Annotated in this window: 214 protein-coding genes and 6 pseudogenes (1 of these 220 only partly in view); 122 read left to right on the top strand and 98 right to left on the bottom strand. The window is 66.5% G+C overall.

Translation table 11 applies throughout. The annotated features are described in order from the left end of the window. A protein-coding gene (locus ACQHI0_RS13780) for a class I adenylate-forming enzyme family protein (protein WP_427908332.1) crosses the window boundary here: on the bottom strand, positions 1-775 show its 5' portion. It extends 746 nt beyond the left edge of the window; the window shows 775 of its 1,521 coding nt (coding positions 1-775); it begins with the start codon at positions 773-775; the stop codon falls past the left edge of the window. A 63-nt stretch (positions 776-838) separates the two neighbouring features. Here ACQHI0_RS13780 and ACQHI0_RS13775 point away from each other — a divergent pair, with 63 nt between their 5' ends. From ACQHI0_RS13775 to ACQHI0_RS13765, 3 genes are read left to right on the top strand one after another with little or no spacing between them, the layout of a single operon-like run. Beyond that, entirely contained in the window at positions 839-2,056 is a 1,218-nt protein-coding gene (locus ACQHI0_RS13775; protein ID WP_427908331.1) for a CaiB/BaiF CoA transferase family protein, read from the top strand. Next, on the top strand, positions 2,053-3,324 hold the full coding sequence (locus ACQHI0_RS13770; protein WP_427908330.1) for an acetyl-CoA hydrolase/transferase family protein: 1,272 nt from the start codon (positions 2,053-2,055) through the stop codon (positions 3,322-3,324). The genes ACQHI0_RS13775 and ACQHI0_RS13770 overlap by 4 nt, the downstream gene beginning before the upstream one ends. Continuing rightward, positions 3,324-4,091, top strand: coding sequence for an enoyl-CoA hydratase/isomerase family protein (locus tag ACQHI0_RS13765; RefSeq protein ID WP_427908329.1), 768 nt, complete (start codon positions 3,324-3,326; stop codon positions 4,089-4,091). Before ACQHI0_RS13770 ends, ACQHI0_RS13765 begins: the two co-directional genes overlap by 1 nt. 66 nt (positions 4,092-4,157) lie before the next feature. On the opposite strand, the gene ACQHI0_RS13760 is transcribed toward ACQHI0_RS13765, so the two are convergent. The 3 genes from ACQHI0_RS13760 to ACQHI0_RS13750 form a co-directional block, all read right to left on the bottom strand. Beyond that, positions 4,158-4,475, bottom strand: coding sequence for a hypothetical protein (locus ACQHI0_RS13760; protein WP_427908328.1), 318 nt, complete (start codon positions 4,473-4,475; stop codon positions 4,158-4,160). Positions 4,476-5,117: 642 nt separating this feature from the next. Further along, positions 5,118-6,347 carry an acyl-CoA dehydrogenase family protein gene (locus ACQHI0_RS13755; protein WP_427909158.1) on the bottom strand — a complete coding sequence of 410 codons (1,230 nt, stop codon included), beginning with the start codon at positions 6,345-6,347 and terminating at the stop codon, positions 5,118-5,120. 32 nt (positions 6,348-6,379) lie between these two features. After that, positions 6,380-7,516, bottom strand: coding sequence for an acyl-CoA dehydrogenase family protein (locus tag ACQHI0_RS13750; RefSeq protein ID WP_427908327.1), 1,137 nt, complete (start codon positions 7,514-7,516; stop codon positions 6,380-6,382). A gap of 142 nt (positions 7,517-7,658) precedes the next feature. On the opposite strand from ACQHI0_RS13750, the gene ACQHI0_RS13745 reads away from it, so the two are divergent. Continuing rightward, the gene (locus ACQHI0_RS13745) at positions 7,659-8,954 is read left to right on the top strand and encodes a cytochrome P450 (protein WP_427908326.1); all 1,296 of its coding nucleotides are present in this window, start codon (positions 7,659-7,661) and stop codon (positions 8,952-8,954) included. Next, positions 8,951-9,139 carry a ferredoxin gene (locus ACQHI0_RS13740; protein WP_410872847.1) on the top strand — a complete coding sequence of 63 codons (189 nt, stop codon included), beginning with the start codon at positions 8,951-8,953 and terminating at the stop codon, positions 9,137-9,139. The genes ACQHI0_RS13745 and ACQHI0_RS13740 overlap by 4 nt, the downstream gene beginning before the upstream one ends. 234 nt (positions 9,140-9,373) lie before the next feature. Here the strand turns inward: ACQHI0_RS13740 and ACQHI0_RS13735 are convergent, their stop codons facing one another. Genes ACQHI0_RS13735 through ACQHI0_RS13695 form a run of 9 tightly spaced genes read right to left on the bottom strand, consistent with a single transcriptional unit; the run spans position 9,374 to position 17,446 of the window. After that, entirely contained in the window at positions 9,374-10,195 is an 822-nt protein-coding gene (locus ACQHI0_RS13735) for an NAD(P)-dependent oxidoreductase (protein WP_427908325.1), read from the bottom strand. A gap of 8 nt (positions 10,196-10,203) precedes the next feature. After that, positions 10,204-11,040, bottom strand: coding sequence for an NAD(P)-dependent oxidoreductase (locus ACQHI0_RS13730; RefSeq protein ID WP_427908324.1), 837 nt, complete (start codon positions 11,038-11,040; stop codon positions 10,204-10,206). Position 11,041: 1 nt separating this feature from the next. After that, positions 11,042-11,551 (bottom strand): DoxX family protein, encoded by a 510-nt coding sequence (locus tag ACQHI0_RS13725; RefSeq protein WP_427908323.1) that lies wholly within the window; start codon positions 11,549-11,551, stop codon positions 11,042-11,044. 5 nt (positions 11,552-11,556) lie between these two features. After that, positions 11,557-12,513, bottom strand: a complete 957-nt coding sequence (locus ACQHI0_RS13720; protein ID WP_427908322.1) for an alpha/beta hydrolase — start codon at positions 12,511-12,513, stop codon at positions 11,557-11,559. 20 nt (positions 12,514-12,533) lie between these two features. Next, positions 12,534-14,231: a thiolase C-terminal domain-containing protein gene (locus ACQHI0_RS13715; protein ID WP_427908321.1), complete on the bottom strand. Its 1,698-nt coding sequence runs from the start codon at positions 14,229-14,231 to the stop codon at positions 12,534-12,536. A gap of 36 nt (positions 14,232-14,267) precedes the next feature. Beyond that, on the bottom strand, positions 14,268-15,629 hold the full coding sequence (locus ACQHI0_RS13710) for a cytochrome P450 (protein WP_427908320.1): 1,362 nt from the start codon (positions 15,627-15,629) through the stop codon (positions 14,268-14,270). 11 nt (positions 15,630-15,640) lie between these two features. Then, positions 15,641-15,835 (bottom strand): ferredoxin, encoded by a 195-nt coding sequence (locus ACQHI0_RS13705; RefSeq protein WP_427908319.1) that lies wholly within the window; start codon positions 15,833-15,835, stop codon positions 15,641-15,643. An 11-nt stretch (positions 15,836-15,846) separates the two neighbouring features. After that, positions 15,847-16,707, bottom strand: coding sequence for a mycofactocin-coupled SDR family oxidoreductase (locus ACQHI0_RS13700; RefSeq protein ID WP_427908318.1), 861 nt, complete (start codon positions 16,705-16,707; stop codon positions 15,847-15,849). Between the two features lie 31 nt (positions 16,708-16,738). Then, positions 16,739-17,446, bottom strand: coding sequence for an SDR family NAD(P)-dependent oxidoreductase (locus ACQHI0_RS13695; RefSeq protein WP_427908317.1), 708 nt, complete (start codon positions 17,444-17,446; stop codon positions 16,739-16,741). 261 nt (positions 17,447-17,707) lie between these two features. On the opposite strand from ACQHI0_RS13695, the gene ACQHI0_RS13690 reads away from it, so the two are divergent. Genes ACQHI0_RS13690 through ACQHI0_RS13675 form a run of 4 tightly spaced genes read left to right on the top strand, consistent with a single transcriptional unit; the run spans position 17,708 to position 22,749 of the window. Then, entirely contained in the window at positions 17,708-19,174 is a 1,467-nt protein-coding gene (locus ACQHI0_RS13690; protein ID WP_427908316.1) for an aldehyde dehydrogenase family protein, read from the top strand. Next, a complete protein-coding gene (locus ACQHI0_RS13685) occupies positions 19,171-20,379 on the top strand; it encodes a CaiB/BaiF CoA transferase family protein (RefSeq protein WP_427908315.1) in 1,209 nt (402 codons plus the stop codon). The genes ACQHI0_RS13690 and ACQHI0_RS13685 overlap by 4 nt, the downstream gene beginning before the upstream one ends. Before the next feature lie 19 nt (positions 20,380-20,398). After that, positions 20,399-21,592 carry an OB-fold domain-containing protein gene (locus tag ACQHI0_RS13680; RefSeq protein ID WP_427908314.1) on the top strand — a complete coding sequence of 398 codons (1,194 nt, stop codon included), beginning with the start codon at positions 20,399-20,401 and terminating at the stop codon, positions 21,590-21,592. Next, complete coding sequence (locus ACQHI0_RS13675) at positions 21,589-22,749, top strand: thiolase C-terminal domain-containing protein (protein ID WP_427908313.1); 1,161 nt, start codon at positions 21,589-21,591, stop codon at positions 22,747-22,749. Before ACQHI0_RS13680 ends, ACQHI0_RS13675 begins: the two co-directional genes overlap by 4 nt. A 49-nt stretch (positions 22,750-22,798) precedes the next feature. Here ACQHI0_RS13675 and ACQHI0_RS13670 read toward each other — a convergent pair whose 3' ends face one another. Further along, a complete protein-coding gene (locus ACQHI0_RS13670; protein ID WP_427908312.1) occupies positions 22,799-23,101 on the bottom strand; it encodes a DUF4286 family protein in 303 nt (100 codons plus the stop codon). A 6-nt stretch (positions 23,102-23,107) separates the two neighbouring features. Next, positions 23,108-24,364: an amidohydrolase family protein gene (locus ACQHI0_RS13665; protein ID WP_427908311.1), complete on the bottom strand. Its 1,257-nt coding sequence runs from the start codon at positions 24,362-24,364 to the stop codon at positions 23,108-23,110. 215 nt (positions 24,365-24,579) lie between these two features. On the opposite strand from ACQHI0_RS13665, the gene ACQHI0_RS13660 reads away from it, so the two are divergent. The 3 genes from ACQHI0_RS13660 (at position 24,580) to ACQHI0_RS13650 (ending at position 27,178) form a co-directional block, all read left to right on the top strand. Then, the gene (locus ACQHI0_RS13660; protein WP_427908310.1) at positions 24,580-25,449 is read left to right on the top strand and encodes a radical SAM protein; all 870 of its coding nucleotides are present in this window, start codon (positions 24,580-24,582) and stop codon (positions 25,447-25,449) included. Between the two features lie 559 nt (positions 25,450-26,008). Beyond that, a complete protein-coding gene (locus ACQHI0_RS13655) occupies positions 26,009-26,170 on the top strand; it encodes a hypothetical protein (RefSeq protein WP_427908309.1) in 162 nt (53 codons plus the stop codon). Between the two features lie 84 nt (positions 26,171-26,254). Further along, positions 26,255-27,178: a hypothetical protein gene (locus ACQHI0_RS13650; RefSeq protein ID WP_427908308.1), complete on the top strand. Its 924-nt coding sequence runs from the start codon at positions 26,255-26,257 to the stop codon at positions 27,176-27,178. Here ACQHI0_RS13650 and ACQHI0_RS13645 read toward each other — a convergent pair. Beyond that, entirely contained in the window at positions 27,171-27,737 is a 567-nt protein-coding gene (locus tag ACQHI0_RS13645; protein ID WP_427908307.1) for a TetR family transcriptional regulator, read from the bottom strand. The two genes, ACQHI0_RS13650 and ACQHI0_RS13645, sit on opposite strands and share 8 nt — an antisense overlap. A gap of 111 nt (positions 27,738-27,848) precedes the next feature. On the opposite strand from ACQHI0_RS13645, the gene ACQHI0_RS13640 reads away from it, so the two are divergent. Continuing rightward, positions 27,849-28,427 (top strand): GNAT family N-acetyltransferase, encoded by a 579-nt coding sequence (locus tag ACQHI0_RS13640; protein WP_427908306.1) that lies wholly within the window; start codon positions 27,849-27,851, stop codon positions 28,425-28,427. Here the strand turns inward: ACQHI0_RS13640 and ACQHI0_RS13635 are convergent. Genes ACQHI0_RS13635 through ACQHI0_RS13620 form a run of 4 tightly spaced genes read right to left on the bottom strand, consistent with a single transcriptional unit; the run spans position 28,375 to position 34,050 of the window. Then, on the bottom strand, positions 28,375-29,838 hold the full coding sequence (locus ACQHI0_RS13635) for an amidohydrolase family protein (RefSeq protein ID WP_427908305.1): 1,464 nt from the start codon (positions 29,836-29,838) through the stop codon (positions 28,375-28,377). The two genes, ACQHI0_RS13640 and ACQHI0_RS13635, sit on opposite strands and share 53 nt — an antisense overlap. Next, a complete protein-coding gene (locus ACQHI0_RS13630) occupies positions 29,835-31,262 on the bottom strand; it encodes a FadD3 family acyl-CoA ligase (protein ID WP_427908304.1) in 1,428 nt (475 codons plus the stop codon). The genes ACQHI0_RS13635 and ACQHI0_RS13630 overlap by 4 nt, the downstream gene beginning before the upstream one ends. After that, positions 31,259-32,455 carry an amidohydrolase family protein gene (locus ACQHI0_RS13625; protein WP_379218582.1) on the bottom strand — a complete coding sequence of 399 codons (1,197 nt, stop codon included), beginning with the start codon at positions 32,453-32,455 and terminating at the stop codon, positions 31,259-31,261. The genes ACQHI0_RS13630 and ACQHI0_RS13625 overlap by 4 nt, the downstream gene beginning before the upstream one ends. Beyond that, entirely contained in the window at positions 32,452-34,050 is a 1,599-nt protein-coding gene (locus ACQHI0_RS13620) for an AMP-binding protein (protein ID WP_427908303.1), read from the bottom strand. Before ACQHI0_RS13620 ends, ACQHI0_RS13625 begins: the two co-directional genes overlap by 4 nt. Positions 34,051-34,368: 318 nt before the next feature. On the opposite strand from ACQHI0_RS13620, the gene ACQHI0_RS13615 reads away from it, so the two are divergent. From ACQHI0_RS13615 to ACQHI0_RS13550, 14 genes are all read left to right on the top strand, one after another. Next, a complete protein-coding gene (locus ACQHI0_RS13615) occupies positions 34,369-34,944 on the top strand; it encodes a hypothetical protein (RefSeq protein WP_427908302.1) in 576 nt (191 codons plus the stop codon). A 335-nt stretch (positions 34,945-35,279) separates the two neighbouring features. Next, the gene (locus ACQHI0_RS13610; RefSeq protein WP_427908301.1) at positions 35,280-36,173 is read left to right on the top strand and encodes an MlaE family ABC transporter permease; all 894 of its coding nucleotides are present in this window, start codon (positions 35,280-35,282) and stop codon (positions 36,171-36,173) included. Beyond that, positions 36,173-37,027 carry an ABC transporter permease gene (locus ACQHI0_RS13605; protein ID WP_427908300.1) on the top strand — a complete coding sequence of 285 codons (855 nt, stop codon included), beginning with the start codon at positions 36,173-36,175 and terminating at the stop codon, positions 37,025-37,027. Before ACQHI0_RS13610 ends, ACQHI0_RS13605 begins: the two co-directional genes overlap by 1 nt. Positions 37,028-37,031: 4 nt before the next feature. Further along, complete coding sequence (locus ACQHI0_RS13600) at positions 37,032-38,306, top strand: MlaD family protein (protein ID WP_427908299.1); 1,275 nt, start codon at positions 37,032-37,034, stop codon at positions 38,304-38,306. Further along, positions 38,303-39,340: an MlaD family protein gene (locus ACQHI0_RS13595; RefSeq protein ID WP_427908298.1), complete on the top strand. Its 1,038-nt coding sequence runs from the start codon at positions 38,303-38,305 to the stop codon at positions 39,338-39,340. The genes ACQHI0_RS13600 and ACQHI0_RS13595 overlap by 4 nt, the downstream gene beginning before the upstream one ends. Before the next feature lie 7 nt (positions 39,341-39,347). Continuing rightward, a complete protein-coding gene (locus ACQHI0_RS13590; protein WP_427908297.1) occupies positions 39,348-40,397 on the top strand; it encodes an MCE family protein in 1,050 nt (349 codons plus the stop codon). Next, positions 40,394-41,497 (top strand): MCE family protein, encoded by a 1,104-nt coding sequence (locus tag ACQHI0_RS13585; RefSeq protein WP_427908296.1) that lies wholly within the window; start codon positions 40,394-40,396, stop codon positions 41,495-41,497. Before ACQHI0_RS13590 ends, ACQHI0_RS13585 begins: the two co-directional genes overlap by 4 nt. After that, complete coding sequence (locus tag ACQHI0_RS13580) at positions 41,494-42,594, top strand: MlaD family protein (RefSeq protein ID WP_427908295.1); 1,101 nt, start codon at positions 41,494-41,496, stop codon at positions 42,592-42,594. Before ACQHI0_RS13585 ends, ACQHI0_RS13580 begins: the two co-directional genes overlap by 4 nt. Beyond that, positions 42,591-43,871: an MlaD family protein gene (locus tag ACQHI0_RS13575; protein ID WP_427908294.1), complete on the top strand. Its 1,281-nt coding sequence runs from the start codon at positions 42,591-42,593 to the stop codon at positions 43,869-43,871. The genes ACQHI0_RS13580 and ACQHI0_RS13575 overlap by 4 nt, the downstream gene beginning before the upstream one ends. Before the next feature lie 50 nt (positions 43,872-43,921). Continuing rightward, positions 43,922-44,593 (top strand): hypothetical protein, encoded by a 672-nt coding sequence (locus ACQHI0_RS13570; RefSeq protein WP_427908293.1) that lies wholly within the window; start codon positions 43,922-43,924, stop codon positions 44,591-44,593. A gap of 93 nt (positions 44,594-44,686) precedes the next feature. Beyond that, the gene (locus tag ACQHI0_RS13565; RefSeq protein WP_427908292.1) at positions 44,687-45,964 is read left to right on the top strand and encodes a cytochrome P450; all 1,278 of its coding nucleotides are present in this window, start codon (positions 44,687-44,689) and stop codon (positions 45,962-45,964) included. Positions 45,965-45,991: 27 nt separating this feature from the next. Then, the gene (locus tag ACQHI0_RS13560; RefSeq protein WP_427908291.1) at positions 45,992-46,825 is read left to right on the top strand and encodes a mycofactocin-coupled SDR family oxidoreductase; all 834 of its coding nucleotides are present in this window, start codon (positions 45,992-45,994) and stop codon (positions 46,823-46,825) included. A 13-nt stretch (positions 46,826-46,838) separates the two neighbouring features. Beyond that, on the top strand, positions 46,839-47,837 hold the full coding sequence (locus ACQHI0_RS13555) for an acyl-CoA dehydrogenase family protein (protein WP_427908290.1): 999 nt from the start codon (positions 46,839-46,841) through the stop codon (positions 47,835-47,837). Continuing rightward, entirely contained in the window at positions 47,821-48,996 is a 1,176-nt protein-coding gene (locus ACQHI0_RS13550; protein WP_427908289.1) for an acyl-CoA dehydrogenase family protein, read from the top strand. The genes ACQHI0_RS13555 and ACQHI0_RS13550 overlap by 17 nt, the downstream gene beginning before the upstream one ends. A 265-nt stretch (positions 48,997-49,261) precedes the next feature. On the opposite strand, the gene ACQHI0_RS13545 is transcribed toward ACQHI0_RS13550, so the two are convergent. The 4 genes from ACQHI0_RS13545 to ACQHI0_RS13530 all read right to left on the bottom strand — a co-directional run bounded on the left by ACQHI0_RS13545 (position 49,262) and on the right by ACQHI0_RS13530 (position 52,156). Further along, a complete protein-coding gene (locus ACQHI0_RS13545; protein WP_427908288.1) occupies positions 49,262-49,792 on the bottom strand; it encodes a class IV adenylate cyclase in 531 nt (176 codons plus the stop codon). A gap of 33 nt (positions 49,793-49,825) precedes the next feature. Further along, positions 49,826-50,908 carry a radical SAM protein gene (locus ACQHI0_RS13540; protein ID WP_427908287.1) on the bottom strand — a complete coding sequence of 361 codons (1,083 nt, stop codon included), beginning with the start codon at positions 50,906-50,908 and terminating at the stop codon, positions 49,826-49,828. 377 nt (positions 50,909-51,285) lie between these two features. Further along, positions 51,286-51,765, bottom strand: coding sequence for a DNA-directed RNA polymerase subunit beta (locus ACQHI0_RS13535; RefSeq protein ID WP_427908286.1), 480 nt, complete (start codon positions 51,763-51,765; stop codon positions 51,286-51,288). 175 nt (positions 51,766-51,940) lie between these two features. Further along, positions 51,941-52,156: a hypothetical protein gene (locus ACQHI0_RS13530; RefSeq protein ID WP_427908285.1), complete on the bottom strand. Its 216-nt coding sequence runs from the start codon at positions 52,154-52,156 to the stop codon at positions 51,941-51,943. Positions 52,157-52,900: 744 nt separating this feature from the next. On the opposite strand from ACQHI0_RS13530, the gene ACQHI0_RS13525 reads away from it, so the two are divergent. Continuing rightward, positions 52,901-53,758, top strand: coding sequence for a hypothetical protein (locus ACQHI0_RS13525; protein WP_427908284.1), 858 nt, complete (start codon positions 52,901-52,903; stop codon positions 53,756-53,758). Here the strand turns inward: ACQHI0_RS13525 and ACQHI0_RS13520 are convergent. Both ACQHI0_RS13520 and ACQHI0_RS13515 read right to left on the bottom strand, forming a co-directional pair. Continuing rightward, the gene (locus tag ACQHI0_RS13520) at positions 53,745-54,278 is read right to left on the bottom strand and encodes an NUDIX hydrolase (protein ID WP_427908283.1); all 534 of its coding nucleotides are present in this window, start codon (positions 54,276-54,278) and stop codon (positions 53,745-53,747) included. The genes ACQHI0_RS13525 and ACQHI0_RS13520 overlap by 14 nt on opposite strands. Positions 54,279-54,610: 332 nt before the next feature. Then, on the bottom strand, positions 54,611-55,159 hold the full coding sequence (locus ACQHI0_RS13515) for a carboxymuconolactone decarboxylase family protein (RefSeq protein ID WP_427908282.1): 549 nt from the start codon (positions 55,157-55,159) through the stop codon (positions 54,611-54,613). Between the two features lie 176 nt (positions 55,160-55,335). Between ACQHI0_RS13515 and ACQHI0_RS13510 the strand changes: the two genes are divergently transcribed. After that, the gene (locus tag ACQHI0_RS13510) at positions 55,336-55,929 is read left to right on the top strand and encodes a DUF3558 family protein (protein WP_427908281.1); all 594 of its coding nucleotides are present in this window, start codon (positions 55,336-55,338) and stop codon (positions 55,927-55,929) included. A 15-nt stretch (positions 55,930-55,944) separates the two neighbouring features. Here ACQHI0_RS13510 and ACQHI0_RS13505 read toward each other — a convergent pair whose 3' ends face one another. Both ACQHI0_RS13505 and ACQHI0_RS13500 read right to left on the bottom strand, forming a co-directional pair. Then, entirely contained in the window at positions 55,945-57,111 is a 1,167-nt protein-coding gene (locus tag ACQHI0_RS13505) for a CoA transferase (protein WP_427908280.1), read from the bottom strand. Further along, entirely contained in the window at positions 57,108-58,106 is a 999-nt protein-coding gene (locus ACQHI0_RS13500) for an enoyl-CoA hydratase/isomerase family protein (protein WP_427908279.1), read from the bottom strand. Before ACQHI0_RS13500 ends, ACQHI0_RS13505 begins: the two co-directional genes overlap by 4 nt. Before the next feature lie 140 nt (positions 58,107-58,246). Between ACQHI0_RS13500 and ACQHI0_RS13495 the strand changes: the two genes are divergently transcribed. Together ACQHI0_RS13495 and ACQHI0_RS13490 are read left to right on the top strand one after the other, a co-directional pair. After that, the gene (locus tag ACQHI0_RS13495; RefSeq protein WP_427908278.1) at positions 58,247-59,761 is read left to right on the top strand and encodes a class I adenylate-forming enzyme family protein; all 1,515 of its coding nucleotides are present in this window, start codon (positions 58,247-58,249) and stop codon (positions 59,759-59,761) included. A gap of 23 nt (positions 59,762-59,784) precedes the next feature. After that, on the top strand, positions 59,785-60,084 hold the full coding sequence (locus tag ACQHI0_RS13490) for a hypothetical protein (RefSeq protein ID WP_427908277.1): 300 nt from the start codon (positions 59,785-59,787) through the stop codon (positions 60,082-60,084). A gap of 58 nt (positions 60,085-60,142) precedes the next feature. On the opposite strand, the gene ACQHI0_RS13485 is transcribed toward ACQHI0_RS13490, so the two are convergent. Continuing rightward, a complete protein-coding gene (locus tag ACQHI0_RS13485; RefSeq protein WP_427908276.1) occupies positions 60,143-60,949 on the bottom strand; it encodes an acyl-CoA thioesterase in 807 nt (268 codons plus the stop codon). A gap of 102 nt (positions 60,950-61,051) precedes the next feature. On the opposite strand from ACQHI0_RS13485, the gene ACQHI0_RS13480 reads away from it, so the two are divergent. Then, the gene (locus ACQHI0_RS13480) at positions 61,052-61,933 is read left to right on the top strand and encodes an acyl-CoA thioesterase (RefSeq protein ID WP_427908275.1); all 882 of its coding nucleotides are present in this window, start codon (positions 61,052-61,054) and stop codon (positions 61,931-61,933) included. Between the two features lie 13 nt (positions 61,934-61,946). Then, positions 61,947-62,339 carry a DUF427 domain-containing protein gene (locus ACQHI0_RS13475; protein WP_427908274.1) on the top strand — a complete coding sequence of 131 codons (393 nt, stop codon included), beginning with the start codon at positions 61,947-61,949 and terminating at the stop codon, positions 62,337-62,339. Positions 62,340-62,379: 40 nt separating this feature from the next. Here ACQHI0_RS13475 and ACQHI0_RS13470 read toward each other — a convergent pair whose 3' ends face one another. Further along, on the bottom strand, positions 62,380-62,691 hold the full coding sequence (locus ACQHI0_RS13470) for a hypothetical protein (protein WP_427908273.1): 312 nt from the start codon (positions 62,689-62,691) through the stop codon (positions 62,380-62,382). Between the two features lie 129 nt (positions 62,692-62,820). Here ACQHI0_RS13470 and ACQHI0_RS13465 point away from each other — a divergent pair, with 129 nt between their 5' ends. Further along, positions 62,821-63,660 carry an HpcH/HpaI aldolase/citrate lyase family protein gene (locus ACQHI0_RS13465; RefSeq protein WP_427908272.1) on the top strand — a complete coding sequence of 280 codons (840 nt, stop codon included), beginning with the start codon at positions 62,821-62,823 and terminating at the stop codon, positions 63,658-63,660. A gap of 16 nt (positions 63,661-63,676) precedes the next feature. On the opposite strand, the gene ACQHI0_RS13460 is transcribed toward ACQHI0_RS13465, so the two are convergent. From ACQHI0_RS13460 to ACQHI0_RS13395, 14 genes are all read right to left on the bottom strand, one after another. Next, positions 63,677-65,272, bottom strand: a complete 1,596-nt coding sequence (locus tag ACQHI0_RS13460) for a GMC oxidoreductase (RefSeq protein ID WP_427908271.1) — start codon at positions 65,270-65,272, stop codon at positions 63,677-63,679. A gap of 42 nt (positions 65,273-65,314) precedes the next feature. Continuing rightward, the gene (locus ACQHI0_RS13455; protein ID WP_427908270.1) at positions 65,315-65,947 is read right to left on the bottom strand and encodes a DUF305 domain-containing protein; all 633 of its coding nucleotides are present in this window, start codon (positions 65,945-65,947) and stop codon (positions 65,315-65,317) included. Further along, positions 65,944-67,485, bottom strand: coding sequence for an LVIVD repeat-containing protein (locus ACQHI0_RS13450; protein WP_427908269.1), 1,542 nt, complete (start codon positions 67,483-67,485; stop codon positions 65,944-65,946). Before ACQHI0_RS13450 ends, ACQHI0_RS13455 begins: the two co-directional genes overlap by 4 nt. Positions 67,486-67,681: 196 nt before the next feature. Further along, on the bottom strand, positions 67,682-68,953 hold the full coding sequence (locus ACQHI0_RS13445) for an MlaD family protein (protein WP_427908268.1): 1,272 nt from the start codon (positions 68,951-68,953) through the stop codon (positions 67,682-67,684). Beyond that, a complete protein-coding gene (locus ACQHI0_RS13440) occupies positions 68,950-70,050 on the bottom strand; it encodes an MlaD family protein (RefSeq protein ID WP_427908267.1) in 1,101 nt (366 codons plus the stop codon). Before ACQHI0_RS13440 ends, ACQHI0_RS13445 begins: the two co-directional genes overlap by 4 nt. Further along, entirely contained in the window at positions 70,047-71,147 is a 1,101-nt protein-coding gene (locus ACQHI0_RS13435) for an MlaD family protein (RefSeq protein ID WP_427908266.1), read from the bottom strand. The genes ACQHI0_RS13440 and ACQHI0_RS13435 overlap by 4 nt, the downstream gene beginning before the upstream one ends. Continuing rightward, positions 71,144-72,214: an MCE family protein gene (locus tag ACQHI0_RS13430; RefSeq protein WP_427908265.1), complete on the bottom strand. Its 1,071-nt coding sequence runs from the start codon at positions 72,212-72,214 to the stop codon at positions 71,144-71,146. The genes ACQHI0_RS13435 and ACQHI0_RS13430 overlap by 4 nt, the downstream gene beginning before the upstream one ends. Positions 72,215-72,218: 4 nt before the next feature. Beyond that, the gene (locus ACQHI0_RS13425) at positions 72,219-73,256 is read right to left on the bottom strand and encodes an MCE family protein (RefSeq protein ID WP_427908264.1); all 1,038 of its coding nucleotides are present in this window, start codon (positions 73,254-73,256) and stop codon (positions 72,219-72,221) included. Further along, a complete protein-coding gene (locus ACQHI0_RS13420) occupies positions 73,253-74,488 on the bottom strand; it encodes an MCE family protein (RefSeq protein ID WP_427908263.1) in 1,236 nt (411 codons plus the stop codon). The genes ACQHI0_RS13425 and ACQHI0_RS13420 overlap by 4 nt, the downstream gene beginning before the upstream one ends. A 4-nt stretch (positions 74,489-74,492) precedes the next feature. Beyond that, positions 74,493-75,347 (bottom strand): ABC transporter permease, encoded by an 855-nt coding sequence (locus ACQHI0_RS13415; RefSeq protein ID WP_427908262.1) that lies wholly within the window; start codon positions 75,345-75,347, stop codon positions 74,493-74,495. Beyond that, a complete protein-coding gene (locus ACQHI0_RS13410) occupies positions 75,347-76,186 on the bottom strand; it encodes an MlaE family ABC transporter permease (protein WP_427908261.1) in 840 nt (279 codons plus the stop codon). Before ACQHI0_RS13410 ends, ACQHI0_RS13415 begins: the two co-directional genes overlap by 1 nt. Positions 76,187-76,218: 32 nt before the next feature. After that, on the bottom strand, positions 76,219-77,913 hold the full coding sequence (locus tag ACQHI0_RS13405; protein ID WP_427908260.1) for a nitric oxide reductase activation protein NorD: 1,695 nt from the start codon (positions 77,911-77,913) through the stop codon (positions 76,219-76,221). Beyond that, positions 77,910-78,725 carry a CbbQ/NirQ/NorQ/GpvN family protein gene (locus tag ACQHI0_RS13400; RefSeq protein WP_427908259.1) on the bottom strand — a complete coding sequence of 272 codons (816 nt, stop codon included), beginning with the start codon at positions 78,723-78,725 and terminating at the stop codon, positions 77,910-77,912. Before ACQHI0_RS13400 ends, ACQHI0_RS13405 begins: the two co-directional genes overlap by 4 nt. A 1-nt stretch (position 78,726) precedes the next feature. After that, on the bottom strand, positions 78,727-79,908 hold the full coding sequence (locus ACQHI0_RS13395; RefSeq protein WP_427908258.1) for a spirocyclase AveC family protein: 1,182 nt from the start codon (positions 79,906-79,908) through the stop codon (positions 78,727-78,729). Positions 79,909-80,077: 169 nt separating this feature from the next. On the opposite strand from ACQHI0_RS13395, the gene ACQHI0_RS13390 reads away from it, so the two are divergent. Then, a complete protein-coding gene (locus tag ACQHI0_RS13390; RefSeq protein ID WP_427908257.1) occupies positions 80,078-80,680 on the top strand; it encodes a TetR/AcrR family transcriptional regulator in 603 nt (200 codons plus the stop codon). Between the two features lie 17 nt (positions 80,681-80,697). Here ACQHI0_RS13390 and ACQHI0_RS13385 read toward each other — a convergent pair whose 3' ends face one another. The 9 genes from ACQHI0_RS13385 to ACQHI0_RS13345 are packed head-to-tail and all read right to left on the bottom strand — an operon-like array spanning position 80,698 to position 89,007. Beyond that, the gene (locus ACQHI0_RS13385) at positions 80,698-82,227 is read right to left on the bottom strand and encodes an aldehyde dehydrogenase (RefSeq protein ID WP_427908256.1); all 1,530 of its coding nucleotides are present in this window, start codon (positions 82,225-82,227) and stop codon (positions 80,698-80,700) included. Positions 82,228-82,282: 55 nt separating this feature from the next. Next, positions 82,283-83,527 (bottom strand): amidohydrolase family protein, encoded by a 1,245-nt coding sequence (locus ACQHI0_RS13380; RefSeq protein ID WP_427908255.1) that lies wholly within the window; start codon positions 83,525-83,527, stop codon positions 82,283-82,285. Then, positions 83,524-83,859: a hypothetical protein gene (locus ACQHI0_RS13375; protein WP_427908254.1), complete on the bottom strand. Its 336-nt coding sequence runs from the start codon at positions 83,857-83,859 to the stop codon at positions 83,524-83,526. The genes ACQHI0_RS13380 and ACQHI0_RS13375 overlap by 4 nt, the downstream gene beginning before the upstream one ends. Further along, positions 83,856-85,127: an aromatic ring-hydroxylating oxygenase subunit alpha gene (locus ACQHI0_RS13370; protein ID WP_427908253.1), complete on the bottom strand. Its 1,272-nt coding sequence runs from the start codon at positions 85,125-85,127 to the stop codon at positions 83,856-83,858. The genes ACQHI0_RS13375 and ACQHI0_RS13370 overlap by 4 nt, the downstream gene beginning before the upstream one ends. Before the next feature lie 10 nt (positions 85,128-85,137). Then, positions 85,138-85,980 carry a TauD/TfdA dioxygenase family protein gene (locus ACQHI0_RS13365; protein ID WP_427909157.1) on the bottom strand — a complete coding sequence of 281 codons (843 nt, stop codon included), beginning with the start codon at positions 85,978-85,980 and terminating at the stop codon, positions 85,138-85,140. A gap of 18 nt (positions 85,981-85,998) precedes the next feature. Further along, a complete protein-coding gene (locus tag ACQHI0_RS13360; RefSeq protein ID WP_427908252.1) occupies positions 85,999-86,328 on the bottom strand; it encodes a hypothetical protein in 330 nt (109 codons plus the stop codon). Beyond that, positions 86,325-87,632, bottom strand: a complete 1,308-nt coding sequence (locus ACQHI0_RS13355) for an aromatic ring-hydroxylating oxygenase subunit alpha (protein ID WP_427908251.1) — start codon at positions 87,630-87,632, stop codon at positions 86,325-86,327. The genes ACQHI0_RS13360 and ACQHI0_RS13355 overlap by 4 nt, the downstream gene beginning before the upstream one ends. Beyond that, positions 87,629-88,216: a carboxymuconolactone decarboxylase family protein gene (locus ACQHI0_RS13350; RefSeq protein WP_427908250.1), complete on the bottom strand. Its 588-nt coding sequence runs from the start codon at positions 88,214-88,216 to the stop codon at positions 87,629-87,631. Before ACQHI0_RS13350 ends, ACQHI0_RS13355 begins: the two co-directional genes overlap by 4 nt. After that, positions 88,213-89,007 carry an SDR family NAD(P)-dependent oxidoreductase gene (locus ACQHI0_RS13345; protein WP_427908249.1) on the bottom strand — a complete coding sequence of 265 codons (795 nt, stop codon included), beginning with the start codon at positions 89,005-89,007 and terminating at the stop codon, positions 88,213-88,215. The genes ACQHI0_RS13350 and ACQHI0_RS13345 overlap by 4 nt, the downstream gene beginning before the upstream one ends. 354 nt (positions 89,008-89,361) lie before the next feature. On the opposite strand from ACQHI0_RS13345, the gene ACQHI0_RS13340 reads away from it, so the two are divergent. Then, positions 89,362-89,964, top strand: coding sequence for a TetR/AcrR family transcriptional regulator (locus ACQHI0_RS13340; protein ID WP_427908248.1), 603 nt, complete (start codon positions 89,362-89,364; stop codon positions 89,962-89,964). 28 nt (positions 89,965-89,992) lie between these two features. Next, positions 89,993-90,829: an LLM class F420-dependent oxidoreductase gene (locus tag ACQHI0_RS13335; protein ID WP_427908247.1), complete on the top strand. Its 837-nt coding sequence runs from the start codon at positions 89,993-89,995 to the stop codon at positions 90,827-90,829. On the opposite strand, the gene ACQHI0_RS13330 is transcribed toward ACQHI0_RS13335, so the two are convergent. Beyond that, positions 90,809-91,432 carry a TetR/AcrR family transcriptional regulator gene (locus tag ACQHI0_RS13330; protein ID WP_427908246.1) on the bottom strand — a complete coding sequence of 208 codons (624 nt, stop codon included), beginning with the start codon at positions 91,430-91,432 and terminating at the stop codon, positions 90,809-90,811. The two genes, ACQHI0_RS13335 and ACQHI0_RS13330, sit on opposite strands and share 21 nt — an antisense overlap. Before the next feature lie 70 nt (positions 91,433-91,502). Here ACQHI0_RS13330 and ACQHI0_RS13325 point away from each other — a divergent pair, with 70 nt between their 5' ends. The 3 genes from ACQHI0_RS13325 to ACQHI0_RS13315 all read left to right on the top strand — a co-directional run bounded on the left by ACQHI0_RS13325 (position 91,503) and on the right by ACQHI0_RS13315 (position 95,388). After that, entirely contained in the window at positions 91,503-93,083 is a 1,581-nt protein-coding gene (locus ACQHI0_RS13325) for an MFS transporter (protein ID WP_427908245.1), read from the top strand. An 83-nt stretch (positions 93,084-93,166) separates the two neighbouring features. Next, entirely contained in the window at positions 93,167-94,741 is a 1,575-nt protein-coding gene (locus tag ACQHI0_RS13320) for a bifunctional 3-(3-hydroxy-phenyl)propionate/3-hydroxycinnamic acid hydroxylase (protein WP_427908244.1), read from the top strand. Continuing rightward, positions 94,735-95,388 carry a TetR/AcrR family transcriptional regulator gene (locus tag ACQHI0_RS13315; protein ID WP_427908243.1) on the top strand — a complete coding sequence of 218 codons (654 nt, stop codon included), beginning with the start codon at positions 94,735-94,737 and terminating at the stop codon, positions 95,386-95,388. Before ACQHI0_RS13320 ends, ACQHI0_RS13315 begins: the two co-directional genes overlap by 7 nt. On the opposite strand, the gene ACQHI0_RS13310 is transcribed toward ACQHI0_RS13315, so the two are convergent. The 4 genes from ACQHI0_RS13310 to ACQHI0_RS13295 all read right to left on the bottom strand — a co-directional run bounded on the left by ACQHI0_RS13310 (position 95,385) and on the right by ACQHI0_RS13295 (position 99,207). Beyond that, complete coding sequence (locus ACQHI0_RS13310) at positions 95,385-95,696, bottom strand: hypothetical protein (protein ID WP_427908242.1); 312 nt, start codon at positions 95,694-95,696, stop codon at positions 95,385-95,387. The genes ACQHI0_RS13315 and ACQHI0_RS13310 overlap by 4 nt on opposite strands. A 96-nt stretch (positions 95,697-95,792) precedes the next feature. Then, positions 95,793-96,389 (bottom strand): hypothetical protein, encoded by a 597-nt coding sequence (locus ACQHI0_RS13305; RefSeq protein ID WP_427908241.1) that lies wholly within the window; start codon positions 96,387-96,389, stop codon positions 95,793-95,795. Positions 96,390-96,524: 135 nt separating this feature from the next. Beyond that, on the bottom strand, positions 96,525-98,756 hold the full coding sequence (gene katG, locus ACQHI0_RS13300; protein WP_427908240.1) for a catalase/peroxidase HPI: 2,232 nt from the start codon (positions 98,754-98,756) through the stop codon (positions 96,525-96,527). 22 nt (positions 98,757-98,778) lie between these two features. Next, positions 98,779-99,207 (bottom strand): Fur family transcriptional regulator, encoded by a 429-nt coding sequence (locus tag ACQHI0_RS13295; protein ID WP_427909156.1) that lies wholly within the window; start codon positions 99,205-99,207, stop codon positions 98,779-98,781. A gap of 155 nt (positions 99,208-99,362) precedes the next feature. Here ACQHI0_RS13295 and ACQHI0_RS13290 point away from each other — a divergent pair, with 155 nt between their 5' ends. The 3 genes from ACQHI0_RS13290 (at position 99,363) to ACQHI0_RS13280 (ending at position 101,241) form a co-directional block, all read left to right on the top strand. Further along, entirely contained in the window at positions 99,363-100,445 is a 1,083-nt protein-coding gene (locus ACQHI0_RS13290) for an NAD-dependent epimerase/dehydratase family protein (protein WP_427908239.1), read from the top strand. 196 nt (positions 100,446-100,641) lie between these two features. Then, complete coding sequence (locus ACQHI0_RS13285) at positions 100,642-100,854, top strand: hypothetical protein (RefSeq protein WP_427908238.1); 213 nt, start codon at positions 100,642-100,644, stop codon at positions 100,852-100,854. 111 nt (positions 100,855-100,965) lie between these two features. Next, complete coding sequence (locus ACQHI0_RS13280) at positions 100,966-101,241, top strand: GlsB/YeaQ/YmgE family stress response membrane protein (RefSeq protein WP_427908237.1); 276 nt, start codon at positions 100,966-100,968, stop codon at positions 101,239-101,241. A gap of 112 nt (positions 101,242-101,353) precedes the next feature. Here ACQHI0_RS13280 and ACQHI0_RS13275 read toward each other — a convergent pair whose 3' ends face one another. Then, positions 101,354-102,070 carry a phosphodiesterase gene (locus ACQHI0_RS13275; protein ID WP_427908236.1) on the bottom strand — a complete coding sequence of 239 codons (717 nt, stop codon included), beginning with the start codon at positions 102,068-102,070 and terminating at the stop codon, positions 101,354-101,356. A gap of 196 nt (positions 102,071-102,266) precedes the next feature. Here ACQHI0_RS13275 and ACQHI0_RS13270 point away from each other — a divergent pair. After that, positions 102,267-102,929: pseudogene (locus tag ACQHI0_RS13270) on the top strand (SDR family oxidoreductase). A 60-nt stretch (positions 102,930-102,989) separates the two neighbouring features. Here the strand turns inward: ACQHI0_RS13270 and ACQHI0_RS13265 are convergent. The 4 genes and pseudogenes from ACQHI0_RS13265 to ACQHI0_RS13250 form a co-directional block, all read right to left on the bottom strand. Beyond that, positions 102,990-103,367, bottom strand: a complete 378-nt coding sequence (locus ACQHI0_RS13265; RefSeq protein WP_427908235.1) for a VOC family protein — start codon at positions 103,365-103,367, stop codon at positions 102,990-102,992. A 196-nt stretch (positions 103,368-103,563) separates the two neighbouring features. After that, positions 103,564-104,535 (bottom strand): MSCRAMM family protein, encoded by a 972-nt coding sequence (locus ACQHI0_RS13260; RefSeq protein WP_427909155.1) that lies wholly within the window; start codon positions 104,533-104,535, stop codon positions 103,564-103,566. A gap of 48 nt (positions 104,536-104,583) precedes the next feature. Further along, a pseudogene (locus tag ACQHI0_RS13255) lies at positions 104,584-106,095 on the bottom strand (MDR family MFS transporter); the annotation flags it as partial. 37 nt (positions 106,096-106,132) lie between these two features. Beyond that, positions 106,133-106,630 carry a MarR family winged helix-turn-helix transcriptional regulator gene (locus ACQHI0_RS13250; protein ID WP_427908234.1) on the bottom strand — a complete coding sequence of 166 codons (498 nt, stop codon included), beginning with the start codon at positions 106,628-106,630 and terminating at the stop codon, positions 106,133-106,135. A 231-nt stretch (positions 106,631-106,861) separates the two neighbouring features. Between ACQHI0_RS13250 and ACQHI0_RS13245 the strand changes: the two genes are divergently transcribed. Continuing rightward, on the top strand, positions 106,862-107,656 hold the full coding sequence (locus ACQHI0_RS13245; RefSeq protein WP_427908233.1) for a CPBP family glutamic-type intramembrane protease: 795 nt from the start codon (positions 106,862-106,864) through the stop codon (positions 107,654-107,656). Between the two features lie 42 nt (positions 107,657-107,698). Here ACQHI0_RS13245 and ACQHI0_RS13240 read toward each other — a convergent pair whose 3' ends face one another. Together ACQHI0_RS13240 and ACQHI0_RS13235 are read right to left on the bottom strand one after the other, a co-directional pair. Beyond that, the gene (locus ACQHI0_RS13240; RefSeq protein WP_427908232.1) at positions 107,699-108,592 is read right to left on the bottom strand and encodes an alpha/beta fold hydrolase; all 894 of its coding nucleotides are present in this window, start codon (positions 108,590-108,592) and stop codon (positions 107,699-107,701) included. 41 nt (positions 108,593-108,633) lie between these two features. Further along, the gene (locus ACQHI0_RS13235; RefSeq protein ID WP_427908231.1) at positions 108,634-109,017 is read right to left on the bottom strand and encodes a hypothetical protein; all 384 of its coding nucleotides are present in this window, start codon (positions 109,015-109,017) and stop codon (positions 108,634-108,636) included. Positions 109,018-109,070: 53 nt separating this feature from the next. Here ACQHI0_RS13235 and ACQHI0_RS13230 point away from each other — a divergent pair, with 53 nt between their 5' ends. From ACQHI0_RS13230 to ACQHI0_RS13165, 14 genes are all read left to right on the top strand, one after another. Then, the gene (locus ACQHI0_RS13230) at positions 109,071-109,844 is read left to right on the top strand and encodes a helix-turn-helix domain-containing protein (protein ID WP_427908230.1); all 774 of its coding nucleotides are present in this window, start codon (positions 109,071-109,073) and stop codon (positions 109,842-109,844) included. Between the two features lie 77 nt (positions 109,845-109,921). Continuing rightward, positions 109,922-110,566, top strand: coding sequence for a TetR/AcrR family transcriptional regulator (locus tag ACQHI0_RS13225; RefSeq protein ID WP_427908229.1), 645 nt, complete (start codon positions 109,922-109,924; stop codon positions 110,564-110,566). Positions 110,567-110,792: 226 nt separating this feature from the next. Beyond that, positions 110,793-111,998: a lipid-transfer protein gene (locus tag ACQHI0_RS13220; protein ID WP_427908228.1), complete on the top strand. Its 1,206-nt coding sequence runs from the start codon at positions 110,793-110,795 to the stop codon at positions 111,996-111,998. 42 nt (positions 111,999-112,040) lie between these two features. Further along, positions 112,041-112,481 (top strand): type II toxin-antitoxin system Rv0910 family toxin, encoded by a 441-nt coding sequence (locus ACQHI0_RS13215; RefSeq protein ID WP_427908227.1) that lies wholly within the window; start codon positions 112,041-112,043, stop codon positions 112,479-112,481. Positions 112,482-112,509: 28 nt separating this feature from the next. Beyond that, on the top strand, positions 112,510-113,379 hold the full coding sequence (locus ACQHI0_RS13210; protein WP_427908226.1) for a MaoC/PaaZ C-terminal domain-containing protein: 870 nt from the start codon (positions 112,510-112,512) through the stop codon (positions 113,377-113,379). Positions 113,380-113,481: 102 nt separating this feature from the next. Then, positions 113,482-114,363 carry an SDR family oxidoreductase gene (locus ACQHI0_RS13205; RefSeq protein ID WP_427908225.1) on the top strand — a complete coding sequence of 294 codons (882 nt, stop codon included), beginning with the start codon at positions 113,482-113,484 and terminating at the stop codon, positions 114,361-114,363. Between the two features lie 17 nt (positions 114,364-114,380). After that, the gene (locus tag ACQHI0_RS13200) at positions 114,381-115,637 is read left to right on the top strand and encodes an acyl-CoA dehydrogenase family protein (RefSeq protein WP_427908224.1); all 1,257 of its coding nucleotides are present in this window, start codon (positions 114,381-114,383) and stop codon (positions 115,635-115,637) included. 204 nt (positions 115,638-115,841) lie between these two features. Further along, on the top strand, positions 115,842-116,612 hold the full coding sequence (locus tag ACQHI0_RS13195; protein ID WP_427908223.1) for an alpha/beta fold hydrolase: 771 nt from the start codon (positions 115,842-115,844) through the stop codon (positions 116,610-116,612). 72 nt (positions 116,613-116,684) lie between these two features. Further along, entirely contained in the window at positions 116,685-117,536 is an 852-nt protein-coding gene (locus tag ACQHI0_RS13190) for an SDR family oxidoreductase (RefSeq protein ID WP_427908222.1), read from the top strand. Positions 117,537-117,576: 40 nt separating this feature from the next. Then, entirely contained in the window at positions 117,577-118,737 is a 1,161-nt protein-coding gene (locus tag ACQHI0_RS13185) for a CaiB/BaiF CoA transferase family protein (protein ID WP_427908221.1), read from the top strand. A 64-nt stretch (positions 118,738-118,801) separates the two neighbouring features. After that, positions 118,802-120,568, top strand: coding sequence for an AMP-dependent synthetase/ligase (locus ACQHI0_RS13180; RefSeq protein WP_427908220.1), 1,767 nt, complete (start codon positions 118,802-118,804; stop codon positions 120,566-120,568). 64 nt (positions 120,569-120,632) lie between these two features. Next, the gene (locus tag ACQHI0_RS13175) at positions 120,633-122,135 is read left to right on the top strand and encodes an aldehyde dehydrogenase family protein (protein WP_427909154.1); all 1,503 of its coding nucleotides are present in this window, start codon (positions 120,633-120,635) and stop codon (positions 122,133-122,135) included. 20 nt (positions 122,136-122,155) lie between these two features. Then, a complete protein-coding gene (locus ACQHI0_RS13170; protein WP_427908219.1) occupies positions 122,156-122,689 on the top strand; it encodes a gamma carbonic anhydrase family protein in 534 nt (177 codons plus the stop codon). After that, the gene (locus ACQHI0_RS13165; RefSeq protein WP_427908218.1) at positions 122,686-123,369 is read left to right on the top strand and encodes a TetR/AcrR family transcriptional regulator; all 684 of its coding nucleotides are present in this window, start codon (positions 122,686-122,688) and stop codon (positions 123,367-123,369) included. The genes ACQHI0_RS13170 and ACQHI0_RS13165 overlap by 4 nt, the downstream gene beginning before the upstream one ends. Before the next feature lie 9 nt (positions 123,370-123,378). On the opposite strand, the gene ACQHI0_RS13160 is transcribed toward ACQHI0_RS13165, so the two are convergent. The 4 genes from ACQHI0_RS13160 to ACQHI0_RS13145 all read right to left on the bottom strand — a co-directional run bounded on the left by ACQHI0_RS13160 (position 123,379) and on the right by ACQHI0_RS13145 (position 127,875). Next, positions 123,379-124,419: an MCE family protein gene (locus tag ACQHI0_RS13160; protein WP_427908217.1), complete on the bottom strand. Its 1,041-nt coding sequence runs from the start codon at positions 124,417-124,419 to the stop codon at positions 123,379-123,381. A gap of 116 nt (positions 124,420-124,535) precedes the next feature. Then, positions 124,536-125,543 carry an AraC family transcriptional regulator ligand-binding domain-containing protein gene (locus ACQHI0_RS13155; RefSeq protein ID WP_427908216.1) on the bottom strand — a complete coding sequence of 336 codons (1,008 nt, stop codon included), beginning with the start codon at positions 125,541-125,543 and terminating at the stop codon, positions 124,536-124,538. A gap of 268 nt (positions 125,544-125,811) precedes the next feature. Beyond that, a complete protein-coding gene (locus ACQHI0_RS13150) occupies positions 125,812-126,846 on the bottom strand; it encodes an HAD-IIA family hydrolase (protein ID WP_427908215.1) in 1,035 nt (344 codons plus the stop codon). 36 nt (positions 126,847-126,882) lie between these two features. Next, positions 126,883-127,875, bottom strand: coding sequence for a LysR family transcriptional regulator (locus ACQHI0_RS13145; RefSeq protein ID WP_427908214.1), 993 nt, complete (start codon positions 127,873-127,875; stop codon positions 126,883-126,885). 214 nt (positions 127,876-128,089) lie between these two features. Between ACQHI0_RS13145 and ACQHI0_RS13140 the strand changes: the two genes are divergently transcribed. The 12 genes from ACQHI0_RS13140 (at position 128,090) to ACQHI0_RS13085 (ending at position 138,816) form a co-directional block, all read left to right on the top strand. Continuing rightward, entirely contained in the window at positions 128,090-129,079 is a 990-nt protein-coding gene (locus tag ACQHI0_RS13140) for an L-tyrosine/L-tryptophan isonitrile synthase family protein (RefSeq protein ID WP_427908213.1), read from the top strand. Then, complete coding sequence (locus ACQHI0_RS13135; protein WP_427908212.1) at positions 129,076-129,858, top strand: TauD/TfdA dioxygenase family protein; 783 nt, start codon at positions 129,076-129,078, stop codon at positions 129,856-129,858. Before ACQHI0_RS13140 ends, ACQHI0_RS13135 begins: the two co-directional genes overlap by 4 nt. A 1-nt stretch (position 129,859) precedes the next feature. Beyond that, a complete protein-coding gene (locus tag ACQHI0_RS13130) occupies positions 129,860-131,101 on the top strand; it encodes a styrene monooxygenase/indole monooxygenase family protein (protein WP_427908211.1) in 1,242 nt (413 codons plus the stop codon). After that, complete coding sequence (locus tag ACQHI0_RS13125) at positions 131,101-132,243, top strand: LLM class flavin-dependent oxidoreductase (RefSeq protein ID WP_427908210.1); 1,143 nt, start codon at positions 131,101-131,103, stop codon at positions 132,241-132,243. The genes ACQHI0_RS13130 and ACQHI0_RS13125 overlap by 1 nt, the downstream gene beginning before the upstream one ends. Next, the gene (locus tag ACQHI0_RS13120; protein WP_427908209.1) at positions 132,240-133,460 is read left to right on the top strand and encodes a styrene monooxygenase/indole monooxygenase family protein; all 1,221 of its coding nucleotides are present in this window, start codon (positions 132,240-132,242) and stop codon (positions 133,458-133,460) included. Before ACQHI0_RS13125 ends, ACQHI0_RS13120 begins: the two co-directional genes overlap by 4 nt. Before the next feature lies 1 nt (position 133,461). Continuing rightward, the gene (locus ACQHI0_RS13115; protein WP_427908208.1) at positions 133,462-133,980 is read left to right on the top strand and encodes a cupin domain-containing protein; all 519 of its coding nucleotides are present in this window, start codon (positions 133,462-133,464) and stop codon (positions 133,978-133,980) included. 51 nt (positions 133,981-134,031) lie between these two features. Then, positions 134,032-135,204 (top strand): MFS transporter, encoded by a 1,173-nt coding sequence (locus ACQHI0_RS13110; RefSeq protein ID WP_427908207.1) that lies wholly within the window; start codon positions 134,032-134,034, stop codon positions 135,202-135,204. Further along, positions 135,201-136,088 carry a sulfurtransferase gene (locus ACQHI0_RS13105; protein ID WP_427908206.1) on the top strand — a complete coding sequence of 296 codons (888 nt, stop codon included), beginning with the start codon at positions 135,201-135,203 and terminating at the stop codon, positions 136,086-136,088. The genes ACQHI0_RS13110 and ACQHI0_RS13105 overlap by 4 nt, the downstream gene beginning before the upstream one ends. Continuing rightward, positions 136,085-136,852: an SDR family oxidoreductase gene (locus tag ACQHI0_RS13100; protein WP_427908205.1), complete on the top strand. Its 768-nt coding sequence runs from the start codon at positions 136,085-136,087 to the stop codon at positions 136,850-136,852. Before ACQHI0_RS13105 ends, ACQHI0_RS13100 begins: the two co-directional genes overlap by 4 nt. Continuing rightward, positions 136,849-137,742: an LLM class flavin-dependent oxidoreductase gene (locus ACQHI0_RS13095; protein WP_427908204.1), complete on the top strand. Its 894-nt coding sequence runs from the start codon at positions 136,849-136,851 to the stop codon at positions 137,740-137,742. The genes ACQHI0_RS13100 and ACQHI0_RS13095 overlap by 4 nt, the downstream gene beginning before the upstream one ends. Before the next feature lie 235 nt (positions 137,743-137,977). Further along, positions 137,978-138,313: an LppU/SCO3897 family protein gene (locus ACQHI0_RS13090; protein WP_427908203.1), complete on the top strand. Its 336-nt coding sequence runs from the start codon at positions 137,978-137,980 to the stop codon at positions 138,311-138,313. Positions 138,314-138,456: 143 nt separating this feature from the next. Next, entirely contained in the window at positions 138,457-138,816 is a 360-nt protein-coding gene (locus ACQHI0_RS13085; protein ID WP_427908202.1) for a nuclear transport factor 2 family protein, read from the top strand. Positions 138,817-138,866: 50 nt separating this feature from the next. Here the strand turns inward: ACQHI0_RS13085 and ACQHI0_RS13080 are convergent, their stop codons facing one another. After that, positions 138,867-139,661, bottom strand: coding sequence for an alpha/beta fold hydrolase (locus tag ACQHI0_RS13080; RefSeq protein ID WP_427908201.1), 795 nt, complete (start codon positions 139,659-139,661; stop codon positions 138,867-138,869). 270 nt (positions 139,662-139,931) lie between these two features. Continuing rightward, positions 139,932-140,729, bottom strand: coding sequence for an IclR family transcriptional regulator (locus ACQHI0_RS13075; RefSeq protein ID WP_427908200.1), 798 nt, complete (start codon positions 140,727-140,729; stop codon positions 139,932-139,934). A 48-nt stretch (positions 140,730-140,777) separates the two neighbouring features. On the opposite strand from ACQHI0_RS13075, the gene ACQHI0_RS13070 reads away from it, so the two are divergent. The 4 genes from ACQHI0_RS13070 to ACQHI0_RS13055 are packed head-to-tail and all read left to right on the top strand — an operon-like array spanning position 140,778 to position 145,432. Then, positions 140,778-142,004, top strand: coding sequence for an FAD-dependent monooxygenase (locus ACQHI0_RS13070; RefSeq protein ID WP_427908199.1), 1,227 nt, complete (start codon positions 140,778-140,780; stop codon positions 142,002-142,004). Positions 142,005-142,043: 39 nt separating this feature from the next. Continuing rightward, positions 142,044-142,928, top strand: a complete 885-nt coding sequence (locus ACQHI0_RS13065; RefSeq protein WP_427908198.1) for a fumarylacetoacetate hydrolase family protein — start codon at positions 142,044-142,046, stop codon at positions 142,926-142,928. An 8-nt stretch (positions 142,929-142,936) separates the two neighbouring features. Continuing rightward, entirely contained in the window at positions 142,937-144,310 is a 1,374-nt protein-coding gene (locus tag ACQHI0_RS13060; RefSeq protein WP_427908197.1) for an MFS transporter, read from the top strand. A gap of 48 nt (positions 144,311-144,358) precedes the next feature. After that, complete coding sequence (locus ACQHI0_RS13055; protein WP_427908196.1) at positions 144,359-145,432, top strand: cupin domain-containing protein; 1,074 nt, start codon at positions 144,359-144,361, stop codon at positions 145,430-145,432. A 38-nt stretch (positions 145,433-145,470) separates the two neighbouring features. On the opposite strand, the gene gdhA is transcribed toward ACQHI0_RS13055, so the two are convergent. Further along, positions 145,471-146,820, bottom strand: a complete 1,350-nt coding sequence (gdhA, locus tag ACQHI0_RS13050; RefSeq protein ID WP_427908195.1) for an NADP-specific glutamate dehydrogenase — start codon at positions 146,818-146,820, stop codon at positions 145,471-145,473. Positions 146,821-147,096: 276 nt separating this feature from the next. After that, the gene (locus ACQHI0_RS13045) at positions 147,097-147,318 is read right to left on the bottom strand and encodes a heavy-metal-associated domain-containing protein (protein ID WP_427908194.1); all 222 of its coding nucleotides are present in this window, start codon (positions 147,316-147,318) and stop codon (positions 147,097-147,099) included. Between the two features lie 130 nt (positions 147,319-147,448). Here ACQHI0_RS13045 and ACQHI0_RS13040 point away from each other — a divergent pair, with 130 nt between their 5' ends. From ACQHI0_RS13040 to ACQHI0_RS13030, 3 genes are all read left to right on the top strand, one after another. Further along, positions 147,449-148,630: an NAD(P)/FAD-dependent oxidoreductase gene (locus ACQHI0_RS13040; protein ID WP_427908193.1), complete on the top strand. Its 1,182-nt coding sequence runs from the start codon at positions 147,449-147,451 to the stop codon at positions 148,628-148,630. Between the two features lie 412 nt (positions 148,631-149,042). Beyond that, positions 149,043-149,417 carry a BlaI/MecI/CopY family transcriptional regulator gene (locus ACQHI0_RS13035; protein ID WP_427908192.1) on the top strand — a complete coding sequence of 125 codons (375 nt, stop codon included), beginning with the start codon at positions 149,043-149,045 and terminating at the stop codon, positions 149,415-149,417. A gap of 23 nt (positions 149,418-149,440) precedes the next feature. After that, positions 149,441-149,917, top strand: coding sequence for a hypothetical protein (locus ACQHI0_RS13030; RefSeq protein WP_427908191.1), 477 nt, complete (start codon positions 149,441-149,443; stop codon positions 149,915-149,917). A 51-nt stretch (positions 149,918-149,968) separates the two neighbouring features. On the opposite strand, the gene ACQHI0_RS13025 is transcribed toward ACQHI0_RS13030, so the two are convergent. From ACQHI0_RS13025 to ACQHI0_RS13010, 4 genes are all read right to left on the bottom strand, one after another. After that, positions 149,969-150,376: a DUF302 domain-containing protein gene (locus tag ACQHI0_RS13025; RefSeq protein WP_427909153.1), complete on the bottom strand. Its 408-nt coding sequence runs from the start codon at positions 150,374-150,376 to the stop codon at positions 149,969-149,971. A gap of 26 nt (positions 150,377-150,402) precedes the next feature. After that, positions 150,403-150,558, bottom strand: coding sequence for a YgaP-like transmembrane domain (locus ACQHI0_RS13020; protein WP_427909152.1), 156 nt, complete (start codon positions 150,556-150,558; stop codon positions 150,403-150,405). A 46-nt stretch (positions 150,559-150,604) separates the two neighbouring features. Further along, complete coding sequence (locus ACQHI0_RS13015; RefSeq protein WP_427908190.1) at positions 150,605-150,874, bottom strand: metal-sensitive transcriptional regulator; 270 nt, start codon at positions 150,872-150,874, stop codon at positions 150,605-150,607. An 85-nt stretch (positions 150,875-150,959) separates the two neighbouring features. Then, complete coding sequence (locus tag ACQHI0_RS13010) at positions 150,960-153,107, bottom strand: MMPL family transporter (RefSeq protein ID WP_427909151.1); 2,148 nt, start codon at positions 153,105-153,107, stop codon at positions 150,960-150,962. A 395-nt stretch (positions 153,108-153,502) separates the two neighbouring features. Between ACQHI0_RS13010 and ACQHI0_RS13005 the strand changes: the two genes are divergently transcribed. The 4 genes from ACQHI0_RS13005 to ACQHI0_RS12990 all read left to right on the top strand — a co-directional run bounded on the left by ACQHI0_RS13005 (position 153,503) and on the right by ACQHI0_RS12990 (position 156,389). Then, positions 153,503-154,450, top strand: a complete 948-nt coding sequence (locus tag ACQHI0_RS13005) for a M56 family metallopeptidase (protein ID WP_427908189.1) — start codon at positions 153,503-153,505, stop codon at positions 154,448-154,450. A 66-nt stretch (positions 154,451-154,516) separates the two neighbouring features. Continuing rightward, the gene (locus ACQHI0_RS13000; RefSeq protein ID WP_427908188.1) at positions 154,517-154,978 is read left to right on the top strand and encodes a hypothetical protein; all 462 of its coding nucleotides are present in this window, start codon (positions 154,517-154,519) and stop codon (positions 154,976-154,978) included. Positions 154,979-155,085: 107 nt separating this feature from the next. Then, the gene (locus tag ACQHI0_RS12995) at positions 155,086-156,159 is read left to right on the top strand and encodes a sulfite exporter TauE/SafE family protein (protein ID WP_427908187.1); all 1,074 of its coding nucleotides are present in this window, start codon (positions 155,086-155,088) and stop codon (positions 156,157-156,159) included. 14 nt (positions 156,160-156,173) lie between these two features. Next, positions 156,174-156,389: a heavy-metal-associated domain-containing protein gene (locus tag ACQHI0_RS12990; RefSeq protein ID WP_427908186.1), complete on the top strand. Its 216-nt coding sequence runs from the start codon at positions 156,174-156,176 to the stop codon at positions 156,387-156,389. A 115-nt stretch (positions 156,390-156,504) separates the two neighbouring features. Here the strand turns inward: ACQHI0_RS12990 and ACQHI0_RS12985 are convergent, their stop codons facing one another. The 3 genes from ACQHI0_RS12985 to ACQHI0_RS12975 form a co-directional block, all read right to left on the bottom strand. Further along, positions 156,505-157,827, bottom strand: coding sequence for an MFS transporter (locus ACQHI0_RS12985; protein ID WP_427909150.1), 1,323 nt, complete (start codon positions 157,825-157,827; stop codon positions 156,505-156,507). Continuing rightward, positions 157,821-158,936, bottom strand: coding sequence for a PLP-dependent cysteine synthase family protein (locus ACQHI0_RS12980; protein WP_427908185.1), 1,116 nt, complete (start codon positions 158,934-158,936; stop codon positions 157,821-157,823). The genes ACQHI0_RS12985 and ACQHI0_RS12980 overlap by 7 nt, the downstream gene beginning before the upstream one ends. A 101-nt stretch (positions 158,937-159,037) precedes the next feature. Further along, positions 159,038-159,358, bottom strand: coding sequence for a hypothetical protein (locus ACQHI0_RS12975; RefSeq protein ID WP_427908184.1), 321 nt, complete (start codon positions 159,356-159,358; stop codon positions 159,038-159,040). Between the two features lie 460 nt (positions 159,359-159,818). Between ACQHI0_RS12975 and ACQHI0_RS12970 the strand changes: the two genes are divergently transcribed. From ACQHI0_RS12970 to ACQHI0_RS12960, 3 genes are read left to right on the top strand one after another with little or no spacing between them, the layout of a single operon-like run. Beyond that, the gene (locus ACQHI0_RS12970) at positions 159,819-160,946 is read left to right on the top strand and encodes a polyprenyl synthetase family protein (RefSeq protein ID WP_427908183.1); all 1,128 of its coding nucleotides are present in this window, start codon (positions 159,819-159,821) and stop codon (positions 160,944-160,946) included. 40 nt (positions 160,947-160,986) lie between these two features. Then, positions 160,987-162,513 carry a phytoene desaturase family protein gene (gene crtI, locus ACQHI0_RS12965; protein ID WP_427908182.1) on the top strand — a complete coding sequence of 509 codons (1,527 nt, stop codon included), beginning with the start codon at positions 160,987-160,989 and terminating at the stop codon, positions 162,511-162,513. Beyond that, the gene (locus ACQHI0_RS12960) at positions 162,510-163,472 is read left to right on the top strand and encodes a phytoene/squalene synthase family protein (protein WP_427908181.1); all 963 of its coding nucleotides are present in this window, start codon (positions 162,510-162,512) and stop codon (positions 163,470-163,472) included. The genes crtI and ACQHI0_RS12960 overlap by 4 nt, the downstream gene beginning before the upstream one ends. Before the next feature lie 36 nt (positions 163,473-163,508). On the opposite strand, the gene ACQHI0_RS12955 is transcribed toward ACQHI0_RS12960, so the two are convergent. Continuing rightward, positions 163,509-164,990, bottom strand: a complete 1,482-nt coding sequence (locus tag ACQHI0_RS12955) for an SDR family oxidoreductase (protein WP_427908180.1) — start codon at positions 164,988-164,990, stop codon at positions 163,509-163,511. Positions 164,991-165,219: 229 nt separating this feature from the next. Here ACQHI0_RS12955 and ACQHI0_RS12950 point away from each other — a divergent pair, with 229 nt between their 5' ends. Then, positions 165,220-166,443: a cytochrome P450 family protein gene (locus tag ACQHI0_RS12950; RefSeq protein WP_427908179.1), complete on the top strand. Its 1,224-nt coding sequence runs from the start codon at positions 165,220-165,222 to the stop codon at positions 166,441-166,443. 141 nt (positions 166,444-166,584) lie between these two features. On the opposite strand, the gene ACQHI0_RS12945 is transcribed toward ACQHI0_RS12950, so the two are convergent. Continuing rightward, positions 166,585-167,865 (bottom strand): cytochrome P450, encoded by a 1,281-nt coding sequence (locus ACQHI0_RS12945; RefSeq protein WP_427908178.1) that lies wholly within the window; start codon positions 167,863-167,865, stop codon positions 166,585-166,587. Positions 167,866-167,909: 44 nt separating this feature from the next. Here ACQHI0_RS12945 and ACQHI0_RS12940 point away from each other — a divergent pair, with 44 nt between their 5' ends. The 3 genes from ACQHI0_RS12940 (at position 167,910) to ACQHI0_RS12930 (ending at position 170,049) form a co-directional block, all read left to right on the top strand. Continuing rightward, positions 167,910-168,209, top strand: a complete 300-nt coding sequence (locus tag ACQHI0_RS12940) for a hypothetical protein (protein ID WP_427908177.1) — start codon at positions 167,910-167,912, stop codon at positions 168,207-168,209. Next, a complete protein-coding gene (locus ACQHI0_RS12935) occupies positions 168,206-169,306 on the top strand; it encodes a methyltransferase (protein WP_427908176.1) in 1,101 nt (366 codons plus the stop codon). Before ACQHI0_RS12940 ends, ACQHI0_RS12935 begins: the two co-directional genes overlap by 4 nt. Before the next feature lie 272 nt (positions 169,307-169,578). Continuing rightward, positions 169,579-170,049, top strand: coding sequence for a DUF4383 domain-containing protein (locus tag ACQHI0_RS12930; RefSeq protein WP_427908175.1), 471 nt, complete (start codon positions 169,579-169,581; stop codon positions 170,047-170,049). 80 nt (positions 170,050-170,129) lie between these two features. On the opposite strand, the gene ACQHI0_RS12925 is transcribed toward ACQHI0_RS12930, so the two are convergent. Together ACQHI0_RS12925 and ACQHI0_RS12920 are read right to left on the bottom strand one after the other, a co-directional pair. Then, a complete protein-coding gene (locus ACQHI0_RS12925) occupies positions 170,130-170,321 on the bottom strand; it encodes a ferredoxin (protein WP_427908174.1) in 192 nt (63 codons plus the stop codon). Continuing rightward, a complete protein-coding gene (locus ACQHI0_RS12920; protein WP_427908173.1) occupies positions 170,318-171,745 on the bottom strand; it encodes a cytochrome P450 in 1,428 nt (475 codons plus the stop codon). Before ACQHI0_RS12920 ends, ACQHI0_RS12925 begins: the two co-directional genes overlap by 4 nt. 109 nt (positions 171,746-171,854) lie before the next feature. Between ACQHI0_RS12920 and ACQHI0_RS12915 the strand changes: the two genes are divergently transcribed. Further along, positions 171,855-172,505: a TetR/AcrR family transcriptional regulator gene (locus ACQHI0_RS12915; protein ID WP_427908172.1), complete on the top strand. Its 651-nt coding sequence runs from the start codon at positions 171,855-171,857 to the stop codon at positions 172,503-172,505. Positions 172,506-172,980: 475 nt separating this feature from the next. On the opposite strand, the gene ACQHI0_RS12910 is transcribed toward ACQHI0_RS12915, so the two are convergent. The 3 genes from ACQHI0_RS12910 to ACQHI0_RS12900 form a co-directional block, all read right to left on the bottom strand. Beyond that, positions 172,981-174,333 (bottom strand): DUF1254 domain-containing protein, encoded by a 1,353-nt coding sequence (locus ACQHI0_RS12910; RefSeq protein ID WP_427908171.1) that lies wholly within the window; start codon positions 174,331-174,333, stop codon positions 172,981-172,983. A 692-nt stretch (positions 174,334-175,025) separates the two neighbouring features. Next, positions 175,026-175,553, bottom strand: coding sequence for a hypothetical protein (locus ACQHI0_RS12905; protein ID WP_427908170.1), 528 nt, complete (start codon positions 175,551-175,553; stop codon positions 175,026-175,028). A 223-nt stretch (positions 175,554-175,776) separates the two neighbouring features. Continuing rightward, positions 175,777-176,415: a hypothetical protein gene (locus tag ACQHI0_RS12900; RefSeq protein ID WP_427908169.1), complete on the bottom strand. Its 639-nt coding sequence runs from the start codon at positions 176,413-176,415 to the stop codon at positions 175,777-175,779. 161 nt (positions 176,416-176,576) lie between these two features. Here ACQHI0_RS12900 and ACQHI0_RS12895 point away from each other — a divergent pair, with 161 nt between their 5' ends. Continuing rightward, complete coding sequence (locus ACQHI0_RS12895; protein ID WP_427908168.1) at positions 176,577-177,410, top strand: hypothetical protein; 834 nt, start codon at positions 176,577-176,579, stop codon at positions 177,408-177,410. Positions 177,411-177,610: 200 nt separating this feature from the next. Here ACQHI0_RS12895 and ACQHI0_RS12890 read toward each other — a convergent pair whose 3' ends face one another. Then, positions 177,611-177,772 carry a hypothetical protein gene (locus ACQHI0_RS12890; protein WP_427908167.1) on the bottom strand — a complete coding sequence of 54 codons (162 nt, stop codon included), beginning with the start codon at positions 177,770-177,772 and terminating at the stop codon, positions 177,611-177,613. 154 nt (positions 177,773-177,926) lie between these two features. Between ACQHI0_RS12890 and ACQHI0_RS12885 the strand changes: the two genes are divergently transcribed. Next, positions 177,927-178,160 carry a hypothetical protein gene (locus tag ACQHI0_RS12885; RefSeq protein WP_157125090.1) on the top strand — a complete coding sequence of 78 codons (234 nt, stop codon included), beginning with the start codon at positions 177,927-177,929 and terminating at the stop codon, positions 178,158-178,160. Between the two features lie 1,198 nt (positions 178,161-179,358). Here the strand turns inward: ACQHI0_RS12885 and ACQHI0_RS12880 are convergent. From ACQHI0_RS12880 to ACQHI0_RS12865, 4 genes are all read right to left on the bottom strand, one after another. Further along, on the bottom strand, positions 179,359-180,510 hold the full coding sequence (locus tag ACQHI0_RS12880) for a thiolase family protein (RefSeq protein ID WP_427908099.1): 1,152 nt from the start codon (positions 180,508-180,510) through the stop codon (positions 179,359-179,361). 215 nt (positions 180,511-180,725) lie between these two features. After that, entirely contained in the window at positions 180,726-181,115 is a 390-nt protein-coding gene (locus tag ACQHI0_RS12875) for a RidA family protein (protein WP_427908166.1), read from the bottom strand. Positions 181,116-181,132: 17 nt separating this feature from the next. Further along, positions 181,133-182,383: an NAD(P)/FAD-dependent oxidoreductase gene (locus tag ACQHI0_RS12870; RefSeq protein ID WP_427908165.1), complete on the bottom strand. Its 1,251-nt coding sequence runs from the start codon at positions 182,381-182,383 to the stop codon at positions 181,133-181,135. 1,004 nt (positions 182,384-183,387) lie between these two features. After that, positions 183,388-184,029, bottom strand: coding sequence for a TetR/AcrR family transcriptional regulator (locus ACQHI0_RS12865; RefSeq protein ID WP_427908164.1), 642 nt, complete (start codon positions 184,027-184,029; stop codon positions 183,388-183,390). Between the two features lie 215 nt (positions 184,030-184,244). On the opposite strand from ACQHI0_RS12865, the gene ACQHI0_RS12860 reads away from it, so the two are divergent. From ACQHI0_RS12860 to ACQHI0_RS12800, 13 genes and pseudogenes are all read left to right on the top strand, one after another. Continuing rightward, on the top strand, positions 184,245-185,114 hold the full coding sequence (locus tag ACQHI0_RS12860; RefSeq protein WP_427908163.1) for an enoyl-CoA hydratase: 870 nt from the start codon (positions 184,245-184,247) through the stop codon (positions 185,112-185,114). Positions 185,115-185,145: 31 nt separating this feature from the next. Then, positions 185,146-185,328 (top strand): annotated as a pseudogene (locus ACQHI0_RS12855) (biotin/lipoyl-containing protein); the annotation flags it as partial. 13 nt (positions 185,329-185,341) lie between these two features. After that, a complete protein-coding gene (locus ACQHI0_RS12850; protein WP_427908162.1) occupies positions 185,342-186,223 on the top strand; it encodes an SDR family oxidoreductase in 882 nt (293 codons plus the stop codon). Then, positions 186,220-187,146: an enoyl-CoA hydratase-related protein gene (locus ACQHI0_RS12845; protein WP_427908161.1), complete on the top strand. Its 927-nt coding sequence runs from the start codon at positions 186,220-186,222 to the stop codon at positions 187,144-187,146. The genes ACQHI0_RS12850 and ACQHI0_RS12845 overlap by 4 nt, the downstream gene beginning before the upstream one ends. A 265-nt stretch (positions 187,147-187,411) precedes the next feature. Further along, positions 187,412-188,560 (top strand): acyl-CoA dehydrogenase family protein, encoded by a 1,149-nt coding sequence (locus ACQHI0_RS12840; protein ID WP_427908160.1) that lies wholly within the window; start codon positions 187,412-187,414, stop codon positions 188,558-188,560. A 196-nt stretch (positions 188,561-188,756) separates the two neighbouring features. After that, positions 188,757-190,370, top strand: a complete 1,614-nt coding sequence (locus ACQHI0_RS12835; RefSeq protein WP_427908159.1) for an AMP-binding protein — start codon at positions 188,757-188,759, stop codon at positions 190,368-190,370. A gap of 429 nt (positions 190,371-190,799) precedes the next feature. After that, entirely contained in the window at positions 190,800-192,080 is a 1,281-nt protein-coding gene (locus ACQHI0_RS12830) for an MFS transporter (protein ID WP_427908158.1), read from the top strand. A gap of 17 nt (positions 192,081-192,097) precedes the next feature. After that, the gene (locus ACQHI0_RS12825; protein WP_427908157.1) at positions 192,098-193,168 is read left to right on the top strand and encodes a CaiB/BaiF CoA transferase family protein; all 1,071 of its coding nucleotides are present in this window, start codon (positions 192,098-192,100) and stop codon (positions 193,166-193,168) included. Positions 193,169-193,259: 91 nt separating this feature from the next. Further along, on the top strand, positions 193,260-194,453 hold the full coding sequence (locus ACQHI0_RS12820; protein ID WP_427908156.1) for a lipid-transfer protein: 1,194 nt from the start codon (positions 193,260-193,262) through the stop codon (positions 194,451-194,453). Positions 194,454-194,634: 181 nt separating this feature from the next. Beyond that, entirely contained in the window at positions 194,635-196,251 is a 1,617-nt protein-coding gene (locus ACQHI0_RS12815; protein WP_427908155.1) for a PucR family transcriptional regulator, read from the top strand. A 75-nt stretch (positions 196,252-196,326) separates the two neighbouring features. Next, positions 196,327-197,769 (top strand): serine hydrolase domain-containing protein, encoded by a 1,443-nt coding sequence (locus ACQHI0_RS12810; RefSeq protein ID WP_427908154.1) that lies wholly within the window; start codon positions 196,327-196,329, stop codon positions 197,767-197,769. Next, positions 197,766-199,256, top strand: coding sequence for an amidohydrolase family protein (locus tag ACQHI0_RS12805; protein ID WP_427908153.1), 1,491 nt, complete (start codon positions 197,766-197,768; stop codon positions 199,254-199,256). Before ACQHI0_RS12810 ends, ACQHI0_RS12805 begins: the two co-directional genes overlap by 4 nt. 17 nt (positions 199,257-199,273) lie before the next feature. Continuing rightward, entirely contained in the window at positions 199,274-199,855 is a 582-nt protein-coding gene (locus ACQHI0_RS12800) for a TetR family transcriptional regulator (protein WP_427908152.1), read from the top strand. A gap of 23 nt (positions 199,856-199,878) precedes the next feature. Here the strand turns inward: ACQHI0_RS12800 and ACQHI0_RS12795 are convergent, their stop codons facing one another. Together ACQHI0_RS12795 and ACQHI0_RS12790 are read right to left on the bottom strand one after the other, a co-directional pair. Further along, positions 199,879-201,459 carry a carboxylesterase/lipase family protein gene (locus tag ACQHI0_RS12795; RefSeq protein WP_427908151.1) on the bottom strand — a complete coding sequence of 527 codons (1,581 nt, stop codon included), beginning with the start codon at positions 201,457-201,459 and terminating at the stop codon, positions 199,879-199,881. A gap of 232 nt (positions 201,460-201,691) precedes the next feature. Beyond that, a complete protein-coding gene (locus tag ACQHI0_RS12790) occupies positions 201,692-202,648 on the bottom strand; it encodes a LysR family transcriptional regulator (RefSeq protein WP_427908150.1) in 957 nt (318 codons plus the stop codon). Between the two features lie 224 nt (positions 202,649-202,872). On the opposite strand from ACQHI0_RS12790, the gene ACQHI0_RS12785 reads away from it, so the two are divergent. From ACQHI0_RS12785 to ACQHI0_RS12730, 12 genes are all read left to right on the top strand, one after another. After that, on the top strand, positions 202,873-204,486 hold the full coding sequence (locus tag ACQHI0_RS12785; protein WP_427908149.1) for a class I adenylate-forming enzyme family protein: 1,614 nt from the start codon (positions 202,873-202,875) through the stop codon (positions 204,484-204,486). Continuing rightward, on the top strand, positions 204,483-205,370 hold the full coding sequence (locus ACQHI0_RS12780) for an SDR family NAD(P)-dependent oxidoreductase (RefSeq protein ID WP_427908148.1): 888 nt from the start codon (positions 204,483-204,485) through the stop codon (positions 205,368-205,370). Before ACQHI0_RS12785 ends, ACQHI0_RS12780 begins: the two co-directional genes overlap by 4 nt. Then, positions 205,363-206,901: an AMP-binding protein gene (locus ACQHI0_RS12775; protein ID WP_427908147.1), complete on the top strand. Its 1,539-nt coding sequence runs from the start codon at positions 205,363-205,365 to the stop codon at positions 206,899-206,901. Before ACQHI0_RS12780 ends, ACQHI0_RS12775 begins: the two co-directional genes overlap by 8 nt. A 12-nt stretch (positions 206,902-206,913) precedes the next feature. Then, a complete protein-coding gene (locus ACQHI0_RS12770) occupies positions 206,914-208,458 on the top strand; it encodes an acyl-CoA carboxylase subunit beta (protein ID WP_427908146.1) in 1,545 nt (514 codons plus the stop codon). Positions 208,459-208,466: 8 nt separating this feature from the next. Then, positions 208,467-210,275, top strand: coding sequence for an acetyl/propionyl/methylcrotonyl-CoA carboxylase subunit alpha (locus tag ACQHI0_RS12765; RefSeq protein ID WP_427908145.1), 1,809 nt, complete (start codon positions 208,467-208,469; stop codon positions 210,273-210,275). Next, positions 210,272-211,129, top strand: coding sequence for an SDR family oxidoreductase (locus tag ACQHI0_RS12760; RefSeq protein WP_427908144.1), 858 nt, complete (start codon positions 210,272-210,274; stop codon positions 211,127-211,129). The genes ACQHI0_RS12765 and ACQHI0_RS12760 overlap by 4 nt, the downstream gene beginning before the upstream one ends. A 2-nt stretch (positions 211,130-211,131) precedes the next feature. Beyond that, positions 211,132-211,962, top strand: a complete 831-nt coding sequence (locus ACQHI0_RS12755; protein ID WP_427908143.1) for an enoyl-CoA hydratase — start codon at positions 211,132-211,134, stop codon at positions 211,960-211,962. A 45-nt stretch (positions 211,963-212,007) separates the two neighbouring features. Continuing rightward, a complete protein-coding gene (locus tag ACQHI0_RS12750; RefSeq protein ID WP_427908142.1) occupies positions 212,008-212,829 on the top strand; it encodes an SDR family NAD(P)-dependent oxidoreductase in 822 nt (273 codons plus the stop codon). Further along, positions 212,826-214,229 carry an alpha/beta hydrolase domain-containing protein gene (locus tag ACQHI0_RS12745; RefSeq protein WP_427908141.1) on the top strand — a complete coding sequence of 468 codons (1,404 nt, stop codon included), beginning with the start codon at positions 212,826-212,828 and terminating at the stop codon, positions 214,227-214,229. The genes ACQHI0_RS12750 and ACQHI0_RS12745 overlap by 4 nt, the downstream gene beginning before the upstream one ends. 46 nt (positions 214,230-214,275) lie before the next feature. Then, positions 214,276-215,730, top strand: a complete 1,455-nt coding sequence (locus ACQHI0_RS12740) for an AMP-binding protein (RefSeq protein WP_427908140.1) — start codon at positions 214,276-214,278, stop codon at positions 215,728-215,730. A gap of 168 nt (positions 215,731-215,898) precedes the next feature. Beyond that, complete coding sequence (locus ACQHI0_RS12735) at positions 215,899-217,188, top strand: MFS transporter (RefSeq protein ID WP_427908139.1); 1,290 nt, start codon at positions 215,899-215,901, stop codon at positions 217,186-217,188. Between the two features lie 142 nt (positions 217,189-217,330). Then, on the top strand, positions 217,331-218,611 hold the full coding sequence (locus ACQHI0_RS12730; protein ID WP_427908138.1) for an MFS transporter: 1,281 nt from the start codon (positions 217,331-217,333) through the stop codon (positions 218,609-218,611). 128 nt (positions 218,612-218,739) lie between these two features. On the opposite strand, the pseudogene ACQHI0_RS12725 reads toward ACQHI0_RS12730, so the two are convergent. After that, positions 218,740-219,613 (bottom strand): annotated as a pseudogene (locus tag ACQHI0_RS12725) (IS701 family transposase); the annotation flags it as partial. A gap of 9 nt (positions 219,614-219,622) precedes the next feature. Continuing rightward, complete coding sequence (locus ACQHI0_RS12720) at positions 219,623-220,072, bottom strand: integrase core domain-containing protein (RefSeq protein WP_427908137.1); 450 nt, start codon at positions 220,070-220,072, stop codon at positions 219,623-219,625. Between the two features lie 46 nt (positions 220,073-220,118). Between ACQHI0_RS12720 and ACQHI0_RS12715 the strand changes: the two are divergent. Beyond that, positions 220,119-220,297: pseudogene (locus ACQHI0_RS12715) on the top strand (transposase); the annotation flags it as partial. Here the strand turns inward: ACQHI0_RS12715 and ACQHI0_RS12710 are convergent. Together ACQHI0_RS12710 and ACQHI0_RS12705 are read right to left on the bottom strand one after the other, a co-directional pair. After that, positions 220,297-220,505: pseudogene (locus tag ACQHI0_RS12710) on the bottom strand (IS3-like element ISMysp3 family transposase); the annotation flags it as partial. The pseudogenes ACQHI0_RS12715 and ACQHI0_RS12710 overlap by 1 nt on opposite strands. Before the next feature lie 11 nt (positions 220,506-220,516). Beyond that, on the bottom strand, positions 220,517-221,008 hold the full coding sequence (locus ACQHI0_RS12705; RefSeq protein ID WP_427908136.1) for a GbsR/MarR family transcriptional regulator: 492 nt from the start codon (positions 221,006-221,008) through the stop codon (positions 220,517-220,519). A 131-nt stretch (positions 221,009-221,139) separates the two neighbouring features. On the opposite strand from ACQHI0_RS12705, the gene ACQHI0_RS12700 reads away from it, so the two are divergent. The 4 genes from ACQHI0_RS12700 to ACQHI0_RS12685 are packed head-to-tail and all read left to right on the top strand — an operon-like array spanning position 221,140 to position 226,232. Then, a complete protein-coding gene (locus ACQHI0_RS12700) occupies positions 221,140-222,705 on the top strand; it encodes a GMC family oxidoreductase (RefSeq protein ID WP_427908135.1) in 1,566 nt (521 codons plus the stop codon). 34 nt (positions 222,706-222,739) lie between these two features. Continuing rightward, the gene (locus ACQHI0_RS12695) at positions 222,740-224,182 is read left to right on the top strand and encodes an aldehyde dehydrogenase family protein (protein WP_427908134.1); all 1,443 of its coding nucleotides are present in this window, start codon (positions 222,740-222,742) and stop codon (positions 224,180-224,182) included. After that, on the top strand, positions 224,179-225,339 hold the full coding sequence (locus ACQHI0_RS12690) for a M20 family metallopeptidase (RefSeq protein ID WP_427908133.1): 1,161 nt from the start codon (positions 224,179-224,181) through the stop codon (positions 225,337-225,339). The genes ACQHI0_RS12695 and ACQHI0_RS12690 overlap by 4 nt, the downstream gene beginning before the upstream one ends. Beyond that, the gene (locus tag ACQHI0_RS12685) at positions 225,336-226,232 is read left to right on the top strand and encodes an alpha/beta fold hydrolase (RefSeq protein WP_427908132.1); all 897 of its coding nucleotides are present in this window, start codon (positions 225,336-225,338) and stop codon (positions 226,230-226,232) included. Before ACQHI0_RS12690 ends, ACQHI0_RS12685 begins: the two co-directional genes overlap by 4 nt. The last annotated feature ends 771 nt before the right edge of the window (positions 226,233-227,003 follow it).

Raw genomic sequence — 227,003 nt, 5'->3', positions numbered from 1 at the left:
GCGCGAGATCGTAGAGCTGGGCCGGGGCGCCGTTCCACACCGTCACCTGATGTTCGGCGATCCATTCGGCCACTCCGGCCACGTCGCGACGGTCCATGATCACCGCGCAACCACCTGCCTGGGCCGTGGTGAGGGTGGACAACACCATCATGTTGAGGATGGTGAGCGGAAAGCTGTCGCCCCGGCGTAGATCAGGGCCCCAACCGCGGGTCGCGAGGACGACCGCGCCGGGCAGCATCAGGTTGCGCTGGCTGTGCACCACCGCCTTCGGTCGCCCGGAGGTGCCGCTGGTGAACGCGATGCCCGCGGCGGCGTCGATGTCGTGGGTGAGGTCGGGCGCGGGTTCGGCGCGGGTGAGTTCGTCTGCCCAGCGGTCCGGATGCACGGCCCGCGGTGACTCGGCGCGCCACTGGGGTCCGGCCAGCACCACGGTGGGATCGCAGAGATCGTGCAGGTACTGCTGTTCGGCCGGGGCGTTCGCCTCGCCGATACCCGCCCAGATCGCGCCGATGCGCTGCGCGCCGTGGAACGCGGCGACGATGCCGAGGTCGTTGGGCAGGCAGGCCGCGACCCGGTCGCCGGGACGGACGCCGAGCGACCACAGCGCGCCCGCCGCCCGCGCCGCCTGCTCGTCGAGTTCCGCGTAGCTCCACGCGCCCGCCGCGGCGATCAACGCGGTGGCGCCGGGGCGGCTGCGCAGGGCTGTGTCGAGCACCGTTGCGATGGGGCGCGGAGCACGGATTTTGCCGATGTTGCTGTCCACGCCTTCTTTCATAGCACTATCCTTGCAAGGATTCACTAGTTAGTCCGATCGGACGTGATGGGCGAAGAGGACACGATGGAACACACAGGTCCGCTGTCAGGGATGCGGGTCATCGACCTGACGGCGATGGTGATGGGCCCCTACTGCACGCAGATCATGGCCGACATGGGCGCCGACGTGATCAAGGTCGAACCGCCGCGCGGTGACGACACCCGCTATATCTCGGTGGGTCCCGAGCCGGGCATGAGCGGGGTGTTCGTCAACGTCAACCGGGGTAAGCGCAGTGTCGTGCTCGACCTGCGCACCGAGCGGGACGCAGCCGCGCTGCGTGAGCTGATCGCCGGCGCCGATGTGTTCGTTCATTCGATGCGGGCGGCGGCGATCGAGCGTCTCGGTTTCGGCTACCAGGACGTAGCGCGGGTGAACCCGAACATCGTCTACACCAACTGCTACGGCTACGGCCGCGGCGGGCCCGACTCCGATCGTCCCGCCTACGACGACACCGTCCAGGCCGAGTGCGGACTGCCCTACGCGCAGGAAATGCTCACCGGCACACCGGGTTACGTGGGCAGCATCATCGCCGACAAAGTCGCCGGACTCACCGCCGTGTACGCCACCACGATGGCACTGCTGCATCGCGAGCGCACCGGCGAGGGCCAGGAAGTCGAGGTCGCCATGTTCGAGACCATGGCGGCGTTCATGCTCGTCGAGCACGCCAACGGTGCCATGTTCGATCCACCGCTCGGCCCCGCGATCTATCCACGGGCGGTCACTCCCGACCGCAGGCCCTACCGCACCGCCGACGGGTACCTGGCGGCACTGGTCTACAACGACAAGCACTGGACGGCGTTCGTCGACGCGGTGCGCCCGCCTTGGGCGGGGCCGGAGTTCGCCACGCTGGCCCAGCGCGCGGCGCGAATCGACACCGTCTACGCGGGGCTGAGCGAGATCTTCGCCCAGCGGACCACCGCCGAATGGCTGACATTGCTACGTGCCCTCGACATTCCGGCCGCGCCGGTGCGCTCCCTCGACGAGCTGTTCGACAACGACCACCTCGCCGCGGTCGGCTTCTTCCAGACCGTCGACACCCCCCACGGACCGGTTCGCTTTCCCGGCCCGCCCGCCTGGTTCTCGCGAACCCCGGGCCGAGTCGCAGGCCCGGCGCCCCGACTCGGCGCCGATACCGACGAGGTCCTCGACCGAGTCCGCTCGGTGGTCACCGGAGAGGCGTTGTCGAGGAATACCGGCGAGGTGCCCACTCAGCCGGTTGTCCGTGGTGGGTGGGCACGATGACGGCTGTGTTGTCCGCCGCCGACCTCGATCTTCGGGCGATCCTGCGTCCCGGCGACCGGATCGTCGCGGGGCAGGCGTGCGGCGAGCCGACCTCCCTGATCGAGCTGCTCATCGCGCAAGGCGGCGAGATCCCGGATCTGTCACTGTTCATCGCGACCAGCTTCTCCGGTCTTCTCACACCGGCGGCCGCGGCGGTGTTCGAGCCGGTGAGCATGGGTGCCATCGGCGCGCTGCGGGCACTGTCGGCGGCGCACCGGCTCGGTGTGGTGCCGTGCCACGTCAGCCGGATCGGGCCGATGCTCGAGGCGGGTGAGCTCGGCTGCGACATCGCCTTCGTCCAGGTCGCGCCCGCCGCCGCGGACGGGACACACAGCCTCGGCGTGATCAGCGATCACGTGCGTGCCGCGGTGCGGGCGGCCCGGGTGGTCGTGGCCGAGGTGAACGACCGGGTGCCGCGCACGATGGGCGAGCGCATCCACGCCGACGAGATCGATTACGCGGTCCGGGTTTCGCGTGACCCGGTCTGTGTCGCGCCCGCGACCATCGGGCCCGCGGACGACGCGATCGCCCGGCACGTTGCCGGGTTCATCGAGGACGGCGCGGTACTGCAGGTCGGCATCGGCGCGGTGCCCGACGCCGTACTGCGTCTGCTGCGCGACCGCACCGATCTCGGCGTGCACTCCGGGATGATCGGCGACAGTGTGGTCGACCTGGTGCAGTCGGGGGTGATCACCAACGCGCGCAAGGAGATCGACCGCGGAGTGTCGATCACCGGTGCCCTGATCGGCACCCAGCGGCTCTACCGTTTCGCCGACGGCAATCCACACATCCGCATGTGCGGCACCGCCTACACCCACGACCCCGCCGTCCTCGCCCGGCTCAGTGGGCTGGTCACCGTCAACTCGGCGGTGGAGGTGGACCTCACCGGACAGGTCAACGCCGAACAGAGCGGGACGGCCTATTTCGGTGGTACCGGCGGACAGGTCGATTTCGTGCGCGCGGGTGTGCGATCGCCGGGCGGGCGGTCGGTGATCGCTCTGCAATCCACGGCCAGGGGCGGGACCGTCAGCCGGATCGCCGCCACCTTGTCCGGCCCGGTGACCACCGCACGCACCGAGGTGGACGTGATCGTCACCGAATTCGGTGCCGCCGAACTGGTGGGCCGGACCCTTGCCGAACGTGCGCGCGCGCTGATCGCGATCGCACACCCCGATTTTCGCGACGACCTGGACCGTGCGGCGCGCGAGATCCAGCGGAGAGGTTTCTGATGTCCGACGATGCTGTGTTGTTCGAGGCCCGCCCGGACGGGATCGCGGTGATCACCTTGAACCGCCCCGATACTCGCAACTGTCTCGCCCGCGATGTGCGGGCCGGACTGTTCGAGGCTTGGGCGCGGTTCGAGGACGATCCGGCGCTGCGGGTCGCCGTGCTCACCGGCGCCGGTCCGGCGTTCTGCGCGGGCGGCGATCTGAAGGAGATGGTGGAGACCGCGATGGCGGTTCCGCCCCGGGACATGTTCCCGGTGCCGTATGACACTGTGGCACTGAGCAAACCGACGATCGCCGCCGTGAACGGCGTCGCCTTCGCCGGGGGCTGGATGATCGCCCAGGCGTGCGATCTGTGTGTCGCCTCGACCACCGCTTCCTTCGCGATCACCGAGGTGAAGGTGGGGCGCAGTTCGCCGTGGGCCGCGCCGCTGATCCACATGATCCCGCAGCGGATCATGATGGAGATCCTGTTGACCGGCAAGCCGATCGACGCGCGCCGGGCCTACGAGATCGGCCTGGTGAACCGCCTCGCCGAGCCCGCGGACCTGCTGTCCGCCGCGCTCGACCTGGCGCGGGAGGTCGCGGCCGGTGCCCCGCTGTCGGTGGGCGCCGCCAGGGAGACGGTCATGCTCGCCACCGAAATGGGCCGATCGGCTGCCCTCCAGGCGGCACGGCACGCTTCGACGCACTGCTACCACAGCTCGGACGCGCAGGAAGGTCCCCGCGCGTTCGCCGACAAGCGCGCACCCCACTGGACCGGTAGGTGAGGAGTGCGTCTTCGCCGACGTATCACAGCTGCCGGCTCGGCCGTGCGAATGTACTTCGGCAAGCGGCTACCGCCCCCGGTACGCGGCCTGGGTCTGGCTGACCAGCTTGCACTGCCAGCACTCGAAGTCGGCCTGGTCCCTTGCGATGTTTTGGCGCGCGTTGCACCGAGGACACATCACAGCGCGCATGCCGGGTGGCGGGGCCGGTTCACCGGGCGCTGCCAGCACCGCTGCCAGGATGCCGAGCGGGCCCAACAGGAACCCCACCAGGAAGAATCCGCCAGGACTACGGCGCTTCCGCTCGGCGATAGCCAGGCTGGCGCACCCGAACACGATGCCGACCATCATTGCGCCCATGAGAATGCCGACGGCGGGACTATCCATGTGATTCTCCGTTCAGATTTCGAGCCGGAAGGATCGTAGGCCTTGGCGTTCTTGCCGACTCGGCATTCGGTCACAGTGCGCCAGATGCCGGTGCGGTCTCGCGCCGAGACCGAGGCTATCGCCGGTGAGGTCCTGCCCGGTCGGGATCGCCATGGTGCCGCAAGCACCATGGCGGCTGTATCGGGAGCCCAGCGTTGTTCTTCCTGGACTATGGCGTAGCGGCTGGGCATCACCAAGCAATACAGGCTGCCGGTCTCGTTGGTCATGATTGCAGCCGCCAACAGGCCGTGCCGGGCCCGGGGGTTTGCGGCGGCTACCGGCGGCTGAGGTGGCAGTGGCTGGGGCACAGGGGCATTCGAGTCCGACGTGCTGGACAGTCAACCGCACCAGGGGTAGCCAGGAAAGGCGAGCGGGTCATCTCGCGGACCGTGCGCGGCGACGTTGCAGAAGCTCGTCGCCGGCGCGGTAGGGCCCGGCCCTCGTCAGGTGTCACCCGCCATCGTCGTCGGTCCACGAACGGAACCCGTAGATCTCACCGACCGCCGACGACGCGGGGACACCCGCCGCTCACCGGAGTGAGTCCAAGGCGCTACACAACCGCTTCGGGCAGCATCGATGCACGTCGGGCGAATTCTTGACAACTCACCGTCCGTGCGGAACCTCGTTGAAGGGCACGTCGCGATCGGCGGCCGACTCCCTCGGCATGCCGAGCACGCGTTCGCTGATCACGTTGCGCGCCATCTCGGTGCTCCCACCGGCCAGGCTCCACGCCGCGCGGAACAGATAGTCGAGTCCGACGGTTTCGGTGTCGGCGCTGTCTCCCTGGGTGTGCGTGGCCGCCATCGGCCCGGCGATGCGCACCGCCGTATCGGTTTGCAGCCAGGCGTTCTCGGCGGAGAAGAGCCGGGGGATGGCGCCCGCCGCGGGGGGTAGCGCGCCCGTTGTGATCGCCTGGGTCACGTGCGAGATGAGTTGGTCGCGTACGACATTCATCGCCCGTGCCTCGCCGATGTCCTCGCGCACCCGCGAATTGTCCTGTTGACCGGTCGCTGTCGCCAGGCGCAGCAACTGGTCCGCCTCGCCGCCGAGGTGCGGTCGCGCGCCACTGGTGTAGGGCGAGGTGCCGCCGAGTGCGGCCCGTTCGTGGAAGAGCAGGCGCGAGGCGGCTGCCCAGCCCGCGTCGACCTCGCCGACCACCGCGTCCGCCGGGAGCTCGACATCGTCGAAGAACTCCTGGCAGAACTCCGTCGATCCGGTGACCTGCTTGATCCGCCGCACCGTGACGCCCTCGGCGTGCACCGGGACCAGGAACAGTGTCAGGCCTTGATGTTTCGGCACCGACCATTCGGTGCGGGCCAGGCACAGGGCGTAGTCGGCAGCGTAGGCGCCCGAGCTCCAGATCTTGGAGCCGTTGAGGATCCAGCGATCACCGTCGCGGTCGGCGCGGGAGGTGAGACCGGCCAGATCCGAACCGCCGCGTGGCTCGGAGAGGAACTGCACCAGGATCTGCTCACCGCGCAACACCGCGGGCAGATGCGTGCGCTTCTGTTCCTCGGTGCCGAGATCGAGCAGACTGGCGGCGCAGATGGCCAGGGTCGGCACATTCAGCAGCAGCGGCATCTCGTAGGGGATGGACTCGTCGGTGAACGCGTCCTGGTGGTCGGCGGTGAGCCCCAGCCCGCCGTACTCGGTGGGGAAACAGATGCCGGCGAAACCGCCGTCGTGGAGCAACCGCTGCAATTGGCGAGCACGATCCCATGCCGCCTCGGTGTCGGACGGCGGGGCCACCGACGGTGCCGGGGGCATGTTCGCCCGCAGCCAATTCCGTGCTCTGGTGCGGAATTCCGCGACGGGCTCGATGTCGGTGGTCATAGCTGCGGTGCCTTCCTCGGTGGACGATGCGGTCATGCCGCGGTGTCGAGCAGATCGGTGATGTGGCGGCGGTGTTCCTCCGGCGTGCCGTACAGCGCGCGGCCGAGGGTGATCCGGCGCAGGTACAGGTGCAGATCGTGTTCCCAGGTGACGCCGATACCGCCGTGCAACTGCACGCAATCCTGGGCGATCACGGGCGCTTTGGCGCCGACATAGGATTTCGCGATGCTGATGTACTCCGCGGTTTCCGGCGCACCGGCGTCCCAGGCCGCCGCGCCGGCGAACGCGGTGGCGCGGCAGGCCTCCAGCCAGGTCTTGTTGTCGGCCATCCGGTGCTTGAGCGCCTGGTACGAGGCCAACGGCCTGCCGAAGGTGTAGCGCTCGAACAGCCAGGTCAGCGTGCTGTCGAGCGCCCGGTCGGCGGCACCGGCCGATTCCGCGGCGGTGAGCAGCGCGGCGGCTCCGGCCTGCGCGCGCAGGGCGGTGACGGCCTCGGTTCCGGTGTGGGTCACCGCCTCGGCGCCGAGGATGACGTCGTCGAAGGTGACGCGCCCGGTCCGGCGGGTGAGATCGACAGTCCAGCTGGGGCTGACGGTGACACCCGGAGCGTCGGCGGGCACCAGCAGTTGCAGCGGGCCGTCGTCGCCGGTAGCCGTGACCAGCAACAGGTCCGCCTGATCGGCCGCCTCCACCCGGTCCTTGACGCCGGTCAGCCGAAAGCCGTCACCGGTCGCCACCGCACGGGTGCCGTACACGGTGCCGGTGAGCGGGGCGAAACCCATGCCCGGCTCGTAAACCGCCCAGGTGGCAACGGTTTCGCCGGTCACGATGGCACCCACCGTCTCGGCGAGGCGGTCACCGACCGTGGCGAGTCCGGCGAGTACCGCGGTGGTGGTGACGAACGGTCCTGGCGCCGCACCGCGGCCGAGTTCGGTTGCCACCAGGGCGAGTTCGGTCATCGGATGGCCCGAGACCGAGCCGCCGCCGAGGCTCTCCGGCACCAGCATGGCGGTCCAGCCCAGCTCGGCGCCGTGGCGCCACCAGTCCCGGTCGAAACCGGTACCGGACTCGGCGAGCGCGCGCACGGTGGCGATCGGCACCGTGCCGGCGAGGAAATCTCGGGTGGTCGTCTGGAAAAACCGCTGGTCCGCGGTGGGATCGTGGGGCATGTGGTCGGTCCTTCGGTTGACGCGAAGCTGCCATTGTGGAAATCTCATACTCACATGTGAGAGGCTTATTCTCAATCACGGAAGTCAACCGGCACTGACAGCCTTCGGATGGCGTCGACCGGAATCTCGAAGGGACCGTCGCGTGGTGAACAACTTCCAGGATCTGGACTTCTTCCTCGGACAGGAATTGGTCGCAGATCCCTACCCCTATTTCGATTCGCTGCGGGAACAGTGCCCGGTGATGCGGGAACCCCATCACGAGGTGATGATGGTGACCGGCTACGACGAGGCGCTCGAGGTCTACAACGACGTCGAACGGTTCTCCTCCTGCAACGCCGTCACGGGTCCGTTTCCCGGATTCCCTGTCCCGCTGGACGAGAACAGCGATGTCGCCGCGCTGATCGAACAACATCGCGACAGCCTCCCGATGAGCGATCAGCTGCCGACGATGGATCCGCCGATGCACTCCGAGCACCGTGCGCTGCTCATGCGGCTGATCACCCCGAAGCGATTGAAGGAGAACGAGGAGGCGATGTGGTCGATGGCCGACCGCATGCTCGACCACTATCTGGCCAATGGTGGTGATTACATGCGGGAGTTCGCCGGTCCCTTCACGCTGTACGTCATCGCGGATCTGCTCGGTGTGCCCGCCGACGACCAGGAGGAGTTCCTGCACGCGCTGCAGCGCGACCCGCACCGGGAAGGCGCCAGTGTCGGCAGTACCGAGGGCGAGGGCATGTCCCACAACCCGATCGAGTTCCTGTACACCAGGTTCTCGTCCTATATCGAGGATCGCCGGCGTAACCCGCGCAACGACGTACTCACCAGCCTGGCCACCGCGACCTTCCCTGATGGTTCTCAGCCCGAGGTCCTCGATGTCGTGCGGGTGGCCGCCAACGTCTTCTCGGCCGGCCAGGAGACCACGGTCCGATTGCTGAGTGCGGCAATGAAACTGATCGCCGAACGGCCCGACATCCAGGCGCACCTGCGCGAGGACAAGAGCCGCATTCACAATTTCATCGAGGAGGCGTTGCGGATGGAGAGCCCGATCAAGGGCGACTTCCGGCTCGCGAAGACGACCACGACGGTCGGTGGCACCGACGTGCCGGTGGGGACGGTGCTCATGGTCGTCAACGGAGCCGCCAACCGTGACCCGCGCCGCTTCGATGACCCGTCGACCTTCGATCCGGCACGGTCGAATGCCCGCCAGCACATCGCGTTCGGGCGTGGGGTGCACACCTGCCCCGGCGCGCCGCTGGCTCGCGCGGAGGCCAGGATCGCCATCGAGCGACTGCTGGACCGCACCACCGACCTGCGGATCGACGAGAGCGTGCACGGACCGGCGGACGCGCGCGAATATCAGTATCTGCCCACCTACATACTCCGGGGGCTCACGTCGCTGCATCTGGAAGTGGACGTGGCCGAGGACGCCCGATGAAGGTGACTGTCGACGCGGATCGCTGCCGTGGCCACGGTGCCTGCCTGGGGCTGTGCCCGGAAGTCTTCACCCTGACCGACAGCGGATACGCCGAAGCTGTCGCGGGCGCGGTGCCCGAACACCTGGAGGACGCGGTGGCCGACGCCGTCTCCGCCTGCCCGGAGAGTGCGATCGTCGTCGAGTGAGCGACAACCACCGGCCGGGTGGATCATGCTGTACCGCAGCGTGATCCACCCGGCCGATTCGTTTGTGGGCTGAGTGGTCGATCGGCCGAGCAGTTGATGGGGCCGATCCGATTGCGGGGCTGGGCGGTTGATCGACCGAGCGGTTGACCAGCCGAACGGTTGATGGGCCGATCCGACTATGGCGCTGAGCGGTTGATGAGCCGGATCCGTCCTCAGCCTGAGTGGCCGAGGAGACTATGCCGTGGGAGCTTCGGGTGCGATCGGGGCGAGGCCTGCTCGCACCGCGGGGCCGAGCAAGCCGAGATCGGCACCGAGCGCCGCAGCGAGATCGTGGGCTACCGCAATGTCCTTGCGCAGGAATTCCCCTACGGTGGAACGGAATTCATCGACCGATCCGCGGGCCGCGACACTCGAGATCGCCCGCCCGCCGCTGCTGGCATGAGGGAGCGCGGCGAGCAGGGCAGGCTCGGGCAGCCCGAGCTGTGCGCCGAGGCGCACTGCCTCGGCGACCAAGCCGATCTGTGCCGCGAACAAGATGTTGTTCACCAGTTTGACGCGCTGACCGGCCCCGAGTGCTCCGACGTGCAGCATCGGGTTGGCATACGCACCCACCACGGCCTTGGCTGTGATGACATCGGATTCGGTGCCGCCGAGGAACACAGTCAGTGTGCCCGCGGCGATATCGTGCGGGCCGCCACTGACCGGGCCATCGACCACGCCGATACCCCGGTCGCGCGCCCTAGCGGCGACGGCATCAGCCGTCTCGGGGCTGCCGGTGGTGTGCAGGACGATCAGCGCGCCGCGCGGAAGTTCACCGAGAAGCGTTCCTCCCAAGCATAATTCGCGAACCTGATCGTCGGTGAACACGCAGACGAGCACCACCTCGGTGCCCCGTGCCACCTCGATCGCCGAGTTCACGGGGGTAGCGCCGAGCGCCGCTAACTCCGCGTGCGCCCGATCGGTGCGGGCCAGCACGCGCACTGTATGCCCGGCCGCGACCAACTGCGCGACCATCGGGCGGCCCATCCGCCCTGCGCCTACGAATCCCACCCGCATGCCGGCTCCTACCTGCTCGGTATCGCCGCGCGCTCGCGGTTCATCACGGCCAGCGCGGCATCGGCGGCACCCAGTTCGATTCCCGGCGTGGCGCCCGCGGCATCGGCCAATTCGGCGATCAAGCCGACATCCTTGCGCAGCAGGTCGCCGGCTCGGGTGGCTAGCGCGTCGAGGGTGCCGCCCGCGGCGACGACCCGGCCCAGCGCGAAACTGCTGGCGGTGCCGTGCGTGATGACTTCCCCGAGCCGACCGGGGTCGACACCGAGTTCGGCCCCGAGACGCAAAGTCCCTTGTGCGGTAGCCAGATTCGCGGTGAACAGCAGATTGTTCAGCAGTTTGGCGAACTGTCCGGCGCCGACCTCGCCGAGGTGCACGATCGGATCGGCGTACGTCGCGAAAACCGGCCGCGCGGCCTCGACCGCTTCGACGGCACCGCCGACCATCACCAGCAGCCTGCCCTCGGCAGCCGCGGGACCACCACCGCTCACCGGTGCATCTAGAACTGAGATACCAAGGGGTGCAGCGAGTTCCGCGATCTCCCGGCAGGTCGTCGGGTGCACGGTCGAGTGGATGACAAGCGTCGTTCCGGCTGCCATCGCGGCGAGCACCCCCTTGTCTCCGGTGACGACCTCACGGACATCGGCATCGCCGACGACACAGACGCACACCAGGTCACTGACCGCGGCCAGCTCGGCCGGAGACTGTGCGGTACCTGCCGCGGTGTCGGCGTAGGGCTCGAGCGTGGCAGCCCTACGCGCCCATAGCGTGGTCGTGAACCCGGCATCGATGATGCGGCGCGCCATCGGCCCGCCCTGACTGCCCAATCCGATGAATCCGACGCGCATTTCAGTGCGCCTCCTGTCCGGTGGTCGCCGGGCGATAGAACGCCGCGAGCAGGGCGATTGTCGAGGCGATCCCCAGGCCGAGGGCGACCACGCCGCCCCACCATCCGGTGACCGCGATATCGAGGGCGTGGTCGAGCGAGATCCGGCCGGGGCCGAGGATGCCGAGCGCGACCGACGCGACCGCGAGCACGAGGACGTACTCGTAGCCCTCCTTGAACACGAAGAATCCGTGGGTGCGGTGCGCGAGCAGCCCCGCGACGAGCATCACGCCCACCACCGCGCCCGCACCCAGCGGCGTGCACAGGCCGAGGACCAGCAGTGCGCCGGCGCCGATCTCGGTGATCACACTGAGCCACGCCTGCAACAGCCCGTTGCGCAGGCCGAGTCCGGTGAACCAGCCGGCGGTGCCGGCTATCCCGCCGCCACCGAGCCAATGGTTGACTCCGTGCGCGATCATGGTGCCGCCGAGAACTACTCGCAACAGCAAGAGTGCGACATCGGTCGCGTCCATGGCAATCACTTCCTCGGCGACACGGGGCCGCCGTCGAATTGTGGTGTGGGACCGGTGAATTCACCGTGTTCCGCGGCGACTATGCACTCCTCGGCGAAGGCGAGCATGCCCAGGTGATAGGCGACGGCGGTATGGCCGACGCTGATGTTGTGTGCGGTATTGGGCTGGCTGTTGAGCACGACGCGAGGTGCGGCCGTGAACATCGCCCCCACCTCCGCCAGCGCCGCGGCGTCGTTGCACCAGACCCGCTCGTGATCGCCCGCGGTGAATCGTACCGGCACCCGAATTCCGGCCGCCAGCTCGGGAAAGACCTTCGAACCCCAATCGACGACGGCCTCGGTCTCGAACGGCGGGGCAGGCACCGCGATCGACGCGCCACGGTGGGTACCCGACGGATAGAGCCGCGCCGGATTCCAGATGAGGTCACCGACGCCGGGTGGTCGTGGGCTGTCGGGGCCGACGGTGCGCAGGATGCCCGCGCCGTCCGGGTGGTAGCGGCACCCGGTACCGGCCAGTTCCACGCCGAGTAGGTCGGCGAACCGCGGATCGCCTGCCATCCGCATCGCGAGTTCGGATCCGGCCGAGTGGGCCGTGAGGAAAACACCTGCGCCACGCGGGCGGTCGCGCAGGAACGCGCTGATCGCCTCGAACATCACGTCCGCGCGAACGTCCGGCGCGGCGAGCCGATGGGCGTACGATGCCGAGCTGCCGTATCCGGGTCGGTCCGGTGCGAGCACCGTGTAGCCGAGCCGGTGCGCCAGCCGGACCAGCGACAGTTCCGGATAGCCGGGGCAGTCGAAGTACGCCGAGGTGGTCGAGCCGCCGTGCAGCGCGAGCAGCACCGCACGCGGCGACGGTGCCTCGGCCAGCAGCCCGGAGATCGGCACACCACCGACCTCGGTGACAACGGACTCCCGGGCATCGTCACCGAGGTCACGGAGTTCGGAGTGGATGAGCGTCACGATGTCTCGCTTTCTGGCCGTCACGATTCGGTGCGCAGCAGCATCGCGCCGCCGGGGGTGAGCCCGCCGCTGGAAACCACCGCGACCCTGGCACCGGCCACCTGTCGCGGCCCGGCCTCCCCGCGCAACTGCGCCACCGCCTCGTGGATCAGTCCCATTCCGTGGGTGCGGCCGTGGGAGAGCTGTCCGCCGTGGGTGTTCACCGGGATCAGCCCGTCGCGGGCGATGTTCTTGCCGCCGTCGAGAAAGTCCTTGGCCTCACCGATTCCGCAGAATCCGAGCGCCTCGATCCAGGACAGGCAGTTGAAGGTGAAACCGTCGTAGAGTTCGGCCACATCCACATCGCGGGGACGAAGATCGGTGCGGCTCCACAGATGCGCGGCCGGGCCGAGGACCTGCGGTTCATGGGTGAGTGTGCTCTGGTCCCATTCGACGCGCTCGAGGATCTGGGTGCCGACCGCTTCGACGAACACCGGTGTGCTCGGCAGGTCGGCGACTGTGTCGGTGGCGGACACGATGACGGCGACCGCACCGTCACACGGCACGTCGCAGTCGTAGAGCCCGAACGGAGTGGTGACGGGGCGCGCGTTCAGATAGTCGTCCATGGTCATCGGGTCGCGATAGACCGCGCTGGGGTCGAGGGCGGCATTGGCGCGCTGGTTCAGCGCGATCCAGCCGAGCGTCTCCCTGGTGGTGCCGTACTCGTGAAAGTGCCGCTGCGCCTTCTGCGCCAGCGTGTGCGCTGCCGAGGTGGCGCCGAACGGTGTCAGCCAACTGGTGGTCCGGCCACCGGTGGCGCCGATGCGGCCCGCTTTCATCAGCTCGCTGAAGGTGGACTCCCACACCGTGCGGAAGCACAGGACGTGCCGGGCCAGCCCGGCGGCCACCGCGGTCATGGCGGCGATCACGGCGCCGCCGGGGCCGAACGTTTCGATGCCGCCGTTGTGCCAGGTCGGCCGGATACCGAGGGCGGCCTCGAGTGCCATCACGCCGCCCTCGGCGAAACCGCCGAGATTGCCGCCGCCGGGGTAGGACGACAGGCCGTCGATGTCGTCGAAGGTGAGTCCGGCGTCGGCCACCGCGCGCTCGCAGGCCGCCACGGTCAGTGACAGGGCGGGCACCATGAGCCTGCGGCCGATCTGCGACATTCCGATGCCGGTGAGCGCGACCTCGTCCTCGAACTTGGTGCCGCGCAGCATCGGCCGCACGCGCCGCGCGAAGGTGTCGGGCGCGATCTCGTCGCAGGGCAGCTCGGCCACCGCCGGCTGCTCGGCGACCGGCCGGAACAGGGGTAGCCACACGTCGCCGTCCGGGTGGAAGACCACCTCGACCCGCATCCCGAGCTCCAAGATGGACGGTTCGGCCTCGATGATGTTGGTGGTCAACCGGACTCGCGGGTCCTCGGTCAGCGCGACGGTGGCCACCACGTACGGCGGATCGAGGCCGGGGACAGCGAATCGGTGGTTCACGGTGAAGCCGATGAGCGTCGCGAGGCCGGACACGGCGCGGACGCCGAGCTCGTGGCCGCGACAGTAGCGGCACCGTGGCTGCGGGGGATGCAGTAGCGCGGCGCAGCCGAGGCACTCCTGGATCCGCAGGACGCCGTCGGCGCCTGCGGTCCAGAAGAACTCGGTGTCCAAGCCGAGCAGGGGTAGGGGCCGCCCGGACGCGGGTGCGGCCGTGTCTTTCTCGCGCCCTCCGGTGCTGTCCGCCGCCACGGGCGCCTCCTTGTTTCTGCTGAGCGAGCGGTGTGGTCAGATTTGCGCGCTGGCGCGATTGATCGTCACCGGCTCGGCGAGCCGCTGTTCGTCGACGACCTTCTGCAGCTTCGCCAGCGTCTCGTCCAGGCCGGGCCCGAGCCGCTGACCGGGTGTGAAGGTGGCAGGCAGATGCCGCATGCCCTGGATCACCGCGATGGTGTCGTAGTGGACGGTCTCCGCCGCGACAGCCTGGTAGTCGGGCATCCGATCGAGTACGGCGACGAGCATGCGCTTGAACACCACGCGCGCCACGTTGGAGCCGATGCAGCGGTGGATACCGAGCCCGAAACTGTAGTGCCGGTTGCCTTTCCGATCGAGTACGACCTTTTCGGGGTCCTCGAACACGGCGGGGTCGCGGTTGGCCATCGCCCACGACAGCCACAGTCGTTCGCCTTCCCGGAAGGAAGCGCCCGCCACCTCGCAGTCGGCCGCGACGGTGCGCGCGTCGCCCGGCGCGGGCGTGTAGTAGCGCAGGAACTCCTCGGTCGCCGGGTCGAGCAGCACATCGCGTTCGCGGCTGAGCATCTCGCGCTCGGCCGGATTCTCCGACAGCCATTCCAGCGCATGGGCGGTGAGCGCGGTGGTGGTGTCGAACCCGCCACCGATGAGCAGGCTGAGCATGCCCAGGATCTCCATGTCCGGCAGGGGCTCACCGTTGAGCGTGGCACCGAGCACCGCGTGGATCAGGCCGGGACGTGGGGTGGTCCGGATCTCGGCCATATTGGTGAGCAGGTCGATGCCCAGCGTCCGGTGCATTTCGGCCACCCGCGGATAGTCCGGGGAGTCCGGTGGGGTGTACACCGCCGCGTGCACCGGCTCGTTGTAGATGGTCCACTTCGCCAGCGGGACCCCGAGCATGCCGAGGGTGAGCACGGCGGGCACGACATTGGCCAGGTCGTCGACGAAATCGATCCGCCCGCTCTCGATGTGCTCGTCGATCGCGGCCCGCACGACCTCGTCCACGAACGGCACCCAGCGCTTGACCGCGGCGGGGGAGAGGTAGGGGTTGAGCACCGAACGTAACTCCCGGTGCTCGGGTTCGTCCATCTCGAGAATGCCGCCGCGGATACCCCTGGCGCGCGGCGCGGGCGGGATCGAGATGCCGCGGTAGCCCTTGCGGACGCCCTGGGTGTCGTGGTCGTTGGACACGTGTGGGCAGCGGGCGAGTTCGAAGACCTCACGGTTGCCCGCGGCGACCCAGTGGCCGTCGTAGGTGTCGGTCCAGGCGATCGGGCACTCGCGCTGCATCGACTCGGTGATCTCGGAGAACTCTTCGCGGTATCGCGGTGCGTAGCGGTCGAAGTGGAATCTGGGCTGTTTGCGTTCGGCGTCGTGGCCGAGATCGTCGACGGTCATGTCATGTACCTCTATTCCGCCAGGGTGATCGCGCGCTCGGGGCACGAGTGCACGGCCTCGCGCACCTGTTCCTGTTGATCCGACGGCACGGCCTCGCGCAGCGGCGAGGAGTGGCCGTCGATGTCACTGAGTTCGAACGACTGCGGTGCGATCATGGCGCACAATGTGTGCCCCTGGCAGCGCTGCTGATCGACGTGGACCTTCACAGTGATTCCTCTCAGATGTGGTATTCGTGCCACTTCAGATAGCCGCCGGCGTCGACGCGCAGCTGCGTTCCGGTGATGAAGCGCGACTCGTCCGACGCCAGGAAAAGCACTGCCGCGCTGATGTCACCGGCATCGACGAAGGGGATGGGCATCGCCTGTTGGACACCGAAGGCAGGCTCGGCGTCGGCGCGGGTCGGATGCTCGAGGTCGGGTCGAAACGATCGGTACATCGGTTCGCTCTGCAGCATCGGGGTGTCGCAGTTGGTCGGGTGGATCACGTTGGCGCGGATCTGCTGTGGCGCGATGTGCAGGGCCAGATGGTGCACATACTCGGACAGGCCGCGCTTGGCCACCACGTAGGCCACGCCGCCGGGATCGCGGCCGGGTTGATCCACCTTGGCGATGTCCATCAGGGCCGCGACCGAACCGGTGGCGATGATCGAGGCGCCCGCCTTCAGATGCGGCAGTGACACCTGGATGCTGTTGATGACACCGATCAGGTTGGTGTCGATCACGTCCGACCACGCCTGCCACTGCGGCGTGCCCTTCATCCCGGCGATGCCCGCCTGGGCGATGACGATGTCGAGGCCGCCGAATTCGGCCACGCCCCGGTCGAGGACCGCTCGTAGCTGGGCCACGTCGCGGACGTCGGCCTGCTCGGCGATGATGCGGCGCCCGGTCTTCTCGACCAGCCGCGCCGTCTCGTCGAGGTCCTCGGGCCGCGACAGCGCGTAGCCGATGGTCTCGACATCGCGGCAGATGTCCACAGCGATGATGTCGGCGCCCTCTTCGGCCAGCCGGACGGCGTGACTGCGGCCTTGGCCGCGTGCCGCTCCGGTGACGAAGGCGACCTTGCCCTCTACGCGTCCCACGGGATTTCCTCTCGGTCGAAATGCTTGGTGCTCATGTGTTGCGACCGCCGTTGACCCCGAAGATCTGTCCGGTGATGTAGGCGGCTTCGTCGGAGATCAGGAAGGCGCACATGGCGGCGATATCGGCCGGTGTGCCGATCCGGCGCACGGGTGTGCGCTGGATGTGGTCCTCGACCGTCCCGCCGAGCCGGCCCGCCTGTTCGTTCTTGCGCAGCATCGGGGTGTCGATGAAACCGGGGGGCACCGCGTTCACGGTGATCCCCGATGGGCCGAGTTCCAGCGCAAGCGCTTTGGTGAGGCCGTTGACCGCCGACTTGGCCGCGACATAGTGCGCCATGAACGGCTGGCCCGAATGCGTGCTCGACGAGGAGATGTTGACGATGCGGCCCCAGCCCGCGTCGAGCATGTCGGGTAGCACGGCCTGAATCGTGTGGAAGACGCCGTGCAGGTTCACCTCGATGACCCGCTGCCATTGCTCGAACGACATCTTCTTGAACCGCTGGAAGCCATCGAGCCCGGCCGAGTTCACCAGGATCGTGATCGGGCCGAGTGTCGCCCGGACCGCATCGAGTGCCGCCGCGATCTGGATCGGGTCGGTGACGTCGGCGCGATAGGCGAAGTCGTCGTCGGTGGGCGGGGCGAGATCCAGGGTCGCGACATGGAATCCGCCGTCGCGTAGGCGTTCGGCGATCCCGCGCCCGATGCCGGAAGCACCTCCGGTGACTACCGCCGTCTTCACGCGCGACCCTCCGTTCCGGCCCTCGCTGCCGGTGTAATGCGGAACACAAGAATCTCCCTTCCGAATGCGAGAACCGTACTCTCGCGACGTCGTGGTTCGCAAGAGTCGAATTGGGATTCGGCCGGTGGTGGCACGTTCGGAAAATGTGCCCAATTGGGTCATATCGGCGGATTCTTGCCGCGATCCGCCACGCGGCAGTACCATTCTCACCGCAAGAGAATTGGATTTCCATGGGGAGTCGGTCCCCAGCGAGGAGGCGGGATGTCAACGCAGGAAGTGGCGGGGACGGTGACACGTCGTTTGCTTGTCGACGGGCGGCTTCGGGAAACCGGGCGGACGCTCGCTTCGCTCGATCCGGCTACCGGCGAGGTGTACGGGTACGCGCCGGAAGCCGGCGTCGCCGACGTGGACGAGGCCGTCGCCGCCGCGCGCCGCGCGTTCGACGACACCAACTGGGCGACCAACCCTCGGTTCCGTCGACGCTGCCTCAACCAGCTCTATCGCGCACTGCGCGACAACGTCGAGGACCTGCGTGCGCTGACGATCGCTGAGGTGGGGGCCACTCGGGCGCTCACCCAAGGCAATCAGCTCGAGACACCGTTCGAGATCGTGCGCTTCTACGCCGACCTGCTCGACGACTACGCCTGGACCGAGGACCTCGGCAATGTCGAGATCCGGGGTCAGCAGCACCACCGGTGGGTCGAGAAGGAAGCGGCCGGTGTGGTCGCCGCGATCGCGGCCTACAACTATCCGCACCAGCTCGCGCTGGCCAAGCTGGCGCCCGCACTGGCGGCAGGCTGCACCGTGGTGCTCAAGGGCGCGCCCGACACCCCGCTGTCCACGCTGGCGCTGGGCGAGATCATCGCCGAGCACACCGAGATCCCGGCCGGCGTGGTGAACGTGCTGGCGTCCTCCGATATCGAGGTGGGCAAGCGGATGACCACCCATCCCGACGTGGACGTGGTCACGTTCACCGGGTCGACGCCGGTGGGCCGCGAGATCATGGCCGCCGCGAGCGCCACCCTCAAGAAGGTGTTCCTCGAACTCGGCGGCAAGTCGGCGATGATCCTGCTCGACGACGCGGACTACGCCACGGCGGCGATGTTCGCGGCGTTCAGCGTGGTCACCCACGCGGGCCAGGGTTGCGCGCTCACCACCCGGCTGCTGGTTCCCGCGCAGGCGCACGATCAGGTCGCCGAGCTGGTCGCGGCGAATCTCGCCCATGTTCGCCACGGTGACCCGAACGACCCGAAAACCTATATGGGACCGCTCATCAGCGACAAGCAGCGCGACAAGGTCGACGCCATGGTGCAGCGCGCGGTCGCCGCGGGCGCCACGCTGGTGACGGGTGGACACAAGCTCGACCCCGGCTTCTTCTACGCCCCCACGCTGCTCGCGAATGTCGACCCCGACAGCGAGATCGCGCAGGAAGAGGTGTTCGGTCCGGTCCTGGCGCTCATCCCCTATACCGATGACGACGACGCGGTCCGCATCGCCAACAACTCGATCTACGGTTTGTCCGGTGCGGTGTTCAGCGCCGACGCCGACCGGGCCAAGGCCGTGGCGCGCCGGGTGCGCACCGGGACGTTCAGCATCAACGGCGGCAACTACTTTCACCCGGATGCTCCGTTCGGCGGGTACAAACAATCCGGGATCGGCCGGGAGATGGGCAAGGACGGGTTCGAGGAGTTCCTCGAGCGCAAAACCCTCGCGGAAGTCGTCGCGTGAGCGGGCCGCTGGCGGGCATCAAGGTGCTCGAGGTCGCGATGTACGGTTTCGTGCCCTCGGCCGGAGCGGTGCTGTCGGACTGGGGTGCCGACGTGGTGAAGGTGGAGCACGCGAGCGGGGGAGATCCGCAGCGCGGGTTGCGCCGGGTCGGCAACTTCACCGTCGAGGGCGAACCGAATCCGAATGTGGAGCACGCGAATCGGGGCAAGCGCAGTATCGGCATCGACATGTCGGTGCCGGAGGGACGCGCGGTGGTCCAGTCGCTGGCCCGCGACGCGGACGTCTTCCTCACCAGTTTTCTGCCGTCCGCTCGGGCCAAGTTCGGGATCGACCTCGACGACATCCGCGCGGTGAATCCCGGCATCGTCTACGCCCGCGGCAGCGCGCTCGGACCACGCGGCGCCGAATCCGGGCGCGGTGGGTACGACATGACCGCCTTCTGGTGCCGGGCAGGGATCGCCGCGAGCATCACCCCGCCCGGTGTGGAAGGGCTGATCCCCCCGCCCGGTCCGGCGTTCGGCGACACCATCTCCGGCACCAATCTGGCGGGCGGTATCGCCGCGGCGCTGCTGAAACGGGAGCGTACCGGGGAAACCTCGGTCGTCGACGTGTCACTGCTCGGCAGCGGGCTGTGGGCACTCGGCCACACCATCGCGCTGTCGGCACATCAGCAGCAGCCGATGGTGGCGCCCCGACCCGGCGTACACGGCGCGCCGGCGAACCCGCTGTCGGGCCTCTACGCCACCTCCGACGACCGGTACCTGTCGTTCGTGATGCTCCAGCCGGCCAAGTTCTGGGGCGATGTGTGTCGGCATATCGACCGCCCGGAACTCGCCGATGATCCGCGTTTTCGCGACGCGGCCTCGATCGCCGAGCACACCGCGGCGGCGGTGGCGATCCTGCGCGAGGTGATCGGCGGGCGCACCCTGGCCGAGTGGACGCGGCGATTCGCGACACTGGCCGGTCCATGGGCGCCGGTGCAGGACTCGCTGCAGCTGCTCGCCGACGCGCAGATCAGAGCGAACGACTATGTGCTGCCCGCGGGCGAGCTCGAGCTGGTCGCCAGCCCGGTGCAGTTCGATGTCGCGCCGCCGCAGGTGCGGCCGGGACCGGAGTTCGCCGCACAGACCGAAGAGATCCTGCTCGAACTCGGACTCGACTGGGATCGCATCATCACGCTCAAGACCGCGGGCGCGGTCACCTGAGCGTCCGGAAGGAGCGGACATGCCGCATGTCGCATCGATAGGGACATATCTGCCGTGCTGGGGAGACCGGCACCGCCGGATCGTGGGTGGCGACGAGGATGCGGTCACCCTCGCGGTGGCGGCCGGTCGTTCCGCGCTCGCCGAGGGCGAGACGGTGGAGCGGGTGGTGGTGGTCAGTCGCGATCTGCCACTGGTGGAAAGCAGCAACACCGCGGTCCTGCTCGCCGGCCTCGGCCTGGATCCCGAGCTCGAAGTGATCGAGCGCCTCGGCGGCGCCCCCGCCACGTTGGACGCGCTGAGTTCGGCCCGGCCACGCACCCTGGTGATCGGCGTGGATGTCGAGCCCGCGGGCGCCGCGGCCGCCTGGATCTCCGACCACGGTGGCGCGCAGATCCGCACCACCGCGAGGGTGGCGCGCAGCCTGCCGGTGCGCACGCGAAATGCCAACGGGGTCAATGACTACGGAGATCCCCGATTGCTGCGCGAGCGCGGCGTGGTCGCCTCGTTGTCGGCGGCTTGGCTGGACACCCCGGTCGCGGTCGCGGGCGTGGATCACAAGCAGGCGGCCGCGTTGTGCCAGGCACCGCCACGGCTGCCGACGACGGGGGCGTCCTCGGCGCTGTTCGCGCTGGCCGCCATGGCCGAATCGGGTGCCGCCGGGCTGCTGGTCGGGGTGGAACAGGCGGGCCTGTCCGGTGTCGCTGTCGTGCCGGGACCGGTGTCGTTGCGGCGCAACGAGCCGTCGGCGCGCCCGCCGCTCGACGGCGTCGTCGAACCAGCGACCGATCGGCCGATCTCGCTGGCCGCCTACGAGCGGGCCTTCGAGGCCAAGGTGCGCTGGGAAGCGGGTCGGTTCGACGGCAGCGCCACGCTGGACTTCCCCCCGCGCTATCGGCTGGGCGAGGACGGGACACTCGCCACCGACTACACCCTGGTGCCGTTGCCGCGCACCGGAACCGTCTACGCCGAGACCACCGTGCGCATGCCGGTGGCGGGCCTCGAGAGCCCGTACTCGCTGGTCATCGTCGAACTCGACGATGTCGGGGTACGCGCGCTGGCGAAGGTGACCGGAGGTGACGCCGGGACTGCGGGAATCGGCGTGCGCGGCCGAATGGTGTTGCGCCGGATGGCGACCCGCTCGGGCGTCCCGGACTACGGATACGCGTTCGAACCCGAGACCGTTCTCGCGCGGCAGGAAAGGGAATTGCCATGAGAAGAGTCGCTGTCGTCGGCGCGGGGATGACCCCCTTCGCCGAACACTTCGCCTTGGGGATCGGTGACCTGCTGCCGATGGCCTTCGCCGACTGCGCCGCCTCGGTCGACAAGGGACTCCGGGTGGCCGAGATCGACGCCGCGTGGTTCGGTGCGCTCCGGACCACCGACGGGTTCGGGTCCGGGATACTCGCGGAATCGCTCGGTCTCGCCGAACTACCGGTCACCCACATCGAGAATTCCTGCGCCACCGGCAACGACGCGGTACGTAACGCCCTGTACGCCATCGCTTCCGGTGCGGTGGACGTGGCGTTGGTGATCGGTGCGGACAAACTGCGCGAGACCGCCCAGAAGGACATGCTGCGCGAATGGGAGTCGATGACCAGGCATCGCGCCTGGGACTACGAGCTCGGCCTGTTCGCGCCCGCAGGCTACGCCCTGCATGTGGGCCGCTACCTGCACGAGTCGCACGCCACGCCGGAGCACTTGGCGATGGTGGCGGTGAAGAATCATCGGCACGGTGCGCGAAATCCCAAGGTGCGGTTGCCTTTCGAGATCACCATGGAGCAAGCGCTGCAAGCCCCGATCGTGGCAGACCCGTTCCGGGTCTACGACTGCGCGCCTCAGAGCGACGGCGCCGCCGCGTTGGTGCTCGCCGCCGAGGACGTGGTCGACCGCTACACCGACGCTCCGGTGTGGGTGCGCGGCGTCGGGCTGGGACTCGACTCGGTCATGCTCCAGCATCGGCCCGATCTGACCACTTTTCCGGCGACATTGCGCGCGGCACGGCGCGCCTTCGCGATGGCAGGTCTCGGCCCCGGCGACGTCGACGTGGCCGAGGTGCACGACTACTTCACCGGCATCGAGCTGATGAGTTACGAGGATCTCGGGTTCGCCGAGCGATTCGAGGGCTACAAGCTCCTCGAGACCGGAGCGACCGCGGTCGGGGGTGCGCTGCCGGTCAATCCCAGTGGTGGCCTCAAGACCAAGGGGCACCCGCCGGGCGCCACCGGCATCGCCCAATGTGTCGAGCTGTTCGAGCAGTTGCGCGGCACCGCGGTGAATCAGGTCGACGGCGCGCGAATCGGGTTGGCGCACAACCTGGGTGGGCCCACCGCTGTCTCCGCGATCACCATCCTCGAGGGCCCCGGCCGCTGAGCGCGCGAGAGCCCGGTACCTGATCAGGTACCGGGCTCTGTGTCGTGCGTCAGAGGGGGCTCCACACAGTGACTCTGGTCCGCGCGGGGTCCGACGCCGTCGACATCGTCATGCGGCCGTCCATCGATCGCGCCCGAAGCTCGGCGAGGATGGTTGCCGGATCACCGTCGAGGTCGAACACGGCCAGGTACCGCTCCTCGTCCGGTCCGCCGCGGTCCAGCCGGTGCCGTTCGCAGGACACCACCCCGGGGATGGTCAGGACCTCCGGGATGTGCACATCGGTGTACCAGCGGTTGTATTCCTCGTCCATCCCGTCGTGCGGGGTGGCGAAAACCATGAGGCGAGCTGTCATCGTCGATCAGACTTCCTGTCGGGTGTAGGCGGCCGCGTAGTCGGCCCTGGATCGGGTGGAGATATCTACGTCGGTGGCGGTGGCGCGGAGCGCGCCGACCGTCGCCTGCGCACGCGGGATCTGCTGGAAGGGATCCCAGCCGAAGTGCCTGCAGGCGTTCTCCCACGTGATCTTGTGAATATCGGCATCGGACGCACCCGCGGACTCCAGCTCCTCGAGCACGAACTCGGGCGCGTTCGGCCAGATCGAGTCCGAATGCGGGTAGTCGCATTCCCAGGCGATGTTGTCGATGCCGATGTCGTGGCGCAGTTTCAGCGAGGTCCGGTCGGTCACATAGCACGCGAGAACGTGCTCCCGGAAGACCTCGCTCGGCAACTTGCCGCCGAAGTCGCGGCGCAGCCAGCGCTGGTTGGTGTAGTGCCGGTCCGAGCGGTCGAGGAAGAACGGAATCCAGCCGACACCGCCCTCGGACAAGGCGACCTTCAATCCGGGGAAGCGCCGGAATGCGGGTCCCCACAACAGGTCCTGCGCCGCGATCAGCGAGATGCTCGGCGCCAGCACCATGAGGTTGTCGATCGGCGCGTCCGGCGCGAGCCGCAGCACGCCGAAGCCCTGCCCGATGTGCAGATTCATCACCATCTCGTTGTCCTGCAGCGCCTGGAACACCGGCGCCCAGTAGTCGATGTCGTGATAGCTGGGCAGGCCGTCGATGTGGGGCAGTTCCGGCATGGTCACCGAATGGCAGCCACGGGCGGCCAGCCGCTCGATCTCGGCCACCGCCAGCCGCGGATCCCACATGGGCAGGATGCCGATCGGGATGAACCGGCCGGGGTAGGCGCCTGCCCAGTCCTCGATGTGCCAGTTGTTGTACGCCGCGATCATGGCGACGGTGATCTCGTCCTGGCCGCCGCGGCTCAGATGCCCCGCGCTGAAGCCGGTGAAGGTGGGAAAGCACATGGACGCGAGCACGCCGTTGACGTCCATGTCGCGGATGCGCTCGTGCACGTCGTAGACCGCCGGGCGCATCTCCGCGTAGCCGGCCGGGTCGCGGCCCCACTCCTCCGCGGGCCAGGTGACCACGGCGTTGAGTCCGGCGACACCGGTCGGTCGGTCGCGGTAGATCCAGTGGTCGACGCCCTTCTCGTCGGCGACCACCTTGGGCGCGTAGTCGGCCCACTTGCGGGGGACGTGCTGGTCGAACATGTCGAGTGGCTCGACTACGTGGTCGTCGATGCTCACGAGTATCAGGTCGTCGGTCTTCACTGGACTCCTCGGTCTGTCATGTGCTGCGCGGCGGCCGCGCGATCTCCCTGCGCGGCAATCTCGACGAGAATCATATTCTCACTGAAGGGTAATCATAGCGAAGGTTCTCGCCGCATTCCATGGTGTATCCGATCGCTTGTTCGATCTAAATGCTGTTCAGTGCGGGTTGGATGACCTATCCTTCGGTAAGAATTAGATTCTCACCAGGAGGTCGCGTGGACGCTCAGCTGTGTCTGTCCGGGACGGACTCGATCGCCGTCTCCCCGCCGATGTCTGTCTTCTGGGAGCTCGACGCCGCACGACCCGACGACCGCATCCGGCCTCGGAGCCCTCGGCTCGGAACCGACGAGTGTCGTGCGGTGATCGACGACCTCGCGCGGTTCGGGGTGTGCGGTGTGGAGATCGGCGGGGCAGAGCCCACCGCGCGCGCCGACTTCTGGGACATCGCCGACCACGTGCGCGGGCGGGGGATCGCGCTCGCCTTCGACACCGACGGCACCAGGATGACCCCGGCGGTGGCCCGCAGGCTCGCGGGCGACCACCGGCTGACGGCCAGGGTCCGGCTGGCCGCGCCTACCGAGACAGACGACGATGCCGTTCGTGGCCGCGGTGCGTTCCGCGCGAGTCTTCGAGCCATGGAATTGCTCGCCTCCACCGGTGACTACGAATTCGAGGTTTCGGTACCGCTCACCAGACACAGTGCCGACCGGCTGGATGCGCTGCTGGCGGTTACCGGCGTGTTCGGCGCCCGCTTGCGCCTCACCGGTGATCGACCGCCCGAAGTCGCGCCCGACGCGAGTCAGCGCCGCGCACTGGCGGATTGGCTGGACAAGCACCGTGACGAAGTACTGCTCGGCACCCACCCGACCGGTGACCTCGCCGAGTACTGCGCCGGGGGAGCCGAGAGCTGCCTGATCGATGCGTCCGGCGCGGTGTACGCCTGTCCGATGGCTCGCCGGGGACAGCCGGTCGGCACCGTGCGCGACGAGGGCGGATTCATCGGGATCTGGCGGGATTCCCCGTCACTCGACTACGCGCGCGTCACCGGCTGCCCGGCGGCACCAGCGGCCGCGCGCCCCGCCTGAGCGCAGCGCGGACACGCGCAGCGGCACGGGACGACGCGGATCCTGTTCAACGGGGAGCCCCGCATTCCTACGGCGACCTGAACGAATTGGGTTCCTGCGGCTACAGGAACCCGAGGCCGGAATGTCACGCCCGGTTCGATGCGGAGGTGTATCCGACATCCGCAATGATGTCTCCCTTGTCTTTCGGTGTCCTTGTGCCCTTCTTGGGAGTCTCCTGGTGCCGGGGCAGCGAACGAACGCATCAGGACGTATGGGGACCGGGCCGATCTGACCTGGGCCGACATCGTGGAGTTCGAGTTGTTCTGCGGACAACGGACATTGGGGGAACAGCACCGGCCGGATTGCGAACAATTCCGAACAGAGGATGCGCGTAGTTCGGTGCAGGATAGGAACGTCACGCGCGGAGCACACTCGGGCGGCTACCCCAGGCCCCGCGACCCGGTTCGATAATGGAAGAGCAGGCCCGACCATGGGATCGCTGAAACCTCACCCCACACCACGCACGAGCTGTCTGCCGTCGTGGTGGTTCGCCCGCTACGTTTGGGTATTCCTCCTGTTCATGGCAGCGACAGGTGCACTCGTCCTGCACGGAGTGGATCCCTGGATCGCGCTGGCTGTGCCGATCACACTGAGTACGGCCGCGGTCGGCGTGATGCGCTGGCTGACAACCACGTCCGCCCTTGCCTGGCCGCTATCGGAGGCCATCGCGGCGGGAGCGTGAGGCGGCGCAACGATGGGAAGAAGCCGTAATCCGATCGAGGACCACGGACCTGTCGGCCAGTTCGCGCAGAACCTGCGGGACCGAATGGACAGGGTCACCCCCCAGCGGACGTTCCGAAAGATCGGCTACATCGCGACCTACTCGCACACGACACTCGCAGCGGCCGCCGCCGGCAAGAAGTTCCCCACCTGGCAGACCACCCGGGCTTTTCTGATCGGGTGTGGTGCAGAGGACGCCGAAATCCAGGATTGGCGACAACGCTGGGAACAAACGCAGGCGACGATCCTCAGCATTTGCCGCAACTCGGGCGAGGCCGCGATCGTGTTGCCGACCACGTCGCCCGGGGGACAGCAGAACCGTCTCGGCCAATTGCGCCTTGTGCGACCAGACGCCACGGCTGCTCGCGACCAGTGGCGCCCTCGACCGGAGGAGATCCACACGTTCGATGATCTGCGTTACGAACTCAGGCGGATGAAGGCCGCGACCGGAAATCCTGGATTGCGCACTCTTTCCGGCCGGATGGCCCGGTGCTACTCGACGACCACCTTGTCGGACATCTTCACCGGGAAACGGTTCCCCGGTCTCGATGTCACTCTTCGCCTGGTGAACGCGATGCTGGATGAGGCAGACCAGGCGTACCGGCTGAACGAAACCGACGACGGCACCTGGACTTCGGTGAGCGAGTGGGGTGATGCGTGGAACCGCGCCAAGTTCGATCAGCAGCGTCCCGACCTCACCCGAGGTCGTCGACATGACAACGTCGTTCGCCTAGCCGACGAGCGCAACGACGATAGTCCAGCCGCAACCATCGTCGCCGAGATGAACGCAGATGTAGCCGCGGCGCTGCTGGCCGGCCTTACCCCGCGGGTGGCCGGCGATATCATCACTGGGTTGCCCACCACGAAGGCTCTAGCGATTCTGACCGCCATGGAAAGGCTGCATCAGCTCGCAACGGCACCGACACCGCTGCGTGATGACTCAAGGCGCCCCGAGGCTTCCGTCAATTGATTTCGGCTCGAATCGCGGCGAGCATGACCGTCCCTATCGGCAGTGGCGGGTTGTCGGTGATCCGGGTGATTCCGGCGAGTCCGACGCCGACCATCAGGAGGCGAGCGGCGGCCGCTCGCGCCTGCGCCGCGTCGGAGTGCGCGCCGGACAGGACAGCTGTGAGGACGTCGGTCAATTGTGTGAGGGTTTCGATATAGCTGGTCGCGACCGGGCCGCGGATCTGGGCGTGCGCACCGGCCTCGGCCCAACGGGCCAGCGCGTGCTCCTCGTCGCCGCTCTCGCCGATCAGGTCGGCGAAGAACAGTGTCAGCGCGGCCCCGGGGTCGAGGTCGACAACCGCGCGCTGGTAGGCCTCGACCTCGCGGGCCGCGTAGCGCCGCCACGCATCGGCGGCAAGATCGTCGGTCGAGGAGAAATGATGGTGTATCTGTCCTTGTGAGCCGCCGAGCTCGCTCGCGACGGCGCGCGCCGTCACCGCGCTCAGACCCTCTCGTGCCACCAGCGTGGCGGCTGCCTCGACAATCGAGTCACGGCGCGTGGCGCGGGCCAGGTAAGCCATCGATCTCTCCGTTACACGTTCGCTCGGCCTCGGACACCCAGCGTCGACGTGCGATCGTACGTGGCCGGAAATTGACTGGACCTCAAATTTGTACATAGGTACAAATTGAGTATGCCCACTTCGATTCGCACCTTGTCCACCGCAGACCTCGACCGCGCCGCGCAGATACTCGGCGAGGCCTTCGCCGACTACCCCTGGACGAATTGGTGTGTCGCGGAAGACGCTCGCCTGGAACGCATCTCATCGCTGCAGCGCATCTACCTCGAGCACATGGCGCTGCCGCACGGGAGCGCCTATATCGACACCACCGGCAACGGTGTGATCGCCTTCCTTCCTCCCGACACCCCAGCGCCGACCGCGCAGGTGTCGGCCAGAATCGCGGGATTGCACGGCGACCGACTCGATCGTCTGATGGCGGCCGAAGAACGGATGTCGACGCTGCCGGTGCCCGACGGCGCATGGGTGCTGGCGACCATCGGCACCACACCGCACTCCAGGGGAACCGGACTCGGCACGGCGCTGATGAAACATGGTCTGACCGAATTGGACCGAGCCGGGCACGCCTGTTGGCTCGATACCTCGACCGAACGAAACCTTCCGCTGTATCAGCGGTTCGGGTTCACGGTGGTCGAACACCTCACGCTCGACGGTGACCTGTCAGTGTGGCGAATGCATCGTCGCAAGCCCTAGCGCCCCCCGGACGAGCGCCCCGCGCGGTGAAGACGACATGTCCGTCGATCACCGTGGCACCGACGAGGTCGCGGTGTGGCGTGGTGATGTCCTGTGGTGGAAGGCGCAGCAAAGCGAGGTCGGCAGGAGCGCCCACGGTGATCCGGCGCGGGCGGGCCGGGTCCGTCGGTTCGCCGAGGAAGAGACCGATTGCCGCGGTCAGCGAAATGCGCTCCGGCTCCGCGCGTTCCGTCGCGGCACGGATCACCGCCCACGGGTCGGCGTCGCCGAACGGTGCGTCGGTTCCGGCGGCGACGCCGACCCCGGCGGCGATCAGCGAGCCGAGTCGCCACAGGTCGGCGCGGTCGGCGGGGTCGACCTCGGCGGCGTACTGCGCGGCCCGTTCCACGGGGAAGTGTGGCTGGGTGACGACGGTGATCGCCGTGCGGCGCAGCCATGGCAGGGTGTCGGCGGGGATCATGGCACCGTGTTCGATGCGGTCGCCGGGCAGTACGCCGGCCTCGTCGACAGCGGCCATGGTGAGCACCAATTGCACCGGAGTGACACAATGCACGGCCACCGGCCTGCCGACGGCATGCGCTGCCCGGATGCGTGCGATGAAGTCGGGCAGTGTGGGTAGGTCGGTGTCGTCCAGCAGGATCTTGGTGGGACCGAGGGTGAATCCGAGGCCGGTCCGGTCCGGTGTCCGCGGTGGCGCCATGCAGTGCACGCGCTGCAAAAGTGCACCGGCTGCACGGTCGGCGGCCACACTGTCGATCGCCTCGACCGTGAGATCCGGTGTGGCGTCGGTGAATCCGGTGACGCCCGCCGCTGCCGCCGCCGCCCCGACCGCGCTCAGGTCGACGCGTCCGCCGCCCACCCTGGCACCGAGCCAGCTGTCCATCCGCCACAGTCGTCCGGTGGCACGGCCCGCGGCATCGCGTTCGATGCCGGGCAACGAGCACGAGTCCACTCCGGCCGCCCGGCAGGCCACCGAGTTCAGCACCCACAGCGCCCCCGAGCGATGCTGCACGCGCACTGGGTGATCCGGCGCCACCCGGTCCAGGACATCGCGATCGAGCGGTCCGGCCACGCTCTCGTGGTATCCGACACCGCGCAGCCAGCCGTCGCGCGGCAGCCGCGCGCAAGCCCGGTGCACCGCCGCCGCGAATCCCTCCCGGCCACGAATCTGCGGCGGCCCCAACGGAACCGACCCGGCCCTGGCCGCGAGCGCGCGCAGGTGAATGTGATGATCGTGCAGACCTGGTAGCAGCCAACCGCCGCCTGCCTCGAGCACCGGTTCACCCCGCTCGGCGCGTAATCCGGTACCACAGGCGGTAATGCGCCCGTTCGACCAGCGCACATCAGTGCACGACCGGCCGAACACGGTGGCGCCACGGATCAGCCCTCGCCGTGGCCCGGGATGGCTCACCGCAGCTGGTCTTTCATCACCTTGCCGGTCGCGTTGAGCGGCAAGGTATCCAGAAAACGCACCGACCGGGGCACCTTGAATCCCGCCATCCGATCGCGACTCCACTCGATGAGCTCAGCCTCGGTGACTTCGGCCTTGACCACCACGTATGCCCGGCCGACCTGGCCGAGTCGCTCGTCCGGCACGCCGACGACCGCGGCTTGGGTCACCGCGGGATGTTCGAGCAGGAAGCCCTCGATCTCCGCCGGGTACGCGTTGAATCCGCCGACGATGAACATGTCTTTCTTGCGTCCGACGATGCGTAACCTGCCCTCGGGGTCCAGCTCGCCGAGATCGCCGGTGCGCAGCCACCCGTCGGCACCGATCGCGGCGGCTGTCGCGTCGGGGTCGTCCAGATAGCCCAGCATCACCGAGTAACCGCGGACCAGCACCTCGCCGTCGTCGGCGATGCCGACCTCGACCCCCGCGCACGGCTGACCCACGGTGGTCGCGATCTGTTCGAAACTGTCGCCGGGCCGCGAGGCGGTGACCGTGCCCGCTTCCGAGAGGCCGTAGCCGGTCATGATCGACTGGAACGGAAGCTCTTCGGTGATCCGGCGGATCAGTTCCACCGGGATGTCGGCGGAACCGGTGACCGCCGCCCGCAGCGAGGACAGGTCCCGGGTGCCTTTCGCCTCCAGCAGTGAGTGGTACAGCGTGGGCGGCCCCGGCAGCATCGTCACGCGCTCGCGTTCCACGATGTCCATGACCACGTCCGCATCGAAGACCGCCACCGGCAGGATGGTCGCGCCCCGGATGAGCGAGGCCACCAGCCCCGCCTTGTACCCGAAGATGTGAAAGAAGGGATTGACGATCAGATACCGGTCGCCCTCCCGCAGATCCGCCAGGTCGCACCACTCCGAGTACAACCGCAGCGTCTGCCGGTGGTTCATCATCACGCCCTTGGGGCGGCCGGTGGTCCCCGAGGTGAAGACGATGTCGGCGATATCGGTGCCCGCGACCGGGCGTTCGAGCGGCTGCCCACTGTCGAGGAAACCGGACTTCAGGTCGATCATCGGTACGTCGGTGACGCCGGTGTAGTCGGTGCCGAGGAAGCCCTGCTCCACCACCACCGCCTTGGCACCACTGCGGGCGATGATGTCGCGGGCTTCCTCGGCCTTGAACCGGGTGTTCACCGGAATCAGCACGCCGCCCGCGGTGAGCAGGCCGAACGCCGCGATGATCCACTCCGCGGAGTTGGGTGCCCACAGCGCCACCCGATCACCCTTGCCGATGCCCGCCTCGGCGAACGCCCCCGCGGCCCGGCGAATCCGGGCCGCGAGTTCGATGAAGCTCAACCGCAGGTCGCCGTCGACGACCGCTTCGGCATCGCCGAAGCGATCCGCCGCGCTCAGGACCATCTGCGGGATGGATTCCCAGTTCATACCTTCAGCAGCCGCGCCAGGTTGCCGCCCATGATCTTGGCCTGGTTCGCCAGCGGCATGTCCTTGATCTCGTGGATGTAGCGCGCGGGCTCGGCCAGACCCTCCGGGTGCGGCCAGTCGGATCCGAACAGCACGTGATCGACGCCGATGACGTCGGAGAGTCGTTGCAGATCCTCTTCCCAGAACGGGCTCACGTAGAGGCTCTGCTTGATGGCCTCGATCGGATTGCGGAAACCGAACCCCTCCGGCGCCTTCTTGTAGACGTCGGTCAGCTGCTGCAGCAGCGGCTCCAGCCACGCGGAGCCGTTCTCGATCACCGCGATCTTCAGGTCAGGGAACCGGTTGAGCGCGCCGTGGCACACCCAGGACGCGACTGCGTCGGTGACCGGCCGCCACTGGTTCGTCATGGCGAAGGTGTTGGTCTTGAACGGCAGCATCTCCAGTTGGTTGCCGTCCCACTCGGCATCGAAGCGCGAGTAGCCGCTGTCGGAGGAGTGCATGGTGACCAGCACGTCGAGTTCGACGACCCGCTTCCAGAACGGATCGAACTCGGGCAGCGCGAACGAGCGCATCCCCTTGAAGCCGGGTACCGGAGCCGGGCGAACCAGGATCGCCTTGGCACCGTGTTCGACCACGGCCCAGTTCAATTCCTCGATCGCCTTCTCGACGATCGGCAGGGTGATCACCGGGATGGTGAAGATCCGATCGGAGTGGACGAAGTTGCCGTCCTGGCCCCATTCCTCGAGCATCCACCGGTTCAGCGACTTGACCACCGCGTGGATCAGCTCGGGATGGTGGCGCAGCCGTTCCTCGACCAGGCTGGCCAAGGTCGGGAACATCAGCGCGCGTTGCAGCTGGAGGTCGTCCATCACCTGCAGGCGTGCCACCGGATCGCGGAACGCGTCGATGGCCTTCATCGACTTGCCGAAGATCTCGCGCTTGCTCTTGCCCTCGGGATTGCCGTTCTTGAAGTAGTCCTCCATGGCTCCGGGGCGGGCCACCACATCGAAGGTGGGGTTGGGGATGTACTCGCTGATCTGGCCGAGCACCGCGATCTTGGTGCGGCCGTTGATCTCCACGTACTGGATGGCTCCCGCGTACTCCTTGGGCAGATGCCTGGTGAGCGCTTCCTTGGTCTCGTAGAGATGGTTGTCGGCATCGAAAAGCTGGTACGGCAGCTCGATCTTCGTCATGAAATCCTCCTTGTCACCTTGTGAGAATCGTATTCTCTTTCAGGGGTAATCGCAACGCCGCCGGCGCGTGCGGCGAGGTCGGCGCGCACCACGAACTTCTGGATCTTGCCGCTGGCTGTACGCGGGAAATCGGCGACGGCGTGCACCTGTTCGGGCCACTTCTGCTTGGCCATGCCCGCCGCGGCGAAATGCGTACGCAGGTCGTCGAGCGTGGGTGTCGGATGTCCGGGGAGCAGGCGCAGGACCGCGGCGGTCCGCTCGCCGAGTCGCTGGTCGGGCACCGCGACCGCGACCGCCTCGGCCACTCCCGGCACTGTCAGGAGGATCTCCTCGACCTCGAGCGCGCTGATGTTCTCGCCGCCGCGGATGATCATGTCCGATTTGCGATCGGTGATCGTCAGATAGCCGTCGTCGTCGAGGACGCCGATATCGCCGGTGTGGTACCAGCCGTCGGCATCGAAGGCCGCGGCGGTGAGCTCGGGGTCGGTGTAGCCGAGACACAGATCCGGGCCTCGGCTCAGGATCTCGCCGTCCTCGGCCAGCCGGATCTGCACGCCGGGCAGTGCCGCGCCATCGGTGAACAGCCGCTTGTCCGCCGGTGCTGTATGGCGTGAACCGGTGATCGACGGGTGCTCGGTACTGCCGTAGGAGCGGTAGACGGTGATCCCGGCGCCGGCCAGGCGGGTGGTGAGGGCGGCGGGAACGGAGGCACCGCCGAGCCCGGCGTAGCGCAGGTACGGCAGGTGCGCTTCGGTCCAGTCGGGATGGTCGAGCAGGCTGGTGACGTAGTACGGAACGCCGCCGCCGACGGCGAGACCTTCGGCGGTCATCAGGCGCAGGATGTTCGCCGGATCCCACACGTCGACCAGGTTGATCGGTTGTCCGTCGAGCACCGGGATCAGGAAGGCGTTGATCATGCCGATGAAATGACCGACCGGGGCGGCGGTGATCTGGTCTCCGCGATCGCCGGGATAGATCCCGGCCAGCTGTCGTGTTTCGTGCCCGAGGGTGTGATGGCTGTGCACGACCCCTTTCGGGGCTCGCGTCGTGCCGGAGGTGAACGCGATCAGCGCCGCGCGATCCGGCTCCACCGGCAGCGTGCCGGGCAGCGGTTCGTCGTCGAGCAACTCGTCGAAGTCACGGCCGACGACGCCGACGATGGGGACATCGCGAGCGACCTCGACCGGGAATTCCAGGCTGCCGAACCGGTCGGCGGTGACGAAGACCTTGGGCCGGACGGTCTCGAGAATATGGGTCAGCTCTCGCCTGCCGTAGAAGTGGACCACGGGCACGACGGTGGCGCCGAGGAACGCCGACGCCCAGAAGGTCGCCGCGGCTTCCATCCAATTCGGCAGCTGGAACGCGACGACATCGCCGGGCTCGACGCCACGGCGGTGCAAGCCCGCCGCGAGCCGTCGGGCGGTCCGTTCGACATCGGCGAAGGTGCCCGACCACGGCCGTGCCGCGGAATGCACCCGGAAGGCGGCGTCGGGTGCGGCGCGGAGCCCGCTGGTCAGTAGATCGCCGAGGGTCTCGGTGGTCCACCAGCCCTGTTCCCGGTAGTGACGGACCAGGTCTGGCGGAATCGTGCGCATCGGTCGAACTCCATCTCCGGCAGGTCGGGCCAGCTGGATGATTCCAGCGTTCTCTCAAACAGAGAAGCATATTTCCGTACGGCGAACAAGGTCCGAAAGCGTGGCGGCAAGTAGGCGATCCGCGTGGCATTATTTGTGAGGTGGATCACATTTGGGCGTAATCGGAGAATGTCCATCGCGCCGAGGAGAATCGAATTACTGTGGGCAGCAGTTGCGTTCCGCGAGACCGGTAGTGCTGCGTCACAACAGGCGGGCGCTGCCAGGTCACCCCCGAGGCGACCGTTACGGCTTTTCGTACGCGATAACGGGATGGAAGATATGGCTACACGATCCGTCGATTCCGCGACTCGTTGGCGCGCGCACGCGCACCGGCATCCGCTACGTCACCGTTTGGCGGTCGTCGGCCCTGACGCCGCCGACGTCGTTCGGCACGCGGGTGGCTGGCTGTTCGATCGGGCCGCGGCGGGGTGGGAGGTCACCGTTCTCGTGTCCGACCTCGACAACGTCGGCGCGCTGCAGATTCTCGGCGCCACCGTGCTGGAACTGCGACCGGCGCTGGCGGAGGCGAACCATGATCTGTGGCCCACCGCTGTCGCGGTATCCGTGCAGAGTTACCTCGCCGAAAGCGAGGTGCGCGCCGGTGTGCTCGACTGCCTGGACAACGGTTTGACCGAGGTCGCCGTCTGGGGTGACAGCCTTCCCGAAGAACTGGAAGCGCGGGTGGGCGCGTCCTGCCACCGCGTGAGTGTGGCCGCGCAGGCGTTCAAGTCGTGCGCGCTGGCCGCCGCCGGATTCCCCGGCGAGGCGAGGTCGCCGATCGAGTCCTTCCGGTCCGGCGCCCTGTTCCCGCCCTCGTTCCGGGAGCGGATGCGCGACCTCGTGCCGCTCGCGTAGCGAGAGTTCCTGCGGTCGAGTCCCCGGCGGACTCGACGTGTGATCACCGCTGTCGACTGGTTCCGGCGGAGTTGGCTCAGTGGTGCCGAGAAGCGCGTCAACGTGCGGTTGTACCGCGGTTGGCGCGCATTCGCTGGGTGGGTTCGGTCCTTGCTGGGTGACCGTTGTCGACTACGCCATGAGAATGACATTCTCCTGTTAGTTCGTCATCACTCTTGACGGGTGCGAGTAATGATGGTCACAATGGAGAAGCACGTTTCCGGGTAGTGGTGCAGCGAATGTCCGCTCCTTCTCGCCGCGCTGTGTCGCGGCCCAGCCGACCCGAAAGACCAGCGATGACGATCCACCGCGAAGTTGCGGCCGGGGAAACCCCGGACGGCGAAGTCCGGACTCCGCAGGCAAAGCCCGCGACCCGGGCGATCGTGGCGTGGTGGCACGGCTACCTGAAGCGTCACCCGGTCGCCGCACTGGAGACGGTGGGTGGGCAGTTCATCCTCGGTGTCCGCGCAATCCAATACCTCGTCACCGACATCGTCACACGACGTTTCGCGTTCGGGGAGTTCGTCAGGCAGTCGGCGTTCATGTCCTCGGCGGCCGTACTGCCGACCATCTTCGTCTCACTCCCGATCGGAGTCACCCTGTCCATCCAGTTCGGTCTGCTGGCCGGTCAGGTCGGCGCGACCTCGCTGGCAGGCGCCGCCAGTGGGCTGGCGGTGATTCGCCAGGGCGCGCCCATGGTGGCCGCGCTGCTGATGGCTTCGGCGGTGGGCTCGGCGATCTGCGCCGACCTGGGCTCGCGCAAGATCCGTGACGAGCTGGACGCGATGGAAGTCATGGGCGTCTCGATCGTGCGGCGCCTCGTGGTGCCGCGGGTGGCGGCGGCCGTGCTGGTCGGTGTCTCGCTCACCGGTGTGGTGTGCTTCGTGGGATTTCTGGCCGGCTACCTGTTCAACGTGTTCGCGCAGAACGGAGCGCCAGGTAGTTTCGTCACCACGTTCGCCTCGTTCGCCACCGTCAGCGATCTGTGGTTGACCCTGGTCAAAGCCGTGATCTACGGCATGATCGTCGCCGTCGTTGCCTGCGAGAAGGGCCTGCACACCGAGGGTGGGCCCGCCGGCGTCGCGAATTCCGTCAACTCGACGGTGGTCTCCTCGATCCTGCTGCTGATGCTCGTGAACGTCGTTTTCACGCAGCTGGCGATGATCCTGTTCCCCCGGCAGGGGCTGTGATGGCGAGCCCGTACCGCCCGCGCGGCACGCGCACCGTCCTGCGGGTCTCGCGGCATGCCGGTGTGTCGATCATGCGCGTCGGGCACATGTTCTCGTTCCTGTTCCGCGCGCTGTTCTCGATCCCGGTGATGCTGCGGCACTACCGTGGCGAATTCCTGCGCATCCTGTCCGACATCACCTGGGGCAACGGCTCGATCGTTGTCGGCGGGGGTACTGCGGGAGTGATCATCGTGCTCGGCGCGGCCGGTGGGGCCATTGTCGGTTTGGAGGGTTACAACGCCCTGCACCTGCTCGGGATGGAACCGACCATCGGCCTGATCGCCTCGACCGCCTCGACCAGGGAACTGGCGCCGATCATGGCCTCGCTGGCCTTCGCGGCCCAGGCGGGCTGCCGATTCACCGCCCAGCTGGGAGCGATGGGCATCGCCGAGGAGATCGACGCCATGGAGTCGATGGCCATCCGCTCGGTGCCCTACCTCGTGAGCACCAGATTGCTGGCCTCGATCGTGGCGATGGTCCCGCTCTATCTCGTCTGCCTGGCCGCCAACTACCTGGCGGTGGAAGCGGTCGTCGGGCTGTCGGGCGGGCTCTCCGCCGGCACCTACCAGCACTATTTCCAGCTGGTACTCAACGGGCCGGACATCGCGTACTCGCTGGGCAAGGCTGTGCTCTTCGTGATCATCACCTCGACCGTGCAGTGCTATTACGGCTACTACGCCGCGGGTGGTCCCCAGGGCGTCGGCGTCGCCGCCGGACGGGCGATGCGCGCCGCGATCTCGCTGATGATCATCGTGAATCTGCTGCTCACGATCGCGCTCTGGGGCATCGGTGCCAGTGCCAGGCTGGGGGGCTGAGCTCATGTCTGTGCTCTTCGAGAAGGACGGCCGCGGTCCCGCCGGCTGGGCGTTGCTCCTTCGCGGTGTCGTGGTGATCGTGGTGGTGACGCTGGGGGTCACCGCGCTGTTGATGAGGTCGACCGGGCGATTCGACGAAAAGGTCGAGGTGACAGCCGTTCTGGAACAACTCGGCGACGGACTGCCCGCCCGCTCCGACGTGAAGTTCCGCGGGATGCTGGTCGGCATCGTCGACGGGGTGTCCCCGGCCGGCGCGGGCTCGGCCAACCGGGTCCGCTTGCTGCTCGATCCTGTTGTCGCCGAACGCATCCCACGCACCGTCACGGCCAGGGTCGTGCCCAGCAATGTGTTCGCGGTCTCGTCGGTGCAGCTGGTCGACAACGGTCCGGGCCTGCCGCTCACGGCGAACGCCGAGATCCGGCAGGACACCAGCCTGTCCACGGTGCAGCTACAGACCGCACTGACGAAACTGCGCGAGATCATCGCCGCCACCGCGCGGATCGGGTCGGCGGGCACGGTGGGTGTGCTCGCCGCGGTCGCCGAGGCGACCGACCGGCGCGGAACCGATCTGGTCGGTGCGGGTGCCCGGCTCGAGCGCATCACCGAGGAATTCGACGCGTTGCTCGCCGACGACGGCGGCCCACCGACCCTGACGATGCTCGCGGAATCGGTCCGCGGCTTGACCGCCGCGGCCCCCGAACTGCTCGACGCACTGCATCACTCCGTGCTCCCGATGCGTACCTTTGCCGAACAGAACGGCCAGCTGGCGGGACTGCTCACCGCCGGTGGCAGCACGGTCGGCACGGTCGGCGCCACGCTGGACCGCCGAACCGACCAGGCCGTCGACATCACGAACAACATGGGCCCGGTCCTCGATGTATTCGCGGCGGGCTCACCGGCTTTCAGCCAGATCGTGGTGAGTATCCGCAAACTGTCCGACCTGTGGTACCAGGAATTCTGGAATGCCGACAGCCCCCGTGGGCGCGGCAAGTTCCAGTTCCGGATGACACCACACACGCCCTACACCCGCGCTGACTGCCCGCGCTACGGAGAGCTGGCGGGCCCGAGCTGCGCGACAGCCCCCACGTCGGTGCCGATCGAGGAGTTGCCGCCCGTCATGGACCCGCGATCGCATCCCGCCGACCCGGGGGTGGCCGCTTTGCCGCCCGAGATCACCGCACTGATCGAGCGAGCGCTGCGCGGAAACCAGAACGGTGCCGAATCCGTGCTCGTGCCGTTGCTGGCCGACGGCCCCTTTCCCATGGGAGGCACCCGATGAGCTACCGCCGCCCGCTGATCGGGGTCTGTCTGTTCGTCACGGTCGCGATGGCGCTGATCTGGGTCACCTACGTGACGCTCGACCGTGACATCAACGGCCAAACACACCGGTACTCAGCGATTTTCAGCGATGTCAGCGGGTTGCGGGTCGGCGACGACGTGCGAATGGCCGGGGTCAGGGTCGGCCGGGTGGACGGCATCGAACTGGCCGGTATCCAGGCCAGGGTGCGGTTCCGGGTGCAGGACGATCAAGTGCTCTACGGCGATACCAAAGCCTCGATCACCTATCAGAATGTCATCGGGCAGCGCTATCTCGGTCTCGCGCTCGCCGACTTCGGTGCGCGCACGCCACTGGCGGCGGGTGCCGAGATCCCGGTGGAACACACCGAACCCTCCTTCGATATCTCCGCACTGCTCAACGGTTTCGAGCCGCTGTTCGGTGGTCTGGACCCCGCCCAGGTGGACAACGTCACCGGCGCGCTGATCAAGGCGCTGCAAGGTGATCAGACCTCCCTGGTCCTGCTGATCGAACAGATATCGGAACTGGCACAGTCGCTCGCCGGGCCCGACCAGGTGCTCGGTGCGGTGATCGGGAATCTGAACCAGGTGGTCGGCGATCTGGCGCGCCACAGCGGCGAGGTGAGCGGGCTCATCACCCAGTCGCGGGTGATCATCGGCGGGCTGGCCGCGCACCGCGACGAACTACTGGGCACGCTGGACTCGACGGCGCTGGTCACCGGCCGGATGGCCGGATTGCTCAACGATGTGCGGCCCGAACTCGACGCCATGCTCTACCGCGAGCCCGGCTTCACCCGGCATTTCGAGGAGAACAAGGAGAACTTCGCCTACCTCGGTTTCAACCTGCCCGCGCTGATGAAGGGGCTGGCCAGGGTCAGTCAAGAGGGTGCGTACCTGAGCACCTATCTGTGCAACTTCAACATCACCCTGTTGCCGTCGCTGAAGGCGCTGGTGCCGACCGTTGTCGGCCTCGCCACGCCGAGCGGGCAACCCGAGTATTCCCCGATCTGCCGGTGAGGCGACGATGAAACTACCTGTACGACAGTGGATCCGGTTGGCGCAGCGGCCGATCGAGGAGCATTCGCGCGGCCTGCTCGGGCTGATCGCGGTCGTGCTCCTGCTCGCGGCCACCGTCGGCGCCGTCGGAGTGAGCGCGGTCGGTGTCGGGACGGTGCGTTACGAAGCCGAGTTCGCCCAGGCGGCCGGGATCAGCAACGGGGACTCGGTGACGATCGCGGGGGTCGGGGTCGGCACGGTGGGCGCGTCGCGATTGGTCGGCGATCGAGTGCTGGTCTCGCTGAACATCGACGCGGCGGTGCCGCTCGGCGCCGAGACCGGTGCGGCGATCAAGCTGACCACCTTGCTCGGCGCCCGATACGTCGAGCTTCGGCCCGCGGGCGAGGGTGCGCTACCGGACCGGCGGATTCCCTTGGCGCACACCGAAGTTCCCTACGACCTGCAGACCGCGCTGGACAACGCCACCGTTACCTTCGACCGGATCGACACCGCCCAGATCGGTGACTCGCTGACCACCCTGGCCGGACAGCTGGAGGGCATGCCCTCGGTGCTGCCCGCCATGCTGGCGAACCTGCGCGCGCTGGCCGCCGTCATCGGTGAGCGGCGCGGGGAGACCAGCGCACTGCTGACCAGTACCGCGACGCTCACCTCGGTGATCCACGGCCAGCAAGCCGACCTCGCGGCCGTGATGGCCCAGGGCACCGACCTGCTCAACGAGATCGTGGCGCGCCGCGACGCGGTGGTGCGCTTGATGAGCGCCACCCGCGATCTCGCCGATCAGGTGCGCACCCTGGTGGTGCACGACCGCCCCGCCGTCGACGCCCTGCTGACCGGTCTGGAGGGCTTGCTCGGCAGCCTCGCGCGCAACGACGAGCTCCTGCGCAGCACGCTCGAGATCCTGCCGATTCCGGTGCGCAACTTCGCCAATGCCTCCGGCACCGCCAACGAAGTCGACTTCACCGCGCCGGCCGGGCCGCTGATCGATTCGTGGATGTGCGCGCTGGGCGGGCGCGCGGAGACGGCGAACCTGCCCCCCTACTTCGAGGACTGTCGATGAGAGCCGGACGCGTACTGCTGGCCGCCGCTGTGGTGTTGGGGATCGGCGTCGCCGCCGGATCCGCGGACAGCCCGATCCGGGGCGAACGCAGAGCCGCCGTCACCGCGATGTTCGACAATGCCGCCGGCCTGTATGTGGGCAATGCCGTTGCGGTGCTCGGCATGCCGGTGGGGGAGGTCACCGCCGTCGAGCCGCGCGGCTCCCAGGTGGAGGTCACCCTGGCCGTCGATCGTGATGTCGCGATCCCCGCCGATGTCAGGGCAGTCACCCTGTCGACATCGGTACTCACCGACCGCCATGTGGAACTCACACCCGTCTACCGAGGTGGGCCCACGCTGCCGGACGGTGCGCGCCTCGGCCTTGACCGCACCCGCACGCCGGTGGAATTCGACCGGTTGCTCGGCGCCGCCGATCGAATGGCGGGCGAACTCGAAGGTGAGCGGCCCGGTGACGGCCCGGTCGCGCGGTTGCTCACCGCGTCGTCGGCGATCGCCACCGGCAGCGGTGCGCCACTGCGCGAGACCCTCGATCAGCTCGCCGTGGCGCTGAAACTCGGCGAGGACGGCGGAGACGCCACCCGCGAGACGATCACCCAACTGGTGCACCAACTCGCCGAACTGCTGCGCGCCGCCGCCGAGAACGACCGCGTCGTCGGCGAATTCGGCACCGCCACAAGGCAACTCGGTGACGTGGTGGCCGATCTGGGCATCGGCACCGGCGGTACGGGCGCCCAGATCGTCGAGATCATGCGCCAGACCGACGCGCTGCTCACCGCCAACGCGGGCACGCTGTCGGCCACGTTGTCCAACGGCGCCACCGTGACAAAGGCGATGGCCGACTATCGCAGCGAGCTCGCCGAGTTCATCGACGTGACACCGCTGCTGCTGAACAACGCCTACAACGCTGTCGACTTCGACTATCGCGGTGTCCGCGTGCACGCCCTGCTGGACAAGGTCTTCTTCGACGGCCAGCTGGTCAAGGAATTCTGCAATATCCTCGGGCTGCGCCAACTCGGCTGCGCGACAGGGACATTGCAGGATTTCGGGCCCGACTTCGGGATCACCGACATGCTAGAGGCGATGTCGAGGTTGCCGCGATGAGCGCCTGGTGTCGTGCCGGAGCGCTCGCGCTCGCGGCGCTGGTCGGCGGGACCGGCTGCGCGGTCGGGCTCGGCGACCTGCCACTGCCCGCGCCCGGCGGCAGCGGCGAAAGCTACACGGTGCACGCCGAATTCGCGAACGCGCTGAACTTGCCCGCCAAAGCAAAAGTGCGGTTGGCAGGCGCCGACGTCGGCGAGGTGACCGAGATGGTGGTGCGCGACTACACCGCCGTCGTGACATTGAGCATCCGGCGCGAGGTTCGCCTGCCGTTGGGGTCCACCGCCGAACTACGCTCGGCCACCCCGCTCGGCGATATCTTCGTCTCGCTGACCGCGCCCGCCGAAGCGACGCCCGCCACGCCTGCGCTGGCCGACGGCGACCGCATCGCCCGGGAGCACACCTCCGCCGCGGCAACTGTCGAGGAACTGCTCACCACGGCATCGCTGCTGGTCAATGGTGGTGCCCTGCGTAATCTCACGACGATTGTCAACGGGCTCGGCCATGCGGTCGGGGACCGCGGCGATCGGATGGCGGACCTGATCGCGCAGTCGACCCGGGTGGTGCAGGCGCTCGCCGCACGGTCGGCCGACATCCGCGCGACGTTGGCGGAAGTCGATCAGCTCGCGCGCACAGTGCACGAACAATCCGGCACCATCGACGAGGTCCTCGCCACCGCCGGACCCGCGCTGAACACCTTGCGCGCCAACTCCGACCAGGCGCTGTCGCTGGTCGGTGAGGTCGGCCGGATCTCCGAGCAGCTCGCGCGGTTCCCCGGTCTCGACGGCACCGAGACCACCGGCATGATCGCCGATATCAACCGGATCGCCGAGCAGCTCAACGCCGCGGCGACCCACCCCGAAGCCAGTGTGGCGGCGATGAATTCGATGCTCGGACCGGTGATCGCGGTGACCACAAGCACGGCGGCCAGCACGGACGCGGATTTCCAGGATCTGGCACTGGGTGTGCTGCCCGATGTGAACCACCCCGGCGATCCGGAGAGCAGGCTGCCGGACGCCAGGGACTGGACGAACTTCGTCGGCACGCTCACCTACACCTTGCTTCGACTGCAGGGCCGGATCACCGGAGCGGGCCGATGACGGGTGGTGTGGGTGAAGCCCTTGCCCGCTTGGTGGTCGACGCGGTGGGCGCGGTCCGCGCACGGCGGGCAGCGGCCTCGGCGGTGTCGCTGGTGCTCACGCTGGTGATCGGCATCGGCTATCTGACATTCGGTGCGCTGGGGGTGAATCCGGCCGCGTCGACCTACCGGGTTCGCGTCCATCTCGCCGATTCGGGCGGGCTGCTGACCGGCCGGACCGTCGCCCTGCGTGGGGTGCCGGTCGGCACCGTGGAGTCGGTGGAACTCACCGGATCCGGGCTGGTCGCGGTGGCGGTGATCGACTCCGGCACCGCGGTACCGGCCGACGGCGAGGTCCGGGTGGCGAGCCTGTCACTGGCGGGGGAGCAGTACCTGGACTTCCGGCCCACCGGCGACGACGGTCCCTACCTGAGCGACGGCGCCGAGATCGGGGTGGAACGCACCAGCACGCCGACTCCGCTGTGGCAGACCCTCAGTCAGCTGGATTCCACACTGGCCCAAGTGGAGCCGGCTCAGCTGGCGGCGGTCGTCGACGGGTTCGGGGTCGGTCCGCAGGGGCCGGAGAAGCTGGCCGACATCATCGACGGCGGCATCTTCCTGATCTCCACGCTCGACGAGGTGCTGCCGCAGACGGTGAGCCTGCTGCGCGACAGCAGACAGGTGCTCGGGACCGTGCGCGACTTCGCCCCCGGCCTCGGTGCGTTCGCCACCGATATGAATCAGGTGATGGCCGGGATGAGTGCGAAATCCGGTGGTTACGCGGCCTTGCTCGAAGCGTCGCCGGGAACGCTGCGCGCGCTGGACGCGGTGCTCGCCCGCAACGCCGACGGTGGCGCGAAGCTGCTCGACAACCTCGGGGTGGTCGCCGATGTCACCGGCGCGCGAGTGCCTGCTTTCCAGGAATTCTTCTTCCCGACCGAGCGAGGCGGATCCACCCTCGACGCGATCGCGGTCGCCTTCCACGACGGTGGTGTCTGGGGGTTGGTGAACCTGTATCCCCGCTATTCCTGCGACTACGACCTGCCACGCCGGTCGCCGTCGCTGCCCGATTTTCCCGAGCCGTACCGGTATACGTACTGCCCGAACACCGACCCGTCGGTCCTGATCCGTGGCGCCGCCAACGCGCCGCGCCCGCCTGGTGCCGCGATCCCCGGCCCGCCGCCACCCGGCGAGCCCGCGGTCCGGCAAACGTTCCAGACACCGGTGGGACCGCTGTCGCTGCCCCTGACCTTCGCGGGCCCGCCGTTGCCCGATCCGCCCCCCGCTCCACACCGATGACCGGACCAGACCGCCGACCGAGCTCGATCCCTACCGCGAGGAACGACACCATGAGCGATACCGACATTGCCGTAGCCGACCTGCCGACCGACGACGACGAGGTGAAAGAGACTGCCGAGAAGGATGATTCGCGGTCGCCGAAGCAGTCCGGTGACGCCACTGCCGCTGAATCGGCCACCGCTGCCGCGGAGTCCGGCGACTCGGCGTCGAGCGAACGAAAAGACCGCGGTAGACGGCTGGCTGGTTTCGCGCGTCGCGCGGCCGTTCCCGCGCTCGCCCTCGTGGCTGTCGCGGCGCTCATCGGCGCCGGTGTACTCGGCTGGCAGCTGCGCGAGGAGCGGGCGGTGGACAGCGCGGCCGAGGCGGCACTGCAGGCAGCCCGCACGTACGCGGTGACCCTGACCAGCGTCGATTCCAGCAATCTGGATCGCGACTTCACCGCGGTGCTGGACGGGTCGACCGGCGAGTTCCGGGACATGTACACCCGCTCGAGTGGTCAGTTGCGCCAGTTGCTGCAAGAGAACAAGGCAACCGGCAAAGGCGCGGTCCTGGACGCGGCGGTGAAGTCGGCGACCGATACCGAGGTCGAGGTGCTGCTGTTCATCGACCAGACGGTCACCAACGCCGCCTCCACCGATCCGCGGGTCGATCGCAGCCGTGTGTTGATGACGATGCAACTCGTCGACGGACGCTGGCTGGCGAGCCGGGTCTATCTGCCCTGAATTGACGCGCATTCATTTTGCCCCGACCCTGTTATTACCTTGCGAGAATGTTATTCTCACAGATAGACAATGCAGTTTCCGAGGAGGATCCGAATGACCGATTTCGACACCGTCGACTATTTCGCCGATCCAGACCTGGTGCCGGATCCGCATCCCTATTTCGATCACCTGCGTGCGCAGTGCCCCGTCAAGAAGGAAACGCACTACGGCGTCTACGCGGTCACCGGCTACGACGAGTCGGTGGAGGTGCTGCGCGACGCGAACCTGTTCTCCTCCGCTGTCGCCGTCGGCGGCCCGTTCCCGCCGTTGCCCTTCGCGATCGAGGGTGACGACATCACCGATCTCATCGAGCAGCACCGTGCGCAACTACCGATGTTCGAGCACATGGTGACCATGGACCCGCCGCGACACACCTACGCGCGGTCGGTGCTGAACCGGTTGCTCACGCCGGCGCGGCTGAAGGAGAACGAGGACTTCATGTGGCGGCTGGCCGACCGCCAGCTCGACGAGTTCCTCGCGACGGGCAAGTCGGAATTCCTGTCCGAGTACGCCAAACCGTTCTCGCTGCTGGTGGTGGCCGACATGCTCGGCGTGCCGGAGGAGGACCACGAACAGTTCAGGATCGTGCTCGGTGCGGCCCAGCCCGGCCAGCGAGTCGGCGCGCTCGACAGTGAATCCCTCGCCACGAATCCCCTCGCATGGCTCGACGACAAGTTCGTCGGCTACATCTCCGAACGCCGCGACAATCCGCGCGACGACGTGCTGACCTCGCTCGCGCTGGCGAAATACCCGGACGGTTCCACCCCCGAGGTGATCGACGTAGTGCGTTCGGCCACCTTCCTTTTCGCCGCCGGGCAGGAGACCACCGCCAAACTGCTCAGCGCCGCGATGCGGGTACTGGCCGACAATCCCGCAGTGCAACAGGCGCTGCGCGATGACCGGAGCCTGATCCCGACCTTCATCGAAGAGACACTGCGGATGGACTCGCCGGTGAAGTCCGGATTCCGGCTGGCCACACGCGCCACCACCGTCGGTGACGTGGACATCCCGGTCGGCTCGACCGTGATGTTCTGCCCCGGTGCGGCGAACCGGGATCCGCGCCGATTCGAGAATCCGCACGAATTCCGCCTCGACCGCGCCAACTTCCGTGAGCACATGGCATTCGGGCGCGGCGTGCACTCCTGCCCCGGTGGTCCGCTGGCGCGCGTCGAGGGCCGGGTGTCGATCGAGCGCATTCTCGACCGGATGCTCGACATCGGCATCGACGAAGCCCACCACGGTGCGCCTGATGACCGGACCTACCGCTACGAGCCGACATTCATCCTGCGCGGACTCAGCGATCTGCACATCACCTTCACTCCCAATCCCTGAATTCCCTTGAACGAGAAGAGGTTCACCATGACCGGACGGGTCGACGGCAAAGTCGCCTTCATCACCGGCGCGGCGCGCGGCCAGGGTCGCAGCCACGCGGTGCGGCTGGCCCAGGAAGGCGCCGACATCATCGCCATCGATGTCTGCAAGCAACTCGACAATGTGCCCTTTCCGATGTCCACCCCCGAGGATCTGGCCGAGACCGCGGAACTGGTGAAGGCCGAGGGCAGGCGGGTGGTGACCGCCGAGGTCGACGTGCGCGACTACGACGCGCTGAAGCAGGCCGTGGACAGTGGTGTGGAGCAGCTGGGCAAGCTCGACATCATCGTCGCGAACGCCGGCATCGGCAACGAGGGCGGTCCGCTGGCCGACCTCGACGAGACGCTCTGGGACGACATGATCGCCGTCAATCTCGGCGGCGTCTGGAAGACCGTGAAAGCCGGTGTGCCGCATCTGATCGCGGCCGGTGGCGGTGCCGTCGTGTTGACCGGCTCGGTCGGTGGCCTCAAGGCCTACCCGAACGTCGGGCACTACGTCGCGGCCAAGCACGCGGTGGTCGGATTGATGCGCACGTTCGCGGTGGAACACGGACACCAGTCCATCCGGGTGAACGCGGTGCATCCCACGCACGTGAGCACCTCCATGTTGCTCAACGAGGGCACCTACAAACTGTTCCGCCCGGACCTGGAGAACCCGGGCCCGGCCGACCTCGAGCCGATCTGCCGGATGTTCCACACCCTGCCCACACCGTGGGTGGATGCGGTGGATGTCAGCAATGCCGTGCTCTACCTGGTTTCCGACGAGGCCCGGTTCGTCACCGGCGTATCGCTGCCGGTCGACGCCGGCAGCATGCTGAAGTAGCGCGGAGGCCTGGATGCTGTTCGAGTTCGACTCCGATCAGCGGCTGTTGCGCGAGATCGTCCGTGACGTCACGGCCAAGGAGTGCGCACCACCGCTGATCCGGGATGTCGTCGACAAGGGCGTCGATCCCGCCGCGCTGTGGCAGACCTATGTCGGCCTCGGCTGGACCGAACTCGCCGATCCGGCCGCGGCCGTCGAACTGGGCATCGTATTCGAGGAACTGGGCAGGGCAACCGATCCCACCCCGTTTCTGGCGACGATGTCGCAGTTCGCCCCGCTGGTCGCGGCAGCGGGCCGGGTGGACCGCCCGGGCGCGGCGGTGTACAGCGGGGTCTCCGCCGCGCACGACGGCGCGGGCTGGCGCCTGCACGGCACCGCGCGGCACGTGCTCGACGGCGACCGGGCCGCGCGACTGGCGGTGGTCACCGACGCCGGCGTGTTCGTTGTCGATACGGGCGCCGTAAGTGCCCGCCGCATACCGGTTTTCGACCCCGTGCTGCACGTGGCCGACGTGACATTCGACGACGTGGCGGTGGCCGCCTCGGATCGGGTCGACGCCGACGTGGCGCGCGCCCACCAGTGCGCGCTCACCGGCATGGCACTGACCACCGTCGGCGCCTGCCGTCGGATCCTGGACCTGGTGCTCGAGCACGTGCGCGGCCGCGACCAGTTCGGCGTGCCGATCGGGTCGTTCCAGGCGGTGCAGCACAAGGCGGCCGACATGCACGTCGCGATCGAACGGGCGCGCGCGCTCGGCTTCTTCGCCGCACTGTGCCTGGCCGCCGACGACCCGCGGCGCCGGCTGGCCGCGTCCATGGCCAAAGCCGCTGCGGGAGAATGTCAGTCGCTGGTTTTCAAGCACGGCGTCCAGCTGTTCGGGGCCATGGGTTTCACCTGGGAGAACGACCTACAATTCGCGCTCAAACGCGCCAAGGCCGGCGAACTGCTGCTCGGCGGCGCGGCCGAGCATCGGGCCATCGTGGCGGAGGAATACCGTGCAACTCACCTTTGATCCGGATGTCGAGGAATTCCGCGCCGAGTTCGTCGGGTTCCTGACCGAGCACCTGCCGAGCGAGGCGGAGGCGACCCAGCGGTCCGAATCCAGTGCGCACGTCCCGGAATGGGCTCGGCGCTGGCAACGACTGCTCTTCGACAGCGGTTGGCTGCTGCCGACCAACACACCGGAGTTCGGTGGCCGCAACGCCTCGGTCCTGCAGCAATACGTCTATCTCGAAGAGCTGTCCAAGCGGCGGATCTACCACAGTTTCAATCCGCAGGGTGTCGGGATCATCGCCGCCTCGCTCCTGTCGTTCGGCACGGGGGAACAGCAGCGGGACTGGGCCGTGCCGATCCTGCGCGCCGAGATCACCGCGGCGCTGGGGATGAGCGAACCGGGAGCGGGGTCCGATCTCGCGGGGCTGCGCACGCGGGCGGTCCGCGACGGTGACCACTATGTCGTGGACGGTCAGAAGGTCTGGACCTCCGGTGCCCATGACGCCGACGTCCTGCTCACGTTCGTGCGCACCGATCCGAACGCGCCCAAGCACAAGGGGATCAGCGTCCTGTTGATCCCGACCGACACCCCGGGCGTGACCGTGCGGCCGTTCGCGTCGGCGTGCGCGGCCGATGACCTCGATTTCAACGAGGTCTACTTCGAAGGCGTCCGGGTGCCGGTGACCAATCGGGTGGGGCCGGAGAACGAGGGCTGGTCGGTCGCCAACGGTTCGCTCGGCCACGAACGCACGCTGCTCTGGCTGAGTTTCGCCAACCGCCTAGAAGACATGCTCGTCGACTTCCACCCGCGCACCGCGCTCGACAACGACGGCTACGCCCGCTTGGTCATGGACAGTTTCGCGCTCCGCCTACTCGGCTCCGCCGCCCTCGGCAGGGAATCACGGGGCGAACAGGACGTGGCGACCCTGTCCGTGCTCAAAGTGCTCGGCTCCGAGGCGGTGCAGTCGGCCGCCGAACGGGCACTGGACAACATCGGTCCGGACGGCTTGACCCATCCCGCGGTGAGCGCGCCACCGAACCCACTGAACCTGGAGTGCTTCACGAGCAGCTGGTTCGAGCGATACCTACGCAGTTTCGCCGGCACCATCGCGGGCGGCACCTCGGAGATCCAGCGCAACATCATCGCCCAACGGGTCCTCGGCCTGCCGCGATCCTGACAACGAGCAGGGTTAGTCCGCGCGAGTTTCACACACGTGCCGTCGGTGCGGCTCACACCGGGACGAGGCGGTCAGGTACCAGGGGGAGGCTCGCCGTTCTCAAGGGGTGCGGCTGTAGCTCGCATGTAATCGGTCCGCCCCGCTCCTGCGTCAATTTCTCGGTCGATGCACAACGATGGCCCCGGACACTCACACTTTGATGAGCAACCGGCGCCTTTCGCGTTGTGCTGTTCGTGTGCTCCGCAGCGGATTCGGGGGCCGTCTTTCAGAAGCGCAGTTCTCGTATCGTGTTGAGGTCGATTCCGTGGCGTGCGTAGATTTTGATGGTGTTCTCGCCGGTGAGGTCAGCTTCGGTATAGCCGAGCAGTTCGGCGACACGAACGACGTCGGCCTTGGTTGCGGCCTCGATCTCGAGATACGGCGGGATACCGGGCCAGGTGTCGAGTTCGAGTTCTGCGCCGTCGAGGGTGTAGCTGGTTCGCTTGGTTTCCTGGTACGACTTCGCAGAGAATCCCATCATGTCGAGCAGGGCGTTGGTAGCGGCGAAGTCATCGACACGCACCTCCACCTCGTGCGTGCCGTCGATGGCGTCGCTGGTGATCTCTTTGACCGCGAGCGTGATTCGTTTCCCGTCGTCGCGCAACCTGATCCACTTGCCATCGACACCGGAAGTGACGTCGTAGACGTAGCGGCGCATGAATCGCTCGCCGAGCTTGTGACCGCCTTTGTCCAGGATGTGACGCTCGATGGTGTCGGGGTCGATGTCGAGGATCTTCGCTTCGTGCTCGATGGGCACGGGGACTCCTTCAGGGTTGCCTTTGGGGTGAGGTTATCCGACTCGGTGGGTCGTGAGCCGGGTGTACTCGGCCTCGCGAAGTCCGAGGATTTCGGTGCGTAAGGGGCTACTCAGGAATTCGGCTAGCGGCAAGCACAGGTCCATACGTTGGATGCACACTCCGACTTGAAAAGTGCCGGTGCGGTCGTAGTAGAGCCGCACGCCGTAGAACCCTTCCTCGCAATCGGTGCCGTTGTTGAACCGGCATCCAGTGCAGGTATTCGGCAATCGGACGGGGCGGATGTGCTTGAAGAGGATGCGCCGTCCATCGGGCAGGCGGTAAGCGGTGCGCGAGTTGGAACCTCCGGCCGTGACGTAGTGGGCTTCGGCAACAGCGCCCCGCACGGCGAGGATATGTTCGATCGCGGTGATCGAGCTATCGCCGTGGTCGAGTGACATCAGCAACCGCACGGTCAGGTTCGGGGAGAACTCATCGAGCAGCCGGTGCACTCGTGGGGCGTGTGTGTGGTCGGGGACGACGATGTTGGCGCTGGCTTTGACTCCATGGGTCTCGCACGCCACGATCGAACGTTCGAGTGCGTCGATTCTGCGTTGGGCCAGAACAGGATTGCGGTACCGGGCGTGCTGCACGTCGGCGAGTTCGGATGCGGTGGTCCCGAAAATCGAGAAATTCACCCGGTCCAGCCCGGCAGCGGCACAATCACCGATCACGCGCTCACCGCGTTCTCCGTTGGAGGTCATGCCGACTCGAAACCCGGCATCCACGGCGATCTTCGTCAGCGTGGCGACGCCCGGATGCAAGGTCGGTTCGCCGCCGGTCAGGTGCACTTCGGTCAGCTCCAGCGCATCACCGAGTGCAGTAAGCGCATAGGCGAGTTCATCGTTGTCAGGAACCGGGGCCGGGAGAAAGGCCGCGCCGTTGGTCTGGACATAAATCGACATCCGCCCGCTCGGTCCGGCCGCGAGGAACTCGCCAGGCAAACGGTGTCGGTTGTCAACGGCTACCGGAGTGCCTTCGTTGTGGCAGAACGTGCAAGTCAGGCCGCATGCGTCAATAATCTTGATGCGCAAGGTGGTGTCTTTGTCGACATGGACGGGGATCGCAGCACGGGACATCACCGTGCTCCCTTCGTTCAGTTGTGAGTGGGTGGATCGAAGGTTGGTGTGGCCCCGGGATATCGCCGGGGGAACGATTCCGGGGCCGCCCGTGCGGCGCGGATTGGGGCCGGTGAGGTGTGGTCTCACCGGGCGCGCGCGGGCATTCGGTTGGTAGTCGGGTCAGGGCAGTAGATACAGGCGTTCGCATGGCAGGCGGGGAAACCCCGTGCAGTGTCTGGAATCCACGGCGACGGTGCCGGGTCGGCGGGCGGCCACCTCGCAGACGAAAACCAGCGCTGCCGTCAGGCACGCGACGAAATCCACTCGCACACTGGAGAACTGGATCGTGAGATGGATATCGGGTTCGTCGGGGCAGGGTGAGTGACCGCCGTGGTTCATCGCCTACGCCGCCGGTGTATGCACCCCAGGGCGCATTCGATGACGACCGCTCCGGAGGGCCGGAACACGCTGATAGCCGGAGATACCCACGTACGGACCATCAAAGGGTCCGGGGCCGGGGACGGCAAAGCTATATCGCCCTCACGGATGACCACCACCCGCGCTTCCCATAATCGGGCGACCTGTTCGGGATCACCGATCGGCCGGATATCGGCCCTGACCAAAAAGGTCCACATGGCTGCGCGGGGGTGGCCGATGATCGGCAACGGCGCGACCCCACGAACATCGAGGCTGGTTTTGACCCGGTGCGCCAGATCGGTCGGCATCATCACCGCACCGACCAGCCCTGCCCGCATCGTGATCCGCCCGGTAGCCGGGTCGATGACGGTGGGCAGGGAACACACGCGCCGGTAGAACTCACACCGTGAGCGCGGTGTTTCGGCGAATGTGTTGGCGGGTGGGCCGGTTTGCGTCATCGCTCATTTCCCGGGATTTCAGCGGGCGGGACGTGTGGCTGGGTCGGGTTTGTCGCGTCAAGCGGTGTCGGACCGGGCGCGGACCTGACCCATCCGGCTTCGCGCATCGTTTCCAGCGTGGTCACCAGGTCGGCCAGTGGCGGACGGGGCGTAGGGGTCGGCGGGGTGAGATGGTTCATCGAGTCGACTGCCGTCGCGGGCGACGCTGGCCGGCCGAAATCTGCCACTGCGCCCGCCGATTCTGAAAGGCATCGCCGTTGCGGTGCAACGCGTGCAGGACACGCGACACACGCCACCTCGAGCTGTTGAGGTTGTAGGTGATCGTGTCGGCGGTCAGCATCCCGCCCCGTTCGAGGAGGGCGAGAACATTGGTTTCGAGGGTGCTGGTCATCAGGGTCACCTCTGTTCGTCGGCTCGGCGACCTGGGGCGCTCGGCGGTCGCTTCGCGAACCGGGTCGTCGGTCGTCATCGTCTGGGCCCATTGGTGGAGGGGCGCGATGATGTCGTTGGGCTTTTCCAGCACACCTCGTTAGGTGGCAGCATGTAAGGCGCGCGCAACGGGTAGGTGTGTGCGCGGGGGGTGTGCGGAATCGGCTGATGGTCGTCACTGTCGCGGTAGCCGTGCCACACTGCGAATATGGGCCGACACCCCAAGCAGCCAAATCATCAGCTTGCCGAACTACTCGCAGAGACCCGAGCAAGCCGAAAAGGATTTGCGCGCCGAATTGTCGAGCGTGGCAGATCAATCGGCGTCGAACTCCGCTACGACCACACGTCGGTCGGTCGATGGCTGACCGGTGAGCAACCGACGCAGCCGGGATCACATCTGATTGCGGAGGTCCTCACCGAATTGTGTGGTCGTCGCGTGGCGCCCGCCGATTGCGGTATGTCGGGTGCGGAGTCGCCCGACTTGGGATTGGAATTCTCATTGAGCCTCGCGGAGGCGACCGCCTCGGCGACCGCGTTGTGGAGGAGTGATGTGGAGCGTCGCCGGTTCCTGGAGGGCACGGCCTACGCCGTCGCGGTCTACCCGGCCGCGAGCATGCGGTGGCTGACCATGCCGGGTCATGAACACCCGGTCTCATCAAACGGGCTGCGTCGCGTCGGGGTCGCTGATATCGACGCTGTGCGCACGATGACCACGGCGTTCGGTGATCTCGACAATCAGGTCGGTGGTGGCAAGGTGCGCTCCACGGTCGTGCATTACCTGCACACCTCGGTGACTCCGCTTCTGCGTGGCAGCTACACCGAACAGATCGGACGGCGGCTATTCGCTGCAGCGGCCGAGCTGACGAAGCTCGCGGGCTGGGCCGCCTACGACCTCGAAGAACATGGCCTCGCGCAAAGGTATTTGATCCAGTCGCTGCGGATGGCACGCGCAGCAGGCGATGCTGCGCTGAACGCGGAGATTCTTGCCGCGATGAGTCATCAGGCAACCTACGTCGGCCGCCCCGGTGACGCAATCGATCTCGCTCGGGCGGCGCGAATCGCGGCGCGCTCGGCGGGCCTTCCGACATTGGAAGCCGGTTGCCATCTGGTTGAAGCGCACGGGCATGCAGCACGGTCCGACGAGCGGTCCTGCGGTGCATCGCTCAACGAGGCCGAGCGCGCATTCGATCGGGGCGAGGCGAACCGCCCCGACTGGCTGACCTACCTCGACTCGGCGTACATGTCGGCCAAAGCCGGTCAATGCTTCCAGGACCTCGGCGAGCACGATCGTGCGACGAGACTGGCGCGAGTGTCGCTGGACATGAGCGACGGATACCAGCGCGGGCGTGTGTTCAACTTGTGCTTACTCGCGTCGAGCCTCGCGGTGGAAGACCCGCGCGAAGCGGTCCGAGTCGGTGCACAGGCGCTCGAATTGTCCGGTGGAATGGAGTCCCGCCGAACCCACGCCTACCTGCGCGATGTGCGGACACGCCTCGCCGCCTACGAGGAAATGCCAGAAGTCGCGGACTTCCGTCAACGGGTGGTCGCAGCTAAGGCAGTGTGAGCGCCCGGTACACACCGACTACCGTTGCCGCTCCGATGATTTCGCCACGGCCGATCATCTGCACAGCCTCATCGAGCGGCACCCACCGAATCGCCTCGGCTTCATTGATGTCCGGCCGTGTGTCCGTGAGGTCAGCACCACGAGCGAGATACACCTCCTGCGGATGGTCGAGAGTGCCGATCGCGGGTTGGTAGGTCACCAGGTGCTGCATGGTGCGCGGACGCCATCCGGTCTCTTCCTCGACCTCTCGGGCCGCTGCCGATGCCACGTCTTCGGCGTGGTCGACATACCCGCCAGGCAGCTCCCATACCCACTGGTCGATGATCCACCGGTGCCGGTACATCAGCAGCACCTCGCGGGAGTCATTGAGCACCAGGGTCATCGCGCACCGTGGCATCCTGGCGACGTACTGGGTGAACTCCACCCCATCCGGCAGACGGATATCAGCAGTCGACAACCGGATGTGGCGGTTCTCGTCGAGTACCTGCTCACCAAGGATTGTCCACTGGGTATCGCTCATACCCTCGACGGTAGTGGAATTCGATGGCAGAACGGAACCGCCGAGTTCGGAGGCTCCGTCAGATCGAACCGATCTCGATGACCGATCTGACAGGAGGTCGTAGCCGCATCGGCCCAGCGGATCGAGTGAGACCCGATCGCCCGGCATCAAACTTTGCTGGAAATCGAGGGGTGGACAAGCGTTGCCGGGCGTCGTACCTACGGCCCTCGCCAGGCAGTGGACGCACTCTTGGTTGTGCTCGTCGGCTTCGCGCTTGGCGGTGCTCGCCGGCGCCGCGAGGTCGGCATCCCGGGCACTGCCGCGTTCGATGCTTTCGTTCCCGCACCCCTCGCTCAATGTTGCGGGTAGCCGGCTGTTTCATCCGGGGCGATACCGAAGGTGTTGAACGCCATGGCCAAGGTGGCATAGCAGCCGACGGTGAAGACGAAGTCCATGCGCTGGCGGTCATCGAGTCGGGCGCCGAGGGCCGTCCATGTCTCGTCCGACAACGCGGACTTCTCGTCGAGTTCGTCCACCGCGTCCAGCACCAGGCGATCGAATTCGTCGGCGGCGGTGCCGTTTCGGCGTGCCGCTTCGATATCGGTGTCGGTGAGTCCGGCAGCGCGGCCCATCGCGGCGTGGTGCTGCCATTCGTAGGCGCAGTCGCGGCGGTGTGCCACGCGCAAGATGGCCAGTTCGCGCAACCTGGGCTCGAGGGTGGAACTGAATTGCAGGTGCACGTTGAAGCCGAGGAATGCGCGAGTCAGTGCCGGGTGGCGGACCAGCACCGACAGTGCGTTGCCTGCCTGGGCCGGATTGCGCCGCTCCGCGGGCAGCATTCGTGCCAGTGCCTTGTCGACCTCGTCATCCCACTGGTCCTCGGGAAGCGGGGAAAGGCCCATGATGGCCTCCTGCCCGGTGCATGGCGATCAACCATGCACCACTTGAACGGATATGCTCTTCGGCAGTGAGAATACACATCTCTTGGTAAGAGAGCATCATTCGCGCCGAAACTTCGGGCCTCGCCAGGTGCGCATCCGCGTCGGTTGTGCTGTGATCGTGTGCGGGAGGAATGGTTATGCATAACCGAGCCAGGGGTTGGCGGCGCACGATCGTGGTCGTGGCGGTCGGATCGGTCATCGCGGCCGTGATGACCGGATGTGACACCTCGGGGTCGGCGGCCCTCACGTCCCCGCCGACAGTTCTGGGGCCGGATACGCCACCGCCGGTATCCCCGCCGTGGACGCTGGCCCAGTTGTTGAATCACCCGTGCACGGTGCTCGGGCTCGACGACCTCGCCCGTTTCGGTTTCGCCGGCCCTGGGGAGCCGGACAGGTCGGGCAATCCCCACTACTGCAGATGGCTCACCGCCGCGGCGAACCCTCGCCAGGTCAAGATGTACTTCGCCCCTGTCTATCGGCAGGAATTCCGGGCGCATGAGGACCTCCATCGCACTGAGGACCGCTTCCGGACGCTCACTATCGCGGACCGACCCGCGTTCCTCATCGATGACCACAGCGAAAGCGGCCGCCGCAATTGCCGGATCTGGGTGTCGGTGGCCTCGGGCGGGCTGTTCGCGTTCGAGTTCGCTGTCGTAGATCCCCACCCGGACTGGGATTACTGCGCGGGCGCCGTCGAGATCGCCGCGGTCATCGCCGAGCGCCTCCGCTGAGTTCCCGTTCTCGGTTCACTGAGCCGGCACCGAGGCGAGTGCGTGGACTGCGTCCCGGTCCGCACCCGGCGCCGACCCCCGCCCGGTGATCCGGGGCGATGCCGGCCGGATGGCGACGCCCCGGGGGAGTGCGGGAGTCGTTGGTAGCGCGGCATATTCGGCCGCGACCGCACTCAACGACACCTCGATCAGCTCGCCGCCGCCGCGGGCCAGCGCCTCGGCGACCGACCGGGCTGCCTCCAGCCCGGTGAGGGGATCGGCGATCGCGTCCGCGCAGAAGTAGGGCCCGCCCTGGGCGATGCCGACCAGCCCGCCGGCGACCGCGGCGTCATCGCCGAATCCGGTCCAGTTCGCACCGATTCCGCTGCCATGGGCGGTGATTCGCGCCCACACTCGGCCGGGTCGGCCGGGGAGGTCGGGGCCGAGTCCGCGCCGGGTCAATGCCGTCGGGCGCGAGGACTCCAGGACCACGTCGGCGCGAGCGAGCAGGCTGCGCAGTGCCTCGGGCGCATCGAAATCGACGGAATAGCACAGCTTTCCAGCGTTCATCCAGTCGAAGAATCGCGGAGTGCGGCGGGTGCCGTCCGGGCGGGACGGGCTTTCGACCTTGACGACGGTGGCGCCGGCCTCCATCAACAGTCTGCCGCACAGCGGCCCCGCCCACATCGACGACAGGTCCACTACCAGGCAGCCGGATGGGCTCCGCGGTGGTCCGGCGGGCCCGATCCGCCGAACGACAGGCCGGGCGGGTGTCTGCTCACCGAGCGCCGCCACGGGCAGCCCGAGCAAGCGAGCGCGCGCGGTGACTTCCGACGCGGAAAGGTCTGCGGCCCAACGGGTAACCGCCGTCCAAGGCTCCGAAACCGTGGCGGTCTCCAGCAGGGCTGGAATCGCCTCCCGGTCGACATCCCGAGCCAGGGTGAGCGCACACCACCCGTCCCTGGTCGCGATCAGCCGGGTTGCCCCGCCCGCGGAAATCCGCCCCCGGCGCGACAGCCCGAGCAGTGCGGCTCGCCCGGTCAGTTCGACACCCACATCGATCGGGACCCCGGTGCGCGCGGTGAACCCGTCGGCGACGGTGCGGGCATGGGCGAGAATTCCGGATCGACTCTGATCCGGTGCTGCATCGGGGTCACCGGTCAGCCACAGGGCACCGCAAGCGGCCCAATCGGTGGCTGTCACGGCGCTGCGGTGGAGCGCGCCGTCGTCGGTGTTGTGGCACCGCCGGATCCGATGATCTCGTCCACCAGCCCCCAGTCCAACGCGGTGGCTGCATCGACCACGCTCCCGCTGAGCGCCATGTACGCGGTGCGCCAGCGACCGATTCGGCGTGGCACGCTCACTGTTCCGCCCGCACCGGGGATCAACCCGAGCTGAAGTTCGGGCAGTCCGACAACCGTGTCGGGATGGGCGGTCACGGTGCCGCAGAAGGCGGCCATCTCGAGCCCGCTGCCGGTGGTGCGGCCGTGGATGTGGGCCCGCAAATGCGGCCCGAGACGCTGCGCGAGTGCGTGCAGCGCGCGGGCTGGGCTGTAGCGGGTGCGAGCCAGATGGGCGCTCGCCACATCGGTGAAGGTCCCGAATTCGGCGAGATCGCCACCGCTGCAGAAGCTGGGTCCGTTGCCGGTGAGTTCGACCGCGCGGATCGAATCGTCCCAGCGGGCAACGGCCAGCGCGTCGAGCAGCGCGGCGCGCGTGCGATCGTCGAAAGCGTTGTGCCGGTGCGGCCGATCGAAGCCGATGTGCAGCGTCTGCCCCTCGCGGCGGATCACGAGTGGATCGCCGGACTCGGGTGTGCGGCTTTTCGTTCCGCGCCCACGGAGCCAGGCGGCGAATTCCGGCCCGCCCTGCAGCGTGGAGTACGCCAGCGATTCGATGAGCAGACCCTGGTCGAAACCCGCTGTGTGCCCGGCGCGCAGCACGTCGTCGCAGATGGTCGCGGCCAGCGGGCTGGCGGTGCACTGACGGTCGAGACGGTCGAGCGCGTCGGAGACCGATGGCACGGTCACCACCCGTGGGTCGACCGTTGCCATCGTGGTCAAAGTCAGGGTGGCGTGTTCGAGCCAATAGGTGCCCGCCGCGGCCGCCGGATCGTCGGCCACCGCGACGACAACTCCCGCGGGCGTCGCCGCGGCATCGAAGTCTGGCTCGGCTAGCGCGTCGACGACACGGATCACGGGTTTGCCCGCCTCTTCAGCTCGCGGTCACTGTCAGTGAATATGCTATTCTCTTCTCCGGAGAATGCAATATCACGGCACCGGCTGCCTCGACGGCCCCTCAGCGTGCCGTCGAGCGGTGTGGGTGGAGAGGGCGCGACATGAGCATTTCGCTGCTGCTGGACATGGCGGCGTCGAGCAACCCGGATCGGCGGGCGGTGGTCTGCGGACAGGTGCAGTGGACCGTGGCCGAGCTGCAGGCGCTGGCACAGGGCGGGGCGGGCGTGCTGGCGGGATCCGGCGCACGCAGCCTCGTCTATGTCGGGACCGGCGGGCATCTGTTGCCGCTGTTGCTTTTCGCCGCAGCGCAAGCGTCGGTGCCCTTCACGCCGTTGAACTACCGACTCGGTGCCGATGCTCTCGGCGCGCTCATCGCGCGACTCGACACCCCGCTGATCGTCTGCGATGACGAGTTCCACGAGATCGTCGCGCGCGAAGTGCCGGGTTCCGGTGTGGCCGTTGTGCGTTCGGCGCAGTTTCTGGAACAGGCGGCGGTGGCCGAGCCGGTCTCGGTGGCGGTGGACCCGGAACAGGTCGCGGTCGTGCTGTTCACCTCCGGCACCACCTCGACGCCGAAAGCAGTCGAACTCACGCACAACAACCTGGTCAGCTACATCACCGGCACGATCGAATTCGATTCCGCCGCACCGCGCGACGCCGCGCTGGTGTGCGTACCGCCCTATCACATCGCCGGTATCGGTGCGGCGATGTCGCACCTGTACGCCGGACGAAAAGTGGTGTACCTGCGCGCTTTCGACGCCGCCGAATGGATCGCCGTGGTCGATCGTGAGGCGGTCACCACGGCAACCGTCGTGCCGACGATGCTCGCCCGCGTCGTCGCCGAGCTGCAACGCACCGGCGCGACGCTACCGTCGCTGCAGACCCTCGCCTACGGTGGCTCCAAGGTTGCTCTGCCGCTGTTGCGGACAGCGCTGCGCCTGCTGCCCGAGGTCGGTTTCGTCAACGCCTACGGCCTGACCGAAACCAGTTCCACCATCGCTGTTCTCGGGCCGGACGAGCACCGCGCCGCCGTGACTTCCGGCGATCCGGCGGTGGCGCGCAAGCTGGGTTCGGTCGGCACCCCGGTTCCCGGTATCGAGCTGCAGATCCGTGACGCGAACGGCACCGTGCTACCGGTGGGTGTCACGGGTGAGCTGTACGTGCGCGGGCCGCAGGTGTCGGGTCGCTACACCGGGATCGGATCGGTTCTCGACGCGTTCGGCTGGTTCGCGACCAAGGATGTGGCCGAACTCGACGCCGACGGATTCCTCTATATCGGTGGGCGTTCCGACGACACCATCATCCGTGGCGGGGAGAACATCGCACCCGCCGAGATCGAGGACGTGCTGGTAGAGCACCCCCAGGTGCGCGAGGTCGTCGTCATCGGGATCGATGATCCGCAGTGGGGTCAGATCATCGTCGCGGTGGTGGTGCCCGAGGGAGACCCGGACCCGGAGGAACTGCGCGGATTCGCCCGCGCCAGCCTGCGCGGTTCGCGAACCCCGGACCGGGTCGTCTTCCGGAACACCTTGCCCGCGACGCCGACCGGGAAGATCCTGCGGCGTGACTTGGTCACGGAGTACAGCTCGCAACCGGTGCCCGGCGCGGGTAGATAGCCACAAGAAGGAGAACAGTGCCAATGGTCAACAACGGTGCGCGACTGCGCAGTCAGGTGTGTGACACCGAAGTCATCGTGGTGAAAGCGGGCAGCAGTCTCGACGATCTGCGGGCGGGCGGAGTGCCGATGGTTCCGCTCGATGGTGCGCGGGCGGGCGGTGCGCCCGACGCGAAATTCGCCGACGGGAATGTGCTGGGCAAGCGCTATGTCGACGCGTCCGGTGCCGAGATTCTCGTGACGAAGGCGGGTGCGGGCACGCTCAGCGTAGGCGCCGAGCCGCTGGCATTGAAAGGTGCTGCCCCCCTTCCGGCGAGCGACTGACCCCGCGAAAGCGACTGGGCCGCCGGCGCGATGGCGCCGACGGCCCTTCTGCTGTGCTTCACGGGCGCAGCCGGAACATTGCCTCCTGGGCGTAGGACGCCACCAGCTCGCCGTCCTCGGTGAGCACGTCGCCGCGCCCGAAGGCACGGCCCTGGGCCAGGATCGGGCTGTGCTGGCGCAGCACCTGCCAGGCATCGCTGCGGACCGGCTGGTGGAACCACAGTGTGTGGGAGGTGACCGCGGACAGGAACCGGGTGCCGTTGCCGGTATGGCTGATCCCGTCCTCGGGCCGCAACGCGGTGCCGATCAGCGTCAAGTCGGTGGCGTAGGCGGTCAAGGGGGCACCCAGTTCGGGTGCGACAGGAGGGGTACGCATCCACATCGTGTAGGTGGGCGGTCCGGCCGCGGTGCTGTCGAGGTCGTCGCTGGAGCGAGCCTCCCACGGCAGCAAGGGAAATACCACCTCGTGCTCCGCGCCGGGTGGTTCGCCGACCGCGGGCAGGCTCTGGCGCCGCGGGCCGTCCTCGGGGGTGTGCAGCGAGGCCACGGCCGTCGCGATCACCTGATCTGCCTGGTACGCGAGCAGGGTGGCGGTGGCGAAGGAACGGCCTTCGTGCTGGATGTTCGCCTCGTACCGGATCGGGGTGTCCGACCGTCCCTCCCGCGTGAAGACCGTGTGTAGCGACTTCACGCTCTTCTCGGGGACGGCGAGCCGGGCGGCCACGACCAGCTGCCCCAGGATCTGACCGCCGAAGATCCGGTGGTAGGGCAGGGTCTGGTTCACGGCCTCGTAGGCGATGGTGTCTGTGCTCGCGGCCGGCTTCAATTCCAGGCACGCGAGCAGGTCGTTCCACATGTCGGGCATGATGTGAGTGTAATATAGATTCTCATAGGAAGAGAATGAGCCTCTCGCACTGGGTGCGGCACCTGTTGTCGCGGCGAGAGGGGCTGGGGCGACGGAGGTCAGATGACGATCACACCGGATCGGCAGGAGTCGGCGATGTCATCGGTATCGGCGATGTTGCGAATCTTCGACGTCGAACCCGACGGCCCGAGCAGCTACGTCGGCGTCAGCGACGGCGGCGCGCGAGAGGTGGTCGACGGTACGCAACTGTTGGCGCAGGCGCTGGTCGCTACCGCGAAGGCGTTGCCGGACAAGGTTGTTCGTTCCGGGCACGCGGTGTTCAGCCGGGCGGTCGACGCCGCGGCGCCGGTGCGGTTCACCGTGGACGTGACGCACTGTGGCCGTTCCATGGCGAGCACCGTGGTCGCGGTGGAGCAGGCGGGCCGGCGATGCGCCACCGTGTCGGTGCTGGCCGACGCGCCGACCGAAGACGTTGTGCGCCACCATGTACCGCGTCCCGAGGTGCCGGGCCCAACGGCCGCGCTGCCCGCGAACATGCCCATGATCGGCCGGGATCTGCGCATCGTCGGGGTGGCCGATGTGAACGACCCCGACGAAGTCGGTCCGCCGGAACTGCACGCGTGGCTGCACTACGACCCGGTCCCCGAACGCGACGATCTGGGCAAGGCGCTGTTGGCGCACTTCACCGGGCATCTGTCGGTGTCTGCCAGCTTGCGGGCGCATCCCGGGATCGGCACCGCGCAGGCGCATCACAGCCTGTCCACCGCGGTCATGACCGTCTCGGTGCGGTTCCACGAGCCGGTCGAATGGGCGGGCTGGCTGCTGTACACCCATGAGAGCATCCAGATCGGCGCCGGAATGTCGTGTGTTCGCGGACTGGTGCACACCGAGAGTGGGCGCTTGCTCGCCTCGTTCACGCAGGAGGCCATGATCCGCAGGCCACGGGCCGACGAGGCCGCGGTACCTGTGCGCGCGAGGCTGTGACAGGAGGATTTCGATGACCGAGTACCCAGGATTCGTGACCCGCCCCGACTATCGGATAGACATCCACGCCCGCCGCAACCGCATCACCGTCCACGTGGGCGAGCTACTGGTCGCGGAATCGGTGCGGGCGCTACTGGTCGACGAGCAGGACCACGGACTCGTCTTCTATCTGCCGAGAGAGGACTTCGGCGTCTCGTTGCGCAGGGCTACGGGATACAGCACGATCTGCCCGTTCAAAGGCGAAGCCACCTACTGGCGCTTCGACGGCGACGGCGACGAGCCACTGGCGTGGAGCTACGAGGACCCGGCCCCACAGGTCGCGCGGCTGCGCGGGCACCTGGCGTTCTACCAGGATCGGGTGACGCTGCGCGTCGGTGCCGCCACGCCCGCCGTCAGCGGCCGCTGAGCGCTCGGCATCGGGCGGGGTCGTCCCGGTGCCGACCGGCTCATCGGCCGCGGTTCTCGCGCGGGGCTCCCCGCCATCCGCACGGCAGCCCGCAGGTCGGCTGCAATGTCGTGTCCGTGCGCCCGTCGGTGAAGATTCGCCGCGTCTCGGTGGCCTCCGCGGGATAGCCGCAGTCCGGGCACTTCTCGAAGAAGTCCAGTACCTGGTGTACCGCCTGAGACTGCGGCTTCTCCTGGAAGGCAGGCCCGTTCGGGCGCGGCAACGGATCGACCGCATCCGGCCGCCGCCACCGGACATCGGCGGTCCGGGGCGCCCCCTTGCGTGCTGCGGCGGTGGCGTGATGCGAGGTCATAAGCTTCCCATTTTCTTGGCGAGTTGCGAGAATGGCATTTCCATCATATCCGCTCATGGCAGATCTTCACCGACTCAATGTGCCGAAATATGTTGAATTACAAGCGAGAATGACGTTATCGTTTGCGCTATGACAATCGAGGGACGTAGTGCGCAGGGCGGCCCGGTGTGGCTGTTCTGTCCGGCGGACCGGCCCGAGCGGTTCGCCAAGGCGGCGGCGTGCGCGGACACGGTGATCCTGGACCTGGAAGACGGTGTCGGCGAGGAGGCGAAAGCCGCTGCGCGCGAGGCGATCCGGCAATGCCGCCTGGATCCCGCGCGAACGATCATCCGGATCAACCCGCTCGGTTCGGCGCATTTCCAGCCCGACCTCGACGTCGTCGAGCGCACACCCTTCCGCCAACTCATGCTCCCCAAAACCGAAACCGGCGACATTCCGCCGTCGCTGGGCGGCTATGACATCGTCGCGCTGGTCGAGACCCCGGCCGGCGTTCGGCAGCTCGACGACATCGCTCGCTCGTCCGCGGTGAGCGCCCTGATGTGGGGTGCCGAAGATCTTGTCGCAGCACTGGGCGGCAGCTCGTCCCGGCACGCGAACGGCACCTATCGCGATGTCGCCAAGCACCTGCGCTCGGCAACACTGCTCGCGGCGAAAGCTCACGGCAAGCTGGCGGTGGACGGGGTCTATCTCGATATCCCCGATCTGGACGGATTGGCCGCCGAATCAGCCGACGCCGTCGCGTCCGGATTCGATATCAAGGTGGCCCTGCATCCCACGCAGGTCGCGGTCATCGCCGAGGCCTACCGTCCCGGCCTCGCCGAACTCGATTGGGCGCGACGCGTTCTCGGCGCGGCGGAGCACTCGCGGGGCGTCTTCGCCGTCGACGGTGCGATGGTGGACGCGCCGATTCTGAGCCAGGCTCGCCGGATCGTCGCCCGTGCGGACGGCGTCCGCACGGGTCAGCGATAGCCGAGGGTGCCTGCTGTCAGATCACCGTCCCCACATCGGTGTGGACGAGATTGTCGAGCGCGCGTTCGGCGACGGCGGCGATCGTCATCGACGGATTGCACGCGGCGGTGTTGCCGGGCATGAGGGCACCGTCGAGGACATAGAGGCCGCGCTGACCGAGCACCCGCCCGTCCAGATCGCAGACCGTGCCCATATTCGCGCCGCCGAGCGGATGCCAGGTGGACGGGAACACCGCGTTGGTGTCGAGCAGCATGCTGTCGGGTCCGGCGATGCGGCGCACCGCCGGGTCGATGTGCCCGTCCTGGATCGCGCGGTCGCCATCGCTGGGCCAGCGCAGGGTCGCGCTGTCGGTGCCCGACTCGTAGACGAACTCGCCGCGCCCGCTGCTCACGCCGTAACCGACCAGCATGGTGCTGCCGGGGTCGACGGCCAGCGGGGGAATCGAGGCTTGGATCACGGTGAACGCCGCCTTCGGGTCGTCCCAGTTCTTGCTGCCGTACACAACGGGTCCGCCCTGGGCGCTGCCGAACCCGGCGGATGGGTTGCGCCACACATAGATTCGGTCCGCGTTGGTGCCCCACCCGCCGCCGAGTCCGTCGGGCAGGTCGGGGATATGGCCCTTCGCACCGGCCCGCACGAGCAGCTGGGTGGTGTTGAGACTGCCCGCCGCGAGCACCAGCGTGGGGGTGGTGATGATCTTGTTCTCGAGCACGGTGCCCGCGGTGTCGAGTCGGTCGACGCGCACCACCCAGCGGCCGTCGGGCGCTCGTTCGATATCGGTGACCTCGTGCAGGGTCTGCACGTCGACCCGGCCGGTGGCCTCGGCCGCCGCGATATAGGTGACGTCGACGGAGTTCTTGCCGCCGTTGTTCACACCCATGGCACCGTCACCGTTGGTGTAGGACGGCTTCATCTCCCCGCGCAGTTCGGCCAGCGCGTAGTTCCAGTCGATCGGCATCGGGATCTTTGACAACGGCATGCCCGCGGCGCGGACACGGTCGGCGAAAACCCTTGCCGCCAGGTAGTTCTCGTGATCGACCAGCTCGTCGGGCGCGGTGGCGAGGCCGAGCATGCGCGCGACCCGGGGGTAGTGAACCCGGTCCATCAGCCCCCAGTCGAGCTCGGACGGCAGATGCGTCTCGAACACCTCGCGGGTGGGCTGCAGCGACATGCCCTGGTAGACCAGCGAGCCGCCGCCGAGGCCCGCGGCGCACAGCGCGGTCATCCCGGCACCGGCCACCGCTTCCACCAGGCCGGTGTACGGCTCGAATATCAGTGGGCGGCCGAACAACACCGGGTTGGAGCGGTGCCAGAGCAGGCGTTTGTCTGGCTGCGAGGCGCGCGGGAAGGTTTCGGAGTTGGGGCCGGTCGCCCAGCGCTTGCCGCGTTCGAGCATCAGCACGTCGACGCCTGCCTGCGCCAGCCGCAGCGCGGTGACGCCGCCGCCGAAGCCGGAGCCGATCACGACGACCCGGCGCTCGTGCCTGGTGAGTGGTACGCCGCCGGTGCGGACCGCGATGCCGGTGTGGGCCGAGGCGGTGCGAGTCGCGGCGAGGGCGAGCCCGGCAGCCGCGGCGCCGGTCAGCAGTGAGCGGCGGGTGAACTCGGACATGTCAGCAACTTTCATGGTTCGGGGGATAGGAGGAGCGGAGGTTCAGACGCCATGTCGAGAGAGCAGGAGGTCGAGCAGTCCGGCCTCGCGGCCCTGCTCGGTCACCATGCCGCGCGCTGCGCGCTCGACCTCACCGCCGGTGAGCAGTGCATCGGCGGCGGCGGCCATCTCGACGCCGCCGTAGTGGTGGCGGCGCATGAGCTGCAGGAACAGCACCTCGGCCTGCCCGCCGCGGGCGGCGGCGAGTTGGTCGAGTTCGGCGGTGGTCGCCATGCCAGGCATCACCGGGTTGCGCGATTCGAGGGCCGTGGTGTTGTGCCGGTGCGCCTCGGACTGCGCCATCCAGGCCATCGGATGCGGGGCGGTGACCGGTGCGTTCGCCAGCCGCAACCACCCGAGCAGCATTCCCAGTTCGGTGCGTTGGGTGTCGGCTATCTGGCCTGCCAACCTCGCCACCGACGGCTCCACACCGGGGTCGAGCCGTTGCACCAGCATCAATGCCTGGCTGTGGTGGGCCACCATGTCCTGCACGAAGCCGATCTCGGTAGCGGTCAGCAGTGGCTCGCGCGCGGGTTCACCCGAGATCAGCACCGGCCGCAGCGCCATACCCATCGCCAGCAGTAAGACGGCTAGTCCCGCCATCGTCGCGACACGGAACAGGGTGTGCCGGTTCATGATCCGGTCGTCGATGCCTGATCGGAGGGCGGGGTGTAGACCGAAGGTGCGAGCTCGAGGGCCAGAAAACCGTTGTCCGCGCAGGTGGTCCAGAGCTGGTTGCCACGCCATTCGGGCGGCGAGAAGCACCAGTCTGTGGACAGATCACCGAAAGTCAGTGTGCCGGTGCGCGAACTGAGTGCCTGTTGCGGATCGAACTGCCCCTGCAACATCGACTGGGCCACGGTCGGTGCCGCGAGCAGCGGTGGCCCGATGATCGAGGCGAGCGCGTGCGGTGAGTTCCACAGCTCGGCCTTCTCAGCGGTGCGCGCGGGCGGGTTGAAGTAGGCGATCTCGCGAATGGTCGCGGGGTCGCGCACGTCGAACACGCGGATACCCGACGAGGTCCAGCTGCAGGCCAGCGCGGTGGGGTCGGTCGGCCGGTCGGCGGCGCAGTAATGCGCGTCGTAGGCGAACAGCGAGCCGCCCGAGGCCGAGGCGATCATGCTGTCCTGGTTCTCCGGCAGGTTGATCGCGAGTTTGATCGACTGCGCCAGCCGGGGTCGGTGATCGTCGGAGACGTCGATGAGCTTGACGCCACCCGACCCCGCCTCATCGACGGCGAAGACGTAGGGCGCACCTCGGTAGGTCACGGGTACGGCATGCTGAGTGGCCCAGCCGTCGGTCCATGGCATATCGGCCAGCTCCTGCACGCGTGGTTCGGGATCACGCCGCTGCACCGCGCTCACGTCGAGGATCTTCATCCCGCCGATGTTGTTGGCCAGATACATCCGGTTGCCGTCGGGGGAGAGGCCGAATCCGTGCATCGACAACCCGGCCAGACCCTGCCAGATCACGCGTGGGTTTGCCGGATCGGTGAGATCGACGGCGCTGAGCAGCCCGGGCGCTGTTCCCGATGCCCAGTAGGTTCGCCCGTCGGGGGAGAAGCCGCCCTCATGGGCGGTGATCGGTACCGGCAGTGCCAGGTCGGTGCCGGGACCCGGATTGAGCAGGCGCGGGTGCGCGCAGTCGGAGATGTCGTACACCGACAACAGCCCGGCACCGGTCAGTGCGGGAACGCCCGCGCCCACCAGTAGTTTTCGCGCCGCGTTGACCTTCAGGCTCTCCCAAGTCCCCGCGATCATGGCCGGTTCGGTCAGGGTCGCGGTCTGCACCGGGGCGGTCGGATCGGCGACATCGAGCACGCGCACACCGATGTCGGGCCCGAGCAGGTTGCCGGGAAAGAAGGTGCCGATGTAGGCGCAATGGTCATAGGTCACCGAGGTGATGCCGCCACCACGACCTGCCGAACTGCCGAGCAGGCGCATATTGCAGCGAAATCCGTCACGGGTGCGGCCGCTGTCACGGTCGGCGGCGGGCACATCGCCCTGCAGTCCGGTTTCCGGGAGGGAGCCGGGTAGACAGTCGGCCGGACCCACCGCCTGCCCCGTCGGCGCACCGGCGGCGGGCTGGATGGACGCCGCACCGAGCGGCATCAGCAGCGTTACCGCCGCGACGGCGGCGCAGCGTCGCGCCGTCCGGGTGAACAAGGAAGTCATGGCTGGGTTTCGGCCCCGTGAGCGGGGCTGCCTTTCCTGGAAGCTGTTGGGCGGCTGCAGCATTCAGACACGGCCAACGTACGCCGCATCCATGAGTAACCGTGTTACTGATGGCGCGACGCTACCACCTAGGTGGCAGTGGGGGAACTGATTCGCGGTATTCGGTACGGGTGGGGTGAGGTGCGGCGGAGATGGCTCACCGGGGGACCGGGGCGTAGGGGCCGCCGTAGGGAGTCGGGATGGTCAGCGGTCCGGTCGGCGCGGGGTCGGCGGTCTGGTGGGGGTCGCCGACCGGCGGAGGTCGCACGGGGTCGTCGGTGGGTCGGGGAGCGTTGCGGGCACCGCGCGGCATCAGTGTCGGGTCGGGGTCGGTGCAGTCCGCGTTGACGTACGGATCGGCGTAGTCGGGGACGGAACCAGCATGCCGCGGCACGTTGTAGTCGCAGGCGTAGCGGGGGTAGATGCTGGCCAGCGCCCACACGCCGCCGTCATGAAACGCCGAGGTCACCGCATCCAGAGCCGATCCGGCGCGTTGCTGGGGGAAGAAGAATTCGTTGAGGGCGGGGATTCGGGAGTAGGCGACCTGGGAGACGGTGACAAGGTTGCCCAGCAGTTGGACCATCGTCGGTGAGTTCTCGGCGAGGATGGTGTCGAGGGTGGCGAGCAGCGGTGGTGTCTGCGCGACGAGCTGCTCGAATCCGCCGGTCATCGAGGACACGCCGCCGAGCGTGGCGGACAGGTTCGCCGCGGTGGAGCGCAGCGCGTCCTGACCGTCGTGCAGGGTCGTCAGGACGACTCTGCTGTTGCGGAGCAGGTTCACCGTGTGCGGCAGTGTCGTGTCCAGGGTCGAGATGAGGAACGTCCCACCATCGATGATCGACGCCAGCTTGTCGGGGCCCGCCTGGCCGGCACCCAGTTCCGCGGAGATCGCCGCGAGGCGCGCCGGATCGATCTGAGACATGGTGCCACTGAGGCTTTCGAGCATGTCCGACATCGGCACCGGCGTGGACGTGCGATCGGCGGTGATCAGTGCGCCGTCGGTCAGATAGGGGCCGTCGTCACCGGCCGGGACGAAATCCAGGTACTGTTCGCCGGCCGCGGACAGGGCCGCGGCACGGACCTGGCCGGAGGTGGGGATTCGGACATGCTCGTCGATGGCGGCGACGACGACCACGGCCTCGCCGGCGACCGCGACGGAATCGACGCGTCCTACGCGGACCCCGCGCAGGGTGACTTCCTGTCCAGGCAGTAGCCCGCCGGATCGGTCCAGTTCGACACGGACCTGGTATGGCCGGCTCAGCGGATCCAGGTCGAGAGTGTTGAAGATCAGATGTCCACAGGCGCCACCGAGAATGGCGAACAGGCCCAACAGGGAGACCACCACCCGATAGTGGTGGGCGCGGCGGATGCCGCCGACGAGCAGGGTGGCAGGCCCCTCCCACACGCTGCGCTGCGTTGTCTCGGTCATCGTGGCGCGCCTTCCAGACGGTTGCCCAGTCGGGCGAGCATGTGCTGTAACGACCCGACGAAGGCCGCCCAGTCGGTGAGGTCGGGAGCTCGGCTACCGGATGTGCTGGGGAAGGCGGGATCGGGGAGCGCGATCCCCGTGATGTCGGCTTTGACGTGCCCGTTGGGTCCGCTGATCATCTTGATGACAATGCCGAGCATGGTATTGACCTCGCCGAGATCGGCCTCGGGATTGGTGGCCGCGGCGTTGAGACCGGCGGCGAGCCGGTTGATGTTGGCGGCCATACTCGTGGTGTTGGTGCCCTGGATGCTGGGGAACCGGGCGAGTTGGGCGGCGATGGTGTCGATGCGCTCCACCAGCGTGACGATCGAACCGGTGTTCTCGGCCAGCACCTGCATCGCCGGTCCGGCCGCGGCGGCGGTGTCGGCCAGGGTGCCCTGCTGGGCGGCGACGGTCGCGCTGAGATCGGCGGCGGAGTGCAGGAGTTCGTTGATCTGTCCCGACCGGGCTGACAGCGAACCGAGCAGGGTCCGGGTCTCGGTGAGTAGTCCGGCGAGTCGCTCACCGCGGCCACCGACATGCTCGCTGAGTGCGGAGATCACTGTGGTGAGATATTCGATGGTGCCGCCGCTGACCAGAAGTGATGCGCGAGTGAGCATTTCCTCGATCGTCGAAGCGGCCGAGGTCGATTCCAGCGCGATGTCGCTGCCGTCGTCGAGGGCGGCGGTTCCGGGTTCGATGATCCGAGGGGGTTTCATCGCGACGAAGACATCGCCCATCGGGGTCGCCGACCGCAGCTCTGCCGACGTGCCGAGCGGCAGGCGCACGGTCGAGGTGATCCGCAGGGTGACTACCGCGGTGTAGTCGCGCGCGGACATGGATTCGACCTGGCCGATGTCGGCGCCGTTGAACTTGACCTTGGCCTTGGTCGGGAGGTTGAGGGCGTTGGCGAATGTCGCGGTGAGGGTGTAGGTGTCACCACCGAGCCCTGGTGCGGGCAGCGGCAGCCGGTCCAGCCCCACGGCGCATCCGGTGGCCGACAAGGCGAGCGCGGCGGCGGTGGCGACGAACCGGCTCGCCTTGCCCTGGCGTGTCATCGGCCGTTCTTTTCCGCGATGCCCGCCAGGATGGCGGTGATACCGAAATCCGGGCCCATGTCGCGCATGGTCCCGGTGGCGCAGCCGAGATTCCGCAGTTGCAGCAGGTTGCAGACTTCCTTGACCATTTGGCCGTCGAGTAGCAGCCGGTTGATATCGACAGTGGCACGGAGTGCGCCGACGTTCTGGTCGACGGAGTGGTAGGCGTTGTCGACAACCATGGGAAACACGTCGAGGAATGCGGCGAGGTTGTAGTCGTAGGCGGCCAGCGAACCGGTCAGGGTGTCGGCGTCGGTCGCCAAACCGGCGATCGTGCCCTGGTGGCGTCGGACCAGGTCGGTCACCGCCACGATGATCCTGTTCATCGCGGCCCCGGTCGCGCCGGTGCCCAGTTGCTGCTCGGCCAGGAAATCGCTGAGTTGTGCTACGGCACCGCCGAATTCACGCAGCGTCACGTCGTTGCGCGCGGCCGCGGCCGTCAGCGCGTCGAGGTTGGTGACGACGGTGGTGATCGCGTCGCGGGTGACCGCACCGTGATCCGCACCCAGTTGCAGCGCGCGGGAGAGCTCGCTGAGCGCGGCGCGCACGTTCTCGCCGTTGCCGCTGGTCGCCGCCGACCCCAGGTTCATCAGATCCGCGACCGGCCCCGAGCCGTTGCCGTCACCGCCGAGCGAGCCGGACAGCTGCTGCGCCATCGACAACAGGGCGTCGAACTCGACCGGCGATTTCGTGTGTGCCGTGTCCAGCATGGCACCCGTGGCCAAGGTCGGCCCACCTCGATAGACCGGGGTGAGTTCGATGTGGCGGTCGGTGAGGATCGAGTCCGAGATCGTGACCGCTTGAACATCGGCGGGCAGCCGAATGCCGCCGTTGATACGCATCTGGATTTCGACGGCGGCGCCGTGGGCTTGGATGCGCACGATCCGGCCCACCCGCATCCCGAGAACCGAGACCGCGTTGCCCTCGTAGAGGCCGTTGGCGTTGGCGAAGCGGGCGGTGATGGTGGTGGATGTGTCGGCGCCGGACGAGCATCCGGCCAGACAGGCGGCGGTCAGGCTGACGACGGCCAGTTTGAGGGTGGACAGGGTGACGCTCATCGGCAGTCCTGGAGGTAGGGGGCTCGGCCCGCGGCGACCGCGGTGGCACTCAACGCGCACATCCAGGAGTCGATGAACGCTCCGTCGGGGGCGTTGGCGTTCAGTTCCGCGCCGGTGCCCGTGGCATTGGCGAACATTCGCCACGGCACCGGCAGGATTTGCAGGATGTTGCGGAGTAGGTCGTCGTGGCTGGTGAGCATCGCGGTCATCTCGCGCAGGTCGGTCAGCAGTTGTTCGATCTCGGTCGCCTCGCCGACCACGATCGGTTCGAGCCGCCGGACCAGGGTGGTGACCGCGTCGAGTAGTCGGTGCAGCGCTTCCTGCCGGGCGACGATATGCCCCAGCACGGTGCTGCCCTGGCCGATGACCGCGCCGATCTCGGCCTGCTGAGTACGGATGACGGTGCTGACCTGGCCGGTCGTGGTGAGCAGGTCGCCGATCTGCTGGCGGCGGGTGGCGATGACGGTGGACAGGGATCGCACGTCGCGCAGGATGCCGGGGATCAGGGCGGGAACACCGTCGAGTCCGTGCGAGAGCGCCGTCATCGACTCGGCGATCTGGTCGGCGTCGAGTTGATCGAAGGTGGTGGTGGCATCCTGCAGCGCGGTCTCCAGATCGTACGGGACCGTGGTGTGCGACAACGGAATTCGATTGCCGGGCAGCGTGCCGGCGCCGGTCGAGCGCAGTTCCACATAGCGTGAGCCCAGCAGGGTGGTCAACTTGATCGCGGCCGCGGTGTCGGCGCCCAAGCTGACCTCGTCGTCGATCTTCATGGTCACCTCCACGCGGTCACCGACCAGCTCGGTGCTGGTGACCGTCCCCACCGGGATGCCGGCCCAGGTCACCGAGTCGCCCGCGCCGATCCCCGCGGCCTGCGCGAATTCCGCGCGCCAGGTCCGCGACCCGAGCTGCAGCGAATTGACCGTGACCATCGCGACCAGCAACAGGACCATCGTGAGGACGGCGATGAGTCCGATACGCAGCGACTGGTCCGTATCGGAGACCCCGGCGCCCGCCGTGCCGGGCCGCGGCAGGCGCCGGACGAGGGCGCGCAGTGTCTTCATCATGGTCCTACCTACAGATCGGGGAGTTCTGGGGACGGCCGGTCGGGGAGGCGGCTGCCAGGATCTGCGAGATCACCGGATCGATCCCCGGCACGATGCTGAACGCGATGTCACAGACATACGCGTTGACGAAGGCGCCGGCGTCGGTCGCCCGGACCATCGACTGCAGCAGTAGCGGAAGATTGAAACCGAGATAGGCGAAACGTTGCCTGCCGTCGACGAAATGGCTCGCGAAGCCGGGTTCTCGACGCAGGAACTCGTTCAGCGACGGGCTCGCACCGTTGACCACAGTCGCGGCATCGGCGAGCACGGTGGCGATCCGGCCGGTCTGATCCATCAGTGCCTCGCGCTTGCCCTCGAGCCCGTCGAAGATCTTGCGCGTCTGCGCGATCGTTGTCTGTATCCCGGCACTCTGCCCGGCCAGTGTGGTCATGACCACCGTGAGATTGTCGATGAGCGCACCGAGAATCTGATCCGGGCCGGCGAAAGTCTGTGCCAGCGTGGCGGTTTCGGTGATCAGCGCGGCTACCGCGCCGTCGTCGCCCTGCAGCGCCCGGATCAACGCGGAGGTCAGATTGTCCACATCTTCCGGGTCGAGGGTACTGAACAAGGGCTGAAAACCGTTGAGCAGCCCGGAAAGATCGAAGGAGGGCTCAGTGTGTTCGAGCGGGATCACCGCGCCCGGAGCCAGCCGGGCCGGGGCGCCGAAGTCGGCCATGCTGAGCCCGAGGTAGCGCTGGCCGATCAGATTCTGGTAGATGACGGCGGCGCGGGTGTTGCCGTAGACCGGTTGATCCTGGCGTAGCCGGAAGGTGACTTTCGCGTGCGGTCCGTGGATGGCGATGGTGTCGACCCGGCCCACCTGTACCCCCGCTACCCGGACGTCGTCGCCGACCCGCAGTCCCGAGACATCGCTGAACACCGCGGAATAGGCATGTGTGTCACCGGCGACATCGCGTTGCAGGGTCACCCGGACCATCCACAGCAAGAGCGCGGCGACGAGCAGGAACGCGGTCAGGCCGGCGAGTTCGCGTCGGCGTTTCATCGTGGTCCTCCCGTCGTCGGTGCGACCAGGCCGAACAGTTCGGCGAGGCCGACCGATTCCACCGGCAGGCCGAGGCGTTCGGCGATGGCTTGTTCGGGCTCGAGTTGGGTGACCACTTGGTCGGCGTCGCCGATGACGGGTGCGCCTGCCGCCGGGCCGTTGTGGCAGCTCGCCCCGGCGAGTTCGCCGTAGCGGGGGCAGTCGGTGCGGGTGTACTGCTTGTGCGGGGTGAGTTCGACGATGACCTTGGCGGTGCCGCTCTGCGTGTCGACCTGCCAGAAGTCGTCGGCGAACACGCGCGCGATCCGGGTCTGCGAGGTCGTCATCTGCACGAAGTTGTCGCTGCCCGCGGCGAGCACCTGCAGGACCGGGCCCAGTCGGGCATTGAGATCGATCAGTGTCTCGGTCCGATTCGTCATCGCCGTACCGACCGTTTCGGAGGTGGCGACGGCACCGGTCAGCAACTGCGCCAACCGCTCTCGCTGTTGGGCGACGCTGCGCATCGGCCCTACCGCTTCGTGTAGCGCGGCAAGCAAGTCGGGGGCGGACTGCTGTAAGCCTTTGACGCCTTCGGACAGCCCGGTGATGAGGGGGAGACCGGCGCCGGACGCCGCTTCGGCGTTGTAGGCGCGCACGATTCGCTCGAGTTGGGACGCGGCTGCCAGTGCGTCGTCGCCTCGGCCTCTGGTGGCTCGCTCGACGGTCTCGAGGATCCCGACGGTGGGGTCGGTGCCGGGCCGGGCGACCGCGGCGGCGATCCGGCTCAACGCCGTCAGCGAGGTCTGCAGCTGCACACTGGCACGGCTGTGATCCTCGGGAATCGACGCGCCTGCCGACAGCACCGGTCCTGGACCGTTGTCGATGAGCTGGATCGAGGGCACCGCGAACACGTTGCTCGGGACCACACGTGCGGTCACGGTGGCCGGGATTCCCGCCGCGTGTTCGGGAACCAGATCGATGCGTACCTTGTTGGCTGCGCCGCCGGAGGCCGGAACCACTTCGGCCACACTGCCGACCAGCACGCCGCGGTATTTGACGTCGGAACGTTTCGGGAGGCCGTCGCCGACGTCGACCAGCATCGCGGTGACCTCGACGGTCTGCGCGAACGCGCCTTCGGATCGGGCGACCATCGCCGTGACCGCGGCGGCGACCACAGCGAGCGCGGCCACACCCCGCACGAACAACTTCGCGTTCGACAGGCGCCGGTCATCGGATTCGAACACTATCGCCATCGCACTACCCGCTGATCCTGGAGCCGGCGTCGAAACCCCACAGCGCCAGCGTCATCAATAGATTCACCGAGATCATGACGGTGATACTCGCGCGCATCGCGCGACCGGCCGCGACACCGACGCCCTGCGGTCCACCGCGTGCGTAGTAGCCGTAGTAGCACTGGATCGTCGTGGTGATGGTGACGAACACGATCGCCTTCAGTAGCGAGAACACGATGTCGGTACCACCCAGAACCAGGTCGAAATAGTGCGCGTAGGTGCCGAACGATTGCCCGCCGACCAACCCGACGAACAACTCGACCGCGAGGTAGTCCGCGGCCAGCGCGGCCAGATACAACGGAATCACCGCCACGATCGCCGCGATCAGCCGCGTCGAGACGAGGAAGGGGACAGGGCGGATCGCGATGGCGTCGAGCGCGTCGATCTCCTCGGCGATCCGCATCGCGCCCAGCTGCGCGGTGAACCGGCACCCCGCCTGCGCCGCGAAGGCGATCGAGGCCATGATCGGGGCCAGTTCACGGGTGGCGGCGGTCGCGGCGATCATCCCGGTCGCGGGCTCCATGCCGAGCAGCTTCAAGGCGTTGAAGCCCTCGATACCGACGATGCCCCCCGCGGCGGCACCGAGGATGATCATCACACCCGCCGTTCCGCCACCGACGATCAGCGAGCCGTTGCCCCAGGTCACATCGGACAGGATCCGCAGGGATTCACGGCTGTACTGCCGCAGCGCCACCGGAATCGACACCACCGCGCGCACGAAGAACGTGAACATGTGCCCGAACCTGATGATGCCGCGCCACGGCACGGCCGCCACGGTCAGCACGGTCCGAACACCCGGTGGGAGATAGGTGGCGGCCATTACAGCGTCGTCCTCGGGAACAGCATGGTGTAGACCTGGGTGAAGCCGAGATTGACCACCATCAGCACGACGATGGAGGCCACCACGGCGGCATTGACCGAATTCGCGACACCGCCCGGCCCACCCCGGGTGTTCAGGCCCTTCTCGCACGCGATCACGACGACGATCACCCCGAACACCGCCGCCTTGACCATCGCCAGATACAGGTCGCCCGCGGTCGCGAACGAGGAGAACGTCGCCATGTAGCTGCCCGGAGTGCCGTCCTGGACATAGACATTGAACAGATAGCCGGCGAGGAATCCGACAAAGCAACTGACACTGGTGAGCGCCATCGCGATGAGAATCCCCGCGGCCAACCGCGGCACCACGAGCTTGCGCAGTACCGACACACCCATGACTTCCATCGCGTCGATCTCCTCGCGGATCTTGCGGGAGCCCAGGTCGGCGCACAGCGCCGAACCGACCGCTGCCGCGAGCAGGATGGCGGTGACCAGCGGTGCCGACTGGCGGATCACCGCCAGCCCACTCGCCGCCCCGGCCAGCGACGTGGCCCCGACCTGCCCGGCCAACAAACCGAACTGGATGGACAGCGTGGCACTGATCGGTAGCGCCACCGCCACCGTCGGAAGCAGGGAGGTCTTCACCATGAACACCGCCTGCCCGACGAATTCGTCGAAGGGAAAGCGCCGCGCCGCGATATCGGTGACGAGGTAGCGAAACGCGTCGCGCCCGAGCGTGACCTGACGTCCGACGGTCTGTAGCGAGGCGATGGGGTGGCGCCGGTGGTATTGCTTCGACCAGTCCTTGATCTCGGTGACCGCGGATGTGCTGGGTTCCACTGCGAGCCTTCCTCTTCCGGTCCGATGTCTCGCTACCGCGGTGCGGGCGCGGCGAGTTCCCGAAGCGAGGACAGAAACAGTTCATCCATGTGCGGGCTCAGTTCGCTCAGGGTCGCCGCGCCCGCGTGACTGGCGGAGCCGAAGACACGTTCGAGGGCGTCGGCGGGCGTGGTGGCGCCGATGGACAGACACAGGCAGGCCACGCCCTCTGCACGCAACTCCTCGAGCGCCTTGGCGGCATCGGCTTCGGCGTAGCGGCCTTCGTAGCCACCGTCGTAGGGACAACCGTCCGACAGCACGACCAACAGCCGATTCTGTGTTCCCGCTTCGTTTTTGAGGATCTCGCCCGCACCGCGGATGCCGGCCCCCAAGCGGGTGTAGTTCGAGGGCTGCAGCTGGTTGAGTCTGGCGCGTCCGAGGGCACCGAACCGCTGATCGAAGGTTTTGATCGCGGGCAGGTGCACCGCGTGGCGCCCCTCGGACCGGAACGCGTACACCGCCACACGATCACCGAGCTCTTCGAGCGTGACGGCCAGCGTGGCGGCCGCGCGGCGCTGATGTTCGTGCACGGACAGGCCCTTCAGATCGGCATCGGTGGCCGATCCGGAGGCATCGAGCAGGATCAGCACGCCGAGATTGCGTTCGAGCCTGCGGTGTTCGAGGTACACGTTCTCCGGCCGTGAGAAGCCCGAACGCAGATCGACGAACAGATCGATGAGCGCCTCGATATCGAGCTCGTCACCGTCGGCGCGCCCGCGTAACACCTTGGGGCCCAGCCCAACCCGAGCCAGCCGCCGCCGGAGCACATCGTCGCGCGGAACACGCGCGGCCGAGATATCGGTGGGAACCGTCAGCGGAAAGTCGACGACTCGGCACCAATCCGGCTTGTACCGCTCGTTGAAAACGTCCCACTCCGGATACAGAGCGCCGCCGATTCCGGCGGCAGCGCCCGGCTTGTCCGCGTCGGTGAACTTGATCCGGGTGGGCAGCGGCCGGGCCTGCGGTCCGACCATGCGCGCCCGCCGCACCGCACTGACCGGGGATTCGGCGCCGGCGGGCCCGTCCCCGTCCGAGCGTGAACTGCCCGCTGTTCTGCGGAGGAATTCCATCACCGATTTGCCGCTGAAGAGCGGATTCTCGAAGAGTTTGAGAATCTTGCTCTCCTCGGATTTCTCGACGCTGTCCTCGAGCTCCTCGTCGGCCTCCGGTATCTCGCTGAGATCGAATTCCAGCCGCAGCTCCCGGTCGGTCGCCCGCCCGCCGGGGCCGGGATCCGACGCCACCAACTGGGCGGGTTTGATGGTGCCGAACCACTCCGGTGGCTCGTCGATCTTCCCTTTTCCCTTGGCCGCCGCGAGTGAATCCGCAGCGGTCGCGGTTCTCGGTTCAGCGTCGAGCCCGAGCCCGGCTGCGACCGGGAGACGTTCGGCGAGTTCGCTGAGGACACGGTGGCCTTCGAGAGCCAAGTAGCGGCGCGCTGCCGAGGGACGCCCCCGCAGTGACCGCACCAATGCCGGATCCAGGCTCCCGGCGCCGAGCAGCGCGCTCTGCAGGAGCACTTCGCGGCGCTGCTCGGTGCCGGAACCGCCTCCCGAGACGAAGACGACCTGGCCGTTCGTATACGGGGCCCCGCCCGCGGGCAGCTCTGCGATACCCACAGACCTGCCTGCGATATGGGTGGCGAGGAACCGGAACCTTTCCGGCCCGTTCGGATCGTCGGCGGTCATGGCTGCGGCAGCACGGCGTCGACGAGTTCGCCGAGAGCGGCAACGATATCCGCGTCATCGGACAGCGCCTGCACCACCGCCGATTGCACGGCGGTGCGCAGGTTCAGCCCGCCGGCGACGAGACCACCGGCGAGGATCAGCATCCGGGTGGAGGACACCTCGCGCAGCGGCGAGTTGTCCAGGTTGCGGATAGCACTGCCGACCCGGACCAGCGTCCGTGCCGTCTCGGCGTCGACCCCGGCTTCGTGGGCTACCACCTCGCGCTCGATCTCGGGCGGCGGAAAGCCGAGTTCGATGGCGACGAACCGCTGCCGAGTCGACTCCTTCAGGTTCTTCAGAACGCTCTGGTAGCCGGGGTTGTAGGAGATCACCAGCTGGAACCCGGGTGCCGCGGGCAATGTCACCCCGAGCCGGTCGACCGGAAGTTCGCGGCGGTGATCGGCGAGCGGATGGATCACCACGGTGGTGTCCTGGCGTGCCTCCACGACCTCGTCCAGATAGAAGATGGCGCCCGCCCGGACGGCCCGCGTCAACGGACCGTCCACCCAGACCGTTTCGCCGCCCTTGAGTAGGAAACGGCCCACCAGATCGGCCGAGGTCATGTCCTCGTGGCCGGCGACGGTGATCAGTTCCCGGCCGAGCTCGGCGGCCATGGTTTCCACGAAGCGGGTCTTGCCACAGCCGGTAGGACCCTTGAGCAGAAGCGGCAGGCCGCCGACGGCGGCGGCGCGAAAGACTTCCACTTCGTCACCGACCGCCCGATAGAACGGTGCAGGCGGAACGTCGAGTACAGCGCTGGATCGACTGTTCATGTCAGTTTCCTTTGTCGGTGTCGGCGAAGGGAATGATCTTCGGCAGTTCCGCGCCCTCTGGCAAGATGAGACGGCCATTCGGATCTATATAGCCGCTGTTCCTGAAGGGAACCGGTAGATCAGGATGTGGGCAGAGCCGGTCGGTCCCTTCGCCACAGATGCCCATATTGAAATACGAGCGCTTCTGGATATCCTCGGGCCAGGGATCGGTGTGAAGTGCGAAGAACTGCGCGGGCAGGTTGTAGCCCACGAAGAAGAAGGTGCTGACCGCCGCGAAGATCGCCAGGAAACGCGTGAACTGTTGCCTGATGAATCCGCCCTGGATCTGATCCAAGCCACGTTCGACGATGGTCCGGCCGCGGTCGTCGGTGAAATAGCGCAGCGAGCAGAGACCGGCCTGAACACCGCCCCACATGAGTCCTTCGTACAGCGGCCACTGGTAATAGGTGCCTGCGTTGATCGACCATGCCTGGAGTGCGCCGGGGTAGGTGAAAAGACCCATCGGCATCAGGAACAGACCTTCGATGACGAGATCGAAGAAGAATGTCCAGACGAGCAGCACGCCGATCAGACCCATAGTGCTGATATTGGGGAACCGCTGCTTGGTCTTTCGCATCACCCAGCAGCCGAGGATCGTGCACAGCAGCACGCCGTACGAATAGCCCGGTGCGTTCATCAGGATCGGTTCGGCCATCATGGCGCCCGGTTCACCATAGGATTGCCAGCCCGGTACGTCCTGCACCCACGAGCCCCTGTTGAACATCCAGGTGTTGTAGGTACTCCACGTATTGAAGTAGTTCAGCAGTGGGTCCTGGAAGAACATCAGGCCGCAGGCCACGAACAGCATGCCGTCGAGCGTTATTCGCCGCTCGCGCATCCATGGCCGGATGATGAAGAAATACAGGCCGACCGGCAGGCCGAGCAGAATCACCGCGGTCCAGACGGTGAGAATCACCTTCATGAAGGTTGGCGGATCGCTCGGTCCGGTGGGCACGCGCTCGAAATTGGGGCCGGTGATCCAGCGGAGCCACACATATATCTGGAAGGCGAGAATCAAGCCACCGAGAGTGGCCCAGATCTTGACGGCTTTGCTGGTGGATCGAACTTGTGCGCCGAGGGTGGCCACATTGCCGAGTGGCTCGGTGATGGTGGTTCCCTTTTTCGGTTCCGATGGTCCGCTCACAGCGCACCTCCTCGATGAATTGTGGTGGTCCGAAGGGAATCGGCGATGGCCGTGGAATTCGATGAGGGAGTCATCGGTCACGCTCCTGAGGTATCTGTACGAACAGAAATATACCACTGGGGATCTGAGATTCCCGAGGGTTTCTTAGATTCGTGCCATAATCGCTGACATGGCTGAGCGTTGGACCCGAGAGCGGAGACTCGAGCGCACCAGGGGGTTGCTCCTGGATGCTGCCGAAGAGGTATTTGCCGAAAAAGGCTTCGCGGCGGCGACACTCGATGACATCGCGCACGCCGCCGGCTACACCAAGGGCGCGATCTACAAGCATTTCGCCACCAAGGAAGAGCTCTTCCTCGAGGTGAACGATCGATACCTGCAGCGCTACTTCGACATGTTCGCCGAGGTGCTGGCAGCGGCATCGAGGATGGGCACCGAAGAGCTGGACCGGGTCGGCGAGCTGTGGCGACGGCTCGGCGCCGACCGCGGTACCGAGCACGCCGCGCTCGGCATGGAGTTCACGCTGTACCTGCTGCGCAACCCCGAGGTCAGACAACGAGTCGCTGCCCGGCGGGAAGAGGCGGTAGAAGCGTTGGGACGGTTCATCATCGAGAATCTCGACCGCCTCGGAGCGACCTCGCTGATTCCACCGATGACGATGGCGAGGGTGCTCATCCACACGACGCCGTCGGTCGTGCTCGGCACCGAGCTCGACGGCGTCGACCTCTACGGACCGATCCTCGAGATGTACATGTCGGCGATCAAGCTGCCCTGATCGCGCGCGTCGGCTGTTCATGAGCTGCGGATTTCCGTCGGTGGTCCCGCGGCGTGGTCAGCGCCGACGGTATCGCCTTGCGCCACTGCGGAATCCGCCACTGGCCGGCGAATCGAGAACGACACGGTGTCGAGGTAGCCCGCGAGGCCCTCGGCGCCGAACTCGCGGCCGATGCCGCTGTTCTTGACTCCGCCGAACGGCGCGACGGGATCCATGCTGTAGGGCTCGTTGATACCGACGGTGCCCGCGCGCACGCGGCGGGCGATCGCCGTGGCGCGCTCGATGTCGGGTGACCACACCGAGCCCGAGAGCCCGTACTCGCTGTCGTTGGCGAGGTGGACGGCGTGGTCGTCGTCGGCGTAGGCGATCACGCTGAGAACGGGACCGAAGATCTCTTCCTGCGCGATTCGCATGGAGTTGTCCACGTCGGCGAACAGGGTGGGCCGGACATACCAGCCGCGATCGATGTCTGCGGGCAGGTCGGTGCCGCCGACGAGCAGCCGGGCTCCTTCGCGCTGTCCCAGGTCGATGTATTCGCGTACCCGCTGCTGCTGACGGCGCGAGACCATCGGGCCGATGCGCGTCGCGGTGTCGAAAGGGTCTCCGACAGTGAGGCGTTCGATCGAACTCGCCAGCGCATCGACGAATTCGTGTCGACGGCGCTGGGGGACCAGCACCCGGGTCTGGGCGACGCACGCCTGCCCGCCGTTCATCAGCCCCGCGACCATCATGCCGGTGGCGACGGCGTCGGGGTCGGCGTCGTCGAGAACGACCGCGGCGGATTTGCCGCCGAGTTCGAGGCTGACCCGGCGCAGCGCGCCACCGCAGACTTCGGCCACCTGTCTGCCCGCCACGGTGGACCCGGTGAACGAGACCTTGTCCACGCCCGGGTGTGCGACCAGCTGCCTGCCGACCTCGCGCCCACCCGGCAGAATGCTGACCACTCCGGGCGGCAACCCGACCTGGTCGAGCAGCTCTGCCATGTGATGCGCGTCCAGCGGTGTCTCCGGTGACGGCTTGAGCACCACCGTGCAGCCGGCCAGCAGCGCCGGAATCAGCTTCGCCACAATCAGGAACATCGGCATGTTCCAGGGAATGATCGCGGCCACGACGCCGACGGGATGGTGACCGACGACGACGTCACCCCCGAGGAATCCGGTTCTGGTCTCCTGCCAGCGGTAGTCGGCGGCGGTGTCGGCGAAAGCGCGCATCATGACGCCGGGCAGCGTGACGTGCGCCGAGCGCGCGAAGGTGATCGGCGCACCCATCTCGGTGGTGATCAGGTGCGCGAGTTCGTCTTCACGTGCGCGGTAGCACTCGGCCAGCTCACGGACAATCGCCACCCGCGCCTGCGGATCCGTGCGCCGCCAAGGCCCCGTGTCGAACGCGCTGCGCGCGGCCGCGACCGCGCGATCGACATCGGCGGGTGCCGGGTCGGCGACCCGCGCGACGAGCTGTTCGGTGTGCGGTGAGATCACCTCGATCGTCTGGCTGGTGGCGGGGTCGACCCATTGCCCGCCGATATAGAGCTGGTGACGTGGCGACATTGCTACCTCGGATCTGATGCGCGCATTCGGTCTGCGGGCGAACGGGTTTCGCTGATCACGGTTGCTTGTGGACGCGACCGTCTTTCATCACGAACCGCACGTCCTCGATGGTGGTGATGTCGACGGTGGGGTCACCCGGCACGGCGATGATGTCGGCCAGCAACCCGGGTAGCAGACGCCCGCGATCATCGACGCCGATCAGGTCGGCGCTGGTGACAGTGGCCGCCCGCAACGCCTGCGCGGGCGTCATCCCGCGGTCGACCAGCGCCCACAGTTCTTTCGCGTTGTGCCCGTGCGGGACAGCGGGCGCGTCGGTGCCACAGGCGATCTTGACCCCGGCCGCGATCGCCTTGCGCAGCGTTTCGCGCGCTCTGGGGAAGACCTCGGCGGCCTTCCTCTGCAGTGCCGGTGCGGCTTTGGACAGGTCCAAGCCCTCGGAGAGGTAGCTGGTCGGCACCAGGAAGGTGCCACGTTCGACCATCAGCGCGATGGTGTCGCCCTCGGCCAGCGAGCCGTGTTCGATGCAGTCGACGCCGGCGCGGATGCAGGCGCGAATTCCGGCGTCGCCATGGGCGTGCGCGGCGACGGGCACACCGGCGCGATGGGCCTCGTCGACGATCGCGGCCAATTCCTCATCGGAGTACTGCTGCGCACCGGCGACGGTGCCGTGTGACATCACCCCGCCCGACGCCGAGACCTTGATGACTTCGGCGCCGTATTTGATCTGGTACCGCACACATTCGCGGACCTGTGGCACTCCGTTGGCACGGCCTTCCTCGACCGTGATCGGCATGATGTGCGGGGCCAGACGCTGGAACATGGTCGGGTCGAGGTGGCCGCCGGTGGGCGTGATCGCGTGGCCGGCCGCGACGATGCGCGGACCGTCGAGCCACCCCTGTTCGATCGCGCGGTGCAGATCCACGTCGAGGAGATAGCCACCGGTCTTCACCATCAGGCCGAGATTGCGGACGGTGGTGAAACCGGCGAGCAGGGTCGTCCGGGCATTGACCGAGGCCCGCAATGTCCGGTACACCGGGTCGTCCTGCACACCGTGCATCGGGTTGGGCAGCCCTGAGGGATTGTCGGGCCCGCCGATGAGCAGGTTGACCTCCATATCCATCAACCCGGGCAGCAGCGTGAGCGAACCCAGCTCGATCACCGGCGCGCCCGCGGGCACCTCGACCGGATCGACCGCGGCGATCCGGTTACCTTCCACGACGATCACCGCCGGTGTGTGCCGCCGCCCGGTATCGACATCGACCCAGGCCGCAGCGCGCAGCACGACGACCTGCCCGGTCATATGCTCGGCTCGATCACACAGGTCAGCGATGCCGATCCGGTGTCGGGGATGCGTGGCTGGCTCCACACCTCGACCGGAAAGGAAACCTGAATCATCGAATACAGCAGATACATCAGGTTTTTCGCGTCGTCGGGAAGGTCGTCGATCGTGAACTTGTCGCAATAGGCGAGCGCGTCCTCGGCGCGCGGTGCTATCGCGTCGTAGAACCGCTGCATCTCGGTCATCGTCGAACCGAGGCGCCGGTCGTAGCGTTCGGTTTCGGTGGGCAGACACCACACCGCGGCGAACGGCTCGAGATCGGCGAACTCGACAGGGAGCAGAAGTGCGCTCATCGCTTGGCCTCCGTGCGCTCGCGCTGATAATCGCCGACCCAATCCGCGGCGACCTTGTGCAGGTGCCGCAGCAGGATCTCCTGATCGTTGAGCTGGAATGTGGTGACCGCCCGGGATTCGAGCATCATCTGCGTCGCCTCGAGCGTCGAAGAATCCTGCAGCCCATACTCTTTGAAGGTGACCGCGGCCATTTCGTGCGCGACGCGATCGCGGGGGGAGCGCGCGGGCGTGAAGTACAGATTGCCCTCGAAGATGTGGGTGTTGTGCGAGGTCGGCCAGTACTGATAGGTCAGATACCAGCCGCCGGACCAGATCAGAATGCTGAAATTCGGCCACAGCTGGAACGAATCGAGCCCCCACGGGTCACAACCCGCCGGATTGAGCCCGGCCGGCATCGGCCCCAGATCGGGCACGTCCCACGGACCGAACAATCCACTGCGGGTGATGTCTTCCATCGGTTTGCGCATGGTGGGATCGAGTTCCCAGGTGACAACGCCGGAGGTGCTCACAAGCCGGTGCGGCCCGTCGAGCTGGTAGTGCGGCGCCTCGAAGCCGGCCTGCTGGGCGGCGACGGAGAAGTTGTCCGGAGTCTGCTTCCCGTGCAGGATCGGCGCGTGATAGAACTCCTGGAACGCGTCCAGGTAGAGCTTCCAGTTGGCACCGACTTCGGCCCGGTAGGAATAGCGCTCGGTGAGCTTGTCGAACGGGTACCCCTCCAGCCCGGTCACCATCGGGCCGAGGAACTCTCGCAGTGTCTGACGTGGTTCGGCGGCCAGGTTGACGAAGATGAATCCCGACCAGACTTCGCAGTGCACGCGCGCCAGCCCCAGGGTCTGCTTGTCGAGGTCGAAGAACTCGCTCTCCTGCTGTACGAAGGCCAGTGAGCCGTCGAGTCCGTAGCGCCAGCCGTGGTATTTGCAGGTGAACTGGCGACACGTCCCCGCTGTTTCCTCGCGCGGGAATTCGTTCCACACCAGCTTGTTTCCGCGGTGCCTGCAGATGTTGTGGAAGGCGTTCACGCTGCCGTCGCGGTCGCGGACCACGATGAGCGAGGTGTGCGCGGCGTTGATCTCCTTGGTGAAGTAGCTGCCGGTGCGCGGCAGTTGTTCGATGCGACCGACATTGAGCCAGGCGCGTTTGAAGATGGCGTCGCGTTCGAGGGCGAAGAACTCCGGGGAGATCGAGTCTTCGTAGGACATCGGTGCGGTGCCGAGTTCGGGGTAATGCTGTGTCCAGCTACCCTCGGCCGGCTTGGGCCAACGAGGCATGGGTGTTCTCCTATTCGATCGGTTCTTCACCGAGCACGGTGGTGCGCAACATCTCTCGCGGCGAACCCGCCGGATACGGCGCGGCACGATGGATGACGCCACGGTTGTCCCAGATCACCGTGTCGCCGACCGCCCAGGTGTGTCGGTAGACGCGGTCGGGTGCGGTGCAGCGGCGCAGCAGATCATCGAGTAGCTCCCGGCTTTCCGCCGCGGGAATCCCGACAACGTGGTCGGTCGACGCTCCGAGCACCAGCGATCGACGCCCGGATTTGTGCGTCCAGATCAGCGGATGTTCCTTGCTCGGCCGCCGTCGCCACACCGCGAGCTGCTCCGGTGTCGGATCGGGGGTGACCCCGCGCTGCGATGCCTCGAGTGAATGCACCACCCGCAACGGCGCGAGATATTGCTGTTCCGCGGCACTGAGGTCGTCGAAAGCTTTGTAGGTGCTGGCGAATTCGGTCTCACCGCCGCTGGCGGCAACAGCCTTGGCGGTGAGCACGGTGGCCATCTGCGGGTAGGCGTCGTCCTCCGGTGTGCAGCCGTCGATATGCCAGTCGAAGGTGGCGCGCAGGTAGCTCGCCGAGGAGTTCTTGGCGGTGTCGAGGCTGACCCGGTAGATCCCCTCGGTCGGATGATGGCCCGGTGAGGTGTCGACCTGTCCGAGTGTGCGGCAGAACGCTACCTGGGTTTCCGGGTCCAATCGCAGGTCGCGGAAAACCAGTACCCCGTTGGCTTCGAGCGCGGCCATCACGGTTTCGGCCACAGTGTCATCGGCGAGTAACTGCTCGCGTGTCGCGCCGATCACCTGGGCTCCGACAGTGTCGCCGATCTTGTCGATCGTCATCGTCATGATGGGTGTTTCCTTTGCGTATTACGGCCAGGGCTGTGCGACGCGTTCGAGCTCGGCATCGGCGCTGTCGACGGGCTTGGGCTGCTGGAAGATCTCGACTGCCATCGCGACCATCACCAGCGAATACACCAGGTGCAGTAGGTGTATCGCGTCGTCGGGAAGTTCTTCGAGCGGAAATTTGTCGCAGTAGGCGAGTGCGTCCTCGACCCGGGGAAAGCACGCGTTGTAGAAGGTGAGCAACTCCTGCATGGAACTGCTCAGGCGACGGGCGTAGCGTTCGGATTCGCTGGACAGGCACCAGGTTTCGGCGAAACGCTCGAGATCTGCGAAGGCAGGCGGCAGCATGGTCATCGTGCACCGGTCCCGGCGAGATCGAGCCGGTACTCATCGACCCAGTCGGCAACGGCCTTGTGGAAATGGCGCACCAGTATTTCCTGATCGTTGACCGGGAAATGCGTCAGACCGGCGGTCCGGTACGCCGATTCGAGTGCGGTTTGCGTGCCGGTGAGCATGCCCGCGTCCTGGAGCGCGAATTCCTTGAACACCACCGAGGCCACTTCGTGCTCGACCCGTTCGCGGACCGTGCGCGCCGGCTGGAAGCACAGCATGCCCTCGAACCGGTGGGTGTTGTGCGAAGTCGGCCAATACCGGTACAGCAGATACCAGCCGCGGTAGATGAGAATCTCGATATTGGGGAAGATCTGGAAGTTGTCGATGCCCCATGGTTCGACTCGGCCGGGATTGAGCCCTTTCGGGACCTCGCCGATATCCGGTGATTCCCACGGCCCCACCAGCCCGCTGCGGGTGAGCCGTTCGATCGGATACATGAACTCCGGGGGCAGCGTCCAGCGTCGCGCACCGCCGGTGGACACCAGTCGATGCGGGCCGTCGATCTGGAAGTGCGCGCATTCGAAGCCCTTGCCCGGCGTGCGCACCGCACTCGGCACCTGTTGCGTGTGGAGGGCCGGGACGTGGTAGTACTCCTGGAACGCGTCGGCGAACAGCTTCCAGTTGCTCTGATTGTCGGCCTTGAATTCGTACCACTCGGTCATCTTGTCGAACGGGTAGCAGTCCAGATCGGTGATCATGGGGCCGAGGAATTCCCGCAGTGTCTGCCTCGGCACCGCATCGAGGTTGACGAAGATGAATCCGGCCCACACCTCGCAGTGCACCGGTGCGAGACCCAGGTCCTTCTTGTCGAGATCGAAGAACTCACCTTCCTGCTGCACGAACGCAAGGGAACCGTCGATTCCGTAGCGCCAGCCGTGGTACTTGCAGGTGAACTGACGACATATTCCCGAGGTCTCTTCCTTCGGAAATTCGTTCCACACCAGTTTGTTGCCGCGGTGGCGGCACACATTGTGGAACGCGTTGACGGCACCGTCGCGATCGCGCACAACGATGATCGAGCTGCGCGCGACGTCGAGTTCCTTGGTGAAATAGCTGCCGGTGCGTGGGACTTGCTCGATCCGCCCCACATTGAGCCACGCGCGTTTGAAGATGGCCTCGCGCTCCAGTTCGAAGAATTCCGGTGAGACCGAATCCTCGAACGACATCATCGAGGTTCCCAGCTCGGGATAGTGCTGGGTCCAACTGCCCTCGGCAGGCCGCGGCCATTGGTGTGGGGTGGCCGGTGCGCTCTCTGGTTCGCTCACGGTCGTTCCTCCGATTCCGGGTCCGGTTGCAGGGCAACACTGTTGAGTACCATCGCCAGGCACAGATAGGAGCCGGCGACGAAGAGCAGCTCGAGCAGCTGCCGCTTGTCGAAATGGCGTTCCAGCTGGGCCCACGTGCTGTCGTCGACACGATGCTGATCCAGCAGCTGGTCGGTCATGTCCATCAGCGATCGCTGCACGCGCGTCCACACCGGGGCCTGCGGCCCACGCCGCACCGATTCGACCTGCTCGTCGGTGACGCCGAGGGCCTTGGCCATCCGAACATGTTGTGCCCATTCGTAATCCGACCCGCTGCGCCAGGCCACCCGCAGGATCACCAGTTCGCGACAGCGCGGGTCGAGCAGTGGGCGGTCGAGCAGCAGACCGTTGTAGGCCAGCCACGCGCCCGCCAGTTCGGTGTGGTGGGCGAGCACGCCGAGGATGCCCGGCATGGCTGGTGCGTCGGGTGCGCCGGACAGGTACCGATCGGCGGTTTTCACATGCCCGCGCAGCATCGCCCGGGTCGGTTCGTCCCACTCGTGGACCGGCAACGGTGCCAGGCGGGGACCGACGGATTCGGTCATATCACCGATCCGCCGTTCACGCCGAGCACCTGTCCGGTGATGTAGCCCGCCTGCTCCGAGCACAGGAACGCGCACGCGGCGGCGATATCCGCACCGGTGCCCAGATGTCCGACGGGAATCGCCTTGGCCATGACGGCGCTGTCGGGCAGGTGCCCGGCCGCCTGCGACCGGCGCGACATGGGTGTGTCGATGCCCGAGGGCGGAATCGTATTGACCGTGATTCCGGCGGCGGCGTATTCTCGCGCCAGCGCTTTCGTCATCGCCAGGACCGCGCCTTTGGACGCGGTGTAGTGCACCATCCCCGGCGACCCGCGTTGCGCACTCGACGACGAGATCGTCACGATCCGGCCCCATCCGGCGGCGAGCATGTCCGGCACCACCGCCTGCGCGCAGTGGAAGACCCCGTCCAGATTCACCGCGACCACCCGATTCCAGGCCTGGGTCGTGATGTCGGTGAACGGCGCGAAATCGACCAATCCCGCACTGGTGACCAGGATTTCGATCGCTCCGAACTCGACGCGAACCTTGCGCACGGCTTCGCGAACTGCGTCTCGATCGGTGACATCGACCGCGCAGGCCATCGCCGTCGCCCCGGCTGCTTGCAACTGTTCGGCTGCTCGTTGCGCGGCGGTGCCGTCGATATCCAGGACCGCCACCCGATGACCGGCCTCGGCGAGCGCTGTGCAGATCGACAGCCCCATGCCGGACGCTCCGCCGGTGACGATCGCCACCCTGTGCGGTGTCGACCGGCCATGTGCCGGTCCGTGTTTCGCGGTAGCTGTGTCGTTCATGTCGGTGTTCCTCTACTCGTCGATCCCCGCCGCTGGGAGCGAGCCGACTGTCGTCAGCGCGGTGCGGGCGCGCGATTCGGGGGAGGGGTGGGCTGCCGTTGGCATGCCGTATGCCGGCCCTGGATGACCGTTCATGGCCTGCTCGGAGGCCTTAATCGACTGCTCAAATTGAGCGAGTGATTAAGATATACGTGACGACGGTCACGACTGTCAAGAGTCGATCCGCGAACCGGCCTCGCCGCCGATGAACGGCCCCACGTCGCCGTAAACTGTTGAACCGCAGCACCGCCGGGCGTCCAACAGCCGACCCACGCGGTAGGCCTCGCGCCTGCCGCGCAACAGAAAGGTCTCCGAGTGAAGCCCGAGCGCAACGCAGGCACCGAGGACTCCAGCACCCGATCCGCGCTACTCGACGCGGCCCAGCACATCATGTTGGAAGAGGGCTACGCGGCCGTGAGCTCCCGGCGTCTCGCCACTCGCGCCGAGGCCAACCCCGCGCTGGTCTACTACTACTTCGGCAACATGGACAACCTGTTCGTCGAACTGTTCCGGCGAGGAGCCGACCGCAGCTACGAACGTCAACTGCTGGCGCTGAAATCCGCCCAGCCGCTGTGGGCGCTGTGGGAAGCCATCCACGACCAGTCGCACACCGCCTTGACGATGGAATTCGTCGCGCTGGCAAACCATCGGAAAGCGATTCGCGCCGAGATCTCGGAATCCTCCCGGCGATTCCGCGCGCTCCAACTCGATGCCGTGACCGCGGTGTTCGCCGAATACGGCGACAACGCCGCCGGCTACACCCCCGGCGCCCTCGTGCTCCTCATGTCGAGCGTGTCCCGCTTCCTGCGCATGGAAGAAGCCTTCGACGTCGACACCGGCCACGCCGACGTCATCGACCTCATCGAGTCCTTCCTGCGTGAAGTCGAAGGCGAGCGGGACGTCTCGGCCTCGGAATAGTCGCGGCGAGACCGAGGTTGCCTCCGGCATGGCCATTGATGAACTCGGAAAATTCGGTGTGTGGCGTTATTTCACGGGGTTCACCCCCGCGGCGGCCCGCGAGCTCGAAGAGCTGGGATTCGGCGCGTTGTGGCTGGGCGGTTCGCCGCCGGCGGATCTGCCGGTGGTCGAGTCGTTGCTGGAGGCGACCGAGTCGCTGACCGTCGGTACCAGCATCGTGAATATCTGGACGGCACCGGCCGAGGCCGTCGCCGAGTCCTTTCACCGCATCGACCAGCGGTTTCCTGGCCGTTTCCTGCTCGGCATCGGGGTGGGCCACCGGGAGTCCAACGGTGCGGGGGCGGTCAAGCCGTACGACGCGCTCGTGGCCTACCTGGACGAACTCGACGCCGCGGGTGTGCCGAAGGAGCGCAGGGCATTGGCCGCGCTCGGGCCACGCGTGCTGAAGCTCGCCCGCGACCGGACCGCGGGCGCGCTGCCCTACCTCGCCCCGCCGGAGCACACCAGCATCGCCCGTGAAACCCTGGGCGCGGACGCACTCCTCGTCGCGGAACAGAAGGTAGTCGTCGACGACGACGCGGCACGGGCGCGCGAGCTCGCCAGGGGCACGGTTTCGATGTATCTGGGGCTGGTGAATTACCTGGGCAATCTGCGTCGCATGGGTTTCTCCGAGGACGACATCGCCAAGCCGGGCAGCGATCGGCTGATCGACATCCTGGCCGTCAACGGCACACCCGTCGACGTCGCCGCCGGATTGGTAGCGCACCTGGACGCGGGCGCCGACCACGTCGCGATCCAGCCGTTGAACGAGGACTATCTCGCGGCGCTACGCGCGCTGGCCGCGCTACTGCCCATCGCCGGCTGACGTCCGGGCACGTGCGGCGAGTAAGTCGTCGACGAGGCGGGCGCAATCGGGCGGAGTCGACGCGGGCAAGCCGATGAGCTTGGCGAAAACGAGCGGACCGACCAATTGCGACAGAACGAAGAAGGTATCGAATTCGCCCAGTTGCTGATGAGCCTGCGGCGTATCGAGTACCTGGTCGAACGGCACCCGATACTGGTCGATGATGCGCTGTCTGAGTGAGGTGATGGCCGGGTTGTCGGTGTCGCGCTCCGAGCCGGTCGCCAGCCACGCCAAGGTCGACACCTGCAGTGGCGCATCTCGGATCGCCTCGGCCTGACGCTCCAGCAAAGTGATCAGGCGGTCTCGCAGTGGGCCGTGCGGCGGAGTCTCCAGCACCGGCGGCAGCAAACGTTCGATGGTGGCGGCCCGCAATTGCATCGCGTTGTCGAAGTGCCGGTACAGGGTGGTTCTGGCGACCTTCGACAACTTGGTGACGCCCTCTATGGTCACCGCCTCCAAGCCGCCGGCCTGCAACAGAGCGGCGGCGGCATCGAGCAGGCGGGCACGTGAGCGGGCCCTGCGCGGGTCGACCTCGACGTCGTCATTTCCGGCGGGCCATCCCATCGGCCTATCTCCTGTCGCGTAGTTGTGCTACAAGTTGTAGCGTAGCAATACTAATAGTATCGGAGACCCGATGGATCCCACCGGACGGGCGCGACTGTCCGCGGCCCAGCGCTGGCTGCTCACCCTGTCTTGTCTGGCGGTCATTCTCGTCACCGCCTCGATGGCGGCGCTCTACACGGCGCTACCCGAGATCGCGGCGGCAACGGGTGCCAGTCAAGCCGAACTCACCTGGATCGTCGACGGATACACCCTGGCGCTGGCCTGTCTCGTCCTGCCGGCGGGTGCACTGGGCGACCGGTACGGCAGGCGGGTGGTCCTCATCGTGGGCCTGTTGATCTTCTCGCTCGCTTCGGCCGCACCGCTGATACTCGACACCCCGACCTGGCTGATCGCCGCGCGGGCCCTCACCGGGGTCGGCGCGGCGCTGGTGATGCCGTCCACGCTGTCGTTGCTGACCGCTGGATTCCCGGCGGAACGACGAGCCAGTGCGATCGGACTGTGGGCCGGAGTCGCGGGCGTCGGCGCGATCCTCGGCATCCTCGGATCGGGGATCCTGATCGAAAGCTGGTCCTGGGTTTCGATTTTCGTCGGCATGGCCGTGGCGGGCGCGGTGCTCTCGGTGGCGGCGTTCACCGTGGCCGAATCGGTGGATGCGTCCAGGCCCGCGATGGACCCGCTCGGCGCGGTCACCAGCGCCCTTGCCATCGGCGCGATCGTGGTCGCGGCGATCGAGGTGCCCGCCCGTGGCTGGCTCGATCCGATGGTGATCGCCGCGACCGTGATCGGGCTGACCCTTGCCCTCGCTTTCGTCGTCATCGAGAAACGGGTCACGCATCCGCTGATCGATATCCGGCTGTTCGCCGACCGAGGTTTCGGAAGTGGCACGGCGATAGTGACGCTGCAGTTCCTGGTGACCTTCGGCCTGTTCATGCTGATCGTGCAGCATCTTCAGCTCATCATGGGCTACCGGCCACTGCTCTCGGCGCTGGCGCTCGCCCCGATGGGCATTCCGATGGTGGTGATCTCCGCGTTCGCGCCCCGGCTGGCGGAACGGATCGGACTGCGAATCCCCACCTTCGCGGGATTGCTGGCGATCGGAGGCGGACTGCTCATGATCGCGCAAGTCGACATTCATTCGTCCTACCTGGATCTACTCGGTCCCTTACTGCTGATGAGCGCGGGGATCGGGCTGTGCACCGCGCCGGCCACCGCCGCGATCGTCGACGGCACGCCGGTGGAGAAGCACGGCGTCGCGGCGGCGGTCAACGACGCCGCCCGCGAAGTCGGGGCGGCGATCGGTATCGCGATCGCGGGCAGTGTGCTCGCGGCGGGATACGGTCAGCGCATCGCCCCCGTGCTCCCCGATCTCCCCGAGGGCGCGCGCGAACCGGTCGGTGACTCACTCGCGGCGGCACTTCAGGTGGCGGAGCGCGCGGGTCCGTCGGCGCAACCGCTCGCCGATTTCGCGAAGTCCGCGTTCATTCACGGCATGCACCAGTCCGCGACAGTTCTGGGCTTTCTGACCATCGGTGTGGCCGTACTCCTCGCGGTATGGACACCGGGCCGACGCCGCGCCACCACGAAACCTGGCGGTTCACACCGGGAGGTCGTCGTCGAGACCGGAGCGAACAGCGGGTCCTCGATGAGTTGACCCTTGACAGCCGTTGGGCAGTGGGCGATCGTAAAAGTGACAAGTGACACTTTAATGTTCTTGCCAACGGAGGGGAACAGCTCATGGGTTTCGATGTCTGCGTCGATCCGGCGTCGTTCGAGGAACACGACGACCATTTCGATGTCATCGTCGTCGGCTGTGGGCCCACGGGCGCGACCCTTGCCAATCGTCTTCGGGCGCAGGGTTATCGGGTTGCGGTCTTCGATCGCGAGAAGGAGGTGTTCGCGGCGCCACGGGCGATGTTGATCGACGACGAGAGCGAACGAATCTTCGGCGATCTCGGTGTACTGGAACAGATGCGGGCCGCCGATCTGATCCTGTTCGACAGCCACCGCTTCGTCGACGGCCGCCATCGCATGCTGGCCGATCTGCGGCCGCTGGAATCCGGGCTGTCGGTGGGGTGGATGTTCCATCAGCCGACCTTCGAACGGTTGCTGCGCGCGCAGTTCGACCACGGCGTCGGGGTCTCGGCCTTCTTCGGATTCGACGTCGTCGGCGTAGCGAACGTCGCTGATGGCGCCGAGGTGTACGCAGTCGACGCCGAGTCGGGGCAGGGACGACGCTATCGGGCCGACTATGTGGTCGGCTGCGACGGTGGGTCGAGCGTCGTGCGCCGATCGATGGGCGTGGCACGCACGGACTTCGGGTTCTCCCAGTCGTGGGTGGTTGTCGACGCCGTCGTACACGATCAGGAGTTCTTCGAATCCCTGCGCGAGGGATCGGAATTCATGTGCCGACCCGGCCGGGCCGCGGTGTTCGTCAAAGGCTGTCACCGGCATCTGCGATTCGACTTCCAGGTGGATCCGGCCGAGGGCGAGACCGATTGGAGCGAGCGAGCGCGCGAGCACATCGCCGGATACATGGACCCGGCTAAAGTGCGGATCATCCGGGTGGCGCCGTATCAGTGGTACGCGGGCATGCCGCGGCGATGGCGATCGGATCGGCTGCTGCTGGCCGGGGACGCGGCCCACCAGACGCCGCCCTTCGCCGGACAGGGCCTGAACATGGGCTTGCGTGACGCGATGAACCTGGCGTTCAAACTGGATGCGGTGCTCGCGGGCCGCGCGCCGGACGCGCTGCTCGACACCTACGAGCAGGAACGCTGGGACAACTGTGCCGAGGTGATCGAGGGAGCGGTCCGGGTGGGGCGGCTGGTTACCGGCACGGGCGTTTTCGCGCGGGTCGGCCGCGCGGTGGTCTTGTTCGCCCTGCGACACAGCAAGACCTTGGTGCGGGCACGCGCGAACGCCGATCTTCGCAAACAGCCCTATCGGGCGGGTCTGATCGGTGGCACCCACGCATTGTCCGGCACGCTGATGGTGAATCCACGGGTGACCGTCAACGGTGTCGCGACGGTACTGGACCGGGCGATCGGGAATGAGTTCACCCTGCTGTCACTGCACCCGCACGCAGCCGTGAACGCGGAGTTCGTGCGCCGATTCGACGGCCGGGTCATGGTCCTCGGCGACGAGATCGCCTGCGCCGACGGTGAATTGACCGAGTGGTTCCGGCGCCACCGGGTCGAAGCTGTTCTCGTGCGCCCGGACCGCTACATCTTCGACGCGGGTAATGATCCAGACGCACTGGCTACCGCGCTGATCCGGGCCATCGGTGCGGGCATACTCGAGACATGGTGACCACCAAGCCGAATCGCCCGCCGGGACGGCCGAAGGCCGAGGATTCGATGCCGTTGGAGACGATTCTCCAGGTGGCACTGAACGCGTTCGCCACCCACGGCTACGACGGGGTTTCGCTGCGGACGCTGAACAAGGAACTCGGGGCGAGCCACAACCTGATCTATCAGCGTTTCGGCAGCAAGGAGAACCTGTGGCGGGCCGCTGTCGACTTCGGCTTCGGCCGGGTGGTCCGGCGTCTGGACGGAATTCTCGACCCGGCCGTCACCGACCCCGTGGAACAGCTCCGATTGGCGGTGCGGGAGTTTCTGAAGGTTTCCGCGCGGTACCCGGAATTGACCGCGCTGATGAACTTCGAGGGCCGTCAGGACACCCCGCGGCTCACCTACATCTTCGAGACCTACGTGCGGCCGACGGAAGGCAGGCTGTGGCAGCTGGCCGAATACCTGATGGCCGAGAACATCATTCGTCCGATGCCGCAGCGGGCGCTGCACTTCTTGATCACCCACGGCGGTACCGCGCCCTACAGTCAGGTGCCGCTGGCGCTGCATTTCGATCCGGCGTCTCCACTGGATCCCGAGTCCGTCGACCAGCACGCCGAGTTGGTCTCGACGATCCTGATCGACGGCTTACGGGTCAGGAAGACCTAGGGCGCGGGGTCAGTTCCCGGGGCGACGTCGCCCTGAGTGGCGACAACGAAGGTGCTCTGGCCATTGGTATCGATGCCTGCGTCGAGCACCTTGTCGTCGAGGAAGGCGGCGGCTTGCTGATCCAGGAAGACCCGTGACCCCTCGGCGGCCAGGACTTTGTCGTCGTCAGCCGGTCCTGCGGCGACCGCGATCTGCAAAGTCTCGGCCCCTTCTCCGGAGAAGATGCGCAGTCCGGCCTCGTCGGGTATCCCGCCCCCGGAGGTGATGCTGCGAACGACCTCGATAGCAGTGGGAGTGAGCATCAACATGGAATGGTTCCTTCCGGTATGTCCTTCGTTCGGTGTCGGTAGCCAGCACCGACCTTCTCCCTCGGTTATCCAATGACTGCTCGGTGAAACCGAATTTCACCGACCGAGGTAGGCGCGAACACCCGGTCGGTTCGTGCTCGGCAACGGCCAGTCCAGCGCGATCCCCAGAATGGATCCCACCCCGCGGACCGCCGAGATCACCGCGCGCACCTCATCGATTCCCTGGCCGAAGGCCTCGGTGCGATCATCGATGCGGAAGGGGCACAGGTAGGTGTGCGGCCGGTCGGGGTCTTGGCGGGGCAGGCCGAGCATGATGACCACGGGACCCGACGGAGTCTGCACAGCCTTGGCCCCCAGCGGCGGGCCGAACTCGCGGGCCCTCGCCGCCGACAGGGGGGAGTCGTCGGTACGTCGGCGCGGGAAGACCGGTTCACGTGGATCGTTCGAGTCGGTCGCCCGGACTTGCGCGCCTGCCCGGGCCGCGGCATCGGGGATCTCGATCAACGCCGCGTAGATCGCGCCCAATCGGTCTGGGCCGTGGGCTCGGTGCGCACGCGAGCCGACGACGCGGTAGGTGCATTGCCAGCCTTGTGTCGCGTTGTCCTGCCTCGGATCGGCGATCTCTACCAGGATCTCCCGGTCGCCGGCTTTGACGGTGCTCGCGATGGCTATCTCGTCGACTTCGCTGTTCACAGATCCTCCCAATGATCGGGCCACAAGGGCCGACGGAGTTCGCTGTGCGCAGACACCTGGATGGGTACCGAGGCCGGGGGAAACGCGACGAGCCCCGGCCGGCCTGGCGGGTCGACCGGGGCTCGCGAGAGGAGGTCAGCGCAGGTCGAACCGATCGTTGTCGACCACCTTGACCCAGGCGTCGACGAAATCGTTCACGAACTTCGCTCCCGCTGTGTGCTGCGCGTACACCTCGGCCACCGCGCGAAGCACCGAATGCGAGCCGAAGAGCAGATCGTTGGCGGTGGCCGTCCAGCGCTTCTCGCCGGTTCGCCGGTCGACACCGTCGTAGACGTTCTCCGCCGACTCCGACGCCTTCCACTCCGTGCCCTGATCGAGCAGATTCACGAAGAAGTCGTTTGACAGCACGCCCGGCCGGTCGGTGAAGACACCGTGCGTGCTGCTGCCGTAATTGGCGCCGAGCGCACGCAGACCGCCGATCAGCACCGTCAGCTGCGGCGCGGTCACGTCGAGCATGTACGCGCGGTCCAGGAGCAGGCGTTCGAGCGGAGCCTTCTCGCCGGGACGCACGTAGTTGCGGAACCCGTCGGCCCGCGGCTCGAGCACATCGAAGGTGTCGACATCGGTGTTCTCCTGCGAGGCGTCGGTGCGCCCCGGCGAGAACGGCACGGTGATCTGATGACCGGCGTCGCCGGCCGCCTTCTCGATCGCCGCCGAGCCGGCCAGGATGATCAGGTCGGCCAGTGACAGCGCCTTGTCGCCGGTGGCAGCGGCGTTGAAATCGCGCTGGATCTGCTCGAGGACCGGCAAGACCTTCGCCAGCTCGGTGGGTTCGTTGACGTCCCAGTCGCGCTGGGGTTCGAGCCGGATCCGGGCGCCGTTCGCGCCGCCGCGCTTGTCGGTGCTGCGGAAACTCGCGGCCGAGGCCCATGCGGTCTTGACCAGTTGCGAGACCGACAGACCGGACGCGAGCACCGTGTTCTTCAACGCGGCGATGTCGTGTTCGTCGATCAGGGCGTGGTCGACGGCGGGAACCGGGTCCTGCCACAGCTGCGCCTCGGGCACCCACGGGCCGAGGTAGCGGCTGAGCGGGCCCATATCGCGGTGCAGCAGTTTGTACCAGGCCTTCGCGAACGCCTCGGACAACTCCTCGGGGTGCTCGAGCCAGCGCCGGGTGATCTCGCCGTACACCGGGTCTTCACGCAGTGCCAGGTCGGTGGTCAGCATGGTCGGGGTGCGCCCGGGACCACCGAACGGGTCAGGGATAAGTCCTTCGCCCGCACCATCTTTCGGCTTCCACTGCCAGGCACCGGCGGGGCTCTTGGTGAGTTCCCAGTCGAAGCCGTAGAGGTTCTGCAAGAAGCCGTTGCTCCACTGGGTCGGGGTGGCCGTCCACACGACCTCCAGACCGCTGGTGATGGCGTCTTTGCCCTTGCCCGTGCCGTGCGAGCTCTTCCAGCCGAGACCCTGCTGCTCGAGCGGCGCGGCCTCGGGCTCGGGGCCGACCAGGCTCGGATCGCCGGCACCGTGGGTCTTGCCGAAGCTGTGACCGCCGACGATCAGGGCGGCGGTCTCCTCGTCGTTCATCGCCATGCGCGCGAAGGTCTCGCGGATGTCGTGTGCCGCGGCCACCGGATCGGGCCTGCCGTTCGGCCCTTCCGGGTTCACATAGATCAGGCCCATCTGGACCGCGCCCAGCGGGCCTGACAGCTCACGGTCGCCGCTGTAGCGTTCGTCGCCGAGCCAGGTGTCCTCCGGACCCCAGAACACTTCCTCGGGCTCCCAGATATCGGGTCGGCCGAAGCCGAAGCCGAACGTCTGGAAACCCATGGACTCGAGGGCGACGTTGCCGGTGAACACCAGCAGGTCGGCCCAGGAGATGGCGTCGCCGTACTTCTGCTTGACCGGCCACAGCAGCCGGCGAGCCTTGTCGAGATTGGCGTTGTCGGGCCAGCTGTTGAGCGGGGCGAAACGTTGCGCGCCCTGACCGCCGCCGCCGCGACCGTCGGCGATGCGATAGGTACCGGCCGAGTGCCAGCTCATCCGGATGAACAGGCCACCGTAATTGCCGTAATCGGCGGGCCACCAGTCCTGCGAGTCGGTCAGTACCGCGGCGACATCGGCTTTGAGCGCGTCGACGTCGAGCTCGGCGAAGGCTGCCGCGTAGTCGAAGTTCTCGCCCAGTGGGTTGGCCTTGGACGAGTGTGCGTGCAGAACCGAAACGTCAATCTGTTCGGGCCACCAGTCCTTGTTGGAGCGGGGGCGGTGGTCGGTCTGCGCGGTGGGTGAGGGGATCGCGGGGTTCTCGCTCTCGCTGTTGCTGAGAGTTTCGGTGTCAGGAGTGGGTGGGCGGCTATCGGAGGTCACGATATTCCTTCCTGGACGGGTGTTACCGGCTGCGAGCGGAGTTGGCTTCGCTGTGCGCGGAATTCGCGCACTCGGGGCACAGGCCCCAGTAGACGACTTCGGCCTCATCGATCACGAAGCCGAGGTCGTCGGAGGCGGTCAGACAGGGCGCTTCGCCGATCGCGCAGTCGACATCGGCGATCGCGCCACACGTGCGGCAGATCAGGTGATGGTGATTGTCACCGACTCGCGCCTCGTAACGGGCCAGCAGGCCGCGCGGTTGGATGCATCGAAGCAGGCCGGCTGTGGTGAGCGTGCGCAAAGTGTCGTAGACGGCCTGATGCGAGACCGCCGACAACCGGGACCGAACGGCACGGATGATCGAATCCGTGTCGGAGTGCGGGTGGGCGTGCACGGCGCTCAGCACCGCCACACGCGGTGCTGTCACCCGCACAGAAACGCCCCGCAGCATCTGCTGGAACTCCGCGTCCGTGGGCACGTTCGCAGTTTTCCGCGTTTTCTGGAATCAGTCAAGTATTTGCTGGGTCGCCGTGTCTTCGCGGCGATCGGTGTCGACTGTCGAGGCGGGGGTATGGCGACAGTGCGACCGAGTAGAGGAGGTGTGCGATGCGAGTGATCGTGGTGGGGGCGACAGGCAACGTCGGCACGGCGGTGGTCGACGCGTTGACCAAGGTACCGGCGGTGACCTCGATCGTCGGGATGGCACGACGGAAGCCCGAGCGTGGCCTCGGCGGGGTCGACTGGCTGGGGGCCGACGTGCGGGACGCCGACCTGGTGTCGTTGTTTCGCGGCGCGGACGCGGTCGTGCATCTCGCCTGGGTGTTCCAGCCGACCCATCAACCGCGCGAAACGTGGCGGACCAATGTCGACGGCACCGCCCGGGTGATGCAGGCGGTCGCGCAAGCGGGCGTCCCCGCGCTGGTCTACGCGTCGTCGGTGGGTGCCTATTCACCTCGCGAGGACGATCATCCCGTCACCGAGAGCTGGCCGACCGAAGGCTGGCCCGCCGCGGCCTACATGGCCGAAAAGGCTTATGTGGAGAGGCTTCTCGACATCTTCGAGCGTGACAACCCGGACTGCCGCCTGGTTCGGATGCGACCGGCGTTCACATTCCAATACACCTCCGCGAGCGAGCAACGCCGCCTGTTCGCCGGCCCGCTGCTGCCGAACCGGCTGATCCGCCCCGGTGCGCTCCCGTTGTTGCCGTTTCCGTGGGGACTGCGGTTTCAAGCCGTGCACAGCAGCGACGTCGGCCGGGCCTACGCGGCGGCTGTGACAGGGAACGCGCGCGGTGCGTTCAACCTCGCCGCCGAGCCGGTGATCGATCGCGCGGCGATCACCCGGATCCTGCGTACGCGCACGGTGCCGGTGCCGCCGGGTGCTGTCGAAGCCGCGCTCGCAGTGGGCTGGCGGCTGCGACTGCTGCCCGCCCCGCCGGAGCTCTTCGACGCGATGATGCACCTGCCGCTGCTCGACACCACGCGCGCTCGGACGGAACTCGGGTGGGCGCCGCGCGTCGACGCCGAGGAAGCGCTCACGGAGGTCCTGAACGGTTTCGGCGACGGCGCGGGCAGCGACACCCCGCCCTTGGCCCGCGATGCGGGCGGAACCTTGCGCTACCGAGAATTCGCCTCGGGTGTCGGCGGTCACGACCCGGTCGACCAGCTCACCCGTCACGCCCACCGCTGATCCGCACGATGCCGCGTCAGCCCCGGTAGCTGGCTCCTCGGGGCAGCGGCGAGCCCCGGAATTAGCTTGAAGTTTGCGATTGATAATCGATCTGAAGCTGTTTGATGTTGTCGGAGAAGGGAATTCCGTGTGCACCACCATGAGAACTTCCGCCGCGTCGGTGGCTGCGCCGTGAAGGGACACGAGGAGACCGCTTATGCCGATTTCTGGTCCAGCTCAGCAGCTCGACAGAACGCCTGATTACGGCGATAGCGAGGCCGTCGCGGCGACGGTGTCGCACGACAACGAACTTGTCGCCGACCTCGAGGACCCAGGTCTGCGCAGGCTGTGCGCGTGCGCGTCCGGATTGTCCCGCCAGGCCCAGCGGCGGCTCGAGGCGGTAGCCGAAGCATTGCGGAACACCGAATAGCGACCGACGGCCCGCACGGTCGGGCTGATTGGCTGGGCGAGACGAGGGTATGTCGCGATGGGACGGGCGCACCCGGTGCTCGCCAGGGTATTCGGATGATGGGAGAAGACCATGCTCGGTCTCGGTATTCTCGGCTGGATCATCATCGGCGGCCTCGCCGGATGGATCGCCAGCAAGATCATGAAGACCGACGCCCAGCAGGGAATCCTGCTGAACGTCGTCGTCGGTGTCGTCGGCGGCCTGCTCGGGGGATTCCTGCTCAAATTGTTCGGGGTCGATGTCGAAGGCGGCGGACTGTGGTTCAGCTTCTTCACCTGTATCGCCGGCGCGGTGATTCTGTTGTTCCTCGTCAATCTGGTCACCGGCCGCCGGGGAGCATCGCGATAACCGCTTGACCGCAACGGGAACGGCCCGAAGCCGCTGAGCTTCGGGCCGTTGATCCGGGTGAATTCGGGTCCTTCTCCGGACGTGAGCTCGGCTTCCGCGGGTAGCACTCCGATCAGGTCGCGGGCTGGGCGCCGTCGCCGGTGCGGCCGCGGCGGCTTCCGGTATAGGCGTTTTCGCGCAGCCGATTCACCACCGGGGGTATCAACGCGACATCGGCCGGATGGTTGAGGATCGGATCGAAGAAGTCGGTGCGATGTTCGCCTGGTTCGGCTCGCCGTAAGTCGAGTTCGCCGACGGTCTCGGGTGGGTGGCCGAGCCCATCGGCGGTGATCGAGAACCGGATCACGTGGTCGTCGAGGTGATCGTCGAGGGCTCGCAATGACGCTGTCGTCGGCAGGTCGCCGGTGTCGAGCGGTTCGGCGAACAGCCAGACCGGTGGTGCGTCGCCGAATCGGTAGGGCAGGAGCGTGCCGAAACGGGCGGTGGCCCAGGCGCGGGCGGGGGTGATGACGAACCGGCCCAGCGCGCTGCGTCCGGTGGTTGCCAGCGCGAAATCCCAGGGATGCTCGTCACCATCGAGTACCCGGAACGCCAAACCGAGTACGTCGGGTACACCGCCGGGACTGCCGAGGCCTTTCGACTGCCGGGCGATGACCGCTCGGTCGCCGGAACCGAACCAGGGCTCGTAGGCGCTGGTGGCGCGGAATCGGCCCGCGAGACGGACACCGCGTGGGTGGAACACCCGTGCGTGCCGTAACCGCGCCCCGGCCTGGAAGGTGGTGCGGACAACGCGGTTCGGCAGTTCGGCGACATCGTGCATGTCGATCATCGGCGCTGGTCTCCTGTCACGGTTGTTGGGGGTGGTGGCGGTGCACTGGCATCAGAGCTCCATACGGTGCGCCTACCCCTGGCGACGGCGGCCAATCGCTGTTGCCGATGGGAAGTCGCCTCGATTGCTGTTTGTCGCGCGGGGATCGCGGTAGTCACTGGGAGACAGCAATCTCTGCGAGCGAAGGGATTCGATCATGGGCTTTCCCGAACAGCAGCAAGAAGTGCCCGGCCTTCAGGCGCGGATGTCGCCTGTCCCGATTGTGGGGAGAAGACCTATCGCGGCTCGGGAAAGCTGACGGGCAAGGCCACCGTGATCACCGGTGCCGACAGCGGGATCGGCAGAGCGGTGGCGATCGCCTTCGCCCGTGAGGGTGAGCAACGCGGCATATCAGATGACGCACACGGATCTGGCTGAAATCACCGATGAGGAATTCGCTTACACATTCGCGTTGAATGTGGGCGCTTACTTCCATCTCGTCCAGTCAGCGGTGCCGCATATGCGGCCGGGATCCTCGATCATCGGCAGTTCGTCGGTGAACTCCGATATGCCCAACCCGACGTTGGCGCCGTATGCCGCGACCAAGGCGGCGATTTCGAATCTTTCGGCCAGTTTGGCGCAGCTGCTGGGCGACAAGGGCATCAGGGTGAACAGCGTGGCGCCCGGCCCGATCTGGACGCCGCTGATTCCCGCCACCATGCCACCGGAGAAGGTCGCGAAATTCGGCGACGACACACCGCTCGGCCGGGCGGGGCAGCCCGCCGAACTCGCATCTGCCTATGTTCTGCTGGCGGCCGACGACGGTAGCTACATCTCCGGCGCCAGGCTCGCGGTGACCGGTGGCAGGCCCATCCTCTGAGCTGGGCGGCGAGCCGCTGCCGTGATCGGGTCTGTTGCTCGCCGCGATATTTCGGTTCGCTCAGGTATCGCCTGCCGTAATTCCCCACACGAGGCAGAACGGATGACCTGCCGGGTCACGGAACACCCGGAAGCGGTCTTCACCGACAGCATCGGTCACCCGGGTAGCGCCCAGACCCAGCACATCTCGCTGCGCCGACTCGATGTCGCCGACCTCGATGTCGAGGTGGAACTGTTGCGATCCTCGTGGGTCCGGGAATTGCGGCGGCTCATGTTCGGGTGCGAGCTGGAATGCGAGACGCCGCCCGTGCGGATCGGTCAGGACCGCCCATGTCTCATCCGAGTCCTCGACGGTGCCGCCGAGTAGGTCCCGGTAGAAGCGCGCCAGTCCAGCCGGATGCTTGCAGTCGATTACCACCGAACGAAGGTTTCCGATCATGTCCCCCGAGTTGCCGTCGCACGACGGGCTAAACGCGGCAGCGGCGAGCAACGTCCTGCTGCCGGTTCCAGCGTAGAGATCGCGCGCCGCGAGCGACTGACCCCGGCCCGCGGGAGGGTCGCCGGACCGGCGTTCAACCCGGGGCCCCGCGGCACTATGAACAGCGGAATCTGCTGCCTGTCGGTCAACCCACTCGTCAACGTTCTCCGAGCTCGTGACCGAGCCGCAGATCGTAGGCGGCCTCGCCACCGGTCACGGTGACCTGCGCGCTCACCGGCGGATAACCACGAGCAACCACGGTGTATTGCCCTTCGGCAAGATCGGTCACGACGTAGCGGCCGTTCTCGTCGGTGCGCGCCGACGCGGTCACCTCACCGGCGCCATCGAGCACAGTGACCAGCACGTCCGGCACCGCCCGCCCGCCGTCGGCCCGCGCCGATCCGGCGAGCACCGCCATCGCGGTCAACTCGATGTCATGACGCACCACGCCACTATCGGGCACTGTCAACGTGATCGCGCTGGGACGCATGTGCTCCGCGGCCGCGACCAAGGTGTAGACGCCCGGCACCACGCCGTGGCACAGGTAGGCGCCGTCGCCGCCCGTGACCGCGGCCCCGACCACCTCACCACGCATATCGGTCACGGTGACGGTCGCACTCGACAACGGCGACCCGTGGCCGGCAGTACGGACGACACCCGACAACTCGCCGGATCCCACCAAGGTCAGATCCATCCGCTGGTTCCGCTGGCCGACCGGCACATTGACCGCGGTCGGCTGGTGCCCCATCGCCGACACGATCAGCACGTGACCATCCGACTCCGGCGCACTGATCGAATAACCACCGTCAGCGGCACTGCTTGCGCGCGCGACCTGACGGCCACCCTGATCGATCACTGTCAACACCGCACCCGGCAACGGATGACCATCCTCGCGGCGGACGTGACCGGCCACCGCTCCACCGCCGATGTCAGACCCGGACAACTCGCCGGTCGACGACGCCTCGACCCGGTACGCCCGATGACCGTTCTGAGCTACCGGCGCATGCCGTCCGGCCGAAGCAGCCGGCACCAGCTCCGACTCGGACAGCACTCGCTCGGCGCCTTCCCAGACCGGGTCCTTTTCCCATCTCGACTCCGTGAGTACCGCCAGTTCGGCATCCAGCGCCATTCTTTCCCCGTCGGTCGGATCGTCCTGCGACGCAGACTCTTTCGTGGTCGGGTCGAGGGCCGGATCGATATCGATCGTGCTGCGCAGCGGACGGTTCGGAAGCCACGCGGTCGCGAGGAGGGCCACGACCGCCGCTCCCGTGGCGATGAGGAAGATCCGACCGGTCGCATCGCCGTAGGAGGCGCGCACGATCGTCGCTATCGGTGCGGGCAGGCCGTGGAGGTTCAGATTGCTGCCGCCGGAGGAACTCGTGGTCACACCGATCTTCGCGAAACCTTCTGTCGACAGCTCGCTCACCCGGGTAGCCAGCACCGACCCCAGCACCGAGACACCGATCGCGCCACCGAACGTCCGGAAGAACGCGACGCTGCTCGATGCCGCGCCGATATTGTGCACGCTCACGGTGTTCTGCACGGCCAGCACCAGGTTCTGCATCATCATGCCGACACCGAGCCCGACAATGGCGATGTAGGTGCCGACCAGCCACAGGTGGGTGGCGTGATCGATCGTCGAGAGCAGCCCGAACCCGACCACCAGCAGCGCACCGCCGGTGACGACGAACGCCTTCCATTTCCCGAACCGGGTGATCAGCTGTCCCGAACCGGTCGACGCGACGAGCATGCCCATGACCATCGGGATGGTCAGCACACCGGCCACCGTCGGTGAGTATCCGCGTGCGGTCTGGAAGTACTGGCCGAGGAAGGTGGTCGCGCCGAACATGCCGATTCCGACCGCGATCGAGGCGAGGATCGCCAGACCGGTGGTGCGTTCGGTGACGATCGAGAGCGGGATGATCGGCGACTTGGCTCGGGATTCGACCAGCAGGGTCGCGAGCAGCAGCACTACGCCCACGCCGACATAGAGAGCCGATTCGCGGGAGAACCACGCGTAGTAGTCCGCCTTTCCCGCGAACGACACCCAGATCAGCAGCACCGACACACCGGCCGTCATGAGGGCGGCACCGAGCCAGTCGATCGACACCCCGTCCTTGCGTTCGGTCGGCAGCCGCAGGGTCCGCTGCAGCAGCACCAGGGCGATCACGGCCAGGGGCACACAGACGAAGAAGCACCAGCGCCAGCCGAGGGGACTGTCGACGATGACGCCGCCGAGGATGGGTCCACCCGACATCGACACCGCCATCACCGCACCCATGTAGCCGGAATAGCGTCCGCGTTCGCGCGGCGAGACGATGGAACCGATGATCGCGACGACGAGCGCGGTCAATCCGCCCATGCCGATGCCCTGGATGACTCGTGCCGCCAACAGCATCGGCACGTTACCGGCGATGCCCGCGATCACCGAACCGATGACGAAGATGACGATGGCTGACTGGACCAGCAGCTTCTTGTTGAACAGATCGGCGAACTTGCCCCAGATCGGGGTGGACGCGGCGTTGGCCAGCAGTGCTGTGGTGATAACCCAGGCGTATGCGGTCTGCGACCCCTCCAGGTCGCCGATGATCGTGGGCAGCGCGGTCGCCACGATCGTGGTGCTGAGCAGTGCTGTGAACAGCGCCGCCAGCAGCCCGGTCATGGCCTCGAGGACTTGACGATGGGTCATCACGTCCGGGGCACGCCGCGTACCCGCCTCGACTGAATTAGACATCCACTTCCTGACTTTCTGTCGAACCCGGCTTGCGCGCGCCCACCGCGGTGTGGGGCGCGACTGTGGCCAGGGAATTCCTGAGCTTCAGAACGACCGAAGTGGCCTGTTCGGCTTCCTCCTCGCTCCACTGAGCGAGAGCGGTCTGCAATCCGTGTGCCCGCGATATTCGGACGCGTCGCAGCAGATCGCGTCCTTCGCCGGTGATCTGGATGAGGGTGGCCCGGCCATCGCTGGGATCGGCGTGGCGGACGATGTTGCCCGAGCGCACCAGCTCGGCGACATGCCTGCTCAGCGTCGATGGGCTGATGCACAAGTCCACAGCCAGATCCACCTGCCGGCACGGCCCTCGCGCCTCGAGCGAGCCCAGCACGCCGATACCGCCTGGAAGCAGGTCCCCTTCGTCCGGGTGGGAGAGGGCAGCGCGGATCGTCCGGCCCATGAGATAGAGCTCTCTGATCAGGCTCTGAGCCGTATCGGGTGACACTGCCATGACTACTCCCAGACGAGAATATTTACTTGCAGAATGCAACTATACATTAGATTACTTGCAGTAAGCAACTAACTGGGCAGCGGCTGCCGGAGACCGACAAGACGGATACCGGCCATGGAGCTCGAGGGTTCGGGCGGCCGGATCGACCAGGCTGACAACGTTCACTGTCGTCGTGGAGCGACTCGCCCCCGAATCAAGCGTCCAACTCTTCGAGCGGATATTTTTACCCGTATGAGCACACCCGAAACTGCGCTATCGGTCACACCGACCGGCCGCCGCCTGTCGTATCCGGTGTTCGCGCTGGTCGTGATCGTCTACCTCGCGATCATTCAGCTCGGTGGTCTGCTGATGACCGCGCTGACCGGCGAGGACGACTTCCTGTCCACGCGTGCGGTGTTCTACGGCATGATCATCCCGCTCGGTGTCGCCCTGGCGTTCACCTACGGTGTCATCGCCTACCTCGGCTGGATGCGGCCGGTCCTGCACGACGATCGCCCGACCCGGCCGTGGGTGTGGGTCGTGCCGATCGTGTTCCTCGTCGCGATCGTCTTCGGCATCAATTACAGCGCGCTGGCTGACAAAGGTCTGCTGTACATCCTGGTGCTGCTGATCGCGACCCAGTTCGTCGGCTGGGGCGAGGAGGGCATGTTCCGCGGGATCGGTGTCGTGGTGCTGCGTGATCACGGGCTGACCGAGGGCAAGGTCGCCCTGTGGTCGAGCATCGTGTTCGGCGCGGTGCATCTGACCAACGGCATCACCCACGGCGCGAACGCGATCGGGCAGGCGATCATGGTGAGCCTGGCCGGCTACTTCTTCTACCTGACCCGGCGGGTGGCGCGGGGCAACGCCGTCAACTCGGTGCTGCACGGTCTGTTCGACTTCGCCCTGCTCACCGGCACGTCGATCCTGATCGATCAGACCTTCTATCTCGGCACGGTGCTGCCGATCCTCCTCTACCCGGTGCTGGCGATTGTGCTGCTGGTGAAAGGGCGCAGTGTCGAGCCCGCTCTGGTGACGGCGCCCTGACCCGCGGAGCGGGGGAGACCTCCGTGGGAGGTTTCTCTCCGCCTAACGGGGCTGGTCGGCGTGCAGGGGTGTCGCGCTGATGAACTGGTCGATCAGTGCCGCTATGCGAGCGGGTTGGTCTTCGGCGACCCAGGTCAGCGAGTTCGCGATCGATTCGAGGCGGGCGTTCGGAAAGTCCTCGGCGAGTCGTTTCGCGTGCTCGAACGGGAAGAACCGGTCCTCTTCAGCCCAGGCGATGAGAACCGGAAGCCTGGTCGAGCTGAAACGAGTGGCAGCATCGATTGTGTATCTGCTGTCCACCGCGCGAAGGAATTCGACAGTGTCGCGTCGGACCCCACGATCGTGTGTCATTCCGTACAGGTAGTGGTCTATCAACTCGCCGCAGATCGGGTTGATGGACAGGCCACCGAATCCGAACCGCGAGCGCGCGTACGTTTGCCGAACCGCGGGGAGACGCAGGAGCCGACCCGTGAGTGGTCCGGCGCCCGGCACGCGGGCCATCCAGCACACATAGTCGAACAGCGGCGGCGGGAAGTTCTCGTAGGCGTCGCACGGTGTCAGAACCAGCCGTGCGATGCGTTCGGGCCGGTGGGCCACAACGAGCTGAGAGAGCATGCCGCCACCGTCGTTACCGACCAGAGTCACAGCACCGAGGTCGGCGGTCTCGATCAGATCGGCAATCGTGCCGGCGATGCCGAGCGGAGTCAGATCCGCATCGGGAGCCATCGGAATCCGATGCGCTCCGAAAGGCAAGTCGACGGTGATACACCGATACGAATCGGCCAGTCGTGGAACGACTTTCCGCCATGCCGCCGCATTGGCGAACAAACCGTGAATGAACAGTACCGGCTCACCTTGTCCGCGTTCGTAGATACGGATACTGCCCTGGGGCAGGTGTACGAGGCGAGACTCCCCGAGTTCGGTGACAACACTCATCACGGTGTCCTTTCGAAGGTTGCGGGCAGCGCCCGGTGAATTCAGTGGGCGGCAATCAGCAGGCACGAGGCGATGACCAGCAATCCGACTGCGCCGACATCGATCCAGGCGACCCGGCGGGTCTCGGCGTTCAGGCCACCCGGCCCGGCGAGCACGGTCAAGCCGATGAAGCTGACCAGACTGATCAGCGCGGCACCGACGACCACTGGTCTGACGGAGGGTGTGAAGGCCCCGATGATCAATCCCACGCCGATCAGCGCAAGCACAATCGCGCGATGCCGCAGCAGCAGGATCAGATCGGGGTCGTCGACAGTAGTGCCGTACACCGTCGATGCGCGGCGCGGGGAAAGCGCGACGACGCCCGGAAGCACGTGGACGACGCCGACGCCGATCAGTAGCGTTGCCGCGATCGTATCTCCCAGCACGGTGACCTGCTTTCCTCGTTCATCCCGGTTGCTGTCGTGCAAGCATGGCGGGCATGGGTCAGCGACCGCTTCCAGAAACGTGCTACCCGGCAGCAGCGAGCGCGGAGGTGTGGTTGTGGATCGGCCACGCCGTCTACCGCGGGCCTTCGCTGCGGCTTGACCGCCATTCCGGGTCGGTGCACTGCCTCGCAGTCGGCGTCGATGCCCCGTTCACCCTGCACGCCGATTCGTTCGGTCGGCGCACCGTTCGCAGCGCGTTGATTCCCCCACGCACGCTCCACCAGGTAGTCGCGCAGGAGACCCGAATGCTGTTCTGCTACATCGACCCCGGGTCGCCGCGCGTACCGGCATGCTGGGACCAAATGACCGATCGCGCGAACGAGTTCGGCGTCGACCACCACCGCGAAGCCGCTTTGATCCGCCTCGCCGACCGAACGGACATGGACCCGGCCGAGGTGATGGACGTTGCCTGCGGTCCCCGGCAGATCCCACTCGATCCCAGGATTGCCGCTGCGACCGCGATCGTGCGCGCTCACCCGACTCGATCGATCACCGCGGGCGAACTCGCCGCCGAAGTACATCTGTCGAAATCTCGGCTACTACACCTGTTCTCCGAGCATGCCGGCACCACCTTCCGTCGCTATCGTGTCTGGGCGCGCATGCTCGCCGTCGGCCGTGCAGTCGCCAAAGGTGCCGACTTCACCACCGCGGCGGTCGACGCCGGATTCGCCAGCCCTTCGCACTTCAGCGACACTTTCCACACCATGTGCGGGCTCACCGCCAGTGAGCTGCTCCGCGCCGGCGCGCGAATCACCGTCCTGGACTGACGTAGACCTGCTGGAAGTGACTCGGCGGGGCTGACGTTGCCCGAGGTCCGACCGATGAGGTTCCCTATGCTGGATCTATGACGGGATCGACAATGTCCGGGGCTCCTCGCCGCACCCAGGAGCAGCGCAGCCAGGAAATGCGTACCCGGCTGCAGGACGCCACGATCGATTGCCTGGTCGAATTCGGCTACGCCGGTGCCACCACCCCGCGGATCGCCCAGCGCGCCGGGGTGACCCGTGGCGCGCAGGTTCATCACTTCGGTTCCAAGGCCGAGTTGATGACCGCGGCGATCAGCCGTCTCGCGCAACGGCGCATCGAGGCTGCCATGCAGGAGCTGGGGCGGATCCAGGTCTCGTCCGATTCTGTCGCGGGCGTGCTGGACTTTCTGTGGGAATTGCATCAGGGTCCGCTGTTCATCGCCTCGGTGGAGCTGTGGGTTGCCAGCCGGACCGATCCGGCGTTGGCGACGGAACTGAAGAAGGTCGAGCCGTTCGTCAACAACGCGGTGCTGATGGGCTTGAGTCGCTACACCCCGGATGAAGTGGATCGCAAGGACGCCGAGGCCTTCCTGTACACGGCGATGGACGCGCTGCGTGGCATCCTTCTCTCCGCGTTCGTCGACGACGATCCCGACCGTGCGCACCGACGGTGGCTGCGCGCTTGCCGCCACCTGCACGATGCCGCCGAGGCAGCGTTGTCGGGACGGCCCGCGGCCGACTGACGCCGACATCCACGACGTCGCCAATGACGCTTGTCGCTGTTACATACACACTGGAATGTATCTTCAATACCCATACTGACCAGGAGATTTGTCATCGGATCTGAAGACGGCCGTGTTCGGGGTTGTTTACATGCGTGCAGCGCTGTATGTTTTGCAAAGTTCGATCGATACGGATCGGAACATGCCGCAGGCAAAGGCAGGCGTGCGGCCTGATGTGAGGAGTTCGATGACGAACAAGGTCTACGTCGTCGGTGTCGGCATGACGAAGTTCGAGAAGCCGGGCCGCCGCAAGAACGACGACGGCAGCGACTGGGACTACCCGGACATGGCCCGCGAATCGGGGACCAAGGCTCTCGCCGACGCCGGTATCGACTACCGCGAAGTGCAGCAGGCATACGTGGGCTACGTCTTCGGTGAGTCCACCGCCGGACAGCGCGCGATCTACGAGCTCGGCATGACCGGCATCCCGGCCGTCAACGTCAACAACAACTGTTCCACCGGCTCCACCGCGCTGTACCTCGCGGCGCAGGCGATCCGTGGCGGACTGGCGGACTGCACGCTGGCGCTGGGCTTCGAGAAGATGCAGCCGGGCTCGCTCGGCTCCATCTGGGACGACCGTGAGCAGCCGATGGGTCGCCACATCCTCGCACTCGCCGAGATCTCCGAGGTGCTGTTCCCCGTCGCGCCCTGGATGTTCGGTGCGGCCGGTCGTGAGCACATGAAGCAGTACGGCACCACCGCCGAACACTTCGCCAAAATCGGTTACAAGAACCACCTGCACTCGGTCAACAACCCGTACTCGCAGTTCCAGGACGCCTACTCGCTCGAGGACATCAGCAATGCGCGGATGATCTACGACCCGCTCACCAAGCTGCAGTGCTCGCCCACCTCCGACGGTTCCGGCGCGGCCATCCTGGCCAGCGAGGCCTTCGTGGACAAGCACAACCTGGCCGCTCAGGCGGTCGAGATCGTCGGCCAGTCGATGACCACCGACTTCGCGTCCACCTTCGACGGTTCGGCCAAGAACCTGGTCGGTTACGACATGAGTGCCCAGGCCGCGCGTCAGGTCTACGAGCAGGCCGGTCTCGGCGCCGAGGACTTCCAGGTCATCGAGCTGCACGACTGCTTCTCGGCCAACGAGCTGCTCACCTACGAGGCGCTCGGTCTGTGCCCCGAGGGCGAAGCAGGCAAGCTGATCGACGACAACCAGACCACCTACGGGGGTAAATGGGTTGTCAACCCCTCCGGCGGTCTGATCTCCAAGGGCCACCCGCTGGGCGCCACCGGCCTCGCGCAGTGCTCCGAGCTCACCTGGCAGCTGCGCGGCACCGCCGACAAGCGTCAGGTCGACAACGTCACCGCCGCGCTGCAGCACAACATCGGCCTCGGTGGCGCCGCGGTGGTCACCGCATACCAGCGCGCCGATCGCTGATTCTTCCTTTCCCTTTCACAACACTCGACGAGGAGTTCAACCATGGGACACATCGAAGCCACCAAGAACGTCAACGCCACCCCCGAGGCGCTGTGGGCCGTCGTTTCCGACACCAGCACCTGGGACAAGTGGTTCTCCATTCACGAGCGCTGGATCGATGAGCCGGCCGCCACCCTGGCCGAGGGCGCCAAGCTGACCGCCAAGATCACCATGCTCGGCATGGCGAACAAGCTGGAGTGGACCGTCGCCTCCCTCGATGCCCCGAACAAGATGGTCCTCAACGGCACGGGTATGGCCGGCGTGAAGACCAACTTCACCTTCAACATCAACGCCAACCCCGAGGGCGGCTCCACCGTTCTCGTCGAGGGTGACTTCGAGGGCGCCCTCATCAAGGGTGCGCTGGGCAAGGCCGTGGAGAAGGACGGCCGCAAGCAGCTCGACAAGTCGCTCGAGGCGCTCGACACGATTGCCGCGACTGTCTGATTCAGCGAAGCCCGAAGGAGAAGCCCTCATGGCCGAACTGGAATTCAACGACGAAGGTCTGAACGTCTGGAGCGATGACGACAGCTTCGCGGTAACCCGCGAACGGATCGCCGAATACGCCGCGGCCACCAACGATCCCATCCCGGCGCACCTCGCCGGTGACCACGGTTCGCCCGTGTTCGCCATCGTGCCGGTCTTCGACTCGATGATCGACCCGGCCGTCGAGGTGGTGCCGTTGGAGATCTTCGGCCGTGGTCTGCACGGTGAGCAGGACTTCCACTTCCACCGCCTGATCGAGCCGGGCGAGACGCTGGTCTCGCACGCGAAGATGGTCGGCTACGAGGGCCTTTCGAACGGCACCCGCGCGGTCGTGTACGTCGAATGCCGTGGCGAGGACGGCGAACTGGTCAACCACCAGTACGTCACCATGTTCTTCCGGGGTGCCGATGCCAGCAACGGCCGCACGGTCGGTGAACTGGGCCCCGGCCACAAGTTCGACGAGGACGTGCGAGCGCAGGCTCCGGTCGCCAAGGTTGTCCAGCACGTCGACGACGACCAGACCTTCCGCTACGCCCCGGCCTCCGGCGACCCGGTGCCGCTGCACCTGGACGAAGAGGTCGCCAAGGACGCCGGCCTGCCCGGCATCATCGCGCACGGTCTGTGCACCATGGCGTTCGCGTCCTGGGGCTTGCTGACCGAGCTCGCCGACGGCGACACCAGCCGGTTGAAGCGGCTCGCGGTCCGATTCTCCAAGCCGGTTCTGCCCGGCCAGGACATCGAGACGACGATCTGGCAGCTCGGCACCGACAACGGTGTCACCAGCTACCAGTTCGAGACCCGCGTCGGCGACGACGTGGTCCTCAAGGACGGTCGCGCGGAGATCGCCGACAGTCAGTAGTCGCAAGCCGTTGCGCTGGAACATCATTCAGCAGAAGTCGCCCTCGGTCCGGGTCGCTTCGGCCATCCGGACCGAGGGGTATACCAACAGGAGCAGACGCACATGGGTGCATTCGAAGGAAAGGTCGCCGTCGTCACCGGCGCGGGCCGCGGCATCGGGCGTGAGCACGCTCTGCTGTTCGCCAAGGAAGGCGCGGCGGTAGTGGTCAACGACCTCGGCGGCAGCAACTCCGGCGACGGCGCCGACGCAGGCCCCGCGCAGGAAGTGGCGAACGAGATCATCGCCGCCGGTGGCAAGGCTGTCGCCAACACCGACAACATCGCGACCTGGTCGGGCGCGCAGAACCTGATCGCGCAGGCGATCTCGGAGCTCGGCGGCCTCGACGTGGTCGTCAACAACGCGGGCATCCTGCGTGACGCGTTCATCGCCGGCATGGAGGAGTCCCAGTGGGATTCCGTCGTCGCCGTGCACCTGAAGGGACACGCGGCGGTCATGCACCATGCGGCCGCGTACTGGAAGGAACAGAGCAAGGCGGGCAACCAGCCCAACGCCGCGGTGGTCAACACCGCGTCGGCCTCCGGTGTCACCGTGCCCAACGCTGGTCAGGGCAACTACGGCGCGGCCAAGGCGGGCATCGCCGCGCTGACCCAGGTCGCCGCGGAAGAGCTGGGCCGCTACGGCGTGCGCGTCAACGCGATCGCCCCGATCGCGCGTACCCGCCTCACCCTGGCCACCCCCGGCATGGGCGAGATGATGGCCGCCGAGGCCGAGGATGCCGAGGCCGAGGGTGGCTTCGACGCGTTCAGCCCCGCCAACATCTCCCCGCTGGTGGCCTACCTCGCCTCCGAGAAATGCGCGATCACCGGCAAGGTGTACGCCGTTCAGGGTGGCGCGATTTCCGAACTCGCCGGCTGGCACGACGTGAAGACGATCGAAGCCGACGGCCCCTGGCAGATCGACGACATCGCGTCGCGTCTGCCCTGAATCGTAGGAGAACAACGATGTTCGAATGGTCCGAGACCGATGTCATGATTCGTGACGCACTGCGCGAGTTCATCGACAAGGAAGTCCGCCCGAACGTGGATTCGCTCGAGAGCGGGGAAATGTCCCCCTACCCGGTGATCCGGAAGATGTTCAGCGAGTTCGGCATCGACGCGATGGCCGAGGAGATGGTCGGCAAGATGCTGACCAAGCAGCGGGCCAAAGCCGACTCCATCGCCGCGGGTGAGCCGCAGCCGGAGAAGCCGAAGAAGAAGTCAGGCGGTGGCGATCCCTTCGGCGGTCAGGCTTCCATGGGTGCTGTGCTGGTCAGCGAGCTGTCCGGCGTCTGCATGGGTCTGGTCACCGCGATGGGCGTGAGCCTGGGCCTCGGTGCCACCACGATCATGTCGCGCGGCACCCTGGCGCAGAAGGAGCGCTGGCTGCTCGACGTCGTCACCATGCGCAAGGTCGCGGCGTGGGCCATCACCGAACCGGATTCCGGCTCGGATGCCTTCGGCGGCATGAAGACCTACGTCCGTCGCGACGGCGAGGACTACATCCTCAACGGCCAGAAGACGTTCATCACCAACGGCCCCGACGCCGACGTGATGGTGGTTTACGCGAAGCTCGACGAGGGCGACGCCGGTGTCGACAAGCGTGACCGCAAGGTGCTCACCTTCGTGCTCGACAAGGGCATGGAAGGCCTCACCCAGGGCAAGCGCTTCCACAAGATGGGTCTGAACTCCTCGCCCACCGGTGAGCTGTTCTTCGACAACGTGCGTCTGCCCAAGGACCGGCTGCTCGGTGAGACCGAGGAGCACAAGGGCGGCGACGGTCGCGAGAGCGCCCGTTCCAGCTTCACCACCGAGCGCATCGGCGTGGGCTTCATGGCGCTGGGCATCATCAACGAGTGCCACCGCCTCTCGGTCGACTACGCCAAGAGCCGCAAGCTGTGGGGCCAGGAGATCGGCCGTTTCCAGCTGGTTCAGCTCAAGCTGGCCAAGATGGAAGTTGCTCGCATCAACGTGCAGAACATGGTGTTCAACTCCCTCGAGCGCGGCGGCAAGCTGTCGCTGGCCGAGGCTTCGGCCATGAAGATGTACTGCTCGGAAGCGGCCACCGAGGTCGCGATGGACGCCGTGCAGTTGTTCGGCGGCAACGGCTACATGACCGAGTACCGGGTCGAGCAGCTGGCGCGTGACGCCAAGTCGCTGATGATCTACGCCGGGTCCAACGAGATCCAGGTGACCCACATCGCCAAGGGATTGCTCGCCTAGCGAGTGGAAGTAGCCGCGTCCTCCGCCATCGAGGCGGTGCCGGAGGACGCGGTATTCGCAGTCAGTCACCGGGTCGCCCCGGTCACCGAGTCAGAGAGCAGGGCAATGGCGCCAGGCAGCAGCAGGCAGAATGTAATAGCGGAATCGGTCGAAACCTACGGCGGTGTACGAACACGACAGCTCGCTGTCGCAGGTGACGGGCCGGTGATCGTGCTGCTGCACGGGACCTACGACCGTGCCGACACGTGGAGGGGAGTGCTCGAACGTCTCGCTGAGGTGGGACGTCGAGCGGTGGCGGTGGATCTCCCGCCGTTGCATGTACGCCGGACCGGCGAATTGGTCCTGCCGCGTCTTGATGCGTTTGTCGCCGCGTTGGTGCGAGCGCAGGCAGGCGCCGAAGGCGTTGTGCTGGGTGGAAACTCGCTGGGTGCCGGACTCACGCTGCGTGCGGCGCTGAACCCGGAATTGCCCGTGCTGGCGGCCGTCCCGTGCGATGTTCCCGGTTTCGGATACCGCCCGCTGGCTACGTTCACGGTCGGCCGGTTCGGGCCCCCCGAGCCGCTGCTCGCCGCAATCCGCGTGCCCGCCGCCATGTTCCGCAGCCGTGCGGCGGTGGCTGTCGGCAACCGCTTCCTCTACGGGCGCGACCGACCGAATTCGGCCGAAGACGTCGCGCACTTCCTCGAGTTCTTCGCACAGACCAGGCCGATCGGCCGCTTGATCGCGAGCGGCCGGGCATTGCTGCGCGAGTTCGATGCCGGCTACCCGGACGGAGAATTGCCGCCCACCCTGTTGGTGCACGGCAGCAGGGACAAATTGATACCGCCGTCGGCCGCCCATCGCGCTCAGCGTCGGTTCCCGTCGGCCATGGTCCGGATCCTGCCCGGAGTAGGTCACTGTCCACAACTGGACGTGCCCAACGCTGTCGCGCGCATGATCCTCGACTGCGATCCCGGCACCCGCCGGACCGCATGAATACCGCTGTTGCGCAGAGCAACAACCCGTGATCGACAGGCCGGATTCGATCGGCAAGTCAGCAAGAACCGAATGGGAGACGAAATGAGTTCGGCGGGAAACATTTCTGGCAAGGTCGTGGTGGTCACCGGCGGCGCGCGCGGGATCGGATACGCGACCGCGCGGCTGCTGCGCGACCGCGGTGCGCTGGTCGCCATCGGCGACATCGACAAGTCACAGGTCGACAAGGCCGGATCCGACCTCGGGCTCGAGGTGTTCGGGCGGCTCGATGTCACCGACCCGGCGTCGTTCGCGTCCTTCCTCGACGAGGTCGAACGCCGGCTCGGGCCGCTGGACGTGCTGATCAACAACGCGGGCGTCATGCCGGCCGGCCGATTCGTCGAGGAATCCGAACAGGTGACGCGACGCATTCTCGACATCAATATCTACGGTGTGGCGCTGGGCAGCAAACTGGCCGCGCAGCGCATGCTGGTCCGTGGTACCGGCCATATCATCAACATCGCCTCCCTCGCCGCCGAGACGCCGACACCGGGATTGGTCACCTACTGCGCGAGTAAGGCCGCGGCGCTGTCGCTGACCGATGCGCTGCGCATCGAGCACCGTGACACCGGGCTGGAATTCTCGGCGGTGCTGCCGTCTTTCACCAACACCGAACTGGTCTCGGGCACGCATGGCCCCAAACTGGTGCCGAACGCGGAACCCGAGGATATCGCCGAGGCCATCGCCGAGCTCATCTGCGATCCGCGTCCGCGCGTCGCGGTCACCCGACTCGCCGGTCTATTGGTCGGTGCGGGGCGGGTTCTGCCCGGCCCGGTGACCGAATTCTTCCAGCGTCGACTGGGAATGACGCACGTCATGCTCGACGGCGTCGACGTCGACGCCCGCCGTGCCTACGAATCCCGCGCGCGCGGCCTGGACAGCTGAGTCCGCGCTGCATGAATTACCAACAGAGGTGTGCTGTCTGATGATCTTGCCGGTTGAAACCTCAGAGGTGGCAGGCGGTTCCGCTGGACCGCTCGAAGGCCTGCGGGTACTGGAGATGGCGGGCTTGGCTCCCGTCCCGTTCGGCGCGATGATGCTCGCCGATCTCGGTGCGCAGGTGCTGCGCATCGATCGAGCCAGCGGCTACGCGCCGCCCCCGGGGCCGCTCGATCGCGGTAAGGAAAGCATCACGGTCGACCTCAAAAGCGAGGCAGGTGCGGGCTTGATCCGTGAGCTGGCGGCCGGTGCGGATGTGTTTCTCGAGGGGTATCGACCGGGTGTCGCCGAACGGCTGGGCATCGGCCCGGAGCAACTGCTACAGCTCAACCCGCGACTGATCTACGGGCGAATGACCGGGTGGGGCCAAGACGGTCCGCTCGCGGCGCGCGCTGGGCACGACATCAACTACATCGGTCTGTCCGGGGTGCTCGACTTGATCGGCAGGCGCGGCGAGCGGCCGGTGCCGCCGGTCAACATCATGGGCGACTTCGCCGGTGGCGGCATGCTGTTGGCCTTCGGGGTGCTGTCGGCGCTCTACGAGCGGGAGCGCTCGGGGCGCGGCCAGGTGGTCGACGCGGCCATGGTCGACGGGTCGAGCCTGCTGTCGACCTTCCTGCACGGTCTGCGGGCCGACGGACTGTGGGAACGCGAGCGCGGCGACAACATGCTCGATGGTGGTGCCGCCTACTACGACACCTACGAGACCTCGGACGGCAAACATATGGCGGTCGGTGCGGTAGAGCCGGAGTTCTTCTTCCAGCTGACCGCGATACTCGAGATCGACGACGAGGATCTGGGTTTCCAGATCGACCCGACCACCTGGCCGGCCTGGCGCGAGCGGCTGGCCGCCGTATTCCGGACGAAGACCCGCGACGAATGGGCCGAGATCTTCGCCGACGTCGATGCCTGTGTCTCCCCGGTGCTTTCGCCATGGGAAGCCCACGACCATCCGCACAATATCGCGCGGTCGGCGTTCATCGACGTCGGCGGCGTGCGCCAGCCCGCACCCGCGCCCCGGTTCGACCGTACGCCCACCGCGACGCCGCGGCCGCTGAACCATCGTGGCACGGATCCTGCCGACATTCTCGCTGCCTGGGGGGTCGAGGCAGGTAACTACTTCGGCACTGGCACCGGCCTGAAATAAGCACGGCAGCAATGAGTTCCGCAACGATCGCCGCCGGTGGCGCACTACGAATGGAGAACTTGCTGTGACCGAGCAGCCGAAGAGTCTGTGCGCCGCCTTTCAGGCGACCGCCGCACGCATGTCGGACCGAATCGCCTTGCGCGGACCCGACGGCGCGGTGTCCATTACCTGGGGGCAATACGCCGACCGGGTCCGTGAGCTCGCCACCGGGCTGTCGGCGCTCGGCCTCGCCGCAGGCGACACCGTCGCCATCATGCTCACCAATGTCCCGGCATTCCATCTCGCCGATACCGCGGTCCTGCACACCGGGGCGACACCGTTCTCGATCTACAACACTTTCACCGCCGAGCAGATCGCCCACCTGCTGGCCAACGCGGGCAGCCGGATCGTCGTCACCGAGTCGCAGTTCCTCGAGACTGTTCGAGCCGCCGATGTCGCCGGGCGCATCGAACACATCGTCTGCGTCGACGGCCCGGCCGAAGGGACTCTCACCCTCGACGACTTGGCGGGCCTGGCATCGCCCGGTTTCGATTTCGACGCCACCTGGCGCGCCGTCGGCCCGGACTCACTGCTCACCATCGTCTACACATCCGGCACCACCGGCCCGCCCAAAGGGGTGGAACTCACCCACGCGAACATGCTGGCCGAATTCCAGGCAGTCAAGACGCTTTTCGACGTGCGGCCCGAGGACACCGTGATCTCGTATCTGCCGGACGCTCACCTGGCGAACCGGGCGTTCTGCCATTACAACAATCTCCTCGAAGGCGTTCAGGTCACCACGGTCGCCGACCCCAAACAACTGGTTGCCACCATGCCGCAGTTGCGGCCGACGCTGTTTCTCGCCGTGCCCGCGATCTGGTACAAGATCAAGGCCGGAGTGGAAACGCTGGTCGCCCAGGAACATCCGGTCAAACGATCGTTGGTGTCGTGGGCGTTGGGGGTGGGCCAGGAGATGGCCCGCCGCGACTCCGACGGCCGAACTGTCCCCGTCGGCCTACGGATACAGCACCGAGTAGCCGAACGGCTGGTGCTGAGCACGCTGCGGCGACGGATGGGGCTTGACCGGGTACGCGGTGCCCTCACCGGTGCGTCCCCCATCGCGCCCGAGGCGATGACCTTCATCATCGGTCTCGGTATTCCGGTGTGCGAAGCCTGGGGAATGACCGAGACCTCCGCGGTAGCCACCGTCAACCGGCCCGACGCCATTCGGCTCAGTACGGTCGGACAAGCGCTACCTGGTACCGAAGTCGCCGTCGCCGACGACGGGGAGCTGCTGGTGCGGGGCCCCCTGGTGATGCGCGGCTACCGCGATGATCCGGAGCAGACCGCCGCCGCGATCGATGCCGAGGGCTGGATGCACACCGGCGACGTCGGCTCCATCGACGCCGACGGCTACGTCCGTATTCTCGACCGCAAGAAGGAACTCATCATCAACGCGGCGGGCAAGAACATGTCGCCATCGAATATCGAAGGGGCGGTGCGGGTTTCCTGCCCGCTGGTCGCCGCGGTGATCGCTGTCGGCGACAACCGCAAGTACGTGACGGCGCTGCTGACCCTGGACCCGGACGCCTGCGCGGCCTACGCGCAGCGCCATGCACTGCCCGACTCGACACCCGCGGCGCTGGCGACTCACCCCGACGTGGTCGCGGCGATCGAGGCGGGCATCGCGGCCGCGAACGAGCGCCTGTCGCGGGTGGAGCGGATCAAGAAACACACTGTGCTGCCGATGATCTGGGAACCCGGCGGTGACGAACTCACCCCGAAGATGTCACTCAAACGCAAGATCATCACGCAGAAGTACGCCGCCGAGATCGAAGCCATGTACCGCTGACCATGTCGATGTGTACCCGCACCCGGGCTACCGCCCAACATCATCTCCGAGGAGCTCGACCGTGATCGAAGTCCACAACCCCGCTGATGGCCGGATCGTCGGCGCGGTCGCCGACACTGATCCGTCGCAGGTCGAAGCGGCGGTCGCGCGGCTGCGGTCCGAACAGCCGGCGTGGGCTGCCCTCGCACCCGCCGAACGCGTCGAATGGCTTCTGCGACTGCAGGATTGGATCTTTGCCAATTCGGCCGACATCGCCGACCTCATGCAGGCCGAGACTGCCAAGCCGCGCGTCGACGCGGAGATCGAACCGATGTTCGTGGCCGAGGTGATCGGCTACTACGCCGAGAACGCCGCACGATTCCTTGCTGCTGAGCATCCACGCCCGCATTCTCCGGCGAACATGTCGAAGAAACTCGCCGTCACCTACCACCCCTATCCCGTGGTCGGCGTGATCACGCCGTGGAACTATCCGTTGGCGTTGCCCGGCATCGATGCGGTGCCCGCCCTGCTCGCCGGGGCAGCGGTGGTGATCAAGCCCTCGGAGGCGACTCCGTTGAGCGCGATGGAACTTGCGCGCGGCTGGGCCGAGATCGGGGCGCCACCGGTGCTGGAGGTGATCACCGGGCGCGGCGCGACCGGTGCCGCGGTGGTCGACGCCGTCGACTTCGTGCAGTTCACCGGCTCCACCCGTACCGGAAAGGCGGTGGGGCACGCCTGCGTTGACCGCATGATTCCCTACAGCTTGGAATTGGGCGGCAAGGACCCGGCCCTGGTACTCGCCGATGCCGATCTCGACCGGGCCGCACGGGGAATCGCGTTCGGCGGCATGCTCAACGCCGGACAGATGTGCACCTCCATCGAGCGGGTGTACGTGGTCGATGCGGTCTACGACGAGTTCGTGCAGCGGCTCGTCGCGATAGTCGCCGAGCTTCGGATGGGCGTCGATGATCGTGAGTTCCGGTACGACATCGGACCTTTGGTCGATTCCGCACAGGTCGAAATCGTGCGACGGCACACCGATGAAGCGGTCGCCGCCGGCGCCCGCGTCGTCGTGGGTGGCGCAGCGACCGGTCAGGGAAACTTCTTCGAACCCACCGTGCTCGTCGACACCGACCACAGTATGAGTTGCCTCGCGGAGGAGACCTTCGGGCCTACGCTGCCGATCGTTCGCGTCGCCGACGAGGACGAAGCCGTGCGGCTGGCCAACGACTCTGCCTACGGTTTGTCGGCGACGGTGTGGACCGGTGATCGTGCCCGTGGCGAGCGGGTGGCGAGTCGCCTGGAAGCCGGAACGGTGAACATCAACGACGCGCACGTGAATCTGTTCAATCTCGCTGTGCCGATGGGTGGTTGGAAGCAGTCCGGTGTCGGAGCTCGTTTCGGGGGAGCGTACGGGATCCGCAAATACTGCCGTACCCGAGCCGTCACGGTCGACCGGTTGCCGGTGGCGAAGTCGCCGTCGGAACTGCTGTGGTTTCCCTATTCACGCCGTAAAGCAGGCCTGGCTCTGGGGATGATGCGCGCGTTGCGTGCCCGTGGCCTGCGTGCCCGAATCGGTAGACACTGAACACTGAGAAAGGAATTTGCGTGCCGCTGTATTCGTTCGAGGGCAAGACCCCGGTCGTGGCCGAGGATGCGTTCATCGCGCCGACCGCGACGCTCGTCGGCGACGTGACGGTGGAATCCGGCGCTTCGGTCTGGTACGGCGCGGTATTGCGTGGCGACTTCGGTCCGGTGATCGTGCGCGCCGGCGCGAATGTGCAGGACGGTTCGGTGCTGCACAGCACCCCGGCCGCGGTGTGTGAGATCGGCGCGGGCGCCACGATCGCGCACTTGTGCGTGATCCACGGCGCCACGATCGGCGCCCAGGCACTGATCGCCAACGGCGCCATCGTGCTCGACGCCGCCGTTGTCGGTGCGCGATCCTTGGTGGCAGCGGGATCGCTGGTGACCGCGGGGACGGTGATCCCCGAGGAGGTGCTCGTCACCGGCAGCCCCGCGAAGGTGAAGGGTCCGATCGCGGGCACGACCGCCGAGTTCTGGGTCAACGCGAATCCGGTCGCCTACCAGGATCTCGCCCGCCGCCATCGAACCGGTCTCACGCCGGTCGACGGAGCATGAGCGGGCCAGAACACTGGGCGCCGCGTTGCGCTCCGCTGGGCATACCCGGCTCGGACACTTCCTCGCCTGACAATCCGCGAGGGCCCGCGGCACGGGTCCGCCGTCGGCAGGCTGCGCTGGCCGCAGCGCAGGAAGTGTTCGTCGCGCACGGCTACCACGGTGCGACGATGGACGAGATCTGCATGGTGGCGGGGATGAGCAAGCCGGTGCTCTACGGGGATTTCACCAGCAAGCTCGACCTGTATCTTGCTGTGTTGCAGCACTATCTGGACCGGATGGTAGCCGGACTGCGCGCAGCCACCACTGCGGGTGGCGAGTCTCGGGACAAGGTTCGCCGTGCGGTCCTGGTCTATTTCGACTTCGTCGAGGACGACGCGGGCGGATACATCCTTGTCTTCGAATCCTCAGTGCCCAGCGAACCGTGCGTGCAATGGCGGGTGCGCAACGCGATGCGTGAATGCGCAATCCTGGTGAGCGCCGAGTTGCGCGCGAGCGGGGTCGAGGAATTGCAGGCCGACGCCCACGCGTGGAGTCTGGTCGGTGCCGCCCACCTCACTGCCCGTCACTGGCTCGACGCCGGCCGGCCGATCTCCAAGAACGAGGCGGTGGAGGCCGTCGTCGCGCTGTGCTGGGACGGATTGCCCACCTCGGGACGCGACATCGGCTCCGCCACAGTGTGATCCGGAGTGCTATCGGCAGACCTCGGAGAGGGAACTGCCGCCGATCTGACTGAACACACCGCGGGGGAACAGCACACCGTAGAGCGATATATCCAGACCGCACAGGTAGCCGTTGGCGTGCGTGCCTTCTGAGCTTATCCTGCCTAATCCGGCCAGCAGACTGGGCAGGTCGGTTGCCGCCTGATCCAGTTTGGCCCCATTGCTGAGTAGTAGTGCGAGAGCCTCAGTGGTCGAGGATTGTGTGGCCGCCAGCTGTGGCTGGATCTGCGCCATCATGGATACCAGATTTGCCGTTGAATCGGCTATCTGCGTCGTGGCGGTTTGCAGGGACTGGCCTTGGGCGGACAGGCCGCCGATCAGCGTCCGGGTTTGCGTGACGAGCGTTTCCAGCTCATCTCCGCGCTTGGCCAAACTGGACATGACACCGGACAGGTTGGTTATCACGTCGGACAGGATGGCATCGCGCCGTTGGAAATCGCTCGCCAGCGTCGCGGCCTGAATGATGAAGGCGCTCAGTGACACGCCGTCGCCTTGTAATGCCTGAACCAGGGAATGCGACAGGCTGTTGACCTTCTCGGGGGACAGCACTTCGAACAGTGGCTGAAATCCGTTCAACAGTGCTGAAATATCGAACGAAGGTTCGGTGTGACTGATCGGGATAGTCGCTCCGGGGCGCAGGGGAGTGGTGTCGCCGTCAGTGCCGGGTGCCAGCGCCATATACCGCTGGCCGATCAGATTCTGGTATCGCACCATGGCTTTGGTATTCGCGTGCAGCGTTTGCGTGCGCTGCAGGACGAACGTCACCTTGGCATCATATTTCTTCGCCTCGGGGCGATGTTCCAGTTCGATCTTCACGACTTTGCCGACGCGGACGCCGGCGATACGGACATCGTCACCCTCGTGCAAGCCCAAGACATCGCTGAACAGCCCGGAGTAGGTGTCCGTATCGCCGGCTACAGTGCGCGACAGCGTATTCCAGACAGTGATGGTGACAAGAATCGACACAATTGCGAAGACTCCGAAACCGATCAGCGGTTTACGGATGCCCATCCAGTACTCCCTGCCATTCGAAGAAGCCGGACGCGGAGCGCCGACAACGCAGAACGGTAGAGGTGGCGGAGGGGCTGCGCCATGACGTCACCGATCGTTATGGGTGACCTCAGCGATCAACTTTTCGAGTATCCGGATATCGTGGCCGATTCGGCTGGATATGAGCGCGGTGAGCAGCCGGTCCAGCGACGGAAGGCGCGGTTGAACGCGCTGGGCTCGGAAAATCCCAGGCGGCTCGACAATTCCGCTACAGTCTCGTCGCCGTGGACCAGACCTGCTATCGCCGCGGCGTGCAGCATATCGTCCCGAATATCGGAGATCGTCGTCTGCTCAGCCCGCAATTTGCGACGAAGGGTCGGTTCGCTCATCCGCAGAATGCCCGCTATTTCGTCGGCGCTCGGACCTTTTCTGCTCAGGTCGGTTGCGATAATCTGGCGGACCCGGTCGGCGATGGGTGTGCTGGGGTGGTCTGGCACAAGTAAATCGACCGGGGCTCGGTGGAGCAGGTCGAGCAGGGCGGATTCGCACTTCGCGATCGGTGCCGTGAGCACACTCGAATCGAAGGTGAGTGCCGTCTGAGCGCAGTCGAAAGCAAGAGGCGCAGCGAAGATTTGGGTGTATTCGTCGACATGAGCAGGCTCGGGATAGCAGAATTCCACGTGCCGCAGAGGGAGCGTGGTTCCGGTGAGCCAGCACAGTATTCGGTAGGTGAAGACGAGCGTGGCATCGGCAACGAGATGCTCGCGGTCGTCGAGGTGCTCGATGTCGGCAGACCAGCGAGCCTCATCGGCCGCGACGGTCAGCGCGAATCGTGGCAATCCGGCGAAAAGTGCCGCGTGGTCGGCGAATCGCTCGAGTGCCGATCCGAGATCGGGCGCCGACCGCGTACCCAGGCACAGCAGCCGAAAGGCGCCACGCGGCACGGCGTGCGGTCCGAGCCCGAAGACCTCGTCCTCGCTGACCCGCCACAACTCGCGGATGAGCCCGGCCGCGTGTAGGGCGGGATCCTCTCGCTCGCAGTGCGTCTCGGGTGCTGGTTCGGAGCGACGAATCTCCCAACCTTTGCGGTCAGCGAGCGACGTAGCGGCGCGTGCGAAGGCGGAAGAAGTGCGCTCGTCTGGCATCGGTCTCGGGTCTCCAGTCAGTACTTCTTGTCACCCAGGCGTGGTTCGGACTCGGAGTGCGCTGTATCGGCAGGTCAGCTGCTGGTCGAATTCGTGTAGGTGCGGGCGCCGATCTCGACCGGAGTCCGCATCGCAGTCCGTCGAGCCGGTCTACTCCACAGCAGCCACCTTGCGTATCAAGGGTCATAAGATACACGACGGAATGTATGTTTATATGGCCCGCCTGCTATCGCGCCATGCCTCCCCATGGCGTATGGCAGGCCTGCATTCAATGGAGGCGGGACCAGTAATGCCAAGTGGCCAGCGCCTGGCTCGTCTCCAGGTCCGGTCGGGCCCAGGCGGCATGGCAGAGTGTGCGTGCGGCGTCCAGGAGCTGCGTTCGGGTCGGCATGGTACTGCCTGGTGGTCGCAGAGTCAGGTCGTGATTCGATGCCGATACCGTCCACCCGGCGCAGATCCATCGAGACCCGTCGTGGGCGACGGGTTCTCTGGTGTGGAATAGCTCCTGCAGGTCCAGGCCGAGGTAGGTCGGGCGTTGCGGGGGTGGAGCGACCAGCAGGTCACCTAATGACGTGATTCCCGTCAGGACGAGCAGGCTGGGCAGCCCCATTCGATTACCGCCGGCGATGTCGGTATCCAGAGAGTCGCCGATCACCAGGTGGGGACCGCTGGTGCGCGACAAGGCTTCCTGGTAGATCGGCTCGTAGGGCTTGCCCGCGAAATCAGGAGTTGCCCCGGTGGCCAACCGGACCGCTTCGGCCAACGCGCCGTTGCCGGGCGCGATTCCGCCTTCACGGGGAACCGCGATATCGCTGTTGGTGACGATCCACGGAACGCCTCGCCCGACCGCGTACGCCGCCTCGGCCAGTTGGCGCCAATCGACGTCGGGTGCGAAGCCCTGAACGACGAGATCGGGGTTGTCGTCGGCTTTGTGGACCGGCGTCAGGCCGTGTTCCCACAGCGCCGTCTTCATAGCTACGCCGCCCACCATCAGTGCTCGTGCCCCGGGAATCCGCCGAGCTGCCAACGCCGCCGCGGCGTGGGCGGACGTCACGACCTCTCGCTCGGCCGTGGGCAGGCCGAGTTCGGTGACCAGCGCGGCGACCTCGGTCGGGGTGCGGGAGGCGTTGTTGGTCAGGAACAACGTTCTGAGCCCGGCCGAGCGTGCCGCGGCCAGGGCGTCCACGGCGCCGTCCACGGGCACCGTGCCGCGATAGACGACTCCGTCGAGATCGATCAGCGCGCTCGCGAAGCGCTGTGCCAGCGGCAGCCTCGCCCAGGCCGGCTGCTGCTCCTGTGACATGAATCCCCCCATTCAAAAGCCTTGTCCCTCAATATGTTACGTGGCTTCCACGGCCATCTTCGGCTGCTCGGGTGCGTCCGGTCGAGCGCCGTTACCCTGCCGATAGTCGTTGACGACCTCTTTCAGGACGGCCAACTTCGCCGGAACCGGGTTTCCCGGGTGCCAGGCGATGCCGAATGTGCAATCGGTGAGGTCTACGACGGTGAGGTAGCGCAGGTCGGGCCGGGGGTAGAGCGCGGCGGCGACTGCTGGAACGAAGGCGACCGTGCCACCGAGCGAGACGGTGGACAGCAGCGACTCGAAGCTCGTGCCCGCGTGCGCGGCATAGCGGACCTGGGAGCCGTCCGGGCGTGGATTCACCGACCAGAAGTCGTGGCCTGCTCGGAATGTCGGTGATACCAGGCTGATCACCCGATGGTCGGCGAGATCGGTCAGGCTCAGCGACGAGCGCTCGGTCAGTGGATCGGAGCTTGCGATACACGCCAGACGTGGTTCGACAGCGAGTGGTTGGCAGTACATGTCGTTCGGCACCGGAAAATGGGCGAAGGCCGCGTCGATCTCGCCCGATTGCAAGGCCAGGAGTTGATCGCTGAATCGATCAAGTACCCGAATGTCCGGACCGAGATCGGGGTGGAGTTCGGTGAGCGCCGCGATGATGCGGCGGGTGGAATCCAACGCGGTGAAGCTCTCGCACACCCCGAGTCGAAGACGTTCGGATCCAGACGCCATGCGCCGTGCGACATTGCGCAGCTCATCGGCGGCGTCTACCACGCTCCGGGCCGCGGGCAGCACCGCGCGCCCCGCGGCGGTCAGTTCGACCCGGCGGCTGGAACGATGGAACAGCGCGACGCCGAGGCGTTCCTCGAGGGAGCGGATCTGCTGGCTGAGGGCCGGTTGGGTCAGGTACTGCCGACGTGCGGCGCGACCGAAGTGGAGTTCCTCGGCGAGGGTCAGCAGCAGTCGCAGCTGATGAGCGGTCGGATCGTCGATGCTGGCCAGGCGGAGCTCGGATTGATCAATAATCGACACATTATCAAATTACACCGATTCTAATCGTTGCGCCATTGCTGGTCGGTGTGCCCGCCTGGCAGGCTGTTGATACGGAAGGCCGGACATCGTGAGATGCCGACCGACCGCCGGATCGATCGCAGGCTGTGCCGCAAGCGGTTCGAGTCGGGTCAACGGGGACCGAGAATCAGTGGGTATCTCCCGGTGTACTGGGGGTGGATTTTGAGTTTGGAGAGTGGCTGTTGCCATGTCTGTGGAGACCGGCATTTCCCGCAAAGTTCTGGAATTCTTACACCGATATCAGCGTGTCCATCAGTCGGGCGAGGGGGTGCCAACAACGTTGGATCGCATCGGCGAAGCCTATGAGAAGCGCACAGCGAAGATCGATTACTTCGTCCGTCGCAACGAGTCCATTCACTTCGTGATACCAGCTTTTCCGGCGAAGTCGCCGAATCGAAGCAAGGTGCTCGGCCCGTCGCCTGACCTCGGGGAAAGTATCGCGCTCGGATTCTTGCAGTCGCTGTGCGACTACGTAGAACACTTCTATTCACCCGGCGCCCGTATCACTATTTGTTCGGACGGGCATGTATTCGGTGACGTGGTCGGTGTATCCGACGTTCTGGTGGCCGAATACCGCGATGATATAGAGAAGCTGATCGCCACCGCCGGCTGGATGTCCCTTGATATGTTCGGATTGGATGATGCTTTCGGCGAACGAGACTATCCGAAGCTGCGAGACGTGCTCGAGTCCGACTACTCGGATTCGCTCGAAGAATTGAAGAACAATATTCGGACGGACGCCGCTACGCGTGCGCTCTTCGATGGCATTCACCGGTTCATGTTCGAGGATGCCATGGGCGCGCGTGATGGTGACGTGTCGAAAACGAAGATTCGCAACCAATCGAAAGCAAGTGCGTATCAGACCATTCGGCGCAGCAATGCGTGGAGCCGTGTGGTGTCGGAACACTTCCCCGATGCGGTCCGATTATCGATTCATCCGCAGCCGCCGCATTCGGAGAAGTTCGGGCTGCATCTGGTGGGAACCAGCGATAGCTGGCTCACCCCGTGGCATGGCGTCGTGCTCGATGATGGAGTGCATCGCCGACTCGTAAAGCGTTGGAAGGCAGAGGAACTCGGGGCAACGATGGTTTCGCGACACAACCGCCCGAGCCATTTCGTCGCGCCGAAGATCACCGCGGATTCAAAGGAGGAACTTTCGGCATGACGGTCTCACACAACCCTCTGCGACCGTTCGGTCGTGTGCTGGAGGCATCCGGTGATGCGGCGATATCTGATATTCCGGTCGAGACCTTGGCTCGATGGACTGTCGAGTCCCGTGTGCTGGTATTGCGCGGCTTCTCGTCGCTCGGAACGCAGGAATTCGCCGACTATTGTCGGCGATGGGGCGAAGTGCTCGAATGGGAGGTCGGCGAAGTCGTTGACCTGGTGGTTCAGGACGACCCGAAGAACTATCTCTTCGCGAGCGGTGATGTGCCGTTCCATTGGGACGGAGCCTTCGTGGAATCCGACCCACGGTGGTTCTTCTTCCAGTGCCTTGATGCGACTCCGGACGCCGGTGGTGAAACGGTATTCTGCGACACCACGGCCGTGTATCGCGACGTCGACGATGCGACTCGAGAACTATGGTCGAGGATCAGCCTCACGTACTCGACGGAAAAACTGGCCCATTATGGGGGTGAGGTCACCGAGCAGCTTGTCTCGAGGCACCCGGCGACTGGACTTCCGGTGCTTCGTTTCGCTGAACCGCTCGATCCGAACGTGTATCGGAACCCGGTCTCCGTCACCGTGAACGGTATCGAGAAGGACGCGCAGGATCTCTTCGTGAAGGAGCTGTCCGAGCGTCTGCACCGTCGTGAATACTGCTACGACCACACCTGGTACAAAGGCGACATCCTCATCGCCGACAACTTCTCGCTCGTGCACGGACGAAACGCGTTCAGCGGGCCGACGAATCGGCACCTGCAACGTGTCGAAGTGATTTGATATGGGTACGTCTATCGGAATTGTCGGGGCGGGCATATCAGGTCTGCATCTCACGCTCAGGCTGCAACAACTCGGAATCGAATCGACCCTGTATTCGCGCCAGGATCCGGATGAGATCCGAAGCGGTCCGCCGCTGAACTTTGTTACCCGATTCGGATCCACCAGGGAACGTGAGAATTCGCTCGGCATCACCGAATGGCTGTCGAGCGAATTCGACAACCCATGGATGCACATGCGAATCGAAGGGGAGGAATCGCTCGCCCTTCGGGGCGCGTTGCCGCGACCAGCCAGCTCGGTCGACTTCCGGATATATCTGGCCGGCCTGCTCGAAGCGGTGATCGGGCGCGGCGGGACTGTCGTGCAGCGTCGTCCGGCGGACAGCCGGGACCTCGCGGACCTTGCCGCGCACCACGACCTGCTGATCGTCGCGGCGGGGCGCGGTGAGCTGCGGGACGTGTTTCCCCGTGATCCCGCGCGTTCTCCCTTTCGGACAGCGCCGCGAGTTCTCGCGGGCGGACTGTTTCACGGCATCGCGCCGCCGGAACCGCCTGGAATGACCATGAACATGGTCCCGGGAGTCGGTGAGATCCACGCGCCGACCTTTCATTCCTTCGACGGCCGAGTAACAGCTGTGTTGATCGAGGCCGTGCCCGGTGGGGCGTTCCAGACCGTGATCGGACCGGAGCACCGCGACGATCCCGAGCTGTTCGCCAAAGGAGTGCTCGACCTCGTCACCACCTATGCGCCGTCACTACGTGAGCGCGTAGACGACAAGGAGTTCGGTCTGGCCAGGCCGAACGACGCCATGCACGGCTCGTTGGTGCCAACGGTCCGCCGTGGGTGGGCCGAGATGGGCGACGGCAGACATGCCCTGGCGATCGGAGACGCGTGGATCGTCAATGACCCGCTCACCGCGCAGGGCGCCAATCTCGGTTCGGCGCAAGCTTTTCAGGTCGCGCGAGCACTGGAATCGCACCGGGGTGGCTACGACGCGCAGTTCTGCATGACGCTGTCCGAACAGTTGTGGGCGACGGCGCAACCAGTCGTCGACTGGACGAACATGTTTCTCGGTGCTCCCGCACCACAGGTCATGTCACTTCTCGCGGCCGCGTCCGGTGACCAGCGGGTCGCGGACGCGTTCATCGCGAATCTGGATGATCCACCAGCGATGTGGCACAGCATCAGCAGGCCCGAGCGCACCGCGGCGTTCATCGAATCCGCCCAGTCGACGAGGAGTGCGTAGTGACAGTGAACGTCGGATTGGTGTGGGACGCCGTCGGATCCGTCGACGGCGGGCGTGGCTTGCTGGACCTGGCTCGCACGCACGGCCTCGATGCCTTCCTGGTTTTCGACCACTTGATCAATGCCTTCCCCAGCCAGGCATGGGATACAGACTTCACCTACCTGGCGGCGGAGGCGGCGACACCGGACCGATGCCTCGACTTCGCCACGGTGCTAGGCAACTTCGCACCACACGCGGGGCCGGTCCAGCTTGTCGTCGGCGTCACCGACCCGAACCGACGGCACCCGGCGATTCTGGCGCAGACAGCATTGACGCTGGCGCAGTTCACCGAGCGGCCGCCGGTGCTCGGCATCGGGGCGGGCGCATTGGAGAACCTTCAACCCTACGGGCTACCGCACGATCGCAGAGTCGACCGAGTGGAGGAGGCACTGCAGATCCTTCGAATGCTGTTGGGCGGGACGGGACCGCACGATTTCCGAGGCAAGCACTTCAGTCTGGATCAGGCATTGATGGGTCTGCGAGCGCCGGAAGGCCGGGAACCACGGTTGTGGGTTGGCGGCAGTCGTAGCCGGATGCTCGCCTTGACCGGTAGATACGCGGATGGGTGGCTGCCGGCGGAACTCATGGTGCCGGACGAGTACGCGCGGCGATTGCGGGTCGTTCGGCAGGCGGCCGAGATCGCGGGCCGGGATCCGATGGCGATTGTCGCCTCCGGCGGGGTGCCGATCGTGGTCGCTGAAACCGATGAGCAGGCCCATGCGCTGCTGGACTGCACCCCCATCCGGTTTCTCGCGCTACACGCCGGAGCCGAGGCGTGGGCCGCGCACGGTGCCGAGCATCCCTTCGGCGCTGACTACCGGGGGCTCAAGGACCTGTTGCCGCACGCCCTGACGCGCAAGGACGTACAGGAGGCAATGGCCGTGATCCCAGACCAGGTCGTGGCAGATCAGGTGCTCGTCGGGAGCAGACAGACTGTGCTCGACCGAATCGGCGACCTGGTCGAGGCGGGTCTCGAATACCCGATGCTGATCCCGGTTTCAGCCATGGCTTCGCCCGAGGCAGCGGCGTTCACGCTCGAGTCGGTGGCCTGGTTGGCACGTGAACTGCGTGCTCCCGCGCAGATCGGAGAGATCACCGTATGACCACCATCGGCATTGTCGGAACAGGCATTTCGGGGCTGCAGCTCGCCCTGCGGCTCCAGCAGCTCGGAATCGAGGTCGTGGTCTACTCCGCACAGGAGCTCGACCAGCTCGCAACCGGGCGACCGCGCAACTTCCCCGCCCGATTCGGCCCCACCCAGCAACGAGAGCGGCAGCTCGGAGTCTTCGACTGGGACATCACGGACGCCCAGGTGCGCCGCTGGGATGTCATAGTCGGCGCAGGTGATCGCACGCTGGCATTTCACGGGGAGCTGCGCCCACCGTCGAGCGTCGTGGACTTCCGGCTCTACCTGCCACACCTGTGCGCCATCTTCGCCGAGCGTGGCGGAAAGGTCGTCGTCGGAGCGCGACCGATCACCGAAGTGGCCGAGCGACACGACCTGGTGGTGGTGGCCAATGGCGATCGCTCGATGCGGGAGTTGTTCCCACGTGACGCGTCGCGCTCGGTGTTCGATGCTCCCCAGCGGATCCTCTGCAGCGGTCTGTACCGCGGAATCAGCGAGGACACACCACAATCGCTTGACCTGTGCCTGCTTCCCGGTATCGGGGAGATCTTCCGTATCCCGTTTCTGACACCACAGGGCAGGGCTGATGTGCTGGCGTTCGAAGCTGTTCCCGGCGGGCCGCTCGAGCCGATCTCCCGGGTCGATCCCGCGGTCGAACCCGTGCGTTTCTACCGTGACGTCCTCGCTCTGCTCAGCGAATTCGCGCCCGGACTGCGAGAACGTGTCGATGCCCGGGATTTCGCGCTCATCGGACCCGGCGAGCTGGCGCAGGGCAGCGTTACGCCGATGGTCCGCCACGGCTGGGCATCCCTGCCGAACGGCAAGTGTGCCATCGCGATCGGCGACGCGTGGATCACCAACGACCCACTGACCGCGCAGGGCGCGAATCTCGGTTCGCACACAGCATTCGCGCTCGCCGACCTGCTCGTGGCGCAGGCGGGCCCGTATGACGAGACGTTCTGCCGGGCCGCCTCGGAGCAGCTCTGGGCGCATGCCCGCAACGTTGTCGAGTGGAGTGCCGCGTTTCTCGGGCCCGCACCGGCGCACACCACAGCGTTGTTCGCGAAGGCCGCCGAGGACAAACGGATCGCCGAAGCGTTCATCAACAACTTCAACGACCCGGTCGCGATGTGGCAGACCTTGGCCGGCCCAGGGGGAACCGAGTCGTTCCTCGCCGAATTCCTCGAGGAGTGACATGACCGACCTGGATATCGAGATCGATGACAAAGGGATGCTGATCCCGGAGGCCGAGCAGACCGCGGTTTTCCTGCTCGATGGACTCGCGCGTATCCGCGTCCCGGGCAAGACCACCCGGGACTCCTTCACAGTGGTGCAGCACACCGGCAAGCGCGGATACAACACCCCGTTGCACTATCACCACATCGAGGACGAGGTGTTCCTTGTACTCGACGGGGTGCTCCGCATGGTCTGTGACGGCCAGGAGCAGCTCGCCGAGGCCGGGACGACGGTGGTCATCCCGCGGATGGTCCCGCACGGATTCGTCGCGATCTCGGACGAGGTCAGCTTCCTCACCATTCACTCGACGCCGGACCTGGGCAACAAGCCCCAGTTCGACCTGTTCCTCGCGGCCGAGATGCCGCCGGCGCAGGCGACCCGGACACCGACCGAGGAAGTCGGTCCCGATCTCGACCACATCATTTCGCTCGGTACCACCTACGGGTACAGCTACGCAGGTCCTGCGCCGATGCCATAGCGCCGGGTCCTCGCACATCGACCAATTCCCGCTCGGACAGAGAAGAGAACCATGCGGTTGAGTCTCGCATCACTTGTATTGTGCGTCTTCGGCATCACCACCGGCGAGTTCGTCATCGCGGGGATCCTGCCCGATGTCGCCACCGATCTCGGTGTGTCCATCCCGGCCGCGGGACTCCTTGTCACGGCATACGCCATCGGAATGATCATCGGTGGGCCGACGCTGACCGCCCTGACCACAAGGTTTCCCCGCAAGCCCCTGATGGTGACGCTGCTCGCGGTCGCAGTCCTCGGCAATATCGCATCGGCGCTCGCGCCCGCGTACGAGGCCCTGTTCGCGGCCCGGGTCGTCACCGCGCTGGTGACATCGACCTTCTTCGCCAACGCGATCGTCACCGCGGTGTCGACAGCACCGGAAGGTAAGCAGGCCTCGACAGTGTCGAAGCTGGTCTTCGGCATGAACGTGGCGATGATCCTGGGCGCGCCACTCGGCACGTTCATCGGTTCCCAGTACGGATGGCGTGCCACCTTCGCGGCGGTCGCCGCGGTGTGCGCGCTCGGATTACTGCTGGTGATCCGGCTGGTCCCCGCGGTGGCGAATGCTGGCGGGTCCGCGGTGGCCGAGATGCGGGTATTCCGCAGTCGTGATGTGCAATTGGCGATCGCGATCACCGCGATCGCCAATGCGGGAGTGCTGATGGTGTTCACCTACTTCTCGCCGCTGCTGACCGACGTGAGCGGCTTCACCAGTGGCTCGGTTGCCGGCTGGCTGCTGGTCTACGGTGTCGGCGCGACCGTAGGCAATCTCATCGGCGGTCGTCTGTCGGACCGGGCCCTGATGCCATCGCAGATCGGGTTGCTGACTCTGTTGGCCGCAGCACTCGCTGTTATGTGGCTGGTCAGCGCCACCGTCGTGCTCATCGCGGTGATGGTGTTCGTGCTCGGCGCACTGGGCTTCTCGGTGATCCCCGGAATGCAGGCGCGGGTGCTGAGCACCGCGGCGGCGGCGCCGACACTGGCCATGGCGGTTAACGCGTCGGCCTACCAACTCGCGGCGGCCTTCGCGGGCTGGCTGGGCGGACGGGTCATCGACAGCAGTGGCCTGCGATCGGTGTATCTGGTCGCGGCGACCGTCACCGTCGCGGGAATCGCCCTGAGTGGGGTGGCGTGGTATCGCGATCGCGTGGCCACCGGCGCCGACGACTCGAAAGTGGCTGTGGCATGAGCGAATCATCGAACGCCGGGGGACGCGCGACCGCGCTGGTGAGCGGCACCTGGGCCGAGGAGAATCTCGGAATACCCGGCGTGGTGTTCATCGAAACCGGCAACGAACAGGCGGACTATCTGCGCGGCCACGTACCGGGCGCGGCGTGGATCGGTTGGTCGGAGTTCCAGGACGATCTGACGCTCGGCCTGATCGGACCGCGCAAATTCGCTGAACTGCTGTCCGCGAAAGGGGTCAGCAACGACGACACCGTCGTCCTCTATTCCGTGGCTTCCAATCTGCTGGCGGCACTGGCCTATTGGTATCTCACGCACTACGGACACCGATCGGTGAAACTCCTCGATGGCGGTCGCCGGAAGTGGGAGCTGGAGAAGCGTCCGCTGTCCACCGACACCCCCGTACCGCACCCAGCGGTCTATCACGTGCCGACGCCGGACCCGTCGGTGCGTGCCGGACGCGACGACGTGCTCGCCGCGATCGGTGCGGCGAGCATCGTCGACGTCCGAACCCCGGACGAGTACAGCGGCTTGCTGTTCGCGCCCGCTTTCGCCGGACCCGCCTTCGCGCCAGGTAACAGTCCGCACGAGGTCGCCCAACGGGCGGGGCACATTCCGGGAGCGATCAACCTGCCGTGGGACGCGGTCGTGAATCCTGACGACACGTTCAAATCCGACGGCGAACTGGCCGCGCAGTTCGCCGGGCTCGACGTCGAGCCCGGCGTGATCACCTACTGCTGGGTCGGTGCTCGATCAGCCCACACCTGGTTCGTGCTCCGGGAATTACTCGGCCACGACGACATCAAGAACTACGACGGATCGTGGGCCGAGTATGGATCGCTGCTCGGCGTTCCGGTCGAACGCCCGATACAGAAAGGGAAGCGGTGACCGTAGGCAATCTCAACGGCAAGGTCGCTCTGGTGACCGGAGCCAATTCAGGTATCGGTGAGGCCGCGGCGAAGATCCTCGCGGCGCGCGGAGCCAGTGTCGTGCTGGCGGCTCGGCGAATCGACCAGCTGGACCGAGTTTCCGCCGAGATCGCCGAGGTCGGTGGCAAGGCCGTCGGCGTCGCTACCGATGTCACAGTGGACAGCGATGTCGAAAACGCCGTCGCCACTGCGGTAGACCAGTTCGGCGGGCTCGACATCGCGTTCAACAACGCGGGGTCACTCGGCTCGATGGGACTTGTCGCCGAACAGAACCCCAGCACCTGGACTGCCGACGTCAACACCGTGCTGACCAGTACCTTCCTGTCGATGCGTCACGAGATCATCGCCATGCAGCGGCGGGGTGGCGGCGTCATCATCAACAACGCCTCACAGCTGGGCGTCGTGGGATTCGGCGCGGGTATCAGCGCATATGTTGCCGGCAAGCACGGCGTGATCGGGCTGACGAAGGCCGCGGCTCTCGAATACGCCACGCAGAACATCCGGATCAACGCGGTGGCGTTCGCGTCGGTGGATACGCCGATGTACCGGTCGTCGGTCGGAGCGGATGAGGACACTGCCGCGTTGTTCCGGTCGCTACATCCACTGGGCCGAATCGCCACCGCCGAGGAAGCGGCCTCGTCGGTCGCCTACCTCGCGACGGACGAGGCGGGATTCTTCACCGGCTCGGTGCTGGTGATGGACGGTGGGTGGACCGCCCAGTGACAGTGTCCCAGCACGAGTCCCGATTCGGCGTGATGCTGTATCCGGACGAGACCTTTCCCGTTCTGCTCGACAGGATCCGCTGGCTCGAGGAACTGGGATTCGATCAGGTCTTCCTGCCGGACCACAGCGGCGATCTGCGGGATCGACGCGGGCGGTGGTTCGACAGCTGGTCGGTGCTGGCCGCCGCGGCGGTGAGCACCGGGCGTATCCGCCTCGGCATGCTCGTCGCGAACCAGATCCTGCGCCCACCGTCGCTACTGGCCCGCCAAGCCATCACGATCGACCACGCCTCCCACGGCCGATTCGAACTGGGCGTCGGCGCTGGGCTGTTCGCGTGGGACCACCACAGTGTGGGCGAGCAGCCTTGGCCGCCGAGGGAGCGGATGCGGCGATTCACCGACTATGTGGCGATAGTCGACGGCCTGCTGGAAGCCCGCGAGGAGACGTTCAGCTACACCGGAGACGACCTCTGGGTGAAAGACGTTCCCACAGCCCCTGGTTCGTGGCAGTCACCCAGGTTGCCGCTCACCGTGGGAGGTCAATCACCCACGGTGCTCCGGGTGGCGGCGGCGACCGCGGACGTCTGGAACACCCATGGCCCGCCCGGCGCCTCCGACATCCAGGCTTTGCGGGCTACGGCGGAGCAGACCCGCAGAATCGACCACCTCGCCGAAGCCGCCGGTCGGGATCCAGCAACGATCCGCAGGTCGTACACGATTTTCGGGCCGTGGGATCCGCGCTGGGGTCGGCACAGCTACGAGGAGATCTTCGACCGTTTCGGTGCGGTGGGGGTGACGGACTTCGTCCTGGACTGGCCGGTCCGTTCACAGCTCGACGAGTTCGAACGCATCGCGCGGGAGGTGCTGCCCGAACGCCGAACTCGTGGCTGACGGCGGCAGGAGTCCTCGGCAGGGTGAATTTCGGCCTGCGAACCCGTGTCTCGGGCAGTTGTACTGACCGGACCGTTGCCACCTCGGGTCTGCCACGGGCCGCGGAGCAGGTTGCGACACTGCGTCGGCAGATCGCCGAGCTGACCGCCGATATTCGTCAAAACTGATGTGGCTTCGGACCTTTCGCGGTTCACTGTGGTGGCAGAACAGTGGACCAGGGGCCGAGGACGTCGCGATGTATCGCAAGACGCAGTTTCAGCGTTCATATGGGGCGTTAGCGCTTGCCCTCGTGGTCGTTTCCGGTTGTGGAAGCAACTCCGACGACAAGGAGCCTGCCCTCGGTGCGACCAAGGTCGGGGACTGCTTCAGGGAAATGCCTGGCCGCAACCAGATACCGATGCGCCCTACGCGGGTGGATTGCGCGGACTCTGCTGCCAATTCGACGGTTACGTCGATTCTGGCTGGAAGCAGAGGTACCGAGTGCCCTGCCATGGGCGGCATCGCAACCGGTGGCAAATTCTCCTACTACTTCGAGGTCGACGGTAAGACGTTCTGCTTGGTGCCGCGCTAGGACAGTCCACGGGTCGGGTTGTCGCGTTCCACGAAATATGTGTCCACAACCATCCTTCGCGCCTCGGCCGGCATCACCTGGCAGGCTCAGCCGAACGCGAACATCGTGGCGTGAGTGCGACATCGGCTGGCAGAGTGAGGCGCATGGAGAACTTGCGCGACGCTGAGCGGCGGTTGCAGGCCGCCCAGCTTGCTGGGGATGTGCAGGCGCTGGATCGTCTGCTGGATGACCGGTTGATCTTCACCTTCGGCGCTGACGTCTACACCAAAGCGGATGACCTGGAGCTTCACCGCACCCGGACGCAGGTGATGACGGCCATGGTCGAGGAAGAACTGAGCGTACTCACCGACGGACGTGCCGGGGTGACCTGGTTTCTCGGGACCGTCGAGGGGACCGTCAACGGCGAGCCCTTCGGAGCCAGGATGCGGTACACGCGTTCCTGGTTGCACGATGATCTGCATGGCTGGCGGATTATCGCGGCGCACGCCAGCACGACGGATTGATGGTCCTTACCAAATCACGCAACAATGGCGCTGGTGATCGACCGGCCGACTCACCTCGTTGAATCGATACCCTGACCGGTGATCGCGCCGGTGGTCTCCAAGATCGTTGCGGCGACCAGGTGTGGGTCGTCGACCATCGGGACGTGACCGACACCCGGCAGGGTCCGGTAGTAAGCGGCCGGTATTCGTTGGCGGGCGACGGGGCCGTAGATCGTGGCCGGCAGAATCCGATCGTGTTCGGACCAGGCCAGGGTGATCGGGCACGGCACCGGGTCGAGTGGGGCGATCTGTTCGTCGGTGCTCAGCAGGTCCGCGGTCACCGTGCATTCGAGTAGGTCGCGGGTGATGTCGAGGGCGGCTGCGTCGGTAGCGCGATCACCTCGAATCGCGATGTCGCGCAGTACGATCCGTCGGATCAGCGATGAGCGCAGCGCCAGTGGTGCCAGTGGTCGCGCCAGCTTCGCGAGTGTCAGTCCGTGCGCGATCTTGGCGGTCGAATCGGAATGAGTCGTACTGCCCGAGTCCCAGAACCCGGCGGGGGACAAGGCGCAGACGGTGACCGCACGGCCGCGACGTGCCAGTTCGATGGCCATCCAGCCGCCGAGGGAGTTGCCTGCGATGTGGACTCGGTCGAGGCCCCTGGCGTCGAGGTCGCGTTCGACGTTATCCACGAGATGCGCACATCGCGCCGGGCGCAGTACCGCGGGTGGTCCGCCGTGGTGGCCGAGCGCGGTGGGGTTGATGATCTCGTGATGTGGGGCCAGTAGTGGCACCACCTCGGTCCAGGCGCGCTCGGACATCGTAACGCCGTGCAGGAGTAGGAGTGGGGTGTTGCCGACGGGCATTGTCATCCTTCGGGTCGGTGAAACGGCTGCGCGAGTGTCAGCCGACAGCGGCTGCATGGGAGTGCCACCGTGGGCGAATATCCGGAATGTGAATCGCTCGCGTTGTGGGAACCGTATCCGCCGTCCACATTCGAGCTCCAGCAGCTCCCTCGCTGACGGGAACGTTCGCCGGCGGTCCCGATCGACGCGGCTCCCACCGCCTACGAGCATCTGCGCCGGGGAAAGGTACAAGGCCGTGCAGTGATCGTGCCCCAAGGCTGAAAGCTCGCTTTATCTCCCGGCACCCAGATCGATGATGGCCAAGTCCTTCTCGATCTGGGTTCGGGCGTCGAGTACGAGCGGGACCAGCGTCCTGTCGACCAACTGCGCGAAGCGCTCGGCGTGGCACGACAGCGACACCGCGCCGATGGCCTGACCGTCCCGGTCGGTGATCGCCGCACCGACCGCGGCCACCCCGCGTTCGGTGCCCTCGTAGTTGATCGCGAAGCCGCGGCGCCGGGTCGTCTCCAAATCTGCTGTCAGAGAATGGTATTCGTCCTCATCGAGCAGTGGATCGCCGCCCGCGCGGGAGAAGCTGTACAGCCGTTCGACCTCGTCGGCGGGCAGGGCGGCCAGCAGCGCCTTGCCGCCGGAAGCCTGGTGCGCGGGCATCACCACGCCGTCGCGGTCGTTGGTCGCGTACACCGATTGGGCGCGCACGGTGCCGAGGAACCGCACGCTGTCGCGCACCCGGATCATCAGGTTCGCCGACTCGCCGCTGCGCCGTGACAGCACTTCCAGATGCGGCTGACACAGCGCGCGAAACGCCTTGGTCCACGCCAGCCTGGCCGGTGCCGCGTCCAGTGAGGGGCCGGGCAGGTAGACGTGGTTGTCGTTCTGCACGGCGAAACCGCGGTAGGTCAGCGTCTGCAGTAACCGGTGTGCGCTCGACCGTGAGATGTCGAGGTGGGTGGCGGCGTCCATCACGCGCAGGCTGCCGTAGTCGCGCAGCAGTTGCAGCAACCGCAACCCGCGGTCGAGGGAGCCGACCGCACTCGGCGGGCGCTCAGGCAGGGGCGTGTTGCGCATAGCGGAATTGTATTCCCTACGAGAAGCGGATGGACATAGCTTCCCTCCATGCAGAATTGTGACTCAGATTACGCGCGCACCGTAGTGGTCGGCGGCGGCATCGGCGGTCTGGCTACCGCTCTCGGGCTGATCAAAGCCGGGAAAAAGGTCGTTGTACTGGAACAAGCCCGCGAGTTCGGGGAGATCGGCGCGGGCCTGCAGCTCGGCCCGAACGCCACCCGCATCCTGGATTCATGGGGCCTGCTCGAACGGGTGAGCGAGGTCGGTGTGCTCCCGAACAATATCGTCATGCGGGACGCGATGACCGCCGAGGAAATCGGTCGCCTGCCGCTGACGGGCGAATTCCGCACTCGTTTCGGCGGGCCCTACGTGGTCATCCACCGCACGGACCTGCACGCGATCCTGCTCGAGGCATGCCGCAAAGCCGGGGCCGACCTGCGCACCGGCGTCCGGGTGGAACGGGTCGAGGACACCGGCGACGGCACCCTCGTCGTCGCCGAGGGCGATCGCAGCTTCGCCGCAGAAGCCACCATCGCCGCCGACGGCCTCAATTCCGTGCTGCGCCAGAAGATCGTCGGCGATGACCTCGTCGCGTCCGGCTACGTCGCCTACCGGGGAACGGTCCCGATCGCCGACGTGTCGACGCAGGACCGCGAACTCGACGATGTCGTCGTCTGGGTCGGCCCCGGCAGCCACCTCGTCCAGTACCGGCTGCGCGCCGGCGAAGTGCTCAATCAGGTCGCCGTGTTCGAGTCACCCTCCTTCGTGCGCGGCGAGGAGGAATTCGGTGGCACCGACGAACTCGCAGCCGCATTCGCCGGCTGCCACCCCCTGGTGCGCGCCGCGATCACCCACATCGGCAAGCAGCGCCGGTGGCCGCTCTACGACCGGAAGCCCGCCTACTCCTGGGGCGAGGGCAGGCTCGTGCTGACCGGCGACGCGGCACACCCCATGCTGCAATACCTGGCTCAGGGCTGCTGCCAGGCACTCGAGGACGCCAAGACCCTCGAGTTCCTGGTGCGAGGTGATGCCGAGGCCACCGATTGGCCCGCGGTGCTGCGCCGATTCAGTGACGCCCGCATTCCGCGCACCGCCGAGGTGCAGACCAAAGCGCGCATGTTCGGCGACATCTGCCACGCGGGTGGTGTCCATCGTGTGGTGCGCAACGAGCTGCTCGCCACGCTCAGCGCCGAGGACCTCTACGGCCACGCCGACTGGCTCTACCGGGGCCCGGTCTTCGATCTGCTGCGCCAGGCGCGCCTCGCCGTCGCCTGATCCTGTCCCGATTCCTTCCACCGAAAGACGATTCCGACCATGCGTCTCGCAGTTCTCGACGGCGACCGTGCCGCGATTGCCACCGACACCGACGTCTACGACGTCAGCGACCTGCTCCCGACCTCGGCGGGCCCCTACGGCGGCCCGTGGTTGCCGTGGCTGGAACGCGGCGGCGTCGTCGCCGACCTTCACGCACTGGATCTCTCCCAGTGCCCACGGCACGCCCTCGGCTCCGTCGCACTGCGCGCGCCGCTGTCGCGGCCGGGCAAGATCGTCGCCGCGCCCGTGAACTACCTCGATCACAAGCTCGAGATGCACGAGCAGAAGACGATCGCCGAGTACGGCGTGTTCCTCAAGGCCAACACCTCGGTGATCGGGCCGGGGGAGACCGTCGAGCTGCCCTACCTCGACAAGCGCACCGACCAGGAAGGTGAACTGGCCATCGTGATCGGTCGCACCGCCCGGCACGTGAGCGTGGCGGAAGCGCTCGACTACGTCGTCGGCTACACCTGCCTGCTCGACATCAGCGTCCGCTCCACCGAGGACCGCTCGACCCGCAAGTCGTTCGACACCTTCACCCCGCTGGGACCGTGGATCGTCACCGCCGACGAGGTCGGCGACCCCGACACCTTGCCGCTGAGCTGCTGGGTGGGCGGCGAGCTGCGCCAGCGGACCAACACCGGCGAGCTGATCTTCTCGGTCGCCGAACTGGTCTCCTACGCGAGCTCGGTGATGACCCTGCACCCCGGTGACGTGATCGCCACCGGAACGCCCGCCGGGGTCGGGGCGCTGGACGACGGCACCACGATCCGGCTCGAGATCGACCGGATCGGTGTGCTCGAGGTCGGCGTCACCGCCGAGGCCGCCATCGCCTACGCCGATCGTCCGGGCGCGCAGCTCGACGCCCGGCTCGCGGGTAAGTGAGCTACGCAATGGGAATCGCAGCACACGACATCAAAGCCCGCATCGAATCCGCGCCCATGCAACCACTGCAATACGCGGTGGTGACGGTCTGCGTCCTGCTGAACATGCTCGACGGGTTCGATGTGCTCGCGCTGGCGTTCAGCGCCTCACACATCTCCGACGAATGGTCGCTGAGCGGGTCGCAGCTCGGCATCCTGCTCAGTTCGGCGCTTTTCGGTATGGCCGCCGGATCGATCATCGTCGCCCAGGTGGCCGATATCGTCGGCCGGCGCCGCACCATCGTTGTCGCCGCGCTGATCGTCGCGGTCGGTATGGGGCTCTCGGCGATGGCCACGGGGTTCACCATGCTGCTCGCGGTGCGGATCGTCACCGGCATCGCCGTCGGCACCTTGCAGGCGTGCCTGAATGTCATGGTGGCCGAGTACTCCTCGGCCCGGCACCGCTCGACCGCGATCAGTGTCTACACCGCCGGTCAACCGATCGGCGGCACCCTAGGCGGCATCATCGCCGGTGTCCTTCTCGCGCAGTTCGATTGGCGTGCGGTCTTCGCCTTCGGCGCGGTGACGACACTGTGCGTCTCGCTACTCGCCGCGGCGATCCTGCCGGAATCGGTCGAGTTCCTGATCAACCGGCGTCCCCGCAACGCGCTGGAACGCACCAACGCCATCCTGGCCAGGCTGCGCCAACCGGTCCTGACCGAGCTGCCGTCGGCGGCGACGCGCAAGAACGACATCACCGGGCACTGGCGCGACATCACCACCGGTCCGAACCTGCTCACCACCCTGCTGCTCGGGTTCAGCTTCTTCGTGTTGATGGCCGGGTTCTACTTCGCCAACTCCTGGACGCCGAAACTGGTCACCAGCAGCGGGTTCAGCGCCGCCGACGGTGTGCAGGCCGGTGTGTGTTTCAGCGCGGGCGGAATCGTCGGGGCCCTGGTGTTCGGACCGCTGGCCATGCGCTTCGGTGTGCGTCCCGCGCTCACCGCGCTGTTCGGTGTCGCCGCGGCGGCCTTCGCGCTCTACGCGCTGTCGATGGGTTCGCTGAACACCGCCCTGGTCGCGGCCGTGGTGCTGGGCATGACCACCAGTGCGGTGATGGCCGGCATGTTCTCGATCGCCCCGATGTACTACGACTCCTCGGCGCGGGCGACCGCGGTCGGGCTGGTCATCGGCATGGGACGAGTCGGCGCGATTTTCTCGCCCATCATCGCGGGTAGCCTCATCGACCTCGGCTGGGCGCCGAAGAACCTCTACTTCCTGTTCTGCCTCCCTCTGGTCGCGGGCGCGCTGGCGATCTTCGCGCTGCGTTCCCGGCGCGCTGTTCTCACCGACAGCCGTACCAGGCCAGGGGCGGCCGATGCCGCGCCGTCACTCGCGCACTGAACTCCGCCCGGCGGTCGCCGTGCCGCCCCGCTCTCCGAGGGAATCACCATGACCAGCAACAACATCACCGACCCCGAATCCACCCCGGAACTCGACCGTCTCTACGCCGACTTCGCCCGCAACTCCACCGCCCCGCTGTGGACCCAAACCGGCAACCTCATGCCGGAAAGCCCTGCACCCGCCGCGGTCGCGCACCTGTGGCAGTGGTCGGAGCTGCTTGACATCGCACGCCGCTCCGGCGAGCTCGTCCCCGTCGGCCGCGGCGGTGAACGCCGGGCGATCGGCCTGGCGAACCCCGGCCTCGCCCCCACCCCGTACGCCACGCCGACCCTGTGGTGCGCGATCCAGTGGCTCGGCCCGCGCGAGGTCGCACCGGAACATCGCCACGCCCAGAACGCGTTTCGCTTCGTGATCGAAGGCGAAGGTGTGTGGACCGTCGTCGACGGTGACCCGGTGGCGATGCGCCGCGGCGATCTGCTGATGACCCCCGGCTGGTGCTTTCACGGACACCACAACGAGACCGATCAGCCGATGGCGTGGATCGACGGACTCGACGTGCCCCTCGCGCACGACCTCGACCTGGGCTTCTTCGAGTTCGGGTCCGAAGTGGTCACCGACGCATCGACCCCGCCGGTATCGCGATCGGAGCGGTTGTGGAGTCATCCTGGTCTTACTCCGCTCTCGGCGAGTGCTTCGCGCGAATCTACGCCGATCGCCGCGTACCGCTGGGAGTACACCGACCGGGCTCTCCGAGAGCAACTGCTGCTGGAACAGGAAGGACATCCGGCGACCGTCGAGCCGGGGCACGCGGCGATCAAGTACACGAACCCGACCACCGGCGGCGATGTGCTGCCGACTATCCGCTGCGAATTCCACCGCTTGCGGGCGGGCACGACCACCGCGGCTCGGCGCGAGGTCGGCTCGTCCATCTGGCAAGTTTTCGACGGCACGGGTCACGTCCGGCTCGGAGACCAGCTCCGGGCATTGACCACCGGTGATCTGTTCGTCGTGCCGTCCTGGGTGTCGTGGTCACTGGAAGCGGAGTCCGAGCTCGACCTGTTCCGGTTCTCCGATGCTCCTGTTGTCGAGAAGCTGGGATACCACGACCCGACGAGGCGCTGAAAGCGGTTCGGTTGTGCTGCGGCAGAACAGAAATGAGCTCAGATGACGCCGAGGGCCAGCATCGCGTCGGCGACCTGGATGAAGCCGCCGATGTTGGCGCCCGCCACGTAGTTGCCCGGTACGCCGTATTCGTCGGCGGTGGCCAGGCAACGGTCGTGGATGCCGCGCATGATCTCGGCGAGCCGATCCTCGGTGTGCTCGAAGCTCCACGAGTCGCGCGACGCGTTCTGTTGCATCTCCAGCGCGCTGGTCGCCACGCCGCCCGCGTTGGCCGCCTTGCCGGGCGCGAAGGTCACCCCCGCCTCGCCGAACAACCGCACGGCTTCGGGCGTGCACGGCATGTTGGCGCCCTCGGCGACGATGCGGCAGCCGTTGGCGATGAGTTTGCCCGCGGCGACGCCGTCGAGTTCGTTCTGGGTCGCGCACGGCAGTGCGATATCGCAGGGCACCTCCCACAGCGAATGGCCCGACACGAATCGCGCGGTGCCCGACCGGGTCTCGGCGTAATCGGCGATCCGGCCTCGCCGGACCTGCTTGATCTCCTTGAGCACGTCGAGATCGATGCCGTGCTCGTCGACGACGTAACCGCTCGAATCCGAGCACGCGACCACGGTGCCGCCGAGCTCGTGGATCTTCTCGATCGCGTAGATGGCGACGTTGCCCGAGCCCGACACCACCACCCGCTGGCCTTCCAGGGAGCGGCCCGCCGCGCCGAGGATCTCGTTGATGAAGAAGACCGCGCCGTAACCGGTCGCCTCCGTGCGCACCTGCGAACCACCCCAGGTCAGGCCCTTGCCGGTGAGCACACCGGATTCGTAGCGATTGGTGATGCGCTTGTACTGGCCGAACAGATAGCCGATCTCGCGGCCACCCACTCCGGTGTCACCAGCCGGGACGTCGGTGTGTTCGCCGAGATGGCGGTAAAGCTCGGTCATGAACGCCTGACAGAACCGCATCACCTCGGCCTCGGAGCGGCCCTTCGGGTCGAAATCCGAACCGCCCTTACCGCCGCCGATGGGCAGGCCGGTCAACGCGTTCTTGAAGATCTGTTCGAATCCCAGGAATTTCACGATCCCCAGGTACACCGAAGGATGGAAACGCAGTCCGCCCTTGTAGGGGCCGAGCGCGGAATTGAACTCCACCCGGAAGCCGCGATTGATCTGCACGGCACCGGAATCGTCGACCCACGGCACCCGGAAGATGATCTGACGTTCGGGCTCGCACAACCGGCGGATCACCGCCGCGTCGGCGTAGTGCGGGTGCTTGGCGACGACGGGGGCGAGGCTGTCGAGTACCTCGCGCACGGCCTGGTGGAACTCGGTTTCCCCGGGGTTGCGGCGCAACACTTCGTCGTAGATGTCGCTCAGCTTCGCGTCCAGGACCGCCACCTGTGGACTCCTTGTTGTCGTCGTTACCTCCGCCGCCGGACCGCATTCGATTCGGCACGGACGTCATTGCGGGGATGTCGGTGAACCGGGCATCCCCGGCCCAACCTCACACGTTAGCCGTACCGGCAGTGAGGCCCGCACCACACGTTCGCTCGGCCCCGTTCGGTGCCCGGCTGCTGGCACCGAACCCGCGTAGATCCCGCGCGATCACTCGATGGTGCGTGGCGGCCGGCGTGGCCACCGTGTCATCGAGTGATGACACGGTGGCGGGTGCAGTCAGTTCTGGACGAGCTCGTAGCCGAGGTTTTCGACGGTGTCCTGTATCTGCGCATCGTCGATCGAGCCTGTGCCGGTCACGGTCATCCGACCGGTGGCGAGTTCGATATCGACACCGTCGATGCCGGAGAGCTTGCCGATCTCGGACTTGACCTTGCCGACGCAGCTGCCACACGACATGCCCGAAACGACGTAGGTACTGGTGCTGTTGTTGGCGCTCATGTCCGTCTTCTCCTTGTGATTCAGTGGCTTTCCGAGAGCAGACGATACGACGCCCGAAGCTGGCTGTCTACCCCTAGGGGGTAAGAGTATGGCTAGCTACCACTACCCCCAATGGGTATATGGTGGCGTCATGACAAAGCTGAATCGGATCGTCGTCGTCGGAGCTTCGCTAGCGGGACTGCGGGCAGTACAAGCGCTACGTACTGCGGACTTCGCCGGCGATATCACCCTGATCGGCGCGGAGAACCGCGCGCCGTACAACCGACCGCCGCTGTCGAAGAGCGTCTTGGACGGCGACGACGACATCGCCCTGCCCGGTGCGGAGCAACTCGACGATGACTGGCTCCGCAACCGGCGTGCCGTCACGCTCCGTGCTGACGAACGCCAGGTAGTACTCGACGACGGCTCGGAAATCGCCTTCGACGGGTTGATCGTGGCGACGGGTGCGAGCCCGCGCCGCTTCGCCGCGCAACCCGCGGGCGTGCACAGCCTTCGGACAGTCGATGACGCGCTCGCCTTGCGTACCGAGTTGGCCGCGGGCCCAGGTCATGTCACCGTGATCGGTGGCGGTTTCATCGGCAGCGAAGTGGCATCCACCGTTCGGCGGCAGGGTATCTCGGTCACGCTGGTCGATGCCGGTTCGCATCCCATGGCCGCGACGTTGGGGACACACGGCGCGCAGTGGCTCGCTCGACACCACCAGCGGCACGGTGTCGAACTCGTGTCCGGAGTCCGGGCACTCGGCTTCGATGGTGAAACCCGTGCCACCGCGGTGCTGTTGAGCGACGGGCGCAGAATTGCCACCGAGGTCGTCGTCGCGGGCACCGGTGTCGAACCGAATACCGACTGGCTGCGCGACAGTGGGCTGAAACTCGATAACGGCGTGGTCTGCACCAGTTCGCTGTTCGCCGAAGGGCAGCCGTCCATTGTCGCGGCCGGCGATGTCGCCCGGTGGTCGCATCCGCTCTACGGCGGCGCGCTGGTCCGCGTCGAGCACTGGGCCAACGCCAACGAGCAGGGTGCCCTCGCGGCCCGCAACCTGTTGAGCGGCCCTGTGGGAGCTCAGGTGTATTCCGGCGTCCCATCCTTCGCGACGCACGTCCACGGCGCTCGCATCCAAGTTGCGGGCATGCCGTCGCTCGCGGACGAAGAACGGGTGTTGATCGACGAACCTGCCGAGGATCGCCTCGTTGTCGCGTTCGCGGCCAAAGGTGTCCTCGTCGGAGCGGTAGCGGTGAACGCGCCGAAGGACCTCATCCGCCTCAAGCGCGCCATCGCCGCCTGCGCGTCGACGGAGGAGCTCGCCGCTTGACGTCGTGATTTCATCGACCGTCCACGATGCAGTGACAAAGGCGCCGACCAACCAGCTGAATACTAAACGATTTAGTAGATTTGTCGGAAGGTTCGGGTGAGTCAGCGGTCGGCAGCTGTGCAGGCCGGTCCGCTCGAGCGGTGTGAACCGGCCTGTGCTCGACGACGCGTCATCTCGTGCCCTGTTCACGATGGCGGTATCGAGGCCCTTTCCGTGCGGGCTCGGAAGCGGCAGGCCGAATGGCCGGCGACAGTGGTTGTGCAGCCCGGTGCCGAGTACGCGACCGTGCGTTCCAGATGACGACCCGAATACGTAGAGATATAGTATTTGCATCTCGCAGGCTGCCGGTCGGCGCCAGTTGCTGGGCCGGACGACGCTGCTGCGCGGGCGAGCGGAAACAGGGAGAACGACGATGGGACATCGCTTCGGCGATCTGGAAGCGGTTGTGATGGATCGCGTCTGGTCGGCCGACGACACCATCACCGTCCGGCAGGTGTACGACGACTTGCTGCGCGATCGGGAGATCGCGTACACGACAGTCATGACGACGATGGACAACCTGCACCGCAAAGGGTGGCTCGAGCGGGAGCGGCTCGGCAAGGCTTACAGCTATTGGGCCGTTCTGACTCGTGAACAGTACAGCGCGAAGCTGATGCGCGACGCCCTTGGCGACGGCGGCAGATCGGATTTGGTGCTGGCCCACTTCATCGAACAGATCACCGAAGACGAGTCGAACGCGCTACGTACTGTGTTGCGAGGCTTGACTTCCCGGCGGAAAAAGGGCTGAGGGTGGCACGAGGAGAGGGAGCAATGACGATCTCGCAGTGGCCGATACAGCGTTGGCTGGTGGCGTTCGGCGCGGGAGCGGTCGTCGCGGCTGTTGTGGGAATCCCTACCGGCGTGATATCGACGCCGTTCTATGCGCGGATGACCCCGGTCCTTTGGTGGAATTACCCGATCTGGATTCTCACCGCAGTACTCAGCGGTCTCGTTGCGGCGACCTACGTCCGAAGTCGGATACCGTCGACGACGCGGTCGGCCGGGCTGCTGGCCACACTCGCGTCGGCCTTCGCGATGGGGTGCCCGGTATGCAACAAACTGATCGTGACACTCCTGGGAGTCGGTGGCGCGCTCAGTATCTGGGCACCGCTGCAGCCGATCATCGCGGTGGGGTCATTGCTGCTGCTGTCCTGGGCTCTGCGTCGCCGCCTCGTCGGCGAGCGTGCGTGTGCCGTATCGACGACGGCGCCCGCTCAGGGTGTCGAGGCTGAGTCTGCCGCTCGGTAACCGCCCGGGTTCGGGTCCGCTGATCCTTCACCGAAAACGGGTGCGCGGTCGTCAGCTCCTGGTCGAGTCGAGTGTGGCCAGTGCGGCGCGCAGGCGGGTGGCCGCCTCGTCGGCGACCGGGCCGAGGGCTGGCTGGTCGGTGACCTGGACCATGAGTTGGGGGTTCATGGCATCGACAATGATGGTGCCGGGATCGGTGGGGTCGCGGCGGACCACCACGTTGCAGGGCAGCAGCAGCCCGATCTGGCGGTCGATGTCGACCGCGCGGTGGGCCAGGGGTGGGTTGCAGGCACCGAGGATGCGGTAGTCCTCCATGTCGTGGCCGAATTTGGCTTTCAGCGTCGCCTGCATGTCGATATCGGTGAGGATGCCGAATCCTTGCTCGGCCAACGCGGTACGGGTGCGTTCGATCGCGTCGTCGAAGTCGGTGTGCAGAGTGGTCGAGAGGGCCAGGTTCATCATGTGCTCCGATCCGAGAGTGGGGGTCATGCCGTGGGGGCAGGGCAGGTGGTGTCGGTGAGACCGAGGCGACGCATCGCCAAGGTGGCCGGGCACCAGCCCACCACGCTGTAGAGCAGCAGGTTCGCCCCGACCAGGGCGGTCGATATCAGCCACCACGGGGAGAGGGTCACACTCAGCAGCGCGCTGAGCAGGACCGGGGTCCCGGCCCCCGGCAGCGCGCCGGGGTCAAGCCAGGGCGAGGAAGAGTTTTTCCAGTTCGTCGATGCTCAGTGGTTCGCGGTCGCCCTCGGGGGTTTCGGTGAGGCATTCGCGCAGGCCGGTGGCGACTATCTTGAAACCGGCGCGGTCGAGGGCTTTGGAGACCGCCGCGAGCTGGGTGACGACGTCCTTGCAGTCGCGGCCGTCCTCGATCATGGCGATCACCCCGGTGAGTTGGCCTTGCGCGCGGCGCAGTCTGTTGAGTACCTGCGCGATAGCTTCGTCGTTGCCGACCATTGATATTTCCCTTCTCGGATCCTGGCTCCAATATACCCCGAGGGGTATTGAGGCGAAGATCCGAGAAGGTGGTGTCGCCGGGAGGTCAGTCGTGGGCGAAGCTGATGGCGGGCAGGACCCGGCGCAACCATGCCGGGCTCCACCAGGCCGCGTGCCCGGTCAGCCGCAGGATGACCGGCAGCAGGGCAAGTCGGACCAAGAGCGCGTCGAGCAGTACCGCGACACCCAGGATGATGCCCATCTCCTTGGGTGGCAGCGGGTCGGCCAGGGCGAAGGTGAAGAACACTGCCACCATCACCGCCGCGGCGGCGAAGATGACCCGTCCCGAATGCGCCAGCCCGTCCAGGTGCGCGGCGTGTGGATCGCCGGTGCGTTCGTAGTGTTCCTTGGCGGTGGCCAGCAGAAACACCGTGTAGTCCATGGCGATGGCGAAGATCATCGCGAAGAAGAACACCGGCCCCCAGCCATCGAGGAACCCTTGTGGGGTGAAACCGAGCAGCCCGGCGCCGTGTCCGTCCTGGAAGATCAGCTTGGCCACGCCGAACGCGGCCGCGGTCGAGAGCAGGCTCACCAGCGTGCCCATGGCCGCGATGAGCGGAGCCTGCAAGGCGATCAGCAGCAGTACGAATCCCAGGACCAGGATGATCGAGACCACGATCGGCAGGTAGTCGTCCAGGGTTTGTTGCAGGTCGAGGTTCTCCGCCGCCGCGCCACCGACCACAGCGTTCTCGGGCAGATCCGCGCGCAGCCGGTCCAGGATCTCGGCCATGTCCGGGGAAGACGGATCAACCGCGGGCACGGCCTGCATCATCACCAGATCGCTGCCGTCGGCGGCGGGGCGGGGCGGGGTGAGCATGACGATGCCGTCGCTGGCGCGCGTGGTGTTCGCGGTGGCCTGGGCGTCCGCGCTGGGGGTGATGATCGAGAGCATGCCGGGGGCTCCGGGGCCCATCTGCCGCTGGATCAGTTCATAGCCTTGGCGCACCGGCGCGTCGGTGGGCACGACCGCGATCGAGGGCATCGCGGTCTTCAGCCCGAACACCGGCGCCGCCAGCCCGATCAGGACGGCCAGCGCCACGGCGGCGAACGGCCACGGGTACTTGTGCAGGATCTGGCCCCAGCGCGCGAACACCGGGGAGCGGTGCTGCTGGCGGCGAGCGAACGGCAACGCCGCCGCGTTGACCAAGCCGGCGAGTGCGCCGAGCGTGGCAGGCAGCAAGGTCAGGGTCGCGGCGAGGACGAACACCACCGCCAGCATGATCCCGACCGCCATGGTGCGCACTGCGGGCGCGGGCACGATCAGCACCGCCGACAAGCTCACCAGCACTGTCGATCCCGACAGCAGCACCGCCTTGCCCGCGGTGTCCATCGTTTCGGCGACCGCGGCGCGGGAATCGCCGGTGCGGGTCAGGGCGTCGCGGAAGCGGGCTACCAGGAACAGCGCGTAGTCGATTCCGAGGGCGAGGGCGAACATCATGGCGAAGTTCATCGCCCACACCGAGATCGGGGTGATCTGGTTCAGCAACACCAGCCCCCCGGCCGAGGCGACCAGGCCCGCGAGGGTCAGCAGCAGTGGCAGCCCGGCCGCTACCAGCGACCCGAACGCCAGCACCATGATCGCCAAAGTGACGGGCCAGGAAAGCATCTCGGCTTTGATCATCGCGTCGTGGTTGGCCTTGTTGAAGTCGCTCCACAACGCCGAGGCCCCGGTCGGGTACACCTCGATCCCGTCGCCGGACAGCGCGGTCAACGCGTCCTTGTGCTCGTCGACGGCTTTGACCATGTCATCGGTGGAGGCGTTCGCGCCCGCGATCACGATGCCGGTGTGCCGGTCCGGGCTGATCGTGAACCCCGGCTGCGGGGAGATCGCCGCGCCGAACCGGTCGTCGCCCGCGAACACCGCGCCGACCTCACCGACCACACACGCCATCGCGGGGGCATCGAGGGTGGCGGTGTCGGAATGGATCACCACCTGTACCGCCGCAGAGGAATTGCCGCCGAAGTGCTGCTGGGCCAGTTCGCGCACCCGCACCGATTCCGAGCCGTCGGCCTGCCACCCCGCACCGGCCAGTGAGGTGAACACGCTCGGCGCGGCGGCCCCGAGCGCGATCAGCACCAGCAGCCATACCCCGATGACCGCCCGGGTGTGCCCGGCCATGAGCGCACCCCACCGGCTCAGCGCACCCGAATGCCCGACGCCGTGGTGATCGGATTCGGTGACAGCAAGCTTCATGTTCACCGTCTCACCTTTCGTTGATATACCCCCTGGGGTATTTTTCCTGTCGAGCCGACCATACCCCAGGGGGTATTGGCCGGTGCAACGCGCTGTCGCTCGAGACGAAGAAGTCCAGCGTGATGGGCACCCTGCGAGGGGCACCGAGGATCGAGCGCTGTGCCGAGGCGGTCCGCTGAGGCGCTCGCCGATTCGATGTCGTACCTGCGACAACGCTGGTTATGGGTGCGGAACGGGCGAGCGGTTCGGCGCTCGATGTCGCCGACGAGCGGTCGATACTATGGTGTCGCCCGCCTGATCCGTCGCCGAGCGCGGATCTCGATCCGCTAGGAGTCCTCCGTGTCAGCAGTTCAGTCGGTGCCGACCCTGCCGGTGGCGTCGGGGCGCGGCCGACGATGAGTGTCGCGATCTGCCTGCTGGTCTACAGCTCGGTTGTGATGATCCTCGCCCCAAGGGTTTTGACTCGTGTGACCCGTACCGGCGTCGGCCCGCGTCTGAGCTTGATCGCGTGGCTCAGTGCGATCGGGTCGGTGGTGCTGGCGTGGGCGGGTTCGATCCTCTTCGTCATCGGTGATGTCGTCCGTGACCTGCTCGCCGAGCAACATCTGAGCCTGAGTCGATGCTTCGATCAGCTCCACGACGCGGCGATCGGCGAGTACGGAACTTTCGTCCAGATCGGCCTGCTGATCCTGGTGGCCTGCGGCATCACCGCTGGTGTCGTGTCGGTCGGTGGGCTGGGTCGTGCTCTGGTGCGGGCACGTTCGGTGACCCACGGGCACGCGCGCGCTGCGAGAATGATCGGGCGACCGCATGTGGGTCACGATGCCGTGGTCATCGATCACCCGGAGCCCGCCGCGTATTCGGTCGCGGGGAACCCGCACACGATTGTTTTGACCCAGGGGATCGTCACCGCCCTCGATGACGAGCACCTCGCGGCCGTGTTGGCGCATGAGCGCGCCCATCTCGCGGGCAAGCACTACCTTCTCCTCGCGGTGACCCGAGCTCTGGCCGGGGTGTTCCCGCGGATCGATCTGTTCACCGTCGGTTCCGCGCAGGTCGCCCGCCTTGTCGAAATGGTTGCCGACGATGTGGCCACCGCCTCGCATGGGCGACACACGGTTCGCGAGGCATTGCTCACCCTCGCGGGATCGAACGCCGAAGGCCCGCTCGGTGCCACCGAGGTCGGGCTCGTCGATCGTCTGGCTCGACTGACGGCACCCGAGCCGGTCGGCCGCTCGATGGTCGGTGTTGTCTCCGCGCTGACCATCGGCACGGTTCTCGCCGGTCCGATGATCGCGACTCTGGCCGCTGTGGTCGGGCTCGGGATGTGCACCCCTGCGTAGTGGTCTCGGTCGCGGAGCCCGGGGATCTCGATGTGTTCTACGTAGTCAAATAGTACTATCTGCGATGTGAGTACCGCCCCCGTCCCGCGCCGCACCGGCGTCGCGCGACTCGTCGCGGTGCTCGCGGCGCTGGTCGGGATCGCCGTGCTCGAAGGCAGTCCATGTCATGCCGCGATGTCGGCCGGTTCGGTGGTGATGTCGACCGACCACTGTGAAATGGGCATCGGGCAGCCGATATTCGTGTATTCGTCCGAGGCGATGGACACGCCGCGGTCGACGGGCACCGATGTCGAGGGCCGGCACGAGCAGACGATCGATCAACCGCCCGAAAGACTTTCACCGATGCCCGCCGGTGTGATGATGGCATGCCTGGCGGTATTCCTTGCTCTGCTGGCGGTCCTGGTGACCGCGCGACTCGATGCCACGGTTTCGCCCCTGCCTGTTGGGCACCCACCGAGGACACTGCCGCGGCGCACAGCCTTTTCGCGGAAGCCGAGCCAGTACGAACTCTGTGTCCTGCGTAGATAGCGAGCACCTGCCCGATGGGCCGGCCGGTGGCATCGGGCATCCGTCGACCGACGTCATCGCGTCGGTCCACCTCGGTCTCGCTTCCTTTGCTCACAGGAGTTCTTGTCGTGAACCTTCTTCCAGTCCTGATCACCGGCCTGTTCGCCGGTGGTGTCTCCTGCGCTGCCGTGCAAGGCGGTCTGCTCACCGGATTGATCACCCGCCAGCGCGCGGCAGCCGCCGCCTCCACTTCGTCGTCAGCCTCCGCGGTGTCGACTGCCGAGGTACCCACTGCGCGTAGTTGGTCCAGCCGTGTCGGCGACGACCTCGCTCCGGTCGGCGGGTTCCTCGCCGGAAAGCTGCTCTCGCACACCGTGCTCGGAGCCGTGCTGGGTGCACTCGGCGGCGCCTTCGAACTATCGGTCGGGACTCGCACCTGGCTGCAGATCGGCGCCGGGCTTCTGATCATTGTCTTCGGTCTGGCGCAGTTGGGGGTCCCCGGATTCCGTGGCATCGTCATCGAACCGCCTGCCTCCTGGATGCGGTTGGTTCGCACCCGAACCCGCTCGCAGTCCGCTGTCGCACCGGCTGCACTCGGTGTGCTGACGATCCTCATCCCGTGTGGCGTCACGCTGTCGGTGGAGGCCCTTGCGCTGGCTTCCGGATCGCCGTGGTGGGGTGCGGCGACGATGGCGGTATTCGTTGTCGGTACCAGCCCGCTGTTCGCCGTCCTCGGCTATGCCGCCCGCGTGGCGGCCACCGCGTGGCGCGGACGACTGGCCTTCGCCACCGGTGCGGTGGTCTTGGGCATGGGCCTCTACACGCTCAACAGTGGTCTGGAGCTGGCTGGTTCTCCGTTGGCCGCGAGTCGGTTGGCCGAGACGGTCGGCGTCGAACCGGCCCCCGCCGATGCCGGTGCCGCGGTGATCGCCAATGGAACCCAGACAGTGACGATCGCCGCCAGCACTCGCGCGTTCAGCCCTGCGAACGCCGCGGTGAAGTCCGGCGTCCCGACCACTCTGGTGATCACGACCAGGGATACCGAGGGTTGCATCAGGTCGTTGATCATCCCCGACCTCGGCATCCAGAAGACACTGCCGTCCACCGGCGAAACCCGCATCGATCTGGGCGTTCTGCAGCCCGGCCGCCTGGACTACAGCTGCAGCATGGGCATGTACTCCGGCATCGTCACCATCTCCTGAAAGGCCCGAATCCCATGGCAACACACACGTTCGAGATCCACGGCATGCACTGTGGCAGTTGCGCCCTGCTCATCGACGACGCGCTCGAGGACCTGCCTGGTGTCCGCACCACCCAGACGTCGAGGAAAAAGGGCCGCGCGACTGTCGAACTCGATCCCGCACTCAACAGCCCGGGTGACATCGTCACCGCCATCACAGAACTCGGCTACACCGCGGCGATCGTCGAGTAGTTCGCTCTCGGTAACTCGTAAGCGGCGCCGGGTTCATGAGGACCCGGCGCCTCGGAGGGCGCGTGGCACGCCTGCGGTGTTTCGGCTTCCGCGCCGTGGGGTGGCATCGCCGCGATCAACGGCCGATCGTGCGAGCCGGGGGAGTCCGCTCTCCGAGCCGGTGACGGCCTGCTGGGAGTCGGTGGCGCCCATTTCGCTGCGCCGAGACGGCGGGCGAGGTATCGGATCTGTCCAGGCGTAGCAACGCATACGCCGCGACAGCGCCGATCGCGGTCAACCCGGCCCAGATCGCCCAGTCGATTCCGGCATTGCGGGCGGCGCCGACGATGGCGCCGGTGGCGAGGTTGCCGATGAGGATGCCGACACCGACGACGGTGTTGTAGAACCCGTAGTGGGTGGCGACGAGCCTGTCGCCGGACATGGTGACGACGGTGTCCATTTCGAAGGGGAAGACCGCTGCCGTGCCGATCGCCAGCAGTGTCGTCGTGGTCAGCAGGGCAGCGATGGCGGCGATCGTCCCGAATCGATTCGGGCCCGACACGACGATCAGGGGTACGAACGATGCCGCGAGGATGGTCATTCCGGCGACCAGGCTTCGGCCCGGCCCCCACCTCGCCCGCAGCCAGGCCGTGATGCGTAGCTGGCCGGCGACCGCGACCACGCCGGAGACGACGAACAACGCCGAGACCAGGGTCTGAGACTGCGCGCCCGCGATGAACTCCGCCTGCAGGGGCAATGCCAGATAGACCTGGAACGACAGGACGTAGGAGCCGATCATGGCCACCGAGAACGCCAGGAACCGGCGGTTGGACATCACGGTGCGCCAGTCATCGAGAATCGAGGTCTTCACCGCCGAGGTCTCGCCGCGCCGGGCGGGTAGCGCGAACAGCTGGGCAATGGTCAACGCCGCGAACACGGTCGCGGCGACACCTGCGGTGACCCGGAAGTCGACGGTCATCAACGCCAGGCCCACGAGCGGGCCCGCGAGAATTCCCGCCTGGTAGAACATGTTGAACACGGCGAACGCCTCGACCCGACGTTCACCGGCGTCGGCGGACAGATACGCGCGCACCGCGGGATTGAACAACGCCCCGGCGAAACCGGTTGCCGCCGAAGCGATCAAGACACCCGGTAGCGAGTCCGCTACCACCAGCAAGGCGAAGCCGCCGGTGCGCAGCAGACAGCCCGCGACGATGAGCGGCTTGTAGCCGAGGCGATCGGCCAGCGTCCCACCGATCAGGAACATGCCCTGCTGGGAGAAGTTCCGTACACCCAACACCAGTCCGACCGCCCAGGCGGCCAGGCCCATCGGCCCGGCCAGATATCCGGCCAGATATGGCATCAACATGTAGAAGCCAAGGTTGATGCCGAACTGATTGATCATCAGCAGTTGTGCGGGCCGATCGAAGCCGGCGAACTTGGTGAACACCGTCACGATGCGAGCTCCTCGGCCGACGGCTTCCACACTGTCACGCAGCGAGTCCAGCGCTGCACCACCCGCTCGGTGGGATGGGTGATGACGTCGGGTTCGACCGGTGGCGCGGCGTCGAGCAACCCGTGTTCGTTGCAGAAGTCGTCGTTGTAGACGGTGTCGAAGTAGCGGTGTGGCCCGTCGGGGAATACCGCGGCGATGCGGGTGGTCGCCTCGTGGACGCGCGCGGTCCAGCCCGCGACCAAAGCGACGGCTCCGACGCTCCACCCGCCGGTGGCGTGGTGGGTCGCGGCCAGCGTGCGGCAGGCCCACACCGATTCCGCGGGTGCTACCCAGTGCACTTCGTCGAAGGCCGCGTAATCGACGTTGGCGGGAAAGATACTCGACCCCAGTCCGCGCATCAACCGCGGTCCGGAGGGTTGGCCGAAGATCGTCGAGGAGATGGTGTCGACGCCGATGAGCTTCATCGCCGGGTTGAATCGGCGCAGCACTCGCGCGACTCCGGCGGAGTGGCCGCCGGTACCGACCGCACACACCAGGACGTCGACGGTGCCGATCTGCTCGATCAGCTCGAGCGCCAATGATTCGTAGCCGGCGACGTTGTCGGGGTTGCTGTACTGGTCGGGGCACCACGCGTCGGACTCTTGCGCCAGCAGTTCCGCCACGCGATCGCGGCGGGCTTGTTGCCAGCCGCCGGTCGGGTGGGGCTCGGTGACCATGTCCACCTCGGCGCCGTAGGCGGCCAGCATCTGCGCGACGATCGGCTCGAGGCCGGGGTCGGTCACGACGGTGACAGGATGCTGGTGCACCATGCCCGCGAGCGCGAGGCCGAGCCCGAGGGTGCCGCTGGACGACTCCACGATCCGCGCACCAGGTGTCAGGTCGCCACGTTCTTCCGCGCAGCGCACCATGTGGAGCGCGGGCCGATCCTTCATTCCGCCTGGATTGAAACCTTCGAGCTTGGCCCAGAAGCCGTGTCCGGCCGGTGCCAAGGGTTGACGGATCCACAGCACCGGGGTGTTGCCGACCAGTCCGCGCGGCTGATGTGTCGCGCCGGGCACTCCGAGCAATCCGGTCTCGTGCTGGATCGGCTTGGCGAGCATGACCTTGCTCATGGGGGTGTCTCTCTTCCTGCATCGGCGCCGCGTCACGCGGGCACCGTGATGGTTCGGGCAGCGGTCCCCGGCCGAGAAGAACTCGACCTGGCGCTGACCGATCACCGTCGGGCGATGCAGTGCAGAGAAAGAATGCTGCGACCACGCGTGCTGGGCCGCCTGCCCGGCGGTCCGCGAACGCCGACTCCACCGGCGGGTTGCGTCGGGGATATCAGCGTCACCGCGGAGACCACGGCGAGCAGCAAAGCCGCCGGCGTCAGCGAGACGCCTGGTGGGATTGCCTTCGCGACGCAATGGACACCGTCGGCGTCGCAGTGTGCGGCCGTGACGGTCGACAGGAAGAAATCGGCCAGTACCGCAATCGATGAGTCGGCGGCTTCGATCGCATGGTGATCGCCGGAGTGGGGGTGTTCGCGAAGCACTGAGCAGTCCACGGCGGGGACCGCGAGTAGCGCTGCTATCAGCAGCGCAGCCGGCCAGCCACCGCGGCGCCATCGAGCGAAGAGTTGTCTCGCGTGCCGATGAAAAGGACCGCGTGACGGCAATCGCGATGCCCTCTTGCCGGGACCATGTGAGGCAGCCTGGCCGCACCGCCGCGGCGTCCGACCATCGCGCAACATCACACCTCCCGACCGATCGCATTGTTGGGGAACACTTTTCAGGTTCCCGACCATCCGGTGGTGGGACCCGTTGGCAACCTCGACGATCAATCTACTATCTGTGTACGTAAATAGTTTGAGTTGTGTGAGCAGGCGCACGCACCGCGTGTCGGTCGTGCAGTGCAGCACGCGACACGAGATACGGGCTGACGAATTCGCGTCGCCGCCCGTAAAACGATGCATAAACGATGCATTTTGGCTCGAACGGTGTCACAATCGAACGGTGGATGCGGAACGAGCAGCGATCGCGGTCCGGCCCGATGAACAAGCTGTCAGGGGTCACGGTTCCGCACAGTTCGCGGATTGGCTGGCGCGCACGCAATGCTCGGTACGCGACCATGTCGACGATTTCGTCCGGGCGCGCTGCGCGGCGGAACTGGCCACGGCGGGGTTCTCGCTACCCGGTCAGCTGATGATCGACTTCGCCTCGGGCGGCAAGTGCGTACGGTCGGTGTTCGGCTATCTGGGCTGGTTGTGTGGTGGCGCCGGGGAATCCGAATCCGCGCTGCGCGCCGCGGCAAGCGCGGAACTGCTGCACGCGTTCGCGCTCGTACAAGACGACGTGATGGACGAGTCCACGGTCCGGCGGGGTGGCCCGGCCGTCCATCGGCGACTCGCCGACTGGCACCGCAGACAGGGGTTGTCCGGGTCGTCGGCTCGATTCGGTGAGTCCGCGGCGATCCTGCTCGCCGACCTGTATCTGGTGTGGGCCGAGCGGATGTTGCGCGAGAGTGGTGTCACCGCCGCCGCGTTGGATCGAGCGTGGCCGCACTACGACGCGATGCGCAGCGAACTGGCGGTAGGGCAGCTCGCGGATCTGACCAACGACGCGAACCGCGCTCCGACGGTGGGCGCGGTGCTGGACATCGCGCGCCGTAAGTCCGGCAACTACACGGTGCGTCGCCCGCTCGAACTCGGTGCCGCGATGGCCGGCTGCGACGAGACGGTGATGGGCGTTCTCGGTGAATACGGCGAAGCGATCGGGGAAGCGTTCCAGCTGCGTGACGACCTGCTCGGCATCTTCGGCGACCCCTCGGCGACCGGCAAACCCACCGGCGACGACGTCCGGGAACGCAAGGCGACCACCGTGATCGCGCTGGCCGATCAGCTCGCCGTGCCGTCGGACCGAGCCCGGCTACGCGACCTTTGGCGACAAGCGTTCATCGATGAGCAAGGCGTGGCGCTCGCCCAGGCAGTGATCACCGACAGCGGCGCCGGCGAGCGCGCCGAGCAGATGATCGACGACCGCGTCGAACACGCACGTCGGCTGCTCGATGTAGCCCAGCTCGAACCATCGGTGGCCGACGCGCTGCATCGCATGGCGCTGTTGTGTACCCACCGCACGCATTGACCCTGCTGTCATCACTGACCTGTCCGATCGAGAGGAAGCTATGCGAACGGTATCGGGAAGAACCGATGAGGTGGTCGTCGTCGGGGCCGGTCTGGCAGGGTTGGCCGCTGCGTTGCACCTGGCCGGGCGCGGTCGCGCCGTCACGGTGGTGGAGCGCGAGACGGTCGCCGGTGGTCGGGCCGGGCGGCGCGATGTCGACGGCTATCGGCTCGACACCGGGCCGTCGGTGCTCACCATGCCCGACATCGTCGCCGACACCCTCGCCGCGGTCGGCGAGACCCTCGAATCCCGGTTGGACCTGCTGCCGGTGATCCCCGCCTACCGCGCGCACTTCGCCGACGGCAGCGCGCTGGATGTCTACAGTGACCCCGCGGTGATGGAGGAATCGGTCCTGGCCTTCGCCGGACCGAGGGATGTCGAGGGGTATCGCCGACTTCGGGCGTGGTTGAGCGAGCTGTACCGCGTCGAATTCGACCGATTCATCGCCGCCAATGTGGATTCTCCACTCTCGCTGCTGACACCGGCGTTCGCGCGGTTGATCGCCCTCGGTGGATTCCGGCGCCTCGACAAGGCGATCGGATCGTTCCTCACCGACGAACGGCTGCGCCGGGTCTTCACCTTCCAGTCCCTCTACGCGGGGGTGTCACCGCAACGAGCGCTGGCGCTGTACGCGGTGATCTCCTACATGGACACCGTGGGCGGGGTCTACTTTCCGCGCGGTGGGATGCGCGCACTGCCCGATGCCCTGGCTGCCGCGGCCGTCGACGCCGGGGTGACGTTTTGTTACGACGAGACCGTCTATGACCTGGAACGGCAGGGTGACCGGGTCACCGCGGTGTTCACCGAACGCGGGCGTCGAATACCTTGTGATGCCCTGGTTCTGGCGACCGAACTGCCCACCGCCTACGAGTTGCTCGATCGCTGCCCGCGCCGCCCGATCAGCTGGCGCCCGGCACCTTCCGCCGTTGTCCTGCATGTCGGTGTTCCGGCGGCGGTGCCGACCGCACATCACAACCTGGTATTCGGCGCCGCGTGGAAACAGACCTTCGACGAACTGATCGGTGCGGGGCAGTTGATGACCGACCCGTCGTTGCTGGTGACCCGCCCGACCGCGACCGATCCCGCGCTCGCCCCACCCGGCCGCGATCTGTTCAGCGTCCTCGCACCGGTTCCCAACCTGTACCGCAGCAAGGACCTGAACTGGGATCGCCGTGCTACCACCTACGGCGAGGAGCTCGCCGCCGTCGTCGAGGATCGGTTGGTCCCGGGCTTCGTCAGCGATTCCCGGGTCGTGCATCTGGACAGCCCCGCCGATTGGGAACGCCGAGGACTGCTCGCCGGTACGCCGTTCTCGCTCGCGCACACCTTCGCCCAAACCGGCCCATTCAGGCCGGCGAACCTGCCGCGTGGCGTGTCCAACGCGGTACTGGCAGGCTGCGGCACCGTGCCCGGCGTCGGTGTGCCGACGGCTCTGCTGTCAGGTCGTCTCGCCGCCGATCGGATCACCGGCACGGTGTCCACAACGCGGTCCTCGGCCGCGACCGCAGGCAGGGGTGATCGACGATGATGCGCACCGAACTCGACGCCGCCGGTATCCGCGCCACGCAGCTGCGCGCGGCCTATCTCCGATGCCGTGAGCTCAACGCGCGTCACGGGCGCACGTTCTTTCTCGCCACCCGACTGCTCGCGCCCGCCCAACGCCCGGCGATCCACGCTCTCTACGGCTTCGCCCGGTGGGCCGACGACATCGTCGACGAACCCCCGATCGATGACGCCACCGGCAGTCGGGCGGACCGACTGGACGCGGTGGCCGAGGATCTGCACGACAGTCTCTCCGGTAACCGCGATGACGACCCGATCTTCGCCGCGCTTGCCGATACGGTCGCCAGATACCGGATCGACCACGTCCTGTTCGACGAATTCCTCGAGTCGATGCGCATGGACCTGACGGTGACCGACTACCCCGACCGAGCCGCGCTGGATCGCTACGTGCACGGTTCGGCAGCGGTGATCGGCCTGCAGGTACTGCCCGTGCTCGGCACCGTCGGCGCTCGAGCCGAGGCCGCTCCCTACGCGGCGGCGCTGGGAAAGGCCTTTCAGCTCACCAACTTCCTGCGAGACATCGCCGAGGACCTCGACCGCGGCCGGGTGTACCTGCCCGCCGACGAGCTGGCAGCGTTCGGTGTGGACCGCGACCTGCTGCACTGGTGTCGCGATCACCGGCGCACCGACACCAGGGTGCGATCGGCGCTGGCGGCACAACACGCCGTTGCCCGAGACTGGTACCGATACGCCGACGCGGGAATCACGCTGCTCCATCCGGTTTCGCGACCCTGTGTCGCCACGGCAGCCGTGTTGTACTCGGAGATTCTCGACCGAATCGAGGAGACCGAGTTCGCGGTGTTCACCGCGCGAGCCACCGTGAGCAATGTGCGCCGCACCCGTGTTGCCGGTTCGGCATTGGCTCGCGCGTTGTGGGCGCGGCGAGGCGGCCGCGTACGCGCACTGGCCCCGGCTCGCGACTGATGTGAACGCTGGACGTCAGCGGTAGCGGGCGAATCCTCAACCCGGCGAAGCCGCGTCGTCGGCGGGTGCCCGTTCGGCGGTTCCGGTGATATTGCGGACCATCCCGCCGAACACAGCGTTGTGAAACGGGGTGATCGCCTTCCAATAGAGATGCCCGGCGAGCCCGTGCGGCTGGAAGATGGCCCGCTGCCGGTAGTTCGAGCCCCCGCGCGGGTCGGGTTCGACGCTCAGTTCGAGCCATGCCAATCCCGGGACCTGCATTTCGGCGCGAAGCCGCAGCAGATGGGGCCGGTCGATGTGTTCGACGCGCCACCAGTCCAAGGCTTCGCCCAGATGCAGGCGGCGCGGGTTCTTGCGGCCCCGGCCCAGACCGACACCGCCGGAGACTCGGTCGATCCAGCCGCGCAGTGACCAGGCGAGCGGAAACGAGTACCAGCCGTTCTCGCCGCCGATCGCTTCGATCACCGCCCAGAGGGTCTCGGGGTCGGCGCTGGTGTGGTGCTCACGGAGGTCCTCGTAGAGGGAGCCGCCCGACCAGTCCGGGTCGGTGGGCAACGGATCCGACGGCGCGCCGAAGGTGCTGGCGTCGGACCAGCGAGTTGGTACCTCGGCGTTGCGAATTCGATGCAGCGCCAACTCCACAGCGCGTTCGTAACGGGTGAGACCGTCGGCGGGATCGGGGATGTAGGCCGCGATGTCGTGCTCGCCGCACACGACCTCGTGGACGAGGGATTCGATGAGCGGCACGGCCAGCGCGCGAGGTACCGGAGTCACCAGGTTGACCCATTGCGCCGACAGCCACGGCGTGAGAACCGGTACCGGTAGCACCACTCGACGCGTCAGCCCGGCGACGACGGCGTACTTGCGCATCATCGTCAAGTAGGTGACGACATCGGGGCCGCCGATGTCGAACGAGCGATTGACGTCGGCGGGCAGGGCTGCGGCGTGCACCAGGTAATAGAGGACGTCTCGGACGGCGATGGGCTGGACCCGGTTGTGCACCCATCGGGGGGTGATCATCGCGGGCAGGCGTTCGGACAGGTAACGCAGCATTTCGAAGCTGGCAGACCCGGATCCGATGATCACCGCGGCGCGCAGTTCCGCGGTGGGGACGCCGGATTCCCGGAATACCGCGCCGACCTCGGCGCGGGAGGCGAGGTGGCGCGAGAGCGTGGCGTGTTCCGGGACGATGCCGCCGAGGTAGACGATGCGTCGAACGTGAGCTGAGTCCGCGGCGGTCGCGACGATTTCGGCCGCCTGCCGGTCGGTATCGGAGAAGTCGCCACGGGTCAGCGAGTGAACCAGGTAGTAGACGACCTCTCGGTCGGCGACGGCCGCGCGTACCTGGTCGTCGTCGGTGACATCGCCACGGACGATCTCGACGCGATCCCGCCAGGGGACCTCCGCCAATTTCTCCGGCGTCCTGGCCACGACTCGGACCTGATGACCGGCCTGGATCAGTTCCGGCACCAAACGTCCGCCGATGTAGCCGGTCGCTCCGAAAACCACGCACCGCATGCTCATCACTCTCTTCTCTGTCGTGGATGTCGAGATCGGTGAGAATCGCGTAGTAGGTCCTGGTCCATTCCACCATGCGATGACGACGCTGCCGGTCAGCTTTCCGCCGTCCGCGCCCCTGTTCGTCCGCTAGGCGGTGCGGCCGCGGGGTATGTTCCCCACACGCGGTCGAAACCGACTGCGGCACTGTCGATCACGGGCTGCGGACCCTGGTATGGAGGAGATTTTCATGGAACCGATCGTGCTGGATACGACCGGTGCCGACATCCAAGGTGAGTCGGCACGCATTCAGCAGCGTGGCCCGGTGGCGCTGGTCGAGCTGCCCGGTGGCGTGCCCGCCTGGTCGGTCACCGATCAGGCCGTGCTCCGGAGCCTGCTCGCCGACCCACGGGTATCGAAAGACCCCAGGCAGCACTGGATGTCGTTCATCAACGGCGAGATCACCGAGGCGTGGCCGCTGCTGCCATGGGTGGCGGTGGACAACATGTTCACCGCCTACGGCGCCGATCACCGTAGGCTGCGCCGGCTGATCTCCCCGGCTTTCAGTCACCGCCGCAGTACCGCGCTGCGTCCGCGGATCGCCGAGATCACCGAGAACCTGCTCGACGCGCTGGCGGCCACCCCCGCCGGTGAGCCGGCCGATCTGCGCGAAGGCTTCGCCTACCCGGTTCCGATCCGGGTCATCACCGAATTGGTCGGTGTGCCCGACGGGCTGGGGTCTGCGCTGCACAAGTGCGTGGACGGCTTCTTCGATGGCTCGTTCACCGCCGAGCAGGCGCAGGCCAACTACCTCGAAATGTACGGACTGGTCGGCGAGGTCGTCGCCTATCGTCGTGAGCATCCTGGTGACGACGTCACCAGCGTGCTGATCGCCACCCGCGACGAGGACGACTCCGCGCCGTCGGAGAAGGAGCTCGTCGACACCTTGATGCTGGTCATCAACGCCGGTCACGAGACCACGGTCAATCTGCTCGACCAGGCGATCGTCGCGCTGCTCACCCATCCCGAGCAGCGCGCCGCGGTGACCGAGGGCCACGTGTCGTGGGCAGACGTGGTCGAGGAGACGCTGCGCTTCCAGGCGCCGGTGGCACACCTGCCCCTCCGGTACGCGGTCGAGGATATCGACATCGCCGGGGGGTATCGAATCGGCAAGGGCGAGGCCATCCTGGCTTCCTACGCAGGTGCCAGCCGTGACCCGAAAGTGCACGGCGCCGACACTGCCGAGTTCGACCCCACCCGTGCCACCCGCGAGCAGCACCTCGCTTTCGGCTACGGTGCGCACCACTGCATCGGCGCATCGCTGGCGCGACTGGAAGCGGCCGTTGCGCTGCCCGCACTGTTCGACCGGTTCCCACGGATGAGCCTGGCGACGAGTCAGGGTGAGCTGGCGCCGGTGCCGAGTTTCATCTCCAACGGGCACGCGACTGTTCCGGTGTATCTGCACGCCGACTAGCTCGATCCGCCGCCGTCGATCTCGACCACTTCACCGCACCCGTTGAACTGGTCGAGATCAATGGATCTCAGCACGGATTCGTGAAGAGGGCGTCTGAAAACTCCATCCGGCGTCCGGTCAGGCAGCGCCTCCACCGCCTGTTCAGTTGACCAGAATCGGTGCCCCGTCGGACGGAACGTGCGTGATATTGCGGACCCGGCCCCGCGTCGTCGCGGCCGCGGGCAGGGACAAAACGTGGCGGCGCAGGATCTCCTGGAGCACCGCCGCGCCTTCCATCAGCGCGAAACCCGCGCCGATGCACCGGCGCACCCCACCGCCGAACGGCAGCCAGGTATTCGGCGCCACGCTGCCGTCGAGGAAGCGGCCGGGCCGGAACACCGCGTCGGGGAAGGCTTCGGGCCGCTTGTGTGCGAGCAGGATCGAGGTCGCGACGACGGTTTCAGCGGGCAGGTCGTGGCCGCCGATCATCATGTCGCGGGTGAGCTTTCGCACCACCCCGCCGATGACCCAGTGGTAGCGCAGTGCTTCCTTCATCACAGCTTCGAGGTAAACGGTGTCGCCGTCTAGCGCGGCTCGGCGGGCGAGGTCCTGCTGGGCGGGGTCGGCGGCCAGTTCGCGTAGCGCCCATGACAGCGCGGCCGAGGTCGTCTCGTGCCCGGCGGCGAGCAGGGTGACCAACTGATCGCGGAGTTCGTCCGGGGTGAGCGGGGTGTCGTTGCCGCTGCCCGCTGCCATCAGTCGCGACAGCACATCTGCGCCCGTGGCGTCGCTGCCGGTGTGGCGCTGCTCGATCTCGGCGTAGAGGTGGGCGTCCAGACTGGCGCGGTCGTGGTGGAACCGTTTCCAGGGTCCACGGTTTTGCAGGGCTGGGTAGCGGGAACCGAGCAGGGTGAGCGGGGCGATGTCGGTGATGCGGCGCATGGGTGGACCGAGGAGGTCGCGGCGGCGCTGATCGGCGACACCGAGCACCACCTCGCCGATGACATCGAGGGTGATCCCGGTCATCGCGTCCAGGCTGCGGACCGTCGATCCAGCCCGCCAGGTCTCCACATGGGTGGCGGCGATCTGCTCGATCATCGTGCGATAACCGGTCAGCGCGGGCCCGGTGAAGGCGGGCATCAGCAGGCGGCGGGCGCGAGCGTGCTCGGCCTCGTCGGTGATGAGCACCGAATGATCGCCGAGCAGCGGACGCAGGATGCCGTTGCTCTCGCCGGCGTGCAGGTCGGTGGGGGAGGCGGCGAAGATCTCGCGGACGTGTTCGGGGCGGGTGAACACGACCAGATGCCGGGCGTACGGCGGCACCATGCGCAAGGTGAAGGTTTCGCCGTAACGGCGAGCGGTGGCGGTCATGAAGCGCTCTCGCGCTTGGACATACCGCATCGTCTGCGCGATCGCGGGTAGTCGGGGGCCGGGCGGGTACATGGCGACGGTCCTCTCCTCGACACCGCACTCCACGGTAACCGCGATTGCTCGGGCCTGGTGCCGATGCGGAAATCCACGAGTTCGCTGCCTCGTGGGCAGTGCGGCAGAACGGTCTGTGTGAATTGCTGGTCTCCGCAGATGATTTCAGCACGGAAAGGCTGTCCGGTGCCGGCTGGACCATGGCGATCGCGGCGCACGCCCTACGCACCAGCGGAGCCGACGCGGTCCTGCCGTTCGCCCTGGCGACCCCCGACCTGACCCCGGTTCCGGTATCCCGACGCGCGATTCCCGTAAGCTTCGTCGCGTACATGCAGGTCAACCGGCCGACGATGGAGTCGTCATGACGTCCACAGCACCGAAGAAGCCACCACCCGCACCGGTTCTGCGAGCCATCGAGCGAGTGCGCGACGCGCTCTCGGCGCTGCATCGCCGACTAGTTCCCGGCCATATCGCGCTACTGGAACTACAGATCGCCGGATTCCTCTCGCAGGCGATCAGTGCCGCGGCCGAACTGGGTATCGCCGACGAATTGGCCCGTGGGCGGCGCGGGGCGGCCGAGCTGGCCGCGGCGGTGGGCGCCGACGAGGACGGCGTGCGCAGGCTGATGCGCCTGCTGGTGAGTTTCGGGGTGTTCGCCCAGCACCGCGACGGTTCCTACGGACTCACCAGGATGGGCGAGTCGCTGCGCTCCGACAGCGCGGTGACACTGCGCGATACGTCCCTGTTCTTCGGTTCGCCGTATCACCGCAACCATTGGACCCACCTCACCGACGCGGTACGCACCGGCGAAGCCGTCGGCCCGGCTCTCGACGGTGCGAGCTTCTTCGAGTACGCCGCGACGCACCGCGAGACCGGCGACCTGTTCGACCGGGCGATGACCAGTATCAGCACGCTGTCGATCGAACCGCTGCTGGCAGCTTACGATTTCGGCCAGTTCGACACCTTGGTGGATGTCGGGGGCGGGCGCGGCAGCCTGCTGGTGGAGATCCTCGACCGCTACCCGGATGCCGAGGGCATCGTGTTCGACCTGCCCGACGTGGTCGCGAACCTGGACAGCGAACTCGCGGCGCACGGGCTGGCGGGGCGGTGCGCGGCGCGGGACGGGTCGTTCTTCGACGAAGTCCCGTCAGGTGGTGACGCCTACCTGCTCAAGCACATCCTGCACGACTGGTCCGACGCCAAAGCCGAGCAGATCCTGCGCACGATCCACGCCGCGATGGACCCCTCCGCCCGGCTGCTGGTGATCGAACTGGTGCTGCCCGATCATCAGCGTCCGCACGCGGGCAAATTCATCGACCTCGAGATGCTGGTCAACACCGACGGCGGCCACGAACGCACCGAGGCACAGTTCCGCGAGCTGCTCGCCCGCGGCGGTTTCACGCTGCTGCGGACGGTGCCCACCGCCGCGCCGGACTGTGTGCTGGACGCCCGCCCGCGCTGATCGCGCCCGACTCGATCGCCGGCGGACCGTCTCCCCATTTCTGTGGTGCGCCGTCGACCCAGTCGACGTCGTGGCGAAGCCGCGAATCGCCGCGAACCAGGCGTTGTGGGCGAGGCCGCGCGGGCGATTCCGAGGCCGCGACCGTGCAGGCAGACGCACCCGTTTGCCCCGGCATTCACCGGGCATGCGGTCGATATCCAGGAACCGGGCTCGCCACGCCGCATCATCGCATCGTCGTCGGCGTTCGCCCACCAAAACGAAAGGACAACGCCATGTCCACTCCCGTGCGCAGCACCGCGCGCTCGCCGGTCCAGCTCGCCGCGCTGGTCGTCGGTGCGACCTTCCTGCTGGTGGGCGTCCTCGGATTCGTCCCGGGCGTCACCACTGACTACGCCAGCCTCGAATGGGCGGGCCATCATTCCCATGCTCAGTTGTTCGGGATCTTCACGGTCTCGGTGCTGCACAATATCGTTCACCTGGCATTCGGTGTCCTGGGCGTTCTCGCCGCGGCCACCGCGGGACTTGCGCGGACCTATCTGCTCGGCGGCGGCCTGATCTATCTGGTCCTGTGGGTGTACGGACTGCTGGTCGACAAGGACACCGCCGCCAACTTCGTGCCGCTCAACACCGCTGATGACTGGCTACACCTCGGCCTTGGTCTCGGCATGATCGCCCTCGGTATCGCCCTGCCTCGCGTCGTAGCGACCACGCGCCCGAACGCAGGGCAAGGGCGGCGACGATGACCGACCTCCACGCCGGCGAGGAATAGCCCCGTGGTTCAAACAGGGCAATCGAGCGGATATTGCCCGGCTGTCGAAGAGCTTCAGTCGACCAGGCGCAGAGCCTCCACCGGGCAGCTGTCGACCGCCAGCCGCACGTCGTCGAGTTCGGCTTCGGCAACCTGGTCCGTCAGCACCGTCACGTTGCCTTCGTCGCCGACCCGAAATATGTCGGGCAGCAATGCTTCGCACATGCCGTGGCCCTCGCAACGGGTGCGGTCGGCGGCGATCTTCATGCCGACACCGAGGCGCCGAGGCGTTCGAGTCGGATGGGTAGGCCATCGAGGGGGACAGGACCGGTCGCCCATCCCATCGGCGGCGTGTAGTCGGCGGGCACCGTCCAGCGGTAGTGCAACAGCATGCGGTGCATGATCGCCTTGACTGTCATACCGCCGAAATAGAGTCCGATGCATTTGTGTGCGCCACCACCGAAAGGGGCCCAGGTATAGCGGTGCGCCTTGTCCTCGTGCCGTTCGTTCGTGAACCGTTCGGGATCGAACACGTCGGGGTCGTTCCACCAGCGGGCCTGACGCATGGCCGAGTACGAGCCGACGATCACCAAGGTGTCAGCGGGGACGAACTGACCCTGAATCGCGGTATCCCGCACGGTTTCGCGGATCTGCTGCCCGACAGGGGAGTACATCCGCAGAATCTCTTTGAAGACCAGATCCAGGGTCGGCAGCCGGTCCAGGTCGGCATAGTCGAGTGACTCCTTGCCCAACGCCTGCGATTCGGCGCGCAGCCGGTCCTGCCATTCGGGATGCAATCCGAGCTGATACCCCATCATCGACACCGCGATCGTGCTGGTGTCGTGCGCGCCGAGCAGGACGAAGATCAGATGGTCGACGATATCCTGGTCGGTGAACGTATGGCCCTCCTCGGATGCGGTGCGGCACAACACGCTGAACAGATCATCGCCATTTCCCGCGCGTTTGGCAGGCAGCTCGCGACGACAGTGATCTTCCAGCACCGCGCGCCCGCGCAGTCCGCGTGCCCACAGACCGCCGGGCAGATTCGTGCGCACCAGCGCCTGGCCGCCACGCACCGCATCGATGAACGCCCGCTCCAGCCCGGCGGCCTCCGACCCGAGATTCGCCCCCATGAACACTTCCGACGACAAACCGAGCAGCAGGCGTTTGGCCGCCGGATAGAGCTGGAAATCGCGATTCGGTGTCCAATCGCGCATACCGCGCTCGATGGCCGGGCTGGTGATATCGAGATAGCCGACCAACCGCGGCCGGGTGAAGGCCTGCTGCAGAATCCGACGGTGGTAGCGGTGTTCCTCGAAGTCGCGCAGCAGGATGCCGCCGTGGAAGAACGGGCCGATGAAGAAGGTGTAGCCGCGCTGCGCGGAATACACCTTGTCGCGGTCGGCGAGTACCTCTTCGGTGGCCTCCGGTCCGGCGACCATGACAACGCGTCGCCCGACAAGTCCGGCCCAGTGCACCGGCCCATACTTGTCGAAACGGCGGCGGGCGAAATCGAGGCTGTCGCTCATCGCGGGTATTGCGTGCCCGATGAGCGGGACACCGTAATCGCCCATGATCGGACGTAATCCGCTGCCGGGCAGCGGGTCTGCCAGCGCGCGGGTCTGCGAAGGATATCGCTCGGCAATAGCGGATACGGCGGATTTGGCCCGCCGGCCCAGGGTCGACATCATGTTCGTTGTCCTCTCGCACCGTGGCGATGTGGTGTGACTTGGAACATACAGGAATCAGTCGTTTCCGTAAACGATTGATTCCTGTTTTTGGTGCGGCATACTGAGGGTTGTGACACGGGCAGCGACCGGCATCTATCGCGGCACCTCGGCCGAACAGCGACGCGACGAACGCCGCCAGCGGCTGATGGACGCTGCCCTCGACATCATCGGCACCCAGGGCTGGGCCGCGACCACCGTGCGCGGAGTCTGCGAACAGGCCAAGGTCGGTCCGCGGTTCTTCTACGAGAGCTTCGACGACCTCGACGCACTCGCCGCCGCCGTACACGACGAGATCATCGAAACCGCGATCCGCAGCTCATTGGACGCACTCGCCGCCGCGCCAGACGACATCGCAGCCAAAACGCGGGCAGCCGTCACCGCCATCCTCAATTCCGTCGTCGACGACCCCCGCCGCGCCCGAATCGCTTTCGCCGAGGCGCACGGCAGCGAAATCCTGATGCGCCGCCGCGCCGCCGCCATGCGCACTATCGCCGACGTCGTCGCCGAACAGGAACGCGCGCTGTTCGACCCGCCCGCCGGCAGCGAAACCCTGGTCCGTGCGGTTTCGCTGATGATCACCGGCGGCGCCGCCGAATTGGTCTTGGCCTGGCTCGACGGCGGCATGGACATCAGCCGCGACGAACTGATCAACCTGTGCGTCGAATTCGTGCTGACCTTTGCCGACAACCTGACCACGATGGCCGCCCGATTGGCGCATTGAATGCGCGCACTGGATCAGCAGGCAGCTGGAAACTCGCCGGTGAGCAGGACGAGATCAGAAACTTAGTCAGCTCCCTTGGGCGGACTGCTCAACGCCCTGCACCGAGGGGTGTTTCCCATCAACTGACCCGCAGACGTCATTCGTGGTGGGTTTGACGCATGCGGTGGGGGGAAGCCTGACACGTGCCTTTTCGGTGATCTGTGACGTCGCTGATCGGTGGAACTCAGCGTCGGTATGGATCGGGAGATGTTCGTATCGGCGAATGATGACGTCGTGATCTTGGTTGCGGTGCAAGGATGCGTGTGCTTCATTTCGGACCCTGCGCGGAAGAAGTCACCGTTGCCAGGCGCTCGGGCAGCGCCACCGGTCTCCTATGACAATCACCGATCCGCACCAGAGGGCCTGAGGATCCCACGTTTTACGGATGCAATGGAGCCAGCCATCGTCAGCGGAAGTCCGCTCGGCAAGGCAGTTTTCACGCCGAGCGCCGGATGATCGGGAAGGGGTAGGTGCCGTCGACAACGGCGGCCACCGGCAGGTAGGCGCGGAACATCAGATAGAACTGGGTGGCCGGGGCGGGCAGCCAGTTGACCTTCTTGTCAGCTGGTTCGTCGTGGCTGACGGTGATGGTGATGTTCCCGTCCTGGTCGGGCGTGAGCTCGCTGTGGCTGCTCAGCTTGAACCGATCCTGCTTGTTGGGAACCAGGTAGCCGTCGAGGTCATACATTGTGACCGACCAGAATCCGTTGGAGTGGTTGGGCAGGTCCGAAGTGTCGATCGTGAGGGAATAGCTGTGGGCGGCCCCATCCATCCGCACCCGCTGCTCGTCGTAGAACGAGGTCGGGTACAGCGCTTCCTCGGGCGGGAGCATCCCGTAGTACAGCAGATTGACCCAGGCGCGCAGAATGTAGTCGGTGCCGTAGTCGCGGACGCCGGTATTGTCCGGGTCGCCGCCGACTGCGGACCAGTCCCAGCCGTTCTTGTGCAGGAAGTGCACGCCGAGTGCTTCCGCCTTGGACTGGTCGGCACCCATATCGGTGAGGAACTGCCAACCGTCGAGAGTGGCCTGGTAGAGCGCGTCGCGCACGGCCGGGTCCGTCGGCTCGGTGAACCCGTCACGGGTGAGGCCGAGCGGGATGAACCGGTCGAAATGGTCGCGGTCGCGGTCGGGGACCGGGGTGCCGGGCATCATCTCGTCGACGGCTCTCCAGAACTCGGCAGGGTCGTTTTTGACGTCAGGCACTGCTGATCCTCGTTCCGGCCACGGCTGATCGCCGGTCTCGGTGTAGGTGATTCCCCGTTTGCCTGCCTTCCAGTCGGTCAGGGTGGTGACCGACATGGAGTCCTGGATGGCGTGGATGGTGGGCAGGTCGTCCGGACCATAGACCAGGAACCGGCCCAGCATGGCACCCCGCTCGGTCGGCGACTGGATCACCGGCATCCCGTCCGGTGCCTCGCCGTCATAGCCTGGGCCGACGAGCAGATGCGGTCCGGGCTCGAACCTGCCGGTTCGAGTTCCGTAGGAGGCGTAGACGTTGGTGAAAGCGTCGTAGAACGGCAGCACGTAGTAACGGTCGCGTTCGACCTCCGGGAACACCACTACCAGTGGGCCGTCGGCGAGGGTGTAACCGAAGACGGTGTAGAGGGTGTCGCTGTTGGGGCTGGGGACGGTGCGCACCGTGTCGTCGAGGAGGCGCCGGAAGGCGGTCAGCGCGTTGTCCGGGCCGAATCTGGCGTTGTGGATCCCATGCTGACGTCGGGTCTCGACCAGCGGTTGCACATAGAGGAACGCATCCCGGATCAACTCCTGATCAACCGGCTCAACCATCAATGCCTCCTGCACGTAGGAATCGTCGGCTCCAGGCCGACTTCTGTGCTCGGCCTGGGTCCCAGGTTCACTGTGATCCCGGCGCCGCGTCACCACCTCACCCGTTGCGGGTGATCCCAGCAGCCAACATGCGCACCTTCTTGCTAGGGAAGGTGAGTTCTATGCCGAATTTCTACCCCGACGAGAGATCCGCGAGAAGGCCGTGCGCTCAATCGTCGACTCCCAGCAGAATGGGCCGCGATCAAGACCGTCGCCGAACGGATCGGCGTGAACCCGAAACTGTCCCGGAAACCAGGTCCGCAAAACACAAGCTGCAACAGCGAGTCCCGCTGCTCCAGAACCAGTCTCGGAGGAGATGGCAGCGGAGTTGCCGCTGCACCGTCGAGCGGTTGATGCGCGCGAACGGTCGGGTAGGCACGGCCCCGACGCAACGGGTGTGGCCCTTTCCGTGCGGGCAGGACCTCAATTTCTTCACGGTGCCTCGCCCGGACCGGGGTGGCTGCCGCGCCGACACGATCCCGCTGTCAGTAGATCTGCGCCCTCGAGATACTCGGCGTGATGGACTCCGCCCACGGTTCCGCAGGCCAGGACATCCGTTCCGCGGTATCGAACCCAGACACTGTCCTCATGGGAGGCAACCGTCAAAGTGGGCGATAAGAGCCGGTTCGCCCGGCGTGATACCTGAGCCGACATCAGCTCTCGAGCTGCCCCCGAATGTGCACGAATTCGCGTGTGATGTCAGCCAGCGAGGCGCCCACCCACACGATCTTGCCGAAACTATTGTCGGCAACCCACGAACACAGGGCCGTCGAGCCCTGAGCGGTCTCGGCGGTAGCGCACTGGGCGATCCCGCCCAACGGGCCCGCGTCGACCTTCGACACGTCTCGAGGCGTTGTGCCGAGCGTGTCCGTCAGTAGCCGGTCGAGGTTGATCTCGGGGTTCTTCAAGGACGCCGCCACCACATGGACCATGAGTTCGGGCTGTTCGCTCGAGGCGCCATAGACGGCGACTACCGAGTCGACGTCCGTCCCGTAGGTGCTCTTGGCGGTCGCGGCCTCGCGCTGAACTTCGGGATCGGTGAGACGCGGGAGTCCCTGCAGAACAGCAGGTTCGGACAATCGCACCGAGTCACTCTCGATACCGAACAGCGGTTTGAGGTGCTGGAGGCCGCCGCCGGCCAGCGTCAACCCGATGACCGCGCCGACTGCGCTCGCGATCATCAGCCACCGATTTCGACGTACCCAGGAGTGTTGTTCGGGTGTTGTACGTTCGGTGGTGTCCATGGGCGTCCTTTCGCGGCGACGGCACCCAGACCATAACCGCACCAGTGGAATTGGGATCTTGTTTGCCGAACGAGGTTCTGTTCGCAGACGCACCGCCGATGCGATCCGGTTGCGCGCGTGGGGCGGCGCAGGTCTGCGGGCAGGGATCCGGCTGGGGCGATCAGCCCACCATCCGTACCGATCCCCATGCCACCAGTGCCAGGCCGACGGCTCCGGTAACCAGCCAGAATGCGATGCCTTCGGCGCCTGGGCTCGGGAACCAATATGTCTCGGTGCCCGCGGTGATAGCGATGACGTGACCGTGCCACATCCTCAGTGTCGCCGCTTGTCCCTCCTGGGAGTTTCGGAACAGCTCGGCAGAGACCTCGTGGGTGCGTCGGGATCCGTCGGGCCGCTGCCAGGTGAGCATGTAGTGGGTCGTGGTGGTGGAGGTGGTGGAATCGCTGTTCGTACTGGTCGTACGTTCGATGTCTCGCCCGACGACCAGCACTTCGAGGGGTTCGAAGCTGTCCAGGTCGTCACCGCAGTCCAGGTCGTCACCGCAGTTCTTGGCGTGGCTGAACTCTTCGTTCAGGTTGTAGGAATCGCCAAACTTCGGGACCGCGAGCACAACAAGGGTGATCCCGGCACCGACGGCCAGCGCCCACCCGACGAAGTGCGCGAACGATTCCAACCGCTTGCGCCAGGAAGTCCACGTGGAAGACCCGCCAGGGTAGGTGCGACGACGGTCGTTGAACATCCAGGGACCTGCCGTTCTGTCGCCCGCGCGGTACTCGACCTCGCAGGGAACTCGCTGCACCAGAACATAGTTCGGGGCTCACTTCAAGGTTGCCTCTTCAACGCGGCACAGTCCAGCTCCTGAACCAAACGTCGGTTTCGTGCATCGACGCTCACACTCGAGCGGTACGTGATCGAATAGGTTCGGCCGATCGAGAGTGCCGGTGACGAACCAGGAGTGGCGTGTCGAGTTCTTACTGGCGCAACTGTCTGTTCGCGGTGCTGCTGGGAGTTGCCGGGCTCGGCATTGCGCTCTCCTCACGCTATCGATCTGATGCGATCTGGCCCGTGTGGGCTTCGCTGGCCGTAAGCCTCTGTTCGGCAGCCGGTTTGGTGGGCGGCTACGGGTTGGATGCATGGCGCTCGGTGTCGCATGGGCAGCAGATACCGTTACGCAACACAGCAGTCCCGACGGCGCTGCTCGGTATCGGTGTCCTGCTGGTGCTCTCGGTGGGCGAGTTGAGCGCTGCGCGCCCCGGCAGCGGATGGCGCGGTGACCTCCTCGTCGCCATCGCCTGCCTCGGCGGGGGACTCGCCGGGGCAACCATGTTCGGTATTCGACACACCGCGAATCTGCCACTGCCGCAAGGAACTTTCGAACAACGCGAGCAAGCCGTAGTCGCGCTGGTGTCACTTCGACGTTTACTCCAACGTCTGACGACCGCGCTCGGATCCCTTGTCGCGCTGTCCACACTGGCGCTCGGAGCGAGTGTCCTCATGACAAAGAACCCGGCCAAGGAGCTGGTTGTGGTGTTCGGGGCAGGCGGGTCGATACTGGTCGGGGCCTTCTACGTGCCCGCCGCCGCCGCGCTCCGCGGACGTGGCGAGCGACTGTCGGCGGCGATCTTCGTGTCCGCTGCGCCCACGACGACCACGGAGTTGGTCGAGCGACTCGAGCAACGGTCGAAACTCGAGCAACTCATGGGAGTCGATCGCACCGCTTACGCCGAGCTGAGCACCGCCCTTCCCGTTCTCAGCCCGCTCATCGCAAGCGCCGCGATCTTCCTCCCCAAGTAGGCGAGCGTCCGGTAGTGCGCGATCGGCGCGCCCCGAGCCGACACGTGAAGGCGCACGCGCCGAGCGTCTTCCGGCCGCTAGACGTGGGCGCTCATGCTGTGCGCTACACGCTGGGGCTCGCCAGGCCACCCATTGATGCCGTCGGACGCTCGGCATCCGATAACTACTCTCCACCGGTTCCTGCTTAGACCGGAGGGACATCAATTCTGACCGGTCAGCGTGTTGTCGACGATATCGGCGGCGACCTTGTGTAGACGACCTCGCTCCAGGTAGTACGTCTGAGCCGTGGATACGTCGGCCTGGCGAACGACGTCGGCGGTGATACGGGCAGACAGGCCGACGTCGTCGAGGATCGTGGCCATAGAGTGACGGAAGCTCTGCGCAGGGAACGCGGAGGGGACGGCTGCAGTAACTGGTTGGGCAGGTCGAGATATCACCTATCCGTGCATCAGCCCCCGAAATCAGGGGGTTTCGATCCATGTCTAAATACCCGTGTTTCACACTAGGATCGCTCGTATGCTCGTGAAACGCTTTGCTGCCCTTGCCATCGCGGTCGCCGCGTTCGGCGCCGCCTCCACCGGACTCGCCATCGCCGTGCCCGAAACACCGACGCAGCCCACCATCAGCCACACCGCCGCAGCCGAACCGGTCGTCCTACAGACCGGCTCGGCCGTAATCGATCTACTCGCGTACATCGCTGCGGGCTGCATCGGCAGCTGGAGCCCGGCCCCGCCCGCACACTGCGTCTGACATCGACCAGGCGGGCCCGTCGGACGATCCGCGGGCCCGCTCCACTGAACGCACGCTCATGGCTCCATGAGCGTGCGATCGTCGCCGACTACAGCAAGGGGGCTGCGCTTGCGTGTAGACGTTGCGTCCATATTCCCCGGGCGGGCAGCGTGAAGTCGTTCGGTCGTTCGGCGCGCAGTCTGTCGTGACCGGGACGAGCCGGTCGACGGCGATGTTCGCCGGCTGGAGCCGGTCGAGGCGCGCGGCTCGAGGGCACACCGCGCTGATCCGGTGCTCGGCGACCTGGTCGGTCGCGCTCGCGTAGCCAAGAACGAGAAGCTGATCGCCAACGGTGCCCGGACGGCGACTATCGGTCGCCCTTGCCAGTGGTCGCAGGTTCAAATCCTGTCAGTCTGATAGGCCAACACTTCCGTCCGGGTCAGGGCTGTTGTCCACCAATGTGCTGTACCGCAACGCTGCTGATCGACATCAGTCCGAACCCGCTGGTATGAGGTCGGCGATGCCTCGCGCGGGGTGGCGACGAAGATCTGTGCGGTTGCGGGCAGTGCACCGGCAACGAGAAGCGGGGACTCGCTGGCTGCGGCCCCGGGCGATCCGGTCCTTGTCGACGGCCAGCTGGTTGGGTGTCTCGCAAAATCGAGATCTGCGTGGCCTCTCGCCGGTACATCTTGCAGACGAAGAGGGCCCCGATCAGATGATCGGGGCCCTCTTTGCGTGTCCGGAGGGGGATACATTCGCTATCCACAGTGGTAGACCTGCGGAAGCGCTGAGTATCGAGCCTGTTGCGTCAGAGGTTGACGCAGCGGCTCGTCTCCGTGTCGGCCGTCCCCCGAACTCGAGATGAGCAAAGAGCTTCCGTCGTTGTGCTGGGACAGACCGGGCCAGGAAGCGCATCGGTAGTTCGAATGTGTACGAGTGTCGGCGGTCGACATGGCGCCCGATATGTACTCCTTACCGGCGGCCAGGAGGGCGAGCTCCGGTACAAACCGTTGGCGGCCGGCGGGCTGGACGGGAGAGCACGGGCTGCGCGACCGGTTCGGCACCACGCTCAGCGCGTACGCCGAGCGGATCCTCGACCGGAACGGCATCGCGAAAACGCCTCGGCCACAATCACCCCGGCGGTGGTGAACGGCAAGAGAAGCCGGTCCACACGATCAGCGTTTTGGTTGGGTCGGTGGTGCCTTGTTTGGGTGGCTGGTCAGGCGGATTCGAGCAGTGTGCCCGTTCCGATTCCTCCCGCGCAGCACATGACCGACAGCGCGGTGCCTCGGGTCGTGCGTAGTTGGTGGGCCAGGTCCACCAGTTGCCGGATACCCGAGGCGCCGAACGGGTGGCCCATTCCGATGGCGCCGCCGTTGACGTTGAGTCGCTCGATGTCGACGTTGTAGACGCTCTGCCACGCGCAGACCACCGCGGCGAAGGCTTCGTGTACTTCGACGAGGTCGATGTCGTCGATCGAGATCCGGTGCGTATCGAGCAGGCGATGGGTGGCCACGATCGGTCCTTCCAGCATCAGGTCAGGGTCCACGCCGACCGAGACCACTCGACGAATCCAGGCGATCGGTTCGAGTCCGTACTGCTCGACAGCTCGCTCGGAGGCCAGCAGTAGCGCTGCGGACCCGTCGGAGAACTGGCTGGCCGACCCGGCGGTGATGATCCCGTTCTTGTCGAAGGCGGGTGTGAGCGCGGCCATCTTCTCGTCGGTGGAGTCGGCGCGGATTCCTTCGTCGCGTTCGAGCAACGAGGTGCCGTCGATCTCGATTTCGACCGATTGGGGTTTGAGGCGCCCGGTGTTCCATGCTTGATCCGCTCGTAGGTGGCTGCGTAGCCCGACTGCGTCGGACTGCGCACGGGTCACGCCGTAGTGTTTGGCCACAGCTTCACCGGCGGTGCTCTGGTGTGGCATTTTGTATCGTGTGAGAAGCGATTGCGGGTATGGGTGACCGCCGTGGCTGCTCAGATCGGGTTTTACCCGGCCCAGTGATTCGACTCCGGCGGCCATGACGAGGTCGGCTTGTCCCGCCATGATCAGAGCCGCGCCCAGGTTGGCTGCCTGTTGGGAGGATCCGCATTGTGTGTCGATGGTGCTGGCGGGCACGGTGTAGGGCAGTCCGGCTGCCAGCCAGCCGTTGCGGCCGATGTTCATCGATTGGTCGCCGGCTTGGTAGACGCAGCCCACCAGGGCTTGGTCGATGCGTCCGGGGTCGTCGAGTCCTGATCTGAGGGCGGCGGCGTTGAGCGAGGCGCCGAGCAGATCCGCGGGGTGGATATTTGCGTATGCTTTGCCTGCACGGCCGATCGGGGTGCGGGCGCCGCTGACGATAGCTACGCGTGTAGTGCTGCCGGTCATGGGAAGAGTCTCCTCGGGTGCTGGGAACGATTGCGCTATTCGCGGTGGCTGCGGCCGACGAGCGGAGGTGACTGGACTTGTATGTCGACCACTGTTGTCACTTCGGGCGAGCCGCCGACGGGCGCGTAGTAGCGGCCCGGTGTGGCGGCGGATGCTAGTGGGTGCCCTCGCCGTCTCCACCCCGTGACGGGGCCCCGTGTAGGTGAGATCAGCGGCTATGCCTCGATCACGCGGGCGATCGCCTCGATCTCGATCCGGAAGTTACGCGCGAGCCCGGATTGCACCGTGCTGCGACTTGGCAGCGGCGGGGCGAAACGCTCCCGGTAGAGGGCGTCGAACTCGGCGTACAGGTCCATGCTGGAGAGGTAGCAGGTGGTTTTGACTACCGCGGACAGCGCGGAGCCGCCCGCGCTCAGTACGGCTTCGAGGTTGTCGATCGCGCGATTGACCTCGTCCCGAAACGTCTCATCCCGCTCGGAGGTCGCGACGTTCATGCCTACCTGACCAGAGGTGTAGATCATTCCTGCCACCATCGTGGCCTGGGAAAACGATGCCATCTGCGGAGCGGTCGGCGTATCGATTGTCGTGTAGTGATTGGTCGTCATTGCCTAGTTTCCCATCTTCAACGAAGCGGACTCAGTGCCGCGAGCTCGGCTGGCGCACGGCCCGAAACGATCTGCTGGGTCAGCAGCTTGCCGGTCAGAGGCCCGTGCGCGATCCCCCACATCCCGTGTCCGCCGCAGACGAACACACGCTCGGATTCGGTTCGTCCTACCAGCGGCAACCCGTCCACTGTGCACGGCCGGGAACCAACCCACTCGTCGCTGCGGCGCGACCAGTCGACCTCGTCGAGCATCGGAGTGGCCGCGGCGACGAGCGCGTCAATACTCCGGCGATTCAACGGCCGATCCGGTGCTGCGAACTCCATGATCCCGGAGACCCTCACTCGGCCGTCGAGTGGCGTGAGCACTACCTTCTGACCCGGCAGGTAGGTCGGGGCGGAGGGCAACCCCTCGGTGGGCATGCTGAAGCTGTACCCGCGCCCGGCCTGCACCGGAGTCCGGACACCGAATTTGCGGGCCAGCGGGGAGATCCAACCACCGGCAGCAAGGACCGCGACGTCGGCGGTCTCGGTGGTGCCGTCGGCGAAGTCGACCCGCACGCCGTCACTGGTGTCGTCGATGCCGGTCACGGCCTGGCCTTCGATCACCCTCCCGCCTGCCTCCACCACAGCCTTGTGTAGCGATGCCAGGAAGCGCGGGGGATCGATCGAACGCTGCCCGCGAAGAAGAATTCCCGCGCCGACACGCCCGCTCAGCGCCGGCTCCCGAGTACGTGTTGCCTCACCATCCAGCAGGTCGAAATCGACTGTCATTCCGCCGCTGCGGATGTGGTCGATCTCGGAGAGCATCGACTCACGCTGGCTTTCACCGGCGAATGCGATGAGGAACGGATCGTCCTGCCATGTCGTATTGGCCACCCCGCCGTGCGCCATCAGGTCATACACTTCCAGAGCCTGCTGATTGAGGACCGTCAACGCCTGCAGGGCTACCTGCCATCGGCGGTGAGTGCAGTTCCTGATAAAACGTCCGAGAAACCGTGCGAGAGCTGGATCGGCGGAAAGAGGCACTCGGACAGGAGAGGTCGAGGAGAAGGCTTTCAGGCCGACGTGCAATGCCGACGGCTCGGGCAGCGGCACCGCAAGGGCCGGAGAGAGCCACCCAGCATTCCCCCACGAGGCGCCGGCGGCGACGTGACGACGGTCCACGACCGTGACCTTCACACCCTCCTGCAGCAAGAACCACGCGGTCGATAGGCCGGCTACCCCGGCTCCGACCACGACCGCGGTACGCGGCGAGACAGTAGTGGACATGTGAAGGTTCTCCTCATCTGAGTTCTAACCAGAGCCGACCGAAGGACCTTTCGGCGCTGGCTGGATCTAATGCACCGCTCATCGTCCTGAAACCGGAGCTAAATGCGGAATAGGTCAGGTGTTTGTCAGGAAAGACGAATCTCTGGCGAATATCCGAACCCGCGTGATCGCCGAGCGAGCACCGCGCTCGGGCCGTAGCGCAGGATCGATGGCTCCGACGACGAGGGCGCGATGAATCCGCGTTACCCAACGACGCTCCGTGCCGGCCGATTCTCGTCCGCGCACTTCCACCTCGACGCCATACTCCTGCATGACAAGGCGCACGACAGTCCCACCATGCCCACACCCACCACCACATCCGTTCAGGTGCCATCGCGCTGGTCCGTTCCACCGCTCGCCCATGGCCGTGAACTCTAGGCGCGACATGACCTTCGTTGTTTGTCGGTGAGCGAGAATTCTCAAGCAAGACTTCGTCCTGCAGTACAAAACTGTCATCGCATCCAGATAGCGTTGGGTTCGGGTAACCTCAATGGCCACGACCGTAAGCGTGCACTTGTGGGAGGACGGCTCGTGCAAGTCGTTTACGATGATCGAGATGCGATATGCGTGGTGCCCACGCAGTACTCGGCATAGGAACGGAAGGCGGCGTGCGAGCGCAGTCATCTCGTACTCAGCGCGGGTGCAAGTTCTACGTTGAGCCACCCGGCGCCCAAGGTCCGGTTCTCGATCAGCAGCGCCGCTCGAACGGCCGTGTGGCGCGGGTGATTTCCAGCGCACCCCGGCCGCCCGTGCTGGCCCGGAGCGTCCAGCACGCCTTGTAATCGCTCATTGGTCGATTCGTCGGTGGGCGCAGTCTTGACTGCCGCGCCCGCTTCGGCCAGCTCGAGCGCGGCGGCGCGGCCGATGCGCGCAGATATGCACTCGGGCCCGACCTGATCGTATGTCGCCTCGCACAGGCGTGCCGGCCAGGTCGCTACGACAAGCGATCTCCGGCAGCGCTCGCGTCATCTGCCGAGGACTCCGGCCTCGACGAACCGGCTGAGCTCCTCCACGTACTCGCTCCACCGGTGATCGGCGCCGTCGGCGAACCGGGGCTGTTCGAGCCGGGAGACGGCGGCGTCGATGAACTCCACGACCAAACCCGGGTCGACCTGCCGGAAACGTCCCTGACGCATCCCCTCGACCAGGATCTGGTGGATCATGGACGCGCCGTAGCGCCTGTGCGCGAGAATGAGTTCGATCATCTCCGGCAGGGCCCGTGCGTCGTGCCGGAACTGTGCGCTGGTGGCCTGCATCGCGGTCGCCTCCAACGTCAGTACGAGGTGCAGGCGGGCCAGCGGGTCGTCATGGTCGGCCAGCTCCTCGCGCACGCGCCTCCCCAGCCGTCGCATGCGCCGGTCGACGACGACCAGCAGCAAGTCGTACCGGGTGGGGGCGATCGCGTAAAACGCGCGCAGCGAACACCTCAACTGTCGCGCCAGGTCGGCGAGAGTGAAGGCCGCGAAGCCCTCGGTGACGATCAACTTCTCGAGATCGTCGAGCAACGTCCGGGAACGGGTGGTCAGCGCCTCGGCGGGTGGTCCCAGCCGTGGGGGTGGGCTGGGAGGCAGCTGCGTCAATGCTCCGGTCGGTGCCGCTTTCGTCATGTCGTTCTCCTGTGGTGGCTGCTGCCCGTGCGCCAGGTCCTCGGGTCCGTGCGTCGTCCCGGTCGGGCCCGGGGACGCTTGACAGTGGTACGCAACAAAGGTATATCTTATCGCTACAACGGTAATCAAAGGCGGTGAATCTTACCGTTATTCGGGTAAGAAACTGAGGCAAAGCTTACCGTTCTAGAAGATGGCAACCACAGGTCGGAGGGCCGATGTCGAGTCGAAAGACGAAACCCGATTATGAGCGTATCCGGTACGAGATGGCCGCTACTGGGGTGGCGCGGGTGACGCTGGCGCGTGAGGAAAAGCGCAACGCGCAGGATTTCCAAATGCTCTACGAGCTCGATTCCGCGCTCAAGGCGGCCATGCTGGACGACGCCGTCAAGGTCGTCATCGTGGCCGCCGACGGGCCGGACTTCTCGTCCGGGCACGATCTCGCGAGCTGCGCGTCGATCACGGATTTCGATACCGTCACGGCGACGGGAGGATTCGAGCAACCCGGCGCGCACGGTCACATGGCGACTGAGGAAGACGCCTATCTCGGTCTGTGCTGGCGGTGGCGCAACCTCCCGAAGCCGACAATCGTCCAGGTCCAGGGCCGCGTCATCGCAGGCGGCCTGATGCTGGTCTGGCCGTTCGACCTGATCGTGGCCAGCGAGGACGCGTCATTCTCCGACCCGACTGTCGCCTTCGGGGTCAACGGACACGAGTTCTTCGTCCACGCATGGGAACTCGGGGCCCGCAAGGCAAAGGAGATGCTGTTCCGGAGCAGCTACATCACCGCCCAGGAGGCCGCTGACGTCGGCATGGTGAATCACGTCGTGCCGCGCGACGACCTGGAAAGTTTCACACGCGGCATCGCCGAGGAGATCGCCCAGCGCCCCACGATGGGGTTGAAGCTCGCCAAGCAGGCCGTGAACAACAGCCTGGACGCCCAGGGCCAGTGGAACGCGCTGCAGTCAGCGTTCGCGCTCCACCAGATCGGTCACTCCCATGCGCGACTGATCCACGACGGGAGCTTGCTCGACCCGGACGGCGCAGCGGTTATCCGGGACCTGGCGAAGCGGATGCCGTCGCCGTGACAACGGAGGCGGCTCCAGCGTCGGGGCGTACGTCGAGAAGGCCGAGCAGTTCCTCGTCTTCGAGGCGATGAAGATGCTGGTACCGACTCCCGCACCGGCGGCCGGACAGGTCCGGGAGCTGAAGGTGACCGAAGGGTCCGCCCTCCGGTTCACCGACTCCGTGCTCGCCATCAACGTCGAGGCCCCGCCGGCGCCCGACGCGGCAGACATCTGATCAGGAGGACAACGTGGATTCACTCGAAGGCCGCACCGCATTTATCACCGGAGGTGCGCACGGCATCGGACGGGCGGTCGCGGCATCTTTGGCCCGCCGTGGGGTGTCTGTGGCGGTGGCCGACATCGACGAGACCGCGGTGTGCCAGGCCGCCGACGAGTTGTCGACGATGACGAGCGCTCGCCCGTTCGTGCTCGACGTTCGTGACCGGGCCGCCTACGCGACCGTGGCCGACGCCGTCGAGGAGTCGCTCGGTCCGGTGTCGATCCTGGTCAACAACGCTGGGATCATCGACTCGGTCTCACCCTCGCGGATGGACCACACCATGTGGGACCACGTCATGGGAATCAACGCGGGCGGGGTATACAACGGCATTCAGGCGTTCGTGCCCCGGATGATCCGACGCCGCACCGGCGGTCATGTCGTCAACACCGCCTCGGCGGCAGGCCTGTTCGTCGGCAGCTCGCCGCTGTACATGTCCGGCTTCCTTTACCACGCCTCGAAGTACGCCGTTGTCGGGCTGAGCGAATCGCTGCGGGTCGAGCTCGCGCACCACGGCATCGGTGTGAGTGTGCTCTGCCCCGGTCCGGTGGCCACCGACATCGTGAAGAACGCGCAACGGGCGCACCCCACGGAGGCACCGCAGCACTCGACGAAGATCGCGTCCATACTCGACGCGGCCCACGACTCGCTCCGCGAGCGGGGCGTCGCCCCCGGCGTCGTCGGCGATCTGGTCGTGGACGCGATCGTCCACGACCGCCCCTACATCTTGACCGCCCCTGAGATGGGCCAACAGATCCGCGAACGCACCGAGTCCCTGCTCGCGGCCGTTCCGTCCGATCCGCTCGTCGAGGGATCGGCCGATATGTTCGGCACGGGCGGAACGCGCCGATGACCACCGGCCGCCCTGGTTTCGGGGCCGCGAGCAGCACCGGCATCGCTCTCGAGGGCATCGACGGCGTCGCGGTCGTGACGCTCGACCGCCCGGAGCGGCGCAACGCCGTGGACCGCGCAATGGTGCATGCGCTGATCGCCGCCATCGACCGGGCCGAAGCCGACGCGGAACTCGGCGCGATCGTCATCACCGGAGCCGGCCAGAGCTTCTGCGCCGGTGCCGACCTCTCGGCCGGTGTTCGAACCTTCGCCGACGACCTGCCCGACGCCACCGCGGAGGACTTCCGGGACTTCGCGGGCCAGGCCACCCTGCGCCTGTTCGAGTGCACCAAACCCGTGATCGGGGCCATCAACGGTGCCGCCGTCGGATTCGGGGCGAGCCTGGCCTGCGCCATGGACATCCGCCTCGCTGCCGACACCGCGACGTTCGGGTTCGCCTTCGCCCGCCGCGGCATGGTCCCCGAGGGAGCCTCGGGATGGTTCCTGCCCCGCCTGGTCGGGCCCGGTCGAGCCCTGGAGTGGACGCTGACCGGCCGGCTCGTCGGCGCCGCCGAGGCGCGCGACGCCGGCTTGGTCAACGCCATCCACCCGGCCGCCGACGTCGTCACGGCCGCGATCGACCTGGCTGGAGAGATTACCCGCAACAGCGCGCCGGTCTCCCTGGCGATCTCCCGCGAGCTGCTCTGGAAGGGCCTCGTCGCCGACCACCCCCGCCAGGTCCATGAGGCCGACTCCCGCGCCACGTTCGAACGCGGCCGCAGCCCCGACGCCGCCGAGGGCATCGACTCCTTCTTGCAGAAGCGAGTCCCACACTTCCCGCAGACCCTCGACGAGCTACCGCCGCTGCATTGGCCCGACGACTGCGCCGTCCACGACCCCGCGCTTCGGGCGGGGCCGCACCGTAGAGAGATGGATGCCACGTGACCGAAATGCTTTCCCTCAACGAAACTGTGCCCCTGTGCGCCCAGTACGAGCCGGAGCGGACCTTCGTCCGGGAGGTGGCCGGCCGGTCGCTCAGTCTCGGACCTGCGACGCGGAGGCGAGTGACTGGGCCGAGGTGTTCGGCGGACCGCGACGAGCCGCTGCGTGAGGACGCCGACACGGTCCGTCGCTCGGCGATACGTGCCGAGGTCCTCGATCGGATTCGCACCGGGGCCAGGAACAGTGCCGTTGCTGGGACTGAGGCGTCATGAGCGGCGTAGCCACCCGGCCGGCTTGGTCGGACGACGAAGGCGAACTGCTGCGCGAGGTCGCTGCGGAGTTCTTGCGCCGAGAAGCCGTCCCACAGCTGGAGAAGTGGGCCGGGCAGGGGCATGTCGACCTGGAGTTCTGGGCGCGAGCCGGTGAGCTGGGCCTGTTGTGCGCCTCCATCCCCCAGGAGTACGGCGGGGGAGGCGGATCGATCGCTCACGACATCGTCGTGCTGGAGGAGATCGGCCGTGCCGGGGCGCAGTGCTTCGGCAACATCGTGCACAGCGGGATCGTGGCCCATTATCTGCTCTCGTTGGGCACCGAGCAGCAGAAGCGTCAGTGGCTGCCCCGTTTAGCCGCAGGCACCACCATCGGTTCGCTGGCGATGTCGGAGCCCGGTGCCGGATCGGACGTGGCCGCCATGCAGGCGCGGGCTGTTCGCGACGGCGACGAGTTCGTCCTTTCCGGGTCGAAGACTTTCATCACCAACGGCGGAACCTGCGGCTTGGTCATTGTCGCCGCGAAGACCGATCCGTCCGCCGGATCGAAGGGAATATCGCTGCTGCTGGTCGATGCCGACTCGCCCGGGTTCCGGCGCGGCCGTGTCCTCGACAAGATCGGTCTGAAGGGGCAGGACACCGCAGAGCTGTTCTTCGACGAGGTCCGCGTTCCGGCCGATCAGCTGCTCGGCCGAGAGAACCAGGGGTTCGCGCACCTGATGGCCAACCTGCGCCAGGAGCGGCTGCTCATGGCGGTCGAAGCGACCGTTCAGACCGAACGTGCTGTGGCTCTCGGAATCGACTACACGAAACAACGCCACGCGTTCGGTGCACCGCTGCGCGCACTGCAACACGTCCGATTCGAACTCGCCGATTGCGCCACCCAGGCGACCGTCAACCGCACGTTCGTCGACGACTGCATCGTTCGACTCCAGCGCGGTGAGCTCGATGACAGCCGCGCGGCGATGGCGAAGTACTGGAGCACCGACACCCAAGGGCGCGTCATCGACCGGATACTCCAGCTGTTCGGCGGCTACGGCTACATGCGGGAGTATCCGATCGCGCAGCTGTACACCGATTCCCGTGTCACCCGAATCGCCGGCGGCGCAAACGAGATCATGCGAGAGATCATCGCTCGGTCGTTGTGATCGCGACAAATTAAGTGAATAACACAAGAACTCGTACCGAGTTCAGCTAGTTGAAGCGCCTATCTAGGAGGCACCCTTTGCAGAGATCACATGAAGTCTCGCTCGAAGTTTTCGGCCCGCGTGGCAATTTTCCGTTCCGTGCCTTGGTTCGTTCGGCGGTGGTCCCGCTGGACGCCACATGGACGGAGGCGTGAGCATGGGTTCGAAAGAAATCTGTCTGCCGTCGTTCCATCCGTTTCTGGGCTTCGATATGTGGCGCCTGCTCTCCGATCGAGCCACCGCGCATCCCGATCGCACCTTCCTCACCTGGCATCCCTTCGACGGCGAGCCGGACTCGTGGACCTATGCGGAGTTCCATGACGAGTCCCTGAGGGTCGCGGCAGGACTCGTGCAGGCTGGAGTTCACTCAGGAGACCGCGTCCTGATCCACCTGGAGAACTGCCCACAGTTCCTTCTGGCCTGGTTCGGTTGCGCCGCGCTGCATGCCGTTGCGGTCACCACGAACGCGCGGTCGTCGCAAGACGAGCTGGCGTACTACATCGCAGACAGCGGTGCAGTGGGCGCGATCACGCAGCCGTCGTTCGAGCAGCTCGTCACTGCGGCCGGAACCAGCCTCTCCTGGGTTACCGTCATCGACCCGGGCTCGCCGCACGCGCCCATTTTCGGCGGATCCGCTGACCTCGAGGCGGTGCGCCTACCGTCCGCGGACCCTGCAGCCGCGCTGAGCATCCAGTACACCTCTGGCACGACCGCCCGGCCCAAAGGCGTGCTCTGGACGCATGCGAATGGATTGTGGGCCGCCCGGACCAACGCCGTCCACGAGGGACTTCGATCGGACGACGTCCACCTGGCCTATATGCCGTTGTTCCACGTCAATGCCTTGGGCTACTCGGTCCTGCCGAGCCTGTGGGTCGGCGCCCGGTTCGTCCTCGCCCCCAAGTGGTCCACCTCCCGGTTCTGGGACATCGCGGTGCAACATGGGTGCACCTGGCTGTCCCTGATGCCACTGTCCACGCGCGCAGTCCTGGCGAGCCAGCCCCCCGATGAACACTCCCTGCGTGTCATGGCGGGACCCACCGGCCCTGTCTTCAAGGAAAGGTTCGGGGTCGAGTCGATAGGCTGGTGGGGGATGACCGAGACTGTCAGTCACGGCACCGTCTCCGCCGGGCACGACGATGCGCCGAGCAGTATCGGTCGGGTTGCCCCCGAGTACGACATCAAGGTCGTGGACGGGGACGGAACGCCCATCGGCGCGGGTCAGACCGGTGCCCTGTTCATCCGAGGTGTTCGTGGGCTGTCGATATTCGCCGAGTACTGGAATAACCCCGAAGCCACGAGCGACAGTTTCGACGACGAGGGCTGGTTCGCGACCGGAGATCTGGTCAGGCTCAATGCCGACGGCACCTTCTCCTTCATGGACCGGGCCAAGGACATGCTGCGAGTCGGCGGCGAGAACGTCGCAGCCTCCGAGATCGAGCGAGTCATCCTCGATGTCCTAGGGCTCGGCGAGGCCGCGGTCGTCGGCAGGCCTGACGAGAAGCTCGACGAGGTACCAGTGGCCTTCGTCTGTGTCGAGAATCCAGACTCGGGCCTGGCCGATCGGGTCATGGACGCCTGCCGAAACAGGCTGGCCGACTTCAAGGTTCCACGCGAGGTCTACGTCGTCGGCGCTTTGCCACACGCGACGCTCAACAAGATCCACAAGGTCGAGTTGCGTGCCGCGGTTGTCGCCGGTCACGAATCACTCCTCGACGCAGAAAGGCGATGGATCGCCGCTGCCGCTGCTGACTCGACGACTGCTGTCCAGTAGATAGTGGTAGGCCTCGCTAGGCGGAGACCTTGACAGGATCGCTGCTCTCCTCGCCCGCCGCGTCCGAGACGTTCATCTCCAACGGGGCATAGCGCGGATCTGGTGATCGTGTTGGCCGAGAACGGGTTTCATGCGCGGACGGATCCTGGCGAGGTCGGTCAGCGCGGCGCCGACACCTCTGGAGCTGTTCTTCGACTGTGCCCGCGTGCCCCGCGACAACATCCTCGGTGGCGAGCTCGGCCGAGGGTTTCGGTCGGCAGACGAGGCAGCTGGTGAAGAACCTGAACAGCGATTTCGTGCTCGCCGAGGCGGCCATAACTGCACACAATCTCCAGGTTTTTCCTCGATTCCTGCATCGAGAGAATTCGTGCGGAGGAGCTTGACCCGCCGTGATGACACGACATATTCGATAGGACAGCTAGGACAGTCATGAGTAATGGAGAACAAAGAGTTACCGACGGTTCAACCGGGATCAAGTGGGGAATTCTCGCCGTCGTGTTCTTGGCGGTGTTGTGTGATGGCTTCGATACCGCAGCGCTTGCAGCGTCAGTGCCGGCGATGGCGCGCGACTGGGGTGTTCCGGTGGGCGATTTCACCTTTCCGTTGGCGCTGAGCAACCTGGGCGTCGTTGTGGGGTATGTGACGGCCGGCTGGATGGGAGTCGCACTCGGACGAAAACGACTGTTGATCGGCAGTGTGGCCGCCTGCTCGATCCTGACGGTCCTCAGCGCCGTCGTCCTGCCGCTCGAGTCGATTGCGCTGTTCTCGGTGGTCCGCCTGGCGGCTGGAGTCTCGATCGGTATGTTGCTGCCGGTAGCGGTGTCGGTCAGTAGTGACATGGTGCCGGAACGTTACCGGCAACGTGTCTCGGTGGGTGTCACGCTCGGTTTGCCTGTCGGGCTGATCGTCGGGGGCTTTGTCGGCGGTCCGCTGCTGGACCTGTTCGGCAGCGGCGGCATCTTCTGGGCAGGGGGCATTGCTGCTATTCCTCTCCTCGTCGCAATGGCCGTAGTCTTGGAGGAACCTCCCACTGTCGGCACAAAGGCCGAGGCCAAAAAGGCGGCCGGTGTGGCCCGGCTCTTCGACCCCGGACTTCGTGTGAACACCGGTCTGCTGTGGGTGTTCGCGTTCCTGGCGTTCATCGGCGCCTATACGCTTTCTGCGTGGGTGCCGACGCTGCTGCTGGACTATGGATTCAGCGCTAATGAAGCGCCGATCGGATTGTCGGTTATCAGTTTCGGCGGCGTATTGGGAATTCTGCTGGCGATTCCGTTGACCGCACGGGTGGGGATCTCCGCTGTTATGGCAGTGACGACCGCCCTCGGAGTCGTCGCCATGGGCCTCTTCGGCCTGACTTCGTTCGGGTCTTGGGGTGTCCTGCTGCTGCTGGGCTGTGCAGGCGCCGGAACCATGGCCAGCCAAATGGGCGTGCTCACCATGGCGGTAGCGCTCTATCCCGTCGGCACGCGCACTACAGGCGTGGGTATGGCCGTGGCAATCGGCCGGATCGGCACGATCGTCGGTCCTGCCGTCGCGGGGGCGCTCATCGCCCAGGGAATGGGAGCCAGCACCATCATCGTGCTCGCTGCGGTCCCGGTGGCCTTGGCGTGCGCGGCGGCGATCACGCTGGCATTGCGCGACCGTCGCAAGGCCGACGACGACCGGATACCCCCGGTGCTCGGTCCTGCCGACCGGAGCCCAGTGCTGTGATCACGCAGGAGACAAGCATGCGATACGGCCCCCTGGCAGGCCTTCGGGTCCTCGAGCTCGCAAGCATCGGCCCTGGGCCGCTCGCCTGCATGATCCTGGCCGACTTGGGAGCGGACGTGATCCGTGTCGAGCGGCACGGCACAGTCGGCGGCGCGGGCGACCACACGCTGCGCAACCGCCGCATCATCACCGCTGACCTGAAGGACCCCTCCGGGGTCGCGCGGATCCTTGACCTCATCGCCGATGCGGATGTGCTTGTAGAGGGCTTTCGCCCGGGCGTCACCGAGCGCCTGGGACTAGGGCCACAGGAATGCCTAGCCCGCAACCCCCGTCTGGTGTACGGCCGGATGACCGGTTGGGGACAGGATGGTGCGCTGGCGGCATCCGCCGGCCACGATATCAACTACATCTCGCTGACCGGCATCCTGGAGAACATCGGCAGACCGGGCGAGCGCCCGGTGCCGCCCCTGAACTTGGTGGGCGACTACGGCGGCGGCTCGATGTTCCTGATCACTGGTGTCCTGGCCGCCCTGTTCGAGCGACAGACCTCGGGCCGGGGTCAAGTCGTCGACGCCGCCATGTGTGACGGAGCCAGCGTCCTATCGCAGCCGATGTGGTCGCTGCGTGGTGCCGGTCAGTGGTCGGAGCATCGCGGGCACAACCTTCTCGACGGCTCGAAACCGTACTACGACACCTACGAATGCGGCGATGGGCGCAGCGTGGCCGTTGGCTGCGTCGAACCCCAGTTCTTCGCAGAGGCCGTGCGGTTGCTCGGGCTCGACGCCACCGCCCTGCCCGACCAGCACGATGAGGCCCGTGCGGAGGAGCTGCGCGAGGCGTTCGCCACGGCGTTCAGATCCCGGACCATGTCGGAGTGGGCGAAGATCTTCGACGGCAGTGATGCCTGTGTGACACCGGTACTGACCTATTCCGAGGCCCTCGTGCACCCACATATGCGCGGCCGAGAGGTGCACACGCGAATCAACGGCATCGACCAGCCGAGGCCTGCACCGCGGTTCTCCCGCACCACTTGGAGTGAACCCACCGCCGCTGTCCAGGTCGCGGACGCGGCCTGGCTCCCGGTCTGAGCCCAGCCGCTGCTCCAGTCCGGCCGATCCGTGTCCCCGAAAACGAGTAGTCCCGACAGCATCCACCGAAGTGGTCACAAAGGAGAAGACAATGACTGACAACGCCGTGGTGGCAGGGGTCGGCATGATCCCGTTCAGCAAGCCTGGCCGGAGCGAGAACTACGACTTGATGGGAGCCGAGGCCGCCCGTCGAGCACTGACGGATGCGGGGGTCGGGTACGACGCCGTGCAACAGGCCTATGTCGGATATGTGTACGGCGACTCCACGTCCGGGCAAAAGGCGCTCTACCACCTGGGTCAGACCGGCATTCCCGTGATCAATGTCAACAACAACTGCTCGACCGGCTCCTCGGCGCTGTTCCTGGCTCGCCAGGCCGTTGAATCGGGCGCGGCCGACGTGGTGTTGGCGCTCGGGTTCGAGCAGATGATCCCCGGGGCCATCCAACACCAGTTCACGGACCGACCCGGTGCTCTGGAGAGGTTCGACCAGGTCCGCGACCAGGTCCGGGGTATCCCCGATGAAGGTGTGCCGAATGCCGCGACGTTCTTCGGCGCGGCCGGCCAGCAGTACATCGAGGAAACCGGTATGGATCCGTCGGTGCTCGCCCACATCACGGTCAAGTCCCGGCGGCACGCCGCCAACAACCCCTACGCGGTGTTCCGCGACCCGCTCTCGGTCGAGCAGGTCATGGCCTCGAGGCACATCTACGGTCCGCTGACCCTGTTCCAGTGCTGCCCCCCCACGTGTGGGGCCGCGGCAGCAGTGGTCGTGTCCCCGCGGTACGCCAGACGCCACGGCCTGCGGGACGACGTCGTCATCGCCGCTCAGGCCATGACGACGGACTACGCGAGCACCTTCGGCGAAGACATGACTCGGCTCGTCGGCTATGACATGTCGAAAGAGGCGGCCGCCCGAGTCTACGAGACGAGCGGGATCGGCCCCGAGGACGTGCGTGTCGTCGAGCTGCATGACTGCTTCACAACCAACGAGCTGCTCACCTACGAGGCGCTCGGGCTGACCCCAGTGGGTACTGCGGACAAGTTCATCCTCGACGGCGAGAACACCTACGGCGGCCGAGTGGTGACCAACCCCTCCGGCGGGCTGATATCCAAAGGACACCCGCTGGGCGCGACGGGGCTGGCGCAGTGCGCCGAGCTGGTCTGGCAGCTGCGGGGCCAGGCCGAGGGACGCCAGGTCGAAGGCCGGATCGATGCGGCCCTGCAGCACAATCTCGGGCTCGGTGGCGCCTGCGTCGTGACGATGTACCAGAAGGTCGGGGTCTGACCTGGGCCGAATCCGGACCTCGTAGAGATATCGCCTGCCGGTGGTTCGCTGCTGGTCACCCGCCGCCCACTGCGGGTGTTCGCCAAGGCTACCGGTGGGACCGACCGGGTGTTCATCGATCTGGACGGCGGCCGAGCATTGGACCTGCGTGTTCGCCGATTAGACTACCGAGGAGAGGGTGATGATCGTGATCAGTGGGCCGCTGCCGAGCCTGGGCCGGATCGTGGACGACCTCGGGAGCACGCTGGTAACCGCGGTTGCCGGGCCGTCCACTGCGGATCTACGGGCGGGTTCGGTGTCGATCTACGACCCCGCGGACGGCGTCGACGTCTCTCCGGAGGGAATCCTACTGGGCGTCGGCGTCACGGAGGCCGCGACGGTCAAGGCGCTGCTCATCGAACTCGAGCGATGTGGCGGTACAGCCTTGCTGTTGAAGTCACCGGTTCCGCTCGACGACGCTATTCGCAGGGATGCGGTGAGCCGCAACGTTTGTGTGCTCGAGGTCAGCAGGGCCGCATCGTGGGCGCAGCTGATCATATTGTTGCGCGCCATGCTCGATCCGCCCGAGTTCGGTGAGCCCGGCCAGGAGATCGCAGGGTACCCGAGCGGGGATTTGTTCCAATTGGCCAACGCCATCAGTTCGTTGGTGGACGCACCGATCACGATCGAAGACCGTTCATCCCGAGTACTCGCGTTCTCCGGCGGGCAGGCGGACACCGACGAAGGCAGGGTCCAGACCGTGCTGGGCCGTCAGGTCCCCGGTCGATACGAGCGCCAGCTGACTGAGCTCGGAATCTTCCGGGAGTTGTATTGGAGCACGGACCCGGTGTATGTCCCGTCGCTCTGTGACGACATCAAGCCGCGTACGGCGATCTCCATACGCGCTGGCGATGAGGTGCTGGGTTTCGTCTGGGCGGTGGTATCCGAACCCCTGCTCGAACACCGCAGGCAGGCATTGGTCGACGCCGCCAAGATCGTTGCGCTGCACTTGCTGCGAGAACGCGCAGGTGCGTCCGTCGATGCCCGGTTACGCGCGGAACTTCTTGCCCGGTTGCTCCGCGGATCCGGTGACGCGCACGAGACAGCCAGGCAGCTCGGCCTGGCGAAGGAACCGGTGTCCGTCTTGGCTGTCGAGCTCGCCGACAGCGCTGATGAGAACGACGCCGTGAAGCGGACCACGGAAATCCGCCGAGTCGCCGGTGCGCTCGATGTCTACCTGAGCGCACTGTGCCGATCTGCTGCGGTGACAACCCTCGGGGATGCCGTTTACGCCTTGTTCCCGGCATCGAGCGAGCAGGCGGCGTTGCGGGTAGCGGAGGATTTCGTGAAGCGCATGGGATCACCGGTCACGCTGAGAGCAGGGGTCGGACGCGTCGTGGAGATGGCCGACCGGATCGTGAGATCTCGCGCCGACGCCGACGCCGTGCTCAGGGTCCTGCGCGAATCGACGCGAACCGAACGCTGTGCCACGGTCGGGTCCGTACGCTTGGATCTGATGCTTGTGCGCCTGGCCGACATCCTCGACCAGGACGAACGTGACGACTCGTGCCCGGTCGCCCTCCTGCTGGCGTACGACGCCGAACATCGCGCGGACTTCACCAATACGCTCGCCGCCTACCTCGAGGCATTCGGTGACATCGCGAAAGCTTCCGCTGCGGTGCGGATCCACCCGAACACCTTCCGCTATCGGCTCAAACGGCTGTGCGAGATCAGCGGATTGGAGCTCGCCGATCCCGACGCCCGCGTCGAGGCGTTGATCGACCTGCGGCTCCGCCGACTCCGAACGCGGCCGTCGTAGTACGGGCGAACGTCGGGGTGCACTCGGTGAGATCAACGAACCAGGCAACCTGATTTCGTTCGTGCTCACGATGTGATGGGGCACACAATCCGCCTACTCTCGCTCAAATCATCTTATGGAGCTAGTCAAGGGAGACTGTCGATGACCATCGACACAACAGCACTCACGTCAGTGGCGGAAACGACCGCTGCTGAGCTGGGCATCGTCGGCGCCCAGGTCGCGCTGGCCATCGACGGCGAATTCGTCGAATGTCCGGTGGGCATCGAGAACGTCACCACTGGCCGCGCGGTCACCGCGGACACGTTGTTTCAGATCGGGTCGACTACGAAGGTCTTCACGGCCGCGCTGGTCATGCAGCTGGCCGATGCCGGCATGCTGGATATCGACAAGCCAGTGGCCCAGTTCCTGCCGGGATTCCGGCTCGGCGACGAGGATGCGACCGCGACCGTGACGCCTCGGCACCTCATGTCGATGACCAGCGGAATCGACAACGGGCCCTACATCGACACCGGTCGGGGCGATGACGCCGTCCGCGCGCTCGTGCAGCTGCTGGCGCATATCCCAGTGATCGCCCAACCCGGTGAGATCTTCGGATACAACAACGCCTCCGCTGATATCTCGGGGCTCCTGGTGGAAACGCTGACTGGCACGACCTGGGATGCGGCGCTCCGGGACCGGCTGCTCGCGCCCGCCGGGCTGCAGCACTCGGCAAGTCTGCCCGAGGAGCAGATCTACCATCCGATTGCTGTCGGCCATACCCCCACCGAGGGCGGGTTCGACCACGTCAAGCAGTGGACTGTCGGTCGCGGACACGGTCCGGCCGGTTCGATCCTGGCATGCAGCGCCGGAGATCTCGTCCGGTTCGGGCAGCTGTTCCTGCGCGGCGGCCTCGCGGCCGACGGCACGAGGGTGCTCTCGGAGCACTCCGTCGCCGAGATGCAGACCCGCCAAGTGGACCTGCCCACCCAGGGGATGGCGGACGGTTGGTGCGTCGGCCCGTACACCAAGAACTGGGGCGGCAAGCAAATCTTCGGCCATTTCGGCTTCAGCCCATGCGGCTCGTCGACTCTGCTCTGGGTCCCTGAGTTGCACACCGCCGTCGCGGTGACCGTCAACGTCGCCATTCGCGGCGCCCACTTCGCTGACCGGGTCTTCGACTACGTGTTCGCGGAGCTGCTCGGCGTCCAGCGACCGACTCGTCCGGCCAAGCGTCCCGGCAGCGCGATTGACACCGAGCCCTACGTCGGCACCTACGAGACCGCTGACCGCAGGTATGGCGTGACCGCCAAGGACGGAGCACTGTTCGTGAGCCTGATGGCCAAAGATCCGGAAGGTTCGCTCGGGGTGGCCTCGGAGCCGGTCACGACGGAACTGTACCCGCTGGACGATCACCGGTTCATTCTCGCCGATGACGTGCTCGGCGGGGATCCGCTGTGGGATGCCGCCTTCATCGTCGGCGACGGCCAAAAGGCCACCCACTTCGTGGGCGGCGTCTTCGCGGCACGGCGCGTAGCGTGAGCACCGAGAGCGGCACTTCGCCGTGCGACGTCGTCTTCGCCGGGGCCCGGGTGATCGACCCGGAGACCGGTCTGGACGGCATCCGCAATGTCGCAGTCACCGGCGACCGCATCACCGATGTGTCCGAGGCTCCCCTGATCGGTCGGCGGACTGTCGACGTCAGGGGGCTGGTGCTCGCCCCGGGCTTCATCGACCTGCACAGTCACGCGCAGTCCCGGACCGGCCTGCTCCTGCAGGCGCTCGACGGGGTGACCACCGCGCTGGAGCTGGAAACGGGAGCCGCATCGGTGAACGCAGCCATCGCCGCCGCCGAGCTGGAGGGGCGGCCGGTGAACTTCGGGTATTCGGCGTCCTGGCTGCTGTCTCGGATGATGCTGTTCGACGGCGCGCCACCCGATGATCCGATGTTGATGGTCACGGCGAACTGGGGAGGTTCCAAATGGAGCGCGCCGGCGAGCGACCGGGACGTGGGTCGTCTGCTCGATCATGTGGAAGCTGAGGTGCACGCCGGCGGGATCGGCATCGGCGTCCCCGTCGGTTACGCCCCCGAAACTGGGATCACCGAGTACTTCCGACTCGCGCGGCGCGCCGCCAAACTGGGCGTGCCGACGTTCACTCACGCCCGCTACACCTCCGCGCTGGAACCGCACAGCTCCCTGGAAGCGGTGCTGGAGGTCCTCGCGGCCGCGGCGGGTACCGGGGCGCACATGCATCTGTGCCATCTCAACAGCACATCCAACCGGATGATCGACGAGATCGCCGATGCGTTCGCCACCGCCCAGACGAACGGCCTTAGCGTCACCACCGAGGCATATCCCTACGGCTCCGGAATGACCGCAATCAGTGCCGACTTCGTGGCACCGGAGAAGCTGCCGCGGATGGGCATCTCGCCGAACCGGCTGCGCTACCTGCCGACAGGGGAGTTCGTCGCTGACACGGAGCGGCTGACCGAGCTGCGATCCAACGATCCCGCCGGCCTCGCATTCGTCCACTGGGCTGATGAGGCGCAGGAAGCCGACCGGAAGATGCTGTTGAGGTCGTTGCTGTTCACGGACTCCGCCATCGCGTCGGACGCCTCGCCGGTCGTCAGTCCGGGCGGCGCGATGGTGTTGCACGACTGGCCGGTGCCGCCCCACGCCCTGACTCATCCGCGCAGCAGCGGATGCTACGCGCGGACATTCGGCTGGCTGGTCCGCGAACTCGGCGTGCTCTCGCTGCCCGAGGCGGTCAGGCGGTGCACCTTGGTGCCGGCGCGGATCATCGAGGAGGCGGTTCCCGCGATGCGCCGGAAGGCGCGCGTCCAACCGGGTGCGGATGCAGACCTGATCGTCTTCGACCCGCAGACTTTCTCCGAGCAGGGTGGCTACAACTTCGTCGCACCCTCGACCGGTGTCCGGCACCTGCTGGTCGGCGGACAGTTCGTGGTGAGAGACGGTGAACTCGACACCGAATCCCGCGCGGGAAAGCCGATTCGAGGCGGGCAGTAAAGAAACGTACGCGATTCGTGCTGCGCCGCCACAGACCGGCCAAGGCCACGGTGGTGGACGTGGCTCGCGCTCTCGGGGTGAGCCACGCTGCCGTTTATCGGTACTTTCCTTCCAAAGCCGCACTCCGTGAGGCGGTCCGCCCGCCGCTGGATCGACCGCGCCTACGAAGGGCTTCGGGCCTGGCTGGCGATACGGCTCTCGCTCCGCCCGAACGACTTCGGGCCTGGCTGGCCGAGCTGTTCGCCGCGAAACGCGCCAAGGCGCGCGACGCCTCCGCGCTCACCGCCACCTACGCGGTTCTGGCAGCCGAGCACAACAGTGTGGTCGCCGAGCATGTCGCTGTCCTCGTCGGACAGATACGTTCCATCGTCACCGCCGCCATCTCATCCGGTGACTTCGGCGTCGAGGACCCGGCCACATCGGCGCAGGCCGTCTTCGATGCCACGCTGGGCTTCCACCACCCTGCGCATGCTGCTTCCTGGCAGGTCGCGGGCGTCGACACTGCATTCCACCACGTCTGCACCCTCCTCACAGACGGCCTGCGCGCCATCACCACTGAACTCCACGCGACTGCGAAGGAGTGCGCTGCGGTTCGCTGAGAACGCCGGCTTGTATCCGTGCGTCAGGCAGTTGCGGTTTCCCGGCCCGGAATTCGGAACAACGGCTTGGCGAGATCGGTGTTGCTGTATGCCTCCCACGCGCGGCGCTCGTCCTCGTAGGGGGCGTCGGCCACGTATGTCCGTTCTCCGATCATCATCGTGCGGCGGGCGTCTCCGTACCGAGGCCACTCACCGAGGTTCGGGGTCGACGGGTTGCCCGTGCGTGCGAAGGCAGCCCACGCGTCCATTACGGCGTGTGAGAGCGCGGCTGCCGCCGGCCCCTGCCCCCACTCCGCGGCGTAGTCCTCGGCGAGATCGTAGGTGCCGAATACGAAACCGATGTCGATGCCATGCGGCGAGCCGTAGGCGGCGTCGCCGCCGGGGGAGGTCCAGTTGAAGAGGTAGCCGTAGGAGTTCGGTTGGTGGCGGCGTTGGGCATCCAGTAGTCGCAGCGAGGGGATGCGCACGGTATCTGTCGCGATGGCTGCGGCGATATCAACCTCGCTGTCGCGGCCGAAGCGGTCGCGACGGGCCCGCCCGTAGATGGATGCCAGCTGTCGAACGTCGATGTCTCGGTGCACGAGCCGCCTGACCTTCTCGAACGGTGGCTCTCCCTCGGTGAACGCGGACACCACGAATATCTTGGCGACTTCATCACGGGTGGTGCCCACGATGAGCGGGATACTCGCGGCCGCTCCGGCGTCGACGGCGTCGACGATCGGCATCGGGAGGATATCGCCGTCGATGACGTGCCGGAGGTAGCGATCGGAGTTCGACGGGTCGGGTTCGAAGAAGCTCTTGAACAGGCTGGGTGCGGCCGCGAGGATCTTCTCCGGCGGGGCTGCCCTGAGCTCTGCGGCGTTGCTGGCCTTTAGCCCGATCCGGTCGGCGAACAGCCGCGCCAGATGGTTCGCGTGGTCGAGGTCGAGGCCGGGATGCCCGACGCCGCTCTGGGCGATGGCTTTGTGGAAAAGTCCCGCGGCTCGGGGCATGGAGAGCAGGGCGCCGACGGCCCATCCGCCGGCCGATTCGCCGAAGACGGTGACGTTGTCCTGGTCGCCACCAAAGGCGGCGATGTTGTCTCGGACCCACTCCAGTGCGGCCACTATGTCGAGGAGACCTTCATTGCCCGTCGCCGGGATCGCGCCGTCGGTCACCTCATCGAGCTTCATGAAACCGAGCGGGCCTAGCCGGTAGTTGATCGTGACGACGACGACATCGCCGCGCCGGGCGAGTTGCCCGCCGTCGAAGATAGGCTGGGATGCCGAACCCATGTTGTATCCGCCGCCGTGGATCCACACCATGACCGGTCGGCGGGCGTCATCGGTGCTCGGTGACCAGACATTGAGGTACAGGCAGTCCTCGTCTCGTGGGCCCTCGACGGCGAAGAGGTCGGCGGCAGAGACGGTGAGCGACTCCTGCGGGCACGCCGGGCTGAACGCCGTGGCCGGTCGCACGCCGTCCCAGCGCTCGGGCGGGACGGGCGGCATCCAGCGTCGCGCGCCGATGGGCGGTGCCGCGAACGGCAGGCCTTTGAAGGCGTACGTCCCGTGTTCTCGGCTGCCCTCGACTCTGCCGTACGTGGTCTCGATAACTGCGCTCATGCGGCTCTGCTCCTGCGTGTGATCTGCCTCGCTCAACGGCGAGATCGTCGCCCGACGGTACGGCAAACCGCAAGGTCCGAAACGTCGAACAGGCATGCACAATCCTGCAGACCGACAGTATTTTCTCGGACATTGACCGAACTGGACTGTTCGGGTATTCGCCCGCTACGGGCACAGCTGACAGCAGCTAGGAATGGCGAATCGTTCCGAGCCCCGGTTGCGTGCCGTCGGCTCACATGAAGGTTGTTGCCCGCCCGGAGGATTCGACTTCTTGCTCTGACCCGGCTGCGGCCGTCGACCCAGCGTGTTCGAGGGGAGCCGCGATTCGTGCCATTTCGCTCACGAGCGCCGCGACCGCCGGCCGGCGCAGGGCATCGGGATGGGCGACGAGCCAGTACTCCATCGGAAGGGCGAACTCGTCGGGCAGAATCCGCACGAGGTCGTCGTAGTCGGCGACCACAAAGTTGGCGAGAGGTCCGATTCCGGCGCCTTCTCGTGTCGCGGCGAGGTGGGCGATCGGATCGGTGGACGTGACGGACTCGCGGACCGTGGGGAGGTATCGACGGCCGACATCGACGCCCTCGACCTGAAGCAACGAGGAAACGTAGTAGACCAGGCGGTGTTCGACGAGGTCTTCGAGCGTTGTCGGCGTTCCGTGCCGTCGGAGGTAGTCGCGGGAGGCGTAGAGCCCGACCGTGTAGCCGGTCATCCGATATGCCTCGGCCTGGATGGTTTCGGGCCGGCCGAGAACGACTTCGAGGTCGACACCGGACCGGTGTTGCGCCGGCCGCTTGAGCGCCGACAGGATCTCGACGCGGACGCCCGGGTGGCGCTTGTGAACCCTGGCCGCGGCGGGCGCCGCGACGTACACGCCGAAGACGGTCGGGTTCGAGATCCGGACCACGTCCTCGATTCCCGGCGCGGACAGCGTCTCGCGCGCCAGGCTTTTCATCACGTCGTCGAGCCGTTCGGCAGCGGCGAGCACACGTGTGCCGAGCGGGGTCATCTCCCATCCGCCCGGCACCCGCAGCAGCAGCTTGCCGCCGACGGTGCGTTCGAGGGCGGCAATGCGTCGCGAGATCGTTACGTGGCTCAACCCGAGTTTCTCTGCCGCCCGGGTGTACCTGCCTTCCCTGGCCACCTCGAGGAACATCAGCAAGTGGTCGGCACTGGGTTGCGCTGGAGTCATGAGTGCACATTAACGCACAGCCACAGTGGCGATTCGTCCATTGACTGCACTCTTGTGGGCATAGAAACTCGATCTCGTCGGGAGTAGCGCGGATCACACCATTCGGTTGGTGGATCGGCAATCCGCACTCGACGGAATCGTTTCGCCGGCTTGCAGGCCTCTTACTTTTCGCACCTTCGTGTGCACTCGCGGATCTGCATGTCCTGACCCAATGGAGGGAAACAGTGTCATGCGAGGTCTTCGCCCGGACATGGGCGACCACGGTGCACGAGCACGGTGAGCGTCCGTTTCTTGTCTTTTGCTCCGAGACGAGCGGGGTGACGCAGTGGTCGTATCGCGAGTTCGACGCGATCGTCGGCAAGGTGGCGAGGTCTCTCACGGACGCGGGAGTCCGTCCGGGCACATCGGTGCACGTAGTGCTACGTAACTGCCCGGCGTTCGTCGCGCTCTGGCTCGCGGCCGCCCGGCTGCGCGCGTGCCTGGTGCCGGTCGACCCGGCTTCGTCAGCGCGCGACGTCGCCCGCCAGGTCGATCGTGTGCGCCCGGTGGTCGGGGTCTGCGGCGTGCCGCGCGCCGATATCTACCGTGCGGGTGCAGGCGACGCGGTCCCGCTGTTGTTCGTGCTGGCTGAGGACGCCTCCGACCTCGACTCCGGTGCCTGCCTTGTGCGCGGGGACGGTGCAGCGCCTGGGGCAGACGCCACCCCGTCGGACCGGCTCTCGGTGATGTTCACTTCGGGCACCACGTCCGAGCCCAAGGGCGTTGTGCTCACGCAGGGAAACTACGCGCACGTGGCCGCCACAATGGCGCAGGCCGTCGATCTCCGGCCGCACCACCGCTGGTTCGTCACGCTCCCGCTGTTCCATGCCAACGCCCAGTACTACTGTTTCGCGCCGGCGATCGCGATCGGCGCGAGCGTCGCACTCGCGGCCACGTTCAGCGCCTCGGGCTGGGTAGCTCAGGCGCGCGAACTCGAGGTCACCCACGCGAGCCTGTTCGCCGCCCCGATTCGAATGATTCTTGCCCGCTGTCCCGGTGATATCGAGCCGTTGACGCTCGAACACGTGTGGTTCGCGCAGAATCTCGGTGCCGAACATTACGAGCGGTTCGCCGAGCTGGTGGGGACCCGGCCCCGCCAGCTCTACGGCCTGACCGAATCGGTCGCGGTGGTATGCGCGGACACGAGCGATACGCCACGCGCCGATGTCATAGGCCGCCCGCTGGGGCGACGTATCCGCGTCGAGAGCCCCGGCACCGATCGACCGGCTGACATCGACGAGCCCGGGATGCTCTCCGTGTGCGGTACACCGGGTATCGATTTGTTCCTCGAATACCTCGACGATCCGGAGGCGACTGCTGGCGCCTTGCACACCGCTGACGGCGACACCTGGTTCTCGACCGGTGATGTGGTCGCGACCGACACCGAGGGAGTAGTGCGTTTCATCGGTCGTGCCGACGATGTCGTCAAGGTAGCCGGCGAGAACGTCAGCCTGACCGCAGTCGAGGCGACGGTCGCCCAGGCGCCCGGTGTACTCGAGGCCGCGGTCGTGGCCCGGCCGGATCCCGTACGCGATGTCGTCCCGGTCGCCTACATCGTCGCCCGCGACCCGAGCGATCCACCGCAGCCGGCGCAGCTCGCCGCGTGGGCCGCGGAGAACCTCGCGCCGTCCGCTCGACCCCACGACTGGGTGTTGGTCGACGCGCTTCCCCGGACAAGTGTCGGCAAGATCCGTCGCTTCCAGATCGCTTCCGCGGCGGCACCTCCCGACGCGGATCGAGCGGCCGGCCCGGACACCTCGACCGACCTTCACCCGACAGCCCGAGGAGTACACCTGTGAACACGACGTGCGAAGGGATGGTCGCGATCGTCACTGGTGCCGGAGCAGCCGGCGACGGCATCGGCAACGGTCGTGCGGCGGCCATCCGACTCGCGGCAGCGGGGGCGAAGGTCGCCCTGGTCGACGTCGGCGACTCGGTGGTACGCACCGAGGAGATGATCACCGAACGCGGAGGCACCGCGGCGGCCTACCGCTGCGACGTCACCGAAGACGCGGGCGTTGCGGCTGCCGTCGCCGACGTCGTCGACCGCTGGGGCCGCATCGATGTCCTGTTCAACAACGTGGGTGTCGCAGGCCCGGCGGGCACCGTTGTCGACGTCGATCTCGATGCCTGGAACCGGTGCATCGACGTCAACCTGACCTCGATGCTCCTCGTTTCCCGGCATGTCGTGCCCGTGATGGCCGCGGGCGCCGGCGGCTCGGTCATCAATATGTCGTCGCTCGCCGGTATCCGCGGCGGCCACGCCGGGATCGCCTACGCGACGACCAAAGGTGCCGTGCTGAGTCTGACCCGGGCGATGGCCGCGCACCACGGGAGACAGGGCGTCCGCGTCAATGCCGTTGCCCCCGGTCTGGTCCACACCCCGATGGTGGCGACGAAGTCCGGTGCCGGCGCCGCATTCCGGGAGACTCGCGCGTCGCTCAACCTGCTGGGGACCGAGGGCACCGGCTGGGACGTTGCCGAGGCCGTGGTGTGGCTGGCGAGCCCGGCATCGCGCTGGGTCACCGGAACGGTCCTGCCGGTCGATGCCGGCGCCTCGTCGTACTCGTCGGCGATCGCCCTGTCGATCACCGACAGTGGCGCCACCGACGCGGCAATGCCCGCCCCCGAATCAGCGGAAAAACCGCGCAAACAGCATGAGGAAGGGCCACATCATGGCTGAGCAGTACCTGCGATCCGGCGATCAGTTCCGCACGGCCGCACAGGCCAAGGAACGGTCGCTGCGGATCGCCGCCGTCCTGCGCGAGCGCGGATTGCGGACCGGTGACCGGTACGCGATCGTCATGCGCAATGAACTCACGTACGTCGAGGCCGCTCTGGCGGCCACGTCGATCGGCGCTATTCCGGTCCCCGTCAACTGGCACTGGACCGGTGCCGACCTCGAACACATCCTGCGCGACAGCGAGAGCAAGGTCATCCTCGTCCACAGCGATCTCCTCGACGCGGTCGAGGTCCACAAGCCGGAGTCGTCGACGATTGTCGAAGTCGAGGTCCCCGAGTTCGTCGCTCGTGCGTACGGCGTGGACAAGCCCGGACCTACCGGCAGGTACGAGGTCCTCGAGACGCTGATCGAAGCGACGGAACCGGTGCCGGACACGGTGATCACCCCCTCGCTCGGCCTCATCTACACCTCGGGCACGACCGGGTTCTCCAAAGGGGTCGTGCGTAACCGAGTCGAGGATCCCGAGGGGCTGGCCCGGAACATGGGCAAGGCGTACCGGATGGACGACCCGTCGTGGACGACGCTGGTGACGGCTCCGCTCTACCACGCCTCGCCGCTCTATCAGGCGACATTCGCCGCCGCCCTGGGCATGAACATCGTGGTGATGCCCAAGTTCGACGCGGTCGAGTTCCTCCGGTCGGTCGCCGACGAGCCGATCCACCACGCCCAGGTCGTCCCGACCATGATCCGGCGACTGATGAGCCTGGATCCGGCGATTCGGGAGTCCTACGACGTATCCACACTGAAGTCGGTCCCGCACAGTGCCGCGCCGTTCCCCGCGGAATTGAAGAAAGCCGCGATCGAGTGGCTCGGCCCGGTCTTCCACGACTTCTACGGTGGCACCGAGACGGGACCGGTGGTCGCCTGCTCGAGCGAGGAGTGGCTGCGCCACCCCGGCTCTGTGGGCCGTCGCTTCGAGGACGGTGATTTCCGCATCCTTCGCGACGACGGAACGCCGGCGGAGATCGGCGAGCCGGGTCGGATCTACCTCAAGTCGATGGCGCCGTGGCCCGACTTCACCTACCACCGCGACGCACAGAAGCGCCGTTCGGTGGAGGTGGACGGCTACATCACGCTCGGCGATATCGGGTACGAGGACGCCGACGGCTATCTCTACCTCACCGATCGGGCGACCGACATGGTGATCTCCGGCGGAGTCAACATCTACCCCAAGGAGATCGAGAACGTCATCCTCGGCCTCGACGACGTCGTCGATGTCGCCGTTATCGGCGTTCCGAACGAAGACCTGGGGGAGCACCTTGCCGCTCATGTCGAGCTGCGGCCGGGATCGCCACTGACCGCGTCCGATATCACCGGCCATGTGCGCGCCAACCTCGCGAAGTACAAGGTCCCGTCGCTCGTCGTGCTCGACGACGATCTCCCACGCGAGGAGACCGGGAAAATATTCAAACGGCGCCTGCGCGAACGCTACTGGCCCGCCTCGGCCGAGGCCGAGGCGTCGGCGGGCTGAAGGGATACGACGATGGCAGATCACCCGGGCGCGCTACAGACGCGCCGACTCATTATCAGCGACGCGGCGCGCACGGCGTCGGTAGACCGGCAGCACGACCTCGGCAAGGCAACCGCGCGCGAGCGGATCGACTATCTCCTGGACGCGGGCACCTTCGCCGAATACGGCGGTTTCGGCCTACCGGTGGAGGAAACGGGACCGGATGCGACGTCGCTCGCGGATGGTGTCGTGACCGGCACCGGTATCGTCGACGGCCGGCCCGTGTCGGTCGTGAGCTTCGACTACATGGTCTCCGGCGGCAGCCAGGCGGCAGTCGGAGGGCTGAAAGTGCAGCACGCGATACAGACGTCCCTGCGGTACGGCATTCCGCTCGTCCTGCTGATGGAAGGCGGGGGACACCGGATCAGTGAAGGGCTCGACAGCCGCGACTACGCCTGGGGCGGCCACGGGTTCTTCCAGGGTTTCGCCGACCTCTCGGGATACGTCCCGATGGTGACGGCGATCCTCGGGCCGAGCTTCGGGGGGCCGACGAACTTCGCGGCGCTGTCCGACTATGTGGTCGCGGTCCGCGGGACCTCGTCCATGGGAATGGGGGGCCCGGCCCTCGTCGAGGCGGCGACCGGCGAGAAGATCGACAAGGAGACGCTCGGTGGCGCCGACCTCCAGGGCTCACTCGGTGTCGTCGACTACGTTGCGGCATCGGAGCGTGAGGCGCTCGACTCGCTGCGCGCTGTGCTCGGATACCTGCCGACCAACTGCGAGCAGGCACCTCCGCGAATCCGGTCGGATATCCGCCCCGACCCCGCCTCGGGGACGCTCGACACGCTCGTTCCGCTCAATATGTCCGAGGCATACGACATGAGGACGGCCGTCCGCGGTGTCGCCGACGCGGAGTCGGTGTTCGAGATCAAGCCGGCGTTCGCACCCAATATCGTCACGGCCCTGGCTCGCGTCGACGGTCGTCCGGTCGGCATCATCGCCAACCAGCCCCTCCACCTGAGCGGTGCGATGGACAGCCCCGCCTGTGAGAAGGCTGCACATTTCGTGGCCTGGTGCGACGCGTTCGGCCTGCCGCTGGTGTTCCTCGTCGATGTCCCCGGTTTCCTGGTGGGCACCGGATCGACGACCAGCCAGCTACCGCGCCGCAGCGGCCGGCTCCTCTATGAGCTGGGCGTCGCGACCGTCCCGCGGATCAGCGTCATCATGCGCAAGGGTTATGGCGGCGGGTATGTCGCGATGTGCGGTGGTCGTAGCTTCGATGCGGACCTCGCGGTGGCGTGGCCGACCGCGGAGATCTGTGCGATGTCGATCGAGGGCGCCATCGACGTGGCGTACCGACGCGACTACGCCGCGGCCGAAGACCCGCAGGCCCGGCGCGCGCAGCTCATCGCCGAGGTCCGCGACCGCGTGGGCGCGTTGCGTGGGGCAGAGGGATTCGGCCTGGACGACGTGATCGAACCGTCGGAGACCCGCGCTCGCATCATGCACACCCTGGCGATCTCGGACCGTCGCACGAACGGCCGGGTTGCCCGGTTCCGATCCATCTCACCCATCTAGGAGACGCCATGCTGAAGCGAGTGCTGATCGCCAACCGTGGCGAGATCGCGGTGCGCATCGCCCGGGCCTGCCGGGACGCCTCCATCGAGAGCGTCGGCCTGCACGCGGCCGGCGAGGCGCCGTACCACCTCACGCTGTGCGACGATACCGTCGAGCTGAGCGCCGGACCACGGACCTACCTCGATGCAGGCGAACTCGTTCGCCTGGCCCGGGAGACCGGCTGCGACGCCGTTCATCCCGGGTACGGCTACCTCGCCGAGGACGCGGAGTTCGCGCGTCTGGTGACCGAGGCCGGGATGACCTTCGTCGGACCGTCGCCGGAAGCGATCGCGCTGGCGGGCGACAAGGTCCGGGCCCGCAGCGCCGCGACCGCCTGCGGCGTCCCGGTGGTCGCCGCGAGCGAGGGCTACATCGAGGACGAGGACGAGATCGTCCGGTTCGGCGCGGCCCACGGCTGGCCCCTCCTGCTCAAGGCCGCGAACGGCGGCGGCGGGCGAGGTCAGCGCCTGGTCGCCGACGCCGAGCACGCCGCCGCCGCACTCGGGGAATGCCGCGAGGAGGCTGTGCTCGCCTTCGGGTCCGACGCGGTCTTCTGCGAGCAGTATCTCGATACGACGCGGCACGTCGAGGTCCAGGTGCTCGCCGACACCCACGGCGGGATCGCGATTCTCGGCGACCGCGACTGCTCCGTGCAGCGCCGCAACCAGAAACTCCTCGAGGAGGCCCCGGCTCCCGGACTGGCCGACGCCGTCCGCGACGGGCTGCACATGTCGTCGCGCACCTTGCTGCGCTCGATCGGATACACCGGCGCGGGCACCGTCGAGTTCCTCGTCACCTGCGACCGCTACTACTTCATGGAGATCAACGCGCGTATCCAGGTCGAGCATCCGGTGACCGAAGAAGTCTTCGGTGTCGATATCGTCCGCGAGCAGCTGCGCATCGCCGCCGGTGAGCCTTTATCGGTGGCCGAGGGCGAACCACGCGGTCACGCCCTCGAGGTGCGAATCAATGCCGAGGACGTCGAGCACGGATTCCTTCCGTCCCTCGGACAACTGGACGCGTTCTCGGTGCCGCACGCACCCGGCGTCCGCTTCGACGCCGGCTACCGCGCGACCGACACGGTGACCGGCGGGTACGACTCACTCCTCGGCAAGCTCATCGTCTGGGGACCGGATCGGGCGGCATGTCTGCAGCGCACGGTCGCAGCGCTGGACTCCGTGCAGATTGCCGGGGTCGACACCACGGTCCGGCTCGCCCGCGCGATCGTCGCCCACCCGGACTTCGCGAGCGCGCCGGTCACGACACGGTGGCTGACCGAGCATCTGGAGCGCGGCGACCTCGACCTCACTCCCCGCACCCCGGCAGTCGCCGCGGTGCGGCCCCCGACGTCGGTCGGGCTCGTGGACACACACACCGTCACCATCGACGGGCGTGCCGTCCGGGTGCCGTTCGCCCCCGGCTCCACGGCCGCTGTCGACGTGGAGGAAGCGCGCGTCGCCCTCGCCGGCGCCAACCCATGGCTCGCTGGGATCTCGGCGGACGACGAGGCGGACAGCGTATCCCGTCGCGTCGTCACCAGCCCGACCACCGGTTCGGTGACAACGGTGCATGCGAAGGTCGGCGCGCTGGTGGAAGAGGGCGACCAGCTCGTCGTCCTCGAGGCGATGAAGATGCTCGTCCCGGTCCCGTCGCCGATCACCGGACGGATCACCGAGGTCCACGCGAGTGTCGGCGACACCGTCAACCACGGCGAACCCCTGCTGGTGGTGGATGCCCACGCACCCGAGCATATCGAGCCACACGAGAGTGTTCAGTGATCACGCTATCGGGCCGTACCGCCTTCATCACCGGCGGTGCCCGCGGCATCGGCTTCGGCATCGCCCGCGCATTGGCCGAGCGCAACGTCGCCGTCGCGATCGCCGACGTCGACCGGGACGCACTCGACCGGGCGGCGGACGAGCTGGCACAGATCACCGAGGTGCGGGCGTACCGGCTCGACGTTCGCGACCGTGGCGCCTACGCCGAGGTCGCCGACGCCGCCGAAGCCGCGCTCGGCTCCGTGACCATAGTGGTGAACAACGCCGGAGTGCTCGACTCGATATCGCCCTCGCAGATGGATCACACCATGTGGGACTACGTGATGGGCGTCAACGCGGGCGGTGTCTACAACGGTATCCAGGCGTTCGTGCCGCGGATGATCCAGCGCAAGCACACGGGCCATATCGTGAACACCTCGTCGGTCGCCGGCCTGTACGTCGGTGGGCCCGGACTGCTGTACAGGTCCGGATTCCTCTACCACGCATCGAAGTTCGCGGTCGTCGGGCTCAGCGACTCGCTCCGCCTGGAGTTGGCGCACCACGGCATCGGTGTGAGCGTGCTGTGTCCGGGGCCGGTAGCGACCGGCATCGTCGACAACACCCGCCGACGGCGACCCGAGAACGCCCCCGCGCACTCCCGCAGGATCGCTTCGATCCTCGACACCGCGCACGAATCGCTGAACGAGCAGGGAATTCCCCCGTCGGAGGTGGGCGAAATGGTGACCGCGGCAATCATCGGAGACCGTCCATACATCCTTACCGAGAACGTCTCGGCAGGGCCCATCCGCGACCGCGCCGACGCATTGCTCGCAGCGATGCCGGCGTCGCTCGCCCCGCAAGAGGAGAACCAGTGACCATGTCGGACAGCATCTCTGACGTCATCCGGTACGACATCGTCCGGCCCCGCGTCGCACAGATCACGCTCGCGAAGCCCGAAACCCGCAATGCACAGGACACCGAACTCCTGTACGACCTGAACGCAGCCTTCGACCGCGCCGCGCAAGACGACGACGTCTCGGTGATCGTGCTCGCCGCCGAGGGGCCGCACTTCTCCTCCGGGCACGACCTGCGCGAGCAGGACTACCCAGCGGCGATGGCGGCGCACGAGACGGTCGGCACCTGGTGCGGGTTCGGCTGCGCGGGTGCCGAAGGGCATATGGCCCGCGAGAAGGAGATATACCTCGGGTTCTCCGAGCGATGGCGCAACATCCCCAAGCCCACCATCGCCGCGGTCCACGGCAAGGTCATCGCGGGCGGCCTGATGCTGGCTTGGCCGTGCGACCTCATCATCGCCGCCGACGACACACAATTCATCGACAACACCGTCGCTATGGGCGTGAACGGCGTCGAGTTCTTCCACCACCCGTGGGAGCTGGGTGTCCGCCGGGCCAAGGAAATGCTCTTCACCTCCGACGTGGTCACCGCAGCTGACGCGTTCCGCCTCGGCATGATCAACCGTGTGGTCCCCCGTGCCGAACTCGAGGATACCGCGCTGGAGCTCGCGGAGCGGATCGCCCGGATGCCGTTGTTCGCCCTCAAGCTCACCAAGGAATCGATCAACGCCGCACAGGATGCCCAGGGCCGACCCCAGGCTCTGCAGACGTCGTTCGCGCTGCATCAGCTAGCGCACACCCACAATCGCGTGCGCTTCGGCGACCTCATCGACCCGAGATTCGCGCGGCCATAGGTCCGAATCTGTCCACCCGTTCTCATCCGAAGCAAGGTAAAGATCATGGCTGTTGATTTCGGTCTGAAAGGCCGCGTCATCTTGGTGACCGGCGGCGGCGGCGGCATCGGTCACGCCGCAGCGCTCGAGCTGGCCCGGCACGGCGCGGCGGTCGCGATTGTCGAGTCGCGGCAGGACTCCGGCAAGGCGGCGGTCGCGGCGATCGAGGCCGCCGGCGGCACCGCGTGCGCGTTCGTCGCCGACGTCTGTGACGAAGAATCGGTCGATGCGGCGATCGACGGTGCCGAATCATCGCTCGGGCCGGTCTACGGCGTGGTGACCTGCGCGGGTCTGGCCAAGCCGGCCCCCGCGGAGTCGATGCCCGTGCAGGATTGGGAAGCCGTCCTCTCGGTGAATGTCACCGGAACGTTCCTGACGACCAGGCTCGCGGCGCGACGCATGCTGCCGCGTGGCGAGGGCGCGATGGTACTGATCGGGTCGACCGATTCGCTCGGCGGTCAGGACGGTCGCGCGAATTATGCCGCGAGCAAACATGCGGTTGTCGGGCTGGCCAAATCGCTCGCATACGACTGGGGGCCGCGCGGAATCCGGGTGAACGTGGTCTGCCCCGGCCCGGTCGACACGCCGATGCTGCGGTCGGCTACCGCCGCGACGGGCATCGTGCCGGAGAAGCTTTATCTGCCGCGGACACCGCTCGGACGCCTCACGCGTCCGGTGGACCAGGCTCGCGCCATCACGTACCTGCTGTCGGATTACGCCTCGAACGTCACCGGAGCGGTCCTCCCCGTCGATGGTGGGTTGAGTGCCGGCTACCTCGCCGATCTCCCGGTACCGGCAACCGAAAGCGAAAGGATGTTGCAGTCATGAATGGTGTCGAGACGACAGTCGTCAGTGGCCCGGTCACCGGGGGGACGGGGCGAGTCTTCTACCCTCCGCTGGTCGACCTGGCTTCATACGGCTATGTCGAAGAGGAATTCTTCCTCGAGGGAGAAGCCGTGCGGTACACGCCGGGCGCGGGCGCCGAGTTCGGGTGGGACGGCCACTGGCTCGCCGAGCCGGTCGAGAGTGCCGCGTTCAAGACCAGGATCGTCGTCTACCGGCCGGCCGACCCGCAGCGGTTCAACGGCACGGCTTTCGTCTGCTGGAACAACGTCTCCGGTGGCATCGACAACATGACCGGACTGACCGTCGAGATGCTGGAGAGCGGAAGTGCTGCTGTCGGAGTCACGGTGCAACGGACGGGTGTTCACGGAATACCAGGAGATGATCGTGGACTCGTCGACCGGGATTCCGAGCGGTACGGGTCGCTGTTCCACCCGGGGGACGACTACTCCTTCGATATCTTCACCCAGGCGGCCCGTGCTCTTCGTCCCGCTCGAGATCGGTCCGTGGATCCGATGGGAGGGTTGCCGGTCAGGAAACTGATCGCGCACGGGCAGTCACAATCCGCCGGCCGGGTCGCAACCTACATCAACGCTGTACACCCGTTGGTGCGTGCGTATGACGGATTCGTCTTGGAGCTGTACTTCGGCTTCGGGCCGTCGCTCACCGTCGGGGACACGACCCTGAGCCTCACCGACCCGGACACGGTTCCGGGGCCGGAGGACCACGCTGCCACCAACGTGTTGCGGGACGACCTGGACGTGCCGGTGATGATCGTCAACACCGAACTCGAGGCCACCGTGTACCAGCCGGCTCGGCAGCCGGATACCGACCTGTTCCGAACCTGGGAGGTGGCCGGGGCGACTCATGTCTCCGAGCAGTACGTCCTCGGGGCCATGAAACGCAGTGAGAAGGAATTCGGCACGCCCAACCGCATGCTGCTCGGCCGCGGCATGAACCGAGTGCCGTTCCTACCCGTCTTGGAAGCTGCGTACCGGCACATGGTGACCTGGGTGAACGGTGGTCCGCCTCCGCCCGTGCAGCCACGGATCGAATTCGTGGAATCCGCCGTTTCGCGTGACCGCCTCGGCGTGGCCAGAGGTGGCATCCAGCTCCCGCAGATCCAGGTGCCGCTGGCCCGCCATGATGCCGTCCCGCTGGGAGCGGACCTGTTGAGCTGGCTCATCGGATCGAGTACCCCCTTCACTCCGGCAGCCATCACCCTGATGTACGGCGACGAGGCAGCGTATCTGGCGCGGTTCGAGGTGGCGGCTCGTGACGCGTGCGCCACGGGCGTGCTGCTCGAGCGTGATGTGCCCGCTCTGGTGGCGGAGGCACGAAGCGATTACCGACGCTGGACCAGCACCGAGACGCGTCCGGCCTGACCTGGCTGGAACGGCCTTCATTATCCCTTTATTTCCAGGATGTCCCATGTTCGCTTCCCTCGGAACCCAGCTGACGGCGCGCGCCACGAAACACCCGGACGCGCACGCAATTACCTGCGCCGGAGTGACGATCACCTACGCCGAGCTCGAGCGGCGGGCGAACCGGCTCGCCCGGGCGTACTCGAAACTCGGTGTACGCCCAGGCGACCTCGTCACATCGGGCCTCCCGAACGGGATCGAGTTCGTCACCGCAGCCTTCGCTGTATGGAAGCTCGGTGCGATACCGCAGCCGGTGTCTCCGCTGCTCCCGGCACGCGAGCGCACCGCCATCATCGAGCTCGCGAACCCGTCGCTCGTCGTCGGCGTGGCGGAGGAGATCCCCGGAGCGGTTTCCGTACCGGCGGGCTTCGATCCGGATCCCGTGCTGCTGGACGCGCCGCACCCGGATCGTGTCGCACCGGCGTGGAAGGCAATGACGTCCGGCGGTAGCACGGGGCGGCCGAAACTGATCGTCGCCGGGCCGGACTCGGCGCTCGACCCGGAGACGGGCAAGGTGACACACCTGCGCGACGGGGGCGTCGTCCTCGTACCCGGACCGCTCTACCACAACACGCCGTTCCATCTGACAATGGTCGCGCTCCAGATGGGCAACCACGTGATCATGCTGGAGCGCTTCGACGCCAAGGCCACACTCGGGGCGATCGCAGCGCATCGCGTGGAGGTGGTCAGTCTCGTTCCGACGATGATGCAGCGGATCGTGCGCTTCATCGAGGAGAGCGGCTACGAGCCCGATCTGAGCTCAGTACGTTCGGTGTGGCACATGGCATCTCAGTGCCCCTCCTGGCTCAAACGGGCGTGGATCGATCTCGTGGGGCCCGATCGCCTATGGGAGATGTACGGCGGCACCGAGTACGTCGCTGCCACGGTCATCGGCGGCACCGAATGGCTCGAGCACCCCGGCTCGGTCGGAAAGCCGGCCTTCGGAGAGATATGCGTCCTCGACGCCTCCGGGGAGCCGGTACCGCACGGTGAGGTGGGTGAGATCTACATGCGGCCACCGCACGGCGCGAAGATGTTCCGCTACATCGGTGCCACGGCGAAGACCGTCGGCGATTGGACCACCTTCGGGGACCTCGGTTCGATCGATGTGGAGGGCTATCTCTTCATCAGCGACCGCCGCACGGACATGATCGTCACCGGCGGTGCCAATATATTCCCTGCCGAGGTCGAGGGCGTGATCCTCGAGCACCCGCAGGTCCTTTCCGCCGTGGTCGTCGGCATTCCTCACCACGATCTGGGCCACATCGCGCACGCTGTCGTCGAGATAACCGGACCGGTGACCGAAAACGAGCTGCGTCAGCACGTGGCCGAGCGGCTCGTCCGATACAAGCAACCCCGTTCCTACCGTCTCGTGCGCGAGAGCCTTCGTGACGACGCCGGGAAGGTCAGACGCACCGCCATCCGTGACTCCGAAGCCGGCCGACTCGGGTCCGCACCGTAACCAACTCTGCGTCCCGGGCGGGTGTCTCGAGATGGGTTCCGCCAGTTCGGCGCAGAGGACTTGCTGATCCTGCGCGAGGTGTCGCGAAGCGGTCGCTACCCGCGACACCTCGCGGGTTCGGCCTGTCCATACCCATTCGTCCTACTCGGTCCCCTCCTGGAGTAATGTATGACAACCGCGATTACCAATGATCTCGTCGACGATCGACCACCACCGAGTTATCGACGACGTCGTGCCCTGTCAACCATCGGCGCGTTCTCACTGATGCTCGCGGTTTCCCTGAACTTCGCCTTCGGGTTCCTCGTTGTTCCCGGATCGGCGCACTTCAACGTATCGGCCGCACAGTTCCTCGTCTGGTTCAGCATCAGCACCGTGTCCATGGGCCTCTCGTCGGTCCCCTTGGGGAAGCTGATGGCCGCACACGGCACCAAGATCGTGGTCGTCTGTTCCGGACTGCTCGCCACCGCCTCGATGGTGTGTATGGCATTCGCACCGAACATCGCAACCTTCTACCTGCTGTCGATCACCGTCGGTATCGGCCTGTGCGGATGCACTAGCCTCGCCGCTACGACGATTGTGGTCGGGTGGCATCTGCACAAGCGGCGTGGGACCGTGCTCGGTGGCGTCATGGCGGCAATGGGTCTGGGTGGGTTCGCCTGGGGTTTCGTCTTTCCTCCTCTCCTCGAAGCAGTGGGGTGGCGAGCCGGTCTGCTGACCATTGCCGCCCTGATCGCGATGCTGACAGTGCTGCCGGGAATCTTCCTCATTTCGAACCCTCCGATCCCCGGCACGAATGCGCCTCGGACGGTGGCCGCCGAGCAGCGAAAAGTTATGCGAGCCGGCATCCGTAACGTGGTCGTCCTGGTGACGATCGCGGCTGCCATCTTCTCTTTCGAAGGGGCCTTCGCGGCGATCATGCCCGCCGTGTTCAGCGCCAACGGCCTGTCACCAGCCATGGCCGGCGCACTTGTTTCCTACTACTCGGTGTTCAGCCTCGTCGTGAAGCCGCTGCTCGGTTATATCAACGACCGCTGGGGAATTCACACGATGCTCGGCCTGCTGAGCCTCGCATACGTGGTGGGCTTGCCCGGGTTGTCGCTGCTCGGCGACAGCGGGACGATCGGCTACTACCTCCTACTGCCGGTGGCCGCCCTCTCCCTCGCGGCGCCGACGATCGCAGCACCGCTCGTCATCACCCGGTGCGTGGGTGCGCAACGCTACTCGGCCGTGTACGGCACGATGATCGTCGGCAACTGCGTCGGTCTCGCGCTGGGCGCTCCGGCGTGGGGACTTGCCTACGATGTCTTCGGTTCCTATCGCGTGGCGCTCGCGCTCGCAGGTGTCGCCGGTCTGATGGCCATGGCGTTGCTGCTGATCGCCGTGCGGACGTCCAGGCGTCCGGATACCGAGGCCGCCGCTGCATACCCGCAGGGGACGCCGCCCGCCTCGAGCGCGTGAGTCTCCTTGCCGCGCCGGCCTCCTGACCTCAGATCCCGTTGCTGTTCGGCGCACGCCGAATCGGACCGTACCAACCCGCTTTCCGGCATCGCGGACGTGCCACCGCCCGTACCGCCGATCCAACGAATGGACCCAGCCCGCCATGAGTGATGCTACCGACCGTGCTCCAGCGAAAAATATTGTGAGGAAACCACATACACGTTCGTACCAGGTCGTAATCGTGGCACTATGCACAGTCCTGAACATGATCGACGGATATGACCTTCTCGTCGTAGGGTTCACGCTCCCTCACCTTCCCGAAGGTTTCGCCACCAACCCACAGAAGGGATACCTGCTCAGCGCTGCGCTCGCAGGCATGGCGATCGGCGCGATCGGTCTCGCGCGGTTCGCGGACGTCTTCGGGAGGCGCCGGGTACTGATCGCCGGGCTCGCGGTGAACACGATCGGGTTGGCAGGCTCCGCATTGTCGACAGGATTTGCGACGTTGCTCGTGAGCCGCCTGGTCACCGGCGCCGCAATCGGAACAATCAGCGTTGTCATCATCGTGCTCGGCCAGGAAGTCGTATCTCAGAACAGGCGCAGCCTGGCGCTGGGAGTCATCATGATCGGCTCGCCAATCGGTACGATGCTCGCCGGTTTCGCCTCGGCCGGCTTGATGTCCATGGCAGGTGGCGCGTGGCAGGGCTTGTTCTGGATCGGCGCTGCGGCCGGCTGCCTGTCGCTCGTCCTGACTGCGGTGCTCCTCCGCGAATCAACCGACTTCGTGCAGACGACCTCCGAGACCCACGTCGACGTGCGTCTCCTCGGACCCGACCTCCGCTATCGGACTCTCCTGCTCGCCTCGGGCTACTCGATGATCGCCGCCGCCTACTACTTCATCGGAACATGGACCCCCCAGCTGATTTCGGACGTGAGCGGCAGCACCGACAGTGGCGCCTTCGCCGGAATCATGGTCGGGGTCGGTCAGGTCATCGGAGGATGCGTTTACGGTGCACTCGGCGTGCGAGTCCTCGGCGCACGGATCGCCGCGGCGGCCGCGGTGATCGCAAGTGTGGCAGTCGCCGCGTTCGCAGTCGCACTCGACGGTCCCGTCGCGCAGTGGCTGGCCGCGATACTCGGTGGCACCGTATTCGCAGCCCTGACCGGGTACGTCGCAACGTCGACCGCCGTGTACCCCCTGCGCGCACGGGCCAAGGGGTACGGCGCAATGCTGGGTGTCGGACGAGGCGGCGCCATTATGGCGCCCGTCGTCGCGGGCTACGCGTTGAACGTGGTCGACGCCCGTGCCATGTACCTCGCGGTCACCGTGCCGCTGATGATCGCCGCACTTGCCGCAATGGCGCTTACCCGCGTCGCGCGCTCGTCCGAGAACGGAAGAACCATTCTGCGCTCGACTGGTAGCCCGCAGGCCCCGCGTCCCTAGTACTCCAGCCGCAATTGGCTATGTAATTGGTATCTCCGCTGGTAGTGGGCTTTCCTGGCTCGGTATTGGTGCCGACGGCGCCAGGTCAACCACTGCCAGATGGGCAGTGCGGTCGGAGCGGTGGGCGATCACGTGTGCCAGGCGACGGCGGATCTCGCCGAGGGTGAGCGAGAGGAGTTCGCCGCCAGTGCGTTTGGGGATATGGCTGCGTGACTGCGAGGTAGGTTTGGGCGAGCATGGCGAGGGTGATGTGGCGGTACCAGGCGTCGTATCGGCGGGTAGTGGTCGAGGCTGATCTCGGTTTTCGCGGTCTGGAAGCAGTCCTCGATGGCCCAGCGGGCGCCGGCGACCCGGAAGAGGGTGTGGTCGCTGGCGCCGGTGGGTGCATAGCACTGTAGTGGGCGATCTCGAAGTCGCCTTTGCTGTTCGGGGTGAGGGCCCGTCGTCGTGCGAGTAGCCAGCGGCTCCAGCCTGCGGTGGTCCACTCGCAGACCGGCAGTGACGACGTAACCGCCCAGTCGAGCATGCGCGGTCCCTTCGCTCCGTCACCGCAGCTCAGGCGCTTCCACGCCTTTGGCGGTGCTTGCGTGACGAGGTGGTCGGCACGGGTGCAGCCCGCGGTGATCGGGATAGTCTGGCTACCTGGCACCGCCACCACGTACCCGATGGCGGGTTTCGAGCCAGGTCCGGAACTTGTAGTCGCCGCCGTAGGCCTCGTTCGCGGTCACCCAGCGGGCCGAAACCCCGCCGTCCAATGCTCGTGCGAGCATCTTCTTGGCGAGGGTGGCCTTGGTGGCAAACTCCACGCTATCGGGCCGTTCGCCTCCCGCCAGCGTGCGCGTCCTCGGTCCACGACTTCGGCAGATACAGTTGCCGATCGATCAGCGTGCGGCCTCTTCTGGTGGCGCAGGCGCACAAGACTTCCAGCTGGCAGTTGTCGATCCGCCTTGCCGGAACCGAGTATTGCCGTTGCACCCCAAGATATTTCACACCCTTCTCAAGGACTCGTTGTCAGATTGGTTCGGTTTTCTCGAGCCGGGGTAGCAAATGCACCAGCCGCATCCATTGAGCATCGGTCAGGTTCGCACGGCCCGTCGCCACTACGCTGGTCACGAGGTCCTCGGTAAGTTTGGGGTTCCCCCGAATAGGTGGACGGGGTTCGCTTGCCTGAGCGGCAGCCTTGAGTGACAACTCATAATCGATGGGTGAACGCATCCCGATAGACGAGTGCCGCCGCCGATGATTGGAGTACCGCGTCCAGTTGTCAACCGCGGCAACAACTTCAGCTTTCGTGGCGAAGCTGTGCCGGTAATAGCATTCGTGCTTGAAGGTCGACCGCAGCGATCCGCGCCGGCGTTGTCCCAGCAAATCCCGTCGCACCCATCGACCGCAACAATCCGTGGACTCGGTGCGCGGCTTCGACCCGGTACTCGGTGAATACGATCGACGCGGACGAGGCATGGTGAACTTCCTTTCAGGGACCGATGGTCCCGCTATCTCGGATGTCCACTACTTCAGGGGAACCTCAGAGGCTGCCTTCGCCGCCCTCGTCGGAACCTGCCTATCCCCGCATCATCCGGAAACACGGTGCGACACAGGCTCAATCGCGGCGGCGACCGCCGCCTGAACCGCGCGTTGACCACCGTCGTCATCGTGCGGATGCGCATTGATCCCGCCACTCGCGCGGAATGATGAATGGTGTGGCCCGACAATGAGTGCCCGTCACGAGTGCGGACCGTCGCATCCTGGCGGATCGCGGACTCGACGAAGACTGCGGTCTTGCTGGTCGAGCATTCCCAGCCCGGGATCCGGCCGGCGTAGGCGTCGATCGCAACGCTGTGTAGACGAACGCGCCGGTCAACAGTCTGACGTAGGTGAAATCCGCGACCAGCAGCGCTGTCCGGGTTACCCCTGGTCCGGATGCCGCTGAGGCTTGTATTCCTCGACCAGCCGTTGCAGCTGCTCCACCATGAACGCGTAGTAGGCCCGCATGTCGAGCAGCCGCGTCTGCTGCGCGGAAGGCAGACGACTGCCATGCTCCTGTGCCGCCTCCGCGAGCGCCAGCAGCTGCTTGGTCTGGTCGAGTTGGTGCTGGAGGCAGCCGACCCAGGCATCGTCGCGCCATTCGTAGACGGCCTGGCGAACGCCCGGCAGCTTGATCCGGTCGACCGTGCCGTTGGTTATGAGCAGGCGGGTCATCTCCGATGCCGAGCCCTTGCTGGCGCCCAGCGCCTGCTGCAGCTCTGCGAGGGTCATGGGGGCCGGGCTCAGTATGAGTATGCCTGCCAGGCGTCCCGCCATGGGCGGCCATCCCATCGCCGTGCCAATCCGCAGTCCGAAGTCCTCGATGAGCTGCCGGTTGTCGGCGGCTTCGCTGTGGACTGGGCCTTCCGACATCTAAATCTCCCCTCCGTACGGAAAAAAATGAATGTTCACTATTGACTGAACTTAGTTGGGGTGACATATTAGCATGCATCCGCGCCGGAAACTCCGGTGTGTGACGGCTATCGCATCCTGGGATGGAAGATATGGCAAAGCGCGATTGGGATCTCATCGTGGTGGGCGCGGGGTCGGCGGGTGCTGTCCTTGCTGCCCGCGCCGCAGCTCGAGGTAGGAAAGTCCTGCTGGTTGAGGCAGGCCCCGACTACCGCTCGGCCCAGATGCCGCAGGTGTGGCGCTCGCCGAATCCGGTTGTCGCCCTGATGGATCCCGCGGCCTCGGCGGATCTGGTCTGGACGGGTCTGGACTCGTCGCGGACCGAGAAGCAGCCGCAGGTGCCGTACTGGCGTGGCCGCGGTGTGGGTGGAAGTTCATCGATCAACGGTCAGATCGCGATACGGCCCCCGATGGAGGACTTCGAGGACTGGGCCCGGCTCGGCTGCGAAGGGTGGGCGCCGGACGATGTCCTGCCGTACTTCGCCAAGTCGGAGGACGACGAGGACTTCGGCGACCAGCCGTATCACGGCCGCGGCGGCCCGACTCCGATCTATCGGACCCCCAAGGACAAGTGGGGGGCTGTGGATCGGGCCATGGCCGAATCAGCCCTCGCCGCCGGCTTCGAGTGGGCCGCCGACGTCAACGCTCCCGGTGCCACCGGTGTATCGCCGTACCCGATCAACTCCCGTGACTCGCTTCGGGTCAGCGTCAACGACGCCTATCTCGAACCCGCTCGTGCCCTGAGCGGCCTCACCATCCGCGGCGATGCCTTGGTAGATACCGTGGTTTTCGAGGGAGACCGCGCCGTCGGTGTCCACATGGTGGTCGACGGGACCACGGTCACCGAGTACGCGAACGAGGTGATCCTCAGTGCGGGCGTGATTCACTCGCCGGCCATTCTGCTGCGCTCGGGCATCGGTCCCGCTGCCCAGTTGCGGGGTCTGGGAATCGACGTCCGCCAGAATCTCCCAGTCGGACTCGGTATGCAGGACCACGCGATGGTGTTGCTCTCGATACCGCTGCGGCCCGAAGCAACCATCAAGTCTCCGCACGACCGGCACACGAACGTCTGTGTGCGCTGGTCCAGCGAGTCGGGCACGCACTCGAACGATCTGCTCTTCACCTCGCTCAACCAGAACGTGCTGGCGATGGCCGCCGCCGACACCGAGACACACGCCGGCGCCTTCGGCGTCTGGCTGAACCAGGCGCACTCGCGCGGTGAACTCGCTCTGGTGTCCACCGATCCCCGCGTCCACCCGCGTGTCGAACAGAGGATGCTGTCCGACGACCGGGATCTGGCCACGCTGCGGGAAGGGGTGCGGGCCCTCGTCGAACTGGGCCGCAGTCAGGAAGCATCGCCGATCCTCGCCGGATCGCTCGAGGAGGCAAACCAGCCGCTGTTCGAGGTCCTCACCAGTGACCGCGATCTCGACGACTACCTGCTGGCCACGATCATCGACGCCCAGCACGGCACGAGCACCTGTCGGATGGGCGCACCCGATGCCGCGGACACGGTCGTCGACTCCGGCTGCCGGGTGCTGGGCGTGCAGGGGCTGCGCGTCGTGGACGCTTCGGTGTTCCCCTCGGTGCCTAGGGCCAACACCAACCTCGCCACCATCATGGCCGGCGAACTCATGGCCGACCGGCTCGATAGCTGAAATCGTCCAATACGGAACAGAAACGGCAACGAACATGAAAAACCTGCAGCACTACATCGGTGGCCGATGGGTGGAGCCCGCCGACCGGGACATCCTCACCGTGGTCAATCCCGCCACCGAAGAGGGGTTCGCGCGCTTCGGCGCGGCCTCCGCACACGACGTCGGTCAAGCAGTAGCAGCCGCGGTCGAGGCACATCCCCAGTGGGCCGCGCTCTCCGTCGCCGAACGCGTGGACCGTATCGACACTTGGGCCGACGCGATCAACGAAGATGTCGCTGAGCTGGCTGAACTGGAATGCCGTGAGATGGGCAAGCCGGTCGCGGTCGGGCGATCCTTCATCGAAGGATGCGTAGCGGGGCTGAAAGCCGCCGCAGCGCAGGCGCTCGCCTATTCGTTCACCGAGACGGTGATCGGACCGGACCAAGCGCGGACCGACATCGTCAGGCACTCGCTAGGCGCCACCGCGGTGATCACGCCGTGGAACTTCCCTGTCACCATGGTCCTGACCGCGATCGGCCCGCTGCTCGCCGCCGGAAATACCGTGGTAGTCAAGCCTTCCGAGCGCTCTCCCGTCTCGACTGTGCGCCTGGTCGAGCTGGCTGAGGCTGCCGGTATGCCGCCTGGCGTTGTGAACCTTGTGCTGGGTGACGGACGCGCTGGAGCGGCGCTCGCCGGACATCAGGACATTCAGCTCGTGCATTTCACCGGTTCGGTCGCTGCCGGTCGAGGCGTCGGGGCCGCGACTGGCAGCCGTCTGCGCCGATCCGTACTCGAACTTGGCGGCAAGGACCCGGTGGTCATCGATGCCGGCGTGGATCCGGTAGCGACGGCGCGGGCGGTCGCATTCGGCGCCTTCATCAACACCGGCCAGATCTGTACCTCTATGGAACGGATCTACGTCCATGAGCAGATCGCGGACGAGTTCATCGACGCGCTGGTCGCCGAGGCGCAGACCTTCACCCTCGGCGATGGCATGGAGCCTGCCACGGTGCTCGGGCCGCTGGTGGACGAAAGCCAGCGCGATATCGTCCGACGGCACGTCGACGACGCAGTTCACAAGGGTGCCACTATTCGCACCGGGGGACTGGTTCCGCAGCGGTCCGGCTATTTCTACCCGGCCACAGTGCTCACCGACGTCGACGACACCATGCTCGTGATGACCGAAGAGACGTTCGGCCCGATCGCACCCGTTGTCGTCGTGCGCAGCTTCGAAGAAGGACTGGCGCGGGCAGCCGAATCACAGTACGGCCTCGCCGCCACCGTGTACACCGACGACCCTGACCACATCGCGGCAGCCACGCGACTTCCAGCAGGTGTCGTGTGGGTCAACCAATGGCAGGGCGGCGGCCCCGAGCGACTGTACGAGCCCGCAGGCGACAGCGGGATGGGGGCCACCGGTGCACGCGCCGCCTATGATGCCGCTACCCGGCCGTCCGCGGTGCATATTGCCCCTGCCTCCCCGGCTGCGAGTCGATGACCACCATGAAGGACGCCACAGCGCGGCGCGTGCGCGCGGTGGGCAACCAGTTGGTCGACCTTTCACATCGCATCCACGCGCACCCGGAACTTGCCTTCGAGGAACATCGGGCCAGCCGATGGGTCGCGGACGCGCTGAACGACGCAGGGTTCGACGTCCAGCACGGCTGCTACGACCTGCCTACGGCAGTCGATGCGACTATCGGCAGCGGTCCCACGCACATCGCGGTCTGCGCGGAGTACGACGCTCTGCCGGAGATCGGGCATGCCTGCGGCCATAACATCATCGCCGCCGCGGCGGTCGGTGCCGGGATCGGACTCGCGCCACTGGTCGACGAACTCGGGTTGACCGTGCGCGTGCTTGGCACTCCGGCTGAGGAAGGCGGCGGCGGCAAGGTTCTCATGCTCGAAAAGGGCGCTTTCGACGGGCTGCGCGCCGCCATGATGGTTCATCCCGCAGCCGTCGAGATGGCGGCGATGCCCGGTCTGGCCATCACCCAGTTCGACGTGACCTACCGCGGCAAGCCGGCGCACGCCGGCGCCTACCCCGAACTCGGTGTCAATGCAGCCGATGCCATGACCCTCGCTCAGGTCGGCATCGCGTTGCTGCGTCAGCAAACCTCCGCCTCCGACCGCATCCACGGCATCAGCACCGAAGCCGGGATCGCAGCGAACATCATTCCGGATGTCAGCCGCGGCCGGTGGATGGTACGCACGGACACCCTGAACACCCTGAAACCGCTGGCCGACCGCGTGCACCGTTGCTTCGAAGCCGGCGCCCTGGCCACAGGCTGTGAACTGTCCACGACACCAGCAGGCCCCGACTATGCCGACCTGCGTCCCGACCAGGATCTGCTGGCACTGTGGGTGGCCAACGCCAAGGCCCTCGGGCGGTCCTTCCCAGACCTCCCGAGCAGTGTTGTGGGCGCGGCCACCGACATGGGCAACGTTTCGCACGTCGTACCCACCATCCATCCGATGCTCGGCCTCGACTGCGCCCCGGCAGTCAATCATCAGCCCGAGTTCGCGGCCGCTTGTATCACCGCAACGGCCGACCGGGCGGTCCTCGATGGAGCGATCGGGATGGCCTGGACCGCCATCGACATCGCGCTGGCCGCGCTCGACCAGAGCCCTGGAGCAACGGAGAGTGGCAGATGACGGATACGAACAGCAGCCCTGTAACTGGCGAAGAAGGCTGGGCAACACGCCATAACCGCCGTATGCACTGGACGGCCATGGGGAGCGGGGACTACACCATCGTCCTCGAGGCAGGCATCGCGGCCAGCAGCAGCGCCTGGAGTCTCGTTCGGGCGCCCCTTGCCGCCTTCGCCAGAGTCGTCGCCTACGACCGCGTCGGATACGGTACTGGGAACAGGGCCCAGGACACGACCGTCGATGATGCTCTTCTCGACCTGGAAGCCGTACTCGAGCAGTCTGGCGCCAACGGGCCGCTCATCCTCGTCGGCCACAGTTGGGGCGGTGTGCTGATACGCCTGTTTGCTGCGCGTCACCCGGACCGCGTCGCCGCTCTGGTACTGGTCGACGCGACCCACGAAGGCATGAGAATCATGCGCAGCTCCGTCTTTGTCCTGTTGAGCCGGATCGCTGCCACGATGCAGGCGAGGAAGGCTCGCACCGGCGCGCTGCGCAGGTCACTCGAAGCGGGCCGCGGCGAACTCGGTCGTGTGCTCGCCACATTGCCGGCGGTACTGCGTGGCGAACTGCTGGACGAGCTCAGCTCTCCGACCACCTGGCACCAATCCGGGTACGAGCTACGTGGCGTACCTACCGCGCTGCGCTCCATGCCGTCGGCCTCACTCGATGTTCCGGTGATCGCGGTGATCGGCACGCAGGCGGTCGGCGCCGCAGAACGAAAGGCGCGCACCGCGATCCGCACGGCGTACGAGGCCTGGCTGCCCACAGTGCCGAATAGCCGCCTGCTGGAAGCAACACGCAGCGGCCATGCCGTGCCCTTGCAGGATCCTGAACTGCTCGTCGACATCCTTCGCGACTTGGTCGCATCACTGTCGGCGGATGAGAAGAGCGTCTAAGACAGTGGCACCGGCTGCCTCGGTGTCCACCCCGATGGTGCCTAGGTACACGGCCGAACGGGTTGAGCGGTTTTTTTCGCGAAGACCCGGGGTTCGGGTACCGATTCCTCGCCGATGAGGCCGCCGTCGCGGATGGGGCGAAACCGGAGCGGACAGCGTGGCGGATCTGCTCAGCGAATCGCTGGTGGAGCGCATTCGGCGAAACGACGATGCGGGAAAATGACCACGGTCGGTTTACCCGTGTCATGACGACCTGGTCGGTCGCACATTTCAGCGCGCATGCACAGAATTTGTTGTGGTTCAATGATACTGCCGAGAAACGCATTCACTGACGATTTTCCAGACCGACACCCAGAGATCATCGGCAGTCGTCGGACGGGCTGGTGGCCTGAGCGCGACGACAACTGCTCAAGCCCACCTTTCAGCAAGCCAAAGGTGTCATGTCGGTCTTTTGCCATCTGTCCATCACGGTATAGCCGCTGACAAGGCGGTGAGGCATTCGGCTGGAAGGGCAATCGCTAAGGGCCAAACGTCTTCGTATTAATCAAGGTTATTGCAATCAGATCTCTCGCTTGTGACTATTAGCAAACACAATGTATTTGAAGGCAGGCCTGACGCTCGTGGAGTCGTTGGATGCGCCGCACCACCGAATTTTCCTTCCCACTGACCTACGGATACCGCGGGTCAGTACCTGGATGCGACCGGTGGGCGGACGAACAGCGACGCTGCCAGACCACCCGGACCGCTGATGGGCGTGCGTCCCAGGCCGGA

Origin of the sequence: Nocardia sp. FBN12 (assembly GCF_050320175.1) — a bacterium.
Taxonomy (GTDB): Bacteria; Actinomycetota; Actinomycetes; order Mycobacteriales; family Mycobacteriaceae; genus Nocardia.
The sequence above is the reverse complement of the archived record's forward strand: the minus strand, read 5'-3'. Positions and strand labels throughout refer to the sequence as shown.

Bases quoted from the DNA above. Each gene is read 5' to 3' on its own strand.
- ACQHI0_RS13775 (WP_427908331.1), top strand. From the start codon at position 839: ATGGAACACACAGGTCCGCTGTCAGGGATGCGGGTCATCGACCTGACG.
- ACQHI0_RS13770 (WP_427908330.1), top strand. From the start codon at position 2,053: ATGACGGCTGTGTTGTCCGCCGCCGACCTCGATCTTCGGGCGATCCTG.
- ACQHI0_RS13765 (WP_427908329.1), top strand. From the start codon at position 3,324: ATGTCCGACGATGCTGTGTTGTTCGAGGCCCGCCCGGACGGGATCGCG.
- ACQHI0_RS13760 (WP_427908328.1), bottom strand. From the start codon at position 4,475: ATGGATAGTCCCGCCGTCGGCATTCTCATGGGCGCAATGATGGTCGGC.
- ACQHI0_RS13755 (WP_427909158.1), bottom strand. From the start codon at position 6,347: ATGACCACCGACATCGAGCCCGTCGCGGAATTCCGCACCAGAGCACGG.
- ACQHI0_RS13750 (WP_427908327.1), bottom strand. From the start codon at position 7,516: ATGCCCCACGATCCCACCGCGGACCAGCGGTTTTTCCAGACGACCACC.
- ACQHI0_RS13740 (WP_410872847.1), top strand. From the start codon at position 8,951: ATGAAGGTGACTGTCGACGCGGATCGCTGCCGTGGCCACGGTGCCTGC.
- ACQHI0_RS13735 (WP_427908325.1), bottom strand. From the start codon at position 10,195: ATGCGGGTGGGATTCGTAGGCGCAGGGCGGATGGGCCGCCCGATGGTC.
- ACQHI0_RS13730 (WP_427908324.1), bottom strand. From the start codon at position 11,040: ATGCGCGTCGGATTCATCGGATTGGGCAGTCAGGGCGGGCCGATGGCG.
- ACQHI0_RS13725 (WP_427908323.1), bottom strand. From the start codon at position 11,551: ATGGACGCGACCGATGTCGCACTCTTGCTGTTGCGAGTAGTTCTCGGC.
- ACQHI0_RS13710 (WP_427908320.1), bottom strand. From the start codon at position 15,629: ATGACCGTCGACGATCTCGGCCACGACGCCGAACGCAAACAGCCCAGA.
- ACQHI0_RS13690 (WP_427908316.1), top strand. From the start codon at position 17,708: ATGTCAACGCAGGAAGTGGCGGGGACGGTGACACGTCGTTTGCTTGTC.
- ACQHI0_RS13680 (WP_427908314.1), top strand. From the start codon at position 20,399: ATGCCGCATGTCGCATCGATAGGGACATATCTGCCGTGCTGGGGAGAC.
- ACQHI0_RS13675 (WP_427908313.1), top strand. From the start codon at position 21,589: ATGAGAAGAGTCGCTGTCGTCGGCGCGGGGATGACCCCCTTCGCCGAA.
- ACQHI0_RS13670 (WP_427908312.1), bottom strand. From the start codon at position 23,101: ATGACAGCTCGCCTCATGGTTTTCGCCACCCCGCACGACGGGATGGAC.
- ACQHI0_RS13655 (WP_427908309.1), top strand. From the start codon at position 26,009: ATGGCAGCGACAGGTGCACTCGTCCTGCACGGAGTGGATCCCTGGATC.
- ACQHI0_RS13650 (WP_427908308.1), top strand. From the start codon at position 26,255: ATGGACAGGGTCACCCCCCAGCGGACGTTCCGAAAGATCGGCTACATC.
- ACQHI0_RS13645 (WP_427908307.1), bottom strand. From the start codon at position 27,737: ATGGCTTACCTGGCCCGCGCCACGCGCCGTGACTCGATTGTCGAGGCA.
- ACQHI0_RS13640 (WP_427908306.1), top strand. From the start codon at position 27,849: ATGCCCACTTCGATTCGCACCTTGTCCACCGCAGACCTCGACCGCGCC.
- ACQHI0_RS13630 (WP_427908304.1), bottom strand. From the start codon at position 31,262: ATGAACTGGGAATCCATCCCGCAGATGGTCCTGAGCGCGGCGGATCGC.
- ACQHI0_RS13625 (WP_379218582.1), bottom strand. From the start codon at position 32,455: ATGACGAAGATCGAGCTGCCGTACCAGCTTTTCGATGCCGACAACCAT.
- ACQHI0_RS13620 (WP_427908303.1), bottom strand. From the start codon at position 34,050: ATGCGCACGATTCCGCCAGACCTGGTCCGTCACTACCGGGAACAGGGC.
- ACQHI0_RS13615 (WP_427908302.1), top strand. From the start codon at position 34,369: ATGGCTACACGATCCGTCGATTCCGCGACTCGTTGGCGCGCGCACGCG.
- ACQHI0_RS13610 (WP_427908301.1), top strand. From the start codon at position 35,280: ATGACGATCCACCGCGAAGTTGCGGCCGGGGAAACCCCGGACGGCGAA.
- ACQHI0_RS13605 (WP_427908300.1), top strand. From the start codon at position 36,173: ATGGCGAGCCCGTACCGCCCGCGCGGCACGCGCACCGTCCTGCGGGTC.
- ACQHI0_RS13600 (WP_427908299.1), top strand. From the start codon at position 37,032: ATGTCTGTGCTCTTCGAGAAGGACGGCCGCGGTCCCGCCGGCTGGGCG.
- ACQHI0_RS13595 (WP_427908298.1), top strand. From the start codon at position 38,303: ATGAGCTACCGCCGCCCGCTGATCGGGGTCTGTCTGTTCGTCACGGTC.
- ACQHI0_RS13590 (WP_427908297.1), top strand. From the start codon at position 39,348: ATGAAACTACCTGTACGACAGTGGATCCGGTTGGCGCAGCGGCCGATC.
- ACQHI0_RS13585 (WP_427908296.1), top strand. From the start codon at position 40,394: ATGAGAGCCGGACGCGTACTGCTGGCCGCCGCTGTGGTGTTGGGGATC.
- ACQHI0_RS13580 (WP_427908295.1), top strand. From the start codon at position 41,494: ATGAGCGCCTGGTGTCGTGCCGGAGCGCTCGCGCTCGCGGCGCTGGTC.
- ACQHI0_RS13575 (WP_427908294.1), top strand. From the start codon at position 42,591: ATGACGGGTGGTGTGGGTGAAGCCCTTGCCCGCTTGGTGGTCGACGCG.
- ACQHI0_RS13570 (WP_427908293.1), top strand. From the start codon at position 43,922: ATGAGCGATACCGACATTGCCGTAGCCGACCTGCCGACCGACGACGAC.
- ACQHI0_RS13565 (WP_427908292.1), top strand. From the start codon at position 44,687: ATGACCGATTTCGACACCGTCGACTATTTCGCCGATCCAGACCTGGTG.
- ACQHI0_RS13560 (WP_427908291.1), top strand. From the start codon at position 45,992: ATGACCGGACGGGTCGACGGCAAAGTCGCCTTCATCACCGGCGCGGCG.
- ACQHI0_RS13555 (WP_427908290.1), top strand. From the start codon at position 46,839: ATGCTGTTCGAGTTCGACTCCGATCAGCGGCTGTTGCGCGAGATCGTC.
- ACQHI0_RS13540 (WP_427908287.1), bottom strand. From the start codon at position 50,908: ATGTCCCGTGCTGCGATCCCCGTCCATGTCGACAAAGACACCACCTTG.
- ACQHI0_RS13535 (WP_427908286.1), bottom strand. From the start codon at position 51,765: ATGACGCAAACCGGCCCACCCGCCAACACATTCGCCGAAACACCGCGC.
- ACQHI0_RS13530 (WP_427908285.1), bottom strand. From the start codon at position 52,156: ATGACCAGCACCCTCGAAACCAATGTTCTCGCCCTCCTCGAACGGGGC.
- ACQHI0_RS13525 (WP_427908284.1), top strand. From the start codon at position 52,901: ATGACCACGGCGTTCGGTGATCTCGACAATCAGGTCGGTGGTGGCAAG.
- ACQHI0_RS13520 (WP_427908283.1), bottom strand. From the start codon at position 54,278: ATGAGCGATACCCAGTGGACAATCCTTGGTGAGCAGGTACTCGACGAG.
- ACQHI0_RS13515 (WP_427908282.1), bottom strand. From the start codon at position 55,159: ATGGGCCTTTCCCCGCTTCCCGAGGACCAGTGGGATGACGAGGTCGAC.
- ACQHI0_RS13510 (WP_427908281.1), top strand. From the start codon at position 55,336: ATGCATAACCGAGCCAGGGGTTGGCGGCGCACGATCGTGGTCGTGGCG.
- ACQHI0_RS13495 (WP_427908278.1), top strand. From the start codon at position 58,247: ATGAGCATTTCGCTGCTGCTGGACATGGCGGCGTCGAGCAACCCGGAT.
- ACQHI0_RS13490 (WP_427908277.1), top strand. From the start codon at position 59,785: ATGGTCAACAACGGTGCGCGACTGCGCAGTCAGGTGTGTGACACCGAA.
- ACQHI0_RS13485 (WP_427908276.1), bottom strand. From the start codon at position 60,949: ATGCCCGACATGTGGAACGACCTGCTCGCGTGCCTGGAATTGAAGCCG.
- ACQHI0_RS13480 (WP_427908275.1), top strand. From the start codon at position 61,052: ATGACGATCACACCGGATCGGCAGGAGTCGGCGATGTCATCGGTATCG.
- ACQHI0_RS13475 (WP_427908274.1), top strand. From the start codon at position 61,947: ATGACCGAGTACCCAGGATTCGTGACCCGCCCCGACTATCGGATAGAC.
- ACQHI0_RS13470 (WP_427908273.1), bottom strand. From the start codon at position 62,691: ATGACCTCGCATCACGCCACCGCCGCAGCACGCAAGGGGGCGCCCCGG.
- ACQHI0_RS13465 (WP_427908272.1), top strand. From the start codon at position 62,821: ATGACAATCGAGGGACGTAGTGCGCAGGGCGGCCCGGTGTGGCTGTTC.
- ACQHI0_RS13460 (WP_427908271.1), bottom strand. From the start codon at position 65,272: ATGTCCGAGTTCACCCGCCGCTCACTGCTGACCGGCGCCGCGGCTGCC.
- ACQHI0_RS13455 (WP_427908270.1), bottom strand. From the start codon at position 65,947: ATGAACCGGCACACCCTGTTCCGTGTCGCGACGATGGCGGGACTAGCC.
- ACQHI0_RS13450 (WP_427908269.1), bottom strand. From the start codon at position 67,485: ATGACTTCCTTGTTCACCCGGACGGCGCGACGCTGCGCCGCCGTCGCG.
- ACQHI0_RS13445 (WP_427908268.1), bottom strand. From the start codon at position 68,953: ATGACCGAGACAACGCAGCGCAGCGTGTGGGAGGGGCCTGCCACCCTG.
- ACQHI0_RS13440 (WP_427908267.1), bottom strand. From the start codon at position 70,050: ATGACACGCCAGGGCAAGGCGAGCCGGTTCGTCGCCACCGCCGCCGCG.
- ACQHI0_RS13435 (WP_427908266.1), bottom strand. From the start codon at position 71,147: ATGAGCGTCACCCTGTCCACCCTCAAACTGGCCGTCGTCAGCCTGACC.
- ACQHI0_RS13430 (WP_427908265.1), bottom strand. From the start codon at position 72,214: ATGATGAAGACACTGCGCGCCCTCGTCCGGCGCCTGCCGCGGCCCGGC.
- ACQHI0_RS13425 (WP_427908264.1), bottom strand. From the start codon at position 73,256: ATGAAACGCCGACGCGAACTCGCCGGCCTGACCGCGTTCCTGCTCGTC.
- ACQHI0_RS13420 (WP_427908263.1), bottom strand. From the start codon at position 74,488: ATGGCGATAGTGTTCGAATCCGATGACCGGCGCCTGTCGAACGCGAAG.
- ACQHI0_RS13415 (WP_427908262.1), bottom strand. From the start codon at position 75,347: ATGGCCGCCACCTATCTCCCACCGGGTGTTCGGACCGTGCTGACCGTG.
- ACQHI0_RS13405 (WP_427908260.1), bottom strand. From the start codon at position 77,913: ATGACCGCCGACGATCCGAACGGGCCGGAAAGGTTCCGGTTCCTCGCC.
- ACQHI0_RS13400 (WP_427908259.1), bottom strand. From the start codon at position 78,725: ATGAACAGTCGATCCAGCGCTGTACTCGACGTTCCGCCTGCACCGTTC.
- ACQHI0_RS13390 (WP_427908257.1), top strand. From the start codon at position 80,078: ATGGCTGAGCGTTGGACCCGAGAGCGGAGACTCGAGCGCACCAGGGGG.
- ACQHI0_RS13385 (WP_427908256.1), bottom strand. From the start codon at position 82,227: ATGTCGCCACGTCACCAGCTCTATATCGGCGGGCAATGGGTCGACCCC.
- ACQHI0_RS13380 (WP_427908255.1), bottom strand. From the start codon at position 83,527: ATGACCGGGCAGGTCGTCGTGCTGCGCGCTGCGGCCTGGGTCGATGTC.
- ACQHI0_RS13375 (WP_427908254.1), bottom strand. From the start codon at position 83,859: ATGAGCGCACTTCTGCTCCCTGTCGAGTTCGCCGATCTCGAGCCGTTC.
- ACQHI0_RS13370 (WP_427908253.1), bottom strand. From the start codon at position 85,127: ATGCCTCGTTGGCCCAAGCCGGCCGAGGGTAGCTGGACACAGCATTAC.
- ACQHI0_RS13360 (WP_427908252.1), bottom strand. From the start codon at position 86,328: ATGACCATGCTGCCGCCTGCCTTCGCAGATCTCGAGCGTTTCGCCGAA.
- ACQHI0_RS13350 (WP_427908250.1), bottom strand. From the start codon at position 88,216: ATGACCGAATCCGTCGGTCCCCGCCTGGCACCGTTGCCGGTCCACGAG.
- ACQHI0_RS13345 (WP_427908249.1), bottom strand. From the start codon at position 89,007: ATGAACGACACAGCTACCGCGAAACACGGACCGGCACATGGCCGGTCG.
- ACQHI0_RS13335 (WP_427908247.1), top strand. From the start codon at position 89,993: ATGGCCATTGATGAACTCGGAAAATTCGGTGTGTGGCGTTATTTCACG.
- ACQHI0_RS13330 (WP_427908246.1), bottom strand. From the start codon at position 91,432: ATGGGATGGCCCGCCGGAAATGACGACGTCGAGGTCGACCCGCGCAGG.
- ACQHI0_RS13325 (WP_427908245.1), top strand. From the start codon at position 91,503: ATGGATCCCACCGGACGGGCGCGACTGTCCGCGGCCCAGCGCTGGCTG.
- ACQHI0_RS13320 (WP_427908244.1), top strand. From the start codon at position 93,167: ATGGGTTTCGATGTCTGCGTCGATCCGGCGTCGTTCGAGGAACACGAC.
- ACQHI0_RS13315 (WP_427908243.1), top strand. From the start codon at position 94,735: ATGGTGACCACCAAGCCGAATCGCCCGCCGGGACGGCCGAAGGCCGAG.
- ACQHI0_RS13310 (WP_427908242.1), bottom strand. From the start codon at position 95,696: ATGTTGATGCTCACTCCCACTGCTATCGAGGTCGTTCGCAGCATCACC.
- ACQHI0_RS13295 (WP_427909156.1), bottom strand. From the start codon at position 99,207: ATGCTGCGGGGCGTTTCTGTGCGGGTGACAGCACCGCGTGTGGCGGTG.
- ACQHI0_RS13290 (WP_427908239.1), top strand. From the start codon at position 99,363: ATGCGAGTGATCGTGGTGGGGGCGACAGGCAACGTCGGCACGGCGGTG.
- ACQHI0_RS13285 (WP_427908238.1), top strand. From the start codon at position 100,642: ATGCCGATTTCTGGTCCAGCTCAGCAGCTCGACAGAACGCCTGATTAC.
- ACQHI0_RS13280 (WP_427908237.1), top strand. From the start codon at position 100,966: ATGCTCGGTCTCGGTATTCTCGGCTGGATCATCATCGGCGGCCTCGCC.
- ACQHI0_RS13275 (WP_427908236.1), bottom strand. From the start codon at position 102,070: ATGATCGACATGCACGATGTCGCCGAACTGCCGAACCGCGTTGTCCGC.
- ACQHI0_RS13265 (WP_427908235.1), bottom strand. From the start codon at position 103,367: ATGATCGGAAACCTTCGTTCGGTGGTAATCGACTGCAAGCATCCGGCT.
- ACQHI0_RS13260 (WP_427909155.1), bottom strand. From the start codon at position 104,535: ATGGCGCTGGATGCCGAACTGGCGGTACTCACGGAGTCGAGATGGGAA.
- ACQHI0_RS13250 (WP_427908234.1), bottom strand. From the start codon at position 106,630: ATGGCAGTGTCACCCGATACGGCTCAGAGCCTGATCAGAGAGCTCTAT.
- ACQHI0_RS13245 (WP_427908233.1), top strand. From the start codon at position 106,862: ATGAGCACACCCGAAACTGCGCTATCGGTCACACCGACCGGCCGCCGC.
- ACQHI0_RS13240 (WP_427908232.1), bottom strand. From the start codon at position 108,592: ATGAGTGTTGTCACCGAACTCGGGGAGTCTCGCCTCGTACACCTGCCC.
- ACQHI0_RS13230 (WP_427908230.1), top strand. From the start codon at position 109,071: ATGGGTCAGCGACCGCTTCCAGAAACGTGCTACCCGGCAGCAGCGAGC.
- ACQHI0_RS13225 (WP_427908229.1), top strand. From the start codon at position 109,922: ATGACGGGATCGACAATGTCCGGGGCTCCTCGCCGCACCCAGGAGCAG.
- ACQHI0_RS13220 (WP_427908228.1), top strand. From the start codon at position 110,793: ATGACGAACAAGGTCTACGTCGTCGGTGTCGGCATGACGAAGTTCGAG.
- ACQHI0_RS13215 (WP_427908227.1), top strand. From the start codon at position 112,041: ATGGGACACATCGAAGCCACCAAGAACGTCAACGCCACCCCCGAGGCG.
- ACQHI0_RS13210 (WP_427908226.1), top strand. From the start codon at position 112,510: ATGGCCGAACTGGAATTCAACGACGAAGGTCTGAACGTCTGGAGCGAT.
- ACQHI0_RS13205 (WP_427908225.1), top strand. From the start codon at position 113,482: ATGGGTGCATTCGAAGGAAAGGTCGCCGTCGTCACCGGCGCGGGCCGC.
- ACQHI0_RS13200 (WP_427908224.1), top strand. From the start codon at position 114,381: ATGTTCGAATGGTCCGAGACCGATGTCATGATTCGTGACGCACTGCGC.
- ACQHI0_RS13190 (WP_427908222.1), top strand. From the start codon at position 116,685: ATGGGAGACGAAATGAGTTCGGCGGGAAACATTTCTGGCAAGGTCGTG.
- ACQHI0_RS13185 (WP_427908221.1), top strand. From the start codon at position 117,577: ATGATCTTGCCGGTTGAAACCTCAGAGGTGGCAGGCGGTTCCGCTGGA.
- ACQHI0_RS13165 (WP_427908218.1), top strand. From the start codon at position 122,686: ATGAGCGGGCCAGAACACTGGGCGCCGCGTTGCGCTCCGCTGGGCATA.
- ACQHI0_RS13160 (WP_427908217.1), bottom strand. From the start codon at position 124,419: ATGGGCATCCGTAAACCGCTGATCGGTTTCGGAGTCTTCGCAATTGTG.
- ACQHI0_RS13155 (WP_427908216.1), bottom strand. From the start codon at position 125,543: ATGCCAGACGAGCGCACTTCTTCCGCCTTCGCACGCGCCGCTACGTCG.
- ACQHI0_RS13150 (WP_427908215.1), bottom strand. From the start codon at position 126,846: ATGTCACAGGAGCAGCAGCCGGCCTGGGCGAGGCTGCCGCTGGCACAG.
- ACQHI0_RS13135 (WP_427908212.1), top strand. From the start codon at position 129,076: ATGACGGTCTCACACAACCCTCTGCGACCGTTCGGTCGTGTGCTGGAG.
- ACQHI0_RS13130 (WP_427908211.1), top strand. From the start codon at position 129,860: ATGGGTACGTCTATCGGAATTGTCGGGGCGGGCATATCAGGTCTGCAT.
- ACQHI0_RS13120 (WP_427908209.1), top strand. From the start codon at position 132,240: ATGACCACCATCGGCATTGTCGGAACAGGCATTTCGGGGCTGCAGCTC.
- ACQHI0_RS13115 (WP_427908208.1), top strand. From the start codon at position 133,462: ATGACCGACCTGGATATCGAGATCGATGACAAAGGGATGCTGATCCCG.
- ACQHI0_RS13110 (WP_427908207.1), top strand. From the start codon at position 134,032: ATGCGGTTGAGTCTCGCATCACTTGTATTGTGCGTCTTCGGCATCACC.
- ACQHI0_RS13105 (WP_427908206.1), top strand. From the start codon at position 135,201: ATGAGCGAATCATCGAACGCCGGGGGACGCGCGACCGCGCTGGTGAGC.
- ACQHI0_RS13090 (WP_427908203.1), top strand. From the start codon at position 137,978: ATGTATCGCAAGACGCAGTTTCAGCGTTCATATGGGGCGTTAGCGCTT.
- ACQHI0_RS13085 (WP_427908202.1), top strand. From the start codon at position 138,457: ATGGAGAACTTGCGCGACGCTGAGCGGCGGTTGCAGGCCGCCCAGCTT.
- ACQHI0_RS13080 (WP_427908201.1), bottom strand. From the start codon at position 139,661: ATGCCCGTCGGCAACACCCCACTCCTACTCCTGCACGGCGTTACGATG.
- ACQHI0_RS13075 (WP_427908200.1), bottom strand. From the start codon at position 140,729: ATGCGCAACACGCCCCTGCCTGAGCGCCCGCCGAGTGCGGTCGGCTCC.
- ACQHI0_RS13070 (WP_427908199.1), top strand. From the start codon at position 140,778: ATGCAGAATTGTGACTCAGATTACGCGCGCACCGTAGTGGTCGGCGGC.
- ACQHI0_RS13065 (WP_427908198.1), top strand. From the start codon at position 142,044: ATGCGTCTCGCAGTTCTCGACGGCGACCGTGCCGCGATTGCCACCGAC.
- ACQHI0_RS13060 (WP_427908197.1), top strand. From the start codon at position 142,937: ATGGGAATCGCAGCACACGACATCAAAGCCCGCATCGAATCCGCGCCC.
- ACQHI0_RS13055 (WP_427908196.1), top strand. From the start codon at position 144,359: ATGACCAGCAACAACATCACCGACCCCGAATCCACCCCGGAACTCGAC.
- ACQHI0_RS13045 (WP_427908194.1), bottom strand. From the start codon at position 147,318: ATGAGCGCCAACAACAGCACCAGTACCTACGTCGTTTCGGGCATGTCG.
- ACQHI0_RS13040 (WP_427908193.1), top strand. From the start codon at position 147,449: ATGACAAAGCTGAATCGGATCGTCGTCGTCGGAGCTTCGCTAGCGGGA.
- ACQHI0_RS13035 (WP_427908192.1), top strand. From the start codon at position 149,043: ATGGGACATCGCTTCGGCGATCTGGAAGCGGTTGTGATGGATCGCGTC.
- ACQHI0_RS13030 (WP_427908191.1), top strand. From the start codon at position 149,441: ATGACGATCTCGCAGTGGCCGATACAGCGTTGGCTGGTGGCGTTCGGC.
- ACQHI0_RS13025 (WP_427909153.1), bottom strand. From the start codon at position 150,376: ATGAACCTGGCCCTCTCGACCACTCTGCACACCGACTTCGACGACGCG.
- ACQHI0_RS13015 (WP_427908190.1), bottom strand. From the start codon at position 150,874: ATGGTCGGCAACGACGAAGCTATCGCGCAGGTACTCAACAGACTGCGC.
- ACQHI0_RS13010 (WP_427909151.1), bottom strand. From the start codon at position 153,107: ATGAAGCTTGCTGTCACCGAATCCGATCACCACGGCGTCGGGCATTCG.
- ACQHI0_RS13005 (WP_427908189.1), top strand. From the start codon at position 153,503: ATGAGTGTCGCGATCTGCCTGCTGGTCTACAGCTCGGTTGTGATGATC.
- ACQHI0_RS12990 (WP_427908186.1), top strand. From the start codon at position 156,174: ATGGCAACACACACGTTCGAGATCCACGGCATGCACTGTGGCAGTTGC.
- ACQHI0_RS12980 (WP_427908185.1), bottom strand. From the start codon at position 158,936: ATGAGCAAGGTCATGCTCGCCAAGCCGATCCAGCACGAGACCGGATTG.
- crtI (WP_427908182.1), top strand. From the start codon at position 160,987: ATGCGAACGGTATCGGGAAGAACCGATGAGGTGGTCGTCGTCGGGGCC.
- ACQHI0_RS12960 (WP_427908181.1), top strand. From the start codon at position 162,510: ATGATGCGCACCGAACTCGACGCCGCCGGTATCCGCGCCACGCAGCTG.
- ACQHI0_RS12955 (WP_427908180.1), bottom strand. From the start codon at position 164,990: ATGCGGTGCGTGGTTTTCGGAGCGACCGGCTACATCGGCGGACGTTTG.
- ACQHI0_RS12950 (WP_427908179.1), top strand. From the start codon at position 165,220: ATGGAACCGATCGTGCTGGATACGACCGGTGCCGACATCCAAGGTGAG.
- ACQHI0_RS12945 (WP_427908178.1), bottom strand. From the start codon at position 167,865: ATGTACCCGCCCGGCCCCCGACTACCCGCGATCGCGCAGACGATGCGG.
- ACQHI0_RS12935 (WP_427908176.1), top strand. From the start codon at position 168,206: ATGACGTCCACAGCACCGAAGAAGCCACCACCCGCACCGGTTCTGCGA.
- ACQHI0_RS12930 (WP_427908175.1), top strand. From the start codon at position 169,579: ATGTCCACTCCCGTGCGCAGCACCGCGCGCTCGCCGGTCCAGCTCGCC.
- ACQHI0_RS12925 (WP_427908174.1), bottom strand. From the start codon at position 170,321: ATGAAGATCGCCGCCGACCGCACCCGTTGCGAGGGCCACGGCATGTGC.
- ACQHI0_RS12920 (WP_427908173.1), bottom strand. From the start codon at position 171,745: ATGATGTCGACCCTGGGCCGGCGGGCCAAATCCGCCGTATCCGCTATT.
- ACQHI0_RS12910 (WP_427908171.1), bottom strand. From the start codon at position 174,333: ATGGTTGAGCCGGTTGATCAGGAGTTGATCCGGGATGCGTTCCTCTAT.
- ACQHI0_RS12905 (WP_427908170.1), bottom strand. From the start codon at position 175,553: ATGATCGCGAGCGCAGTCGGCGCGGTCATCGGGTTGACGCTGGCCGGC.
- ACQHI0_RS12890 (WP_427908167.1), bottom strand. From the start codon at position 177,772: ATGGCCACGATCCTCGACGACGTCGGCCTGTCTGCCCGTATCACCGCC.
- ACQHI0_RS12885 (WP_157125090.1), top strand. From the start codon at position 177,927: ATGCTCGTGAAACGCTTTGCTGCCCTTGCCATCGCGGTCGCCGCGTTC.
- ACQHI0_RS12880 (WP_427908099.1), bottom strand. From the start codon at position 180,510: ATGACCGGCAGCACTACACGCGTAGCTATCGTCAGCGGCGCCCGCACC.
- ACQHI0_RS12875 (WP_427908166.1), bottom strand. From the start codon at position 181,115: ATGACGACCAATCACTACACGACAATCGATACGCCGACCGCTCCGCAG.
- ACQHI0_RS12870 (WP_427908165.1), bottom strand. From the start codon at position 182,383: ATGTCCACTACTGTCTCGCCGCGTACCGCGGTCGTGGTCGGAGCCGGG.
- ACQHI0_RS12865 (WP_427908164.1), bottom strand. From the start codon at position 184,029: ATGACGAAAGCGGCACCGACCGGAGCATTGACGCAGCTGCCTCCCAGC.
- ACQHI0_RS12860 (WP_427908163.1), top strand. From the start codon at position 184,245: ATGTCGAGTCGAAAGACGAAACCCGATTATGAGCGTATCCGGTACGAG.
- ACQHI0_RS12845 (WP_427908161.1), top strand. From the start codon at position 186,220: ATGACCACCGGCCGCCCTGGTTTCGGGGCCGCGAGCAGCACCGGCATC.
- ACQHI0_RS12840 (WP_427908160.1), top strand. From the start codon at position 187,412: ATGAGCGGCGTAGCCACCCGGCCGGCTTGGTCGGACGACGAAGGCGAA.
- ACQHI0_RS12835 (WP_427908159.1), top strand. From the start codon at position 188,757: ATGGGTTCGAAAGAAATCTGTCTGCCGTCGTTCCATCCGTTTCTGGGC.
- ACQHI0_RS12830 (WP_427908158.1), top strand. From the start codon at position 190,800: ATGAGTAATGGAGAACAAAGAGTTACCGACGGTTCAACCGGGATCAAG.
- ACQHI0_RS12825 (WP_427908157.1), top strand. From the start codon at position 192,098: ATGCGATACGGCCCCCTGGCAGGCCTTCGGGTCCTCGAGCTCGCAAGC.
- ACQHI0_RS12820 (WP_427908156.1), top strand. From the start codon at position 193,260: ATGACTGACAACGCCGTGGTGGCAGGGGTCGGCATGATCCCGTTCAGC.
- ACQHI0_RS12815 (WP_427908155.1), top strand. From the start codon at position 194,635: ATGATCGTGATCAGTGGGCCGCTGCCGAGCCTGGGCCGGATCGTGGAC.
- ACQHI0_RS12810 (WP_427908154.1), top strand. From the start codon at position 196,327: ATGGGGCACACAATCCGCCTACTCTCGCTCAAATCATCTTATGGAGCT.
- ACQHI0_RS12795 (WP_427908151.1), bottom strand. From the start codon at position 201,459: ATGAGCGCAGTTATCGAGACCACGTACGGCAGAGTCGAGGGCAGCCGA.
- ACQHI0_RS12790 (WP_427908150.1), bottom strand. From the start codon at position 202,648: ATGACTCCAGCGCAACCCAGTGCCGACCACTTGCTGATGTTCCTCGAG.
- ACQHI0_RS12775 (WP_427908147.1), top strand. From the start codon at position 205,363: ATGGCTGAGCAGTACCTGCGATCCGGCGATCAGTTCCGCACGGCCGCA.
- ACQHI0_RS12770 (WP_427908146.1), top strand. From the start codon at position 206,914: ATGGCAGATCACCCGGGCGCGCTACAGACGCGCCGACTCATTATCAGC.
- ACQHI0_RS12765 (WP_427908145.1), top strand. From the start codon at position 208,467: ATGCTGAAGCGAGTGCTGATCGCCAACCGTGGCGAGATCGCGGTGCGC.
- ACQHI0_RS12755 (WP_427908143.1), top strand. From the start codon at position 211,132: ATGTCGGACAGCATCTCTGACGTCATCCGGTACGACATCGTCCGGCCC.
- ACQHI0_RS12750 (WP_427908142.1), top strand. From the start codon at position 212,008: ATGGCTGTTGATTTCGGTCTGAAAGGCCGCGTCATCTTGGTGACCGGC.
- ACQHI0_RS12745 (WP_427908141.1), top strand. From the start codon at position 212,826: ATGAATGGTGTCGAGACGACAGTCGTCAGTGGCCCGGTCACCGGGGGG.
- ACQHI0_RS12740 (WP_427908140.1), top strand. From the start codon at position 214,276: ATGTTCGCTTCCCTCGGAACCCAGCTGACGGCGCGCGCCACGAAACAC.
- ACQHI0_RS12735 (WP_427908139.1), top strand. From the start codon at position 215,899: ATGACAACCGCGATTACCAATGATCTCGTCGACGATCGACCACCACCG.
- ACQHI0_RS12730 (WP_427908138.1), top strand. From the start codon at position 217,331: ATGAGTGATGCTACCGACCGTGCTCCAGCGAAAAATATTGTGAGGAAA.
- ACQHI0_RS12720 (WP_427908137.1), bottom strand. From the start codon at position 220,072: ATGCCTCGTCCGCGTCGATCGTATTCACCGAGTACCGGGTCGAAGCCG.
- ACQHI0_RS12705 (WP_427908136.1), bottom strand. From the start codon at position 221,008: ATGTCGGAAGGCCCAGTCCACAGCGAAGCCGCCGACAACCGGCAGCTC.
- ACQHI0_RS12700 (WP_427908135.1), top strand. From the start codon at position 221,140: ATGGCAAAGCGCGATTGGGATCTCATCGTGGTGGGCGCGGGGTCGGCG.
- ACQHI0_RS12695 (WP_427908134.1), top strand. From the start codon at position 222,740: ATGAAAAACCTGCAGCACTACATCGGTGGCCGATGGGTGGAGCCCGCC.
- ACQHI0_RS12690 (WP_427908133.1), top strand. From the start codon at position 224,179: ATGACCACCATGAAGGACGCCACAGCGCGGCGCGTGCGCGCGGTGGGC.
- ACQHI0_RS12685 (WP_427908132.1), top strand. From the start codon at position 225,336: ATGACGGATACGAACAGCAGCCCTGTAACTGGCGAAGAAGGCTGGGCA.